Annotated in this window: 146 protein-coding genes, 4 tRNA genes and 1 pseudogene; 90 read left to right on the top strand and 61 right to left on the bottom strand. The window is 65.9% G+C overall.

The annotated features are described in order from the left end of the window. From hutU to QO207_RS16160, 4 genes are all read left to right on the top strand, one after another. Positions 1–1,085, top strand: a 1,085-nt coding sequence (hutU, locus tag QO207_RS16175) for a urocanate hydratase (RefSeq protein WP_301533373.1), incomplete at its 5' end; no start/stop codon positions are given. A 10-nt stretch (positions 1,086–1,095) separates the two neighbouring features. Beyond that, positions 1,096–2,268 (top strand): CaiB/BaiF CoA-transferase family protein, encoded by a 1,173-nt coding sequence (locus QO207_RS16170; protein ID WP_301533372.1) that lies wholly within the window; start codon positions 1,096–1,098, stop codon positions 2,266–2,268. Next, positions 2,265–3,410: an acyl-CoA dehydrogenase family protein gene (locus QO207_RS16165; protein WP_301533371.1), complete on the top strand. Its 1,146-nt coding sequence runs from the start codon at positions 2,265–2,267 to the stop codon at positions 3,408–3,410. The genes QO207_RS16170 and QO207_RS16165 overlap by 4 nt, the downstream gene beginning before the upstream one ends. Before the next feature lie 107 nt (positions 3,411–3,517). Continuing rightward, positions 3,518–4,921, top strand: a complete 1,404-nt coding sequence (locus QO207_RS16160) for a cytosine permease (protein ID WP_301533370.1) — start codon at positions 3,518–3,520, stop codon at positions 4,919–4,921. Positions 4,922–4,980: 59 nt separating this feature from the next. Here QO207_RS16160 and QO207_RS16155 read toward each other — a convergent pair whose 3' ends face one another. From QO207_RS16155 to QO207_RS16145, 3 genes are read right to left on the bottom strand one after another with little or no spacing between them, the layout of a single operon-like run. Continuing rightward, positions 4,981–5,301, bottom strand: coding sequence for a hypothetical protein (locus QO207_RS16155; protein WP_301533369.1), 321 nt, complete (start codon positions 5,299–5,301; stop codon positions 4,981–4,983). Next, the gene (locus QO207_RS16150) at positions 5,298–5,822 is read right to left on the bottom strand and encodes a thiamine pyrophosphate-binding protein (RefSeq protein WP_301533368.1); all 525 of its coding nucleotides are present in this window, start codon (positions 5,820–5,822) and stop codon (positions 5,298–5,300) included. The genes QO207_RS16155 and QO207_RS16150 overlap by 4 nt, the downstream gene beginning before the upstream one ends. Further along, positions 5,819–7,003, bottom strand: a complete 1,185-nt coding sequence (locus QO207_RS16145; protein WP_301533367.1) for a PepSY domain-containing protein — start codon at positions 7,001–7,003, stop codon at positions 5,819–5,821. Before QO207_RS16145 ends, QO207_RS16150 begins: the two co-directional genes overlap by 4 nt. A gap of 299 nt (positions 7,004–7,302) precedes the next feature. Between QO207_RS16145 and QO207_RS16140 the strand changes: the two genes are divergently transcribed. The 7 genes from QO207_RS16140 to QO207_RS16110 all read left to right on the top strand — a co-directional run bounded on the left by QO207_RS16140 (position 7,303) and on the right by QO207_RS16110 (position 14,643). Then, entirely contained in the window at positions 7,303–7,923 is a 621-nt protein-coding gene (locus tag QO207_RS16140) for a hypothetical protein (protein WP_301533366.1), read from the top strand. Next, a complete protein-coding gene (locus QO207_RS16135; protein WP_301533365.1) occupies positions 7,920–8,243 on the top strand; it encodes a transcriptional repressor in 324 nt (107 codons plus the stop codon). Before QO207_RS16140 ends, QO207_RS16135 begins: the two co-directional genes overlap by 4 nt. A 17-nt stretch (positions 8,244–8,260) precedes the next feature. Next, complete coding sequence (locus QO207_RS16130; protein ID WP_301533364.1) at positions 8,261–9,436, top strand: efflux RND transporter periplasmic adaptor subunit; 1,176 nt, start codon at positions 8,261–8,263, stop codon at positions 9,434–9,436. Next, positions 9,430–11,373 (top strand): ABC transporter permease, encoded by a 1,944-nt coding sequence (locus tag QO207_RS16125; protein ID WP_301533377.1) that lies wholly within the window; start codon positions 9,430–9,432, stop codon positions 11,371–11,373. The genes QO207_RS16130 and QO207_RS16125 overlap by 7 nt, the downstream gene beginning before the upstream one ends. Continuing rightward, on the top strand, positions 11,373–12,743 hold the full coding sequence (locus QO207_RS16120; protein WP_301533363.1) for an efflux transporter outer membrane subunit: 1,371 nt from the start codon (positions 11,373–11,375) through the stop codon (positions 12,741–12,743). Before QO207_RS16125 ends, QO207_RS16120 begins: the two co-directional genes overlap by 1 nt. Before the next feature lie 308 nt (positions 12,744–13,051). Then, positions 13,052–14,158 (top strand): NADH:flavin oxidoreductase/NADH oxidase, encoded by a 1,107-nt coding sequence (locus tag QO207_RS16115; protein WP_301533362.1) that lies wholly within the window; start codon positions 13,052–13,054, stop codon positions 14,156–14,158. A 155-nt stretch (positions 14,159–14,313) separates the two neighbouring features. Then, the gene (locus QO207_RS16110) at positions 14,314–14,643 is read left to right on the top strand and encodes a hypothetical protein (RefSeq protein WP_301533361.1); all 330 of its coding nucleotides are present in this window, start codon (positions 14,314–14,316) and stop codon (positions 14,641–14,643) included. Positions 14,644–14,892: 249 nt separating this feature from the next. Here the strand turns inward: QO207_RS16110 and QO207_RS16105 are convergent, their stop codons facing one another. The 9 genes from QO207_RS16105 to QO207_RS16065 form a co-directional block, all read right to left on the bottom strand. Then, positions 14,893–15,369, bottom strand: coding sequence for an ester cyclase (locus QO207_RS16105; RefSeq protein WP_301533360.1), 477 nt, complete (start codon positions 15,367–15,369; stop codon positions 14,893–14,895). A gap of 86 nt (positions 15,370–15,455) precedes the next feature. Next, the gene (locus QO207_RS16100) at positions 15,456–17,318 is read right to left on the bottom strand and encodes an NAD(P)/FAD-dependent oxidoreductase (protein WP_301533359.1); all 1,863 of its coding nucleotides are present in this window, start codon (positions 17,316–17,318) and stop codon (positions 15,456–15,458) included. 158 nt (positions 17,319–17,476) lie between these two features. Then, positions 17,477–18,901 carry a gamma-aminobutyraldehyde dehydrogenase gene (locus tag QO207_RS16095; RefSeq protein ID WP_301533358.1) on the bottom strand — a complete coding sequence of 475 codons (1,425 nt, stop codon included), beginning with the start codon at positions 18,899–18,901 and terminating at the stop codon, positions 17,477–17,479. Between the two features lie 256 nt (positions 18,902–19,157). Beyond that, positions 19,158–19,964: an ABC transporter permease gene (locus QO207_RS16090; protein ID WP_192224871.1), complete on the bottom strand. Its 807-nt coding sequence runs from the start codon at positions 19,962–19,964 to the stop codon at positions 19,158–19,160. Continuing rightward, positions 19,954–20,892, bottom strand: a complete 939-nt coding sequence (locus QO207_RS16085) for an ABC transporter permease (RefSeq protein WP_301533376.1) — start codon at positions 20,890–20,892, stop codon at positions 19,954–19,956. The genes QO207_RS16090 and QO207_RS16085 overlap by 11 nt, the downstream gene beginning before the upstream one ends. 13 nt (positions 20,893–20,905) lie before the next feature. Beyond that, positions 20,906–21,934: an ABC transporter ATP-binding protein gene (locus tag QO207_RS16080; protein WP_192210091.1), complete on the bottom strand. Its 1,029-nt coding sequence runs from the start codon at positions 21,932–21,934 to the stop codon at positions 20,906–20,908. Between the two features lie 244 nt (positions 21,935–22,178). Beyond that, positions 22,179–23,324, bottom strand: coding sequence for a putative ABC transporter substrate-binding protein YdcS (ydcS, locus tag QO207_RS16075; protein WP_301533357.1), 1,146 nt, complete (start codon positions 23,322–23,324; stop codon positions 22,179–22,181). Between the two features lie 118 nt (positions 23,325–23,442). Next, positions 23,443–24,939: a gamma-aminobutyraldehyde dehydrogenase gene (locus QO207_RS16070; protein WP_301533356.1), complete on the bottom strand. Its 1,497-nt coding sequence runs from the start codon at positions 24,937–24,939 to the stop codon at positions 23,443–23,445. Positions 24,940–25,174: 235 nt separating this feature from the next. Further along, on the bottom strand, positions 25,175–26,086 hold the full coding sequence (locus tag QO207_RS16065) for a LysR family transcriptional regulator (protein WP_081517787.1): 912 nt from the start codon (positions 26,084–26,086) through the stop codon (positions 25,175–25,177). 277 nt (positions 26,087–26,363) lie between these two features. Between QO207_RS16065 and QO207_RS16060 the strand changes: the two genes are divergently transcribed. The 3 genes from QO207_RS16060 (at position 26,364) to eco (ending at position 28,697) form a co-directional block, all read left to right on the top strand. Beyond that, positions 26,364–27,077 (top strand): tellurite resistance TerB family protein, encoded by a 714-nt coding sequence (locus QO207_RS16060; RefSeq protein WP_301533355.1) that lies wholly within the window; start codon positions 26,364–26,366, stop codon positions 27,075–27,077. Between the two features lie 290 nt (positions 27,078–27,367). Then, positions 27,368–28,105 carry a tellurite resistance TerB family protein gene (locus QO207_RS16055; RefSeq protein ID WP_301533354.1) on the top strand — a complete coding sequence of 246 codons (738 nt, stop codon included), beginning with the start codon at positions 27,368–27,370 and terminating at the stop codon, positions 28,103–28,105. Between the two features lie 109 nt (positions 28,106–28,214). After that, a complete protein-coding gene (gene eco, locus QO207_RS16050; RefSeq protein ID WP_301533353.1) occupies positions 28,215–28,697 on the top strand; it encodes a serine protease inhibitor ecotin in 483 nt (160 codons plus the stop codon). Between the two features lie 82 nt (positions 28,698–28,779). Here the strand turns inward: eco and QO207_RS16045 are convergent, their stop codons facing one another. Both QO207_RS16045 and QO207_RS16040 read right to left on the bottom strand, forming a co-directional pair. Further along, on the bottom strand, positions 28,780–29,508 hold the full coding sequence (locus tag QO207_RS16045; protein ID WP_301533352.1) for a WGR domain-containing protein: 729 nt from the start codon (positions 29,506–29,508) through the stop codon (positions 28,780–28,782). A gap of 220 nt (positions 29,509–29,728) precedes the next feature. Then, positions 29,729–30,634, bottom strand: a complete 906-nt coding sequence (locus QO207_RS16040; RefSeq protein WP_301533351.1) for a LysR family transcriptional regulator — start codon at positions 30,632–30,634, stop codon at positions 29,729–29,731. 124 nt (positions 30,635–30,758) lie between these two features. Between QO207_RS16040 and QO207_RS16035 the strand changes: the two genes are divergently transcribed. The 3 genes from QO207_RS16035 (at position 30,759) to QO207_RS16025 (ending at position 34,720) form a co-directional block, all read left to right on the top strand. Beyond that, positions 30,759–32,423, top strand: coding sequence for a GMC family oxidoreductase (locus QO207_RS16035; RefSeq protein WP_301533350.1), 1,665 nt, complete (start codon positions 30,759–30,761; stop codon positions 32,421–32,423). 186 nt (positions 32,424–32,609) lie between these two features. Next, entirely contained in the window at positions 32,610–34,232 is a 1,623-nt protein-coding gene (locus QO207_RS16030) for an MFS transporter (RefSeq protein WP_301533349.1), read from the top strand. 149 nt (positions 34,233–34,381) lie between these two features. Continuing rightward, the gene (locus QO207_RS16025) at positions 34,382–34,720 is read left to right on the top strand and encodes a DUF5713 family protein (RefSeq protein WP_301533348.1); all 339 of its coding nucleotides are present in this window, start codon (positions 34,382–34,384) and stop codon (positions 34,718–34,720) included. Positions 34,721–34,837: 117 nt separating this feature from the next. Here QO207_RS16025 and QO207_RS16020 read toward each other — a convergent pair whose 3' ends face one another. From QO207_RS16020 to QO207_RS15990, 7 genes are all read right to left on the bottom strand, one after another. Then, positions 34,838–35,401 carry an NUDIX hydrolase gene (locus QO207_RS16020; protein WP_301533347.1) on the bottom strand — a complete coding sequence of 188 codons (564 nt, stop codon included), beginning with the start codon at positions 35,399–35,401 and terminating at the stop codon, positions 34,838–34,840. Between the two features lie 4 nt (positions 35,402–35,405). Next, a complete protein-coding gene (locus tag QO207_RS16015; protein ID WP_081517812.1) occupies positions 35,406–36,158 on the bottom strand; it encodes a GntR family transcriptional regulator in 753 nt (250 codons plus the stop codon). An 82-nt stretch (positions 36,159–36,240) separates the two neighbouring features. Beyond that, positions 36,241–36,630 carry a carboxymuconolactone decarboxylase family protein gene (locus QO207_RS16010; RefSeq protein WP_045209939.1) on the bottom strand — a complete coding sequence of 130 codons (390 nt, stop codon included), beginning with the start codon at positions 36,628–36,630 and terminating at the stop codon, positions 36,241–36,243. A gap of 201 nt (positions 36,631–36,831) precedes the next feature. Next, complete coding sequence (locus tag QO207_RS16005; RefSeq protein WP_045209940.1) at positions 36,832–37,320, bottom strand: flavin reductase family protein; 489 nt, start codon at positions 37,318–37,320, stop codon at positions 36,832–36,834. 13 nt (positions 37,321–37,333) lie between these two features. Next, a complete protein-coding gene (locus QO207_RS16000; RefSeq protein ID WP_301533346.1) occupies positions 37,334–38,815 on the bottom strand; it encodes an aldehyde dehydrogenase in 1,482 nt (493 codons plus the stop codon). After that, positions 38,812–39,645, bottom strand: a complete 834-nt coding sequence (locus QO207_RS15995) for an alpha/beta fold hydrolase (protein WP_301533345.1) — start codon at positions 39,643–39,645, stop codon at positions 38,812–38,814. The genes QO207_RS16000 and QO207_RS15995 overlap by 4 nt, the downstream gene beginning before the upstream one ends. Before the next feature lie 23 nt (positions 39,646–39,668). Continuing rightward, the gene (locus QO207_RS15990; RefSeq protein ID WP_192289464.1) at positions 39,669–40,259 is read right to left on the bottom strand and encodes an amino acid synthesis family protein; all 591 of its coding nucleotides are present in this window, start codon (positions 40,257–40,259) and stop codon (positions 39,669–39,671) included. A gap of 266 nt (positions 40,260–40,525) precedes the next feature. On the opposite strand from QO207_RS15990, the gene QO207_RS15985 reads away from it, so the two are divergent. Continuing rightward, entirely contained in the window at positions 40,526–40,810 is a 285-nt protein-coding gene (locus QO207_RS15985) for a hypothetical protein (RefSeq protein ID WP_301533344.1), read from the top strand. A 657-nt stretch (positions 40,811–41,467) separates the two neighbouring features. Here the strand turns inward: QO207_RS15985 and QO207_RS15980 are convergent. After that, a complete protein-coding gene (locus QO207_RS15980; protein ID WP_301533343.1) occupies positions 41,468–41,953 on the bottom strand; it encodes a flavin reductase family protein in 486 nt (161 codons plus the stop codon). A gap of 335 nt (positions 41,954–42,288) precedes the next feature. Between QO207_RS15980 and QO207_RS15975 the strand changes: the two genes are divergently transcribed. After that, complete coding sequence (locus QO207_RS15975; RefSeq protein ID WP_301533342.1) at positions 42,289–43,686, top strand: cytosine permease; 1,398 nt, start codon at positions 42,289–42,291, stop codon at positions 43,684–43,686. A 202-nt stretch (positions 43,687–43,888) separates the two neighbouring features. On the opposite strand, the gene lapD is transcribed toward QO207_RS15975, so the two are convergent. Together lapD and lapG are read right to left on the bottom strand one after the other, a co-directional pair. Next, positions 43,889–45,841 carry a cyclic di-GMP receptor LapD gene (gene lapD, locus QO207_RS15970; RefSeq protein ID WP_301533341.1) on the bottom strand — a complete coding sequence of 651 codons (1,953 nt, stop codon included), beginning with the start codon at positions 45,839–45,841 and terminating at the stop codon, positions 43,889–43,891. A gap of 12 nt (positions 45,842–45,853) precedes the next feature. Continuing rightward, positions 45,854–46,555, bottom strand: a complete 702-nt coding sequence (lapG, locus tag QO207_RS15965; RefSeq protein ID WP_301533340.1) for a cysteine protease LapG — start codon at positions 46,553–46,555, stop codon at positions 45,854–45,856. 208 nt (positions 46,556–46,763) lie between these two features. Between lapG and QO207_RS15960 the strand changes: the two genes are divergently transcribed. Genes QO207_RS15960 through QO207_RS15945 form a run of 4 tightly spaced genes read left to right on the top strand, consistent with a single transcriptional unit; the run spans position 46,764 to position 53,167 of the window. Beyond that, a complete protein-coding gene (locus tag QO207_RS15960) occupies positions 46,764–47,909 on the top strand; it encodes an efflux RND transporter periplasmic adaptor subunit (RefSeq protein WP_301533339.1) in 1,146 nt (381 codons plus the stop codon). Beyond that, positions 47,906–51,001, top strand: coding sequence for a multidrug efflux RND transporter permease subunit (locus QO207_RS15955; RefSeq protein WP_301533338.1), 3,096 nt, complete (start codon positions 47,906–47,908; stop codon positions 50,999–51,001). Before QO207_RS15960 ends, QO207_RS15955 begins: the two co-directional genes overlap by 4 nt. A gap of 52 nt (positions 51,002–51,053) precedes the next feature. Then, positions 51,054–51,746: a heavy metal response regulator transcription factor gene (locus QO207_RS15950; protein ID WP_253444129.1), complete on the top strand. Its 693-nt coding sequence runs from the start codon at positions 51,054–51,056 to the stop codon at positions 51,744–51,746. Then, complete coding sequence (locus tag QO207_RS15945) at positions 51,743–53,167, top strand: heavy metal sensor histidine kinase (protein ID WP_301533337.1); 1,425 nt, start codon at positions 51,743–51,745, stop codon at positions 53,165–53,167. The genes QO207_RS15950 and QO207_RS15945 overlap by 4 nt, the downstream gene beginning before the upstream one ends. Before the next feature lie 3 nt (positions 53,168–53,170). Here QO207_RS15945 and QO207_RS15940 read toward each other — a convergent pair whose 3' ends face one another. The 3 genes from QO207_RS15940 to QO207_RS15930 all read right to left on the bottom strand — a co-directional run bounded on the left by QO207_RS15940 (position 53,171) and on the right by QO207_RS15930 (position 54,641). Further along, positions 53,171–53,533 carry an ankyrin repeat domain-containing protein gene (locus tag QO207_RS15940; protein WP_301533336.1) on the bottom strand — a complete coding sequence of 121 codons (363 nt, stop codon included), beginning with the start codon at positions 53,531–53,533 and terminating at the stop codon, positions 53,171–53,173. 70 nt (positions 53,534–53,603) lie between these two features. Then, entirely contained in the window at positions 53,604–54,002 is a 399-nt protein-coding gene (locus QO207_RS15935; protein WP_301533335.1) for a YbaN family protein, read from the bottom strand. A 51-nt stretch (positions 54,003–54,053) separates the two neighbouring features. Continuing rightward, complete coding sequence (locus tag QO207_RS15930) at positions 54,054–54,641, bottom strand: YecA family protein (protein WP_301533334.1); 588 nt, start codon at positions 54,639–54,641, stop codon at positions 54,054–54,056. A 209-nt stretch (positions 54,642–54,850) separates the two neighbouring features. Here QO207_RS15930 and recQ point away from each other — a divergent pair, with 209 nt between their 5' ends. The 6 genes from recQ to QO207_RS15900 all read left to right on the top strand — a co-directional run bounded on the left by recQ (position 54,851) and on the right by QO207_RS15900 (position 63,124). Then, positions 54,851–56,995 carry a DNA helicase RecQ gene (gene recQ / locus QO207_RS15925; protein WP_301533333.1) on the top strand — a complete coding sequence of 715 codons (2,145 nt, stop codon included), beginning with the start codon at positions 54,851–54,853 and terminating at the stop codon, positions 56,993–56,995. Positions 56,996–57,347: 352 nt separating this feature from the next. After that, a complete protein-coding gene (locus QO207_RS15920; protein ID WP_301533332.1) occupies positions 57,348–57,581 on the top strand; it encodes a hypothetical protein in 234 nt (77 codons plus the stop codon). Positions 57,582–57,648: 67 nt separating this feature from the next. Beyond that, entirely contained in the window at positions 57,649–58,845 is a 1,197-nt protein-coding gene (locus QO207_RS15915; protein WP_301533331.1) for a diguanylate cyclase, read from the top strand. Between the two features lie 97 nt (positions 58,846–58,942). Further along, entirely contained in the window at positions 58,943–59,959 is a 1,017-nt protein-coding gene (locus tag QO207_RS15910; protein WP_301533330.1) for a DUF2804 domain-containing protein, read from the top strand. Between the two features lie 108 nt (positions 59,960–60,067). After that, positions 60,068–60,502 (top strand): transcriptional regulator SlyA, encoded by a 435-nt coding sequence (slyA, locus tag QO207_RS15905; protein WP_301533329.1) that lies wholly within the window; start codon positions 60,068–60,070, stop codon positions 60,500–60,502. A 429-nt stretch (positions 60,503–60,931) separates the two neighbouring features. Continuing rightward, a complete protein-coding gene (locus QO207_RS15900) occupies positions 60,932–63,124 on the top strand; it encodes a FimV/HubP family polar landmark protein (RefSeq protein ID WP_301533328.1) in 2,193 nt (730 codons plus the stop codon). A 337-nt stretch (positions 63,125–63,461) separates the two neighbouring features. Here QO207_RS15900 and QO207_RS15895 read toward each other — a convergent pair whose 3' ends face one another. Further along, positions 63,462–65,666: a patatin-like phospholipase family protein gene (locus QO207_RS15895; protein ID WP_301533327.1), complete on the bottom strand. Its 2,205-nt coding sequence runs from the start codon at positions 65,664–65,666 to the stop codon at positions 63,462–63,464. 70 nt (positions 65,667–65,736) lie between these two features. On the opposite strand from QO207_RS15895, the gene QO207_RS15890 reads away from it, so the two are divergent. From QO207_RS15890 to QO207_RS15880, 3 genes are all read left to right on the top strand, one after another. Continuing rightward, entirely contained in the window at positions 65,737–66,021 is a 285-nt protein-coding gene (locus QO207_RS15890; protein WP_301533326.1) for a SelT/SelW/SelH family protein, read from the top strand. 124 nt (positions 66,022–66,145) lie between these two features. Then, the gene (rfaD, locus tag QO207_RS15885; RefSeq protein WP_301533325.1) at positions 66,146–67,138 is read left to right on the top strand and encodes an ADP-glyceromanno-heptose 6-epimerase; all 993 of its coding nucleotides are present in this window, start codon (positions 66,146–66,148) and stop codon (positions 67,136–67,138) included. 121 nt (positions 67,139–67,259) lie between these two features. Further along, a complete protein-coding gene (locus QO207_RS15880) occupies positions 67,260–67,775 on the top strand; it encodes a hypothetical protein (RefSeq protein ID WP_301533324.1) in 516 nt (171 codons plus the stop codon). A 246-nt stretch (positions 67,776–68,021) separates the two neighbouring features. Here the strand turns inward: QO207_RS15880 and QO207_RS15875 are convergent, their stop codons facing one another. The 3 genes from QO207_RS15875 to QO207_RS15865 all read right to left on the bottom strand — a co-directional run bounded on the left by QO207_RS15875 (position 68,022) and on the right by QO207_RS15865 (position 70,156). Then, positions 68,022–68,888, bottom strand: a complete 867-nt coding sequence (locus QO207_RS15875) for a DMT family transporter (RefSeq protein ID WP_301533323.1) — start codon at positions 68,886–68,888, stop codon at positions 68,022–68,024. 87 nt (positions 68,889–68,975) lie between these two features. Further along, positions 68,976–69,317 carry a tRNA-binding protein gene (locus QO207_RS15870; RefSeq protein WP_301533322.1) on the bottom strand — a complete coding sequence of 114 codons (342 nt, stop codon included), beginning with the start codon at positions 69,315–69,317 and terminating at the stop codon, positions 68,976–68,978. A gap of 74 nt (positions 69,318–69,391) precedes the next feature. After that, a complete protein-coding gene (locus QO207_RS15865) occupies positions 69,392–70,156 on the bottom strand; it encodes an AraC family transcriptional regulator (RefSeq protein WP_301533321.1) in 765 nt (254 codons plus the stop codon). 138 nt (positions 70,157–70,294) lie between these two features. On the opposite strand from QO207_RS15865, the gene QO207_RS15860 reads away from it, so the two are divergent. Further along, positions 70,295–71,104: a UDP-2,3-diacylglucosamine diphosphatase gene (locus QO207_RS15860; RefSeq protein ID WP_301533320.1), complete on the top strand. Its 810-nt coding sequence runs from the start codon at positions 70,295–70,297 to the stop codon at positions 71,102–71,104. Next, a complete protein-coding gene (locus tag QO207_RS15855) occupies positions 71,101–72,132 on the top strand; it encodes a glycosyltransferase family 1 protein (RefSeq protein WP_301533319.1) in 1,032 nt (343 codons plus the stop codon). The genes QO207_RS15860 and QO207_RS15855 overlap by 4 nt, the downstream gene beginning before the upstream one ends. Here the strand turns inward: QO207_RS15855 and QO207_RS15850 are convergent, their stop codons facing one another. Continuing rightward, positions 72,133–72,381: a hypothetical protein gene (locus QO207_RS15850; protein ID WP_301533318.1), complete on the bottom strand. Its 249-nt coding sequence runs from the start codon at positions 72,379–72,381 to the stop codon at positions 72,133–72,135. Positions 72,382–72,596: 215 nt separating this feature from the next. Here QO207_RS15850 and QO207_RS15845 point away from each other — a divergent pair, with 215 nt between their 5' ends. Beyond that, a complete protein-coding gene (locus tag QO207_RS15845; protein ID WP_301533317.1) occupies positions 72,597–73,730 on the top strand; it encodes a GNAT family N-acetyltransferase in 1,134 nt (377 codons plus the stop codon). A gap of 724 nt (positions 73,731–74,454) precedes the next feature. On the opposite strand, the gene QO207_RS15840 is transcribed toward QO207_RS15845, so the two are convergent. The 4 genes from QO207_RS15840 to QO207_RS15825 all read right to left on the bottom strand — a co-directional run bounded on the left by QO207_RS15840 (position 74,455) and on the right by QO207_RS15825 (position 77,226). Beyond that, positions 74,455–74,721 carry a DUF2790 domain-containing protein gene (locus tag QO207_RS15840; protein ID WP_301533316.1) on the bottom strand — a complete coding sequence of 89 codons (267 nt, stop codon included), beginning with the start codon at positions 74,719–74,721 and terminating at the stop codon, positions 74,455–74,457. A 259-nt stretch (positions 74,722–74,980) separates the two neighbouring features. Further along, positions 74,981–75,211: a cbb3-type cytochrome c oxidase subunit 3 gene (locus QO207_RS15835; RefSeq protein ID WP_301533315.1), complete on the bottom strand. Its 231-nt coding sequence runs from the start codon at positions 75,209–75,211 to the stop codon at positions 74,981–74,983. 1 nt (position 75,212) lies between these two features. Continuing rightward, on the bottom strand, positions 75,213–76,640 hold the full coding sequence (gene ccoN / locus QO207_RS15830; protein WP_301533314.1) for a cytochrome-c oxidase, cbb3-type subunit I: 1,428 nt from the start codon (positions 76,638–76,640) through the stop codon (positions 75,213–75,215). 151 nt (positions 76,641–76,791) lie between these two features. After that, complete coding sequence (locus tag QO207_RS15825; RefSeq protein WP_301533313.1) at positions 76,792–77,226, bottom strand: NUDIX hydrolase; 435 nt, start codon at positions 77,224–77,226, stop codon at positions 76,792–76,794. A 122-nt stretch (positions 77,227–77,348) separates the two neighbouring features. On the opposite strand from QO207_RS15825, the pseudogene rluB reads away from it, so the two are divergent. Then, positions 77,349–78,455, top strand: a pseudogene (gene rluB, locus QO207_RS15820) (23S rRNA pseudouridine(2605) synthase RluB); the annotation flags it as partial. Positions 78,456–78,939: 484 nt separating this feature from the next. On the opposite strand, the gene QO207_RS15815 reads toward rluB, so the two are convergent. The 5 genes from QO207_RS15815 to QO207_RS15795 all read right to left on the bottom strand — a co-directional run bounded on the left by QO207_RS15815 (position 78,940) and on the right by QO207_RS15795 (position 83,739). Then, positions 78,940–79,869, bottom strand: a complete 930-nt coding sequence (locus tag QO207_RS15815; RefSeq protein ID WP_301533312.1) for a GGDEF domain-containing protein — start codon at positions 79,867–79,869, stop codon at positions 78,940–78,942. 266 nt (positions 79,870–80,135) lie between these two features. Further along, the gene (locus tag QO207_RS15810; protein ID WP_301533311.1) at positions 80,136–80,879 is read right to left on the bottom strand and encodes a YciK family oxidoreductase; all 744 of its coding nucleotides are present in this window, start codon (positions 80,877–80,879) and stop codon (positions 80,136–80,138) included. 51 nt (positions 80,880–80,930) lie between these two features. After that, positions 80,931–81,608, bottom strand: a complete 678-nt coding sequence (gene mupP, locus QO207_RS15805) for an N-acetylmuramic acid 6-phosphate phosphatase MupP (RefSeq protein WP_301533310.1) — start codon at positions 81,606–81,608, stop codon at positions 80,931–80,933. Further along, positions 81,605–82,303 carry a bifunctional 2-polyprenyl-6-hydroxyphenol methylase/3-demethylubiquinol 3-O-methyltransferase UbiG gene (gene ubiG, locus QO207_RS15800; RefSeq protein WP_301533309.1) on the bottom strand — a complete coding sequence of 233 codons (699 nt, stop codon included), beginning with the start codon at positions 82,301–82,303 and terminating at the stop codon, positions 81,605–81,607. The genes mupP and ubiG overlap by 4 nt, the downstream gene beginning before the upstream one ends. 110 nt (positions 82,304–82,413) lie before the next feature. After that, a complete protein-coding gene (locus QO207_RS15795) occupies positions 82,414–83,739 on the bottom strand; it encodes a TRZ/ATZ family hydrolase (protein ID WP_301533308.1) in 1,326 nt (441 codons plus the stop codon). A gap of 153 nt (positions 83,740–83,892) precedes the next feature. On the opposite strand from QO207_RS15795, the gene mtnA reads away from it, so the two are divergent. From mtnA to rarD, 12 genes are all read left to right on the top strand, one after another. After that, positions 83,893–84,969 carry an S-methyl-5-thioribose-1-phosphate isomerase gene (gene mtnA / locus QO207_RS15790; RefSeq protein WP_301533307.1) on the top strand — a complete coding sequence of 359 codons (1,077 nt, stop codon included), beginning with the start codon at positions 83,893–83,895 and terminating at the stop codon, positions 84,967–84,969. Between the two features lie 233 nt (positions 84,970–85,202). Continuing rightward, entirely contained in the window at positions 85,203–87,983 is a 2,781-nt protein-coding gene (gyrA, locus tag QO207_RS15785; RefSeq protein WP_301533306.1) for a DNA gyrase subunit A, read from the top strand. Between the two features lie 14 nt (positions 87,984–87,997). After that, complete coding sequence (gene serC / locus QO207_RS15780; protein WP_301533305.1) at positions 87,998–89,083, top strand: 3-phosphoserine/phosphohydroxythreonine transaminase; 1,086 nt, start codon at positions 87,998–88,000, stop codon at positions 89,081–89,083. Beyond that, complete coding sequence (gene pheA / locus QO207_RS15775; RefSeq protein WP_015478144.1) at positions 89,083–90,180, top strand: prephenate dehydratase; 1,098 nt, start codon at positions 89,083–89,085, stop codon at positions 90,178–90,180. The genes serC and pheA overlap by 1 nt, the downstream gene beginning before the upstream one ends. Continuing rightward, the gene (gene cysC / locus QO207_RS15770) at positions 90,180–90,779 is read left to right on the top strand and encodes an adenylyl-sulfate kinase (protein WP_301533304.1); all 600 of its coding nucleotides are present in this window, start codon (positions 90,180–90,182) and stop codon (positions 90,777–90,779) included. The genes pheA and cysC overlap by 1 nt, the downstream gene beginning before the upstream one ends. A gap of 26 nt (positions 90,780–90,805) precedes the next feature. Then, a complete protein-coding gene (hisC, locus tag QO207_RS15765; protein ID WP_301533303.1) occupies positions 90,806–91,918 on the top strand; it encodes a histidinol-phosphate transaminase in 1,113 nt (370 codons plus the stop codon). After that, positions 91,911–94,136 (top strand): bifunctional prephenate dehydrogenase/3-phosphoshikimate 1-carboxyvinyltransferase, encoded by a 2,226-nt coding sequence (locus tag QO207_RS15760; RefSeq protein WP_301533302.1) that lies wholly within the window; start codon positions 91,911–91,913, stop codon positions 94,134–94,136. The genes hisC and QO207_RS15760 overlap by 8 nt, the downstream gene beginning before the upstream one ends. Further along, positions 94,136–94,825: a (d)CMP kinase gene (gene cmk / locus QO207_RS15755; RefSeq protein ID WP_301533301.1), complete on the top strand. Its 690-nt coding sequence runs from the start codon at positions 94,136–94,138 to the stop codon at positions 94,823–94,825. Before QO207_RS15760 ends, cmk begins: the two co-directional genes overlap by 1 nt. A gap of 694 nt (positions 94,826–95,519) precedes the next feature. Then, the gene (locus QO207_RS15750; RefSeq protein WP_301533300.1) at positions 95,520–95,999 is read left to right on the top strand and encodes a BRO family protein; all 480 of its coding nucleotides are present in this window, start codon (positions 95,520–95,522) and stop codon (positions 95,997–95,999) included. 373 nt (positions 96,000–96,372) lie between these two features. Further along, on the top strand, positions 96,373–98,055 hold the full coding sequence (gene rpsA, locus QO207_RS15745; RefSeq protein WP_301533299.1) for a 30S ribosomal protein S1: 1,683 nt from the start codon (positions 96,373–96,375) through the stop codon (positions 98,053–98,055). Positions 98,056–98,195: 140 nt separating this feature from the next. Further along, positions 98,196–99,065 (top strand): carboxylate/amino acid/amine transporter, encoded by an 870-nt coding sequence (locus tag QO207_RS15740; RefSeq protein WP_301533298.1) that lies wholly within the window; start codon positions 98,196–98,198, stop codon positions 99,063–99,065. Continuing rightward, positions 99,062–99,958 (top strand): EamA family transporter RarD, encoded by an 897-nt coding sequence (gene rarD / locus QO207_RS15735; protein ID WP_301533297.1) that lies wholly within the window; start codon positions 99,062–99,064, stop codon positions 99,956–99,958. Before QO207_RS15740 ends, rarD begins: the two co-directional genes overlap by 4 nt. A gap of 60 nt (positions 99,959–100,018) precedes the next feature. On the opposite strand, the gene QO207_RS15730 is transcribed toward rarD, so the two are convergent. The 3 genes from QO207_RS15730 to QO207_RS15720 form a co-directional block, all read right to left on the bottom strand. Then, complete coding sequence (locus QO207_RS15730) at positions 100,019–100,624, bottom strand: C40 family peptidase (protein ID WP_301533296.1); 606 nt, start codon at positions 100,622–100,624, stop codon at positions 100,019–100,021. Positions 100,625–100,967: 343 nt separating this feature from the next. Then, positions 100,968–101,375, bottom strand: coding sequence for an NUDIX domain-containing protein (locus tag QO207_RS15725; protein ID WP_301533295.1), 408 nt, complete (start codon positions 101,373–101,375; stop codon positions 100,968–100,970). Beyond that, a complete protein-coding gene (locus QO207_RS15720; protein WP_301533294.1) occupies positions 101,372–101,917 on the bottom strand; it encodes a dihydrofolate reductase family protein in 546 nt (181 codons plus the stop codon). Before QO207_RS15720 ends, QO207_RS15725 begins: the two co-directional genes overlap by 4 nt. 174 nt (positions 101,918–102,091) lie before the next feature. Here QO207_RS15720 and QO207_RS15715 point away from each other — a divergent pair, with 174 nt between their 5' ends. Continuing rightward, positions 102,092–103,426, top strand: coding sequence for a DEAD/DEAH box helicase (locus QO207_RS15715; RefSeq protein ID WP_301533375.1), 1,335 nt, complete (start codon positions 102,092–102,094; stop codon positions 103,424–103,426). 60 nt (positions 103,427–103,486) lie between these two features. On the opposite strand, the gene QO207_RS15710 is transcribed toward QO207_RS15715, so the two are convergent. Beyond that, positions 103,487–105,151, bottom strand: a complete 1,665-nt coding sequence (locus QO207_RS15710) for an MFS transporter (RefSeq protein WP_301533293.1) — start codon at positions 105,149–105,151, stop codon at positions 103,487–103,489. A 221-nt stretch (positions 105,152–105,372) separates the two neighbouring features. Between QO207_RS15710 and QO207_RS15705 the strand changes: the two genes are divergently transcribed. Continuing rightward, positions 105,373–106,695, top strand: a complete 1,323-nt coding sequence (locus QO207_RS15705; RefSeq protein ID WP_301533292.1) for a phospholipase — start codon at positions 105,373–105,375, stop codon at positions 106,693–106,695. Positions 106,696–106,754: 59 nt separating this feature from the next. Here QO207_RS15705 and QO207_RS15700 read toward each other — a convergent pair whose 3' ends face one another. Then, positions 106,755–107,018: a DUF2790 domain-containing protein gene (locus QO207_RS15700; protein WP_184589476.1), complete on the bottom strand. Its 264-nt coding sequence runs from the start codon at positions 107,016–107,018 to the stop codon at positions 106,755–106,757. Between the two features lie 458 nt (positions 107,019–107,476). Next, positions 107,477–109,624 carry an FUSC family protein gene (locus tag QO207_RS15695; protein ID WP_301533291.1) on the bottom strand — a complete coding sequence of 716 codons (2,148 nt, stop codon included), beginning with the start codon at positions 109,622–109,624 and terminating at the stop codon, positions 107,477–107,479. 363 nt (positions 109,625–109,987) lie between these two features. Here QO207_RS15695 and QO207_RS15690 point away from each other — a divergent pair, with 363 nt between their 5' ends. The 25 genes from QO207_RS15690 (at position 109,988) to QO207_RS15570 (ending at position 137,213) form a co-directional block, all read left to right on the top strand. Next, entirely contained in the window at positions 109,988–110,935 is a 948-nt protein-coding gene (locus QO207_RS15690) for a LysR family transcriptional regulator (RefSeq protein ID WP_301533290.1), read from the top strand. Positions 110,936–111,139: 204 nt separating this feature from the next. Next, positions 111,140–112,174 carry a TRAP transporter substrate-binding protein gene (locus QO207_RS15685; RefSeq protein WP_301533289.1) on the top strand — a complete coding sequence of 345 codons (1,035 nt, stop codon included), beginning with the start codon at positions 111,140–111,142 and terminating at the stop codon, positions 112,172–112,174. Positions 112,175–112,222: 48 nt separating this feature from the next. After that, a complete protein-coding gene (locus QO207_RS15680; protein WP_301533288.1) occupies positions 112,223–112,861 on the top strand; it encodes a TRAP transporter small permease in 639 nt (212 codons plus the stop codon). Then, complete coding sequence (dctM, locus tag QO207_RS15675) at positions 112,858–114,138, top strand: C4-dicarboxylate TRAP transporter large permease protein DctM (RefSeq protein WP_301533287.1); 1,281 nt, start codon at positions 112,858–112,860, stop codon at positions 114,136–114,138. Before QO207_RS15680 ends, dctM begins: the two co-directional genes overlap by 4 nt. Before the next feature lie 162 nt (positions 114,139–114,300). Next, positions 114,301–116,256, top strand: coding sequence for an acetate--CoA ligase (acs, locus tag QO207_RS15670; protein ID WP_301533286.1), 1,956 nt, complete (start codon positions 114,301–114,303; stop codon positions 116,254–116,256). 1,335 nt (positions 116,257–117,591) lie between these two features. Then, entirely contained in the window at positions 117,592–118,371 is a 780-nt protein-coding gene (locus tag QO207_RS15665) for an ABC transporter substrate-binding protein (RefSeq protein WP_301533285.1), read from the top strand. Between the two features lie 140 nt (positions 118,372–118,511). Further along, positions 118,512–119,201: an ABC transporter permease gene (locus tag QO207_RS15660; protein WP_301533284.1), complete on the top strand. Its 690-nt coding sequence runs from the start codon at positions 118,512–118,514 to the stop codon at positions 119,199–119,201. A gap of 16 nt (positions 119,202–119,217) precedes the next feature. After that, positions 119,218–119,916 (top strand): ABC transporter permease, encoded by a 699-nt coding sequence (locus QO207_RS15655; RefSeq protein WP_301533283.1) that lies wholly within the window; start codon positions 119,218–119,220, stop codon positions 119,914–119,916. Between the two features lie 10 nt (positions 119,917–119,926). Further along, on the top strand, positions 119,927–121,039 hold the full coding sequence (locus tag QO207_RS15650; RefSeq protein ID WP_301533282.1) for a succinylglutamate desuccinylase/aspartoacylase family protein: 1,113 nt from the start codon (positions 119,927–119,929) through the stop codon (positions 121,037–121,039). Between the two features lie 17 nt (positions 121,040–121,056). Further along, a complete protein-coding gene (aotP, locus tag QO207_RS15645; protein WP_301533281.1) occupies positions 121,057–121,821 on the top strand; it encodes an arginine/ornithine transport ATP-binding protein AotP in 765 nt (254 codons plus the stop codon). Positions 121,822–121,855: 34 nt separating this feature from the next. Further along, positions 121,856–122,839: a transcriptional regulator ArgR gene (gene argR / locus QO207_RS15640; protein ID WP_301533280.1), complete on the top strand. Its 984-nt coding sequence runs from the start codon at positions 121,856–121,858 to the stop codon at positions 122,837–122,839. A gap of 640 nt (positions 122,840–123,479) precedes the next feature. Next, positions 123,480–124,700: an aspartate aminotransferase family protein gene (locus QO207_RS15635; protein WP_301533279.1), complete on the top strand. Its 1,221-nt coding sequence runs from the start codon at positions 123,480–123,482 to the stop codon at positions 124,698–124,700. A 157-nt stretch (positions 124,701–124,857) separates the two neighbouring features. After that, the gene (aruF, locus tag QO207_RS15630) at positions 124,858–125,874 is read left to right on the top strand and encodes an arginine/ornithine succinyltransferase subunit alpha (protein ID WP_301533278.1); all 1,017 of its coding nucleotides are present in this window, start codon (positions 124,858–124,860) and stop codon (positions 125,872–125,874) included. Between the two features lie 11 nt (positions 125,875–125,885). Next, a complete protein-coding gene (astA, locus tag QO207_RS15625; RefSeq protein ID WP_301533277.1) occupies positions 125,886–126,905 on the top strand; it encodes an arginine N-succinyltransferase in 1,020 nt (339 codons plus the stop codon). A 25-nt stretch (positions 126,906–126,930) separates the two neighbouring features. Continuing rightward, positions 126,931–128,397 (top strand): succinylglutamate-semialdehyde dehydrogenase, encoded by a 1,467-nt coding sequence (gene astD, locus QO207_RS15620; protein ID WP_301533276.1) that lies wholly within the window; start codon positions 126,931–126,933, stop codon positions 128,395–128,397. Further along, positions 128,397–129,743 carry an N-succinylarginine dihydrolase gene (gene astB, locus QO207_RS15615; protein ID WP_301533275.1) on the top strand — a complete coding sequence of 449 codons (1,347 nt, stop codon included), beginning with the start codon at positions 128,397–128,399 and terminating at the stop codon, positions 129,741–129,743. Before astD ends, astB begins: the two co-directional genes overlap by 1 nt. 9 nt (positions 129,744–129,752) lie before the next feature. Next, positions 129,753–130,034, top strand: a complete 282-nt coding sequence (locus tag QO207_RS15610; RefSeq protein ID WP_301533274.1) for a GTPase — start codon at positions 129,753–129,755, stop codon at positions 130,032–130,034. A 50-nt stretch (positions 130,035–130,084) separates the two neighbouring features. Then, positions 130,085–131,077, top strand: a complete 993-nt coding sequence (astE, locus tag QO207_RS15605) for a succinylglutamate desuccinylase (RefSeq protein WP_301533273.1) — start codon at positions 130,085–130,087, stop codon at positions 131,075–131,077. A gap of 164 nt (positions 131,078–131,241) precedes the next feature. After that, positions 131,242–132,246: a low-specificity L-threonine aldolase gene (ltaE, locus tag QO207_RS15600; protein ID WP_301533272.1), complete on the top strand. Its 1,005-nt coding sequence runs from the start codon at positions 131,242–131,244 to the stop codon at positions 132,244–132,246. 121 nt (positions 132,247–132,367) lie between these two features. Continuing rightward, a complete protein-coding gene (alaS, locus tag QO207_RS15595; protein ID WP_301533271.1) occupies positions 132,368–134,992 on the top strand; it encodes an alanine--tRNA ligase in 2,625 nt (874 codons plus the stop codon). A 101-nt stretch (positions 134,993–135,093) separates the two neighbouring features. Beyond that, positions 135,094–136,329, top strand: a complete 1,236-nt coding sequence (locus QO207_RS15590; RefSeq protein WP_045210116.1) for an aspartate kinase — start codon at positions 135,094–135,096, stop codon at positions 136,327–136,329. A gap of 186 nt (positions 136,330–136,515) precedes the next feature. After that, positions 136,516–136,701 carry a carbon storage regulator CsrA gene (csrA, locus tag QO207_RS15585; RefSeq protein WP_003085981.1) on the top strand — a complete coding sequence of 62 codons (186 nt, stop codon included), beginning with the start codon at positions 136,516–136,518 and terminating at the stop codon, positions 136,699–136,701. 60 nt (positions 136,702–136,761) lie between these two features. Beyond that, positions 136,762–136,852, top strand: a tRNA-Ser gene (locus QO207_RS15580). Between the two features lie 109 nt (positions 136,853–136,961). Further along, positions 136,962–137,038, top strand: a tRNA-Arg gene (locus QO207_RS15575). Between the two features lie 98 nt (positions 137,039–137,136). Further along, a tRNA-Arg gene (locus tag QO207_RS15570) sits at positions 137,137–137,213 on the top strand. 68 nt (positions 137,214–137,281) lie between these two features. Here QO207_RS15570 and bamE read toward each other — a convergent pair. Beyond that, entirely contained in the window at positions 137,282–137,803 is a 522-nt protein-coding gene (gene bamE, locus QO207_RS15565; RefSeq protein WP_301533270.1) for an outer membrane protein assembly factor BamE, read from the bottom strand. Positions 137,804–138,124: 321 nt separating this feature from the next. Here bamE and mgtE point away from each other — a divergent pair, with 321 nt between their 5' ends. Then, positions 138,125–139,567 (top strand): magnesium transporter, encoded by a 1,443-nt coding sequence (mgtE, locus tag QO207_RS15560; RefSeq protein WP_301533269.1) that lies wholly within the window; start codon positions 138,125–138,127, stop codon positions 139,565–139,567. Positions 139,568–139,724: 157 nt separating this feature from the next. On the opposite strand, the gene amrZ is transcribed toward mgtE, so the two are convergent. Beyond that, complete coding sequence (gene amrZ / locus QO207_RS15555; RefSeq protein ID WP_017517196.1) at positions 139,725–140,057, bottom strand: transcriptional regulator AmrZ; 333 nt, start codon at positions 140,055–140,057, stop codon at positions 139,725–139,727. Positions 140,058–140,551: 494 nt separating this feature from the next. Between amrZ and phnN the strand changes: the two genes are divergently transcribed. Beyond that, complete coding sequence (phnN, locus tag QO207_RS15550) at positions 140,552–141,115, top strand: phosphonate metabolism protein/1,5-bisphosphokinase (PRPP-forming) PhnN (RefSeq protein ID WP_301533268.1); 564 nt, start codon at positions 140,552–140,554, stop codon at positions 141,113–141,115. A 3-nt stretch (positions 141,116–141,118) separates the two neighbouring features. Here phnN and QO207_RS15545 read toward each other — a convergent pair whose 3' ends face one another. Then, complete coding sequence (locus tag QO207_RS15545; protein WP_301533267.1) at positions 141,119–141,595, bottom strand: GNAT family N-acetyltransferase; 477 nt, start codon at positions 141,593–141,595, stop codon at positions 141,119–141,121. A 94-nt stretch (positions 141,596–141,689) separates the two neighbouring features. Between QO207_RS15545 and QO207_RS15540 the strand changes: the two genes are divergently transcribed. Continuing rightward, positions 141,690–141,766, top strand: a tRNA-Arg gene (locus tag QO207_RS15540). 55 nt (positions 141,767–141,821) lie between these two features. Here QO207_RS15540 and QO207_RS15535 read toward each other — a convergent pair. From QO207_RS15535 to wecB, 5 genes are all read right to left on the bottom strand, one after another. Further along, entirely contained in the window at positions 141,822–142,889 is a 1,068-nt protein-coding gene (locus QO207_RS15535) for a diguanylate cyclase (RefSeq protein WP_301533266.1), read from the bottom strand. A gap of 85 nt (positions 142,890–142,974) precedes the next feature. Beyond that, a complete protein-coding gene (locus QO207_RS15530; RefSeq protein WP_301533265.1) occupies positions 142,975–143,850 on the bottom strand; it encodes a DUF4434 family protein in 876 nt (291 codons plus the stop codon). Further along, the gene (locus QO207_RS15525) at positions 143,850–147,032 is read right to left on the bottom strand and encodes a phage receptor (protein WP_301533264.1); all 3,183 of its coding nucleotides are present in this window, start codon (positions 147,030–147,032) and stop codon (positions 143,850–143,852) included. The genes QO207_RS15530 and QO207_RS15525 overlap by 1 nt, the downstream gene beginning before the upstream one ends. After that, on the bottom strand, positions 147,029–149,203 hold the full coding sequence (nrfB, locus tag QO207_RS15520) for a cyclic di-3',5'-guanylate-activated glycosyltransferase NrfB (RefSeq protein WP_301533263.1): 2,175 nt from the start codon (positions 149,201–149,203) through the stop codon (positions 147,029–147,031). The genes QO207_RS15525 and nrfB overlap by 4 nt, the downstream gene beginning before the upstream one ends. After that, complete coding sequence (gene wecB, locus QO207_RS15515) at positions 149,200–150,354, bottom strand: non-hydrolyzing UDP-N-acetylglucosamine 2-epimerase (protein WP_301533262.1); 1,155 nt, start codon at positions 150,352–150,354, stop codon at positions 149,200–149,202. The genes nrfB and wecB overlap by 4 nt, the downstream gene beginning before the upstream one ends. Before the next feature lie 254 nt (positions 150,355–150,608). On the opposite strand from wecB, the gene QO207_RS15510 reads away from it, so the two are divergent. From QO207_RS15510 to QO207_RS15475, 8 genes are all read left to right on the top strand, one after another. After that, on the top strand, positions 150,609–151,460 hold the full coding sequence (locus tag QO207_RS15510) for a LysR family transcriptional regulator (protein WP_301533261.1): 852 nt from the start codon (positions 150,609–150,611) through the stop codon (positions 151,458–151,460). A 968-nt stretch (positions 151,461–152,428) separates the two neighbouring features. After that, positions 152,429–153,496: a putative 2-aminoethylphosphonate ABC transporter ATP-binding protein gene (locus QO207_RS15505; RefSeq protein WP_301533260.1), complete on the top strand. Its 1,068-nt coding sequence runs from the start codon at positions 152,429–152,431 to the stop codon at positions 153,494–153,496. Position 153,497: 1 nt separating this feature from the next. After that, positions 153,498–155,213 (top strand): putative 2-aminoethylphosphonate ABC transporter permease subunit, encoded by a 1,716-nt coding sequence (locus QO207_RS15500; RefSeq protein ID WP_301533259.1) that lies wholly within the window; start codon positions 153,498–153,500, stop codon positions 155,211–155,213. A gap of 95 nt (positions 155,214–155,308) precedes the next feature. Then, positions 155,309–156,334 (top strand): putative 2-aminoethylphosphonate ABC transporter substrate-binding protein, encoded by a 1,026-nt coding sequence (locus tag QO207_RS15495; RefSeq protein ID WP_037012373.1) that lies wholly within the window; start codon positions 155,309–155,311, stop codon positions 156,332–156,334. 302 nt (positions 156,335–156,636) lie between these two features. After that, positions 156,637–157,767 carry a TIGR03364 family FAD-dependent oxidoreductase gene (locus QO207_RS15490; RefSeq protein WP_301533258.1) on the top strand — a complete coding sequence of 377 codons (1,131 nt, stop codon included), beginning with the start codon at positions 156,637–156,639 and terminating at the stop codon, positions 157,765–157,767. 162 nt (positions 157,768–157,929) lie between these two features. Continuing rightward, positions 157,930–158,952, top strand: a complete 1,023-nt coding sequence (locus tag QO207_RS15485; RefSeq protein ID WP_301533257.1) for a transporter — start codon at positions 157,930–157,932, stop codon at positions 158,950–158,952. A 666-nt stretch (positions 158,953–159,618) separates the two neighbouring features. After that, complete coding sequence (gene ppk2, locus QO207_RS15480; RefSeq protein ID WP_301533256.1) at positions 159,619–160,536, top strand: polyphosphate kinase 2; 918 nt, start codon at positions 159,619–159,621, stop codon at positions 160,534–160,536. 187 nt (positions 160,537–160,723) lie between these two features. After that, positions 160,724–162,337 (top strand): inorganic phosphate transporter, encoded by a 1,614-nt coding sequence (locus QO207_RS15475; RefSeq protein ID WP_301533255.1) that lies wholly within the window; start codon positions 160,724–160,726, stop codon positions 162,335–162,337. Between the two features lie 342 nt (positions 162,338–162,679). Here the strand turns inward: QO207_RS15475 and QO207_RS15470 are convergent, their stop codons facing one another. Beyond that, positions 162,680–162,997: a hypothetical protein gene (locus QO207_RS15470; protein ID WP_301533254.1), complete on the bottom strand. Its 318-nt coding sequence runs from the start codon at positions 162,995–162,997 to the stop codon at positions 162,680–162,682. An 11-nt stretch (positions 162,998–163,008) separates the two neighbouring features. Further along, positions 163,009–163,371 (bottom strand): hypothetical protein, encoded by a 363-nt coding sequence (locus tag QO207_RS15465; protein WP_301533253.1) that lies wholly within the window; start codon positions 163,369–163,371, stop codon positions 163,009–163,011. Positions 163,372–163,619: 248 nt separating this feature from the next. Between QO207_RS15465 and QO207_RS15460 the strand changes: the two genes are divergently transcribed. Together QO207_RS15460 and QO207_RS15455 are read left to right on the top strand one after the other, a co-directional pair. Then, complete coding sequence (locus QO207_RS15460; RefSeq protein WP_301533252.1) at positions 163,620–165,230, top strand: ABC-F family ATP-binding cassette domain-containing protein; 1,611 nt, start codon at positions 163,620–163,622, stop codon at positions 165,228–165,230. Between the two features lie 178 nt (positions 165,231–165,408). Beyond that, positions 165,409–165,849: an acetyltransferase gene (locus QO207_RS15455; RefSeq protein ID WP_301533251.1), complete on the top strand. Its 441-nt coding sequence runs from the start codon at positions 165,409–165,411 to the stop codon at positions 165,847–165,849. Positions 165,850–166,133: 284 nt separating this feature from the next. On the opposite strand, the gene QO207_RS15450 is transcribed toward QO207_RS15455, so the two are convergent. Next, the gene (locus tag QO207_RS15450; RefSeq protein WP_301533250.1) at positions 166,134–166,490 is read right to left on the bottom strand and encodes an antibiotic biosynthesis monooxygenase; all 357 of its coding nucleotides are present in this window, start codon (positions 166,488–166,490) and stop codon (positions 166,134–166,136) included. Between the two features lie 77 nt (positions 166,491–166,567). On the opposite strand from QO207_RS15450, the gene soxR reads away from it, so the two are divergent. Next, positions 166,568–167,032, top strand: coding sequence for a redox-sensitive transcriptional activator SoxR (gene soxR / locus QO207_RS15445; RefSeq protein ID WP_301533249.1), 465 nt, complete (start codon positions 166,568–166,570; stop codon positions 167,030–167,032). A gap of 217 nt (positions 167,033–167,249) precedes the next feature. On the opposite strand, the gene QO207_RS15440 is transcribed toward soxR, so the two are convergent. The 3 genes from QO207_RS15440 to QO207_RS15430 form a co-directional block, all read right to left on the bottom strand. Continuing rightward, complete coding sequence (locus QO207_RS15440) at positions 167,250–168,602, bottom strand: HlyD family type I secretion periplasmic adaptor subunit (protein ID WP_301533248.1); 1,353 nt, start codon at positions 168,600–168,602, stop codon at positions 167,250–167,252. Positions 168,603–168,607: 5 nt separating this feature from the next. Then, entirely contained in the window at positions 168,608–170,770 is a 2,163-nt protein-coding gene (locus tag QO207_RS15435) for a type I secretion system permease/ATPase (protein WP_301533374.1), read from the bottom strand. Positions 170,771–170,947: 177 nt separating this feature from the next. Continuing rightward, positions 170,948–172,306, bottom strand: a complete 1,359-nt coding sequence (locus QO207_RS15430) for a TolC family outer membrane protein (protein WP_301533247.1) — start codon at positions 172,304–172,306, stop codon at positions 170,948–170,950. Positions 172,307–172,786: 480 nt separating this feature from the next. Between QO207_RS15430 and QO207_RS15425 the strand changes: the two genes are divergently transcribed. Continuing rightward, a partial coding sequence (locus tag QO207_RS15425; RefSeq protein ID WP_301533246.1) for a retention module-containing protein occupies positions 172,787–175,501 on the top strand: 2,715 nt, incomplete at its 3' end.

Raw genomic sequence — 175,501 nt, 5'->3', positions numbered from 1 at the left:
AGTGCCAGCAGAGCCGCATCGACTTCCGCCTGGCCAGCCGCTATGTCGACGAGCAGGCCAAGGATCTGGATGACGCCCTGGCGCGCATCGCCCAGTACACCGCCGAAGGCAAGGCCATCTCCATCGCCCTGCTGGGCAACGCCGCGGAAATCCTCCCGGAACTGCTCAAGCGCGGCGTGCGCCCGGACATGGTCACCGACCAGACCTCCGCCCACGACCCGCTCAACGGCTACCTGCCGGCCGGCTGGACCTGGGAGCAGTACCGCGACCGCGCGCAGACCGATCCGGCTGCCGTGGTGAAAGCCGCCAAGCAGTCCATGGCCGTGCACGTCAAAGCCATGCTGGAGTTCCAGAAGCAGGGCATCCCGACCTTCGACTACGGCAACAACATCCGCCAGATGGCCAAGGAAGAGGGCGTGGCCAACGCCTTCGACTTCCCCGGCTTCGTCCCGGCCTACATCCGCCCGCTGTTCTGCCGTGGCGTCGGTCCGTTCCGCTGGGCCGCGCTGTCGGGCGATGCCGAGGACATCTACAAGACCGACGCCAAGGTCAAGGAGCTGATCGCGGACGATGCCCACCTGCACCGCTGGCTGGACATGGCCCGCGAGCGCATCAGCTTCCAGGGCCTGCCGGCGCGCATCTGCTGGGTCGGCCTGGGCCAGCGCGCCAAGCTCGGCCTGGCGTTCAACGAAATGGTCCGTAGCGGTGAGCTGAAAGCGCCGATCGTGATCGGCCGCGACCACCTCGACTCCGGCTCGGTGTCCAGCCCGAACCGCGAGACCGAAGCCATGCAGGACGGCTCCGACGCCGTGTCCGACTGGCCGCTGCTCAACGCCCTGCTGAACACCGCCAGCGGCGCCACCTGGGTTTCGCTGCACCACGGCGGCGGCGTGGGCATGGGCTTCTCCCAGCACTCGGGGATGGTGATCGTCTGCGACGGCACCGACGAGGCCGCGGCGCGCATCGCCCGCGTGCTGACCAACGACCCGGGCACCGGCGTGATGCGCCATGCCGACGCCGGTTACCAGATCGCCATCGACTGCGCCAAGGAGCAGGGCCTGAACCTGCCGATGATCACTGCCTGAGGAGCCGAGCATGAACAACGTGACTGAACTGCCGACACCGCAGCCGCTGATGGGCGTGCGCGTGCTGGACCTCAGCCGGGTACTGGCCGGGCCGCACTGCACCGCCATGCTCGCCGACCTTGGTGCCGAGGTGATCAAGTTCGAAGTGCCGGAGCATGGCGACGACAGCCGCCACTTGGGCCCGTTCAAGGATGGCGAGAGCGTCTACTTCGGCCTGATCAACCGCGGCAAGCGCAGTGTCGAACTGGACTTCAAGGCGCCCGCGGACCTGCAGCGCTTCTACCAGCTGGTAGCCGATGCCGACGTGGTGGTGGAGAACTTCCGCCCCGGCGTCACCCAGCGCCTGGGCATCGACTTCGACAGCCTCCGCCAGCACAACCCGAAGCTGATCTACGCGAGCATCTCCGGCTTCGGCCAGAACGGCCCGCTGTCGCGCCGGCCGGCCTATGACATCGTCGCCCAGGCGATGTCCGGGCTGATGAGCGTCAGCGGCTTTCCCGAAACCGGGCCGACCCGTAGCGGCGAGGCGCTGGGCGACTTGTGCGCCGGCGTCTATGCGGCCTGGGCGATCAGCAGCGCGCTGTTCGCCCGCGAGCACCAGGGCAGCAGTGCGCAGTACATCGACGTCGCCATGTTCGACGTGCTGGTCAGCCTGCAGATGACCGGCCTGTCCAACCTGTTCGCCCATGGCCGCGCGCCGGGGCTGGTGGGCAATCGCCATCCGGTGTCCACGCCTTTCGATACCTATCGCGCGGCCGATGGCCTGGTGGTGATCGCGGTGGCCAGCGACAAGCTGTTCCGGCGCTTCTGCGAAAGCATCGGCCGCGCCGAGCTGGCAGTCGATCCGCGCTTCGCCGATGACCCTTCGCGCACCCGCAACGAGCAGGCATTGCGCGCCGAGATCGAGCGCTGGACCGGCGCACGCAGCGTCGAGCAGGCCTGCGATCTGCTGCTGGATGCCGGGGTTCCGGCGTCGCCGGTATGGAACCTCGCCGAGGCCACCGGCAGCGAACAGGCGCAGGTGCGCCAACTGCTGGTGCAACCGGCCGACGGCCAGCCGCCGCTGGTGCCGCAACCTGTCCACTTCAACGGGCGCAAGCCCCATGCCGCTACGCGCGCGCCTCGCCTGGGCGAAGCCAATGCCGTGTTCGGCCTCGATAACCGTGCTGGAGCTGTCCAATGAACTTTGCAATCGACGCCACCGAACTGGCCATCGTCGACTCGGCCGAGCGTGTCTGCCGCGACGTGCTGGCCGCCAACGCGCAACGCTACGACGAAGAGGAAAGCTTCTGCGCGGAAAGCCTGCAGGCCCTCGGCGAACTGGGCTTCATGGGCATCAACCTGCCGGAGACCTATGGCGGCTTCGGCATCGGCAGCCTGGCCATGAGCCGGGTGGTCGAGGCGGTTTCCGCTGCCTGCGCCTCCACCGCTTCGGCGCTCACTGCGCACTTCCTCGCCACCGACTCGATCCTCATCGGCGGCAGCGAGGCGCAGCGCCAGGAATGGTTGCCGCGCTGCGCCTCCGGCGAACTGCTGGGAGCCTTCGGCCTGACCGAGCCGGCTGCCGGCTCCAACCCGGCGGACATGCGTACCCGCGCCGTGCCTGAGGAGGGTGGCTGGCGTATCCGTGGCAGCAAGCACTACATCACCAACGCCCGCGAAGCCGACTTCATCGTCCTCTACGCCAAGACCGATCCGGAAGCCGGCGCCCGTGGCATCAGCGCCTTCATGATTCCCAGGGGCACCGCCGGCGTCACCTTCGCCAACCCGGAAAAGACCATGGGCCTGCGCGGCAGCACCATCTACGAGCTGGCGCTGGATTGCTGGCTGCCCGCCGACGCACTGCTGGGGGAGGAAAACCAGGGCTTCCGCACCGCCATGGAAGTCCTCGACCGTGGCCGCGTGGAAGTTGCTGCCATGTCCTTAGGGGTAGCTCGCGCGGCGATGGAGTACGCGCTGAAGTGGGTGGACGAACGGCAGATCGGCCCCAAGCCGCTGTCGGCCTACCAGGGCACCCAGTGGCGCATCGCCGACATGCACGCGCAGTTCCAGGCGGCGCGCCTGCTGACCCAGCAGGCGGCGGCGCGGCGCGACAGCGGCGAGCGCTTCAGCCTCGAATCGGCCACCGCCAAGCTGTTCGCCGCCGAGGCCTGCGGCTTCATCACCGATGCCGCGCTGCAACTGCACGGCGGCTACGGCTACATCCGCGACCTGCCGCTGGAGCGCTTCGTGCGTGACGCGCGGATCCTGCGGATCTTCGAGGGAACCTCCGAGGTGCAGAAGATCATCATCTCCCGCGCCGTGCTGGATGCCGCCCGCCATTGACGGCAGGTACGGGGCGGCCGTCCGGGCCGCCCCGGCGAATCAGGAAACGCTGTGCATAACAACAACCGCGCCGCCGGGTGTCCGGTCGTGTGCGAGGAGAAAGCCCCATGGCTGGTAAGTCCCTGATCGAAACCCGTTCCATCGATTACATACCCGAGGCCGAGCGGCACGGCCGGCTGTTCAGTCAGTTCACCCTGTGGTTCGGCTGCAACCTGCAGATCACCGCGATCGTCACCGGCGCGCTGGCCGTGGTGCTCGGCGGCGACGTGTTCTGGTCGCTGATCGGCCTGTTCATCGGCCAGGTCTTCGGTGGCGTGGTGATGGCCCTGCACGGCGCCCAGGGGCCCAAGCTGGGCCTGCCGCAGATGATCTCCAGCCGCGTGCAGTTCGGCGTGTTCGGTGCGGTCATCCCGCTGGTGCTGGTGTGCGTGATGTATGTCGGCTTCAACGCCACCGGCACCGTGCTCGCCGGCCAGGCCATCGGCCAACTGGCCCACGTCAGCGATACGGTCGGCATCCTGATCTTCGCGGCGGTCATCGTCGTGGTGACAGTCTGCGGCTACCGGGTGATCCACCTGCTGGGCAAGGCCGCCAGCGTGCTGGGCATCGTCGCCTTCGCCTACCTGTTCGTGCGCCTGCTGTCGGTCAACGACATCGGCGTGCTGCTGGAGAATCGCCACTTCGCCTGGAACACCTTCCTGCTCGCGGTCTCCCTGGCGGCTTCCTGGCAGATCGCCTTCGGCCCCTATGTCGCCGACTATTCGCGCTACCTGCCCAGCCGCACCTCGTCACGCAAGACTTTCCTGGCCGTGGGCCTGGGCTCGGTGATCGGTTCGCAGACCTCGATGGTGCTCGGCGTGTTCGCCGCGGCGCTGGCCGGCAAGGCCTTCTCCGGCCAGCCGGTGGCCTATGTGGTCGGGCTGGGCGCCAGTGGCATGCTGGCTGCCGCGCTGTTCTTCAGCGTCGCCTTCGGCAAGGTCACCATCGCCACGTTGAACGCCTATGGCAGCTTCATGTGCATCGCCACCATCATCAGCGGCTTCCGCGGCCATCTGGAAGTTTCGCGCCTGCAGCGCCTGCTGTTCGTGCTGATCATCGTCGGCCTGTCCACCGGCCTGGCACTGGCGGGGCAGCACTCCTTCCTCGCCGCGTTCAAGTCGTTCCTGCTGTTCCTGCTGGCGTTCTTCACCCCGTGGAGCGCGATCAACCTGGTCGACTACTACTGCATCACCCGCGAGCGCTACGACATCCCGGCACTGTCCGATCCCGATAGCCGCTACGGTCGCTGGAACTGGACCGGCATCGGCGTCTACTGCTTCGGCGTGCTGGTGCAGATGCCCTTCATCGACAGCGGTTTCTATACCGGGCCGCTGGTGGAAGCGCTCGGTGGCGTCGACATCTCCTGGCTGATCGGGCTGTTGCTGCCGGCGCTGGCGTACTACCTGCTGGCAAGAAACGACCCGCGGCACGTGCCGACAGCCATCGTCTTGCCGGGATCGTCCGCGACCTGAGGTGCGGCGGCCGGGAGACTGGCGTCCCCGGCCGCAGCCCGGAAGCTGGAACCTGGAGCTCAGACGCCTTTGATCTCGCTCGGATCGACCTCGACCATGTACCCCGGCCCGACGTCGAAGAGGATGTAGAAATCCCCGCTCGGGCGCTTGAAGGTCAGGCTGGAGTCGGCGCCGAGCTTGCCGGGGATCAGTACCTGGTTGTCGCTGCCCATCACGTCCAGGGTCACGCCGGGTGCGGCGCTGCCGTCGGTGAAGCCGCCGACGCAGCGGATGGTCTCGGCGTCCAGCGCCGTGCATTCGCAGAAGGGCGCGTGGGCCAGGGCGCCGGCGCTGGCGCTCAGGCCGAGTAGCAGGGTGCTGTACTTGAAGATTACTTTCATGGGTTGCTCCGGGTCTTTTCCAGCCAGGCCACCAGCGAGGGCGACGCCTTGTCGAGAGGGACCTGCGCCTGGTGCACGGCGCCGTCCCAGCCTTCCACGGTCAGCCACAGTTCATCGGCCGGGGTGACGCGGGCCGGGATGGTGACTTCGGCGAACAACTGGTGCGGCGTGCCGGCGAACAGCCCGCCAGCGGCGCGCAAGCTGCGTGGCTGGCCGATGCGCAGGTAGGCGGCCTTCACCTGTGGATAACAGCTCTCGCAGAAGGCCAGGGTGAAGGCCTTGACGAAGCCGGCGCGGCCTTCGTCTTCCGGCTCGCCCACTTCCCACTCGGCCATGCGCGCGGTCCATGGGCCGACCTGCAGCGAACCGATCTCGCGCTCGCCCAGGCCGCGCAGGCCACGGTCGAGCCTTGCCTCGTGGAAGTAGTGCGGCATGAAGCCCAGGGGAATCAGCACCAGCAGGGCGCTGAGGTGGAAACGCCAGCGCAGCCACAGGCGGCGCAGCTTGCTGTTGCCGCTCATTGGCTGGCCTCCGGGGTGGCTGTGATGGTGATCCGCTCGCGGGCCTTCTGCTTCTTCAGCTCCTTGGCGGTGGCGATCAGGGTGCGCTTGCTCCAGATCATCAGGCCGCTGAGCACCATCATGCTGAGGATCAGGCCGAACACGAACCAGATCAGCTTGACCCACACGCCGCCGAAATCGCCGGTGTGCAGCGGGCGCATGGACTCGGTGACGAACTCCAGGCCCGAGCGGTCGCCCAGCAGGCGGGTCGAGGCCACACTGCCGTCATAGGGGTTCACCTGGGCGCTTTCGAACATCAGCGGGTACCAGGCCTTGCCGAAGATGGTCACCGGGTCGTAGGCGCTGGAGGGCAGGCGGAAGAAGTTCGGCTCGAAGCCGGGAATGCGCTGCTTGGCGACCAGCACGGCGGCGTCCAGGCCGATGCGCGGCGGTGCCTTGCCGTCCTCGCCCATGGGGATGCTGTCGCGCTGGATGATGGTCGGCACGCCCTCGCTGGAAATGGAGATGCTGTTGTCGTAGAGCACCGCCTGGATCAGGAACCAGGTGCCGGTGATGGAGATCACCGCGATGAACCAGATCGACCAGATGCCCATCAGCCGGTGCATGTCGCCCCAGAAGATGCGCGCGCCCTGGCGCAGGCGCAGGGTCGGCTTGAGGAAGCCGCGCCAGAAGCGCTTGTAGACCACCAGGCCGGTGACCAGCGACGCCAGCATCGGCAGGCCGAGCAGCGACACCAGGTACCAGCCCCAGCTGAAGCCGTGGGTGAAGGGCACCAGCCACCAGCCATGCAGGGCACGGGTGAACTGGCGGAAGTCGAACAGCGGCATCTTGCCCTGGATGACCCCGGTGTAGGGGTTCACGTAGAGCATGGCGGTGGCGCTGTCCGGGTAGGTGACGCTGACCCGCAACGCGAAATGCGTTTCGCTGGGCGCGCTGATCATGCGCACGGCGGCCTGCGGTTGCTGCTGGGCCATGGCGGCGAGCACCTGGTCGTAGCCCAGGCGCTGGGCGTCCTCGCTTGGCGGGTTGGCACGCACGGTGGGGTCGGCGAGCCAGACGATCTCCTGGCTCACCGTGGCCAGGGTGCCGGTGATGCACACCAGGAACACGAAGAACCAGATCGGCAGCGCCAGCCAGCTGTGGACCAGGAACCAGAGCCTGGAACGGGATTTCTTGGACATGGGGAATCACGGCCACAAAAAGAAGGACAAAGAAAATGCCCCCGCCGGATCAGGCCGGCGAGGCGCGAAGACACCAAGGAGCAGCGGTGTTCTAGCAATAAGGACGGATGAGATCGAAAAACCGGCCATTTGCAGTTGCAAACAAATGTTTCTGGGCGGTTTTCCCGGCCTTTTCGATTTCTTTACACATTTTCGGTGCGTGTTTTTTGCGTCTCATCCGTCTTGTATGTGAAAGCGATCGATTCGCAACGGATGCGAGCGGCTTTTTTCATGAGCGCCCCCACACAGGAGAACCCCGCATGAACTTTTCCCTTCGCCAGCCCTTGCTGCTGGCCGTCGCGCTGCTGTGTGCGCCACTGGCCAACGCGGACTACCTGTGGCTGGAACGCGGCGCCGGGCAGAGCGCGACCAGTTATTTCAGCGAGCTGCAGCCCGGCGAGCACCTGCCGGTGGCCCAGCTGCAGAACCCGCGCATCGTGCTGGGCGAAGGCAAGAGCGAGCCGCTCAAGGCCACGGTCGAGTCCTTCCAGATCGCCAGCCCGCCACCGGGTGACCTGCGCGTGGCCGCACAGCGTGCCGAAGGCAGCACCCTGACCATCTATCAGGCACGCGAGGGGCGCACGGATACCCGGGCGCAGAATGATCTGGAGCTGGTGCCCACCACGCCCGGCGGCAACACCTTCGCCCTGCACTGGAAGGGCACCGTGGTGCCGGCCTCGCAGGTCAACGTGTACACCTCCGAGCAATGGACCCGCAGCCTGAAGCCGGCGGCGGATGGCACCGTGACCCTGACCACGCCATTCCCGGCGCGCTACGTGCTGGAGGTGTCCGCCCAGGTCAACGGTGGCGCCAATGTCGATGGCAAGCGCTACGACAGCGTGATCCACGTTTCCACCCTGTCTTTCGAGGTGCGCAAATGAGAGCCGCGATCAAGGTCAGCAGCACCCCGGTACGCCCACGCCTGCCGCGCCCGGCCCGCCAGCTGCTGGAGCACGCCGGCCTGCGCAGCAGCCTGCCGCGCCTGAACATCCTCGATGCGCTGGTCATCTGCCGCAAGGCGACCGCCGTGGAGCTGCACGCCTTCCTGGAGGAGCCGGGCCTGCCCATCTCCCTCAGCTGCGTCAGCCAGACCCTGCGCCGGCTGCACCTCTCCGGCCTGCTCGAACGTGACGAGAACAAGCGCTACAGCCTGGCACCCGGAGCGGTGGCGGCCATGGGCAAGTCGAGCGAGTTGCACTGAAAGCAAGGATGTAGTGGATGGGACGGGGGAAGAAGGGCCGCCTGCTGACGCTGGCGGCCCTGTTGGTCGTTGTCGGGGGAGGGGTGGTCTGGGCGTTCGGTGGTGCCGATGTGCGCTACCAGACCCAGCCGGTGGCGCGGGGCGATGTCGAAGCGACGGTGAGTGCCATCGGCACGTTGCGGCCGCGTACCCAGGTGGAAGTCGGTGTGCGCGTCTCCGGGCAGATCGACCGCCTGCTGGTGAAGGCCGGCGACGTGGTGCAGCAGGGTCAACTGCTGGCCGAGATCGACCCCCGCATTCCGCAGGCCACGGTGGACGCCGGCAAGGCGCAGCTGGCTGACCTGCAGGCGCAGCTCGCCGAGCAGCGCGCGCAGCTGCAACTGGCGCAGCAGAAGCACGGCAGGCAGAAGCAGATGTACGCCGAGGGCTCCACGCGCCTGGAAGACCTGCAGGTGGCCGAGGCCGAGCGCAAGGTGTCCGTCGCACGCATCGACCAGATGCAGGCGAAGATCCAGCAGACCCGCTCGACCCTGAGCGCCGACCAGACCCAGCTGGACTACACCCGTGTCTATGCGCCCATTGCCGGCGCGGTGATTTCGCTGAAGGCCGAGCAGGGCCAGACCCTCAACGCCACCTACCAAACGCCGGCGATCCTGCGCATCGCCGACCTGTCGTCGATGACCGTTTGGACGGATGTTTCCGAAGCCGACGTCGGCCGCGTGCGCGCCGGCATGCCGGTGCGCTTCACCACCCTCGGCGGCGAAGGCCGCAGCTGGACCGGCAGCGTGCGCCAGGTACTGCCGGCGCCGGAAGAACCGAAGACCGAGGAAGGCAGCAGCTCTGGCCAGGCCAGCAGCGGCACCAGCAAGGTGGTGCTCTACACCGTGCTGTTCGACGTGGACAACGCCGACGGCGCGCTGATGCCACAGATGACCGCCCAGGTCACCTTCGTCAACGCGGCCGCCAAGGGCGTGCTCGCGGTGCCGCTGACCGCGCTGGAGGCCCTGCCGCAACAGCGCGGCCTGTACCGCGCACGGGTGCTCGATGCGGCCGGCAAGGCGCAGACCCGCGAGGTCCGCGTTGGCGTGCGCAACCGCCTGCAGGGCGAAGTGCTCGACGGCCTGGCCGAAGGCGAGGAACTGGTGCTCGGCGAACTGACCGCCCAGGAAGGGCCGCGGAGATTCACCTGGTGACCGCCCTGATCGAGCTGGATGGCATCGTCAAACACTATGGCGGCGGCGCCAGCCCGAAGGTCACGGTGCTGCACGGGGTTTCCCTGTGCATCGAGCCGGGCGAGTTCGTTGCCATCGTCGGTGCGTCGGGTTCGGGCAAGTCCACCCTGATGCACATCCTCGGCTGCCTGGATCGCCCCAGCGCCGGCAGCTACCGCTTCGCCGGCAATGACGTTGCGCAGATGGACAGCGACGAGCTGGCCTGGCTGCGCCGCGAGGCCTTCGGCTTCGTGTTCCAGGGTTATCACCTGATTCCCACCTGCAGCGCGCGGGAGAACGTCGAGGTGCCCGCGCTCTACGCCGGGCGCCCGGTGCAGCAACGCCAGCAGCGCGCCAGCGACCTGTTGCAGCGCCTGGGCCTGGGCGAGCGTCTGGACAACCGCCCCAACCAGCTCTCCGGCGGCCAGCAGCAGCGCGTCTCCATTGCCCGCGCGCTGATGAACGGCGGGCGCATCATCCTCGCCGACGAACCCACCGGGGCGCTGGACAGCCGCAGCGGCGAAGAAGTTATGGCGCTGCTCGACGAGCTGTCCGCCCAGGGCCACACGCTGATCCTCATCACCCACGACCGCGAAGTGGCGGCGCGGGCGCGGCGGGTCATCGAGATCCGCGACGGCCACATCGTCGCCGACAGCGGCGGGCAGGCTGGCGCGGCGGCGTTGCCCTTGCCGGACCTGCGCGACGCACGCCTGGCCGGCGGCGCCAGTTTTGCCAGCGACCTGCTGGAAGCGCTGCGCTCGGCCTGGCGGGTAATGTGGCTGAACCGCTTCCGCACCGCGCTGACCCTGCTGGGGATCGTCATCGGCGTGGCTTCGGTGATCGTCATGCTCGCCATCGGCCTGGGCACCAAGCAGCGCGTGGTGCAGCAGATGGCGTCGCTGGGCGCCACCATCATGTACGTCAGCGGCGACCACCCGCCCGAAGGTGGTCCCATGGGTGCGGTGACCCTCGACGATCTCGCCGCGGTGGCCGAGCTGCCGCAGGTGCGCCACGTCATGCCGGTGATCGGCAATGCCCTGACAGTGCGCTACGGCAACCTGTCCAAGTCGCTCTACACCTTCGCCACCACCGAGCAGATGCCGCTGATCCACCGCTGGCCGGTGGCCCAGGGGCGTTTCTTCAGCGCCGCCGAGGATCGCGAGCTGGCGCCTTTGGTGGTGCTCGGACACAAGGCCTGGCAGTACTTCTTCCCCGCCGGCGAGAGCCCGCTGGGGCGCCAGCTGCTGGTCGGCAATGCGCTGTTCGAGGTGATCGGGGTGATGAAGGAGAAGGGCGCCGATTCGGGAGTCGAGGACTACGACGAGATGCTCTTCATCCCCTTCGATTCCGGCCGCGCGCGGGTCTACAAGGGCATGACCGACCCGGAGTACGCGGTGATCGACGCCATGTCCCCGGCGCTGGTGCACCAGGCCGACGCGGCCATGCAGGAACTGCTGCTGGAACGCCACGGGCGCAAGGACTTCGGCGTCGGCAACGCCGCAGCCAAGCTGCAGGCCCAGGCCGAGGCGCAGGACAGCATGACCCTGATGCTCAGCTTGATCGCCGCGGTCTCCCTGCTGGTGGGCGGCATCGGCGTGATGAACGTGATGCTGATGACCGTGCGAGAACGTACCCGTGAGATCGGCATCCGGGTGGCCACCGGCGCGTGCCAGCGCGACATCCTCCGCCAGTTCCTGTCCGAGTCGACCCTGCTCAGCCTGGTGGGCGGCCTGATCGGCGTGGCCATCGGCCTGTCGATCGGCGCCGGCCTGCTGCTGGCCGGGGTGCCGGTGGTGTTCTCGCTCACGGCGATCCTCGGCGCCTTCGGCTGCGCGCTGATCACCGGGCTGGTGTTCGGCTACGCCCCGGCGCGGCAGGCGGCCCGGCTCGACCCGGTCGTCGCCCTGGGAGGCGAGTAATGCGCGCACGTCTTTCGCTGGTTTGCCTGCTGCTTGCCGGCTGTTCGTTGCAGGAGCCGGCGCCGCCTTCCGAAATCGCCGCGCCGCAGGCCTGGACGCGCAGCGCCGCCCCGGCCGCCGTGGAACTGGATGCACAGTGGTGGCGGCAATTCGGCAACGCCGAGCTGGATCAGTTGGTGGAACGAGCCGCCCGCGACAGCTACGACTTGCAGGCCGCCGAAGCGCGCCTGCGCCAGGCCGGCGCCAGCTTGCAGATCGCCGGAGCACCGATGTTGCCGGAGCTGAACGGTACGCTGAACGCTTCGCGCCAGGGCCGCCTGGGCGGCGATGCCGAGGTCGCTGGCAATAGCTTCGGCCTCGGCCTGCAGACCCGCTACGAGCTGGACCTGTGGGGCCGCAACCAGGCCCTGCGCGATGCTGCCCGTGCGCAATGGCAGGCCAGCGAGTTCGACCTGCACAGCGTGCACCTGAGCCTGACCGCTGCCGTCGCCACGGCGTGGCTGGAATACGCCGGCCTGGGCGAACGCCTGCGCATTGCCGGGCTGAACCTGAAGAACGCTGAAGACGTACTGGCTACGCTGGAATCGCGCCAGCGTGCCGGCTCGGCGATGCCGCTGGAACTGGCCCAGCAGCGCGCGCTGCTGGCCGGCTTGCGGGTGGAGCAGGCCGATCTGCGCCAGCAGGTGGCGCAGAGCCAGGTGGCGCTGGCCGTGCTACTCGGTAGCCCGCGCCCGGCCCTGCAGCTGCAACCGGCCGCGCTTGCCGAGCTGAAGGACCCGGATATCGCGGCGGGCGTGCCATCGCAGCTGCTGACCCGGCGTCCCGACCTGGCCCGCGCAGAGGCGCAGCTGCAAGGCGCTGCCGCTGACCTCGGGGCCGCCCGTGCGGCGCTGTTCCCGCAGCTCACGCTGGGGCTGGACCTGGGCAGCGGTGGCTCGCGCCTCGGTGATCTCACCGACAACCCGCTGTACCAGGTCAGCGGTGGGCTGGTCGCGCCGGTCTTCAACAACGGCCGGCTGAGCGGCCAGCGCGATCTCGCCCAGGCGCGCCAGGAAGAACTGCTGGCAGACTACCGGGCGGCGATCATCACCGCGTTCGGCGAGGTGGAGTCCGGCCTGGACGCCATCGCCGGGCTGGACGCCCGCCAGCAGGCCCAGGCCGAGCAGGTGCGCCAGGCCGAGCGCGCCTTCGAACTGGCCAACTCGCGCTACCGCGCCGGCGCCGAGGACCTGCTGGTGCTGCTGGACGCCCAGCGCACCCTCTACGCCGCCCAGGACGCCCTGGCCAGCCTGCGCCAACTGCGCCTGCAGGCCAGCGTGGCCTTGTACAAGGCTCTCGGCGGCGGCTGGCAGGCTAACGCCGAAGGGTAGGAGCCCGCTCCTACCTGGATAATATTGTGCCGGCCCAACCCTCTCCCCAGCCCTCTCCCTGAAGGGAGAGGGAGCTATCCGTGCCGGCTGACACTGTGGTTTCAGCCGGCACCAAACCAGTCCCCTCTCCCTTCAGGGAGAGGGTTAGGGAGAGGGAAGCCCGCGGCAAGGATTTTCAGAAGACGACAGTTGCCCCAGCGACGTTGCATGGATCAGGGAAAGCTGCCACCGATCATCGGAACCTATCCTTAGGCGATCCCGGTCTACAGTTGAAGTGACAAGTTCTGAAGACCCAAGGGAGTGCCACCATGAGCCAGTTGTTCGAGCCCCTGACCCTGCGCCAGCTCACCCTGTCCAACCGCATCGCCGTCTCGCCCATGTGCCAGTACTCCGCCCAGGATGGCCTGGCCAACGACTGGCACCTGGTGCACCTGGGCAGCCGTGCGGTCGGCGGCGCCGGTCTGGTGATAGTCGAGGCCACGGCCGTCGCGCCGGACGGGCGGATCAGTGCCGAGGACCTGGGCATCTGGAATGACGAGCAGGTCGAACCGCTGCGACGCATCACCCGCTTCATCGAATCCCAGGGCGCGGTCGCCGGCGTGCAACTGGCCCATGCCGGGCGCAAGGCGAGCACCTGGGCGCCGTGGCTGGGCAAGCACGGTTCGGTGCCGATCAGCGAAGGCGGCTGGACCCCGGTGGCGCCCTCGGCCATCGCCTTCGACCCGCAGCACACCGCGCCCATCGCTTTGAGCGAAGAGCAGATGGCGACCATCAAGCAGCAGTTCGTGCGTGGCGCCGAGCGGGCCCTGGCCGCCGGCTTCAAGATCGCCGAGGTGCATGCCGCCCACGGTTACCTGCTGCACCAGTTCCTCTCGCCACTTTCCAACCAGCGCCGCGACCAGTACGGCACCTGCTTCGAGAATCGCATCCGCTTCCTCCTGGAGGTGACCGAGGCCGTGCGCGCGGTCTGGCCGCAGGAGCTGCCGCTGTTCGTCCGCCTGTCGGCCACCGACTGGGTGGAGGACGGCTGGAACCCCGATGAGACCGTGGAGCTGGCGCGCCGCCTGAAGAACCTGGGCGTCGACCTGATCGACGTGTCCTCCGGCGGTACCGCGGTGAACGCCGAGATTCCGGTGGGGCCGGGCTACCAGACGCAGTTCGCCGAGCGCGTGCGCAAGGAGGCCGGCGTGGCCAGCGGCACCGTGGGGATGATCACCGAACCGGTGCAGGCCGAGCACATCCTGCGCACCGGCCAGGCCGACCTGATCCTGCTGGCCCGCGAACTGCTGCGCGACCCTTACTGGCCGCTGCACGCCGCCGACGAGCTGGGCGGCATGCAAGTGCCGTGGCCGGCGCAGTACCTGCGCGCCGCGCAACGCGGAACGCCCAAGCGCAAGGCGTTCGGCCAGGCTTGACCCTGTTCCTGGTCACGCGGGGAAGTCCGTGTGACCAGGAAGTCAGGAAAAGAATTGAAATGTGATATCTGTCGCAGCCCAGCACTCTGGTGCTAGTCTTGCCACGCTCGCGCAAGGAATGCGCAACTACCGATCGAGACACCCCAGGAGCACGCATGGACGCACCCGCAACGCCTGCTGTCATCCCGCAATCCGAAATCGCCCTGCTGGCGAACATCCTCGCCCTCGCCACCCGCAACATGTCCAACCTGAGCACGCTGATCACCCAGCTCTCCGTTGAACTCAGTCATAGCCCCGATGCGCACCTGCAAGGTGTCGGCCAGCGCGCGCTGGCGGACGTCGATGTGCTGGCGAAATCGCTGGATACCCAGTGGGAACTGATCGGCGCGCTGGCGCGTTTCTGCCCGCTGCTGTCGCGCACGCCGCTGGTGAAGCCGGCGCTGGTGACCGAGATCCATATCACCGAGTTGCCGCGACGCGGCTGATCGCCCCACGGCCAGATACGGACTGTAGGAGCGAGCTTGCTCGCGAACCGCACGGCACCGGCGTCTCCGGCGAAAACGGTTCGCGAGCAAGCTCGCTCCTACGAAAAGAACCCTTGGGCGGATGKCGGATAACCCGTTCCGGGTTATGCGCCCTACCTTTCTGGAGGCCTGCGTAGGAGCGGATTTATCCGCGATGCTATCCAGCGGCGACGAGCCTATCGCGGACGGAGTCCGCTCCTACGAAGAGCCTTACCAGCCGAGCTGCTTGTGCAGACCGAGGGCGTCGTAGTAGTCGCCCTGGTAGACGATCTTGCCGCCCTTGACCTTTACGTAGCTCACGCCGTCGAACGAGATGGCCTTGTTGGTCGCCGGGGTCTGGGCGTCCCAGGCGCCGGTGTTGGTGCCGCTGAAGGTCCACTGGAAGGCGATGCCGTCCTTGTCGACGATCGGCTTGCCGTTCATCTTCCACTTGAGGTCCGGAACGGCCCCGACGAACACCTTGATCACATTGTCGCGCGCGGCTTCGCGGCCCTTCTGCGGGGTGCCGACGGTGACGTCGAAGTACTCCGCATCCTTGGCCAGGTAGCCGGCGGCCTTCTCGGCATCGTGGGCGTTCCACGCGGCCATGTAGGCATCGACTATCTGTTTGGGCGACTCTGCCGCCTGCGCGAGGCTGGCAAAGGTGAACAGCGACAGCAGGTAGAACGCTCTGACGAGGTGACGCATGCTTGCCTCCGTTGCGGGCGTGCCCGCGGGTTGTCGGCCGGACGGCCGTTTTTGGTGGCGCCACGCCGGGCGTGGCGCCTGATGGATCAGCCCAGTTCGCCCACCGCGCGCCAGGCTTCGTCGATGGCTGCGTGGGCATAGGCGTCCCAGGCGGCATCGGAGTTGGCGATGGTGACGTTGCCGACCTTGGTGCGGGCCAGGTTCATCAGTTTTTCGCTCTCTTGCTCATCATCGAAGAGGCTGTTGGAGAAGTACGAATAGCCGTGCGACCAGCGGTTGATGGTGATCGCCTGGATATCCTTCTGATGGTCGAAGCCGGCCGGGCCGAGCATGGCCTGCAGCTGGTCGCGGATCATGCCTTCCATGTACTCGAAGCTCATGCCGTAGAGCTTGCCGCGGCCGACGCGGGCCTGGGTGCGTGCGTCCATGCCGGCGTTGGGGCTGGTGGGCACGTAGACCATGTGCAGGCCGATGGGCTGATTCGGGTCGCGCGGGTGGCTGTAGCCGCCGATGTCCACCGGGTAGTCCAGCTTGACGCGGCTGTACGGTTGGCTCGGCGCGTAGATCTCGTGCACGCCCAGCTTCATGAAGCTCTGCCAGTTGCGGATCACCACCTTGGTGTACACCAGCGGGAACTTCACGTTCTGCGCCAGGGCGTGGCTCTGCTCGGCGGAGAGGTCGCGCAGGATGTAGGGGATGATCATGTTGTAGCAGGCCAGCACGCAGTGCTTGGCGCGCACGCGATGCAGGGCGCCGGCACGGCTGTAGCCGATGTCCACGCCGCCGTCGCGGTTCTTCACGCTGACGGCGGTGCTGTTCAGGCGCAGGTTCACGGCGTTCTTCGGCTGGTCCAGCTTCGAATAGTCGAAGGTGGCCAGGACGATGTCGTTCATGTCCTTGCCCGGCGCCACGCCCGGAATCAGGCCACGCACCAGCAGGCGCGCCAGCGAGGCGTTGCCGTCGGGGAAGTGGTAGATGTACGGCTCTTCCATCTCCGCCTTGGCTTCTTCGCTGATGGGCGAGAGGTCCATGGCGGCGAAACCGGGGAAGCCCACGGAGTAGGCCGAGTCGGCGGGGACGGCGTCGATGCTCAGCGCCGAGAAGTCGTTGGTGCGACAGAGGAAGTAGCGCGTGGCGGCTTCGCTCAGGCCGACGTCCTTGCGCAGGAAGTCCTGGTAGCTGGTCTTGGCCAGGTGCGCTTCCTTCTCTTCGCGGGTCTTGCCGGCGAGGTAGTCCCTGGGCGCCTCGTGCAGGTCGATCAGCGCCTGGCGATCGGCCTCGGGCAGCGGGAAGTCGGAGATGAACGCGCGCCAGCTGCGGGCGTTGAGTTTTTCCGGGGCGATGTCGTCGGCCACCATGGGCGTCGGGTCGCCGGACACCATCTTCGCTTCGCCGAAGCCGGCCTTGTCGAAGAACACGCCGCGGGACAGGCCCAGGTTCGGGTAGAAGTCACGGTCGAAGGCGGTCTCGAAACGGTCCACGTCGACGTTGAGCTGCTTGAGCAGCTTGTTCACCGTGTCGCTGTACAGGTGCTTGGGCGACTGGAAGGCTTCGCTGCCGCCGTAGCCGAGGATCATCCGGCCGCCGGCCTGGAATTCGTTGCGCTTGGCGTGGCCGCCGAAGTCGTCGTGGTTCTCGATGATCAGCACGCGAGCGTCGGGGTGCTGCTGCCGATAGAACCAGGCCGCGGACAGGCCGCTGATGCCGCCGCCGACCACCACCAGGTCGTACTGCTCCTCGATCTTCAGGCCGTCGGTGTCGAACACCTTCTTCTCCCAGCCCATCTGGTGCGCGACCTCGAACGCGCCGGGATGGCTGCCGCGCATGCCGGTGAGGGCGGGCGGGTAGTAGCGGCCGGAGGGTGCGGCCTGGAGAAGTTGCAGCGGGGTGAGGCCCGCGCCGATGGTGAGGGCGACGCCGTTGAGGAAGTCGCGACGGGTGATGGTCATGGGAAGTCCTTGCAAGGTGATGGCCCGGGGCAGGGGCTGTCATGGTTTTGCCCTTCCATCCGGAAGGGGTTGCGGCATGCGTGGCCGCGCGGCGGTCCCGGTCGAGCGGGGCGCCGTAAAGCATCGGGCCCTCGTGTGAGGGCCCGACTTGTTACTGCTTAATGTTTGATCATGACGTGACGGATCGCGGTGTAGTCTTCGAGACCGTACATCGACATGTCCTTGCCGTAGCCGGACAGCTTCATGCCGCCGTGGGGCATCTCGGTGGTCAGCATGAAGTGCGTGTTGACCCAGGTGCAGCCGTACTGCAGGCGGGCGGACAGGCGATGGGCGCGGCCGATGTCGCTGGTCCACACCGAGGAGGCCAGGCCGTAGTCGGAGTCGTTCGCCCAGGCCAGCGCCTGTGCTTCGTCGTCGAACTCGGTGACCGAGACCACCGGGCCGAAGATTTCGCGGCGAACCACTTCGTCGTCCTGGCGCGCGCCGGCGAGTACGGTCGGCTCGAAGAAGAAGCCCGCACGGTCGGCACGCTTGCCGCCGGTGACCACTTCGATGTGCGGCACCTGGCGGGCGCGCTCGACGAAGCCGATGACGCGCTCCAGGTGCTGCTCGGTGATGACCGGGCCGAGCTCGGTGTTCGGGTCGTCCTGCTCGCCGTACTGGATGCTGCCGACGGCTTCGCCGAGCTTCTGCACGAACTTGGCGTAGATGCCCTTCTGCGCATAGATGCGGCAGGCGGCGGTGCAATCCTGCCCTGCGTTGTAGAAGCCGAAGGTACGGATGCCTTCCACGGCGGCGTCGATGTCGGCGTCGTCGAAGATCAGCACCGGGGCCTTGCCGCCCAGTTCCATGTGCATGCGCTTCACGGTGTCGGCGGTGCCGGCGATGATGCGGCTGCCGGTGGCGACCGAGCCGGTCAGCGACACCATGCGCACTTTCGGGTGGGTGGTCAGCGGCTCGCCGACGGTTGGGCCGCGGCCGAACACCAGGTTGACCACGCCGGCAGGGAAGATGCCGGCCATCAGCTCGGCCAGGCGCAGGGCGGTCAGCGGGGTCTGCTCGGAAGGCTTGAGCACCACGGTGTTGCCGGCGGCCAGGGCCGGGCCGAGTTTCCACGCGACCATCATCAGCGGGTAGTTCCACGGCGCGATGGAGGCGACCACGCCCACCGGGTCGCGGCGGATCATCGAAGTATGGCCCGGCAGGTATTCACCAGCGGCGGAGCCCTGCATCACGCGGCAGGCGCCGGCGAAGAAGCGGAACACGTCGGCCACGGCCGGCAGCTCGTCGTTCAGTGCGGCGGAGAAGGGCTTGCCGCAGTTGTTGGATTCCAGACGGGCCAGTTCCTCGGCGTTGGCGTCGATGGCGTCGGCCAGTGCCAGCAGGAGCAGGGAGCGGTCCTTCGGCGCGGTCTGCGACCAGCTGTCGAAGGCGGCGTCGGCGGCCAGCACGGCGGCGTCGACCTGGGCCGGGGTGGCCTCGGCGATTTCCACCAGGGTGGTACCCAGCGACGGGTTCAGGACGGCGAGCTTCTCGCCTTCGCCAGCGACCAGTTGGCCGTTGATCAGCAGATTGGTTTGCATGGGTGAGTCCTCTAGTTCGGGAGCGTGGTGCGAGTTCGGTTCAGGTGGTTCTTTTTAGGGGCCTGCCGGTTGTCATGGTCGGCGGGCCTGAGGGGTTCTGTGGGTTGGGAGCGGGGGCTTTTCCCTCTCCCCCCGCCCTCTCCCTGAAGGGAGAGGGAGCCGTCCGTGCCGGCTGAAATCGTTGTTTCCTCCTGCGCCGATCCAGTCCCCTCTCCCTTCAGGGAGAGGGTTAGGGAGAGGGCGCACGGCACCCAACTTACTTGCCGCTCCCCGCCACGCCCTCGCCACCCTTGGTCAGGTAGTAGGCGCCGAGGATCGGCAGCATGGTCACGATCATCACCAGCATCGCCACCACGTTGGTCACCGGCACGTCGCGCGGGCGGCCCAGCTGGTTGAGCAGCCAGATCGGCAGGGTGCGTTCATGGCCGGCGGTGAAGGTGGTGACGATGATCTCGTCGAAGGACAGCGCGAACGCCAGCATGCCGCCCGCCAGCAGCGCCGAGCCGAGGTTGGGCAGGATCACGTAGCGGAAGGTCTGCCAGCCGTCGGCGCCCAGGTCCATCGAGGCTTCGATGAGGCTGTGCGAAGTACGGCGGAAGCGAGCGATGACGTTGTTGTAGACGATCACCACGCAGAAGGTGGCGTGGCCGATGACGATGGTCAGGAAGCCCGGCTCGATGCCGAGGGTCTTGAACGCCGACAGCAGCGCGATGCCGGTGATGATGCCGGGCAGGGCGATTGGCAGGATCAGCATCAGCGAGATGCCTTCCTTGCCGAAGAAGTCGCGGCGGTACAGCGCGGCCGCGGCCAGGGTGCCGAGGAACATGGCGATCAGCGTGGCGACGCTGGCGATCTTCACCGACAGCTCGATGGCTTCGAGCACGTCCTGGCGCGCGAAGGCGACGCTGAACCAGTGCAGGGTGAAGCCCTTGGGCGGGAAGCTGAAGGCGGCGTCCTCGGTGTTGAAGGCGTACAGGAAGATGATCAGGATCGGGAAGTGCAGGAACACCAGCCCGCCCCAGGCGGCCGCTTTCAGGCCCCACGAAGCTTTCTCAGAGTGCATCGAAGGCCCCCAGACGTTTGACGATGGACAGGTACACGGCGATCAGCACGATGGGCACCAGGGTGAACGCGGCGGCCATTGGCATGTTGCCGATCGCGCCCTGCTGGGCGTAGACCATGCTGCCGATGAAGTAGCCCGGCGGGCCCACCAGCTGCGGCACGATGAAGTCGCCCAGGGTCAGGCTGAAGGTGAAGATCGAGCCGGCGGCGATGCCGGGGATCGACAGCGGCAGGATGACCTGGAAGAAGGTCTGCCGCGGGTGCGCGCCGAGGTCGGCCGAGGCTTGCAGCAGCGACGGCGGCAGGCGCTCCAGGGAGGCCTGGATCGGCAGGATCATGAACGGCAGCCAGATGTACACGAACACCAGGAAGCGCCCGAAGCTGGAGGTGGACAGGGTGTTGCCACCGACGCCCGGAATGCCCAGCAGCAGGTTCAGCACCGGCTCCAGGCCCAGGTGCTGGACGAACCACATGGCGACGCCGCCCTTGGCCAGCAGCAGGGTCCAGGCGTAGGCCTTGACGATGTAGCTGGCCCACATCGGCATCATCACGGCGATGTAGAAGAACGCCTTGGTCTTGCCGGTGGTGTAGCGCGCCATGTAGTAGGCGATGGGGAAGGCCACCGCGCCACTGGCGATGGACACCGCGACGGCCATCAGCACGGTGCGCTGGATGATGTCGAAGTTGGAGCCACTGAGCAGCGAGCCGAAGTTGGCCCAGGTCAGGTCCGGCGTCACCGTCATGGTGAAGTCGTCGAAGGTGTAGAAACCCTGCCACAGCAGCGTCAGCAGCGAGCCGAGGTAGATCGCGCCGAACCACAGCAGCGGCGGGATCAGCAGCAGCGAGAGGTACAGCGTCGGCTTGCGGTAGAGCAGGTTGCACAGGCGGCGCAGCGGGCCATTGCTGGCCTGCGGCAGCGCTGCATTCATCGTCAGTTCCATGTCACGCGCCCTCGTTCAGCACCACCATCGCCTCGCGCGCCCAGCGGGCGGTCACGCGCTGGCCCGGCTGGTGGGCGAGGTCGATGTCGGCCCACTGGCTGTTGGCCTGGCTGAGGCAGAGGTTCTGGCCGTTGTCGAGACGGATCTCGTAGCGGGTCGCCGCGCCCTGGTACTGGATGTCGTGCAGCAGGCCGCTGATCTCGATGTCCGAGGCGCTGCGCTCGCCATTGGCGAAACGGATGTGCTCGGGACGGATGGAGAAGGGCTGGGCGTTGCCGGTCAGGCCCTGGGCGAGGTCGCCGCGCAGTACGTTGGAGGTGCCGACGAATTCCGCTACGAACGGGGTGGCCGGTTTCATGTAGAGGTTGCGCGGGGTGTCGACCTGTTCGATGCGGCCCTTGTTGAACACCGCGACGCGGTCGGACATGGACAGCGCTTCGCTCTGGTCGTGGGTGACGAAGATGAAGGTGATGCCCAGCTGGCGCTGCAGCTTCTTCAGCTCGCTCTGCATCTGCTCGCGCAGCTTGAGGTCCAGCGCGCCGAGGGGTTCGTCCAGCAGCAGCACGCGCGGGCGATTCACCAGGGCCCGGGCCAGGGCCACGCGCTGGCGCTGGCCGCCGGAGAGCTGCACCGGCTTGCGCACGCCATAGCCGCCCAGGGCGACCATGCCGAGGGCTTCTTCGGCGCGCTTGAGGCGTTCGGCCTTGCCGACGCCTTTCACCTTCAGGCCGTAGGCGACGTTCTCCAGCACGCTCATGTGCGGGAACAGCGCGTAGTCCTGGAACACGGTGTTGACGTCGCGCTGGTAGGGCGGCAGGCCGGCGGCCTCCTCGCCATGGATGCGGATGGAGCCTGCGCTGGGTTGCTCGAAGCCGGCGATCAGGCGCAGGCAGGTGGTCTTGCCCGAGCCCGACGGGCCGAGCATGGAAAAGAACTCGCCGTCCTTGATGTCGATGGACACCCGGTCAACGGCCTTGACGTCGCCGAACTGGCGGGAGACCTGGGTGAATTGAACAGCGGGAGTGGTCATGGTGCACGCTCCAAGGGGCAGGAATCCGGCGTAGGGGAGCCCTGCCCGTGAATCTGAGATACGGGTGAATCGGTACGGATGTGGTTCGCGGGTGGGCGTTGCGCCGAACAGCTCCCTCTCCCTTCAGGGAGAGGGTTGGGGAGAGGGCGGCCGGGCATCGGAGCCAGCGGCATCCCCCTCTCCCCCAGCCCCTCTCCCTGAAGGGAGAGGGGAGCCAGTCAGGCGTTCGGGAAAAATCCCTGCCTTAGCGGCCGCCCATGATCCCGATGTAATCCTGGGTCCAGCGGCTGTACGGGACGAACTTGCCGCCCTCGGCCACCGGGGTCTTCCAGAACGCGATCTTGTCGAACTGGTTGTAGCCGTTGGTGGCGCAGCCTTCGCCGCCCAGCAGGGTGCTGGCCTTGCAGCCTTCGGGCACGGCCGGCACGGAGCCGAACCAGGCGGCCACGTCGCCCTGGACCTTGGGTTCCAGCGACCAGTTCAGCCACTTGTAGGCGCAGCTCGGGTGCTGGGCTTCGGCGTGCAGCATGGTGGTGTCGGCCCAGCCGGTGACGCCCTCTTTCGGGAACACGGTGGCGATCGGCTGACCTTCGGCCTTCAGGGCGTTGGCCTGGTACGGCCAGGCGCTGGAAGCGGCGACGCCTTCGTTCTTGAAGTCGCTCATCTGCACGGTGGTGTCGTGCCAGTAGCGGTGGATCAGGTCATGCTGCTTGCGCAGCAGTTCGACCACGGCGGCGTACTGTTTTTCGTCGAGCTGGTAGGGGTCGGTGATGCCCAGCTCCGGCTGGGTCGCCTTCAGGTACAGCGCGGCGTCGGCGACGTAGATCGGGCCGTCGTAGGCCTGCACGCGGCCCTTGTTCGGCTTGCCGTCGGGCAGGTTCTGGGCGTCGAACACGACCTTCCAGCTGTCCGGCGCGGTGGGGAATATCTTGGTGTTGTACATCAGCAGGTTTGGGCCCCACTGGTACGGCGCGCCGTAGGTCTTGCCGTTGACCACGTACCAGGCGGCGTCCTTCAGGCGCGGGTCGATGTTCTTCCAGTTGGGGATCAGCGACGGATCGATCGGCTGCACGCGCTTGCCGTAGATCAGGCGCAGGGAGGCGTCGCCGGATGCGGTGACCAGGTCGTAACCGCCCTTGGCCATCAGGCTGACCATCTCGTCGGAGGTGGCGGCGGTCTTCACGTTGACCTGGCAGCCGGTGTCCTTCTCGAACTGGGTGACCCAGTCGTAGTTCTTGTCGGACTGGCCGCGCTCGATGTAGCCGGGCCAGGCGATGATGTCCAGGCGGCCTTCGCCCTTGCCGACTTCCTTCAGGGCCTCGGCGGCCTGGACGCCGGCGCTGGCCAGCAGGGCGGTGGTGATGGCACTGAGCAGTGCTGTCTTGCGCATCGGGTGTCTCCCTCTCGTTGTTGTCTCTATTGGTGGGGCAGTTCAATCGAGCAACAGCCCTCGGACGGCTTGGCGTCGGGGCGTTTCTTATGTGCCGACGGGCGACCCGCCGGGTGGTTCAATCCAGTTGCTGGCCGTGGCGCGCCATGATGTGGCGCACCACGCTGTAGTCCTGCAGCGAATCGCTGGACAAGTCCTTGCCGTAGCCCGAGCGCTTGAGCCCGCCGTGGGGCATCTCGCTGGCGAGCATGAAATGGGTGTTGATCCAGGTGCAGCCGTACTGCAGGCGGTTGGCGATCTGGAAGGCCTTGTCCAGGTTCTGCGTCCACACCGAGGAGGCCAGGCCGTATTCAGAGTCGTTGGCCCAGTCCACCGCCTGTTCCAGCTGGTCGAAGCGGGTCACGGTGACCACCGGGCCGAACACCTCGCGCTGGACGATTTCGTCCTGCTGCTTGCAGCCGGCCAGCAGGGTCGGCTGGTAGTAGAAACCGGGGCCCGAATGCACGGCAGCGCCGGTGACGCGCTCGATGTGCGGCTGGCCGAGGGCGCGTTCGACGAAGCTGGCGACGCGGTCGCGCTGGCGGGCGCTGATCAGCGGGCTGATCTCATTGTCGGCATCGCGCTTGCGGGCGAAGCGGATGCTGGCCACGGCGTCGCCCAGTTCGGCGACGAGGCGGTCATGGATGCCGGCCTGGGCATAGATGCGGCAGGCGGCGGTGCAGTCTTGCCCGGCGTTGTAGTAGCCGTGGGTGCGCACGCCCTGGACCACCGCTTCGAGGTCGGCGTCGTTGCAGACGATCACCGGCGCCTTGCCGCCCAGTTCCAGGTGGGTGCGTTTGAGGGTGCGCGCGGCGGCCTGGAGAATCTTCTGCCCGGTGACGATATCGCCGGTCAGCGAGACCATGCGCACCTTCGGGTGGCTGACCAGGTGGCTGCCGACGCCTTCGCCGCCGCCGCAGACGATGTTGATCACGCCGGCAGGGAGGATCTCGGCGAGCGCCGGGGCCAGCGCCAGGATGCTCAGCGGGGTGTGCTCGGACGGCTTGAACACCAGGGTGTTGCCGGCGGCCAGGGCGGGGGCGATCTTCCATGCGGCCATCATCAGCGGGTAGTTCCACGGCGCAATCGAGGCGACCACGCCGACCGGGTCGCGACGGACCATGCTGGTGTGGCCGGGCACGTATTCGCCGGCGAGCTGGCCCTGCTGGCAGCGCACGGCACCGGCGAAGAAGCGGAACACGTCGGCGGTGGCCGGGATGTCGTCCTGGCGCGCCAGGTGCAGCGGTTTGCCGCAGTTCAGCGATTCCAGCTGGGCGAGGTCGTTCGCGCGCTTGTCGATGGCATCGGCGATGGCGAGCAGGGCGGTGGCGCGCTGGGCGGGCGTGGTGCGGGCCCAGGCGGGGAAGGCGCGGTGCGCGGCAGCGATGGCGTGCTCGACCTGGTCCAGGGAGCCGTCGGCAATGCTGATGAGGGTTTCGCCCGTGGTCGGGTTGATGATCGGCTCGGCCATGCCTTCGCCGGCGACCAGTTGGCCGTCGATCAGCAAGGCGGTATGCAGGGGTGCACCGGTCATCTTGGAAACTCGTCTTTTATCTGTCTTGTTTTCGGTGGCCATGTGCGTGCTCCGAGTGGGGCGATACCCGGAGCTGGCCCTTTGTATGAAGGCAGAGACTAGAGTCCGGGCGTGGGGTCGACAAATTCTAATTACTGAAAGCGGCGTTCGATTAAATCGAATGGCTGACTTTGCTGCACTGAACCCGTGGGGCGGATAACGCCTCAGGCGTTATCCGCCATCAGCGTCGCTCCGAATCCTGGCGGCGGATAACCGCAAGCGGTTATGCGCCCTACGTTCAAATGGACAGCTTCTTCGCGTTGGGCTGCTCGCGGGCCACGGTGAGGAACGGGTCCACCAGCGGTGGCCGCGCGGTGCCGCGACGCCAAGCCAGCCCGACGTCCAGCGGTTCGGAAAGGTCCACCAGCGGACGCGCCTCGATGATGTCGCCTTCCAGCGACCAGGGACGGTAGGTCATGTCCGGCTGGATCGACAGCCCCAGGCCTGCGGCCACCAGGCTTCGCACCGCCTCCACCGACGCGGTGCGCAGCGTCACCTGCGGCACCAGCCCGGCGCGCGACCAGATGCGCTGGGTATGCAGGCCCATCTCGTCGGCGTTCAGCTGGATCAATGGCTCGCCGGCCACATCGGCCAGGCCGATGCTGTCGCGCTCCAGCAGCGGGTGCTGCGCCGGCAGCCAGAGGCGGTGCGGCGAGTGGGTCAGCACCTCGGTCTGCAGGGCGTGGCGGTCTTCCAGGTTGGAGAGGATCAGCACGCCGACGTCGATCTCGCCGCTCACCAGCAGGTGCTCGATATACGGGCGTTCGTCCTCCACCACGCGGGTCTGCACGTTGGGGTAGGCGCGCTGGAAACGGTTGATCAGGTCCGCCAGGTAATAGCCCGCCACCAGGCTGGTCACGCCGATGGTCAGGCTGCCGGCGACCTGGTCGGTGCTCTGCTGCAGGCTGCGCTTGGCGTTCTCCACGGTGGCCAGGATCAGGTGCGCCTGGCGCAGGAACTGGTGGCCCTGGTGGGTCAGCGTCATGCCCTTGGCGTGGCGATCGAACAGGCGCACGCCGATCTCTTCTTCCAGTTGCTGGATGGCGAGGGTCAGGGTGGACTGGGAAATGAACACCGCCTGGGCGGCGGCGGAGATCGAGCCGGTCTCGGCGACGGCGATGAAGTGGCGAATCTGACGGAGCGTCATCATGGGCGGTTGGCCGCTTGCGAAGTCGGTGGAGCGCTCGAAGCCGCGAGCCAGAGCATTGTCTAGCCGATCTCGGCGCTTTTCATTGTTGATTATCGAAAATCTATAGGAGCATTCTTTTTAATCGAATGAAAGCGGCCCATTTGCCCTGCGGACCCGCCGGCACTGGCCCGCAATATCCGGAAGCACACTGTCGCTGCGCCTCGCAGGCGCGCTGGACTAGAGTCGGAATCCACAATTTTCGATAGACACCATTTCCGATAGAACAGTGGAGATCGCCATGAACACTCGCGGCCTGCTCGACCAGCTCCTCAGATCCGGCCAGGACCTCCTGCAGAACAAGGGCGTCGCCCGGCAGGACGGCGCTCAGCAATCGGGCAAAAGCGGTGGCCTGGACCTCGGCAGCCTGCTCTCCGGCGCCGGTGGCGGCGCCCTGGCGGCGGGCGCGCTGGGCCTGCTGCTGGGCAGCAAGAAAGCGCGCAAGATCGGCGGCAATGTCGTCGCCTATGGCGGCCTCGCGGCGCTCGGCGTGCTCGCCTACAAGGCCTATGGCAACTGGCAGCAGAAGCAGGCCAGCGCCCCGCGCGGCGAGCCGCAGACCGTCGACCGCCTGCCGCCGGCCCAGGCCGAGCAGCACAGCCACGCCATCCTGCGGGCCATCGTCGCCGCCGCGAAGGCTGACGGACATATCGATGAGCGCGAACGCCAGCTGATCGACGGCGAGATCGCCAAGCTCACCGGCGACGTCGAGCTGCAGGGCTGGCTCGAACGCGAACTGGCCAAGCCGCTGGACCCGGCCGAAGTCGCCCGCGCCGCCACCAGCGAGGAAATGGCCGCCGAGATGTACCTGGCCAGCCTGCTGATGGTCGACGAGACCAGCTACATGGAACGCGCCTACCTCGACGAACTGGCCCGCCAGCTGAGCCTCGACGCCGGCCTCAAGGTCGAGCTGGAAGCCCAGGCGCAGAAGGCGCTGGACGCCGTCCCCGCGTGATCTTCCTCGCAATCGCCGGTTGAAGCCGGCGCCGGGCGGCAATCGCCTGGCTGACAACCTCTGCTGACGGCAGGCTGCGCCCCGGGTGTCCCGCCCTGACACCCGGCCCGGCGAACGGCGCTGGCGCATCGGTGTGGCGGGACTATCGTTGCCCAACGCATAGCGAGAGTTGTCATCTCATGAATGCTGGTTCTCTTTTCGATCAACTGCTCAAGGCAGGTCAGAGCTCATTGCTGCAACAGGTAGGCGACGCCGCCCGGCGCGCCACACGAGTCGGCGAGGGTCAATCCATGAACACGACGGATCTATTGGAACAACTGCTGCGTGGCGGGCAAGGCGCGTCGGCACAACAAGGCGGCGGCGCGGGAGGCCTCGGTGGCCTCGGCGGCTTGCTGGGTGGTTTGCTCGGTGGTGCTTCCGGCGGTGCCGGCGGCGGCATGGGCGGCCTGGGCAACATCCTGGGCGGCATGCTCGGTGGTGGCGCGAGTGGTGGCGGCATGCCCCAGGGCCGCACCGGCAGCAGTGGCGGTATCAACTACGCGATGCTCGCGTCGCTGGGCATGATGGCCTTCCAGGCCTATCAGAATTACCAGCGCCAGCACCCGGCCGCGGCCCCGCAGCAGCAGTCGCTGATGACCGTCGACCAACTTTCCGGCCCGGAAGCCGAAGCCCACAGCCACGCGATCCTGCGCGCCATGATCGCCGCCGCCAAGGCTGACGGCCGCATCGACGACAAGGAAAAGGCCGCCATCCAGGCGGAGATCGCCCGTCATAGCGATGAGCCCGAACTGCAGGACTGGCTCGACGCCGAAGTGCGCAAACCGCTGGACGCCGCCGAAGTAGCCGAGTCGGCCCAGGGTGACCCGGCCGTCGCTGCCGAGATGTACCTGGTCAGCGTGATGCTGGTGGACGACCAGCAGGGCGCGGAACGCACCTACCTGGATGAACTCGCCTACAACCTCAACCTCGCCCCGGAACTGCAGACGCACCTGGAGCAGCAGGCCAAGGCCGGTGGTGAAGTAGCTTGATACAACTCAGCACGGGGCTGTAGGAGCATTCGTACAATTTGACGGTCAGAGCGCTCGGACGAACGCACCCCCGCGGTGCGTTCGTTCTTCATTTCTGCAAGGAGGCTTCATGCCGTTCGTACGTTTCACCCTCCCCACCGCGCTGCTGCTCAGCGCTACCGCCACCTTCGCCAACGCCGCCAAGCTGGAAGACGTCGCGCCCTATCCCAAGGCCGAGGACGGCTTCGTGCGCCAGGTCATCCACCTGCCCAAGCAGGCGCAGGAAGAGAACTTCAAGGTCGAGATCCTCGCCGGCAAGACGCTCACCGTCGACTGCAACCGCCAGCGCCTGGGCGGCAGCCTGGAAGAAAAGACCCTGGAGGGCTGGGGCTACACCTACTACCGCCTGGACAAGGTCAGCGGCCCGGCCAGCACGATGATGGCCTGCCCGGATGGCAAGACCCGCCAGGACTTTGTCCCGGTGGTCGGCGACGGCTTCGTGCTGCGCTACAACAGCAAGCTGCCCATCGTCATCTACGCGCCCAAGGACGTCGAAGTCCGCTACCGCCTGTGGTCGGCCTCCGAGAAGGTCGAGAAAGCTCGCGCGGAATAACGCCCTTCAGGTAGCGCAGTGCCCCGCGGCAATGGGCTGCGGGGTGTCTGACCTCATCCAGTCCGGCCCGCTCGCAGGGAGCTCACTGGGTGAAGGTGGCCAGGTCCTTTCTCATCTGGTCGAGAATCGCCGAAGGTTTGCCATCGCCCCATCCCAACTGGACGCCCATCCTGTCGAGGCACTCGATGGCCGCCATGGCGGAGGCTTTCAGCGCAGGCTCAAGGCTGCCGGTAATCTTCACCTGCCCGAATGCCGTGGCCATGACGACCTGGCAGCTCTGGTATATGTCCGGCTCAAGGGCCTTATTTTCGGGTTTGAGCGCTTCCTCGACATCGATTGAAACGGGTTCGATGAAGGTCATTTCCCATTGGGACTCGATCAGCCAGCGGGGGAATTCCACGATGTTGAAGTTCTTCTGCGTGCGCATGCAGTCGGCCAGCATATTGAGGGCGTCGCTGCCCTCATCGCTGCCGAAGGGCGCCTCTTCATCACCGCAGTCGTAATAGAGGTCATCGGCGAAGCAAGCGACGAAGCGCGGGTGTGAAGTCAGGCGATGCAGCCCGACTTCTTCGTCGTCGAAATAACGGTGGCCGTCGTAGTCGAAGGGGAAGTCGACATAGCCCTTCTTCAGCTTGCCCTGGATGAGCTTGCGGGCCTGCGCCTCGCCTGCTTCAGGGGAGGCGAATTCCTTGATCTGGTTGCGCCCGCTGGTGCCGCTCTTGCCATAGTTGACCAGCAGTTCCGAGCCCAGCGTTTCAACCCGCCAGAACTTGTCCGCTTTTTCTTCCGTGAATTTCAGTGACGCCTTCATCCTGACCTCAGTGGGTTTGCAGATGCGGGATTATCTGGATTCCGTGCCGGATGGTCGAGCGTGTAAGGCGCATGACGCTCCAGGCGCTATCCGCCCTACACCGTGGACTACGTGTCCACTCCGAAGGGCTGTGCTCTTCGTAGGAGCGAGCTTGCTCGCGAACGGACTTGCCGGCGAGAACGTGGCTGGGCGGGTTCGTGAGCAAGCTCGCTCCTACAGGTCAGGCCAATGGTGTGGTTTGGCCTGCCACGAGAATCCCCTGTTCGCGCCCACAGACTTCCACGAGGAAGTCCCACACCAACCGCAGCCGTACCGAGCGGTGTAGCTCACGCCGGGTGCACATCCAGTATTCCCGTTCGATGAATTCCTCCGGCAACACCGGCACCAGCCGTGGGTCGTGCAGGCCCATGTACTGCGGGAGGATGGCGATGCCGATACCGGCCTGGGCGGCCTGTTGCTGGGCGACCACGCTGGTGCTGCGGAACACCACCTGGGGGTGGCGGCAGAAGCTGTGGTGGAACAGYAGTTCCTGGCTGAACAGCAGGTCGTCGACGTAGCCGATCCACGGGTGGCGGCTGAGGTCTTCGCGGTCGCGCAGGGGCGGGGCGTTTTCCAGGTAGGCGGGGCTGGCGAACAGGCTCAGGCGATAGCGGGTGAGCAGGCGGCTGATCACCAGGTCGGCGCTGGGGCGTTCCAGGGTGATGGCGATGTCCGCTTCACGGTTGGTAATGCTGACGAAGCGCGGCACCGACACCAGTTCCACCTCCAGGCCGGGATAGCGCTGCATCAGCTCGCCCAGGCGCGGGGCGAGGAACATGGTGCCCAGGCCTTCGGTGACGCCGATGCGGATCTGCCCTAGCGGCGAGATGGCCTGGCTCATTTCCTCCTGGGCGAGGAGGGCGGTGTTCTCCATGGCCTCGGCGTGCTTGAGCAGCGCCTGGCCGGCCGGGGTGAGCTGGTAGCCGCCGGTGTGCTGGGCGAACAGCTGGGTGCCGAGGTCGCGCTCGATGCTCTCGATATGCCGCGCCACGGTGGCGTGGGTGGTGCCCAGGCGCTTGGCTGTGGTCAGCAGGCGACCGCTGCGGTGCAGCTCCAGGAAGTAGCGCAGGTCATTCCAGTCGAACATCGCGGCAGTCCTTGTTGTTAGAAAACGCACAGCAGCTGACTCGAAACGACTGTTCTTTTATCACGAACGAACGACTAGGCTCGGTCTTCAGATAAAAAGAACAAGCACGACGAGGTACTTCTCCATGCCCCAGGCACTGGATGCTTATGACTACCTGATCGTCGGCGCGGGCCCTGCCGGCTGCCTGCTGGCCAATCGTCTGTCCGCCGACCCTGCCAACCGCGTGCTGCTGCTCGAAGCCGGCGGCCCGGACAACTATCCCTGGATCCACATTCCCGTCGGCTACCTCTATTGCATCGGCAACCCGCGCACCGACTGGTGTTTCGACACCGAGCAGGTGCCGGGCCTGAACGGCCGCGCGATCAAGTACCCGCGCGGACGCACCCTCGGCGGCTGCTCGTCGATCAACGGCATGATCTACATGCGTGGCCAGGCGCTGGACTATGACGGCTGGGCCGCCGAGGGCAACCCCGGCTGGGGCTGGAACGACCTGCTGCCGCTGTTCATGAAGATGGAGGACCACTTCGCCGGATCGAGCGAGCTGCATGGCGCGGGCGGTGAATGGCGGGTGGAGAAGCAGCGGCTGTCGTGGGCGATCCTCGATGCCTTCCGCGAGGCGGCGGCGCAGTCCGGCGTGCGCTCGGTGGAAGACTTCAATGGCGGTGACAACGAGGGCTGCGGCTACTTCCAGGTGAACCAGCGCTCCGGTGTGCGCTGGAACGCCTCGAAGGCTTTCCTGCGGCCCATCGCCAACCGGCCCAATCTCACCGTGCTGACCCATGTCGAAGCCCTGCGTGTGCTGCTGGAGAACGGCCGCGCCGCCGGGCTGGAAGTGAACTGGCAGGGCACGCGGCGCGAGCTGCGCGCCAAGCGCGAGGTGATTCTCTGCGCCGGGGCGATCAACACCCCGGTGCTGCTGCAACGCTCCGGCATCGGCCCGCGCGAACTGCTGGAGAAGCACGGCGTCGGTGTGCGCCACGAGCTTTCCGGGGTCGGCGGCAACCTGCAGGACCACCTGCAGCTGCGCCTGATCTACCGCATGAACGGCGCGCCGTCGCTGAACCAGATCGCCTCGACGCTTTGGGGCAAGATGGGCATGGGCCTGGAGTACCTGTTCAAGCGCAGCGGCCCGCTGTCCATGGCGCCGAGCCAACTGGGTGCGTTCGCCAAATCCGATCCCGGCCAGCGTTCGGCCAACCTCGAATACCACGTGCAGCCGCTGTCGCTGGAGCGCTTCGGCGAGCCGCTGCACAGCTTCCCGGCATTCACCGCGTCGGTGTGCGACCTGCGCCCGCTGAGCCGTGGCTCGGTGACGCTGCGCTCGCTGGACCCGCGCGACAAGCCGGTGATCCAGCCCAACTACCTGAGCCATCCGCAGGACCTGCGCGTGGCTGCCGACGCCATCCGCCTAACCCGCCGTATCGCCGCCGCGCCCGCGCTGGCGCGCTACCAGCCGGTGGAGTTCAAGCCCGGCCCGGACTACCAGACCGAGGAGGACCTGCACCGCGCCGCCGCCGAGATCGGCACCACCATCTTCCACCCGGCCGGCACCTGCCGCATGGGCCAGGGCGAAGGCGCGGTGGTCGACAGTCAGCTGCGCGTGCACGGCATTCCCGGCCTGCGCATCGCCGACGCTTCGATCATGCCCAGCCTGACCTCTGGCAACAGTTGTTCGCCGGTGCTGGTGATCGCGGAAAAGGCCGCGCAGATGATTTTGAGCGAACCCGCGCTCGGCGCGGAGGTCATCCCTTCCAGTGGGCGCACACAGGAGGAAGCTCCGGTGGCGTGACGGCGATCCTGTCTCCCCACAGTGTTTGGCGTGAAATGTCGCTCTCTGACGTCTGGGTGCCAGGCGGTTCGCGAGCAAGCTCGCTCCTACGAAGAGCAGCAAATGAACGGTATCGCGCGGTGTGAAAACCGTGGCAGTCGAGGCTGACAAAAACAAAAGCCCCCAGAAGGGGCAGGAGAGCCCGCAATGACCGATGTAGCACAGTCCCGCTCCTACGAGCGGCCCGCGACTTCGCGGCGCGACGAGCGCAAGGTGATCTTCGCCTCGTCGCTCGGCACGGTGTTCGAGTGGTACGACTTCTTCCTCTACGGATCGCTGGCGGCAATCATCGCCAAGCACTTCTTCGCCGGGGTCAACGACACCACCGCCTTCATTTTCGCCCTGCTGGCGTTCGCCGCCGGCTTCCTCGTTCGCCCGTTCGGCGCGCTGGTATTTGGCCGCCTGGGGGACATGATCGGGCGCAAGTACACCTTCCTCGCCACCATCCTGCTGATGGGCCTGTCGACCTTCGCGGTGGGCCTGCTGCCGGCCTATGCCACCATCGGCGTGGCCGCACCGGTCATCCTCATCGTGCTGCGCCTGCTGCAGGGCCTGGCGCTGGGCGGTGAATACGGTGGTGCGGCGATCTACGTGGCCGAGCACGCGCCGGACCACAAGCGCGGCGCCTACACCAGCTGGATCCAGTGCACCGCCACCGGCGGCCTGCTGCTGTCGCTGGTGGTGATCTGGGGTTGCCGCCAGCTCACCGGACCGGAGTTCGAGACCTGGGGCTGGCGCCTGCCGTTCCTGATCTCCATCGTGCTGCTGGGCATCTCCACCTGGATTCGCCTGTCCATGCAGGAGTCGCCGGCGTTCCTGAAGATGAAGGCCGAGGGCAAGGTGAGCAAGTCGCCGCTCAAGGAGTCGTTCACCAACTGGAGCAACCTGAAGATCGTGCTGATCGCCCTGTTCAGCATCAACGCCGGGCAGGCGGTGACCTTCTACGCGGCGCAGTTCTACGTGATGTTCTTCCTCACCCAGGTGCTCAAGGTCGACCCGGCGCTGTCCAACGGTCTGCTGATCATCTCCCTGGTGATCGGCGCGCCGCTGTTCGTGCTCATGGGCTGGCTGTCGGACAAGGTCGGGCGCAAGCCGGTGCTGATCACCGGCCTGCTGCTGGCCACGGTGCTGTACTTCCCGCTGTTCAAGGCGCTGACCCACTACGCGAACCCGCAGATCGATGCCGCCTCGCGCCAGGCGCCGGTCACCGTGATGGCGGACCCGGCCACCTGCACCTTCCAGTTCGATCCGGTGGGCAAGGCCAAATTCGATAGCGCCTGCGACAAGGCCAAGACCCTGCTGGTGAAAGGCGGAGTACCCTACAGCACGGCCGCCGCGCCGGCCGGCAGCGAGCTGGTGGTGACGGTGGGCGATAAGCGCATCGAGGGCTTCGACGCCGCCGCGCTGGGCGCTGCGGTGAAGGATGCCGGCTACCCGACCGTGGCCGATTCCTCGCTGGTGAACCGGCCGATGGTGGTGGCGATCATCGTCGCGCTGATCTTCATCGCCACCTGCTGCTACGGCCCGCTGGCGGCGCTGATGGTCGAGCTGTTCCCCACGCGCATCCGCTATACCTCGCTGTCGCTGCCGTACCACATCGGCAACGGCTGGTTCGGCGGGCTGCTGCCGACCATCTCGTTCGCCCTGGTGGTGTACACCGGCAACATCTTCTACGGCCTGTGGTACCCGGTGCTGATCACGGCGATGAGCCTGGTCTGCTCGCTGCTGTTCCTGAAGGAGACCAAGGACAACGATATCCACGCGGATTGATCCTCAGCTGAGGTGAAGGGGCCCGGCTGGATGCCGGGCTTTTTCATATGGGTTGCCAGCGCGGGAGCCATGCGAGGTTTCGGCTGCGGCTTCGACTTAGGATGACCGGCCCGGTACACCGCCGGAACCTTCATGGAGCGGAGTCGATCATGACGATCAGCAATGAAAAACTGAGCCAGTACAGCTTCCTCGACGAGATGCAGCGCGACAGCTACTTCCCGTCGCACCTGGTTGCCAAGGGCCAGCAACTGCTGGTGGCGCTGTGCGAGGCCATCGAAGCGCAGGCTCCGGCGGACCTGGATGCGCTGTACGCGCTGACCCATGCGACCACCCTGGCCTTCAATGCGCTGGGCGAGGAGTTCGAGGACCAGGGCAGCGAGATCGAAACGGCCGCCCGCGACAATATCGGCGGGGATGTCGCCTTCATCGCCGAGGCCTACGGCTTCGATGCCGATATCGAGGAACTGATCGCGCCGCGCGAGTGGTAAGCCCGCGTGAACGGAAAAGGCCCGGCATCATGCCGGGCCTTTTCGTTTGTCGCTGGAATTCCATGGTAGAAGCGGACCCGGCCCCGATTCGCGCAGAAGGCGCGCACCTTAAGCGACTCAGCGAATGAAATGCACCTTGCCGGTGTCGTCGTTGCCCATGTAGATGCCGTATACGCCCGCCTGGCGTTCCTCGATGTAGCGTTCGAGGATCTGCCGGATGGCCGGGTAGTAGATGCATTCCCAGGGGATATCTTCCGGGGCGAAGAATTTTACCTGCAGGGTCTCGGGACCGTGTTCGCCGGTCTCCTCGATCACGCTGGCGCGGAAGATGATGTAGACCTCGCTGATCTTCGGCACGCTGAAGATGGAGTAGGGCGAGACGATGTCGGCGCGTACGCCGGTCTCTTCCCAGACTTCGCGCAGGGCGGCCTGCTCGGTGGTTTCGCCGTTTTCCATGAAGCCGGCCGGCAGCGTCCAGGTGCCCGGACGCGGCGGGATGCCGCGCTGGCAGAGCAGGTACTTGCCGTCGCGCTCGATGATGCAGCCGGCAATGACCTTGGGGTTTTCGTAGTGGATGTAGCCGCAGCCCGCGCAGGTGAGGCGCTCGTGGGTATCCCCCGGCGGGCACTGGCGGCTCAGGCCACCACTGCCGCAGGCGGGACAGAAGCGCGGGGCGGGCATGGCGTCAGCGGCCTATGCGCGGCTCTTTGAGCGCGATGGGGGTGGCGATGTCGCGCACGTTGCCGGCGCCGTCCTGCTTGGAGCGCAGGTAGTCCAGGGCTACCTTGGCGGCGGCGCGCACGTGGTCGACCGAGGCCTGGTGAGCCGCGACCGGGTCGCCGCTCTTGATCGCCTCGACCATGCGTTCCATTTCCTGATTACTGGCAGCGCGGCGGTTTTCCTGGGACACCGAGGTTGCCCGCAGGTAGCTGATGCGCGCCTGCAGCTGGCGCAGCTGGGTGGCGGCGGTGCGGTTGCCCGAGCCTTCCAGCAGCACGTCGTAGAAGCCCTGCACCGATTCGATCACCTGCTGCAGCTCGCCGTCTTCCAGCGCCTGGCGGTTCTCTTCCAGCGCGCGCTCCAGGTTGCGGATGTCGCGGGCCTTGGCGTTGAGGGTGAAGAGCTGGACGATCAGGCCTTCGAGCACGCAGCGCAGCTCGTAGATGTCGACGGCGTCTTCCAGGGTGATGATGGCGACGCGCGGACCCTTGGCATCGGCGAACTCCACCAGACCCTCGGATTCCAGATGGCGCAGCGCCTCGCGCACCGAGGTGCGGCTGACGCCCAGGCGATCGCACAGGTCGCGCTCCACCAGGCGGTCGCCCGGCAGCAGCTGGAAGTTGAGGATGGCACCACGCAGCTTGTCGAGGACGATTTCGCGCAGGGTGACGGGGTTGCGATTGACCTTGAAGCTATCGTCGAGTGGCAGGCGTTTCATGGGGTCCGCTCTGTGTTCTGGCTGTCCATAGGAAAAACGATGGAGCACCTTCGGGTGCTCCATCGTCAAGTCGGGCCAGCAATCAACCACGTTCCTCGGCGTCGGCCTCGGCGAAGGCTTCGCGGGCGAGGCGGAAACTGTCCACCGCCGCGGGAACCCCGCAATAGATGCCGACCTGCAGGAGGATTTCGCGGATCTGCTCGCGGGATAAACCGTTACGCAGGGCGCCGCGCACATGCAGCTTGAGTTCGTGGGGGCGGTTGAGTGCCGAAATCATCGCCAAGTTTATCATGCTGCGTTCCTTGAGCGATAAGCCGTCCCGGCCCCAGACGTGGCCCCAGCAGTACTCGGTGACCATCTCCTGGAGCGGGCGGGTGAAGTCGTCGGCGTTCTGGATCGACTTGTTCACGTAGGCCTCGCCCAGCACCTGGGTGCGGATCGCCAGGCCTTTCTCGTATTTCTCGTTGCTCATCGCTGGTTCCTCTCTATCCCTGTAGGAGCGAGGGGGACGCCATCGTTATTGCTCGCGAACCGATTGCCCGGCGACGCCGGAGCTGGGTGGGTTCGCGAGCAAGGACTGGGCGTCCCCCTCGGTCCTACGAAAAGCATTCGCCCGCAGGCTGGAATAAAAAAGGCCGCTGCCGAGGGTGAAGGCGAGCGGCCTTGGAAAGCTTTAGCCGGCTATCTCCGGCAGCGCGCCGAGCTTGCCGCGGTGATAGACCATCGGGGTGACCTCCTGCTCCGGCAGGATCAGGTTCTTCACCGCGCCGACGATGATCGCGTGGTCACCGCCGTCGTATTCGCGCCACAGTTCGCACTCGATGATCGCCGTGGCCTTGGTCAGCAGCGGGTTGCCCAGCTCGCTCAAACGCCACTCGATGCCCTTGGCCTTCTCCTTGCCCTTCTTGGCAAACGCGTAGGCCTCGGCCTGCTGGTCGGAGCACAGCAGGTGGATGGCGAACTGCTTGCTGTCACGCAGGATCGGGTAGGTGTCCGAGCCGTAGTTGGGGCAGAACAGCACCAGCGCCGGGTCGATCGACAGCGCGCTGAACGCGCTGGCGGTGATGCCTACGATCTCGCCGTCGGCATCCAGGGTGGTGACCACGGTGACGCCGGACGGGAAGGAGCCCATCACTTCTTTGTAGATGCCAGGTTCGATCATCTCGTCGCTCCTCTTAGCGCATCACGAAGGGATCGGGCATAGGCGCCTGCGAGAGGTTGATCCACACCGTCTTCAGCTCGGTGTAGGCCAGCACCGAATCGATGCCGCTCTCGCGGCCGTAGCCGCTGTTGTGGAAACCGCCGATGGGCGCCATGGCGGACACCGCGCGGTAGGTGTTGACCCAGATGATCCCGCTGCGAACGCCACGGGCCATGCGGTGGGCGCGGCCCAGGTCGCGGGTCCAGATGCCGGCGGCGAGGCCGAACTGGGAGTCGTTGGCCAAGGCCAGTGCTTCGGCCTCATCCTTGAAACGGATGACCGAGGCGACCGGGCCGAAGACCTCTTCCTGCATGATCTTCATCGAGTGGTTGTCGCACTCGAACAGGGTCGGCTCGTAGAACCAGCCCTCGGAGTCGATCGACGGACGCTTGCCGCCCAGGCGCAGGCGCGCACCTTCGGCCAGGGCGTCGGCAACCAGTCCTTCGACCACGGCGAGCTGCTGCGCGGTGGCCATGGGGCCCATCTCGCTCTGCTCGTCCTGCGGGTTGCCGATGCGGATGCGCTGGGCGCGTTCCACCAGGCGGGCGACGAACTCGTCGTAGATCTCGTCCTGCACCAGCAGGCGCGAACCGGCAACGCAACTCTGCCCGGAGGCGGCGTAGATGCCGGCGACGGCGCCGTTGATGGCGCTGTCGAGGTCAGCGTCGGCGAAGATGATGTTGGGCGACTTGCCGCCCAGTTCCAGCGACAACTTGGCGAAGTTCTCCGCGCTGCTGCGCACCACGTGGCGCGCGGTGGCGGCGCCGCCGGTGAAGGCGATCTTGCGCACCAGCGGGTGGCGGGTCAGCGCAGCGCCCGTGCTCGGGCCGAAGCCGGTGACCACGTTGACCACGCCGGCCGGAATGCCGGCCTCGGTGGCCAGGCGGGCCAGTTCGAGGATGGTTGCCGAGGCGTGTTCCGAAGGCTTGAGCACGATGGTGTTGCCGGCGGCCAGGGCCGGGGCCAGCTTGATCGCGGTCAGGTACAGCGGGCTGTTCCACGGGATGATCCCGGCGATCACGCCCAGCGGCTCGTGCACGGTGTAGGCGAACAGGTCGGGCTTATCCAGCGGCAGGGTGCCGCCTTCGAGCTTGTCCGCCAGGCCTGCGGTGTAGTGGAAGAACTCCGGCAGGTAGCCGACCTGGCCGCGGGTCTCGCGGATCAGCTTGCCGTTGTCGCGGCTTTCCAGCTGCGCCAGGTGTTCCTTGTTCTCGGCGATCAGGTCGCCCAGGCGGCGCAGCAGCTTGCCGCGGGCGGTGGCGGTGAGGCCACGCCAGGCCGGGTCGTTGAAGGCGCGCTGGGCGGCCTGCACGGCGCGCTCGACGTCGGCTTCATCGGCATCCGGCAGTTCCGCCCAGGCTTGTGCGCGGGCGGGGTCGAGGCTCTCGAAGGTCTTGCCGGAAACGGCGTCGACCCACTGGCCATCGATGAACATCTGGAAGCGTGCGAGGGTCATGCGACATTCCCCTGAACGTGATTCTTGGAAACCTGTGCCTGTTGCAGGAAGTCGAGCAGCATCTGGTTGACCAGCCGCGGCGACTCCACCGGCATCATGTGGCGCTGTTCTTCGAGCACTGTTGCCTTGGCGCCCGGAATGCGTTCGGCCAGCTCGGTGGCCATCTTCGGCGTCGAGCCCGGGTCCAGCTCACCGGTGGCGACCAGGGTCGGCACCTTGATGCTGCCCAGGTCGTCCACGCGGTACATGTCCTGCGTGGCGAACAGCGTGTAAGTAGTCAGATAGCCCTGCGGATCGTTGCTGGCAAGGGTCTGGCGAATCGCGGCGATCTGCGCCGGGTTGGCGGCCTGGTATTCGCGGCTGAACCAGCGCGACAGGGCGGCCTCGGCATTGGCGTCGGGGCCGTGCTCGGCGGCCTGGCGGGTCCGCTCGATCACGCCGGCGCGCTGTTCGGCGCTGCGGTTGAACACGCTGTTCAAGACGACAAGACCGTCCAGGCGCTCGGGATGGTGCAGGGCGAAGGCCCGCGCCACCAGACCACCCATGGAGAAACCGACGACCATGGCACTGGTCACCCCCAGGTGGTCGAGCAGCTCGCGCAGCTGGTCGGCGTAACCGACCAGCCCACAGTCCGGCTGCGGCAGCTGACTCGCGCCATGGCCAAGCATGTCATAGGCGATGACCTGGAAGTGCGGGGCCAGACCGACGATCTGGCCGCCCCACATTTCCTTGTTCAGGCCGACGCCGTGGATCAGTACCACGGGGTGGCCCTGGCCGGTCGCCAGGTAACTGGTGCCGGCCGGTGTGCGTTCAGCGGTGAGCCGAATCATGGAGCGCTCCTGCACGGTGTGGATCACTGAGCCTGTTCGGCGGCCAGTTCTTCCAGGTCGATGTAACGGTTGCCGATGCGCGGGTGCAGACGGCCGCCGTCGGCGGCGCCCAGGACCACGACGATCTCGTCGGCGCGCGGCGAATCTTCGATCTGCATTTCCAGGGTGATGTAGTGTGAACGCAGGCCTTCGTCGTCCTTGTGCATCATCGGGATCTGGATCGAGGTGCCCGGGCCGCCGCGCTTGTTGGTGAAGCTCAGGTAGCTCTTGGCGTCCACGGCCTGGCGGTAGTGGTTACCGAAACGCAGGGTGTGGATGACGGCGGAGGCGTGCTCGATCTCGCCATCGGCGCCGACCACGGCAGCCTTGCCGTAGGCCTGGATCTTGTCAGCGCCACCGATGGCAGCGGTCAGGCGCTCGACCATCAGCGCGCCCAGCTCGGAGCAGTTGGCCTTGATCTCCGGCTTCAGGTCTTCGACGAAGCCACGACCGGCCCACGGGTTCTTGATCACCACGGCCAGGCCGACCATGGTCACCGGGGTGTCGGTGGCCTTGCCGGCTTCGATGAAGGTCTGCTCGCTGTAGGTGACGATCTTGCGAATCTCGAAACTCATGGGTCGCTCCAGTTGTGACTTCGGCTGGGTTGGGGAAGGGATTCGGTATCATGGTATACCATAATACAGTTTGCGCAAGACCTGATTTCCCCTGGGGAAAAGGCCCTGCGCCAGGGGTGGCGTGGGGTTGGCCGTAGTGGCTGGAGTAAAGGCGACAGGCGGTAGAGGGCTGAAAGCGGCGCTTCGGTGCTGCGTCGCGGCGCGGTATCCTTGGCCGCACTAGCCGGCGCGCATGGCGCCGGAGCCTTGTTGGAGAGTCATCGAGCATGAAACAGGAAATCGCCACCGTGACCGTCAGCGCCGAGCACTGGGGTCGCGAGGCCGAAGCGGTGGATAACGCCCGCGTGATGGTGACCCTCAGCGCGCCGGAAGAAGGGGTGATCGAGGTGAGCTTCAAGGGCCAGTTGGATGCGCCGGAAGAACCGACCCATGTCTGCGTGACGCTGGAGAATGGGCTGTCTTATTACGGGGAGATTCAGGGCGGTGAGGCGAATGCGGAGGGTGGGTCGATTCGCTTCGAAGGCGAGCTGATCGATCTGGAAGGGTTCTGAGCCCGCCGTTTGGTTATTCGTAGGAGCGGACCTTGTCCGCGAAATCCTTCGCGGCGGACTCCGCGTTCATCTGGAAACACTGCAATTCAGCGCTCCCTTGATGCCCTTATCGGGGAAGGCGATGCTTCTGGTTGAGTGTTTCAGCGCCGCTTCGGCGTGCGCGGATGTATTGGGTTTCGCCCCCTCGGGCGACCTACTTTGCCAAACGACGCAAAGTAGGCAAAGGTCTTGCCCCGGACATCCGGTTTTTCGCTTAGGCGAAAAATTCCCTCGTTGAAACGAAGTTTCAGGGGCACGCCGCGAAGGGCCATCCCTGGCCCATCGCGGCTCTCGCGACATCCATGTCGCTCAACCCCTGAAACTCCGCTTCAACGAGGCCTCCTGAACGGGGCGTTCGGAGTGCTTTGACGTTTCTCTGGAAGCCTTGCAAAGCCAGAGCCAGAGCCAGAGCCAGAGCCAGAGCCAGAGCCAGAGCCAGAGCCAGAGCCAGAGCCAGAGCCAGAGCGCAGGGCACAGCGTATCCAGCAATCCTGCGCCCGTGTCCCATGGCAGCTCCGCCGCGAGGGGCGGCTCATCGAGGCCAGCCGACGGGCAAAGAAAAGCCCCTTCTCACTCCCGCAAGAAGGGGCCTGCGCCGGACGGCGAAAGATCAGGCGGTCAGGCGAGAGCCTGCAGCGCGCCCATCTTTCCGCGGCAGTAAATCATCGGGGTGATCTGCTGGTCCGGCACGATCAGGTTCTTCACCGCGCCGACCAGGATGGCGTGGTCACCGCCTTCGTATTCGCGCCACAGCTCGCATTCGATGATGGCAGTGGCGTTCTCCAGCAGCGGGTTGCCGCGCTCGCTCAGGGTCCACTCGATGCCCTGCGCCTTGTCCTTGCCCTTGCTGGCGAAGGCATAGGCCTCGCCCTTCTGGTCGGCGGAGAGCAGGTGGATGGCGAACTGCTTGCGGCGGATCAGCACCGGGTAGGAGTCCGAGCTGTAGTTGGGGCAGAACAGCACCAGCGCCGGGTCCATCGACAGGGAGCTGAAGGCGCTCGCGGTGAGGCCGACCACCTGGCCATCGTCGTCCATCGTGGTGATGACGGTGACGCCGGACGGGAAGGAGCCCATGACTTGTTTGTAGGCAGCGTGGTCGATCATTGCGAGTACCTGTCTTGTGAGCCGGCCATCGGGAGTGGTCGTTTCGTCTGATGGTATACCGTAATACTTCGAAAGCAAGTGCTTTCTCTTCCCGATGGATGGACGGTGATAGGCCGGCCGTCGGCTACAGGCTGCGGAATACGGGGCTTTCGCCGATAAAGGGGAGTGCCGAAGAACGGCCTGCAGACAGCCAGACGACCAACGGCTACGCAGAAACCCCTTGCTTGGTATTTGGAATACCATAATATTGCCTCCGTCACCGCAGCGCCGTTTCTGCCCGATCCAGGGCGCCGGATGACCTGACCTTACAAAGACAATAAGCAAGGCAAAAAACGATGTCCGATACTCCGCTGATCGAGAACCATACCGTCGATTACGTGCCGCCGGCCGAGCGCCATGGGCGTTCCCGCGACCTGTTCACGCTATGGTTCAGCACCAACATCGCACCGCTGCCGGTGGTCACCGGCGCAATGGCGATCCAGGTGTTCCATCTCGACCTGCTCTGGGGGCTGATCGCCATTGTCCTGGGCCACATGTTCGGCGGCGTGTTCCTCGCCCTGGCATCGGCACAGGGCCCGCAGATGGGCATCCCGCAGATGGTCCAGAGCCGGGGCCAGTTCGGCCGTTACGGCGCCTTGCTGATCGTGTTCTTCACCGCGCTGATCTACGTCGGCTTCTTCATTTCCAACATCGTCCTGGCGGGCAAGTCGATCCAGGGCCTGGTGCCGGCGACCCCGACTCCCGTGGCGATCATCCTCGGCGCGCTGAGCGCCACCGCCATCGGCGTGATCGGCTACCGCTTCATCCACACCCTCAACCGCATCGGTACCTGGGTAATGGGCGGCGCGCTGCTGGTGGGCTTCGCCATCATGTTCGGCGGCGACCTGCCGGCGAACTTCCTCTCCCGCGGCGCCTTCAACCTRTCCGGCTTCCTGGCCACCCTGTGCCTGGGCATCATCTGGCAGATCAGCTTCGCGCCCTACACCTCGGACTACTCGCGCTATCTGCCGACCAGCGTCGGCATCGGCAAGCCGTTCCTGGCGACCTTCGCCGGCGCGGTGGCGGGCACCAGCCTGTCGTTCAGCTTCGGCGCCGTCGCCGTGCTGGCGACGCCGGAGGGCACCGACGCGATGGTGGCGGTCAAGCAGGCCACCGGCATGTTCGGCCCGGTGCTGATGCTGCTGTTCCTGCTCAACATCATCAGCCACAACGCGCTGAACCTTTACGGCGCGGTGCTCTCCATCGTCACTTCGATCCAGACCTTCGCTGGCAGCTGGACGCCCAGCGTGCGCGTGCGCGTGGTGCTGTCCTCGGTGGTGCTGGCAGGCAGTTGCCTGATGGCGCTGGGCGCCTCGGCCAATTTCATCTCGCAGTTCATCGGCCTGATCCTGACGATGCTGATCGTGCTGGTGCCCTGGGCCTCGATCAACCTGATCGACTTCTACCTGATCAAGCGCGGCCGCTACGACATCAACTCGATCTTCCGTCGCGACGGCGGCGTGTACGGGCTGTTCAACCCGCACGCGATCATCGCCTACTTCATCGGCATCATCGTCCAGCTGCCGTTTGCCAACACCTCGCTGTTCGTCGGCCCCTACGCCAACTACATCGACGGCGTGGACCTGTCCTGGCTGGTCGGCCTGCTGGTCACCATCCCGCTTTATTACTGCCTGGCCACCCGCGGCCAGACGCGCGAAGCCGGCCAGCCGGTGGCGCTGGGTATCGCCGAGTAAGGGTTTCGACCTGGGTTTTACACTCTCTGCCCCGCCGGGTTTCGGTGGGGCTTTTTTTTGCCTGGGATTTGAGTGGGAGGCGGGTTCGCGAGCAACAACGATGGCGTCCCCCTCGCTCCTACAAGGAAGCGCCAGGCTCACCGGCCAATGTAGGAGCGAGCTTGCTCGCGAACCGCTTTACGCTGTGGCCCGGGGAGTCAACCTAGCCGTTCTTCTGCGACGGCTTCGGCGCGCCGATGAGACGGCCCATGGCGCCGGCAATGCCCATCTCGCGCAGGATCTGCAGCTCGCCCTCGGTCTCGACCATCTCCGCGATCAGCGGCAGGTCGATGCTGTTGGAGGCGCGGTACATGGCTTCGATGAACAGGCGCTTGTCATTGTCCTGGTCGATGGCGCGGATGTAGCTGCCGTCGATCTTCAGGTAGGCAAGGCCGAGGCGGGTGAGGTTGCCGATCAGGCTGAAGCGCCCGCCGAAGTGCTGCAGGCCGAGCTTGGCACCGACTTCCTGCACGGACTGGGCGAGCTTCTCCAGTTCGGCTGGCGGCGGCAGGTAACGTTCGTCCACTTCCAGGGTCATCAACCGTGCTTCCTGCGGGTGAGCGCGGAGGATCTCGAACAGCTGACGCAGGGGCTCGGCGCTGCGCACGGTTTCCGCTGACAGCGACAGGGCCAGTGGCGCCGGTTGCTGGGCGAGGTGGGCGAGGGCGTGTTCGAGCATCGCCAGGTCGAAGCGTGCGGACCAGCCGAAGCGCTCGATCCAGGGCAGGAACTGCCCGGCGGCAACGGCTTCGCCCTTGGGATCAAGCAGCCGCGCGAGGACCTTCTGGTGCAGCAGCTCGCCATTCTCGGCGCAGCCGCGCACCGGCTGGAACCACAGCTGCAGCTTGCCCTTGAGCAGCGCATCGTCGAGCCATTCGCGCCAGGCGCGGGAGTCCTGCGCGGGCTGGTTGCTGGAGCTGTCCAGGCGCTGCCAGGGATGGTCCGGGGTGGCCTGGGACTGCGCCAGCGCCTGGTCTGCACGGGACATCACGCTGGCCGACGATTCACCGGGACGGAAGGCCGTCAGGCCCAGGTGCGCCACCGGCGTGCAGTCGCTGGCGCCGGTGCCGCGCAGGTTCTCCAGGGCGGCGCTGAGTTCGTCCGCCAGGTGCTCGGCGCTGGCGCTGTCCGGGCCGGGGGCGAGCAGGGTGAACTCGCCGCCACGGCTGCGCGCGGCCAGCCAGTCCGGGGTGCCGTGCTGTTCGCGCTCGCGCTCCAGCAGCTCGGCTACATCGCGGATCAGCGCATCGGTGCGCTGGCCGCCGAGGCGCTGGTTGAGCCCGGCCAGGTCGTTCAGGCGCAGCAGCAACAGATAGCCGGCGGCGTTCTGTTCGCTGGGGGACAGTTGCGCATCCAGCCGCGCATCGAACAGGCGACGGTTGGCCAGGCCGGAGAGGCTGTCCTGATAGGCCTCTTCGCGCAGCTTCTCGCTGCGGGTGGCTTCCTCGGCGAACAGCGCCTTGAGCTTGTCGACCATCTGGTTCATCGCCTGCACCACGCGCCGGAGTTCCGGGGTGCGCGGTTCCCTGGGCAGGGTGAGGAATTCGCGGCGGGTGATGGCGTGGGCCTGCTGGACCATCTGGTCCAGCGGTTTCAGCTGGGTACGCAGCAGCCAGCCGCCGAGCACGGCGCTGACCAGCCCGCAGGCCAGCAGCCAGACGAGGCTGCCCAGCGCGCCGTCCCACAGCTTGGCCAGGGCGAACTGCGGATGGCTGACCACCTCGACCCGCGCAGCCTGCTCCCAGCCACGCATGATCAGCGCGTCGCCACCCTGGGCCTTGAGGTTGACCAGCTTGGCGAACCAGGCCGGCACCTGCTGGTTCTGCGTGTCGCTGTCGCGTTCGACGATGACCTTGCCCTCGGGGATGCTCACTACGCGGATGGTGGCGAAGTAGCCGGAGTCGAAGATCGAGCTGACCATCAGCTCGATCATCGCCGGGTCGTCCACGTGCGGGGTGAGCGACAGGCCCAGCGCGGTGGCGGCGTCCTGGGCATGGGAGCGCAACTGGCCGATCAGCTGCTCGCGGGAGCTTTCCAGGCTGGCGGCGAAGCTGCCGGCGAAGGCCACCACGAGGAACAGGCAGATCGCCAGGAACAGTTGCTTGAGCAATGACATGCCGGGGTTCTCCTATCGCGTCTCGTCGAGGTCCAGGCCCTCGGCGCGCATCTTGGTCAACAGGTCCTGCCAGCGCGACAGCTTCTTGCTGTCGCCGGTGCGCTTGCCGCCATTGGCGCCGGGCAGCCACAGGCCGTCGGCGTTGAAGGCGTAGACGGGCAGGAGGTCCTTGCGCTGGGAGGCGGGCTTGATCTGCGGGATCAGGTTGTCCAGCACCAGCGGCTCGGCAGTGGGGGTGGCGTAGTAGGTGAGCACCATGTGCGCCTGGTTCTGCTGCAGCGCCTTGACGTAGGTGATGCGCAGCTTGTCGCTGGCAACGCCGAGGCGGCGCAGGGTGACGAACTTGGCGATGGAATAGTCCTCGCAGTCGCCAGCGCCCTTGTAGAGGGATTCCACCGGCGTCGCCCAGTAGTCCTCCTGGTGCCAGACGGTGCGGTCGTCGGTGAATACCAGGGCGCCATTGAAGAAGGCATTGACCGCCTTGAGCTTGGCGGGCTCGTCGAGGTTCTCGCTGTCTTCGATCAGTCGGGCCCAGGATTCGATGCGGGTCTTGGCGGTGCCGAGGTTGCCGTATTTCTGCTCGGCGTTCTTCAGGATGGTGTCGAAGTTCCAGGCGGCGCCAGCGGTCAGTGCGAGGAGCGCGAGCAGCAGCACGCCGGCCCGCAGACGCAGCGGGCTGGCGAACAGCCGTGGGGCTCCTCGGGGTGGCTGCATCGCCAGCGCTCCATGTGGGATGTGTGGAGTCTAGGCGCTCTTCGAGAACTTGCGCTGGCGCATCGCCATGGAGCGCAAAGCCGCGTCATACGGGGCTTTTCGGCGAATCTGACAGGATTGTCATTTAAGGGTCAGGCTGCGGTCCCGGGTGCTGGCTTATAACCCCAGGATGCGGCCGCTGTGGCCGAACCAGACGCAGGAGAGCGGGATGCAGGGGCAACGGCGGGTTTGGCTGGCAGCAGGGCTGCTGGGGGTGACGGCGCTGGGAGCGGGCATCTGGGGTTTTGCCGGCCGCCACGAGGCGCCACAGGCCGCGGCCCAGCCAGCCGGTGTGCCGGTGACCCTGGCGCGGGTGGCCCGCGAGGACCTGACGCAGAACATCGATGGCGTCGGCACCGTCACCTCGCTGCACAGCGTGCTGGTGCGCCCGCAGGTGGAAGGCCAGCTCACCGCGCTGCTGGTGGAGGAGGGGCAGATGGTCAAACAGGGCGAGCTGCTGGCGACCATCGATGACCGCGCCATCAACGCCGCGCTGGAACAGGCCGAGGCGACCCGGCAGAGCAACCAGGCGCAGCTGCGCATCGTCGAGCAGGACCTGGCGCGCTACCAGACCCTGAGCCAGCGCGGCTCGATCTCCCGGCAGATTCTCGAACAGACCGTCGCCGAGGCCGCCCGTCTGCGCGCCACCCTGCGCGGCAACCAGGCCACCATCGACGCCGAGCGCGTGCGCCTGTCCTACACCCGCATCACCTCGCCGGTCGCCGGCCGCGTCGGCATCCGTAACGTCGACGTCGGCAACCTGCTGCGCACCAATGACAGCAGTGGCCTGTTCACGGTGACGCAGATGTCGCCGATCTCGGTGGTCTTCGCCCTGCCGCAGGAAAGCCTGCCGCAGCTGCAGCCGCTGATGAAGGGCGATTCCCCGGTGGTCGCGCGCAGCCGCGATGGCGGCCAGTTGCTCGGTGAAGGCCACCTGCGCAGCATCGACAACCAGGTTGCCAGCAGCACCGGGACCATCCGCGTGCGCGCGGTGTTCGACAATCAGGACGGCCAACTCTGGCCGGGGCAGTTCGTGGCCATCGACCTGCAATCCGGCGTGCTGCGCAACGGCCTGGTGCTGGACAGCCGCGCCGTGCGCCGTGGCCTGGATGGCGCCTTCGTGTTCCGCATCGAGGACGGCAAGGCGAAGAAGGTGCCGGTGCGCATCGTCCAGGAAGTGGATGGCCGCACCCTGGTCGAAGGTCTGGCGGCGGACGATGAAGTGGTGCTCGACGGCCATTCGCGCCTGACCCCCGGCGCTCGCGTGGACGTACAGGGTGACGTACAGACCCTGGCCCGCCGGAGCGCGCCATGAGCGTGCGCGCCGGCATGTCCGGCTGGTGCGTGCGGCACCCCATCGCCACCTGCCTGCTGACCATCGCCTCGCTCTTCCTCGGCCTGCTGGCGTTCTTCCGCCTCGGTGTGGCGCCGCTGCCGCAGGTGGATTTCCCGACCATCCAGGTGCAGGCGCTGCTGCCCGGTGGCAGCCCGGAGACCATGGCGTCGTCGGTGGCAACCCCGCTGGAGGTGCAGTTCAGCGCCATCCCCGGCATCACCCAGATGCTCTCCACCAGCGCCCTGGGCTCGACCACCCTGACGCTGCAGTTCGACCTGGAAAAGAACATCGACGTCGCCGCCCAGGAGGTCACCGCCGCGATCAACGCCGCTGCCGGACGCCTGCCGGCGGACATGCCGAACCTGCCGACCTGGCGCAAGATCAACCCGGCGGACAGCCCGATCATGATCCTGCGAGTGAACTCCGAGCTGATGCCGCTGATCGAGCTGAGCGACCTCGCCGAAGTGCTGCTGGCGCGCCAGCTCAGCCAGATCGGCGGGGTCGGGCAGATCTTCGTGGTCGGCCAGCAGCGCCCGGCGATCCGTATCCAGGCGCAGCCGGAAAAGCTCGCCGCCTACCGCCTGACCCTGGCCGACCTGCGCCAGTCGCTGCAGTCGGCGAGCATCAACCAGGCCAAGGGCGCGCTGTTTGGCGACGGCCGCGTGTCCACCTTGGCGGCCAACGACCAGCTGTTCAGCGCCAACGAGTACGGCGATCTGGTGGTGGCCTACCGCGCTGGCGCTCCGGTGTTCCTGCGCGACCTGGCGCAGGTGGTGAAGGCGCCGGAAGACGACTACGTGCAGGCCTGGCCGGACGGCCGCCCCGGCGTGGCGCTGGTGATCCTGCGGCAGCCCGGCGCGAACATCGTCGACACCTCCGATGCCATCCAGGCCGAGCTGCCGCGCCTGCGCGAGATGCTGCCGGCGGGCGTCGAGGTGGAAGTGCTCAACGACCGCACCCGGACCATCCGTGCTTCGCTGCATGAAGTGGAGCTGACCCTGCTGCTGACCATGGCCCTGGTGGTGCTGGTGATGGGGCTGTTCCTGCGCCAGCTGTCGGCGACCCTGATCGTCGCCACGGTGCTGGCGGTGTCGCTCAGCGCCAGCTTTGCGGCCATGTACCTGCTGGGCTTCACCCTGAACAACCTGACGCTGGTGGCGCTGATCATCGCCGTGGGCTTCATCGTCGACGACGCCATCGTGGTGGTGGAGAACATCCACCGTCACCTGGAGCAGGGCAAGGACCGGGTGCAGGCGGCGCTGGCCGGCGCCTCGGAAATCAGCTTCACGGTAGTGTCGATCAGCTTCTCGCTGATTGCCGCGTTCATCCCGCTGCTGTTCATGGGCGGCATCGTCGGACGGCTGTTCCGCGAGTTCGCGGTCAGCGTCACTGCGGCCATCCTGATTTCGGTGGTCGCCTCGCTGACCATTGCGCCGATGCTGGCCTCGCGTTTCATGGGCGCGCCGAAGCATGGACATGATGACGCAGGCATCGCCGGATGGCTGCTGGCGCGCTACGCCAGGGGGCTGGACTGGTCGCTGCATCACCAGCGCACGGTGCTGGTCGGTTTCGTGGTCTGCGTGGCCATCGCGGTGGGCGGCTACGTCGGCATCCCCAAGGGCTTCTTCCCGTCCCAGGACACCGCCTTCGTCTTCGGCACCACCCAGGCCGCCGAGGACATCTCCTATGCCGACATGGCGGCCAAGCACAAGCAGCTCGCCGACATCGTCGCCGCCGACCCGGCGGTGCAGAGCTACAACCACGCCATCGGCATCACTGGCGGTAGCCAGAGCCTGGCCAACGGGCGCTTCTGGATCGTGCTCAAGGACCGTGGCGACCGCGATGTCTCGGTGGACGAGTTCATCAACCGCATCCGCCCCCAGCTGGCCAAGGTGCCGGGCATCGTCCTCTACCTGCGTTCGGCGCAGGACATCAACCTCGCCACCGGGCCGGTGCGCACCCAGTACCAGTACGCCCTGCGCAGCAACGACAGCGCGGCGCTGGCGCAGTGGGCGGACCGCCTGACCCAGCGGCTGAAGGAGGAGGGCGGCCTGCAGGATGTGTCCAACGACCTGCAGATGGGCGCCAGCGTCACTTCGCTGGAAATCGACCGGGTGGCGGCGGCGCGCTTCGGGCTGTCCGCCGAGGACGTCAGCCAGACCCTCTACGACGCGTTCGGCCAGCGCCAGGTCGGCGAATTCCAGACCGAGGTCAACCAGTACAAGGTCATCCTCGAACTGGATTCGCGCCAGCGCGGCCGCGCCGAAAGCCTGGCGTGGTTCCACCTACGCTCGCCACTGACCGGTGAGATGGTGCCGCTGGCGGCCGTGGCGCGGGTCGCCCCGGCGAAATCCGGGCCGCTGCAGATCAACCACAACGGCATGTTCCCGGCGGTGACGCTGTCCTTCAACCTGTCGCCGGGCGTGGCCCTGGGCGATGCGGTGGGGCTGGTGCAGCGCGCGCAGGAGGAGATCGGCATGCCGTCGAGCATCCGCGGCGAATTCCAGGGTGCCGCGGCGGCCTTCCAGAGTTCGCTGGCGAGCCAGCCGCTGCTGATCCTCGCGGCGCTGTTCGCGGTCTACGTGATCCTCGGCGTGCTCTACGAGAGCTTCGTGCACCCGCTGACTATCCTTTCCACGCTGCCCTCGGCGGGCATCGGCGCGGTGTTCCTGCTCTGGGGCTGGGGCCTGGAGTTCTCGGTGATGGCGCTGATCGGTTTGGTGCTGCTGATCGGCATCGTCAAGAAGAACGGCATCCTGATGGTCGACTTCGCCCTGGCCGCGCAACGCCAGCGCGGGTTGTCGCCCTATGACGCGATCCGCGAGGCGTGCCTGGCGCGCTTCCGGCCGATCATGATGACCACGCTGGCTGCTTTGCTCGGGGCGATCCCGCTGATGATCGGCTTCGGCACCGGCTCGGAGCTGCGCCAGCCGCTGGGCGTGGCGGTGGTCGGCGGGCTGGTGTTCAGCCAGGCACTGACGCTGTTCAGCACACCGGTGGTGTACCTGGCGCTGGACCGGCTGTTCCATCGCCAGCAACTGGCTCCGGCCGCCGTGGGAGGTGCGGTATGAGAAGCGGCTGGGTAGCATGCCGGACTGCGAGCGTCGCGAATGGAGGGCTGGCATGCGCGTACTGATTGTCGAAGACGAGAGCAAGACCGCCGACTACCTGCAGCGCGGTCTGAGCGAGCAGGGCTTCACCGTGGACGTGGCGAGCAACGGCATCGACGGCCGGCACCTGGCGCTCAACGGCGAATACGACGTCATCGTCCTTGACGTGATGCTCCCCGGCATCGACGGCTACGGGGTGCTGCGCGCCCTGCGCGAACAGCGGCAGACGCCGGTGATCATGCTCACCGCCCGCGAGCGTGTGGAAGACCGCGTGCGCGGGCTGCGCGAAGGCGCCGACGACTACCTGATCAAGCCGTTCTCCTTCCTCGAACTGGTGGCGCGCCTGCAGGCCCTGACCCGCCGTGGCGCGCACCTGGAAAGCGCGACGCAGATGCGCATCGCCGACCTCGCCATCGACCTGGTAAGCCGCCGCGTGCAGCGCGGCGGCACGCGCCTGGAACTGACTGCCAAGGAATACTCGCTGCTCTGCGTGCTGGCCCAGCGCAGTGGCGAAATCCTTTCCAAGACGGCCATCGCCGAGCTGGTCTGGGACATCAATTTCGACACCGACACCAACGTCGTCGAGGTCGCCATCAAGCGCCTGCGCGCCAAGCTCGACGGGCCTTTCGACACCAAGCTGCTGCATACCATCCGCGGCATGGGCTACGTGCTGGAAAGCCGCGCCGCCCAGGAGCGCGAGGCGTGAGGGGGCTGTCGCTGTCCACGCGCCTGGCGGGCATGTTCGCCGCCGCCGCGCTGGGTATCTTCCTGCTCATCGGTTCGGCCATCTACTGCGTGCTCGACGGGCAGATCGAACGCCTGCAGCGCTCGGAGCTGGACACCCGCTTCAACATGGTCGCGCGCATGCTCGACAAGTCCGACCTGGCCGAGCGCTGGCCGCACATGCAGCTCAAGCTCAACACCCTGAGCCAGGAGTACGAACTGATCCGCTTCTGGATCGACAGCGACGACACGCGCTTCCGCTACGGCCAGCCCAGCGAGGCGGTGCAGCGCATGCTGCGCAGCGGCAATGGCTATGCGGAGCTGGAGCTGCCGGGGCACGATTCCCCGCTCAGCGCCCGCGTCGGCGTGTTGCCGGCCAGCGGCGGACGCCCGGCGCTGGTGCTGCTGGCGGCAATCGACAGCGTGGCCTTCCAGCATGCCCGCCACGCCACGCTGATCACGTTGTTCGTGCTCTCCGCGCTGGGCATCGCCCTGGCGACTCTATGCGGGCACTGGATCGCCCGGGTCGGCTTGCGGCCGCTGCATGCGCTGTCCGCCGAGGCGCGGCAGATCAGCCCGAAACAGCTGTCACAGCGCCTGCGTCTGGAGGGCCTGCCGGCGGAATTGTCGGCGCTCGCCGGCGCCTTCAATGAAGCGCTGGGCCGGCTGGAGCAGGCCTACCTGCGCCTGGAGTCGTTCAACGCCGACGTCGCCCACGAGTTGCGCACGCCGCTGGCCAACCTGATTGGGCAGAGCCAGGTGGCGTTGTCCCGCGAGCGCAGCGCGCAGGATTACGAAGAAGTCCTGCAATCCAACCTGGAAGAACTGGAGCGCCTGCGCGCCATCGTCAACGACATGCTGTTCCTCGCCCGCGTCGACCAGGGCGGGCTGGCCGCCGAGCGGGTGGAAACCTCGCTGGCGGCGGAGGTGACCAAGACCCTGGACTTCCTCGACGTGATCTTCGACGAGCAGGACGTGCAGGTGAACCTGCGCGGCGATGCCCGCGCCTGCGTCGAGCGCGCGCTGTTCCAGCGCGCGGTGACCAACCTGCTGTACAACGCCGCCCAGCACACCGCGCCGGGCGGCCGCATCGAGGTGCGCCTGAGCGGCGAACGCGGCGCCGCGCTGGTGGAGGTCAGCAACCCCGGCGAGCCGATCACCGCCGAGCAGCGCGCACGCCTGTTCGAGCGCTTCTACCGCGCCGACCTCGCCCGCGCCAACAGCCAGAGCAGCCACGGGCTGGGGCTGTCCATCGTCAAGGCGGTGGCGAGCATGCATGGTGGGTCGGTGTTTGTGCGCAGCGAGGGGGGCGTCAACACCTTTGGCTTTACCGTCGATGCCGTAGGGGAGATGGGAAATCGTTCTGAGGGAGATGGGATAGCGGGGGCTATTGTGCCTGCCTGAAGTTCAACAGCCTGCGTTCAGAAGCTTGAGGACGTCATCATGATTCAGCAGCCTTGCCAGGTCGGAAGGCAGTAGTCCGTTGGCATCCGGCAAAGCCTTCGCGCCCAGTGCGAGTAGTAGGGCTACCGCTTGGGGGTGATCCTGTTCAACCGCGCAATGCAGAGGAGTGAAGCCTGTTTCGCCGGGCTTGTTGATATCCGCACCAGCCTCGACCAGCATTTTTATGGCCTCACAATCACCCCAGCAACTGACAATATGCAGCGGTGTATCACCCCAGCCGTTCTGGTAGTCGACTGAGCTTATCTGGTGACCGAAGTAGTCCGGAACAGACTCGATCTCGGTAAAAATTTCCTTGAGCGTGCGCATAGCCGTCAGCACCTCCACCAATCCTTGGGATGTCTGGAAAGAATCGTGCCAGGCCGCCTAACTGAATAGCCTAATCCAACCGCCGAGTCTTCGTCCGAATCAGATAGATAGTCACCAGCGTCGCACTGGTCAGCATGAACGCCCAGGCCCACGGGCGCTGCACGATGAAGCCGGAAATCAGGATGCTGCACCACATCAAACCGATGGCGTAGACCTTGCCCTTGAGCGGGATGCCTTCGCCGTCGAGGTAGTCGCGAATCCACGGGCCGAGTTTCGGGTGGTTCACCAGCCAGTCATAGAAGCGCTGGGAGCTGCGCATGAAGCAGGCGGCGGCGAGCAGGAGGAAGGGCGTGGTGGGCAGGACCGGCAGGAAGATGCCGATCACACCCAGGGCCACGCTGAGCCAGCCGACGCCGAGCAGCAGGTAGCGAACCCAGGCGTGGCGGCTCTGGCGGATTTCTCGTGGCATCGACTGGCGCGAAGCGAGTCCGGAGCCGCGTGGCGCAGCTCCGGTGGCGGATCAGTGAGTGCGCGGCTTCAGCAGCGCCGGCTTCTCTTCCGGGGCCTGGCACAGCAGGAACAGGTTGGTCAGCAGCTCGGGGATCTGCGCGACCATGTCGTCCACCAGGCCGCGGTCGCTGGCGATCTCGTCGAACTCGGGCTGTTCGTCGAACAGGCCGGAACCGACCATGATCGGCAGCAGCAGCTCGCTGACTTCTTCCTCGGCCTGTTCGAACCAGATGGCCTCGCGCAGGAACACGCCTTCCATGAAGCCGATGCACCAGCCGCGGATATCGGAGTCGTCCGGCTCGTCGCCCAGGTAGGGTTCGCAGGGCAGTTCCAGCTCCTCGTCACCGGCCATCTGGCGGATGATGTGCGCCTTGAGCTGGACCAGGGTGGCCTCGATCTCGCTGCGCTCTTCCTCGCTGCGGTAGTGCGGCGGCTCGGCGAACAGGGCGTCGATCCACTCGCGCTCGGGCACTTCCTCCGGGCAGATCGCCAGGGCGGTCAGGTAGCCGTGTGCCGCCACGTAGTCCAAGGCTTCCTCGTGCAGGTCATCGGCATCGAGAAAGGCTTGCAGGCGGGACAATTGGTCGGCGAAGGACATCGGGTACTACCTCGGAGGTGATCGGTCCCGAATTGTAGTCTTTCCGCAGGCCTGCGGCAAAAGCGAAATGCCCGTGCAGCCCGCGCCGACGCAGGGCTCTGACGCAGAGCTCGGATGCATGTGACGGATTTTTCCGCAGTTTCCCGGACAAGGTGCCGGTCGCAGCGGGATCGCTTGCGTATAATGCGCGGCTTCATTCGGAGTACCCCATGCTCGATCAGGCCCTGCGCATCCTCAAAGACGTTTTCGGTTACGACGCCTTCCGCGGCAATCAGGCGCGGATCATCGAGCGCGTGGCCGGCGGCGGCGATGCGCTGGTGCTGATGCCCACCGGCGGCGGCAAGTCGCTGTGCTTCCAGGTCCCGGCGCTGCTGCGCGACGGCCTGACGGTGGTGGTCTCGCCGCTGATCGCGCTGATGGAAGACCAGGTCGCCACGCTGGACGAGCTGGGCGTGCCGGTGGCAGCGCTGAACTCGTCGATGAGCCCCGAGGCCCAGCGCGATATCGCCGATCGCCTGCAGCGCGGCGAGATCAAGCTGCTCTACCTCGCCCCGGAACGCCTGGTGCAGCCGCGCATGCTGGCCTTCCTGCAGCGCCTGCAGATCGGCCTGTTCGCCATCGACGAGGCGCACTGCGTATCGCAGTGGGGCCATGACTTCCGTCCCGAATACCTGCAACTGGGCCAGCTCGCCGAGCTGTTCCCGGACGTGCCGCGCATCGCCCTGACCGCCACCGCGGACATGCGCACCCGCGAGGAGATGATCCAGCGCCTGCACCTGCAGGGCGCCGAGCAGTTCCTCTCCAGTTTCGACCGGCCGAACATCTTCTACCGCATCGTGCCCAAGGAGCAGCCGCGCAAGCAGCTGCTGGGCTTCCTCGCCGAACGTCGCGGCGATGCGGGCATCGTCTACTGCCTGTCGCGCAAGAAGGTCGAGGAGGTTGCCGAGTTCCTCTCCAATCAAGGCTTCCCGGCGCTGCCGTACCACGCCGGGCTGGCCAACGACCTGCGCGCCTATCACCAGAAGCGCTTCCTCAACGAGGAAGGGCTGATCATGGTCGCCACCGTCGCCTTCGGCATGGGCATCGACAAACCCAACGTGCGCTTCGTCGCCCACCTGGACCTGCCCAAGAGCCTGGAGGCGTACTACCAGGAAACCGGCCGCGCCGGCCGTGACGGCTTGCCCGCCGACGCCTGGATGGCCTACGGCCTGCAGGACGTGTTGCTGCTGCGGCAGATGATGCAGAACTCCGAGGGTGACGAGCGCCACAAGCGTGTCGAGCGCCACAAGCTCGAAGCCATGCTGGCACTGTGCGAAGAGACTCGCTGCCGCCGCCAGGCGCTGCTGGCCTACTTCGACGAGGTGATGCCCAACCCCTGCGGCCACTGCGACATCTGTGTCGACGGCGTGGAGACCTGGGATGCCACTGAGCCTGCGCGCCAGGCACTGTCGGCCATCTACCGCAGCGGTCAGCGCTACGGCGTCGGTCACCTGGTGGACGTACTGCTGGGCAAGGACACCGAAAAAGTGCGTAGCGTCGGGCACCAGCACCTGGCGGTGTTCGGCATCGGCAAGTCCCGCGCCGAGGAGGAGTGGCGCACGCTGTTCCGCCAGTTGGTCGCCCGTGGCTTCGCCGACGTGGACGTCGACGGTTTCAACGGCCTGCGCCTGACCGAGGCCTGCCGCCCGCTGCTGCGCGGCGAGGAAACGCTGGCCCTGCGCCGCGATCCCAAGCCGCAGCGCAGCAAGTCTGGCTCCTCTGGCGGCGCCAGTTCGGCCAGCCAGCTGGTGCGCCAGGAAGAGCGCGATATGTGGGAAGCCCTGCGCACCCTGCGGCGCAAGCTGGCGCAGGAACATTCCGTGCCGCCCTACGTCATCTTCCCCGATGCGACCCTGCTGGAAATGCTGCGCAGCCAGCCGCGCTCGCTGTCGGACATGGCCCAGGTCAGCGGCGTCGGCGCGCGCAAGCTGGAGCGCTACGGCCAGGCCTTCCTCGACGTGCTGGTCGAATCCGAGGCGGCACCCGCCACCCCGGCGCCGGTGGCCGATCTCAGCCACGAACTGGTGACCCTGGCCCGCGCCGGCATGACCCCGGCACAGATCGCCCGCCAACTCGATTGCAGCGAGAAGAACGTCTACAGCCTGCTGGCCGAGGCTATCGGCAAGCAGCAGCTGGGTCTGGAGCAGGCGCTGGACCTGCCCGAGGAACTGCTGGGCGAGATCCAGGACGCCTTCCTCGACGAAGACGGCGAGCTGCCACCGGTGACCGCCATCGCCGAGCTGTTCGAAGGCCGCGTGCCGCTAGGTGTGCTGCATTGCGTGCGTGCTGCGCTGCAGGCCGAGCTCGAGGTCTGACCGGCGGGCAACTTATGTCGCAGGGCATGACGGATAACCCGTTCCGGGTTATGCGCCCTGCGACAGTGGCTGACACCTGCGTAGGAGCGGACTTCGTCCGCGATTGATTTGCCGTGCGTTCCAGACAGCCCATGAGCCGGGCCCACCCATCGCGGACAGAGTCCGCTCCTACGCCAAGGCGAGAATCGGCGTATGGCAGGTCCTGCTCCAATGCGTCGAAATACGGCGTTACAGATGAAATATCATTGTGCCAGCAACGGCGCCTTTTTCCGCCAGTCCTATCAGTCAGTACGGATCACTTGCGGAGTGACAGATGGCGAGCTGGGTGCGGGTAGTGGCAGGGCTGCTGGTCGTGGGACAACTCAGCGGATGCGCCAGTGGTGGCGGGCTCACCGAGGGCGGCAAGAACGCCTTGATCGGTGTTGCCGCCGTCGCGCTGGTGGCGGGCCTGGTGATCATGTCCAAGGACGATGATGACGACGACCGCGACTGCCGCAAGCATCACGGGCACAGCGACCGTCGCTATTGCGGCGACTCGAACTACGGCCACGACCGCTATCGCAATTCACGGGACGGTCGCTGGTGATCGCGCAACCCCGTCATTTTCGTGACGGGGCAAAACGACAAACTTGTGACGCACGTCCCGAAAGGCTATGGTGGCACTTAGACCTCCACGAGAAGAGGTGAGCGTGCCACAACAACAAAGCTGGCTGGACGACGTCCGTTCCAATGCCTATGCCGAACAGCTCTCCCGGGGCTTTCGCCGCCTGCGTTTCGAGCCTGACCTCGAGACCCAGTACCGCCATTACCTGCTGGAAGACAGCTTCGATCTCAAGCGCACCGCGCTGACCATCGGCGTGCTGATCTGGCTGGCGCTGGCGGCCATCGACTTCCTCCTCATCCGAACTGCGGAACACTGGGATATGCTCGCCGTGCGCATCGGCGTGCTGGTGCTGCTGGGCGTCTGCGGCGGGCTGATCCTGCAGCGCCGTCACACCCACCTGCTGGTGCCGCTGAGCCTGGCCTGCATCCTCAGCGTCGGCATCGGGGCGGCGGTGGCGGCGGGCATCGCCCACACCGTGGACCAGAGCTACCCCTACGAGGGCCTGTTGCTGGTCAGCATGGCCGCGTATTTCCTGATCGGCCTGCGCTTCGCCGAGGCGGTGGGCAGCGCCTCGGTGATCCTGCTGGCCTATGTCGGCTTCGAGCTGTATGCCGGGCTGCCATTGCCCAAGCTGATCAGCAACGTGGTGTTCCTGCTATTCGGGAACCTGGTCGGCGCGGTGGGCTGCTACCTGCTGGACTACAAGTCGCGCCAGCACTTCCTCATCAGCCGCCTGCTGAAGGTCATGGCCGAGCACGACGCCCTGACCGGCCTGCACAACCGCCGCAGCTTCAACCGTCAGCTGGAGCGCCTGTGGCGCCAGGCCCAGCGCGAGAGCGTGGGGCTGGCGCTGCTGCTCTGCGACGTCGACCACTTCAAGGCGTACAACGATCGCTACGGGCACCAGGCCGGCGACGGCGTGCTGCAGCGCATCGGCGAGGTATTGGCGGCCAGCGCCAGGCGCCCGCTGGACATGGCCGTGCGTCTCGGCGGCGAGGAGTTCGCCGTGCTGCTCTACGGCGCCAGCGAGCGCGAGGCCAAGGAGCGTGCCGAGGTCGTGCGCGAGTCGGTGCAGGCGCTGGGCATCGCCCATGAGGGCTCGCTGACAGCGGAGGAGGTGACGCTGTCCATCGGCGTTTCCTGCCTGTGGCCGGAGACCGGTCACCCGCTGCGCAGCATCTACGAGCATGCTGACCGTGCGCTTTATGAAGCCAAGGCGTTCGGGCGCAACCAGGTCGTTGCCTGATGGCCCATTCCGTCCCCCGAGCTGGCGCCGTGCGTGACTGCGGCGTGCGCCGACCCGGTGCTAGCATGCGCCGCATCCTGCCACCGAGCCCGCGCCCATGCAGCAGCTGATCCAGCCCAACGGCCAACCGCACTACGGCATCTTTCCCGGCACCCCGGCGACCATCAACTACCGCGACTTCGACTTCCGCTCGCCCATGGGCCGCCGCCTCGGCGCGCTGAGCAAGTGGCGTAGCTTCCATCAATTCCAGTATTTCGGCCTGATCAGCCCGACGCTGATCGGCGGCTGCGCGCTGGCGAACGTCAGCCTGCTCACCATTGGCTTCGTCTACCTCTACCACCCCGAGAGCGGGCGGATGATCGAGCGCCAGTTCAAGTGCCCGCTGGGCATGGGCACGAACTTCTCGCAGACGCCCAACGACGGCGTCTGCGAACTGCGCCAGGGGCGCAACCTGCTGCGTCTGGAGAACGGTTCCTCGCCGCTGGAGAAGCGCCTGCTGGTGGAGCTGGACGACGGCACGCGGATCGACGCGCGCTTCAGCGAGGAGCAGCCGGCCTTCGAACCCATGAGCCTGTGTACCCCGACGGCGGTGAACGGCTGGGTCTATGCGCGCAAGGTGGCCGGTGTGCACTGTCATGGCGAGGTGCGCAGCGCATTGGGCAACTACGACCTGCGCGAGCTGGATGCCTACGCCCACCACGACTGGTCCGCCGGCTACATGCGCCGCGAGACCTTCTGGAACTGGGCCTGCCTGTCCGGCGAGGCGCAGGGCCGGCGGCTCGGGCTGAACCTGTCGTGCGGGGTCAACGAAACCAGCTTCACCGAGAACTGCTACTGGCTCGATGGCCGGCTGGTGAAGGTCGATACCGTGCGCTTCGAATTCGACCGCGACAATCCCCTGCAGCCCTGGACCATCCGCTCCTACGACGGCCAGGTCGAACTGCGCTTCGAAGCCCACGGCCTGCACCAGGAGCGCCTCAACCTGGGCGTGCTGGCGAGCAACTTCAAGCAGATATTCGGGCGTTTCAGCGGCGTGCTGAGACCGGCCGGGGAGGCCGAGGTGCGCATCGACAATCTGTGGGGATTCGTCGAAGACCAATATGCGAAATGGTGAGGTTCGACGTCACACCCTGCGACAATCTGTCATTGTACGGGCTTGATTAGCTGGCTAATAATTAGTCAAATCAATTAGCCGACTAACTTCCTACCGTAACGCAGCACAATGTCAGATAACGATAAGCACTATTTCGGTACCCAACTGGCCCAGGCTTCGCGTGCTTGGCGAGCCGAACTCGACCGCCGTCTCAGCCACCTCGGCCTGTCCCAGGCCCGCTGGCTGGTGCTGCTGCACCTCGCGCGGCATTCAGCCGCCCCCACCCAGCGCGAGCTGGCGCAATCGGTCGGCGTCGAAGGCCCGACCCTGGCCCGCCTGCTCGATGGCCTCGAAGCCCAGGGCCTGGTCCGTCGCCAGGCCGTCGCCGAAGACCGCCGCGCCAAGCGCATTGCCCTGACGCCCAAGGCTGACGTGCTGATCTCCGATATCGAGAACATCGCCGCGGCGGTGCGCAACGAAGTGCTGGCCGGTATCAGCGAAGAGGAAATCGCTCTGTGCCAGAAAACCCTCAGCCGGATTCTCGGCAACCTTGAGCGAAACTGAGCAACTCGTCACGTTATTCGGGTAAAGTAGCCATTTTTCTGGCGGTTCCCGGTGGGGCCGCTGGCCATTCGCTATCCAACCCCGAACCATTCGCCGGTTTTTCGACGATTTATCTTGACCAAACTGCCCGTACCACCTAATCCGTGATATCAGACGGCCTGTACCCTGCAAGGTACAGTGGGTAGTGCGTGACGGTCTGCAGTCCGGCATGGCTTCAGTGTGTGGACAGGCTCAGCCTGCTGCTTTCGAGTAGTCAGGGAATGGCGTGCAGACCCAGGACAACGGGATGGGGTTATGGCTCGAATAAATAGAATTCCTCTGACGCTAGCCGCGCTTTCGGTTTTCATTTCCGCTCATGCGAACGCCCTCGGCCTGGGCGACATCACCCTGCATTCGGGACTGAACCAGCCCCTGGATGCGGAAATCGCCTTGCTGCAGACCGGCGACATGACTTCGGACGAGCTGATCGCCAAGCTGGCGAGCCCGGCTGATTTCGAGAATGCCGGCGTCGACCGCTTCGTGTTCCTGCAGAGCCTGCGTTTCACTCCGGTGATCCGCAACGGCCGCGGCTACATCAAGGTGGTCTCGACCCAGCCGGTGCATGAGCCCTACCTGAATTTCCTGCTTGCGGTGGAGCGCCCCAACGGCCGCCTGCTGCGCGAGTACACCGTGCTGCTCGATCCGCCGGAGTACAGCGCCAACCGCAGCATGGCCGCCAGCGTGGGAATGGCCGAGGGCGCACCCGCGCGCTCCTCCTCCTACCGTGCGGCGCCGGTTCGCAGCGCGCCTGCACAGCCGCCACTGCCGGCAGGCGATGGCCGCTACACCACCGTACGCAACGACACCCTGTGGAAGATCACTTCCAACCTCAGCGGCAGCGGCGCCTCGCGCAGCCAACTGATGGACAGCATCGTCGCGCTCAATCCGCAGGCCTTCGTCAACGGTGACCCGCACCGCATGAAGGTCGGCCAGACATTGGTATTGCCCCAGGGCCAGCAGTACGCCGGTGCCGGCAATGCTGCGCCTGCGTCGCAGCCAGCCGTCAGCGCTCCGCCCCCCGAAATGCCGCAATCGACGGGTGGCTCCCAGGCTGCGGGCACTGCTCCCAGCGCTCCGGCCCCGGCCGGCAACGCCGCTGGTGCGCCGTCCACGGCCACCGCTGGTGCTGCCGCGGGCAATGGCGACCTGGCCAAGGTCGAAGCCGATCTGCTGCTGGCCAACGCCCAGCGCGATCAGTTGAACCAGCGCATGGACGCCATGCAGAAGCAGCTCGAATCCCTGCAGCAGGCACTGGAAAGCCGCGACCAGCAAGTGCAATCGCTGCAGGCCGAGCTGGGCCAGCGCGGTGGCGCCGATGCCACAGCAGGTACCTCGACCGGCAATGCCGCTCCGGCGGGCAGTGCTCCGGCGGGTGCTGCGCAAACGGGCGGCGCCCCGACGGCGAATGCTCCGACGGCGAATGCCCCTACCAATGCCGTGCCGCCTGCTCCCAATGCCGTCGCGCCGACTGCGCCGGCTCCGGCCAGCCAGCCGGCCCCTGTCGCCGCCCAGCCGGCGACCCCCGCCAGCGACGCGCAATCCGACTTCAACTACTGGCCGTGGCTCGGCGTCGGCGCGCTCGGTGCGCTGCTGGTCGGCCTGCTGTTCGCTCGCCGCAAGCGCGACGAGAAGCCGGTAGAGAAACCGCCGGTACAGGCCGCCGTCGTGCCGGAACCGATGAGACCGATGCCGGTGGCCAAGCCGCTGGCGGCTGCCGTTGTCGCCCCGGTGCCGGTGCCGCACCCGGTGGTCGTCGCTACGCCGGAAGCTGGCGTCGCCCGTCTGCCGGCCGCCAGTGCGGACAGCCTCGAAGGCGCCGATATCTACATCGCCTACGGCCGCTTCAACCAGGCCCGCGATATGCTGCGCAAGGCGGTGAATGCCGAGCCGAACCGTCGCGAGCTGCGCATGAAGCTGCTGCTGGTGCTGGCCGAGCTGGGCGACGTGACCGGCTTCCAGGAGCAGGAGCGTGGCTTGCTGGCCATCGGTGGCGAGCAGAAGCAGATCGATCAGCTCAAGTCGCGTTACCCGGCCATGCAGGTCCGTACCGATGACCTTCCGCAGGCTCCCACTGGCGAGACCCTCACCGACTGGGATGACCTGGAACTGGGCGAGGTGGCCGAACCGGCGCCGGCCGCGCAGCCCCAGGCAGCCGACGAACAGCCGGACTTCGCCATGAACCTCAGCGACCTGTCGCTGGACCTGGACTGGGACAAGCTCGACAACCCCTTCGAGTCGCCCAAGCAGGGCAAGGCCGCGGCGAAAGCCGAACAAAGCGTACCGGCTGACTTCCGCAGCAATCTGCACGAGCTGCCGGAAATCACCGAGCTGGACCTCGGAGAGCACGGTGACATGTTCGGCCAGGGCAGCAACGCCCAGGGCCTGGATACCGACCTGAGCTTCGACCTGCCCGAGGACGGCGACCACGAGCACGACGAGCTGCWGGCCAGCCTCGACCGCGCCCGCGAGTGCATCGACAAGGGCAACCTGGAGGAGGCCTACGGCATCCTCAAGCAGGTGATCGCCAGCGGCGATTCCAAGGCCAAGGCCGAGGCACGCGAGCTGTTGGCGCTGATTGCCTGAACGGCGGCGTGAATGAAAAAGCCCGGCACTTGCCGGGCTTTTTCTTGGGCGCAGGAAATGGCAGGGGCGGGCTTTGCCCGCCATTCGCGGAAAAGGTCCGCTCCTACAGGAGCACGCCGGAGTCTGTAGGTGCGTAGGAGCGGACTCCGTTCGCGATAGGCCCGGGTCGCGCCGGAGACCATCGCGGACAGAGTCCGCTCCTACGAAAGCGCACGGCAGCATGGCCTGGTTGTAGGAGCGAGCTTGCTCGCGAACCGCCCAGCTGCAGACCCGCCGGAAAACGCCGTTCGCGAGCAAGCTCGCTCCTACAGGTTTGGTCCGGCTTCTGCGCGAGGCGTCAGAAGTTGCGCCCCAGGTTGATGTACATCGCGTGCTCGTCCGCGTCGTTCAGGCCGTAGCTGAAGGACAGCGGCCCCAGCGGCGTCTCGAAGCCCATCAGGATGCTGCCGGCGTTGATGTAGCCGGTGTCGTAGCTGTTGTCGTTGTTCCACACCCGCCCGCGCTCCAGGCTGCCGCCCAGGTAGAAGGGGAAGTCCAGCGGCAGGAACGAACGCTCGGTCATGCGCCGGTAGTAGATGACCCGGCCCAAGCTGTAGTTCTGCCCGGCGATGGCGTCCTGGCGGAAGCCCGAGAGCTGCCGCGCGCCGCCGAGCAGGAAGCTCGACACCACCACCTCGGCGTCATCGATGGTGCGCCCGTAGCCGCCGCCCAGCACCCAGGTGTTCGGCCCGCTGCTGAGCGCCTTGTCCAGGCGGAAGTCCCACTGGCGGTAGCGGTCGTCGTCGCCCAGGGACGGGGTGTGCTCGCGGAACGAGGTCTGGATGTTCTCGCCTTCGCGGGGGAAGTCGACGTTGTCCATGGTGTCGAAGGAGTACTTCAGCTCGGCGTAGCCCTCGTTGAAGTGGAAGTCCGGCAGGTCCTGCTCGCCGACGCGCACGTCGGCCTTGCCGAAGGCCTGGGCGACGCCGAGGCGGATCTCGCCGTTGTTGGCGATCTGCCGGCCGAGGTTGAGGCCGTAGCCGTAGCGCTCCAGGCGGTACTCGGCGATCGGGTCGTCGTTGTCGGTGGCCTCGACGTTGCGCGCCTCGTTGAATACGAAGGGCGCGACGAAGTAGCGCGAGCCGACGTCCAGCGGTTGGTAGAACTCGCTGTAGATTTCCTGCTGGTCGCCGATCTGCGCGCGGGTCAGCCATTCCGCGCCGAGGCGGTTGATGCCGTTCATGCGGTAGCTGCCGCCGACGTTGAAGGTGCTGTCGCCGCGCAGGTCGTCGGAGAGGCTCAGGCCCAGGCGCAGGTAGTCGGTGCCGCCACGCTTGCCATAGGCATGGATGACCAGCACGTTGTCGGACTTGCCGTCCGCGCCGGCCTTGTTATGCACCACGCGGTACTGCACCTGGTCGAAGTAGTCCAGGCCGTAGAGGGTGCTCATGTCGCTCTGCAGGCGTTCCAGGTCCAGGTGCTGGCCGAGCGGCTGGCGGATGTAGTGGAGGATGACGTCGTCGCTGACCTTGGAGTTGTTTTCGATCTGGATGCGGTCGATCACCGGCTGGCGCTCGCCCGGCGCGCGCGCCTCGTTCAAGGCCACGGCCTGGGCGTCGGCCGGCTTGCGCAGGGCGGCCAGGCGCGGGGCGAGGATGCTGGCGGCGCGGTAGCCGGCGTCGATCAGCTGCGGCACGCGGCCGAAGTCGGTGGAGCTGTAGCCGCTGAGCGGCGGCTGCACGAGGATGTCGCTGGACTTCAGGGTGGCCAGCTGCGCCTCGGAATTCTTGCGGGTCATCAGGGTGACGGACTGGTTGAGCATGTCGACCACGGTGGTCAGTTGCTTGCGGTCGGCCAGCGGGTTGCCGATGTCGACCACGATGACCACGTCGACGCCCATCTTGCGGGCGACGTCCACCGGGATGTTGTCGACCATGCCGCCGTCCACCAGCAGCTTGCCGTCCACTTCCACCGGTGCGAACACCGCCGGGATCGACATGCTGGCGCGGATCGCCTGGGGCAGGTGGCCCTTGCTGAACACCACTTTCTCGCCGGTGGCGATGTCGGTGGCCACCGCGCGGAAGGGGATCGCCAGTTGGTCGAAGTTGCGTGTGTCGCTGGTGTGCACCAGCAGGCTTTCCAGCAGCATCGACAGGTTCTGCCCCTGGATCGCCCCCAGCGGCAGGCCGAGGGTGCCGTCGTCACGGAAGCTGAGCTTCTGCTTCACCAGAAAGTCGCGGTCGTCCTGCTTGCGGCGGAACGGCACGTCGACCCGTGGCGGCGAGTCGGACAGCGCCTGTTTCCAGTCCAGGCCCACAGCCAGTTCCTCCAGCTCCTTGGGCGTGTAGCCCGCGGCATAGAGGCCGCCGATCACCGCACCCATGCTGGTGCCGGCAATGGCGTCGACATGGATGCCCTGTTCGTCCAGCGCCTTGAGCACGCCGATGTGCGCCAGTCCGCGCGCCGCGCCGCCGGAGAGGACCAGGCCGATCTTCGGCGGGGTGTTCGCCGCGAGGGTGCCGAGGGGAAGGAGCAGGAGGAGGGCGAACAGCAGTCGACGCATGGAGAGAGGTGTCCGGTAGGGCGTTTCAGGGCGGTATTATAGGTGCGCGTCCTACAGCAGAGTCTGATTCATGTCCGAAGCCAAAGCCGAAATCGTCATCACCTATTGCACCCAGTGCCAGTGGCTGCTGCGCGCCGCCTGGCTGGCCCAGGAGCTGCTCAGCACCTTCGGCGACGATCTGGGCAAGGTCAGCCTGGTGCCGGGGACCGGCGGCATCTTCCAGATCACCTGCGATGGCGAGCAGATCTGGGAACGCAAGGCCGATGGCGGTTTCCCCGAGGCCAAGGTGCTCAAGCAGCGGGTCCGCGACCGCATCAACCCGCAGCGCGACCTGGGCCACAACGACCGCCCCTGAATCCGAGCTGTACCGCCCGGCAGGTTAATTCGATAGCTGGCTAACTTGTTTGCTTCATATCAACGGCAGACTTGCGTCTCGCTTTTAGTCTGGTGGCATCCATTCTCCGCAAAGGATGCCCGCCATGAGCATCATCGTCACAGGCGCTGCCGGCTTCATCGGCAGCAACCTCGTCAAGGCGCTGAACCAGCGCGGCGAGACCGACATCATCGCGGTCGACGATCTGACCGAGGGCGACAAGTTCGCCAACCTCGCCGACTGCGACATCAGCGACTACCTCGACAAGCGCGACTTCATCTCGCGCTACGCCCGCGGCGACTTCGGCGTGGTGCGCGCGCTGCTGCACCAGGGCGCCTGTTCCAGCACCATGGAGCGCGACGGGCGCTACATGATGGACAACAACTACCGCTACAGCTGCGAGCTGCTGGACGCCAGCCTTTCGCTGGGCGTGCCGTTCCTCTACGCCTCGTCGGCGGCGGTCTATGGCGGTGGCCAGGAGTTCCGCGAGATGCGCTCCTGCGAAAAGCCGCTGAACGTCTACGGCTATTCGAAATTCCTCTTCGACCAGCGCGTGCGCAAGGTACTGCCCACGGCGCGCACCCAGGTGGCCGGCTTCCGCTACTTCAACGTCTACGGCCCGCGTGAGCAGCACAAGGGGCGCATGGCCTCGGTGGCCTTCCACTGCTTCAACCAGTTCCGCGAGAGCGGCAAGGTGCGACTGTTCGGCGAGTACGGCGACTACCCGGCCGGCGGCCACCTGCGCGACTTCGTCTCGGTGGAGGACGTGGCGAAGGTCAACCTGCACTTCCTCGACAATCCCCAGCACAGCGGCATCTTCAACCTCGGCAGCGGCCGCGCACAGCCGTTCAACGATGTCGCGCTGGCGGTGATCAACAGCCTGCGCGCGCAGCAGGACCTGCAGCCGCTGACCCTGGACGCGGCGATCCGCGCGGGGTTGCTGGAGTACGCCGAGTTCCCCGAAGAACTGCGTGGCAAGTACCAGTGCTACACCTGCGCCGACATCGCCTTCCTTCGCGAGGCGGGTTACCGCGCGCCGATGATGGGCGTGGAGGAGGGCGTGGAGCGCTACTGCCGGTGGTTGCTGCAACAGGACTGATACCGCGTGTATCGGGCTTTTTACCCAGTCTTTACCCAGTGCTGACACTGCGCAGGGGGCGGCCGCGAGACAATCGCCACCAGGAACGGCGGGCGGTGGATCGCCCGTGACTGGAGGTGTAATGAAGTTGTCCTCGCGCATCGCGCGCCAATCCGTTGCCACGCTGCTGGCGCTGAGCCTGTCGGCTGCTGCCGTCGCGGGACCCCACGGCGGGCCCGGTGGCCCAGGCGGACCGGGGCCGGGCCCTGGCCCTGGCCCGTATCACGGCTGGGGGCCAGGCCATGGTTATGGCCTGCCGGATTACGCGCGGGAAGTGTGGATCGGCAGCATGCTCTACTTCGTCGCCGCCGGGACCTATTACCTGTGGAATGCCGACCGCAGCCAGTACGTCGCGGTGGCAGCGCCGCCGGCCGTGCAGGCTGCGCCGACCACCAGCTATGAAGTGATCGCCTATCCCGCCAGCGGCCAGTCGCCGGAGCAGCAGAGCCGCGACCGCTACGAGTGCCACACCTGGGCCGTCGGCCAGAGCGGCTTTGATCCGGCCGCCGCCACCCAGGCGCCACCGGCGGGCCAATCCGACACCTATCGCCGCGCGCTGGGCGCCTGCCTGAACGGGCGCGGCTACAGCATCAACTGATTTCCCGGCGCCTTGTCCACAGGCGCTCCACCGAACAGGCCGCCTCGCAGGCTGTCGTGCGATGAATCCTTGGCATTCCCTCCCCGGGGCAAGGTTCGAGTTTCGCGCGCTGCGGGGCGGCCTTCTTTTTGCCTGATGCACCGATCCCGCCTTTTGTAGGAGCGAGCTTGCTCGCGAACAGATCCTGCTCCGGCGCCAAGCGGTTCGCGAGCAAGCTCGCTCCTACAGAAAAGCCAGTGTGTGAGATCAGTGCGAGCCGCGGGCGCTGAGGAAGGTCGCAAAGATGATCAGCACGCCACCCGCCAGCATTCGCAGGCTCGGCTCCTCGCCGAACAGTACGCTGGCGAAGGCGATGCCGTAGACCGGCTCCAGGGCGAAGATCACCGCCGCCGTGCGTGCCTTGATCAGCCGCAGGCTGGCGACGAACAGGCTGTGGGCGACGCCGGTACAGAGCACGCCCAGGGCGACCAGCCAGAGCCAGTCCATGCTGCGCACCGAGGGCAGGTCGAGCAGCACCAGCGGCAGCAGGCAGGCGATGATCGTCAGGTTCTGGCACAGCGCCGCCTGGATCGGGTCGATGCCGCGCACGCTCACCCGGTTGGCCAGCGACAGCAGGGCGAACAGCAGGCCGGAGAGGGTGCCCCAGAGCAGGCCGGCGGTGGCGCCGTCGCGCAGGTCGAGGGTCGGCGTGACCATCACCAGGCCGATGCACACCAGCGCCACCACCAGGTACTCGCCCTTGCGGATGCGCTCGCGGAACAGCAGGCCCTCCAGCAGCACGGTGAAGGCCGGGAAGCTGGCAAATCCGAGGGTGGCCACCGCGACGTTGCCCACCTTCACCGCGAGGAAGAAAGTCAGCCAGTGCGTGCACAGCAGCACGCCGCCGCCCAGCAGCATGGCTGCCTGTTTCAGCGTGGGACGTTTCTGCTGCCGCAAGTGCCCGGCGAACACCGCCGCCAGCGACAGCGAGCCGAACAGCGCGCGGCCGAAGACGATGATCAGCGGGCCGGCGAGGATGAGTTTGCCGAAGATGCCGGACAGCCCGAACATCAAGGCGCCGATGTGCAGGCCGATCAGGGCGCCGCGGGGAGTGAGTTGGGTAACGTGCTTCATGTCTGTGCGCCCGCCGACTGCGCTGGCGGGGCCTTGTCTGGAGTAAAGGGGGGACGCCGGGCCAGCCGGCGTGTGGTGAGACGGAGGTCAGGCCAGCCGTGCGCCATTGGGCAGCGGCTTGTCGAAGCCGGCCAGCACCACTTTCTCGTCGCTGTCGTAGGCGCCGGTGACCAGCACTTCCGAGCGCACACCGGCGATGGACTTGGGCTCGAAGTTGCACACGCRGAGCACCTGGCGGCCGATCAGCTCATTGGCGTCGTAGTGCGCGGTGATCTGTGCGCTGGAGGTCTTGATCCCCAGCGGGCCGAGGTCGACCTGGAGGATGTAGGCGGGCTTGCGTGCTTTTACGTTGGGTTCGGCCTGGACGATGGTGCCCACGCGCAGTTCGACGCGTTCGAAATCCTGCCACTCGATGGTGTCTGCCGACATCGTTGCTCCCGGTTGGTCATGCGGTTCGATGGCGGCCAGTCTAGGTCCTGCGTGCGCGGCTGTCTGTCGCGCGGCTAGCGGGAATTGTCGCGCGCCTGCTGGCGCAGCTGGCGCGGAGTGGTGCCGAACTGGCGGACCAGGGCGGCGGTGAAGGCGCTCTGCGAGGCGTAGCCGACCTGCGCGGCGATCTCGCCGACCGGCTGGTGCGAGCCGCGCAGCAGGTCGCGGCCCAGTTGCAGGCGGCGCTGGCGCACGTAGTCCATGGGCGTCTGCCCGGTTTCGGCGAGGAAGCGGGCGTGGAAGCGCGCCGCGGACAAACCGGCAAGCCGCGCCAGGTCGGCCACCTGCAGCGGGTGTGCGGCGTGGCGGTCGATGTAGCTGTCGAGGCTGGCCAGCGGCAGTTGCGCCGGTTCCTCGATGCGCTGCTGGCCGGCGGCGAGGCTGGCGAGCAACAGGATGGCGCCCTGGCGCGCCAGCACCGGGTCCTGCAGCGGGCTGCCGGCGAGCCAGTGCACCAGCTGCGCCTGGTCATTGCTGAGCAGGCGCTGCCCGGGGGTTTCCAGCAGGCGGCGGCCGGCATCGCCATGCAGGCCGAGGCCGCCGAGCAGGTCGTCCTCATCTTCCAGGTCCACCACCAGGCAACGGCTGCCATCGGGGCTGGCGCAGGCGTGGTGCTCGTCGCGCGGCACCACGGCGAAGGTCTGCCGGGTCACCAGGCTGCCGCGGCCGCCCACCTCGAAATCCAGGCTGCCGGACAGCCCCAGCACCAGCTGCGCGTGGCTGTGGCTGTGGGCGAGGTGGTCATGGCTGTACTGGCGCAGGGAGAGGATCTGGCTCATGCAAGGCGGCTTTTCATGCGGGCGGGCAGGCTGACAGTCTAGCGCGCCGTGGCTTGTAACGGGACTGTCGCCAGTCGGTCACTTTCGCTTCACCCCCTGCGTCGAGAATCGGATAAACCCCTCTGGAGGTCGCCGACGATGAGCAGCGCGCAACGCATGACGCCGACGAAGAAACAACGGGTACGGACCCTGTGGATATCCGATGTCCACCTCGGCACCCGTGACTGCCAGGCCGAGCACTTGGCCGGCTTCCTCAAGCGCTACCACGCCGACCGCATCTACCTGGTGGGCGACATCATCGACGGCTGGAAGCTGCGTGGCGGCATCTACTGGCCGCAGGCGCACACCAACGTGATCCGCCGCCTGCTGACCATGAGCAAGCGCGGCACCGAGGTGATCTACGTCACCGGCAACCACGACGAGTTCCTGCGCGGCTATTCCTCCCTGCTGCTGGGCAATATCCGCCTGGTCGACGAGATCGTCCACACCACCGCCGACGGCCGCAAGCTGCTGGTGATCCACGGCGACCAGTTCGACGTGATCACCCGCTACCACAAGTGGCTGGCCTTCCTCGGCGACTCCGCCTACGAATTCACCCTGACCCTCAATCGCTGGCTCAACCACTGGCGCCGTCGCTATGGCTACGGCTACTGGTCGCTGTCGGCGTACCTCAAGCACAAGGTGAAGACGGCGGTGAACTTCATCAGCGACTTCGAGGAAGCCATTGCCCACGAGGTGCACAAGCGTGGCCTCAACGGCGTGGTCTGCGGGCACATCCACCACGCGGAGATCCGCCAGATCGGCGAGGTGGAATACCTCAACTGCGGCGACTGGGTGGAATCCTGCTCGGCGCTGATCGAGCACTGGGACGGCAGCATCCAGCTCTACCGGCTGGCTGAGGAGCAGGCGCGCGCCGAAGAACCCGTGGTGGTCGAGTCGGCGGCATGAGGCTGCTGATCATCACCGATGCCTGGTTGCCGCAGGTCAACGGCGTGGTCACCAGCCTCAAGGCGCTGGTGGCCGAACTGGAAGGGCTGGGCCATGTGGTCGGCCTGATCACCCCGCAGGACTTTCGGCACCGCCCGTGCCCGAGCTACCCGGAGATTCCGCTGGCGTGGGATTTGTGGAAGGTCGGCGAGAAGATCACCGGTTTCGCGCCCGACTGCGTCCACCTCGCCACCGAGGGTCCACTGGGCTGGGCCGCACGGCGCTGGCTGATGCGCCGTGGCCTGAAATTCAGCAGTGCTATCCACACGCGCTTCCCCGAGTACGTGAACACCCGCTGCCCCTGGCTGCCGCTGGGCTGGGGCTATGCCTTCCTGCGTCGCTTCCACGCCCCCAGTTCGGCCGTGCTGGTGAGCAGCGAGCGCATGCGCGGCACTTTCGCCGATCACGCCTTCGATAACCTCGCACTGTGGCGCAAGGGTGTGGATATCCAGCGCTTCCAGCCGGGTGAGGGCGCAGCGCCGGATGAGCCGGTGTTCCTCTATGTCGGCCGGCTGGCGCGGGAAAAGAACCTGGAAGCCTTCCTCGCCCTCGACCTGCCGGGGCGCAAGTGTGTGGTGGGCGATGGCCCGCAGCGGGCCGAGCTGGAAGTGGCTTATCCACAGGTGGAATTCCTCGGTTATCGCCATGGCGACGAACTGGCCGAGGCCTATCGCAGCGCCAGCGTGCTGGCTTTCCCATCGCTGACTGACACCCTCGGCCTGGTGATGTACGAAGCACTGGCATGCGGCACGCCGGTGGCGGCGTTCCCGGTGGCCGGGCCGCTGGATGTGCTGGAGGAGGGCGTAACCGGCGCGCTGGACGCAGACCTGCGCAGCGCCTGCCTGCGGGCACTGCAACTGGATCGCCAGGCCTGCGCGCAGTGGGCGCGCGGGCAGACCTGGCGGGTATCGGCGCAGGAATTCCTGGCGCTTCAGGTACGCCTGACGGAACTTCCCGTCAGCGATGAACCGGGCTACGCCAACGGCTGATCAGAACAGCTGGCGGTCGTGGTCCAGGTTCTGGTCCACCAGCCATTTGCCATGGGCGATGGACGCGTGCTGGGCCTTCTCCAGATCCGACATGAAGGCGTATTCCACCGGCAGCGTCTTGCGCTTGGTGGTCTGCCCGTCCGGGGCGGTGATGTGGCAGCCGGCGGCCCAGGGGGTGGGCAGGCCGGGATGTTCGACGACGTCGGCGGTGATGGTGTACTTGCGGTACTCGCATTGCATCAGGCTCATGGGGCGTCCTCCTGGCGGGTCGCCAACGCCCCGGAGCGGGCGACTGGCGAGCGGAACGATGCCGACGCCGCGCGCCGGCAAGCCTTGCTAACCCCCAACATAGACCACTTGGACAGGCCTTTCCGCCGGATACCGACGAACGTGGATGTCACCGTCGCCGGAGATTTCCCGGTCGAATCTTCCCAATACCGACGCACCGCGCCAGACTGTCGGCCATGCCTATCCAGACCCTTTCCCGCCTCGCCGAAGTCGACGCCCGCCAGTGGGATGCCCTGCTGCCGGACGACCAGCCGTTCCTGCGGCATGCCTTTCTCTCCGCGCTGGAGGAAAGCGGCAGCGTCGGTGGCCGAACTGGCTGGAAGCCCTCCCACCGCGTGCTGCTGGGCGACGATGGCCGCCTGCTCGCCGCCGCGCCGGCCTATCTGAAAAGCCATTCCTACGGCGAGTACGTGTTCGACTGGAGCTGGGCGGATGCCTGCCTGCGTGCTGGAATTCCCTACTACCCCAAGCTGCTGGTGGGCATTCCCTTCACGCCAGTAGGCGGCTCGCGCCTGCTGGGCGCGCCGGAAGCGGCGCTGAGCCTGGTCGGTGCATTGGCCGGTGAGGTGGACGAAGGGCATTGCTCCGGCGTGCACGTGAACTTCACCGATCCTGCTGCCGATGCGTTGCTGGGCGCTGCCGACGGCTGGCTGGAACGCCTGGGTTGCCAGTACCACTGGAGCAACCGCGGCTACTGCGACTTCCAGGACTTCCTCGACGCACTCAGCTCGCGCAAGCGCAAGCAACTGCGCAAGGAGCGCGAGCAGGTCGCCGGGCTGGGGCTGGATTTCGTCTGGATGGAAGGGCGCGAGCTATCCGAGGCCCATTGGGACTTCGTCTACGCCTGCTACAGCAGCACCTACGAGGTGCGTGGGCAGGCGCCTTACCTGAGCCGGATGTTCTTCAGCCTGATCGGCGAGCGCATGCCCGAGGCGATCCGCGTGGTCTTCGCCCACCAGAATGGCCGGCCCGTGGCCATGGCTTTCAGCCTGCTGGGCGGCGACACGCTGTACGGCCGCTACTGGGGCTGCCTCGCGGAGTTCGACCGGCTGCACTTCGAGACCTGTTTCTACCAGGGCCTGGACTTTGCCATCGGCCACGGCCTGAAGCGCTTCGACGCTGGCGCGCAGGGCGAGCACAAGCTGATCCGCGGCTTCGAACCGGTGATTACGCGCTCCTGGCATCGCCTGGGACATCCGGGGCTGCGTGAGGCGGTGGAGGAATTCCTGGTGGGGGAGAGGGCGGGCATTCTTGCCTACGCCGAGGAAGCTCGCGCGGCGCTGCCTTATCGGCAGGATTGCTCCTCGTAGGGTGCATAACGCGCCAGCGTTATCCGCCGCAGTGACGTGCCGTGTGGGATTTCGCGGACAAGGTCCGCTCCTACCATTCAGCCGAACTTCGACGCTGGGCGGTTCGCGAGCAAGCTCGCTCCTACCGTTCAGCCAAGCGCTGGTGTGCTCTTCGTAGGAGCGAGCTTGCTCGCGAACAGACCGTGGCGGCATCGGCGGATAACCCGTTCCGGGTTATGCGCCCTACGCAAACACCGGCTCTCGCTTTTGCTCTTGAGGTCTTCCAGCGAAATATCAGCACACTCCGGAGTGCCCCTTTCAGGAGGCCGAAGGTGATCGGAGTTTCAGGGGTTGAGCGACATGGATGTCGCGAGAGCGTTGTCGGGCCAGGGATGGCCCGTCAACGCGGGCCCCTGAAACTCCGAAGAGCCGAGGGTACTTTTCGCGAAGCGAAAAGCCGGATGTAGGGGCGAGACTTTTTGGTTCCTTTTGTGGCGTTTGACAAAAGGGACTCGCCCGAGGGGGCGAAACACAGCGTTCGCGCGTATGCCGAAGCGGCGCGTGAATACCGACCTTAAAGCACAGCCGAATGAATGAGGTGCACACCTACAGCAAGCGGGATAACGGCAAGCGGACGCGCCGAATCGAATCGGCTCAAACAGGAAACCCAGGATCGCCCCCCGACCGCCACCACAGGCTCGCGGGGTTTGGCCAAGACGGCCGGAGGACGATGTTCGCGAAAGGCTCAGCCCTGGCTGGTGCTGCCGCCCCATTCGAGGAAGCGGACCTTGTGGGTCTCGCCGTTGTGATCCTGATAGACCATGTACGCCGGCACGATGCCGACCTTGCCGGTGTTGTCGGTACGGTGCAGGACCTTGTCGACGTCCAGGGACATGCCGTAGTGGTATTCGGTGACCGGCAGATCGGCGCCGGGGGTCTTGATTGCGTCCTGGGCAAAAGCCATCGGGGCGAGGCTGGAGATGACAGCCGACACGACAGAGGCAAGCTTCATTCTTTATTTCCTCGGTAAAGGGCCCGTTCGGGTCCCTTGAGTGGGATTTGAAAACCCCACCGGGGAGCACTGGCATCGATGATGTCTGTCCTGGGGTCCAGACAGGACAGGGGACGATGCTGCAGGCGTCCATCAGGTGGCGGGGCACGGGATTGATATTCCTCCTCGTGGCGCCCGCCGGGAAATTGATGTGCTTGCTAATGAAAATTGATGGAGGTGATGCGGCGCTCTGTCGCAGGCCTGCGCTCAGGGCGGCACGCTAGGGCTGCCAGTCGCGCCAGTGCTCGCAGTCGCCCTGGCAGCGGCCGGGGCAGGCGCAGCCGGTGCGGCTGCGTCCCGTGGCCTTCTCCATGCGCCGGGCAGCGTCTTCGTCGTCGGCGAAAGGCAGCATGCTGGCCTCCTCGATGCCGCGCTCGCGGTGCGCGCGCAGGCACCAGCCGACGCCCAAGTACAGCGCCAGCAGCGCGCCCAACCCGAGCCAGAGTGTCATCTCAGGCCATCCGCTCGGCGACGCGCAGGGCTTCCGGGCGCGCCTGGCGCACGGTCATCCAGGTGTTCCAGGCCATCAGCAGCATGCCGCCGAGGAACAGCATGCCGCCGCTCATCCGCACCACGAAGCCGGGGTGGCTGGCCTGCAGCGCTTCGACGAAGGAGTAGGTGAGCGTGCCGTCGGCGTTCACCGCCCGCCACATCAGGCCCTGGGTGATGCCGTTGACCCACATCGAGGCGATGTAGAGGACCGTGCCGATGGTGGCCAGCCAGAAGTGTGCGTTGATCAGACCGATGCTGTGCATCTGTTCGCGACCGAAGACCTTGGGAATCAAGTGGTAGAGCGAGCCGATGGAAATCATCGCCACCCAGCCCAGTGCGCCGGCATGGACGTGGCCGATGGTCCAGTCAGTGTAGTGAGACAGGGCGTTGACGGTCTTGATCGCCATCATCGGACCTTCGAAGGTCGACATGCCGTAGAACGCCAGCGACACCACCAGGAAGCGCAGGATCGGGTCGGTGCGCAACTTATGCCAGGCACCGGACAGCGTCATCATGCCGTTGATCATGCCGCCCCAGCTGGGCGCCAGGAGGATCAGCGACATCACCATCCCCAGGCTCTGCGCCCAGTCGGGCAGGGCGGTGTAGTGCAGGTGGTGCGGGCCGGCCCAGATGTACAGGGTGATCAGCGCCCAGAAGTGGACGATGGACAGCCGGTAGGAGTACACCGGGCGCCCGGCCTGCTTGGGCACGAAGTAGTACATCATCCCGAGGAAGCCGGTGGTGAGGAAGAAGCCCACCGCGTTGTGCCCGTACCACCACTGCACCATGGCGTCGGTGGCGCCGGAGTACACCGGGTAGGACTTGAACCAGTCCACCGGAATGGCCAGGTGGTTGACGATGTGCAGCATCGCCGTGACCAGGATGAAGGCGGCGAAGAACCAGTTGCCCACATAGATGTGCGGGGTCTTGCGCTTCAACAGCGTGCCAAAGAACACCACCGCGTAGGCGACCCAGACGATGGCCATCCACACCGCGCCGGTGAATTCGATCTCGGCGTATTCCTTGGTGGTGGTGTAGCCCAGTGGCAGCGTGATCATCATGGTCACGATCAGCGCCTGCCAGCCCCAGAAGGTGAAGGCAGCGAGGCTGTCGGAAAACAGCCGCGCCTGGCAGGTGCGCTGCACCGTGTAGTAGCTGGTGGCGAACAGCGCACAGCCGCCGAAGGCGAAGATCACCAGGCTGGTGTGCAGCGGGCGCAGGCGCCCGAAACTGGTCCAGGGCAGGTCCAGGTTCAGTTGCGGCCAGACCAGCTGGGAGGCGATCAGAACCCCCATGGCCATGCCGACCACGCCCCAGACCACCGTCATGATGGCGAACTGGCGAACCACCTTGTAGTTGTATGCCTGCTCCGTGCTTCTCGTGTTCATGCTCGATTCCCGCTTGTGACAGAACGTCCGGACATGCACCGGATTGCAAATCCGGTGCATGTCGGTGAGCGGGCAATCTAGGTAAACAGCGCAAGGGGAAACAGATTCAGATAGGCCGCGCAAATACGGATCAGCGGCCGGCAGCGCGGAATCAGGCGATGTCCAGCCGCCCTGCGAGGAAATGCCGCAGGCGTTCCTGCAGGTAATCCACCGCCTCGTCATGGGCGAGGTATTCGCTGACCCGCATCAGGCGCCAGTACTGGCCTTCGTCGCCGAAGCGGATGGCCTCGAACTCGGCCTGCTCCAGGCGCGCCACCAGAAACCACGCCCAAGGCGCCGGGCCGTGGGTGGCGGGGTAGCGGCGCTGCCATTCGATGCGCTGCTCGTCCAGGCGCAGGGCGAACTCTTCCTCCAGCTCGCGCAGCGCGCATTGCGCCGGGGTTTCGCCATCTTCGCGGCCGCCGCCGGGGAAATCCCAGCAGCCGGGGTAGGGGATGCCGGCCTTGTCGTCGCGCTTGTAGACCACCAGTTGGCCGGCATGGAACAGCGCGAGTTTGGCGCCGGTGAAGTCGTCTTCTGGCTGCATGGCTTCATTCCCCCTGTAACTCGACTAGTCTTTCCCGACTGCGGACGGTGCTTTGCTGCCCGCGAGCGCGTATGATGCGCGACCTTTTTTATTCGTTGCATGCCACACCGGGAGGTGCCCAGATGACCGACACGCACGAAAACCTTGAAGAACTTACCCCAGCCCCGGCCGGCGAGAAACTGCAGAAAGTACTCGCCCGCATGGGCGTCGGCTCGCGCCGCGACGTCGAAGCCTGGATCGAAGAAGGCCGCGTCAAGGTCAATGGCGCCGTGGCGACCCTCGGCCAGCGCGTGGGTGACCGCGACGCCATCGCCGTCGATGACCGCCTGCTCAAGCGCGAGAAGATCGAAGAGCACGTCCGTCGCGTGCTGATCTACAACAAGCCCGAAGGCGAAGTCTGCACCCGCGACGACCCGGAAGGCCGTCCGACCGTGTTCGACCGCCTGCCGCGCCTGCGCAGCGGCCGCTGGATCAACGTCGGTCGCCTGGACATCAACACCACCGGCCTGCTGATGTTCACCACCGACGGTGAACTGGCCAACCGCCTGATGCACCCGTCCTACGAGATGGACCGCGAGTACGCCGTGCGCGTACGCGGCGAAGTCGACGAAGAGATGATCGAGCGCCTGAAAGCCGGCGTGATGCTCGAAGACGGCCCGGCGAAGTTCAGCGACATCCAGGAAGCTCCGGGTGGCGAAGGCTTCAACCACTGGTACCACGTGGTGGTGATGGAAGGCCGTAACCGCGAAGTCCGCCGCCTGTGGGAATCCCAGGGCGTGGTGGTCAGCCGCCTGAAGCGCGTGCGCTTCGGCCCGGTGTTCCTGACTGCCGAACTGACCATGGGTCGTTATCGCGAGATGGGCCAGCGCGAGCTGGACATCCTCAGCGAGGAAGTCGGCCTGACCCCGGTCGCCCTGCCGGCGGTTTCCACCAAGACCAAGGAAAAGGTCGAGCGCCAGGAGCGCAAGCTCGGCAAGAAACTGGCGCCCAGCGAGCGTCCGGGCCGTGGTTCGCGTTCCCGCACCGAGCGTGCCGAAGGCGAGCGTCCGCAACGTGCGCCGCGTCCGGCGGCTGGTGAGCGTCCGGCTCGCGGTCCGCGCGATTCCGACGAGCGTCCGGCCCGCGCCCCGCGTGGCGACTCCGCCGACAGCCGCGCTCCGCGCAAGCCGCGTGATGCGGGTGGCGATCGTCCTGCTCGCGCTCCGCGTGACGGCGCTGATCGTCCGGCCCGTGGCCCGCGCAGTGACGCTGGCGAAGGCCGCGCTCCGCGCAAACCGCGTGATGCGGGGGGTGATCGTCCTGCTCGCGCTCCGCGTGACAGCGCTGATCGTCCGGCCCGTGGCCCGCGCAGCGATGCCGGCGAAGGCCGCGCGCCGCGCAAGGCACCGAGCGACCGTCCGGCTCGCGAGAAAGGCGCCCCGCTGGCCGAGCGTCCCGGCAAGCCCGCCCGCAAGCCGATCGCCAAGCGTCGTCCGCAAGCTGCCGGTGACGGCATGCGTCCGGGCTTCAAGCGCTAAGCGACAGCTGTAATGGCAAAGGGCTCCTCGGAGCCCTTTTTTATTGCCTGCTATTTGCCCGAGTGAGGGCTTAGGTAGGAGCGAGCTTGCTCGCGAACCCGCTTGACGCCAGAGCTGCCGGGAAATCCGTTCGCGAGCAAGCTCGCTCCTACAGGGACCGTGCTTGCCGGCGGGAGGGGGAGCGTCAGCCGGCGATTCAGCTGGCGCAGGCCAACCGATTGCGGCCGTCGCGCTTGGCTTCGTAGAGGGCTGTGTCGGCGCGGCGCAGCAGGTCGTCCACCGACTCACCGGCGTTGAGGGTGGCGCAGCCCAGGCTGATCGACAGCGGCAAGGGTTTGCCGTCGGCGGCCAGGTTCAGCTCCTCCACGGCAGCGCGCAGCCGTTCACCGACCTGCGCGGCGGCAACGCCCGGGGTATTGGAGAGCAGCACGAGGAATTCTTCGCCGCCGAAGCGGAACACCACGTCGACGTTGCGCAGGCTGTTCTTCAGGGCCGTGGCCACGGCGCGCAGGGCGTCGTCGCCGACGCTGTGGCCGTGGGCATCGTTGATCTGCTTGAAGTGGTCGAGGTCGAGCATGAGGATCGACAGCGGCAGCAGGTGGCGCCGCGCCACTTCCACTTCGCGGCTCAGGGTCTGGTCCATGGCGATGCGGTTGCCGGTGCCGGTCAGCGCATCGCGCAGCGCCGACTGCACGGCGGCGCGGTAGAGCAGGGCGTTGCGCAGCGGGTAGAGCAGGCAGGCCATCAGCGATTCCAGCTGCGCCAGCTCGGCGTCGTTGAAGCGCTGGGCGCGGCGGAAGCCGATCTCGCCGAGGTATTCGCTGCCGTGGGTCAGGCGGTAGTCGGCACCATGCCGCGCCACTTCACCGAACTCCAGCCGATAGTCGGCGCCGGCGTGGGCGTAGGCCAGGTAATCCACCGGCAGCATCTGCTGGATCTCGCGGAAGAACACCGCAAGGATCCGTTCGGCCTCCAGGCTGGCCTGCAATTGCAGGTTCAGCTGCTGGCGCAGGCTGAGCAGGTCCAGCGGGCGCCGGCGGACCGGTTTGCGCGCTTGCTGGGTGGCCAGGCGCTGGAGCTTGGCAGCATCGAAATCGATGGTGTTGGACTGCTTGGGAGGAACCATGGCGGTGACCATTTTTACGGCGTTCACAGGGACAGAGCGATTTCCGTGCCAGGGCGCGGAAAGGCCTGAAAAGTCGCCGTATTGACCGACCGGTGGCGGTCAGGGTTCCCCGGTGAGGGAAGGTTTCGCCAGAAGTCTGGCGAAATAGTGGCACTTTGCCGGGGTGGGAGCGTGCAAGGAGCCGGAAATTTGGCGGGAAGCGGCGCCGTTGCTGGGCTGCAGGCCAGCGCCGCTGGTACGTCAGTACCGTTTCTGCAGGGCGGAAATCAGTCCTGGGCGTTGAAGGCCTGGCCGTTCACGCCCTTGCTGTCCGGGCCCATGAGGTACAGGTAGACCGGCATGATCTCTTCGGGTGCCGGGTTGTTGTAGGCGTTCTCGCCCGGATAGGCGTGGGCACGCATGGCGGTGCGGGTGGCGCCGGGGTTGACGCTGTTGGCGCGCACGCGGGTGATGTCCTCGCACTCGTCCGCCAGCACCTGCATCAGACCTTCGGTGGCGAACTTCGACACCGCGTAGGCGCCCCAGTAGGCGCGGCCCTTGCGACCGACACTGCTGGAGGTGAAGACCACCGAGGCGTCCTCGGAGAGCTTGAGCAGCGGCAGCAGGGTATGGGTGAGGCTGAACATGGCGTTGACGTTCACCTGCATGACGCGGGTGAAGTTGTCGGTGGAAATCTGCTCGATGGGCGAGCGCAAGCCGAGGATCGAGGCGTTGTGCAGCAGGCCGTCGAGCTTGCCGAATTCCTTCTCGATCATCGCCGCCAGTTCGTCGTACTGGTGCGGCAGGGTGGTTTCCAGGTTCAGCGGGATCACCACCGGTTCCGGATGGCCGGCGGCGACGATCAGGTCGTAGACCTCGTTGAGGAAGTCCTCGGTCTTGCCCAGCAGCAGCACGGTGGCGCCGTGGGCTGCATAGGTGAGCGCAGCGGCCCGGCCGATGCCACGACCGGCGCCGGTGACCAGGATCACGCGGCCCTTGAGGAGGTCGGGGCGGGTGGAATAGTCGAACATGGTTTCTCCTTGGCGGAGCCCGTCAGCGCGACGGGCTCCCGGGAATTCGGCTCAGCAGGAGCAGAGGGCGCGATCGAGGACGGCGAGCAGGTCGCGGGGAGCATCGACGATGACGTCGGCGCCCCAGTGCGCGGGATTGTCGTCCGGGTGGATATAGCCGTAGCGCACGGCTGCGGTCTTGGTCCCGGCGGCGCGGCCCGACTCGATGTCGCGCAGGTCGTCACCGATGAACAGCACTTCGGACGGATCGACCTTCAGCTGGCTGCAGGCCAGCAGGAGCATTTCCGGGTCCGGCTTGCTCTTGCTCACGTGGTCCGGGCAGACCAGCACGGCGGAGCGCTCGGCCAGGCCCAGCTGCTCCATGATCGGCGCGGCGAAGCGCACCGGCTTGTTGGTCACCACGCCCCAGATCAGCCGCGACTGCTCGATGCTCTCCAGCAGTTCGGCCATGCCGTCGTACGGGCGGGTGAAGACGGCGCAATGCTCCTGGTAGCGGTCGAGGAACTCCTGGCGCAGGGCCTCGAAGCCGGGGGCTTCCGGGTCCATGTCGAAGGTCGCGGCAACCATGGCGCGGGCGCCGCCGGAGACCACGTCCTGGATGCGCTGGTCGGCGATCGGCGCGCGGCCGTGGTCCTTGAGCATCGCCTGGCACACGGCGATGAAGTCCGGCGCGGTGTCCAGCAAGGTGCCGTCCATGTCGAAGAGAACCGCTCTGAGCATGCGACTCACTCCTCGCGCAGGGTCTGGATCATGTAGTTGACGTCAACATCGTTGGCCAGCTTGTAGTGCTTGGTCAGCGGGTTGTAGGTCAGGCCGATGATGTCCTTGACCGCCAGGCCTGCGTCACGCGACCAGGCGCCCAGCTCGGAGGGACGGATGAACTTCTTGAAGTCGTGGGTGCCGCGCGGCAGCAGGCGCATCACGTACTCCGCACCGACGATGGCGAACAGGTAGGCCTTCGGGTTGCGGTTGATGGTGGAGAAGAACACCTGGCCGCCGGGCTTGACCATCCTGTAGCAGGCACGGATGACCGAAGCCGGGTCCGGCACGTGTTCGAGCATCTCCAGGCAGGTCACCACGTCGAACTGCTCGGGCATCTCTTCGGCCAGGTCTTCGGCGGTGATGCGGCGGTATTCCACCGGCACGCCGGATTCCAGCTGGTGCAGCTGGGCGACCGCCAGGGGCGCTTCGCCCATGTCGATACCGGTGACGGTGGCGCCGCGCTGGGCCATGGCTTCGCTGAGTATGCCGCCGCCGCAGCCGACGTCGAGCACCTTCTTGCCGGCGAGGCCGACGCGCTCGTCGATCCAGTTGACCCGCAGCGGGTTGATGTCGTGCAGGGGCTTGAACTCGCTTTCGCGGTCCCACCAGCGGTGGGCGAGGGCCTCGAATTTGGCGATCTCGGCGTGGTCGACGTTGCTCATGGTGTCCCTATTGATCAAAAAGCTGGAAACGAAGGCTGACTATGATGCCAGCTTCGTTCACCGGATGGGGCGCGGCATGACAGATTGTCGCAGCACTGGGAGGGTGGGGCTCAGGCGCCGGCGATCTTGCGGCCCCATTCGCCAGCCACGGCAATCAGCCGCTCTTCGTCCAGGCGGGTGAGTCTGCCGTCTTCCAGCAACTGCTTGCCGCCGACCCACACGTGGCGCACGCAGTCGCGGCCGCTGGCATAGATGACCTGCGAAACGGGCTCGTACACCGGCTGCTGCGCCAGCCCGGAAAGGTCGAAGGCGGTAATGTCGGCAGACTTGCCCAGCTCCAGGCTGCCGGTCTCCTGCTCCATGCCCAGCGCGCGGGCGCCATTCAGGGTGGCCATGCGCAGGGCGCGGTGGGCGTCCAGCGCGGTGGCCTGGCCGGCCACGGCCTTGGCCAGCAGGGCGGCGGTGCGGGTTTCGCCGAGCAGGTCCAGGTCATTGTTGCTGGCGGCGCCGTCGGTGCCGATGGCGACGTTGACGCCGGCCTGCCACAGCCGTTCCACCGGGCAGAAGCCGCTGGCCAGCTTGAGGTTGGATTCGGGGCAGTGCACCACCGAGCTGTTGGTTTCCACCAGCATGGCCAGGTCCTCTTCGTTCACCTGGGTCATGTGCACGGCCTGGAAGCGCGGGCCGAGCAGGCCGAGGCGATGCAGGCGGGCCAGCGGCCGCTCGCAGTGCTTCTCCAGCGCCTGCTGGACCTCGAAGGCGGTCTCGTGGACGTGCATATGGATGCCGGCGTCCAGTTCCTCGGCGAGCATCAGGATGTTTTCCAGCTTGTCGTCGCTGACCGTGTAGGGCGCGTGCGGGCCGAAGGCCACCTTGATGCGCGGGTGGTGCTTGAGGTCGTCGCGCAGCGCCAGGCCCTGGCGGATAGCATCGTCGGCGTCGCGGGCGCCGGGCACCGGGAAGTCCAGCACCGGCACGCTGATCTGCGCGCGCACGCCGGCCTTGTGCACCACTTCGCAGGCGACCTGCGGGAAGAAGTACATGTCGGAGAAGCAGGTGATGCCGCCCTTGAGCTGCTCGGCGATGGCCAGTTCGGTGCCGTCGCGGACGAAGTCCTCGCCGACCCACTTCGCTTCCGCCGGCCAGATGTGCTCCTGCAGCCAGGTCATCAGCGCGAGGTCGTCCGCCAGGCCGCGGAACAGGCTCATCGCCGCATGGCCGTGGGCGTTGATCAGGCCGGGGGAGAGCAGCATGCCCGGCAGCTCGCGGGTTTCCGTCGCCGGGTGGCGCAGCGCTTCGGCGCGCGGGGCGAGGAGGGCGATGCGGCCGTCGCGGATGCCCATGCCGTGGCCCTGCAGGACCACGCCGGCGGGTTCCACGGGGACTATCCAGGTGGGGAAGAGCAGCAGGTCGAGCGGGGCTTTTGCGGTCGGCATGAAGCGCATCCTGGGCGCGTGGATAAAGGCGCCGAGTATAGCCGAGCGCCACCGCCGCAGGCTCGGTATACTCGGCGCTTTTACCCGCCTGCGCGGGAAGATTCCTGGGGGCCGGGAAGGGCCTGCGATTCCATTGAAATGAAGAGGTGTTCCATGCGTGAGCGACTGTTGGCGGCCGAACGGGTCACGGCCATTGATTGGCGCAAGGGCACTCTCCGTCTGCTGGACCAGCGCCTGCTGCCGCTGGAGGAAACCTGGCTGTCCTATGAGAGCGCCGAAGGCGTAGCCGACGCCATCCGCCAGATGGTCGTGCGCGGCGCGCCGGCCATCGGCATCGCTGCCGCCTACGGCCTGGTGCTGGGCCTGCGCGCCCGCGTGGCGGCTGGTGGCGACTGGCGCGCAGCGCTGGAGGAAGACTTCACCGTGCTGGCCGAATCGCGGCCGACCGCGGTCAACCTGTTCTGGGCGCTGAACCGCATGCGCGACCGCCTGGAGCGCCTGAAGCCGGGCGAAGACCCGCTGCCGCTGCTGGAAGCCGAGGCCGTGGCGATCCACGAGAGCGACCGCGAGGCGAACCTGACCATGGCCCAGTTGGGCGTGGACCTGATCCGCAAGCACCACGGCGGCCCGCAGAAGATTCTCACCCACTGCAACACCGGCGCCCTGGCCACCGGCGGCTTCGGCACCGCGCTGGGTGTGCTGCGCGCGGCGCACCTGGAAGGGCTGATCGAGCGGGTCTACGCCGACGAGACGCGGCCCTGGCTGCAGGGCGCCCGGCTGACCGCCTGGGAGCTGGCCAACGAAGGCGTGCCGGTCACATTGAATGTGGACGCGGCCGCTGCGCACCTGATGAAGACCGAAAGCATCACCTGGGTCATCGTCGGCGCCGACCGCATCACCGCCAACGGCGACGTCGCCAACAAGATCGGCACCTACCAGCTGGCGGTCACCGCCATGCACCACGGCGTGCGTTTCATGGTGGTGGCGCCCAGTTCGACCATCGACATGGGCCTGGAAAGCGGCGAGGACATCCCGATCGAGGAGCGCGACGGTCGCGAACTCCTGGAAATTGGCGGCAAACGTGTCGCTGCCGACGTGGAAGCCTTCAATCCGGTGTTCGACGTGACCCCGGCCGACCTGATCGACGCCATCGTGACCGAGCGCGGCGTCGTCGAGCGTCCGGACACCGAGCGGATGGCCCAGCTGATGAGCCGCAAGCGCCTGCATTGACGGGGCCTGCGGCAATTCATCGAGGGGCTTGGCCGAGGGTAGGGTTTGACCCGGGCTTGTGGTAAGCTCCGACGGTTCTTGATGGGGCTTTTTTGCGCCCCCCACAGCATCGCGGATCAACGGCCAAGTCGTTGATTTGTAGAGAGTCGGTGGCGCTTTGATGGCGCACCGCGCTCCGCCGGGCTCAGGACGGGCCGGGTGGAGTCACATTTGAAAAAGGAACCAGGCTTCTCATGGGCGAACTGGCCAAAGAAATCCTCCCGGTCAACATCGAAGACGAACTCCGACAGTCCTACCTCGATTACGCCATGAGCGTGATCGTCGGTCGTGCCCTGCCCGATGCGCGCGACGGCTTGAAGCCCGTGCACCGGCGCGTCCTGTACGCCATGAGCGAACTGGGCAACGACTGGAATAAGCCCTACAAGAAGTCTGCCCGTGTGGTCGGCGACGTGATCGGTAAGTACCACCCGCACGGCGACACCGCGGTGTACGACACCATCGTCCGCATGGCCCAGCCCTTCTCGCTGCGCTACATGCTGGTCGACGGCCAGGGCAACTTCGGTTCGGTGGACGGCGACAACGCCGCGGCCATGCGATACACCGAAGTGCGCATGTCCAAGCTCGCCCATGAGCTGCTGGCGGACCTGGACAAGGAAACCGTCGACTGGGTGCCCAACTACGACGGCACCGAGCAGATCCCGGCGGTCATGCCGACCAAGATCCCCAACCTGCTGGTCAACGGTTCCAGCGGTATTGCCGTGGGCATGGCGACCAACATCCCGCCGCACAACCTCACCGAGGTGATCAACGGCTGCCTGGCGTTGATGGACAACCCCGAGCTGTCCATCGATGACCTGATGCAGTACATCCCCGGTCCGGACTTCCCGACCGCGGGCATCATCAACGGCCGTGCGGGCATCATCGAGGCCTATCGCACCGGTCGTGGCCGCGTCTATATCCGTGCCCGCGCCACCATCGAGGACATGGAGAAGGGCGGCAACCGCCAGCAGATCATCATCACCGAGCTGCCCTACCAGCTGAACAAGGCCCGCCTGATCGAGAAGATCGCCGAGCTGGTGAAAGAGAAGAAGATCGAAGGCATCACCGAGCTGCGCGACGAGTCCGACAAGGACGGCATGCGCGTGGTCATCGAGCTGCGCCGCGGCGAAGTGGGCGAGGTCGTGCTCAACAACCTCTACGCCCAGACCCAGCTGCAGAGCGTCTTCGGCATCAACGTGGTGGCCCTGGTCGACGGTCAGCCGCGCACGATGAACCTCAAGGACATGCTCGAGGTGTTCGTCCGTCACCGCCGCGAAGTGGTGACCCGCCGCACCGTCTACGAGCTGCGCAAGGCTCGCGAGCGCGGCCACATCCTCGAAGGCCAGGCCGTCGCCCTGTCGAACATCGACCCGGTGATCGAGCTGATCAAGTCCTCGCCGACCCCGGCCGAAGCCAAGGAGCGCCTGATCGCCACCGCCTGGGAATCCAGCGCCGTGGAAGCCATGGTCGAGCGCGCCGGTGCCGACTCCTGCCGTCCGGAAGACCTGGACGAGCAATACGGCCTGCGCGAAGGCAAGTACTACCTGTCGCCGGAACAGGCCCAGGCCATCCTGGAACTGCGCCTGCACCGCCTGACCGGCCTGGAGCACGAGAAGCTCCTGTCCGAGTACCAGGAAATCCTCACTCTGATCGGCGAGCTGATCCGCATCCTGACCAACCCCGAGCGCCTGATGGAAGTCATCCGCGAGGAGCTGGAGAAGGTCAAGGCCGAGTTCGGCGATGCCCGCCGCACCGAGATCGTCGCGTCGCAGATGGACCTGACCATCGCCGACCTGATTACCGAAGAAGAGCGCGTGGTGACCATCTCCCACGGCGGCTACGCCAAGTCCCAGCCGCTGGCCGCCTACGAGGCCCAGCGCCGTGGTGGCAAGGGCAAGTCCGCCAGTGGCGTGAAGGACGAGGACTACATCGAACACCTGCTGGTCGCCAACAGCCACGCCACCCTGCTGCTGTTCTCCAGCAAGGGCAAGGTCTACTGGCTGCGCACCTTCGAAATCCCGGAAGCCTCGCGTACCGCCCGTGGCCGTCCGCTGGTGAACCTGTTGCCGCTGGACGAAGGCGAGCGCATCACCGCGATGCTGCAGATCGACCTGGAAGCCGTGCGCGCCCAGTTCGCCGGTGACGAGGGCGATGACGACGACGTGGTCGCCGAGCAGGTTGCCGAAGTGGTGGAAGCCGAAGAGGCCGAAGAGGGCGATGACGCCGACTTCAGCCAGGACGAGCCGACTGGCGCGTACATCTTCATGGCCACCATGAAGGGCACCGTGAAGAAGACCCCGCTGATCCAGTTCACCAAGCCGCGTTCCAACGGCCTGATCGCCCTGAAGCTGGAAGAGGGCGACTCGCTGATCGCCGCCGCCATCACCGACGGTTCGAAGGACGTGATGATGTTCTCCAACGCCGGCAAGGTGATCCGCTTCAAGGAAAGCAAGGTCCGCATCATGGGCCGTAACGCCCGTGGCGTGCGCGGCATGCGCCTGGTCGAAGGCCAGCGCATCATCTCCATGCTGATCCCCGAATGCCGCGAAGCGCAGATCCTCAGCGCCTCCGAGCGTGGCTACGGCAAGCGCACCCCGCTGGCCGACTACCCGCGTCGCGGTCGTGGTGGCCAGGGCGTGATCGCCATGGTGATCAACGAGCGTAACGGCAACCTGGTAGGCGCCGTGCAGGTGCTGGATGGCGAGGAAATCATGCTGATTTCCGACCAGGGCACCCTGGTGCGTACCCGTGTCGACGAAGTCCGCGGCGCTGGCCGTAACACCCAGGGCGTGATCCTCATCAAGCTGGCTGCCGACGAGACCGTCGTGGGCCTGGAGCGGGTGCAGGAGCCGACCGTGGTGGACGACGAAGACGACGTCATCGACGGCGAAGTCGTCGAAGGCGAAGTGTCGGACGAGAACCCAGAAGCAGGCGAAGCCGCGGCTGAAGAAGCCCCGCAGGCCAGCGAAGACTGATAGCGAGAGTGGATGTGAGCAAGCGAGCCTTTAACTTCTGCGCCGGTCCCGCGGCGCTTCCCACCGCGGTGCTGGAGCGCGCCCGCGCCGAACTGCTGGATTGGCAGGGCAAGGGCCTGTCGGTCATGGAGATGAGCCACCGTAGCGACGACTACGTGGCCATCGCCGAGAAGGCCGAGCAGGACCTGCGCGACCTGATGGGCGTGCCGTCGAACTACAAGGTGCTGTTCCTGCAGGGCGGCGCCAGCCAGCAGTTCGCCGAGATCCCGCTGAACCTGCTGCCCGAAGACGGCGTGGCGGACTACGTGGAAACCGGCATCTGGTCGAAGAAGGCCATCGAAGAGGCTCGCCGCTACGGCAACGTCAACGTGGTTGCCAGCGCATCCCAGTACGACTACTTCGCCATCCCCGGGCAGAACGAGTGGAACCTGACCAAGGACGCCGCCTACCTGCATTACGCGTCCAACGAGACCATCGGCGGTCTGGAGTTCGACTGGATTCCGCAAGTCGGTGACGTCCCGCTGGTGGTGGACATGTCCTCGGACATCCTCTCGCGCCCGACCGACGTGTCGAAGTTCGGCCTGATCTACGCCGGCGCGCAGAAGAACATCGGCCCGTCCGGTCTGGTCGTTGTCATCGTTCGCGAAGACCTGTTGGGCCGCGCCCGCAGCAGCTGCCCGACCATGCTCAACTACAAGGTCGCCGCCGATAACGGCTCCATGTACAACACCCCGGCAACCTACTCCTGGTACCTCTCCGGCCTGGTCTTCGAATGGCTGAAGGAGCAGGGCGGCGTCGACGCCATGGAGCAGCGCAACCGCGCCAAGAAGGACATGCTGTACGGCTTCATCGACAACAGCGACTTCTACACCAACCCGATCCAGCCCAGCGCCCGCTCCTGGATGAACGTGCCGTTCCGCCTGGCCGACGAGAAGCTCGACAAGGCCTTCCTCGAAGGTGCCGACGCGCGCGGCCTGCTCAACCTGAAGGGCCACCGTTCGGTGGGCGGCATGCGTGCCTCCATCTATAACGCCCTCGGCCTGGACGCCATCGAAGCCCTGGTCGGCTACATGGCCGAGTTCGAGAAGGAGCACGGCTGATGAGCGACGCTGACCAGCTCAAGGCTTTGCGCGTACGCATCGACAGCCTCGACGAGAAGATCCTCGAGCTGATCAGCGAACGCGCCCGCTGCGCCACCGACGTGGCGCGCGTGAAGATGGCCGCCCTGCCCGAAGGCGAGAAGCCGGTGTTCTACCGGCCCGAGCGCGAGGCCTGGGTGCTCAAGCACATCATGGAGCTGAACAAGGGCCCGCTGGACAACGAGGAAGTCGCTCGTCTGTTCCGCGAGATCATGTCCTCCTGCCTGGCCCTGGAGCAGCCGCTGAAAGTGGCCTACCTCGGCCCGGAAGGCACCTTCACCCAGGCCGCGGCGCTCAAGCACTTCGGCCACGCGGTGATCAGTACGCCGATGGCTGCCATCGACGAAGTGTTCCGCGAAGTCGCCGCCGGTGCGGTGAACTTCGGCGTGGTGCCGGTGGAAAACTCCACCGAGGGCGCGGTCAACCACACCCTCGACAGCTTCCTCGAACACGACATGGTGATCTGTGGCGAGGTGGAACTGCGTATCCACCACCACCTGCTGGTGGGCGAGAACACCAAGACCAGCAACATCACCCGCATCTACTCCCACGCCCAGTCCCTGGCCCAGTGCCGCAAGTGGCTGGACGCGCACTACCCGAACGTCGAGCGCGTGGCGGTCTCCAGCAACGCCGACGCCGCCAAGCGGGTCAAGAGCGAGTGGAACAGCGCGGCGATTGCCGGCGACATGGCCGCCAGCCTGTACGGCCTGGACAAGCTGCACGAGAAGATCGAGGACCGCCCGGACAACTCCACGCGCTTCCTCATGATCGGCAATCAGGAAGTGCCGCCCACCGGCGACGACAAGACTTCCATCATCGTCTCCATGCGCAACAAGCCGGGCGCCCTGCACGAGCTGCTGGTGCCGTTCCACAACAACGGCATCGACCTGACCCGCATCGAGACCCGCCCGTCGCGCAGCGGCAAGTGGACCTACGTGTTCTTCATCGACTTCGTCGGCCACCACAAGGACCCGCTGATCAAGGACGTGCTGGAGAAGATCAACAGCGAAGCCGTTGCCCTGAAGGTGCTGGGCTCGTACCCGAAGGCCGTGCTCTGATGGAGCGCAACCTCCGCTGGCAATCCCTGGCGGTGGATCGTGACGGGCGCGCGGCAATCAAGGCTCAGCGCCCCTGCATGATCTGGCTGACCGGCCTCAGCGGCTCGGGCAAGTCCACCCTGGCCGACGCCCTGGAGCGGCGGCTGTTCGCAGTGGGACGGCATACCTACCTGCTCGACGGCGACAACCTGCGCCACGGCCTGAACCGTGACCTCGGCTTCAGCGCCGACGACCGCTGCGAGAACATCCGCCGGGTCGGCGAAGTCGGAGCGCTGATGGTGGATGCGGGGCTGATCGCCATTGCTGCGTTCATCTCGCCCTTCCGTGCCGATCGCGACCTGGTCCGCGAGCTGTTGCCGGCGCGCTTCGTCGAGGTACACGTCTCCACGCCGCTGAGCGTTTGCGAAGAGCGTGATCCCAAGGGGCTCTACCGCAAGGCGCGGGCCGGCGAGCTGAAGCAGTTCACCGGCATCGATTCGCCCTTCGAGGCGCCCCTGGCTGCCGAACTGACCCTCGACACTTCCAAGCTATCGGTCGAGGAAGCCGTCGACCGCATCTGCAATTACATGGTGACCGCCGGCTATATCGAAGCCTTCTGAGCGGCCCCACTCGAGAGAGATGCCCCATGAGCTGTGATTTCCTTGCCCTGGCCCAACCGGGCGTGCAGAAACTTTCCCCCTACGTGCCCGGCAAGCCGGTCGATGAACTGGCTCGCGAGCTGAAACTCGACCCCGCCGGCATCGTCAAGCTGGCCAGCAACGAGAACCCGCTGGGCCCGAGCCCGAAGGTCCTCGAAGCGATCCGTGCCGAACTGGCCGAGCTGACCCGCTACCCCGACGGCAACGGCTTCGAACTGAAGAGCCGCCTGGCCGCCCGTTGCGGCGTCGACACCACGCAGGTCACCCTGGGCAACGGCTCCAACGACATCCTCGACCTGGTGGCCCGCGCCTACCTCGCGCCCGGCCTGAACGCCGTGTTCAGCCAGTACGCCTTCGCCGTCTACCCGATCTCCACCCAGGCCGTCGGCGCCCAGGGCAAGGTCGTGCCGGCGAAAGACTGGGGTCATGACCTGGAGGCCATGCTGGCCGCCATCGACGCCAACACCCGCGTGGTCTTCATCGCCAACCCGAACAACCCCACCGGCACCTGGTTCGGCCCGGACGCGCTGGAGCGCTTCCTCTCGAAGGTTCCGGAAAGCGTCCTGGTGGTGCTCGACGAGGCCTACATCGAATACGCCGAAGGCGAAGAGCTGCCGGACGGCCTGAAGTACCTGGCGCGCTACCCGAACCTGCTGGTCTCGCGGACCTTCTCCAAGGCCTACGGCCTGGCGTCGCTGCGGGTCGGCTACGCGATCTCCTCGGCGCAGGTCGCCGATGTGCTCAACCGCGTACGCCAGCCGTTCAACGTCAACAGCCTGGCCCTGGCCGCTGCCTGCGCCGCGCTGGATGACGCGCAGTACCTGGCCGAAGGCAAGCGCATCAACGACGAAGGCATGGCCCAGCTGGAAAACGGTCTGCGCGCCCTGGACCTGCAATGGATTCCCTCCAAGGGCAACTTCATCGCCGTGGACCTCAAACGCGATGCCGGCCCGGTCTACCAGGCCCTGCTCGCCGAGGGCGTGATCGTTCGTCCGGTGGGTGGCTACGGCATGCCGCAGCACCTGCGCATCTCCATCGGCCTGCCGGCCGAGAACGCCCGCTTCCTCGACGCGCTGGCCAAGGTGCTCGCCCGTGCCTGATGTCCAGCCGCACAAGCTGCGCCGCCTGGTGGTGGTGGGGCTCGGCCTGATCGGCGGCTCCTTCGCCAAGGGCATCCGCGAGAAAGGCCTGTTCGAGGAAGTGGTCGGTGTCGACCGTGACCCGCAGACCCGCCGCGCGGCGGTGGAACTGGGCGTGGTCGATCGCTGCGAGGAAAGCCTTGCTGCCGGTTGCCGCGACGCCGACGTGATCCAGCTCGCCGTGCCGATCCTGGCCATGGAGAAGGTCCTCGGCGAACTCGCCAGTCTCGACATCGGCAACGCCATTCTCACCGACGTTGGCAGCGCCAAGGGCAACGTGGTGCGCGCTGCGCAAGCAGTGTTCGGCGGCATGCCGGCACGCTTCGTTCCCGGCCACCCCATCGCCGGTTCCGAGCAGAGCGGAGTGGAGGCGGCCAACGCAAAATTGTTCCGCCGTCATAAAGTCATCCTCACGCCGCTGGATAATGCCGACGCGGATGCGATCCAATGTGTCGAGCGCCTCTGGCGCGAGCTGGGTGCGGATGTCGAGCAGATGGCCGTCGAACACCACGACGAAGTCCTCGCCGCCACCAGCCACCTGCCGCACCTGCTGGCCTTCACGCTGGTCGACTCGCTGGCCAAACGCAGCGAGAATCTGGAAATCTTCCGCTATGCCGCTGGCGGCTTCCGCGACTTCACGCGGATTGCCGGCAGCGACCCGGTGATGTGGCACGACATCTTCCTCGCCAACCGCGAGGCGGTGCTGCGCATCCTCGACGTATTCCGTGACGACCTCGACGACCTGCGCGAGGCCGTCGATAAAGGGGACGGGCAACAACTGATGGGCGTCTTCACCCGCGCCCGGGTTGCTCGCGAGCATTTCAGCAAAATCCTGGCCCGCCGGGCCTATGTGGACGCCATGCACAACAATGACCTGATTTTCCTGGCCCAGCCGGGTGGCCGCCTCTCCGGACGTGTTCGCGTACCGGGCGACAAGTCCATTTCCCACCGTTCGATCATGCTCGGCTCCCTCGCCGAAGGCACGACCGAGGTGCAAGGCTTCCTCGAAGGTGAAGACGCCCTCGCCACCATCCAGGCGTTCCGCGACATGGGCGTGGTCATCGAAGGCCCGCACCACGGCCGCGTGACCGTGCATGGTGTAGGCCTGCACGGCCTGAAGACCCCGCCCGGCCCGATCTACCTGGGCAACTCCGGCACCTCCATGCGCCTGCTCAGCGGCCTGCTCGCCGCCCAGCCGTTCGACACCACCCTGACCGGCGACGCCTCGCTGTCCAAGCGCCCGATGAACCGCGTCGCCAAGCCGCTGCGGGAAATGGGTGCAGTGATCGAGACCGGCCCCGAAGGCCGCCCGCCGCTGACCATCCGTGGCGGCCAGAAACTCACCGGCATGCACTACGACATGCCGATGGCCAGCGCCCAGGTGAAGTCCTGCCTGCTGCTAGCCGGCCTGTATGCCGCAGGTGAAACCTCCACCACCGAGCCGGCCCCGACCCGCGACCACACCGAGCGCATGCTGCGCGGCTTCGGCTACCCGGTCGATGTCGAAGGCGCCACCGCCCGCGTCGAGTCCGGCCACAAGCTCACCGCCACCGCCATCGAAGTGCCGGCCGACATCTCCTCGGCGGCCTTCTTCCTGGTCGCCGCGAGCATTGCCGAAGGTTCCGACCTGACCCTGGAGCACGTCGGCATCAACCCGACCCGTACCGGCATCATCGACATCCTCAAGCTGATGGGCGCCGACATCACCCTGGAAAACCAGCGTGAAGTGGGCGGCGAGCCGGTTGCCGACATCCGCGTGCGTTCGGCCCAGCTCAAGGGCATCGACATCCCCGAAGACCTGGTGCCGCTGGCCATCGACGAGTTCCCGGTACTCTTCGTCGCTGCCGCCAACGCCACTGGCCGTACCGTCCTGCGCGGCGCGGAAGAACTGCGGGTGAAGGAATCCGACCGCATCCAGGTCATGGCCGACGGCCTGCTGGCCCTGGGCGTGAAGTGCGAACCGACCCCGGACGGCATCATCATCGACGGCGGCAGTTACGGCGGCGGCGAAGTCTGGAGCCACGGCGACCACCGCATCGCCATGTCCTTCAGCGTGGCCTCCCTGCGTGCCGGCGCGCCGATCCGCATCCACGACTGCGCCAACGTTGCGACCTCCTTCCCGAACTTCCTCGGGTTGGCCTCCGGCGCGGGCATCCGCGTCGCCGAGGAGCAGAACTGATGAACGGCGAATGGCCGGTCCTCGCCATCGACGGCCCCAGCGGCTCGGGCAAGGGCACCGTCGCCGGTCTGCTGGCCAAGCGCCTGGGCTGGAACCTGCTGGACTCCGGCGCGCTGTATCGCCTGCTGGCGTTCGCCGCCGGTAATCACGGCATCGACCTGACCAATGAGGAAGCCCTCAAGGTCCTGGCCGCGCACCTGGACGTGCAGTTCACTCACGCCAAGGGCGGCCAGGGTCAGCACATCATCCTCGAAGGCGAAGACGTCACCGACGTCATCCGTACCGAGCAGGTGGGTGCCGGCGCCTCGCAAGTCGCCGCACTGCCGGCGGTGCGTGATGCGCTGCTGCAACGCCAGCGCGCCTTCCTTGAAGCGCCGGGCCTGGTAGCCGACGGCCGTGACATGGGCACCGTGGTCTTCCCCAGCGCCCCGCTGAAGATCTTCCTCACCGCTTCCGCCGAGGAACGCGCCCGTCGCCGCTACCTGCAGCTCAAGGGCAAGGGCATCGACAGCGACCAGGCCCAGTTGGCCGAAGAAATCAGCGCCCGCGACGAACGCGACAGCCAACGCGCCGTCGCCCCGCTCAAGCCCGCCGTCGGTGCCATCCTGGTGGACTCTACCTCGATGAGCATCGACGAGGTGGTCGACAGCATCCTCGCTGAAGTGGCGCGGCTGGGATTGGCCGACTGATCCACTGAATTTCGTCCGAGCCGCTAAGGCTCGGACGAATTCTGCTGTTCCTTAGGGCGTGCCTGCCTGCTCCGGCGGAGTGCTCCTGCATTCTATAAGCCGCATATTCCATGAATTCTCGAAGTTTCTTTCCGCTGGTATTGCTATCAGTGGCGAATGCCGAGAAGTGCGCCGGAGCTGTGCACGGGCGCGTGTAACTTTTGCCCGACGACTGATTCCACGATGTGGCGTCTGTGTAGGGCAAATAACGCGCAGCGTTATCCGCCCTCCTATAGCTCCTGGCGATTTGCCTGACATACGCGAATCCTTCGACCTGTCACCCTCGCCATCCTTTCCTGAGCATGCTTCCCAGGCGCGGATCACTCCGTCAGGCGCGGGGTGTTCATTCAGGAACTGCCTGACTCAGCGATGGCATTGCGGTCCTACAAGCCTGCTGCTTAGCGTTTTCTCCGCCACGGAACAGCCGTGGTCAGGTGTGGAAACCTGAATTTACCGAGAAACGCTGTAGCAGTAATCGACCGGCCCTTGGGGCCGGTCGTCTCTGGCTATCTATGGCGGGCCGTGCGAGGCGGACTCAGGTCCGGCCGGTTCTTGCGGTTGTTCTCGGTAGCCGGTTTTCCACCCTTGCACGGTCCGCCTCCCTTCTCGGATGTTCCGGGCGGCGGCTTCCTCTCGATGAGCAAGGAGCTACTGCATGATCACTTCGATGTCCTTCCCGGCCGACGATGGCCTGATTCCCCAGTATTTCGTGCGTTACCAGCGACGCCTGCGCGGCGTGCTGATCGATCAGCAGGCGTGGTTCGTCCTGCGAGACCTGGCCAAGTTGACGGCCAGCCATCTGGGCGCCCGCGTGACGGCCAAGCTGGACCCGGACCAGACGCGGCGGGAGCAGCTGGCGGGCGAGGAAGAGGAGCTTTGGCTGGTCAGCGAGAGCGGGGTGTATGCGCTGCTGTTGCTGTACTTCTATCACCCGGAGAACCGTAGCCTCCGGCAATGGCTGAGCAATGAGGTGGTGCCGGCACTGCGCACGGCGCAGCGGGATAATGGGCTGCTGCCGCGCCATCAGTTCCGTCATGTGCAGGGCCAACAGATTGCGCTGCTAGATTGGCAGGGACGCTTGTGGCTGCGCTTCGCCGACGCGGCGCGGTTGATGGAGCTGGAGGGGCGGGGCTGACGCTTCCTGGGGTGCGTCTGTCCGGCGATCCAGCGTTGCCGGACAGGCGGTGCCACCCATCACCCAACTCTGAGCGAAAATATCCAACCCAGGCTGGAGTTCGCATTCACGCGAAACGCTTTGGCGGCCCGGCCCGTGGATTGACGCGGGCGGCATCCATTGCTACCATTCCAGACCTTGTATCGGGAGGGTTTCGCCCACATTGAGCGAAACGTTCCCCCAAAATCTGAATGTGGAGCATCCGTATTTCGCGGATGCAACAGGGGGCCGGCGGGATACCAGTCTTGATCCTGCTGGCTTCTTTTTCATCACTTGACCGTGTCTGCTGGTGGCGCGGAATCGGGCTTACAAGCCTTTGACTACAGGTATAGACATGAGCGAAAGCTTCGCAGAACTCTTTGAAGAAAGTCTTAAATCCCTCGACATGCAGCCGGGTGCGATCATCACCGGCATCGTGGTCGACATCGATGGTGACTGGGTCACCGTCCATGCCGGTCTGAAATCCGAGGGCGTCATCCCGGTCGAGCAGTTCTACAACGAACAGGGCGAGCTGACCATCAATGTGGGTGACGAAGTCCACGTTGCGCTGGACGCGGTAGAAGATGGCTTTGGTGAAACCAAGCTGTCCCGCGAAAAAGCCAAGCGTGCCGAGAGCTGGATCGTTCTGGAAGCTGCTTTCTCTGCCGACGAAGTGGTCAAAGGCGTCATCAACGGCAAGGTCAAGGGTGGCTTCACCGTCGACGTCAACGGCATCCGCGCGTTCCTGCCGGGTTCGCTGGTCGACGTGCGTCCGGTGCGTGACACCACTCACCTGGAAGGCAAAGAGCTCGAGTTCAAGGTCATCAAGCTGGACCAGAAGCGCAACAACGTTGTCGTTTCCCGTCGCAGCGTCCTGGAAGCCGAAAACAGCGCCGAGCGCGAAGCTCTGCTGGAATCGCTGCAGGAAGGCCAGCAGGTCAAAGGTATCGTCAAGAACCTCACCGACTACGGTGCGTTCGTTGACCTGGGCGGCGTCGATGGTCTGCTGCACATCACCGACATGGCCTGGAAGCGTATCAAGCATCCGTCGGAAATCGTCAACGTTGGCGACGAGATCGATGTCAAGGTTCTGAAGTTCGACCGCGAGCGCAACCGCGTATCCCTGGGCCTGAAGCAACTGGGCGAAGACCCATGGGTTGCCATCAAAGCCCGTTACCCGGAAGGCACCCGCGTTACCGCGCGCGTCACCAACCTCACCGACTACGGCTGCTTCGCCGAGCTGGAAGAGGGCGTGGAAGGCCTGGTACACGTCTCCGAAATGGACTGGACCAACAAGAACATCCACCCGTCGAAAGTCGTTCAGGTTGGCGACGAAGTGGAAGTTCAGGTTCTGGACATCGACGAAGAGCGTCGTCGTATCTCCCTGGGCATCAAGCAGTGCAAGTCGAACCCGTGGGAAGACTTCTCTGGCCGCTTCAACAAGGGCGACAAGATCTCCGGCACCATCAAGTCGATCACCGATTTCGGTATCTTCATCGGCCTGGAAGGCGGCATCGACGGTCTGGTTCACCTGTCCGACATCTCCTGGAACGAAGTTGGCGAAGAAGCCGTTCGCCGCTTCAAGAAGGGCGACGAGCTGGAAACCGTCATCCTCTCCGTTGATCCGGAGCGTGAGCGCATCTCGCTGGGCATCAAGCAGCTGGAAGACGATCCGTTCTCCAACTACGCCTCGATCAACGAGAAAGGCACCATCGTTCGCGGTACCGTGAAGGAAGTTGACGCCAAAGGCGCTGTCATCAGCCTGGGCGGCGAAATCGAAGGCATCCTGAAAGCCTCCGAAATCAGCCGTGACCGCGTTGAAGACGCTCGCAACGTTCTGAAAGAAGGCGAAGAAGTCGAAGCCAAGATCATCAGCATCGACCGTAAGAGCCGCGTCATCTCCCTCTCCATCAAGTCGAAAGACGTTGATGACGAGAAAGATGCGATGAAAGAACTGCGCACCAAGCAAGACGTAGAAAACACTGGTCCGACCACCATCGGTGATCTGATCCGTGCTCAGATGGAGAACCAGGGCTAATCCCTGATTCACCATCCAAGGAAAAGGGCGACTTCGGTCGCCCTTTTTCGTTTCTGCCTTTCGCAGGGCGCGGGCGCGCAGTGCTTTCTCTACGCTGAGACTGACGCTATGTTGCCTGCCCCGTTCCGGTCGCCTTTTCCATGCCTTATCTGCTTTTTGTCACCGTCCTCTGGGCGTTCTCCTTCAGCCTGATCGGCGAATACCTCGCCGGGCAGGTCGACAGCTATTTCGCAGTGCTGACTCGTGTGGTGCTGGCCGGCCTGGTATTCCTGCCGCTGACCCGCTGGCGCGGCGTCGAACCACGCTTCATTGCCGGCGTGATGCTGGCTGGCGCGTTGCAGTTCGGCATTACCTACGTCTGCCTCTACCAGAGCTTCCGTGTGCTGACGGTGCCGGAAGTGCTGCTGTTCACCGTACTGACGCCGCTGCATGTGGCGCTGATCGATGACGCGCTGAACCGTCGCTTCAACGCCTGGGCGCTGCTGGCGGCTGCCGTAGCGGTGCTGGGCGCCGGGATCATCCGCTACGACGGCGTCAGCGGCGACTACATCCAGGGCTTCCTGCTGCTGCAAGTGGCCAACGCCACTTTCGCGGCGGGGCAGGTGTTCTACAAGCATCTGGTGCAGCGTTACCCGTCCGATATCCCGCAGTACCGCCGCTTCGGCTACTTCTTCGTAGGCGCGCTGCTGATCGCGCTGCCGGGCTGGCTGCTGTTCGGCAATCCGCAGAAGCTGCCGACCACCGAGCTGCAATGGGGCGTTCTGGTGTGGATGGGCCTGCTGGCCACCGCGCTGGGGCAGTTCTGGTGGAACAAGGGCGGCACGATGGTGGATGCCGGCACCCTGGCGGTGATGAACAATCTGCATGTGCCGGTCGGCCTGCTGATCAACCTGCTGATCTGGAACGAGGCCGCGGACCTGCCGCGCCTGGCGCTGGGTGGTGCGGTGATCGTCGCCTCGCTGGGCGTCAACCGTTTCGGCCTGCGCCGTCAGAAGGAGCGCTACGCATGAATATCTCTGGACGTGGCGTTGCGCTGTCCCTGGCTTCTTCCGCGCTGTTCGTGACCCTGCCGGGTTACATCCATTCGCTGGAGCCGCTGACCAGCATCCAGGTGATCGCCCACCGGGTGGTCTGGTCGATTCCCATGGTCCTGCTGCTGGTGCTGTTCACCCGCCAGGGTGGGGTGCTGCGCGATGCCGGCCGGCGCCTGCTGCGCGAGCCGTGGTTGCTGGCGTGCTTCCCGCTGACGGCAGCGATGATGCTGGTGCAGTGGGGCGTGTTCATCTGGGCGCCGATGGTCGGGCGCACGCTGGAGCTGTCGCTGGGCTATTTCCTGCTGCCGCTGACCATGGTGCTGTGCGGCCGGGTGTTCTATGGCGAGCGCCTGACCACGCTGCAGGGCATCGCCGTGGCCTTTGCGCTGGCTGGCGTGCTGCACGAGCTGTGGCTGACCCGCGCGTTCTCCTGGTTCACCCTGATCACCGCGCTGGGCTATCCGCCGTACTTCATGCTGCGGCGCAAGATGGCGGTGGATTCGCTGTCCGGCTTCGTCTTCGAGATGCTGGTGCTGCTGCCGTTCGCCCTGGCGGCGCTGTGGATAACCGACAGCGGCAAGGTGCTGGAGGAGGTGCCGCGCCTGTGGGCGCTGTTGCCGCTCCTGGGCCTGATCAGCGCGCTGGCCTTCGCGGCCATGATGGCGGCCAGCCGGCTGCTGCCCATGGGGCTGTTCGGGATTCTGAGCTACGTCGAGCCGGTGCTGCTGTTCGCTATCGCCGTACTGTTCCTGGGCGAGGCGTTCAACCCGGCACAGATCTGGACCTACGGGCCGATCTGGATCGCCGTGCTGTTGACCGGTTGGGATAGTGCGCGACTGCTGCGCCGACAGGCGCGTCGCGGCTTGTAGGGCCAGCTTTCAAAGACGGAAACAGGCGCTCTCCCGCAAGGGCAGAGCGCCGGCTAGATATCAGTCGAAGCGGCCACCGGTATCGGCCTTGGCCAGGGTTTCCGGCAGGATGCGGCGGGCGGCGGTGTAGTGCTTCTTCCAGTAGTCGCCACTGAGGTCGGAGACGCGGACCTTCTGGCCGCGACGCGGCGCGTGGACGAACTGGTTGTCGCCGACGTAGATGCCGACGTGGTCGACATTGCGGCGATTGTGGATGCGGAAGAACACCAGATCGCCGGGCTGCAGGTCGCCGCGGGCGACTTTCGAGTTGCCGCGCATGCTGAACATCTGCTGCGCGGTACGCGGCAGGTCGACTTCGTCGACGTTCTGGAACACGTAGTTCACCAGGCCGCTGCAATCGAAGCCGCGCTTGGGCGTGGTGCCACCCCAGCGATAGGGCGTGCCGATCATGCTGTAGGCACGCTGGGTAACCTGGTGCGCCTCGCTCTTGGTCGGTTTGACCGGCTTGGCGTTGAAAGTCAAAAGGGCGCTGCCCTGGACCGGGACACGGAGGTCAACGGGGGCGGGCTGGTAAGTGCGCGTGATCTTGGAAGAGGCGGTTGCCTCGGTGGCGGCCAAGAGGGTCGCCAAGCCTATGGAAAGGCATGTCAAAAGGGTACTTCGCATTCGGCATGTCTTCTTGCTGGTTGATGTCGCCCAGACTCCGCTGGATCGCCGTTTTTGTCGGCGTGGTTTCCTTTGGTCCGCTCAAAAATTCCACGCATTCTGAACGACTTTTCATGACAGTTCGTACCGTCTGTCGATTCTGACAACTGGCCTGTGACTTGTAGGGCGGAGCGTGACATGTGTTCAGACGCATCAGTCACGGCCTGACCTTATAGCCGGAATCCCTATAAAACGGGGCTTTCAGAGCCGCGACGGAAAGCCAGYGGGTTACTAGCCAAAAGCCAGTCGCTTAAGGCTTCTTAAGGAAAAACCCGACGAAATGCAGGTCATTGAGTCGAACGAATCAGCCCAGATGGGCAAGCAGAGCGGGAAGCACCTGCTCGCGCAGCAGTGGTGCGAGGTTTGCCGGGTAATCGGCGGAAGTGTCGAGCCAGGTCAGCTCCTCCAGCTCGGCGGCGGGCTGGACGGCATGGGGCAGGGCGGCGATGAAGACCTGCGCATCGACACGCATGTCCGGCTCGTTGGCGGCGTTGGCCTGGAACTGGCCGAGCAGGGTCAGGGCGGAGGTCGGCAGGTGCAGGTCGAGTTCCTCGCCCAGTTCGCGTAGCAGGGCCTCGACCGAAGTCTCGCCCGGCTCGTGCTTGCCGCCCGGCAGCATGAAGGCCTGGGTACCACGCTTGCGTACCAGCAGCAGGTGCCCGGCGTCATCCAGCAGGCAGGCGGCGGCGATACGAATGGTGGTTTGGTTCATGGCGCGGGCGTTTCCTTCAGGACCTGGTAGCGCATCTGCACGATGCCGCTAGGGAAACTGCGCTGCTCCAGCAGCTGCAGGCGTTGTTCGAGGCCGATGCTGAACAGCGGAATGCCGGCTCCGAGCAGGCGGGGAATGATGCTGACGATCACCTCGTCGAGCAAGCCTCCGGCGAGGAAATTGCCCGCCAGGCTGCCGCCGCCCACCAGCCAGATGCGCTCGCAGCCGCGCGCTTGCAGCGAGGCGAGGGCGTCCACTGGGGCGTAGTGCTCCAGCTCCACCTGGGGCGCGGCCTTGGGCAGGTGGTTGGAGCGGGTCATCACCAGCGCCGGTTTGTCCGGGTAGGGCCATTCGCCCTGGTCCAGGCAGTACAGGTAGGTGGCGCGGCCCATCAGCAGGCCATCGATGCTGGCATAGAAGGCGCTGTAGCCGTGATCGTCGGTGTCGCTGCCGTAGCCCTGCAGCCAATCCATGCTGCCGTCGGGGCGGGCGATGTAGCCATCGAGGCTGGCGGCCACGTAATAGATGAGAGTCGCTGGCACCGGTATTTCCCCCTTTTTGTCAGTGCCATCAGAGCATGGCATCGCCCGCTGGGGGCTGCCCGCGCGTTTGTCCGATTCTTGACGCTGGCGCACCCTGCGTCGGCGCGACCGGCAATATTTCCAGCGCGCCGGCTCGGCAAACATTAAGCTATGCAGCTATTTGGTCTTTACGTGATATCGAGGTCTGCCTTGTTCTCCCAATTCGCCCTCCACGAACGCCTGCTCAAGGCGCTCGATTCGTTGTCCTTCTCCGAGCCGACCCCGGTCCAGGCCGCGGCCATTCCGAAGGCCCTGGAGGGACGCGACCTGCGGGTGACGGCGCAGACCGGCAGTGGCAAGACTGCGGCCTTCCTGCTGCCGCTGCTGCATCGCCTGCTCACCGAGGAGAAGCCCAAGAGCGGCGCCCGCGCGCTGATCCTGCTGCCGACCCGCGAGCTGGCCCAGCAGACCCTCAAGGAAGTGGAGCGCTTTGCGCAGTTCACCTACATCAAAGCCTGCCTGATCACCGGCGGTGAAGACTTCAAGGTGCAGGGCGCGCGCCTGCGCAAGAACCCGGAAATCATCATCGGCACCCCGGGCCGCCTGAACGAGCAGTTCAACGCTGGCAACCTGCCGCTGGGCGACGTGGAAGTGCTGATCCTCGACGAAGCCGACCGCATGCTCGACATGGGCTTCTCCGAGGACGTGCTCAAGCTCGCTGCGCAGTGCCCGAGCGAACGCCAGACCCTGCTGTTCTCCGCCACCAGCGGCAGCGGCCTGCACGAGATGGTAGAGAAGGTCCTGCGCGAGCCCGAGGTCCTGCAGCTCAACCGCGTCAGCGAGCTGAACGAGGACGTCAGCCAGCAAGTGATCCTGACCGACCACGTTGGCCACAAGGAACAGCTGCTGCAGTGGCTGCTGACCAACGAGACCTATGAGAAGGCCATCGTCTTCACCAACACCCGCGTTGCCGCCGACCGCCTGACCGGCCGCCTGATCGCCGCCGGCCACAAGGTCTTCGTGCTGCACGGCGAGAAGGACCAGAAGGACCGCAAGCTGGCCATCGAGCGCCTGAAGCAGGGCGCGGTGAAGATTCTCGTCGCTACCGACGTGGCCGCCCGTGGTCTGGACGTCGACGGCCTGGACCTGGTGATCAACTTCGACATCCCGCGTCGCGGTGACGAGTACGTACACCGTATCGGCCGCACCGGTCGCGCTGGCGCCGCGGGCGCGGCGATTTCCCTGGTCGGCCACGGTGACTGGAACCTGATGTCGAGCATCGAGCGCTACCTCAAGCTGCGCTTCGAACTGCGAGTCATCAATGAGCTGAAGGCCACCTACAAGGGGCCGAAGAAGGTCAAGGCTTCCGGCAAGGCGGCCGGCACCAAGAAGAAAAAGGACGATGCGAAGAAGGCCGGTGGCAAGGCGGCGAAGAAGAAGCCTGCTGCCAGGCCGAAGTCCGGCCCTTCGAAGGTCGTGAGCCAGGACGGCCTGGCGCCGCTCAAGCGCAAGAAGCCGGCGGCAGAATAAGTCTTTCGCGTCACCGGAAACGCCTCCCCTGACCGGGAGGCGTTTTCGTTTCTGCGCCTTTTAGCCCAGCGTTTCCGGCGGTGCCTCGTAGCTGCCGGATTCGTAGCTCACCCCGTGGCGGATCACCGGCGGCGCGTCGCCCACGTGCAGGCTGGTGACGTTGTCGATGATGGTCTTGTCCTCCAGCGTGAGGCGGTCGAGCATGCGCAGGTGGCCGATCCAGTTGTCCACCAGGAACAGCTCCTGCCAGATTTCCGGGTTGCTCACGTCGCGGTACAGCGCCCAGCGTTCCGCGCCATTGCGCAGGCGCAGTCGACGCAGCGGCTTGGCCGCTCGGACGAAGTCGCGGGTGCGCTCGGCGGGAATCCGGTACTCGATGGAGACCAGAACCGAGCCGCGCTCGGGGTTGAACACGAAGGTCGGCTGGCCCGGTACACCGCCCGGCGCACGGGCGATGCTGGCGGAGTTCAGCTCCGGCAGGCGCGAGTTGTACAGCAGCGCCACCGAGACCAGCAGCAGGCAGCCGGCGGCGATCAGCGCGCCCTGCACGCCCATGGTTTCGGCGAAGTGGCCCCAGAGGAAGGAGCCTGCGGCGAGGCCACCGTAGATCGCGGTCTGGTACAGCGCCAGGGCACGGGCCTTGACCCAGTCGGGCACGAGTATCTGCACGGCGGAGTTGTAGGTGGCCACCGCGGCGATCCAGCAGGCGCCGCCCAGCACCAACGCGGGGAAGATCACCCAGAGATTGTCGACCCAGCCGAGGATAAGCATGACCACGGCGAGCGTGGCGGCGGCGAAGCTGATCAGCCGGCTGCTGCCCAGTAATTGCCGCGCCTTGCTCACCACGGTACTGGCGATGATGGCGCCCAGGCCGAGGGCGCCGAGCATGTAGCCGTAGACCGAGGCGCTGCCGTCCGGGTTGCGGTGCGCCAGCAGCGGCAGCAGCGCCCAGATGGCGCTGGCGGAGAGGCCGAACACCGCCGAGCGCAGCATCACCAGGCGGGTGACGCTGGAGTACTGGGTGAAACGCAGTGCGGCGATCACCCCTTCGAAGATGTGCTCCGGCGGCAGGGTGCGCTTGGGCACATCGCGGCGCCATTGCCAGATCGCCCAGATCAGCGCTGCGTAGCAGATGCAGTTGAACAGGAACACCCAGGACGCGCCGGTGGCCGACAGCAGCAGGCCGCCGATGGCCGGGCCGACGGCGCGGGCGACGTTGTAGTTGACGCTGTTGAGCAGCACCGCATCGCCGAGCATGCGCGGCGGCACCTGCTCGTTCACCGCGGCTTGCCAGGCGGGGATGGTGATCGAGCTGCCCAGCGACAGCCAGAGGATCGACACGATCAGCATCAGCGGGTCGAGGTAACCCATGAATGCCAGCACTGTCACCAGCGCGGCACCGGACAGCTCCACGGTCAGCCCCACCAGCATGATCTTGCGCCGGTCGTGGTTGTCGGCCAGCACGCCGGACATGATCGACAGCAGCACCAGCGGCAGCGCCGAGGCAACCTGGATCATTGCCACCATCAGCGGGCTGGCGTGGGCTTCGGTGACCACCCAGGCGGCGGCCACCGATTGCGCCCAGGTGCCCAGGTTGGCGAACAGGTTGCAGATCCAGATGATGCGGAACGCGGCGATGCTGAAGGGGGCGAGGACGCCGCTGCGGGATTCGGCTGGATCGGGCTTGAGCGGGAGGTCTTGCTTGGGTGAAACGGACTGCAGCATGGGGACGCCCTTATTTCGAGTGGTCGGCACGCGCGCGCAACCGGTGCCTTTCCATGCCGGGCAAGTGTAGTGGCTGGGGCGGTTCGCGCCATTGATGATGGTCAGCGATGGCGTTATCGGTGACACGCGCTGGCAGGCTTCGACAGTGTCGGGGCGGTTGTGGATTGCTAGGCTGCGTCGGAATTTTCCGATTTGCACTGCCGAACAAGAGCGAAGAGCCGATGAAGCGACTTTCCATCTGCCTGCCCACCTGCCTGCTGGCGGGCCTGCTGGCGCTGCCGCAGAGCCTCTGGGCCTGGTCCAATCACACCCTGGGCAGCTACGTGGCCCTGCAGCAGCTGCCGGCGCTCGTCCAGGCGCCGGAGGTCGAGGTGGAGCCTCTGGAAAGCTTCCTCACCCAGCAGCGTGCCGGCCTGGTGCAGTTGCTGGATGAGCAGGAGGCTTACGCCCGCGAGCACTTTCGCCAGTACCCGCCGCGCCCGGACGACCTGCGCCTGACCGAGGACGGCCGCGACGACCTGCGCAAGGCCTTCCTCATGGCGCTGCGGCTGAACCCGGAGATCAAGCTGGCCTCCGTGGTGCAGCCGCCGCCCGGAACCGAGCTGCCAAGTGATTTGTTGCAGAAGCATGCAGCCCTGCAGCCTTCGGACGTGCTGGTGTTCCGCAACCTGTCCGGCTGGAACCAGTGGCGCTTCGTGCAGTTGCAGGCCGGGGAGAAGATTCCCGCGCTGGATGTGCTGGCCAGCGCCGCCGACGAGCCGGACTTCGGCCACGACATCAACCTGTTCAGCGACAACCCCGGCGAAGTCGGCCAGCGCTACGGCTTCGGCCCGCAGCCGTTCGGTGACCCGCGCTACGAGTTCAGCTCCCAGGCGCCGTTCCACATGGGCTTCTACCACGAGGACGCGATCATCTACACCGGCGCGCCGTACCTGGAGCGCAACTGGCCGGAATGGCGTGCCTACCAGTTCTACGGCCTGGCGCGCTTTGCCTTCGCCAAGGGTCATCCGTACTGGGGCTACCGCTTCCTCGGCTGGGCGATGCACTACATCCAGGACCTGACCCAGCCCTACCACTCGACACCGCTGCCGGGCGAGACCACCACCAGCATGCTGTGGACGGCGGGCAAGTCCATGGCCGGCTACGACGCCGACAAGCAGGCGGCGATCCAGCGCGTGGCTGACCGGCATACGGGCGTGGAGCGTTATCAGCTGGACTGGATGCGCGAGACGCTGCGCCAGGGTGGGCCGTCGCCGTTGCTGGCGGCCTATGCCGATGTGAGTGCGGATGGCAGTTATCCACCGTATTCGACGGAGTACCTGCGCGAGGTGGTGGCGAGCGAATCCCATGCCCATGCGGCGGCGTTCGACGCGGCGATCGGCCATTGGCTGGAAAACGAGAAGGCGCCGGCGGGGGATTTCAGCGCGGGGAACTCACCGGAACCGTTCCGTCACGATGAGGCGCTGGATGAGCAGATTCTGCAATTGATCCGGCACTTCGGCGCGCACAGTCGCAATATCGCGAAGGCGGCTCTGCAGCCGTAAAGAAGAGGGTTGGCTTTCCCGCCGGGCTGCGTGGGCTCCGGCGGGAAGGCGCAAGTCGCTTAGCCGCCGGAGCAGCCGTTGCCCCACACCTGGTATTCGACGGTGTGGCGCTGACCGTTGGAGTCGTCGTAGGTCATGCGTGCCGGCACGATGCCGCATTCGTTGGAAACGTCGGTGGTCGAAACCACGTGGGCGACGTCCAGTTTCATGTCGTAGGTGTACTGCTCCACGGCCGCGCTCGGCGCCTGGTCGGCGGCGTTCACCTGCTCGGCGAGGGCGAGCGAAGAGAAGCCCAGCATGGCCAGGATGACTACAGCTTTCATGAATTTACCTGCCTTGTTCCCGGTGTCCGGACGTGACGGGTCCGTGACGTTCAGCGGATGGCTGCATCGGGAAGCGTTGGGGAATGATTGACGGGTCTTGGTTGGTGTTGCGGCGCGCGCTGTAACAGCACGGAAATAATAGGATTTAGCTGACCTGAGTCATATATCCAGACGCCAACAAGACTTCGTACTCAGAGGCAACAATCCAGGCGTGGCGCGGGTTTCAGGGGTGGTTTTGCGGCGGGCTGTCGCAGGTTGGCGGATTCGCGGAGGGGTTGCAGGATGCGTAGGAGCGGACTCCGTCCGCGATAGGTTCGCAGCGCGCCGGAGGTCATCGCGGACAGAGTCCGCTCCTACGAAATGTGGTGGCGCTGTGCCGTGCGGTTCGCGAGCAAGCTCGCTCCTACGAAGAGCGGTTCGGCACTCCTGCAGCGATCTTGCTCGTGAACCCGCCGGCCTCAATCGAGCAGCGGCGACTGCGGATCGAGCAGCGAAGTGCGGATGAAGTGCAGGTAGCTGCACACCCGGCGCAGGGGCGAGGAGTCGAAGTGCGGCGGGCGGCGATCATCCGTGGTGCGGGTGGCGTGGATAGCGTGCTCCACCGCCGCCAGGGCGCGCTGGCGGTTGCTCTCGCTGGGATGGATGAACAGGCGGATCAGCGCCCGGCCCAGCGCACGGATCGCCCGGCGCCAGGGCATGCGCTCGGCGTACCAGGGCTCCTTCGGCAGGGCCTCCTGCTCGCGGCGCAGCTCGATGATCGACAGGCCGATCTCCTGTACCTGGAAGGTCCAGCGCAGCAGCCGGCGCTGCACATCCGGGCGGCCTGTGGATAACCCATAGGCCTGGTTCAGCAGGTCGCGGGTGCCACTCTCGAAGTTCGACGACAGGCCCTTCAGCGGATCGCTGATCACCCGCACCACGCGCAGGCGCAGCTCGGCTTCCAGGCGCTCCCACAGCCACGGTCGGTTCGGCGGCAGGATGACGATGGCCGCGACCACGGCCATGCCCATCGACAGCAGCATCGCCAGGTATTCGTTGATGAAGGTGTACGCGTCGTAGCGCGCCACGTTGGCCGGCAGCGAGGCGATGCAGAACCACACCAGCAGGCCGACACCGTAGCCGCTCCACTGCGGCCGGGTGATCAGGAAGGCGCCGAAGGCGAACACCGGCGAGAGTACGAAGCACAGCAGCGGAAAACCGTCGATGTGCGGCAGCACGCGGAACGTCAGGATGAAACCGAGGGTGGCGCCGAGCAGCGTGCCCAGGGTCAGTTGCAACGACAGGCGCTTGGGATTCGGTGAGGCGGAGGAGAGCGCGGCGATCAGCACCGAGGTCAGCGCGAAGGTGGCGCCGCTGAGCCACGAGGTGGCGATCCAGAACACCCCGCCGACCAGCACCAGCAGCGCGCAACGGAAGCCCGCGACGGCCGCAGCAAGGGCGTTGGCCTTGGGCGTGAAACGCTCCTTCCACTGCTCGCGCTCGTGCTTGTGCGCGGCCAGCGAGGCGTGGGTCTGGGCGTAGTTGTGCATGTCGTCGACGAAGCGATAGAGCAGCTCGGCGGCGGTCTCGAAATCCAGCTGGTCGGCTTCCCGCGGGCAGGTGTGGCCGAGGCTGGCGCGGGCCTCGCGGATGCGCGGCATCAGGTGGTGCTTGCACAGCTCCAGCTGCACGCTCAGGCGCTCGGCGTCCGCTTCGCTCAGCGGCCGGCCGTGCCAGCTGGCGAGCAGTTCACTGACGTCGATCAGGCACGGCATCAGCACTTCCAGTACATTGCTGGCCTGGCGCTCGCGCAGGCGATCGAGCAGGCGCTGCAGGGCGTGGAAGCGCGTGGTCAACTGCATGAACTCACTGTTCAGGCGCGCCAGGCGGCCGCTTCGCAGGCGCATATGCGGGTCTTCGAAAGCGGTGACGTTGCGCAGGCTTTCCAGGCCGACCACTTCGGCGGCAAGGCGCGCGCTGGACTGCTCGAAGCGCTCGCGCTCCAGCGTGCCGTTGAGGCCGGCGCTGGCCAGACCGGCGAAGTCACCGAAGCGGGTATTCAGCGCGTTGCGCAGGGCAGCCGTGCTGGTTTGCGGCAGCACCACGGCGCTGACCACGCCGGTGCAGAGAATCCCCAGGGTGATCTCGATCACCCGCCACAGCGCCTGCATGAAGGCGCCCTCGGGGTGCAGCGTGGCCGGGATGCCGATCATCACCGCGGTGTAGCCGGCGAGCAGGCAGGCATAGGCGCGAAAATCCCGGTAGCGCGCAGCGCCGGCAGTGCACAGGCCGACCCAGATCGCCACGCAGAGCAGGAACAGCACGCGCTCCTGGGCGAACAGGGCGATGAAGGTGACCATCACCGTCAGCCCGGCCAGCGTGCCGAGGATGCGGTAGAAACTCTTCGCCAGCACCTGGCCGCTCTGCGGCTGCAGCACGATGAAGGCGCTGACCAGCACCGTGTTGGGCTGCGGCAGCTCCAGGCGATACGCCAGCCACAGGGCCGTGAAGGCGGTGATCAGCGTCTTGAGGATGAACATCCAGGTGACGCCGTCGGTGTGCGCCCAGTCGGACAGGGCGAAGCGCACCGCGGCGGCCTTGGGCAGGCGCACGGACAGACTGCTCATCGGGCTTATCTCGGCAGGCGGTAGTCGGGCTTTTCTTGGCAGGCGGCGGTCGGGTCTGGATAACCCTGTCGTTCTGGGGCCGAGCGAAGGGGTGGCAGCACGTTGCACGAAGGGCGGAGCACGGGTGCGAATCCTGGGGTGTCGCGGCGGGCCGCGTTGGGGAGGGCGATTCTAGAAGTGCGCCGGGGGTGAGGATAAGCTGACGGTTGGATGAATTATTGTTGCCTGAAAGGACAATAATCCCGTCGCGACAGGTATGCGACAATTCGCCGCCTGTCATGAATCTGTAACAAGGCATTGCCCGTCAGGGTGCCGTTGCAGAAGCCGCCCGCCGTGGCGTGGACAGGCTCTTCTGGAGAAATGATGGACCTGCTGCACAACATGCGTGCTTTCGTCTGTGTCGCCGAGACCGGCAGCTTCACCGCCGCCGCCCAGCGCATGGACCTCACTACCGCCTACGTCTCGCGGACGGTGGCCAAGCTCGAAGCGCACCTGCGTACCCGCCTGCTGCACCGCACCACCCGCCGTATCGCCCTCACCGAAGCCGGCCAGCGCTACCTGCAGCGCTGCCAGCAGATCCTCGGCTACATCGAGGAAGCCGAGGCCGAGGCCGGCGACGCCCACGCCCGGCCCCACGGCAAGGTGAAGGTGCATGCCATGACCGGCATCGGCCAGCACTACCTGATCCGCGCGATCTCGCAGTACTGCGAAATCTACCCGGAGGTCACCTTCGACCTGACCCTGGCCAACCGCATCACCGACATCCTCGACGAGGGTTACGACATTTCCGTGGTCATCGCCCAGGAGCTGCCGGATTCGGGCTTCGTCTCCAAGCGCATCGGCAAGACCTACAGCGTGCTCTGCGCCTCGCCCGAGTACGTGGCGCGGCACGGCATGCCCAGGCAGCTCGGCGAGCTGACCGAGCACCGTTGCCTGCGCCTGGTGAACTCGGTGATGTCGCTGGACAAGTGGCTGTTCGACGGCCCCGACGGCCAGGAAATGGTCGGCATCAACCAGACCCACTTCCAGGTCAACACCGCCGACGCCATGACCGAGGCGGTGCGCGCCGGCATGGGTATCGGCGCGCTGCCGGTGTACTCCGCCGTGCAGGGCCTGAAGGACGGCAGCCTGGTCCGCGTGCTGCCCGACTACAGCCTGTTCCACCTCAACGTCTATGCGCTGTACCCGTCGCGCCAGTACCTCGATGCGAAGATTCGCACCTGGGTCGAGTTCCTCCGCGACTGCGTGCCCGGCATGTTCGAAGAGCACGAGCGGATGATGCTGCAGCACCGCACGCAAGCGCCCGGTTGAGGCGCCATCCCGCAGCCTAGAGCCTTTGAATCACCCTGCGCCCGGCCTTTGCCGGGCGCGCCTTTTGCTCTCTGGCGTTCCGCTGTGGCGAACGCTGCTTTGGGAAAAGACGAATTCTCCGAACGCCAGCATTTGCGTCAGTCTCCCAGCGAGCCTGCCGCCAGGCTCACCTCGCAAGCACAAGAACAAATTGAGGGTGACGCGATGTTTGGAAAGATGGGGCGGGCGTTGCTCGCCGTCCTGGCGTTGGCCTGCGCTACTGCCATTCAGGCTGCCGATGAACCGCAGGCTGCCAGTCAGCCGCGGCCTGCCAATGAACCGATAGTGATCAAGTTCGCCCACGTGGTCGCGGAGAACACGCCCAAGGGGCAGGGCGCGCTGATGTTCAAGCGCCTGGCCGAACAGCGCCTGCCCGGCCGGGTGCGCGTGGAGGTCTACCCGAACTCCTCGCTGTTCGGCGACGGCAAGGAGATGGAAGCGCTGCTGCTGGGTGACGTGCAGATGCTCGCGCCGTCCCTGGCCAAGTTCGAGCAGTACACCCGCAAGGTGCAGATCTTCGACCTGCCGTTCCTCTTCGACGACATCGATGCCGTCGACAACTTCCAGCGCAGCCCGCAGGGCCAGAGCCTGCTGACCAGCATGCAGGGCAAGGGCATCCTCGGCCTCGCCTACTGGCACAACGGGATGAAGCAGCTGTCGGCCAACCGCCTGCTGCTGGAGCCGGGCGATGCGCGCGGGCTGAAATTCCGCGTGCAGGCTTCCGACGTGCTCAACGAGCAGTTCCGAACCCTGCGCGCGATCTCCCGCAAGATGTCCTTCGCCGAGGTCTACCAGGGCCTGCAGACCGGCGTGGTGAATGGCACCGAGAACACCTGGTCGAACTACGAGAGCCAGAAGGTCAACGAGGTGCAGAAGTACTTCACCGAGTCCAACCACGGCCTGGTGGACTACATGGTGATCACCAACGCCAAGTTCTGGAACGGCCTGCCGCCGGACCTGCGCGGCGAGCTGGAAAAGATCATGGCCGAGGTCACCGTGCAGGTGAACGCCGAAGCCGAGCGGCTGAACCGCGACGCCCGCCAGCGCATCCTCGACAGCGGCAGCAGCGAGATCCATCCGCTCACCGCGCAGCAGCGCGCCGACTGGCGCGAGGCGATGCAGCCGGTGTGGCAGAAATTCCGCGACAACGTCGGCGCCGATTTCCTCCAGGCCGCCGAAGCCTCCAACCGCCCCCATTGAGCCGCCGGCCTCGCCGGCTGGCGGGGCGTCGTTCTGGAGAACCCTTCGATGACTCGACTCATGCGCGTCTGGAACCATTTCGAGGAAGGCGCCATCGCCTTCCTGCTGGCAACCATGACGCTGGTGACCTTCGTCTACGTGGTGATGACCAACGTCTTCACCCTGTTCTATGACCTGGGCGATCGCCTGCCATCGCTGCAGGGCCCGTTCTATGCCATCGGCGACGCCATCCTCGGCGTCGCCCAGGACATGTCCTGGAGCAATGCGCTGACCAAGGCGCTGTTCGGCTGGCTGATCTTCTTCGGCATCGCCTATGGCGTCCGCACCGCCGGCCATCTGGGCGTGGACGCGCTGGTGAAGCTGGCGCCGCGGCCCACTCAGCGCGTTATCGGCGTGCTCGCCTGCCTCTGCTGCCTGGGCTACGCCGGGCTGTTCATGGTCGCCAGCTTCGACTGGGTGAAGACCCTGTTCATCGCCGGCATCGGCGCGGAAGACCTCGACCACTTCGGCATCCTCCAGGCCTACATCGCGGTGATCGTGCCCATCGGCTTCGGCCTGGTGCTCCTGCGTTACCTGGAAATCCTCGTCAACCTGTTGCGCGGCCGCCAGCTCGGCCTGGGCCTCGCCGACGAGGCCGCGGAAGCCTCGAAGCTGGCCGGTGAAGAAGCCGCGGAGAAGCGTCCATGACCGTGATGATCCTGTTCCTCCTGCTGTTCGTCTTCATGTTCATCGGCGTGCCCATCGCGATTTCCCTGGGGCTGTCCGGTGCGCTGACGATCCTGTTGTTCAGCCCGGACTCGGTGCGCTCGCTGGCGATCAAGCTGTTCGAGACTTCCGAGGCCTACACGCTGCTGGCGATCCCGTTCTTCCTGCTCTCCGGCGCCTTCATGACCACCGGCGGCGTGGCGCAGCGGCTGATCGACTTCGCCAACGCCAGCGTCGGCCACATCCGTGGCGGCCTGGCGATTGCCGCGGTGCTGGCGTGCATGCTGTTCGCCGCGCTGTCCGGCTCCTCGCCGGCAACCGTGGCGGCGGTGGGCTCGATTGCCGTGGCCGGCATGGTGCGTTCGGGCTACCCGCGCGAGTTCGGCGCCGGGATCATCTGCAACGCCGGCACCCTGGGCATCCTGATCCCGCCGTCGATCGTCATGGTGGTGTACTCGGCTGCCACCGAGACCTCGGTGGGCAAACTGTTCGTCGCTGGCGTGGTGCCGGGCCTGCTGCTGGGCGTGATCCTGATGGCGGTGATCTACATCGTCGCGCGGGTGAAGAAGCTGCCGGCGCAACCGCGTGCCAGCCTGCGTGAATGGCTGTCCGCCGCACGCCGGGCGATCTGGGGCCTGTTGCTGCTGGTGATCATCCTCGGTGGCATCTACTCCGGGCTGTTCACGCCTACCGAGGCAGCGGCGGTGGCGGCGGTCTACTCGGCCTTCGTCGCGCTGTTCGTCTACAAGGACATGCGCCTGCGCGACTGCCCCAAGGTGCTGGTGGAGTCCGGGCGGCTGAGCATCATGCTGATGTTCATCATCGCCAACGCGATGCTCTTCGCCCACGTGCTGACCACCGAGCAGATTCCCCAGCAGATCACCGAGTGGGTGATGCAGGAAGGGCTGACGCCGCTCGGCTTCCTGCTGATGGTCAACGTGGTACTGCTGGTGGCTGGCAGCTTCATGGAGCCCTCGGCCATCGTGCTGATCCTCGCGCCGATCTTCTTCCCCATCGCCATGCGCCTGGGTATCGACCCGATTCATCTGGGGATTGTCATGGTGGTGAACATGGAAATCGGCCTGGTGCACCCGCCGGTGGGGCTCAACCTGTTCGTCACCTCGGCGGTCACCGGCCTGCCGCTGGGCGCGACCATCCGCGCGGCGCTGCCGTGGCTGATGATCCTGCTGCTGTTCCTGATCCTGGTGACCTACGTGCCCTTCATCTCGCTGGCGCTGCCCCACGCCCTTGGTATGTGACAGGTTGTCGCGGCCCCATGAGCCCGTTGCCAAAACAACGGCTTATGGGGCTCATCACTACGACTAAGGATTGGTAAGACCATGGTCGTATGGTTCGGGGGAGGGTGTCGCCGTTACAACTTAAGGCAACAAAAACAACACTCTTCACCGAGGTAGAACGCCATGACAGCGGCATCCGTGTACCCCGTGCGTCCCGAAGTGGCCGCGACCACTCTGACCGACGAGGCCACCTACAAGAAGCTGTACCAGCAGTCGGTGGTCAACCCCGACGGCTTCTGGCGCGAACAGGCCCAGCGCATCGACTGGATCAAGCCGTTCACCAAGGTCAAGCAGACCTCCTTCGACGATCACCACGTGGACATCAAGTGGTTCGCCGACGGCACCCTGAACCTCTCCTACAACTGCCTCGACCGCCACCTGGCCGAGCGCGGCGACCAGCTCGCCATCATCTGGGAAGGCGACGATCCTTCCGAGCACCGCGAAATCACCTATCGCGAACTGCATGAGCAGGTCTGCAAGTTCGCCAACGCCCTGCGCGGCCAGGACGTGCACCGCGGCGACGTGGTGACCATCTACATGCCGATGATCCCGGAAGCCGTGGTCGCCATGCTGGCCTGCGCCCGCATCGGTGCGATCCACTCCGTGGTGTTCGGCGGCTTCTCTCCCGAAGCCCTGGCCGGCCGCATCATCGACTGTCGCTCCAAGGTGGTGATCACCGCCGACGAAGGTCTGCGCGGCGGCAAGAAGACCCCGCTCAAGGCCAACGTCGACGACGCGCTGACCAACCCGGAAACCAGCAGCGTGCAGAAGATCATCGTCTGCAAGCGCACCGGCTCGCCGATCAAGTGGAACCAGCACCGCGACGTGTGGTTCGAGGACCTGATGAAGGTCGCCGGCTCCACCTGCGCACCGAAGGAAATGGGCGCCGAGGACCCGCTGTTCATCCTCTACACCTCCGGCTCCACCGGTAAACCCAAGGGCGTGCTGCACACCACCGGCGGCTACCTGGTCTACGCCTCGCTGACCCACGAGCGGGTGTTCGACTACCGTCCGGGCGAAGTCTTCTGGTGCACCGCCGACATCGGCTGGGTCACCGGCCACACCTATGTCGTCTACGGCCCGCTGGCCAACGGCGCGACCACCGTGCTGTTCGAGGGCGTGCCGAACTATCCGGACATCTCCCGCGTCGCGAAGATCGTCGACAAGCACAAGGTCAACATCCTCTACACCGCACCGACCGCCATCCGCGCCATGATGGCCGAGGGCAAGGCCGCGGTCGAAGGCGCCGATGGCTCCAGCCTGCGCCTGCTGGGTTCGGTCGGCGAGCCGATCAACCCGGAAGCCTGGCAGTGGTACTACGAGACCGTCGGCCAGTCGCGCTGCCCGATCGTCGACACCTGGTGGCAGACCGAAACCGGCGCCTGCCTGATGACCCCGCTGCCGGGCGCCCACGGCCTGAAGCCGGGCTCCGCCGCCAAGCCGTTCTTCGGTGTGGTGCCGGCGCTGGTGGACAACCTGGGCAACATCCTGGAAGGGGCCACCGAGGGCAACCTGGTGATCCTGGACTCCTGGCCGGGCCAGGCGCGCACCCTGTACGGCGACCACGACCGCTACGTGGACACCTACTTCAAGACCTTCAAGGGCATGTACTTCACCGGCGACGGCGCCCGTCGCGACGAGGACGGCTACTACTGGATCACCGGCCGCGTCGATGACGTGCTCAACGTCTCCGGCCACCGCATGGGTACAGCCGAGATCGAAAGCGCCCTGGTCGCCCACCCGAAAGTGGCCGAAGCTGCGGTGGTTGGCGTACCGCACGACATCAAGGGGCAGGGCATCTATGTCTACGTCACCCTGAATGCCGGTGAGGAATCCAACGAGCAACTGCGTCAGGAACTGCGTGCCTGGGTACGCAAGGAAATCGGCCCGATCGCCACCCCGGACGTGATCCAGTGGGCGCCCGGCCTGCCGAAGACCCGCTCGGGCAAGATCATGCGCCGCATCCTGCGCAAGATCGCCACGGCCGAGTACGACACCCTGGGCGACATCTCCACCCTGGCCGATCCGGGCGTCGTGCAACACCTGATTGAAACCCACCAGGCCATGCGCGCGGCCTGATCCGCCGCCCGATGAAAAACGCCCCGCATGCCGGGGCGTTTTTCATTTCTGCGTTTTTAAGTCGTCCCGCTCGCGCCGAAGCTTTCCTGGAGCATCAACGTAGGATGGCGTGGAGCGCAGCGATACCCATCGATCCTGGCACCAGCAGGACGCGGTTCGCGAGCAAGCTCGCTCCTACAGCACGTCCGAACACCGAAGCGCTCTTCGTAGGAGCGAGCTTGCTCGCGAATAGATCGTAGGGTGCATAACGCGCCAGCGTTGTCCGCCGTTGTGGCATCGGCGGATAACCCGTTCCGGGTTATGCACCCTACGTGTTGCGTTGCAGCGTCGCGAGAGTCGAGGGCGCCAGAGTCCGCCGCGGGGGATTTCGCGGACAAGGTCCGCTCCTACGAAAAGCCGTGCCGCACCGCTCTGTCCTTAGCTTTGGCTCTTGAGGTCTTCCAGCGAAATATCCGCACACGCCGAGTGCCCCTTTCAGGAGGCCGAAGGTGATCGGAGTTTCAGGGGTTGAGCGACATGGATGTCGCGAGAGCGTTGTCGGGCCAGGGATGGCCCGTCAACGCGGGCCCCTGGAACTCCGAAGAACCGAGGGTACTTTTCGCGAAGCGAAAAGCCGGATGTAGGGGCGAGACCTTTTGGTTCCTTTTGGGAGGGCGGCTATCCGACGTTTGACAAAAGGGACTCGCCCGAGGGGGCGAAACAAAAAGTTCGAGCGCAAGCCGAAGCGGCGCTGAAGCTCCCAAGCCCAAGCCCAAGCTCAAGCCCAAGCCCAAGCCCAAACCCACGCAAGAGCATCGCGGAGAAGCTCCGCTCCTACAAAAGCAAAAGCCCAAAAACCGGAGCAAGCCTGGAGGAGTGCCCCATGGGCGCGGATCGCGGACAAGGTCCGCTCCTACAGTGTGTTTCCCGCCCACCGGTAACATTTCCCTGCGACAAAATGAGGCGCCAGGAAACATTTCGCACAGCTTCGGTGCATCTTTTCTGTCCGCACAGAATGAGTCAATATCGCGCACCCCGCGCCGATCCTGGGGTTCGATAGTTCTGGCCCGATTACTGCTAGTAATTAGGGTTTTACTACCCGCTTTCGGATCACGTAAAATCCGCGCCGTCAAGCCGCCGGAGCCCCGTCTCCAGCGCTTCTATAATTACTTGTCGCATTGAAGAAATAACCGCTCCGGGGCTGTCGCTAGAATGCCGCTCACCCCGGTAGGCGCGCTTTTCACAAGAATCGCGCCGGCAATGCGCAGACGAACAATAACCTTCACTTCTGCACGGGCAGCCTGGGCCAACCCCTTTCTCCTGCCAATCGAAGACCTACCCTCGAAGGAGTTACTGATGAAGAAGTTTGCACTTCTCGGTGCGCTGGCCCTGTCCGCGCTTTCCCTGGTTGCCCACGCTGACGACAAGCCGGTCCGCATCGGCATCGAAGCCGGCTATCCGCCTTTCTCCTTCAAGACCCCCGACGGCAAGCTCGCCGGTTTCGACGTGGATATCGGCAACGCCCTGTGCGAAGAGATGAAGGTCAAGTGCACCTGGGTCGAGCAGGAATTCGACGGCCTGATCCCGGCACTGAAAGTTCGCAAGATCGACGCCATCCTCTCGTCCATGACCATCACCGACGAGCGCAAGAAGTCCGTCGACTTCACCAACAAGTACTACCACACCCCCGCGCGCTTCGTGATGAAGGAAGGCGTGACCCTGAACGATCCGCTGGCGGACCTGAAGGGCAAGAAGGTCGGTGTGCTGCGCGCTTCCACCCATGACCGCTACGCCACCGACGTCCTGGCCCCGGCCGGCATCGAAGTCGTGCGCTACAACTCGCAGAACGAAGCCAACATGGACCTGGTCTCCGGCCGCATCGACGCGACCATGGCCGACTCGGTCAACCTCGACGATGGCTTCCTGAAAACCGACGCCGGCAAGGGCTATGCCTTCGTAGGTCCGGAATACAACGATCCGAAGTACTTCGGTGGTGGCGCCGGCATCGCCGTGCGCAAGGGCGATACCGCCCTGGTCGAGAAATTCAACGCGGCCATCGCCGGCATCCGTGCCAACGGCAAGTACAAGGAAGTACAGGACAAGTACTTCAAGTTCGACGTCTACGGCGAGAACTGATCCACGTCCGGAAGTGGCACAGACCCAGGCCCGGTCCTGAAGTTTGTGCCACTTTTTTATTGGGGGTGAGCCTGCGCCTGCACTCGCCCTGAGCGTCCGTGTGGTTGCGGGCGACGTCCGGTTTCACGAGGTACGAAATTATGCTCAATGGCTACGGAGCCACCATCGTCGATGGTGCCTGGCTGACGCTTCAGCTGTCCCTGCTGTCGATGGCCCTGGCAATCGCGCTGGGTCTGCTCGGTGCGGCCATCCGCCTGTCGCCGGTGAAGTGGCTGGCCTGGTGCGGCGACCTCTATGCCACCGTGATCCGCGGCGTTCCGGACCTCGTGCTGATCCTGCTGATCTTCTACGGCGGCCAGGCCGCGGTGAACTGGATCGCGCCGATGGTCGGCTATGACGACTACATCGACCTCAACCCCTTCGCTTCCGGCGTCGGCACCCTGGGCTTCATCTTCGGCGCCTACCTGTCCGAGACCTTCCGTGGCGCCTTCATGGCCATCCCGAAAGGGCAGGGCGAGGCCGGCTTCGCCTACGGCATGAGCTCGCTGCAGGTGTTCTTCCGCATCCAGGTGCCGCAGATGATCCGCCTGGCCATCCCCGGCTTCACCAACAACTGGCTGGTGCTGGTCAAGGCCACTGCGCTGATCTCCGTGGTCGGCCTGCAGGACATGATGTTCAAGGCCAAGCAGGCCTCGGACGCCACCCGCGAACCCTTCACTTATTTCCTTGCCGTGGCGGCGCTGTACCTGGTGGTCACCAGCGTCTCCCTGGTGCTGCTGCGCATGCTCGAACGCCGCTATTCGGTCGGCGTGAAAGTCGCCGAGCTTTGAGTCCGGGAGCCCTCGCATGATCTTTGATTACACCGTCATCTGGGACAGCCTGCCGCTCTACTTCAGCGGCCTGCTGGTGACCCTCAAGCTGCTGGCGATCTCGCTGTTCTTCGGCCTGCTGGCGGCCGTGCCGCTGGCGCTGATGCGCTGCTCGAAGAACCCGGCGGTGAACCTGCCGGCCTGGCTCTACACCTACGTGATCCGCGGCACCCCGATGCTGGTGCAGCTGTTCCTCATCTACTACGGCCTGGCGCAGTTCGAGTTCGTCCGTGAAAGCGCCATGTGGCCGCTGCTGTCCAACGCCACCTTCTGCGCCTGCGCCGCGTTCGCCATCAACACCAGCGCCTACACCGCCGAGATTCTCGCCGGCAGCATCCGCGCGACCCCGCACGGCGAGATCGAAGCCGCCAAGGCCATGGGCATGTCGCGGTTCAAGCTGTACCGCCGCATCCTGCTGCCCTCGGCCCTGCGCCGCGCGCTGCCGCAATACAGCAACGAAGTGATCATGATGCTGCAGACCACCAGCTTGGCGTCCATCGTCACCCTGGTGGACATCACCGGCGCCGCGCGCACCGTGTACTCGCAGTACTACCTGCCGTTCGAGGCGTTCATCACCGCCGGCATCTTCTACCTGATCATGACCTTCACCCTGGTGCGCCTGTTCAAGCTGGCCGAGCGTCGCTGGCTGGCCTATCTCGCGCCGCGCAAGCACTGAGGAATACACCGTGGAACGTATCGATCATCTGCTGCCGTGGAGCAGCCTGGGAAGCGAGCGCCGCCTGAGCGTATTCCGCTACGGCAAGGGCACGCGCAAGGTCTACATCCAATCCAGCCTGCACGCCGACGAGCTACCGGGCATGCGTACCGCCTGGGAGCTCAAGCAGCGCCTGGCTGACCTGGAGTCGCGCGGGCAGCTGAACTGCGTCGTCGAACTGGTACCGGTGGCCAACCCCATCGGCCTCGGCCAAACGCTGCAGGCCAGCCACCTGGGCCGTTTCGAGTTCAACAGCGGGAAGAACTTCAACCGCGATTTCGTCGAGCTCTCGGCGCTGGTTGCCGAGCGTGTCGGTGAGCAGCTGGGCGCCGATGAAGCCGCCAACGTCGAGCTGATCCGCCAGGCCATGCGCGACGGCCTCGATGCGCTGCCGCCGGCTTCCTCCGAGCTGCAGGGCATGCAGCGCATCCTGCTGCGCCACGCCTGTGATGCCGAAGTGGTGCTCGACCTGCACTGCGACTTCGACGCCGCCATCCACGTCTACGCGATCCCGCAGCACTGGCCGCGCTGGAAGTCCCTGGCCGCACGCCTGAAGGCGGGCGTCGCGCTGCTTGCCGAAGACTCCGGCGGCAGTTCCTTCGACGAATCCTGCTCGCTGCCCTGGCTGCGCCTGGCGCAGGCCTTCCCGCAGGCGGCGATTCCGCTCGCGTGCCTGGCGACCACCGTCGAGCTGGGCGGCGTGGGCGATACCCGCGTCGACCAGGGACAGGCCAACGCCGAAGCCATCCTCGGCTTCCTCGCCGAGCAGGGCCTGATCGCCGGCGACTGGCCGGCGGCCCCGGCCGAATGCTGCGAAGGCATGCCCTTCGAAGGCACCGAATACCTCTACGCACCCCACGTTGGCGTGGTGAGTTTCCTGCGCAAGGCGGGGGAGTGGGTGGAGAAGGGCGACCCGCTGTTCGAAGTGGTCGACCCGCTGAACGACCAGGTCAGCACCGTTCGCGCCGGCACTTCCGGCGTGCTGTTCGCCATCGAGCGTGGGCGCTATGCCCAGCCGGGGCTTTGGCTGGCCAAGGTGGCCGGGCGTGAGCCGTTCCGCAAGGGCCGGCTGATCAACGACTGAATTCGAGAACCGACACCATGTACAAACTGGAAATCCAGGACCTGCACAAGCGCTACGGCACCCACGAGGTGCTCAAGGGCGTCTCCCTGGCGGCGAAGGCAGGCGACGTGATCAGCATCATCGGCTCCTCAGGCTCCGGCAAGAGTACCTTCCTGCGTTGCATCAACCTGCTGGAGCAACCCCACGCCGGCAAGATCCTGCTCAACGGCGAAGAGCTCAAGCTCACCCCGAACAAGGACGGTGCGCTCAAGGCCGCCGACGCCAAGCAGCTGCAGCGCATGCGCTCGCGCCTGTCGATGGTGTTCCAGCACTTCAACCTGTGGTCGCACATGAGCGCCCTGGAAAACGTCATCGAGGCGCCGGTCCATGTGCTGGGCGTGTCGAAGAAGGAAGCGCTGGAAAAGGCCGAGCACTACCTGGCGAAAGTCGGCGTGGCGCACCGCAAGGATGCCTACCCCGCGCACATGTCCGGTGGTGAGCAGCAGCGCGTGGCCATCGCCCGTGCCCTGGCGGTAGAGCCGGAAGTGATGCTGTTCGACGAGCCAACCTCGGCACTCGACCCCGAGCTGGTCGGCGAAGTCCTGCGCGTCATGCAGGACCTGGCCCAGGAAGGCCGCACCATGGTGGTGGTGACCCACGAGATGGGCTTCGCCCGCGAGGTCTCCAACCAGTTGGTGTTCCTCCACAAGGGGCTGGTGGAAGAGGCCGGCTGCCCGCGGGAAGTCCTGGCCAATCCGCAATCCGAACGCCTCAAGCAGTTCCTTTCCGGCAGCTTGAAGTAAGCTGTCCGTTACAGTCGCCTGGTGACCTGATCGCATGACCGCACAACGCATCGGATTCCTCCTCTGGCCGCACACGCGGGCGCTGACCCTCGGTCTGGCCGAGGAGGCCCTGCGGGTCGCCCGCCGGCTGCACCCCGAAGCGCTCTACGAACCGGTGTTCATGAGCGCCGAACCGGTGACCGAGGCCGATGGCTGGCGCCTGCCGGGGCAGGCCTGGAACGGTGTGCTGGAGCAGTGCCAGCGCATCTTCCTGGTCGCCGACGAGATTCCGCAGACGGTCTCCGCGCCTTTGGCTGCCGCACTCAAGCAGCTGTCGCGCAATGGCGTGAGCGTTGGCGCGCTGTCCGCCGGCATCTATCCGCTGGCACAGTTGGGCCTGCTCGATGGGTACCGCGCCGCCGTGCATTGGCGCTGGCACGACGACTTCACCGAGCGTTACCCCAAGGTCATCGCCACCAACCACCTGTTCGAGTGGGACCGTGATCGCCTGAGCGCCTGTGGCGGTATGGCGGTGCTCGACCTGCTGCTGGCCGTGCTGTCCCGCGATCATGGCGCGGAGCTGGCCGGTGCGGTATCCGAAGAACTGGTGGTGGAGCGTATCCGCGAAGGCTCCGAACGCCAGCGCATCCCGCTGAAGAACCGCCTCGGTTCCAGCCACCCGAAGCTCACCCAGGCGGTGCTGCTGATGGAGGCGAACATCGAGGAGCCGCTGACCACCGACGAGATCGCCCAGCACGTGTGTGTCTCGCGCCGCCAGCTGGAGCGCATCTTCAAGCAATACCTGACCCGCGTGCCCAGCCAGTACTACCTGGAACTGCGCCTGAACCGCGCGCGGCAGATGCTCATGCAGACCAGCAAGTCGATCATCCAGATCGGCCTGTCCTGCGGCTTCTCCAGCGGCCCGCACTTCTCCAGCGCCTACCGCAACTTCTTCGGCGTGACCCCGCGCGAAGACCGTAACCAGCGCCGCGGCCAGAGCGCCGCCGAAGCCGCCCCGGCCGCTACCGAGCGCGGCTGACGCTGCGCTTTTCGTAGGGCGAATAACCTGGAACAGGTTATCCGCCACGGCGTATAACGCTGGCGCGGTATACGCCCTACGGACCCCGTAGGCGTATCCCCACCTCACGCAGGGCCGATCAGGATTTCGCGGACAAGGTCCGCTCCTACGGGGAGCGCCGGCGCAGCTCTTGTAGGAGCGGAGCTTCTCCGCGAAACCCCGGCACAGCCGGGGTAGACAGTCGGGCAGCTCAATCATCCGCCAACTGCCTCGTGGCGGATCACGCTGCTACGTTATGCAGCCCTACAGGCTGCTCTTCGTAGGAGCGAGCTTGCTCGCGAACGATCTTACCGATGTGCCTGCGTCAAGCGGTTCGCGAGCAAGGGCCAGGCGCCCCCCTCGTTCCTACATAAAAGCCCCTTCCTGCCTTATTCCATTTTCCCTCGTTCGCGCAGCGAACAAATTCCACGCCGCCTTGTACCCGCAGCAGGCCGCAGGCCGTACACTGCGCCTTCCCGACGCTTTCTGTCGCATTTCCATAAGCCTCGGCAATTCGCGGGTTGGCGCTATAAGAAGTTGTCGCATGGCGGCAATGACGGCCCGTCGTTCGTCCCTACAATCCATTCATCGATAGCCGCCTCAACCAGGCAGGAGAACACCGATGTCCGCTCCGCAAGCTCAGGTCCAACGCTCCGACTTCGACCAGGTCATGGTTCCCAACTATTCGCCGGCTGCCTTCATTCCGGTGCGTGGCGAGGGTTCCCGAGTCTGGGATCAGAGCGGCCGAGAGCTGGTGGACTTTGCCGGCGGCATCGCGGTCAGTTCCCTGGGTCATGGCCATCCGGCGCTGATGCAGGCGCTGACCGAGCAGGCCGGCAAGATCTGGCACGTCTCCAACGTCTTCACCAACGAGCCGGCCCTGCGCCTGGCGAAGAAGCTGATCGACGCCACCTTCGCCGAGCGCGTGTTCTTCGCCAACTCCGGAGCCGAGGCCAACGAGGCCGCGCTGAAGCTGGCGCGCCGCTACGCCCATGATGTCTACGGTCCGGAGAAGTTCGAGATCATCTCGATGGTCAACAGCTTCCACGGCCGCACCCTGTTCACCGTCAACGTCGGTGGCCAGGCCAAGTACTCCGATGGTTTCGGCCCGAAGGTCGAAGGCATCACGCACATTCCGTTCAATGATCTGGACGCCCTGAAGGCGGCCATCTCCGACAAGACCTGTGCCGTGATCATCGAGCCGGTGCAGGGCGAGAGCGGCGTGCTGCCGGCCGACCAGGCCTACCTGGAAGGCGTGCGCAAGCTGTGCGACGAGAACAACGCCCTGCTGATCTTCGATGAAGTGCAGAGCGGCTTCGGTCGTATCGGCTACCTCTACGCTCACCAGTACTACGGCGTGAACCCGGACATCCTCTCCAGCGCCAAGGGCCTGGGCGGCGGCTTCCCGATCGGCGCCATGCTGACCACCGCGAAGATCGCCGAGCACCTGGTCGTCGGTACCCACGGCACCACCTACGGCGGCAACCCGCTGGCGTGCGCCGTTGCCGGTGCCGCCTTCGACGTGATCAACACCCCGGAAGTGCTCGCTGGCGTCAAGGCCAAGCACGAGCGTTTCAAGGTCCGCCTGGAGAAGATCGCCGCCGAGTACGGCATCTTCACCCAGGTGCGCGGCATGGGCATGCTGATCGGTGCGGTGCTCAACGATGCCTTCAAGGGCAAGGCCAAGGACGTGCTCAACGCCGCCGAGAAGGAAGGCGTGATGGTCCTGCAGGCCGGCCCGGACGTGGTGCGCTTCGCTCCCAGCCTGGTGATCCCGGACGCCGACATCGACGAAGGCCTGGATCGCCTCGAGCGCGCCATCGCCAAGCTGACCCGCGGCTGATCCCCCGGCTACGCTGAACCGGCGCAGCTCGCGCTGCGCCGCCGACCGGCCGGATCGTCCCGGCCGGTTCTTCGAATGCCCTGATGAGCGCGGTGCAGGCTGTGTCGCGCCCATCGATCAAGAATCACAATTTTTGTCTGGTTAGAGGAGTGACGCCATGCTGGTGATGCGCCCCGCCCAAGTGGCCGACCTGCAGCAAGTGCAGCGTCTCGCCGCGGACAGCCCGGTCGGCGTCACGTCGCTGCCGGACGACGCGGAACGCCTGCGCGAGAAGATCCTCGCCTCGGAGGCCTCGTTCGCCGCCGAAGTGAGCTTCAACGGTGAAGAGAGCTATTTCTTCGTGCTCGAGGACAGCGAGACCGGTCGCCTGGTGGGCTGCTCGGCGATCGTCGCCTCGGCCGGTTTCTCCGAGCCGTTCTACAGCTTCCGCAACGAGACCTTCGTGCACGCTTCCCGCGAGCTGAAGATCCACAACAAGATTCACGTCCTCTCGCTGTGCCACGACCTCACCGGCAACAGCCTGCTGACCAGCTTCTACGTCGAGCGCGAGCTGGTGAACACGCCGATCGCCGAGCTCAACTCCCGCGGCCGCCTGCTGTTCATGGCCAGCCATCCGGAGCGCTTCGCCGACGCGGTGGTGGTGGAGATCGTCGGCTACAGCGACGAACAGGGCCAGTCGCCGTTCTGGAACGCCATCGGGCGCAACTTCTTCGACCTCGACTACACCGAGGCTGAGAAGCKCTCGGGGCTGAAGAGCCGTACCTTCCTCGCCGAGCTGATGCCGCACTACCCGATCTACGTGCCGCTGCTGCCGGATGAGGCGCAGGAAGCGATGGGCCAGGTGCATCCGCGTGCGCAGATCACCTTCGACATCCTCATGCGCGACGGCTTCGAGTCGGAGAACTACGTGGACATCTTCGACGGTGGCCCGGCACTGCATGCGCGCACCTCGAACATCCGCTCCATCGCCCAGAGCCGCCAGGTGCCGGTGCGCATCGGCGCGTCGGGGCATGGCAGCCGCAGCTACCTGGTCACCAACGGCCAGCTGCAGGATTTCCGCGCCATCGTCGCCGAACTCGACTGGGTGCCGGGCAAGCCCGTCACCCTGAACCAGGAAACCGCCGATGCCCTGGGCATCGGCGAGGGCGCCAGCGTGCGCCTGGTCGCGATCTGAGGGGAGAGAGCATGATCGTCCGTCCCGTAACCAGCGCCGACCTGCCGGCTCTCTTTGACCTGGCGCGCAGCACCGGCACCGGCCTGACCACGCTGCCGGCCAACGAGCAGCGCCTGCAGCACCGCGTGAGCTGGGCCGAGAAGGCCTTCCGTGGCGAGGCCGAGCGCGCCGACGCCGACTACCTGTTCGTGCTGGAGAACGACGAAGGCAAGGTCGTCGGCATCTCCGCCGTGGCCGGCGCCGTTGGCCTGCGCGAGCCCTGGTACAACTACCGCGTCGGCCTCACCGTCAGCGCCTCCCAGGAACTGGGCATCCACCGCGAGATTCCCACGCTGTTCCTGGCCAACGACCTCACCGGGCAGTCCGAGCTGTGCTCGCTGTTCCTGCATGCCGACCACCGCGCCGGCCTCAACGGTCGCCTGCTGTCGAAGGCGCGCTTCCTGTTCATCGCCGAGTTCCGCGAGCTGTTCGGCGACAAGGTGATCGCCGAGATGCGTGGCATGTCCGATGCTGCCGGGCGCTCGCCGTTCTGGGAAAGCCTGGGCCGGCACTTCTTCAAGATGGAATTCAGCCAGGCCGACTACCTGACCGGAGTGGGCAACAAGGCCTTCATCGCCGAGCTGATGCCCAAGTTCCCGCTCTACAGCTGCTTCCTCTCCGAGGACGCGCGTGAGGTGATCGGTCGCGTCCACGCCGACACCGAGCCGGCGCTGGCGATGCTCAAGGCCGAGGGCTTCAGCTACCAGGGCTACGTCGACATCTTCGACGCCGGCCCGGCTATCGAGGCGCCGACCGAGAAGATTCGCGCCATCGCCGACAGCCAGAGCCTGGTGCTGGCCATCGGCACGCCGGGCGACGATGCCGAGCCGTTCCTGATCCACAACCGCAAGCGCGAGGAGTGCCGCATCACCGCTGCGCCCGCGCGCCTGGCCGCCGGCTCGCTGGTGGTCGATGCGCAGACCGCCAAGCGCCTGCGCCTGTCCGCCGGGGCTTCGGTCCGCGCGGTGCCCCTCTCCGGAAAACGCAACTGACGCCGCCCGGCGTCAGGGGAGCCTGATGATGAATACCCACTACATTGCCGGCCAGTGGCTGGCGGGCGAAGGCGAGCCGCTGCAATCGCTCTGCCCGGTGAGCCAGAACGTGGTCTGGTCCGGCCAGGCTGCTTCGCCACAGCAGGTCGCTGCTGCCATCGCCGCCGCGCGCAACGCGTTCCCGGCATGGGCCCGTCGCCCGGTGGAGGAGCGCATCGCCGTGCTGGAACGCTTCGCCGCTGCCCTCAAGGGCCGCTCCGAGGAAATGGCCCGCGCCATCGGCGAGGAGACCGGCAAGCCGCTGTGGGAAGCTGCCACCGAAGTGACCAGCATGGTCAACAAGGTCGCCATCTCGGTCCAGGCCTTCCGTGAACGCACCGGCGAGAAGAGCGGTCCGCTGGCCGACGCCACCGCGGTGCTGCGCCACAAGCCCCACGGCGTGGTCGCCGTGTTCGGCCCGTACAACTTCCCCGGCCACCTGCCCAACGGCCACATCGTGCCGGCCCTGCTGGCGGGCAATGCCGTGGTGTTCAAACCCAGCGAACTGACCCCGAAGGTCGCCGAGCTGACCCTGCAGGCCTGGATCGAGTCAGGGATTCCCGCCGGCGTGATCAACCTCGTGCAGGGGGCTCGCGATACCGGTGTGGCCCTGGCTGGCAATGACGACATCGACGGCCTGTTCTTCACCGGCTCCAGCCGCACCGGCAACCTGCTGCACAGCCAGTTCGGCGGTCGCCCGCAGAAAATCCTCGCGCTGGAAATGGGCGGCAACAACCCGCTGATCGTTGATGAAGTGAAGGATGTAGACGCCGCCGTCTACACCATCATCCAGTCCGCATTCATTTCCGCCGGCCAGCGCTGCACCTGCGCCCGCCGCCTGCTGGTGCCGCAGGGCGCCTGGGGTGACGCGCTGATCGAGCGCCTGGTGGCCGTGGCCGCGACCATCAAGGTCGGCGCCTTCGATGAGCAACCGGCGCCCTTCATGGGCTCTGTGATCTCGCTGGCCGCTGCCGAACACCTGATCAAGGCCCAGGAACAACTACTGGCCAAAGGCGCCAAGCCATTGCTGGCGATGACCCAGCCGCTGGCCACTGCTGCGCTGCTGACTCCCGGCATTCTCGACGTGACTGCCGTCAGCGAGCGCCCGGATGAAGAGTTCTTCGGCCCGCTGCTGCAGGTGATCCGCTACGCCGACTTCGACGCCGCTGTGCGCGAAGCCAACGCCACCCAGTACGGCCTCGCTGCCGGCCTGCTGTCGGATTCCCGCGAGCGCTACGAGGACTTCCTCATCGAGAGCCGCGCCGGCATCGTCAACTGGAACAAGCAACTGACCGGCGCCGCCAGCAGCGCGCCGTTCGGTGGCATCGGCGCCTCCGGCAACCATCGCCCGAGCGCCTACTACGCGGCCGACTACTGCGCATACCCGGTCGCCTCGCTGGAAAGCGATAGCCTGAGCCTGCCTGCAACCCTGACTCCGGGAGTGAGCCTGTGATGGCCGCGTATGAGATGAACTTTGACGGCCTGGTCGGGCCGACGCACAACTACGGTGGCCTGTCCTACGGCAACGTCGCCTCGCAGAGCAACAGCCAGGCGGCGTCCAACCCGCGTGAAGCGGCGAAACAGGGCCTGTCGAAGATGAAGGCGCTGATGGAGATGGGCTTCAAGCAGGGCGTGTTCGCCCCGCAGGAACGCCCCGCCGTGGCCTCGCTGCGCGCTCTGGGCTTCTCCGGTACTGACGCCGAGGTGATTGCCAAGGCGGCGAAAGACGCCATGCCGCTGCTCGCCGCCGTCAGCTCGGCGTCCTGCATGTGGACCGCCAACGCCGCCACCGTCAGCCCCGGCGCCGACACTGCCGATGGCCGCGTGCACTTCACCGCCGCCAATCTGAACTGCAAGTTCCACCGCTCCATCGAACACCCGCAGACCAGCCGCATCCTCGCGGCCATGTTCAACGACGAGCAACACTTCGCCCACCACGCCGCTCTGCCGGCAGTCGCCCAGTTCGGCGACGAGGGCGCGGCCAACCACACGCGCTTCTGCAAGTCCTATGGCGAAGCCGGCGTCGAGTTCTTCGTGTTCGGCCGCAGCGCCTTCGACAGCCGTTTCCCGGCGCCGCAGCGTTACCCGGCGCGGCAGACCCTGGAAGCCTGCCAGGCAGTCGCCCGCCTGCACGGCCTGAGCGATGACGGTGTGGTCTACGCCCAGCAGAACCCGGCGGTGATCGACCAGGGCGTGTTCCACAACGACGTGATCGCGGTCGGCAACGGCGAAGTGCTGTTCCACCACGAAGACGCCTTCCTCGACACCGAGCGCGTGCTCGCCGAGTTGCACGACAAGCTTGGCCGCCGTGGCGGTCGCTTCCGCGCCGTGTGCGTGCCGCGCGACCAGGTCACCGTCGAGGACGCGGTGAAGTCCTACCTGTTCAACAGCCAGCTGCTCACCCGCGCGGACGGCAACATGCTGCTGATCGTTCCGGAGGAGTGCCGCAAGAACGAGCGTGTGTGGAATTACCTGTCGCGCTTGACCGCCGAGGACGGCCCGATCCGCGAGGTGAAGGTGTTCGACCTCAAGCAGAGCATGCAGAACGGCGGCGGCCCCGCGTGCCTGCGCCTGCGCGTGGCGCTCAGCGACGCCGAGCTGGCGGCGGTCAATCCGGGCGTGATCATGACCCCGACCCTGCACGACACCCTGGTCACCTGGGTCGACAAGCACTACCGCGATCGCCTGGCCGAAACCGACCTGGCCGACCCGCAACTGCTCGTCGAGTGCCGGACGGCGTTGGATGAATTGAGCCAGATCCTTAAACTGGGCTCGGTTTATCCCTTCCAGCAGATTTGAGTAACTGACATGACCGAAAGCCTCCCGCTGATTCTCGAAGACAACAAGGGCGAGCGCCGCGAGACCCACACCGCGCGCCTGGCCATCCGCCTGGAAGGGCGCGAGCTGTGGCTGGAGGCCGACGGCAAGGGCGGCCTGGTGATCTATGCCGACTCCCACGAGGACGACACCGAGATCCCGCTGCTGGTGGTGCGCCCGCAGGCAGTGAACCAGCTGGGCCTGAGCCTGGAACTGGAAGCCGCCGAAGTCCACGAACATGGTCCAGACTGTGGGTGTGACCATCACCACTGATCGCGGAGTCCACGGCCCGTTCGGGCCGTGGAACTGATGGAGGCGTCCGCATGCTAGCTTTGGGCAAACTGCTCGAACTGACCCTCGCCGGCCGAGAGCCGACGGAAAAGATCCAGCTCACCGCCGACGGCACCCGTCTGCACTGGCTGGCCGAAGGCGCCCTTGAAATCACTCCGCCGGTGGCCCGCGACAACGGCCGCGACCTGCTGCTCTCGGCAGGTATCCACGGCAACGAGACCGCCCCCATCGAACTGCTCGACCGCCTGGTTCACGGCATCGCCCGCGGCGAGCTGAAGCCGGCGACGCGAGTGCTGTTCCTGCTCGGTAATCCCGAGGCCATGCGCCGCGGCGAGCGTTATCTGGAGCACGATATCAACCGCCTGTTCTGCGGCCGCCACGAGGAGGGCAGCGGCAACGAGGCCCTGCGCGCGTCGGAGCTGGAGCGCCTGGCCGCCGCGTTCTTCGCCCGTGAAGGCCGGCCGCGCCTGCACTACGACCTGCACACCGCCATCCGTGGCTCGAAGATCGAGCAGTTCGCGCTCTATCCCTGGGCCAGCGGCCGCGAGCATTCCCGCGAGGAACTGGCGCGCCTGCGCAGCGCCGGCATCGACGCGGTGCTGCTGCAGAGCAAGCCGGGCATCACCTTCAGCGCCTACACCTACAGCCACCTCGGCGCCGAGGCCTTCACCCTGGAGCTGGGCAAGGCCCGGCCGTTCGGGCAGAACCAGGCGGTGAACCTGGATCGCCTGGAAGCCATGCTGCAGGGCGTGATCAGCGGCCAGGAGGCGGGCGACGCGCAGCTCGACGGCCTGCAGCTGTTCGCCGTCTCCCGCGAGGTGATCAAGCACAGCGACCACTTCCGCCTGCACCTGGACGACGCGGTGGACAACTTCACCGAGCTGGACCACGGCTTCCTGCTCGCCGAAGACATTGGCGGCACCCGCTGGATCGTGGAAGAGCAGGGCGCGCGAATCATCTTCCCCAACCCGCGGGTGAAGAACGGCCTGCGCGCCGGCATTCTGGTCGTTCCCACCGAGCTCTGACCGGCTTTTCGTAGGAGCGAGCTTGCTCGCGAACCCCGCACGCGGAACGTTCGCGAGCAAGGGCTGGGCGCCCCCCTCGATCCTACAGTTGCTCCTACCCTTGTTCCGCCCCTGGCGAGCGCTTAGCATCGGCCCTTTCCGCCTGATGCCCGAGGAGCCTTGCCATGTCCATCATCGACCTTCGCAGCGACACCGTGACCTTGCCCACCGCCGGCATGCGCGAGGCGATGGCGCGGGCCGAGCTGGGCGATGACGTCTACGGCGAAGACCCGACGGTGAACCGCCTGGAGGCGACCCTGGCCGAGCGCCTGGGCTTTGCCGCCGCGCTGTTCGTGCCCACCGGCACCATGAGCAACCTGCTCGGCCTGATGGCCCATTGCGGCCGCGGCGACGAGTACATAGTCGGGCAGCAGGCGCACACCTATAAATATGAAGGCGGCGGCGCCGCGGTGCTCGGCTCGATCCAGCCGCAGCCCATCGAGGGCGAGGCCGACGGCTCGCTGGACCTGGCCAAGGTCGAGGCGGCGATCAAGCAGGACGATTTCCACTTCGCCCGCACCCGCCTGCTGGCGCTGGAAAACACCATGCAGGGCAAGGTCCTGCCGCTGGCCTACCTCGCTGCCGCGCGGGAGATGACCCGCCGCCGTGGCCTGGCGCTGCACCTGGATGGCGCGCGCCTGTACAACGCCGCGGTAAAGCTGGGCGTGGATGCCCGCGAGATCACCTGCCACTTCGACTCCGTCTCGGTGTGCCTGTCCAAGGGGCTCGGTGCGCCGGTGGGTTCGGTGCTCTGCGGCGATGCTGAACTGATCGGCCGCGCACGCCGGCTGCGCAAGATGGTCGGCGGCGGCATGCGTCAGGCCGGCGGCCTCGCTGCCGCCGCGCTGTATGCACTGGACCATCAGGTCGAGCGCCTCGACGAGGACCACGCCAATGCCGAAGCGTTGGGTCGTGGCCTGGCCGAACTGGGCTACGCCATCGAGCCGGTGCAGACCAACATGGTCTACGTCGATATCGGCGAGCAGGCCGGCGCCCTGGGTGAGCATCTGGCCGAGCGCGGCATCCGCGTCAGCCCGGCGGCGCGCCTGCGCCTGGTCACCCACCTCGATGTGAAAAGCGCTGATATTCCGCGTATCGTCGAAGCTTTTGCCGCCTTTCGTCGTTCCTGACAGCAATTATTGCGCGATAGGGGTTAACTATCGCGCAAAGACACTACAACCTTGATGCGGGGCCGATATAATGCGGCCCTTTGCCGGCGATTCGTGGCCGCATTTTTCCGTGGAAGAACCTATGAAAAGCGCTGAAATCCGTGAAGCCTTCCTCCGCTTCTTCGAAGAGAAGGGGCACACCCGCGTAGCGTCCAGTTCGCTGATCCCCGCGAACGACCCGACCCTGCTGTTCACCAACGCAGGCATGAACCAGTTCAAGGACTGCTTCCTGGGCCTGGAGAAGCGCGCCTACACCCGCGCCACCACCAGCCAGAAATGCGTGCGTGCCGGCGGCAAGCACAACGACCTGGAAAACGTCGGCTACACCGCGCGCCACCACACCTTCTTCGAAATGCTGGGCAACTTCAGCTTCGGCGACTATTTCAAGCGCGACGCCATCTCCTACGCCTGGGAATTCCTGACCTCGGACAAGTGGCTGAACCTGCCCAAGGAAAAGCTCTGGGTCACCGTCTACGCGAGCGATGACGAGGCCTACGACATCTGGACCAAGGAAGTCGGCATTCCCGCCGAGCGCATGGTCCGCATCGGCGACAACAAGGGCGCTCCTTACGCTTCGGACAACTTCTGGGCGATGGGCGACACCGGTCCGTGCGGCCCGTGCACCGAGATCTTCTTCGACCATGGCGCCGACATCTGGGGCGGCCCGCCCGGCTCGCCGGAAGAAGACGGCGACCGCTACATCGAGATCTGGAACAACGTCTTCATGCAGTTCAACCGCACCGCGGACGGCGTCATGCACCCGCTGCCGGCGCCGAGCGTGGACACCGGCATGGGCCTTGAGCGCATCAGCGCCGTGCTGCAGCACGTTCACTCGAACTACGAGATCGACCTGTTCCAGAGCCTGCTTAAGGCTTCGGCCGAGGCCATCGGCTGCGCCAACGACGACGCACCGTCGCTGAAAGTAGTGGCCGACCACATCCGTTCCTGTGGCTTCCTGATCGCCGACGGTGTGCTGCCGTCCAACGAGGGCCGCGGCTACGTGCTGCGCCGCATCATCCGTCGCGCCTGCCGCCACGGTAACAAGCTGGGCGCCAAGGGCACCTTCTTCCACAAGATTGTAGCCGCGCTGGTTGGCGAGATGGGTGAAGCCTTCGTCGAGCTCAAGCAGCAGCAGGCGCACATCGAGCGCGTGCTGAAGACCGAGGAAGAGCAGTTCGCCAAGACCCTCGAACAGGGCCTGAAGATCCTCGAGCAGGACCTGTCCGAGCTCAAGGGCAGCGTCATTCCCGGCAACGTGGTGTTCAAGCTGTACGACACCTACGGCTTCCCGGTGGACCTGACCAACGACATCGCTCGCGAGCGCAGCCTGACCCTCGACGAGGAAGGCTTCGAGCGCGAGATGGAGGCCCAGCGTGAGCGCGCCCGCTCCGCCAGCGCCTTCGGCATGGACTACAACAGCCTGGTGAAAGTGGATGGCGACACCCGCTTCCTCGGCTACCAGGGCGTTTCCGGCGCCGGCCAGATCATCGCACTGTTCAAGGACGGCAAGGCCGTCGAGCAACTGGGCGAAGGCGAGGAGGGCGTGGTCGTCCTCGACCAGACTCCGTTCTACGCCGAATCCGGCGGCCAGGTCGGTGACAGCGGTTACCTGCAGGGTGCCGGCGTGCGCTTCGACGTGCGCGACACCACCAAGGCTGGCGGCGCGCACCTGCACCATGGCGTGGTTGCCCAGGGCAGCCTGGCTGTTGGCGCTGCCGTGAAGGCCGAAGTCGATGCCTCCGTGCGCCAGGCTACTGCGCTGAACCACTCCGCTACCCACCTGCTGCACGCTGCGCTGCGCCAGGTACTGGGCGATCACGTCCAGCAGAAGGGCTCGCTGGWCGATAGCCAGCGCCTGCGCTTCGACTTCAGCCACTTCGAGGCGATCAAGCCCGAGCAGCTGAAGCAGCTGGAAGACATCGTCAACAGCGAGATCCGCAAGAACTCCGAGGTCGAGACCGAAGAGACCGACATCGAGTCCGCCAAGAACAAGGGCGCCATGGCGCTGTTCGGCGAGAAGTACGGTGACCAGGTGCGCGTACTGAGCATGGGCGGCAAGTTCTCCGTCGAGCTTTGCGGCGGCACCCACGTGTCCCGCACCGGCGACATCGGCCTGTTCAAGATCACCAGCGAAGGCGGTGTGGCTTCCGGCGTGCGCCGTATCGAAGCAGTCACCGGCGGCGCTGCGCTGGCCTACCTCAACGGTGCGGAAGAGCAGCTCAAGGAAGCGGCCGGCCTGGTCAAGGGCAGCCGTGACAACCTGCTGGACAAGCTCTCCGGCCTGATCGAGCGCAACCGTCAGCTGGAAAAGGAGCTGGAGCAGCTCAAGGCCAAGGCCGCCAGCGCAGCCGGCGACGACCTGGCGGGGTCCGCCGTGGAAATCGGTGGCGTGAAGGTGCTGTCCTCGCGTCTCGACGGTCTGGATGGCAAGGCGCTGCTGGCGCTGGTCGACCAGTTGAAGAACAAGCTGGGCAGCGGCGTGATCCTGCTGGGCGGCGTGTTCGAGGAGAAGGTCGTGCTGGTCGCCGGCGTGACCCAGGACCTGACTGCCAAGCTGAAAGCGGGCGATCTGATGAAGCAGGCCGCTGCGGCCGTGGGCGGGAAGGGCGGTGGTCGCCCGGACATGGCCCAGGGCGGTGGCGTCGATGCCGGCAAGCTGGACGAAGCTCTGGCACTGGCAGTCAAGTTTGTCGAACAGGGCCTCTAAAGGCCTTGAAATACGGGGCCCGCAGCGCGTCCGGCGGGCCTTGGTAGCATGCGGTGATGCATGTTTAATGGGCGCCCTTCAGGAATCAGGCGGCTTTTGAAATGGCTTTGATCGTACAGAAATTTGGAGGGACCTCCGTCGGCACCGTCGAGAGAATCGAGCAGGTAGCCGAGAAGGTGAAGAAATTCCGTGAGGCGGGCGACGACATCGTCGTGGTGGTTTCCGCCATGAGCGGCGAGACCAACCGCCTGATTGGTCTGGCGAAACAGATCATGGACCAGCCGATTCCGCGTGAGCTGGACGTGATGGTCTCCACCGGCGAGCAGGTGACCATTGCCCTGCTGAGCATGGCGCTGATGAAGCGCGGCGTGCCGGCGGTGTCCTACACCGGTAATCAGGTTCGCATCCTGACCGACAGTTCCCACACCAAGGCGCGTATCCTGAGCATCGATGATGCGAACATTCGCGCAGATCTGAAGGCCGGCCGTGTTGTAGTGGTCGCTGGCTTCCAGGGTGTGGACGAGCAGGGCAACATCACCACCCTCGGTCGTGGCGGTTCCGACACCACCGGCGTAGCCCTGGCAGCGGCCCTGAAGGCCGACGAGTGCCAGATCTACACCGACGTCGATGGCGTCTACACCACCGATCCGCGCGTTGTGCCGCAAGCACGTCGCCTGGACAAGATCACCTTCGAAGAGATGCTGGAAATGGCCAGCCTCGGCTCCAAGGTGCTGCAGATCCGTTCGGTGGAATTCGCCGGCAAGTACAACGTCCCGCTGCGCGTGCTGCACAGCTTCCAGGAGGGTCCGGGCACCCTCATTACCCTTGATGAAGAGGAATCCATGGAACAGCCGATCATCTCCGGCATCGCCTTCAACCGCGACGAAGCCAAGCTGACCATCCGTGGCGTACCGGATACCCCCGGCGTTGCTTTCAAGATTCTCGGCCCGATCAGTGCCGCCAATGTAGAAGTCGACATGATCGTGCAGAACGTCGCGCACGATAACACCACCGACTTCACCTTCACCGTGCACCGCAACGACTACCAGGCCGCCCTGGAAATCCTCAAGCAGACCGCTGTCACCATCGGTGCGCGTGAAGCTACCGGCGACACCAACATCGCCAAGGTTTCCATCGTCGGTGTCGGCATGCGCTCCCACGCCGGCGTCGCCAGCCGCATGTTCGAAGCCCTGGCCAAGGAGACCATCAACATCCAGATGATCTCCACCTCGGAAATCAAGGTTTCCGTGGTCATCGAAGAGAAGTATCTCGAGCTGGCGGTCCGTGCCCTGCACACCGCATTTGAGCTCGACGCCCCGGCCCGACAGGGCGAGTAAGGGGAGGACAACCGAAAGGCGCGGCTAACCCGCGCCTTTTGTCGTTTTTGACCGGCTGTCAGGAACTTTCATTCCGTCAGGACTGGTCAATACTTGGGTGAAGGATTCGCGCACTTGATCTATACGAATCTGCCACCATTTCTTTTTTTGCAGACTGCTTATCCCGTAACACGTAAGGAGAAAGGAATGCTGATTCTGACTCGCCGGGTCGGAGAGACCCTGATGGTCGGTGACGATGTCACCGTGACTGTGTTGGGCGTTAAAGGAAATCAGGTGCGAATCGGTGTGAATGCACCGAAGGAAGTTGCTGTGCACCGTGAAGAGATCTACCAGCGCATCCAGAAAGAGAAAGACCAAGAACCAAACCATTAATTTTTCTAAAATTTTTCTTTGCAAACGGGGAAAACATGGATATCATGCGCCCCGTGTTGCGGAGAGGTGGCCGAGTGGCCGAAGGCGCTCCCCTGCTAAGGGAGTACATCTCAAAAGGGTGTCGGGGGTTCGAATCCCCCCCTCTCCGCCATTGCACACTCTAGTGCGATGAGCTGTCCGGTTACGTAAGTGACTGAAATGATTGAAAAATCTTGTTGACAGGTCAGAAAAATCGCCCTAGAATTTGCGCCCTCATCAGCGCACTCATAGCTCAGCTGGATAGAGTACTCGGCTACGAACCGAGCGGTCGGAGGTTCGAATCCTCCTGAGTGCGCCATATACGAGGCAACGCGAAAGCGGGGCTTCAGTGGCGAAAGGGCTGAAAGGCCATTAGCTGCAACCAGTTGGTGAATCTGGTTAAACTTTGCCAACGACGCACTCATAGCTCAGCTGGATAGAGTACTCGGCTACGAACCGAGCGGTCGGAGGTTCGAATCCTCCTGAGTGCGCCATATACCGAAAGGGCCTGCAGAAATGCAGGCCCTTTTTCTTTGCGCTCGAAAAAATATCTTCGGCGTATTCAGCGCTTCGCCTTGCCCATCACGCAGCCGTCCTCGTCGAAGGTCACGGTGCGTGCTCCATGCTTCTTGTCCGCCTCGTAGTGATAGCGCAGCGTGTCGTTGTGCTGGCTGGTCCTGTCGGGCCTGCCCAGGGCGCTCTCTACATCGCTGCGGGTCATGCCGGTGCGGATGCGGCCCTCAATGATTGCCTTGCGCCGTGCGCTGCCTGTGACGCGGTTACCGCAGCCGTTCTGTTGCTCGCCCACCACCACGACAGCCTCCTGCTCGATTTCCTTGCCCTTGCTGCGCGCTGAAGCCGCCTTCGCTGCTGCCGGTGCCCTGGGCGTTGCCATGGGGACCGACTCGCTGCCGCCCGGAGTGGGATTGTCTGCCTGCTGGATTTCCTGCCGTCGTTCCACCGGGCAGCCATACTGACTGAACAGCACGCCGCCATCGGCTGCGGTGCAGCGGAACACCGTGGCCGCTTCGCTGGTCGGTACTAGTGCGATCAGGAGTGAACAGAGCAGGGCGGGCAGGCGCATGGTGTCCTCCAGGTGACGAGCCTGCCTGCAGCCTAGAAGTGTGATTTGTCAGTCGGAGCCGGGTGTCCTGTGGGAGCTTTCGGGCGTCGAACCGGGCAGTGATTCAGCACTGAACTTTCGCCTGCAAGCGATTGTTCTTGCCGCCATTTTGTAACGCCTAATACACCCCGGAGTGTTATCATTTCCCGCATCTGCCCTCGATGGGCGCATGGGACACCACCATGGACTTACCCAGTAGTTACTCAGAACCCCGATTGCGTATACACGACCTGATGTATTGATCCCCTCTGGCCCGTTCTGCCACTGGGGGTGGAGCGTGCTATGACCGAAGTAGAAGCCAAGAAGCCGCAGGAAAGCCTGCAGGACCGCCTCAACCAGGTGGTCGACCTGCTGCACAAGCACAAGCTGATGGAAGACCTGACGCACCGTCAGGAAGGTCAGCATCAAGACCTCGTCGAAAACCTCGTGCATCGCCAGAACCTGGCGGAACTCCAGCGCAAGCTGGAAGAGCTGCACCCGGCCGACATCGCCCACATCCTCGAATCCCTTCCGCTGGATGACCGCCTGACGGTCTGGCAGCTGGTCAAGGCCGAGCGCGACGGCGACATCCTCCTTGAAGTGTCCGACTCCGTGCGGGAAACCCTGATCGCCGACATGGACGATCACGAGATCCTCGCCGCAGCCAGGGACATGGACGCCGACGAACTCGCGGACCTCGCGCCGGAGCTGCCGCGCGACGTCGTCCACGAGCTGATGGAAACCCTCGATCAGCAGCAGCGCGAGCGTGTGCGCTCGGCGCTGTCCTACGAGGAAGACCAGGTCGGCGCGCTGATGGACTTCGAGATGGTCACCATCCGCGACGACGTCAGCCTGGAAGTGGTGCTGCGCTACCTGCGCCGTCTGAAGGAGCTGCCCGGCCATACCGACAAGCTCTTCGTGGTCGACTACGACGGCGTGCTCAAGGGCGTGCTGCCGATCAAGCGCCTGCTGGTGAACGATCCGGACAAGGACGTGGCCGAAGTCATGGCTACCGACCCGGTTACCTTCAGCCCCGACGAGGACGGCTACGACGCCGCCCAGGCGTTCGAGCGCTATGACCTGATTTCCGCACCGGTGGTGGACAAGAACGGCAAGCTGATCGGCCGTCTGACCATCGACGAGATGGTCGACCTGATCCGTGAGGAAAGCGAAAGCGAAGTCCTCAACATGGCCGGTCTGCGCGAAGAGGAAGATATCTTCGCCTCGGTCTGGAAATCCGTCGGCAACCGCTGGGCCTGGCTGGCCACCAACCTGGTCACCGCCTTCATCGCCTCGCGGGTGATCGGCCTGTTCGAAGGTTCCATCGAGAAGCTGGTGGCGCTGGCCGCACTGATGCCTATCGTCGCCGGCATCGGCGGCAACTCCGGCAACCAGACCATCACCATGATCGTCCGCGCCATGGCTCTGGACCAGATCCAGACCAGCAGCGCCAACCGCCTGCTGCGCAAGGAGCTGGGTGTGGCGCTGGTCAACGGTCTGGTGTGGGGTGGGGTGATCGGCCTGGTCGCCTTCTACCTGTACGGCAACTGGGAGCTGGGCGCGGTCATGACCGGCGCCATGACGCTGAACCTGCTGCTGGCAGCCATGATGGGCGTGTTGATCCCGATGACGCTGCTGCGCCTGGGTCGCGACCCGGCCATGGGTTCCAGCGTGATGATCACCGCCATGACCGACAGCGGCGGTTTCTTCATCTTCCTCGGGCTGGCCACGCTGTTCCTCATGTAACGCTGGATGTAGCGCCAGCTCCGCCGAAAAGGCCGCCCGCGAGGCGGCTTTTTTGTGCCCGGATTTTTCCGCTGCCTGCTTTTCGCCTTGGCAGCCCGGATCGCGGGCATGAAAAAGCCGGCTCGAAGGCCGGCTGTTTTCGGGTCTTGCTAACGACTCAGGCGTCGTTCTGAGCCATCTCGGCGTCATGCGCGATCAGGGCGATCAGGGCGTTCTGCTGGCGATGGGTCAGTTGGCGGAAGCGTTGCAGCAGCTCGCGCTCGTGCAGGCTGAGTTCCGGGCTATCCAGGCGGATGCCGAGGTTGTCCTGCAGGGCGCCTTCCTGCAGCAGGCTCTGTTCGAGACGGGCGATGATCTCGGAGTTCATGCTGCGATGGTGGCTGCGAGCGACATCGGCGATACGTTCACGCATACCCTCGGGCAGGCGTACGACGAATTTGTCAGCAGTGCGGCTGGAGTAGGTTGGGGTTGCCTGTTTCAATGGGCGCATACATTAAACCTGTAAGTCAGGGAGGCCGATGCCATGGGTCAGCGTTGGTTCAGGCCCTTTGACAGCGATTTCCAATGGCCGTTCAGCGCGTCGTCAAAGCTTTTGAAGTTTTATTCAATAAGTTGACGTCAAACCTAAGGCATATTGTGTCTGGTGTGGAGGCTAAATGCCAGCACCAATCGTCCGAAATGAGACCGTCTAGGCAGACCTTCCTTTGGATTGGAGTTCTCGCGATTAGAAGCTGGCCATGTGCCTGATGCTCTGAGCGTAGCCCATTTGCGAATGCTACCTGACTGCCGTTGGGCGGCTCGCCGGGAGGCTCTGGCTCCGTGGGCAGGCATGATGGCACAGGGTCTGAAGGGCGGGCATTCGGCGCCTGAACAATCGTCCTGATCCGATGTTTTTTTCACGGAATTCGTACAGGGCAGGGGTATTATCCCCGCTGCGGATCCGTATCGATGTATCGCCGTACCGCCGGCTCCTACGAGCGCTTTATGACTCCGGGCAGACTGATTTACCTGATGGGCCCCTCGGGCTCGGGCAAGGACAGCGTGTTGCAGGCCGCGAGCGCCCCGCTGGCGGCGCGCAATTGCCGGATCGTCCGGCGCGTCATCACCCGTTCCGCCGAGGCACGCGGGGAAGAGGCGCATTCGGTGAGCGTCGAGGAGTTTTCCCGCCTTGAAGCCTCGGGCGCCTTCGCCATGAGCTGGCGGGCAAACGGGCTGCATTACGGCATTCCCCGTGAGATCGACGCCTGGCTGGCCGCGGGTCACGACGTGCTGGTGAACGGCTCGCGCAAGTACCTGGGCGAGGCCCGGCGGCGTTATCCGCAGCTGATCGCCGTGCTGCTGAAGGTGTCGCCGGACGTACTGCGTCAGCGCCTGATCAAGCGTGGACGGGAGAGCCTGGTGGAGATCGAGGAACGCCTGGCGCGCAATGCGCATTTCGCCGACGGCCTGCCCGGGCCTCTGGTGGAACTGGACAACTCGGTGTCGCTGGATATCACGGTCGACCACCTGCTGCAGCTGATCGACCCGCCGGGCGCCCAGGCCAGCTGAGCTTCAGTCCAGCCGCAGGGCGAGGCTCACGCCGTGGGGTGCGAAGCCCATCGCCGCGTAGAAGCGGTGTGCCATTTCCCGGTCCTGGTGGCTGGAGAGCGCCAGCTTGTAGCACTTCCAGCCCCGCGCCCATTCCACCGCCCTGCCGATCAGCGCCTGGCCGATGCCCTGGCCGCGGGCGCGGCTGTCCACCACCATGTCTTCGAGGATCGCCGAGCGGGCGAAGCCATGGGCGATGTGTTCGATCAGGTGTAGGGTGCAGGTGCCCAGCAGGTCGCCGTCGCGCTCGGCCACCAGGGTCACCCGTGACGGTTGCTGGTTTTCCAGGGCCAGGGCGAGCAGGGCGGTATCCGGCAACGGATCGCCGGTGCCCAGTTGCCGCAGCAGCGGAGCGAGGGCGCTGGCGTCGTCCGCGGTAGCGACCCGCACGTCGAAGGTGGCGAAGGGCGAATCGGGCAGGGCGCCGCTGTCTGTCGTCATGATCTTCCTCCCACTGGCGAGCAGATTATGGACGCCGGCAGTGGCAGCGGCATGACAAATCGCCCGTCGGTGGTTAACATGCCGTCCCGATCGTGTCCCGGTAGCTCAATTGGATAGAGCGTCCCCCTCCTAAGGGGAAGGTTGGAGGTTCGACCCCTCTCCGGGACACCAGCATGACAAGGCCCGCATTCGCGGGCCTTTTTCGTTTCCGGGTTCTGCAAAAGCCTCAGGGTGAATAGGTCACCTGGTTGCGGCCATTGTGCTTGGAGCTGTAGAGCGCCTGGTCGGCCTTGATCAGCGCCTGACTCAGCGAGCCGTCGGCGGCCAGGTGGGCCAGGCCCAGGCTGATGGTGACGCTGGGTTTGCCGGGCAGCTGCGAGGTGGCCACGCGCAGCTGCTCTACCCGCGACTGGGCATCCTCGACGCTGATGCCCCACAGGTACAGGCCGAACTCCTCGCCGCCCAGCCGGGCGAATTCGAAGTCCTTCATCTCGCTCTTGATGGTGCGCGCCACACGGGTCAGCACTTCATCGCCGACGTCGTGGCCGTAGGTATCGTTGACCCGTTTGAAGTGGTCGATGTCGATCATCACCAGGTAGCGCTGCTCGCCGTCGTCCGGCAGGCGCTGGCCGACGCGGGTCATGAAGGAACGGCGGTTGGGGATGCCGGTGAGCACGTCGAGGTAGGCCTGGTCCAGCAGCAGTCGGGCCATGGCGTAGTTGTACAGCTTGGCCTTGCTCAGGTGGTTGAAGATGTAGATGGACAGTGCACTGATGAACAGCGGGTAGCAGATCAGCATGCTGCGGCGTTCATCGAAATCCGGCACATCGCCCAGCAGCGGGTTGAGGAAGGTCCAGGTCACCACCAGCACTGCATAGAAGGTGAGGTTGTTCAGCGGCATGGCGGTGGCGCTGTAGAGCACGGTGGAGGCGGCGATCACCAGCCAGGCCTGGCGCACGGCTTCGGGAACGCCGTCGATCACCAGGCGCGCGCCGAGGCTGAAGGTGATGACGAAGGCCAGGTTGAGCCAGTAGAAGTGCAGCGCCTTGCGCACGAACACGGCAGCCGTCGAGATGACGAAGAATACGCCGAGGAAGATCACCGAGATGTAGGTGAAGCCCTGGCCGGCCTGGAAGCTGACGATCAGGTCGAACAGCAGCCACATGGCGATGCTGATGCCGAAGACCAGCAGGCTGAAGCCGTGCAGTCGCTCGAAATCGTGCTGGAGGAATTCGGCCTTGATCTCGGCCGAAACGCTGCGCTTGAGTACCTCGGATTCGATGGTCTTGAACATGTACCGCCCTGTGCGAGTGTGGGTTCGCTCGCGCGAGAATAGCCGAACTGCCGGCGCCTCGCGCAAGCGCGCGAGGGCAGGTATTTCAGGGCGTTGCGGCGGCGCCCGGATGGGCCCGCTGGTTGTCCAGCAGGGCCTTGCCCCAGGGCCGGTAACGGACTTCGAACACCGCACTGGCGTGGCAGCCGGTGGAGGTGGTCGTGGGGGCGGCGGGCTCGGCCTTGAACGGCTGGCCGGCGGCGCTGGTCTGGCGGAAGGCTTCGCGGACTATTCCGACCGGGCAGGGCAGGGCGTTGGCATAGGCTTCGCGCACCCGTACGGGCAGTGCGCCGGTGCCGGCGCCATCCTGCCACCAGACCTGCACGCCGAGCCCGGCGATTTCGCCCAGCCAGTCGCCGTACACCTGCGGCGCCAGCTTGCCGCCGGCGAAGGCGCTCAGTTGCAGCGGCTCGCCGAGCTGGCCGGCGAAGTCCTTGAGCTGGCGCTGCAGGGCCAGGCGGCGTTCGCCGGCCTGGAAGTGCCAGTCGTCCAGTTCCATCGGCAGGTACCAGGCGCTGACCGGCAGCTTCCATTGCTCGCGCAGCAGGCGCTGTTGCGCCAGCGAACGGCCCAGCTGGTGCTGCCAGTAGCTTTCCAGACCGGGGGTATCCAGCTCGCTCTGGCGCTGGTAATAGGCCGGGTCCATGTACAGGCCGAGCACCAGTTGCAGACCGCTGTCATGGGCGCTCTGCAGCGAGCGCTGTAACCAGCCGCCGGGGCCGCCGAAGCTGGAGTCGCCATAGGCGGTCCATTGCACGATGAGGGTCTTCGCGCCCTGGGCCACGCTGGCGCGCCAGATCTGCTGCCACTGTGCTTGGCTGAGCGCGGCGTCGACGTTCAGTGGTTGGTAGAACAGGCGCTCGTCGGCCTGGGCGGTGAGGCTGGAGAGGAGCAGCGCGAGGGTGATCAGCAGGCGGCGCATCAGAAGTTCACCTCCAGTCCCAGCAGCCAGCCATTGGCCTGTTCATAGAGGTTGCCGGCCATGCCGAGCTGGTACTCGGTGCGCACGGTGACGTGGGCGCGGTAGGCGTTGTAGCGGTCCTCGCCGTACCAGTACTGCCAGCGCAGGCCGACGCCGCTGCGCAGGTCCTGGCGCCAGTCGTTGCTCGGGTCCTGTGCGGAGAACTCGGCAAAACCGTAGGGCATGATGGTCTGCGGCGAGTCCACCGGCAGCTTCCAGGTGTGGCCCTGCTGGTAGCGCGAGACCCACTGGTGGTCGCCGGCGTGGGTCCACCAGGCGAAGTCGGTATAGAGGAAGCGCTCGTCCCAGTTGCTTTCGTCGACGCGCCAGTCGTTGCGGTACTCGCCCTGGTCGAGGAAGGAGGCGGTGGCGCGCAGCAGGAAGTCGGTGGAGGTCTGGCCGTACTTGTCGCGCTGGCGCACGTAGCGCTCGAACTTCTCCGGGGTGCCGATCTCGTGCAGGCGGATGCCGTCGAAGGCGTAGTCGGAGTCGCCGTCGTCCTTCACCGTGTTCTGCTTGTACAGCTCGCTGTAGAGATTGAGGTTGTAGTCGCCGAAGGGCTTGTAGCGCAGGCCGAAACCGGCGGCGAGGGTCTGGGTGTATTGCTTGCGGCCTTCGTTGCCGGCAATCGCCCGGCCGTAGACCGACAGGCTGCTGCCATTGCGGGTCGGTTCCTCGCCCAGGGCGTGGTCCCAGATGAAGGTCTGCAGGTTCTGCGACTGGGCGCGGCGGCGGTTGCCGGTCTGGTTGTCGCCGTTGAGGATCGGCACCGAGGTGACGCCGGCCGGCGACCAGGTGCTGGCGATGGTCAGGTTGTCACGCTGGGACAGCGTCTGGTGCGCGCGGCGCTGGCGGTAGCGGCGCGCTTCGAGGCTGCCGTATTCGTCGTCGGCGGCGACCGGCTGCTGTTCCAGGTCGATCACCCGGCGCAGCTCGCGGCGGGTGGCGAAGCTGTCGCCGGTCTCGTCGTAGCGCCAGGCCAGGGTCTCGCCGAGGCGGAAGTCCTCCGGGTAGTCGCGGGTGGCGCGCTCCAGGTAGGGGATCGAGGTACGGCGCTCTTCCGGGGTGTCGGTGCCGGCCAGGCGCATGCCGTAGTCGGCGCGGAAACGCGGATTGTTCGGTTCGCGGCGCACCGCTTCGGCCAGCCACAGCTTGCTCTGCTGCTTATCGCCGGCCTTCTGTGCGCTGGCGGCGGCGTTGTAGTAGTGCTGGCCGTTGGGCTGGTGCTGCAGCGCTTCGCGGTGCCGCGCAAGGGCTTCGGAATAATCGCCACGGGCATCGGCGATGTTGGCGCCCAAAGCCCAGTCATCTGCACTGCCTTTCTTCGCCTGCTGCCAGTAGCGCTCGGCGGCGGCGTTGTCGTTGCTGACCAGGGCGGCGCGGCTGGCGGTCAGGCGGGCGTTGTCGTTGAGCTCGCTGGCCGGCAGGGCGTTGAAGATGTGCAAGGCACCGGCGGAGTCCCCGGCGGCCTCCATGGCATAGGCCAGCGGCAGCTGGCTGTCCTTGTCGCCGTGGGCGATGGCGGCCTGGTAATAGACCACCGCCTCGCCGGGGCGCGCGGGCATGGCGCAGCGGCCGAGGGCGCGCAGCTCGCCGGGGGTGTTGGAGTCCGGGCTGAGGTAGCGTTGCAGGGCGTCGCAACGGCCAGCTTCGGCCAGCCGGCCGAGCAGGTAGCCGCGCGAGACTGGATCAGCCTTGGGCAGCAGGGCTTCGATGCGCGCCACGTCCAGCGGGGTGTCGTTGCGCGCGTGGATGCCGGCGAGGCGGCGCAGCAGCGTCGGCGGCAGGTTGCCGCCACGGCGGTCGTAGGCGTTCTCCAGCAGTTGCCGGGCGTGCTCGCTGTGCCCGGAGGAGAGGGCCAGGAAGCTAGCCTGGTCGAGCGCCTTGAGGTCGCCGGTCTGGCGGTAGCGCTGTTCCCAGAGCCTGGCGGCTTCACCGGTGTTGCCGCGCGCCTGCAGCAGCTCGGCGCGCTGGCGCAGGGTGTCGGCGTTCTGCGGCTGGCGCGCCAGCCAGGCCAGCGCCAGGTCGGTGCGGCCCTGGCGGCGCCAGGCGTCCACCAGTTGATCGCGGCGGGCGCTGTCCCAGGGCTCGGCCAGCCGGGTGTTTTCCAGCAGGTCGGTGGCATTCAGGCGCTGGGCGAGGACCAGCCAGGCCTTCGGGTCTTCCTCGGGTTTGCACTGGCGCAGCTTCTGCAACGCCGTTGGCTGGTCGTGGTGCGACAGCCACTCGGTGGTTTCCAGGCAGGGGCGGTTCTGCGCATCGCTGAGCTTTTCCACCAGGGCGGTATCGTTGCCAGCGCGGGCGACTTCCAGCAGTTGCGCCTGGCGCTTGGGGGCCTGGCGGTCCTGCTCGGGCAGGCTGAGCAACCAGCGCTTGGCCACCTCGGTCTGCTGCACGGCGATGGCGCGGTCGATGATCGCCAGCCGCGCCTGCCGCTCGACATTGGCGTCGGGAGCCTGCTGCAGCAACTGCTCCAGCGGCTTTTCCTCCAGGCGCTGGGCGTAGGCGTTGGCCAGTCGCCGCCAGTCCTCGGCGGCCAACTGGTGGGCGGCGGCCAGCGGCGCCAGCTGGGCGATGGTGGTGTCCCAGTCACGCAACTGCTCGGCCCAGTTGGCGCGGGCTTCGCGCAGGACGCGGCCGTCGCCAGCGGGCGGCACGGTGCTCAGCCACTCCAGGGCCTTGGCGGCGCCCTGGGTCTGGCCGAGCCGCAGGCTGTAGGCTTGCCACAGGCGTACGCGCTCGTTGGCGTCGGCATGGGCCAGCCACTGGTTGACCTGGGCTGCGGGCGGTGGGCCGTTCTCGATCAGGTCCAGGCGCAGCTCGGTCAACGCGCGGGCACCGGCCTCGGTGCCGGCCAGGGCCTGGGCTTCCTTCTCGGCGTCGTCGTAGCGTTGCTGCTTGGCCAGCGCCTGCACCAGCAGACCGCGGGCCTCGGTGTTGTTCGGCACGCGGTCGAGTAGGTGGCGCATCAGGCGCTCGACCTCCGCCCAGTTGTTCTTCTTGGCTTCCTTGTAGCCCTTGTCGAGGAAGGGGAAGCTGCGGAAGCGCTGGAACTCGCTGAGCTGGTCGTCGGCGGCATGCGCCAGTGGAGTGGCGATGCTCGCCAGGATCAGGCCGTAGAGCAGGGGTTGTTGCAGTTTCACGCGGCCTCCCGGGCGATGCGATAGGCCTCATGCTGTTCGCTGGCCTGTTCCTTCAGGGCTTCGTCGAGGACCTGCTGGGTGATCATGCCGCGTTTGATCAGGTGTTCGCCGAGCGAGTCCTGCTCGGGGTCGAAGTCGATCAGCGCCTGGTTGAACAGGCTCGGCGGCACCATGCCGCGCACCTGCAGCAGGGTGCCGAACAGCACCAGGTGGCTGCACACGGCTTCCATCAGCGCCTCGTCGCCCTGGTGCTGCTTGAGCACGTCGAGGATGGTGCGGGTTTCCTCGCTCTGGTGGCGGCCGCCATACCAGTAGCGCAGGCCGAGGGTGACTCGACCCTGCGGCGCCAGCTGGCTGCGCACCGGGCGTTTGAGGTGGCGGCTGATGGCGCCGAGGGAAACCTGGCTGAACTGCTGTTCGCCGGCCAGTACCAGGGTGTCGCCTTCAATGGCTACCGGCAGCACGGCGTAGCGCAGGGCGAGCTTGCGTGGCAGCGCCTCGATGAGTTTCGGGTCGAGAGTGAAGGGGTTGAGCGGTGCCCATTTTTCCCCCAGTTCCTCGGCGAGGGTGGAGACCAGCTGGGTGCTGTTGATCAGCCCGCGCAGCAGCAGCTCGCGGCCCAGGCGCCGGCGCACCGGGCTGGTCAGCGCCGATTGCAGCTGCTCCTCGTTGATCAGCCCCTGCTCGATCAGGCGCTGGCCCAGCGGCGCGCGCTGCGGGCCGGCGAGGGCGGGGAATTCGTGGGTGGTCTTGTCCCAGGCCACGCGGCGCGAGTCGCCCATCTCCATCACCTGCTTGAGCGCGCGCAGGTTGGCGAAGAAGTTGACGAAGTTGCTCCACATCATCCGCGGCGCCGACAGCAGGCCCTCGAAGACGCCGTAGAAGCGGGTGACGAACCAGAAGCGCTGGAACAGCCGGTTGAGCAGCATCAGGCCGTTGAGGAACAGCAGCACCACCAGCAGCTGGCTGCCTTCGAGGATCGACGGGAAGCGCCAGGCGTTGGGTGACAGGGTGGTGATCAGCCACATGGTGATCAGCACCAGGAACAGCAGGTTGACCAGGAAGCTCAGCAGGTAGGCGATCAGCCCCCGGCGGTCACGCCAGAGGAAGTAGTTGAGCATTGTCTTGCTGCTCCAGCCCAGGTTGCGCGTGCCCTGGAAGACGATTCCGGTGATCCACCGGGACTTCTGCCGGATGGCGTGCTGCCAGGTGCGCGGGAAGTGTTCGCGCACGCAGATGACCTGGGAGAAGCGCCGGTCCATGCCCAGCACCCACTCGCTCTTCAGCGCCAGCTGCGGGTCGGTGATGGAATAGCGGGCGAAGATGCACTTCATGCCCTTCTGCTTGAGGCGGAAACCGATGTCGTAGTCCTCGGTGAGGCTCTGCACGTCGAAGGCGATGCCGTCGCCGTCTTCCAGCAGTGCGGCGATGGCGCGGCGGCTGAAGCAGGTGCCGACGCCGGCGCTGGGCACCTGGCCGGTCAGCGCTTCGCGCACCGGTACGTCCTTGCCGTGGTTCTCGGCAAATTCGTCGACGTAGTGGCCGGCGGTGAAGCCGGTCCATTCCGGGGCGTAGGGGTAGACCGGAATCTGGATCAGGTCCTTGGCCGGCAGCAGGTAGTTGAACAGGCGCAGCTCCAGCGGCGAGATCACGTCCTCGGCGTCGTGCAGGATGAAGCCGGCGAACTCGACCCGGGCGTCAGCCTCGAAGCGCAGGATGGCGTCGATGATGTTGTTCAGGCAGTCGGCCTTGCTGGTGGGGCCGGGGCGCGCGCAGACCACCTTGTGCACGTTGGGGTAGTGCAGGCACACGGCGTCCACGTCGGCTTGGGTCTGCGGATCGTTGGGGTAGGTGCCGACGAAGATCTGGTAGTTCTCGTAGTCCAGGGTGGACGCCGCCAGGCGCGCCATCTCGCCGACCACGCCGACCTCGTTCCAGGCCGGGACCATGATCGCCAGCGGCTTCTCGGCGGCGGCGAAGAGGCGTTCCTCGTCGGCGCGGTCGAAGCGGTTGTAGATGCGGAAGCGCCGGACCAGCACGCGGCCCCAGTACACCAGGTCGATGAACAGGTCATCCAGGCCGAGCAGGAACATCAGCGCGGCGAGGATGATCGCCAGGTACTTCAGGGCATAGAGGACGTAGGTGACGATATCGATCAGTTCGAGGCTCATTCGAACTCGCTTGGTGTGCGTGATTCACCGAACCAGGACAGCAGCCGGGCGACGATCTTCTCGCTGGCGTGGCCGTCGCCGTAGGGGCTGAATACCCGGCTCATCTGTTCGTAGACTTCCTCGTCGCGCAGCAGGTGGCTGGCTTCGCTGACGATGCGCCCGGTGTTGGTGCCCACCAGCACCACGGTGCCGCCTTCCAGCACGGCGGGGCGCTCGGTGACGCGGCGCAGCACCAGCAGCGGTTTGCCCAGCGCCGGGGCTTCCTCCTGGATGCCGCCCGAATCGGTGAGGATGAGGTAGGCGCGGTCCATCAGCCAGACGAAGTGCTGGTAGTCCTGCGGGGCGATCAGGTGGATGTTCGGCTTGTCCGAGAGCAGACCGTAGACGGCGTTCTGCACCTGCGGGTTGAGGTGCACCGGGTAGACGAAGTCCACCTCCGGGAAGCGCTGGGCCAGCTCGGCCAGGGCCTGGCAGATGCGCTCGAAGCCCTTGCCGAAGTTCTCCCGGCGGTGGCCGGTGATCAGCACCAGGCGGCGCTCGCCGGTGAATGTCGCCAGCGGCGAGTCGGCGGCGGGTTTCCAGCCGGTCTCGTGCAGGTGCTCGCGCATCCACAGCAGGGCGTCGATCACCGTGTTGCCGGTGACCTCGATCTGGTCGATGTTCACCCCTTCGCGCAGCAGGTTGTCGCGCGAGGCCTTGGTCGGCGGGAAGTGCAGGTCGGCGATCACCGCGGTCAGGCGGCGGTTGGCTTCCTCCGGCCAGGGTTGGTGGATGTTGCCGGTGCGCAGCCCGGCCTCGACATGGCCCACCGGAATCTGCCGGTTGAAGGCGGTGAGGGCGGCGATGAAGCTGGTGGTGGTGTCGCCATGGACCAGCACGATGTCCGGGCGGTGGCGATCGTAGCTGTCGTCCAGCTTGCCCATCATCTGCAGGGACAGGCTGTTCAGCGTCTGGCCCTGGGTCATGACGTCGAGGTCTTCGTCGACCTCCAGTTCGAAGGAGTTCAGCACTTGCTGTAGCATCTCGCGATGCTGGCCGGTGGAGCAGATGCGCAGCTCGATTTCCGGCGTGCGGCGCAGGACCCGAGCCAGGGGTGCCATCTTGATGGCCTCCGGGCGGGTTCCGAAGACCATGGTCACCTTGTATTTCATCAATAGCTCCTTGGGCGTGCCCTTGTCAGACCGCCTTCGGTTTTTGGTGTGCGATTTTTCTAGGGCAATGAAAGTCGCTCAAGATCGGGCTGTCCAGCGCGAACCGGTGATGCCAGTGATACAGGTCAGATACATTGACCTTTTTTCGGGTTTCGTCGCTTCGCTGCAGGCCCCGTCGTCAGCGGGCTGGCGCCGAATTTCCGGCAGCGTACAGAAAAAGTATTGGCAGATTTTTCGAGAGGCCGGTCACGCAAATGCTCAGTGCAGAACTGAAAGCGTTTTATCGAGTTGCAAAACTCGGCAGCATCACTCAGGCGGCGAAGAAGCTCGGCCTCAGCCAGCCGACCGTCACCACCCAGATACGCAACCTGGAAAGCCAGTACGCGGTGGAGCTGTTCTATCGCGGCGGCCGCCGCCTGACCCTGAGCGACGAGGGCACGCGCCTGCTGCCGATGGTCGAGGCGCTGCTGCAGCAGGAAGCCGACATCGAGTTCTACCTGCGCAACTGCGGGCAGATGCAGGGCGCGCTGCGTATTGGTGCCACCTCTCCTTATTACGTGCTCGGGCTGATCAAGACCTTCCGCGAGCGCTTCCCGCAGATCGAGGTGTCGGTGGAGATCGGCAACTCCCAGCAGGTGCTCGAGTCGCTGATCGAATGCCGGGTCGACCTGGCCGCGTCCTCGCAGCAGGTGGACGACGCGCGCCTGACCCGCGTGGTGCTGGGCAGCGATCCGCTGGTGCTGGCGGTACACCGCAGCCACCCGCTGGCGGCGCTGCATTCGGTCAACCTCGCTGATCTGCGCCAGCACTGCCTGCTGATGCGCGAGGCGGGCTCCACCACCCGCCAGCTGACCGAGACGATGCTGCAGCAGGCCGGCGTGGTGCCGGCCTCGATGCTGGAGATCGGCAGCCGTGAGTCGATCCGCGAGGCGGTGATCCGCAACCTCGGGGTGAGCATCATTGCCCGCCAGGAGGTGCCGGATAATCCGCAGTTGTGCGTGCTGGAGATCAAGGGCGCGAGCCTGATCGACGAGTACCTGTATTGCCTGAAGGATCGGCGGCAGGCGCGGTTGCCGAGTGCGTTTCTGGCGTTGGCGCAGGCGTAGAGATCGCTCTCTGTAGGAGCGAGCTTGCTCGCGAACCGCCCAACACCGAACTTCCCCTGTAGGAGCGGGCCCTGCCCGCGATCCGTCGGCAGGGCCGACGCTTGCCTTGGCTTCTGTGTTGATTCTGTATTGCTGCTTTGACTTGTGTGTTTCCGCGTCGCTTCGGCGTGTGCGCGGACTTTGTGTTTCGCCCCCTCGGGCGAGTCCCTTTTGTCAAACGCCACAAAAGGAACCAAAAAGTCTTGCCCCGGACATCCGGTTTTTCGCTTAGGCGAAAAATACCCTCGTTGAAGCGAAGTTTCAGGGGCACGCCGCGAAGGGCCATCCCTGGCCCATCGCGGCTCTCGCGGCATTCATGCCGCTCAACCCCTGAAACTCCGCTTCAACGAGGCCTCCTGAACGGGGCGGTCGGAGTGTGCGGATCGTTCTCTGGAAGCCTTGCGGAGCCAGAGCCAGAGCCAGAGCCAGAGCCAGAGCCAGAGCCAGAGCCAGAGCGGCGCGGAGTGGCTCTTCGTAGGAGCGAGCTTGCTCGCGATCGGAGTCCCCATCCCCACCGAAATCACGGCGAAGCACGACCGTAGGATGGCGTGGAGCGAAGCGATACCCATCAATTCCCGGGCGCCGTCAGCATGGGTATCGCTGCGCTCCACGCCATCCTACAAAGTGTTCACCGGCAAGGACGGCAGGGTGCCGGGCAAGGTGGCAGCTCGTAGGGCGCATAACGCGCCAGCGTTATCCGCCGTCGAGGCCGCGGCGGATAACCCGTTCCGGGTTATGCGCCCTACGTCTGACCGCTCTACACCGCCACTTCCAAAATTTTTTCGCCCCCATACCAAAATCTGCCTATGGATCTATCGGCGCACTTGGCCCTTTAGCAATAGTGCCGTCGCAATCCGTCCCTAGCATGGACCTCGTTCCTTCACGCCACGGCTCACGCGGCGTGGACCACAAGAAAACGAGGTACCGCCATGCATCCCACCGTCGCCGGCACGCCGCTCAGCGTGCGCCACATCCGCAAGCGCTTCGGCCAGTTCGTCGCCCTCGACGGCGTGTCGCTGGACGTCAAGGCCGGTGAGCTGGTCTGCCTGCTCGGCCCCTCCGGTTGTGGCAAGACCACCCTGCTGCGCTGCATCGCCGGGCTGGAGCAGCAGGACGAAGGCACCTTGCACCTGGGCCAGCGCGATGTGTCGAACCTGCCACCGCAGGCGCGGGACTACGGCATCCTGTTCCAGTCCTACGCGCTGTTCCCCAACCTCACGGTCGAGCAGAACATCTCCTACGGCCTGAGCCGCACCACAAAGAATGCATCCAAGGACGACGCGCGTCGCCGCGTCGCCGAGATGCTCGAACTGGTCGGCCTCACCGGCAGCGAGAAGAAGTACCCCGGCCAGCTTTCCGGCGGCCAGCAGCAGCGCGTCGCCATGGCCCGCGCGCTGGCGCCGAGCCCGTCGCTGCTGCTGCTCGACGAGCCGATGTCGGCGCTCGACGCTCGCGTTCGCGAACACCTGTGCGGCGAGCTGCGCCAGCTGCAGAAGAGCCTGGGCATCACCACCGTGATGGTCACCCACAACCAGGACGAGGCCATGCTGATGGCCGACCGCATCGCGGTGATGAACCACGGGCGCATCGAGCAGTACGGCACCGCCCAGGAGATCTACAGCAGCCCGAGCACGCCCTTCGTCGCCGAGTTCGTCGGCCAGGGCAACTGGCTGCCGTTCGAGCGCGGCAGCGATGGCCATGCCCGCGTCGGCAGCCTCAACCTGCGCCTGCACAGCCAGGCGCCGAGCGCCTCGGGCCGGTTGTTCTGCCGCCCGGAGGCGATCAGCGTGAACCCCGCCGTGCACCAGGAGAACCTGTTCCGCGCGCAGATCCGCGAGATCACCTTCCTCGGCAACCGCTGCCGCATGAGCTTCGAGCTGGAGCAACTGCCGGGTCACGCGCTGCTCGCCGAGCTGGCGCCCGAAGACATGCCACGCCTGGGCACCCCGGACATCTGGGTGTCGCTGCCGCCCCGCAGCCTGCAGGTGTTCGCCTGAGATGGAAGCCGTGGTGAAGCACAGCCCGGCATTCACTGCCGGCAAGATTCGCGGCGATCTGGGTGATCGCCTGTTCGTCCGCGGCGGCAAGTACCTGCTGCTGCTCCTGCTCACCCTCGCGGTGCTGATGCCGCTGCTGGCCATCTTCTGGCGTGGCTTCAGCGGCGAAGCAGGGCAGGGCGGTGGCCTGGCGGCCATGGGCGAGCTGCTGCGCAGCGACAACTTCCACTGGCTGCTGGGCAACAGCCTGAAGGTCTCGGTCAGCGTGGCGTGCATCGTCGTGCCGGCGGCCTACCTGTTCGCCTACGCGCTGCAACGCACGCTGATCCCGGCCAAGGGCCTGTGGCGCGGGATTTCCCTGCTGCCGCTGCTGGCGCCGTCGATGCTGCCGGGCATCGCGCTGATCTACCTGTTCGGCAACCAGGGCCTGCTGCGCCACCTGCTGCCGGACAACATCTATGGCTTCTGGGGCATTGTCCTCGGCGAGGCTATCTACACCTTCCCCCACGCGCTGATGATCCTGCTGTCGGCGCTGTCGCTGGCCGATGCGCGCCTGTTCGATGCCGCCTCCAGCATGGGCGCCGGGCCCTGGAAGGCCTTCCGCAGCATCACCTGGCCGGCCTCGCGGCAGGGCGTGTTTGCCGCCTTCTGCCTGGTGTTCACCCTGACCATCACCGACTTCGGCGTGCCGGTCGTGGTGGGCGGCGACTATCAGGTGCTGGCGCTGGAAGCCTACAAGGCGGTGGTCGGCCAGCAGCAATTCGGACGGGGCGCGCAGATCGGCATGATCCTGCTGCTGCCGGCGCTGCTCAGCTTCGCCGTCGACACCTGGCTGCGCCGCCGCCAGGGCGACGCCATGAGCGGCCGCGCGCAGGTCTACCATCCCAAGCCGTCGCGTCGCCGCGACGCTGCCTTCCTCACCATCGTCGTACTGATCAGCGCGGTGTTGCTGGGCGTGCTGGGCATGGCCGTGTACTCCTCGCTGGTGAAGTTCTGGCCGTACAACCTGTCGCTGTCGCTGAACCACTACGACTTCAACACCACCGCCGGCGGCGGCTGGCTGGCCTACCGCAACAGCCTGACCATGGCTGCGTGCACCGCGATCATCGGCAGCGCGCTGATCTTCACCGGCGCCTACCTGATCGAGAAGACCCGCGAGCAGCGCTGGCTGAGCCAACTGCTGCGCATGCTGTGCTTCGTGCCGATGGCCGTGCCGGGCCTCGTGCTGGGTCTGGGCTACGTGTTCTTCTTCAACCTGCCGGGTAACCCGCTGCATGTGTTCTACGGCAGCATGGCGCTGCTGGTGGTGTGCACCATCGCCCACTACCTGACCACCGCGCAGATGACCGCCACCGCCGCGCTGCGCCAACTCGACGGCGAGTTCGAGGCCGCCGCGCTGTCGCTGAAGATGCCGCTGTGGCGCCACTACCTGCGCGTCACCGTACCGATCTGCCTGCCGGCGCTGCTGGACATCACCCGCTACCTGTTCGTCTCGGCGATGACCACGGTGTCGGCGGCGATCTTCCTCTACAACCCGGACACCATCCTCGCCGCTGTCGCCGTGCTGAACATGGACGACTCCGGCAACGTCGGCGGCGCTGCTGCCATGTCGACCCTGATCCTGCTCACTTCCGCGGCCGTGTCGCTGCTGCTGGCCGGCGCCTCGCGCGGCCTGCTGCGCCGCTCGCAGGCCTGGAGGACGGGCGCGAACCCGTAACACCGCTGGACGCTGTCGCCCGGCACTCCTGCGCCGGGCTCTACCCCTGACAAACCCGCCCCGAGCGGGAGACCAACACTGCCAAGGAGCTCCACATGTTCAAACGTCTTGCCCTCGCCGCCGCCGTGGTTGCCGGTTTCGCTGCACAGGTCCACGCCGCCGACACCGAGCTGACCGTCTACACCGCTCTGGAACCGGAACAGCTGACCGCCTACAAGCAGGCCTTCGAAGCCGAGAACCCGGACATCAAGATCAAGTGGGTGCGCGACTCCACCGGCATCGTCACCGCCAAGCTGCTGGCCGAGAAGGATCGCCCGCAGGCCGACGCCGTCTGGGGCCTGGCGGCTTCCAGCCTGGCCATCCTCGACCAGCAGGGCATGCTGGAGAAGTACGCGCCCAAGCACCTGGACGCCATCGGCAAGAACTACCGCGACCCGGCCAACCCGCCGGCGTGGGTTGGCATGGACGTCTGGGCCGCCACCATCTGCTTCAACACCGTCGAGGCCGAGAAGCTGGGCCTGGAGAAGCCGGTGAGCTGGCAGGACCTGACCAAGCCGGAATACAAGGGCAAGATCGTCATGCCGAACCCGGCTTCCTCGGGCACCGGCTTCCTCGACGTCTCCGCCTGGCTGCAGACCTTCGGCGAGAAGCAGGGCTGGGCCTACATGGATGCGCTGCACGAGAACATCGGCCAGTACGTCCACTCCGGTTCCAAGCCGTGCAAGCTGGCCGCCGCCGGCGAGTTCCCGATCGGCATCTCCTTCGAGTACCCGGCCGTGCAGCTCAAGCGCCAGGGCGCGCCGCTGGACATCGTCCTGCCGAAGGAAGGCCTGGGCTGGGAAATCGAAGCCACCGGCATCGTCAAGGGCACCCAGCATGAAGCCGCGGCGAAGAAACTCGCCGACTTCTCCGCCAGCCCGAAAGCCATGGAGCTGTACAAGGAAAACTTCGCCGTGCTGGCCCAGCCGGGCATCGCCAAGCCGCAGACCGAACTGCCGGCCGACTACGAACAGCGCCTGATCAAGAACGACTTCGCCTGGGCCTCGAAGAACCGCGACGAGATCCTCGCCGAGTGGCGCAAGCGCTACGACGGCAAATCGGAAAAGGTCGCGCAGAAGTAAGGTTCGACTGAGGTTCGGCACTGGCGGCTCCCTCTCCCCAACCCTCTCCCTGAAGGGAGAGGGGGCTGTCCGGTGTGTTGGTTCAAGGTGGGTGCAGTCCTGAAGCCCAGGAGGGCAGTATGGTGCAGGGGCTGAAGGCGTACCCGCTCCACTGGAGGCTGCCTCGGACTGACATTGGCATCCACGCGATGCACTGAAGTAGCAGGATTAACACTGAATTCTTCTCGGCAGAGGAGGGTTCCCTCTCCCTTCAGGGAGAGGGCTAGGGAGAGGGGCTCTTCTGCGTGCAAGGAACCAGACCCATGACCCAGACCCACTGCGACGTCGCCATCGTCGGCGCCGGCATCCTCGGCCTTTCCCACGCCTACGCCGCCGCCCGCCGCGGCCTGTCCGTGCGCGTCTTCGAGCGTACCGCCACGCCCCTGGGCGCCTCGGTGCGCAACTTCGGCCAAGCGCTGGTCACCGGCCAGCCGCCGGGCGTGATGTCGGACCTGGCCCGTGCCAGCCGGCCGATCTGGGCGCAATGGGCGGAACGCGCCGGGTTCTCGTTGCGGCGCAATGGCTCGCTGCTGTTCGCCCGCACCGAAGCCGAAGAGCACCTGCTGGAGGCCTTCTGCGCCGGCCGCGCCAAAGAGCTGGACTACCGCGTCGGCCTGCTGCGCGGTAGCGAACTGATCGATCTCTACCAGGGCCACTTCCGCCACCACCGCGCGGCACTGCTGGGCTTCGACGACCAGCAACTGTATTCCCGCGAGGCGCTGTCAAGCCTGATCGACTACCTGCGCCGCGAGCACGACGTGCAGTTCCACTTCTCCACCCTGGTGCGTGACGTCGACACCGGCGTGCTGCGCACCACGGCAGGCACCTTCACCGCCGGGCAGGTGATCGTCTGCTCCGGCCACGACTACCAGACGCTGCTGGCCGAGGTCATCGCACCGCTTGAGCCGCAGGTTTGCCGCCTGCAGATGCTGCGTGCCCGTCCGCAGGTCGACTTCGGCCTCGCCCATTCGATCCTCACCGGTCTGAGCTGCGTGCATTACGGCGCCTTCTCCGACCTGCCCGAGGCCGAGGCGGTGCGCGAGCAGATCCGCCGCGAGACGCCGGAGCTGGAAGAGCAGGGCATCCACCTGCTGGTCAGCCCGACGCCCCATGGCGAGCTGATCATCGGTGACTCCCACCATTACGGCAGCGACGCCGCGCCGTTCAACGCCGAGTTCGTCGACCGGCTGATGCTGCAGCTGGCCGAGGACACCCTGGGCATGCGCGTGGAAGTGGTCGAGCGCTGGCAGGGCGTCTACGGCTCGCGCGGGCCGGGTCCGTTCTCGGTGTTGCAGGCCGCCGACGGCATCACCGCCGTGCTGATGCACACCGGTGTGGGCATGAGCATCGGCCCGGCGCTGGGCGAGCGCACTGTCGCGGCCCTGTTCGGTTGAAACGTGGCTGTCATCTGACTTTCATGGGTGTCTGGTAACACCAAGGGGCGGGCGCAATCTGCTCTTCGTAGGAGCGAGCTTGCTCGCGAACAGTCCGTGCCGTGCGGGTTCGCCAGCAAGCTCGCTCCTACACGCACATCCCACCTGCGTGCACGGAGTCCCATGAACCACAGCATCGTCCAGAACCATCAGGATTCCGACCTGTTCGGCCTGCTTTATGGCTTCAGCTTTCGCCCCGGCCAACCCGGCCTGGAAATCGATTCACCGACCGCCCTGCAGCGCCTGCAGGAGCCGCGCGCGAAGGACGAATTCCTCTGGCTGCACCTGAACCTGGCGCACGCGGCCTGCGAGCGCTGGATGAAGTCGCACCTGGAACTGCCCGACTACTTCTTCGAGACCCTGCGCGAAGGCTCGCGCTCCACCCGCATCGAGCATGTGGATGGTGCGCTGCTCGCGGTGGTCAACGACGTGGTGTTCGACTTCAGCAGCCGCATGTCCTCGGACGTCGCCACCCTCTGGGTCTGCGCCCGCGGCCGTCTGCTGATCACCGCCCGCGCGCAGCCACTGCGTTCGGTGGACACGCTGCGCTCCTCGGTGAAGCACGGCGAGCGCTTCAACTCACCGCTGGAGCTGCTGATCCACCTGCTGCGCGATCAGGGCGAAATCCTCACCCATATCGTCCGCGAGACCAGCATCAGCGTCGACCGCATCGAGGACCAGCTGCTGTCCTCGCGCCTCTCCGCCAGCCGCGCCGACCTCGGCGGCATGCGCCGTGTGCTGGTACGCCTGCAACGCCTGCTGGCGTTGGAACCGGGTTCGCTGATGCGCCTGCTCAACCGCCCGCCGGTGTGGCTGACCGAGGACGACGTGCGCGTGCTGCGCGAGGCCACCGAGGAATTCTCCCTGGTGATCAACGACCTCACCGCGCTGGGTGAGCGCATCAAGCTGCTGCAGGAAGAGATCGCGGCGAAGATCAATGAACAGAGCAACCGCACGCTGTTCGCCCTCACCGTGGTCACGGTGCTGGCGCTGCCGATCAACATCATCGCCGGCTTCTTCGGCATGAACGTCGGTGGGATTCCGTTCTCCAACGATCCGGAGGGGTTCTGGATTCTGGTGGTGCTGGTGGCGAGCTTTACCGGGCTGGTGGGGCGTTGGGCGTTTCGTAAGCGGGATGATTATTGAGCGGGGCTTGTCCGTCGGGCTTTCGCGATGCCCTTGCTTCTGATTGGGTGATTCTGCGCCGCACCGGCGTGCGCGCGGACTTCTTGTTTCGCCCCCTCGGGCGACCTACTTTGCCAAACGACGCAAAGTAGGCAAAGGTCTTGCCCCTCCATCCGGTTTTTCGCCTAGGCGAAAAATACCCTCGTTGAATCGAAGTTTCAGGGGCACGCCGCGAAGGGCCATCCCTGGCCCATCGCGGCTCTCGCGACATCCATGTCGCTCAACCCCTGAAACTCCGATTCAACGAGGCCTCCTGAAAGGGGCCATTCGGAGTGCTCGGGCGTTTCTCTGGAAATCGTTCATAGCCAGAGCCAGTGGTGTGCAGCGCACTTGCTCTTCGTAGGAGCGAGCTTGCTCGCGAACCACACTCTGCCGCTGTCGCAGGAATCCCTCTTCGTAGGATGGGTGGAGCTTGCGATACCCATGCTGCCGGTGCGCCGGACCCGACGGGTATCGCTGCGCTCCACGCCATCCTACTGCGTGCTTCGTTGTTGCCAGGTGCTACGACGCGATGCGGAAGCAGCAGATCGCAATGCTCCGGGAAATCTCCTGTGGCAATCACTGTCACCAGCCTGACACCGTCCCGCCCTAGTCTGGCGGCAAAGTCCCTGCGTGAAGGCCGTTGCCATGCCCCTGACCAATGAATCCGTGATCCGCCGCATCCACCGCGAACTGCTCGACCACAGCGACGAAGAGCTGGAGCTTGAGCTGCTGGAGGATGTGCGCAACCTCGACGAGCTGTTCGACGAGCACGCCGATGTCGACGAGGAGAAGCTCGCCCGTCGTCGCTACTTCAGCGAGTTGTTCCGCCTGCAGGGCGAGTTGGTGAAATTGCAGAGCTGGGTGGTGAAGACCGGCCACAAGGTGGTGATCCTCTTCGAGGGTCGTGACGCCGCGGGCAAGGGCGGGGTGATCAAGCGCATCACCCAGCGCCTGAATCCGCGCGTCTGCCGGGTCGCCGCGCTGCCCGCGCCGAACGACCGCGAGCAGACCCAGTGGTACTTCCAGCGTTACGTCTCGCACCTGCCGGCGGCGGGGGAGATCGTCCTGTTCGACCGCAGCTGGTACAACCGCGCCGGCGTCGAGCGGGTGATGGGTTTCTGCTCGGATGACCAGTACGAGGAGTTCTTCCGCAGCGTCCCGGAGTTCGAACGCATGCTGGCGCGCTCGGGCATCCAGCTGATCAAGTACTGGTTCTCCATCTCCGACGACGAGCAGCACCTGCGCTTCTTGAGCCGCATCCATGACCCGCTCAAGCAGTGGAAGCTCAGCCCGATGGACCTGGAGTCACGCCGCCGCTGGGAGGCGTACACCAAGGCCAAGGAAATCATGCTCGACCGCACCCATATCCCCGAGGCGCCCTGGTGGGTGGTGCAGGCCGACGACAAGAAGCGCGCGCGGCTCAACTGCATCAGCCACCTGCTCAACCTCATTCCCTACGAGGACGTGGAGCACCCGGCGGTGGTCCTGCCGCAGCGCCAGCGACACGAGGACTATTCGCGCACGCCGACGCCGCAGCAGATCGTGGTGCCTGAGGTTTACTGAGGTTTTGCATACCGCGTAGGAGTGGACTCCGTCCGCGATGGCCTCAGGCGCGAAGCGGACCCGATCGCGGACGGAGTCCGCTCCTACGCACAGCCAGCCTTCGTGCAACGCTGAAACTCGTGGAGACACAACTTGTAACACTCCCCGCCGATCATGACCGGGACACCCCACCCAGCGGACTCCCAGCATGACCACCGATACCCTGGCCGCCGGCGACCTTTCCGTCGCCGATGAACGGCCCCATCTGGAACACAAGCCCGGCCGCATTACCGCCTTTATCTTCTTCGCCGTGCTCGCCATCGGCCTGCTGTTCTCGGCCTGGAGCCTGATGCATGACGTTGGCGAAGTGGCCACCGCCGTTACCACCTGGACGCCGTTCCTGTTGCTGGGGGTCGCGCTGTTCATCGCCCTGGGCTTCGAGTTCGTCAATGGCTTCCACGACACCGCCAACGCGGTGGCCACCGTCATCTACACGCACTCGCTGCCGCCGCACTTCGCGGTGGTCTGGTCGGGCTGCTTCAACTTCCTCGGCGTGCTGCTCTCCAGCGGCGCGGTGGCGTTCGGCATCATCGCCCTGCTGCCGGTGGAGCTGATCCTGCAGGTCGGCTCCTCGTCCGGCTTCGCCATGGTCTTCGCCCTGCTGATCGCCGCCATCCTGTGGAACCTCGGCACCTGGTGGCTGGGCCTGCCGGCGTCGTCCTCGCATACCCTGATCGGCTCGATCATCGGCGTCGGCGTGGCCAACGCGCTGATGCACGGCCGCGACGGCACCAGCGGCGTGGACTGGGGCCAGGCCACAAAGATCGGCTACTCGCTGCTGCTCTCGCCGCTGATCGGCTTCGTCTGTGCCGCGCTCCTGCTGTTGGCACTGCGCCTGCTGGTGAAGAACCGCGCGCTGTACAAGGCGCCCAAGAGCAAGGCACCGCCGCCCTGGTGGATTCGCGGTCTGCTGATCCTCACCTGCACCGGCGTGTCCTTCGCCCATGGCTCCAACGACGGGCAGAAGGGCATGGGCCTGATCATGCTGATTCTCGTTGGCACGCTGCCGATGGCCTATGCGCTCAACCGCACCATGCCGGCGGACCAGACCACCCAGTTCGTCGCCGTTGCCGAAGTCACCCAGCAGGCGCTGGTCCGCGCTGCACCGCAGCCGGCTCCGGCGGACCCGCGCGCGGTGCTCACCGAATACGTGCGCACCCAGGTCGCCAAGCCGGAACTGATTCCCTCGGTCGCCGCCCTGACCGGCGCCATCGGTGACGAAGTGAAGGGCTACGGCAGCCTGGCCCGCGTACCGGCCGAGGCCATGGCCAACGTGCGTAACGACATGTACCTGACCAGCGAGGCGATCCGCCTGATGGACAAGGGCAAGGTCGGCAATTTCGACGCCGACACCACCGCCAAGCTGACCGCCTTCAAGGGCAAGATCGACGAAGCCACGCGCTTCATCCCGCTGTGGGTGAAGATCGCCGTGGCCATCGCCCTCGGCCTGGGCACCATGGTCGGCTGGAAGCGCATCGTCGTCACCGTCGGCGAGAAGATCGGCAAGACCCACCTGACCTACGCCCAGGGCGCCTCGGCGGAGCTGGTGGCGATGATGACCATCGGCGCGGCGGACATGTACGGGCTACCGGTGTCGACGACTCACGTGCTGTCCTCCGGCGTCGCGGGCACCATGGCCGCCAACGGCTCGGGCCTGCAGATGCGCACCATCCGCAACCTGCTGATGGCCTGGGTGCTGACCCTGCCGGCGGCCATCGTGCTCTCGGCATCGCTGTACTGGCTGTTCACCCACCTGTTCTGACCTTGGGTGCGCCAATGAAAACGCCGCTCTTTCGAGCGGCGTTTTCGTGTCCGGAGGAGTGCATTTGTAGGATGGGTGGAGCGCAGCGATACCCATGCTGTCCGCGCACGGAGTTGATGGGTATCGCTGCGCTCCACGCCATCCTACTTCGAATTCATCCTGTGGATATCTGCGCTTGGCTTGAGCCGGAACTGCTTTTCGTAGGAGCGAGCTTGCTCGCGAACATATTTCCGGAGGCGCTGGCGCTGGGTGGTTCGCGAGCAAGCTCGCTCCTACAAGGCTATGGACGACCGCAGCGGTTTCGATTCGGGCGCAGGAGATTGCAAGTCTTCTGCGCCGAGCTCATGCCGATGCACAAGCTGCGCGATAACGCTCCACCAGCAGCGGAATTGCCCGTTCGCGCCAGAAGGCGCTGCTGACCATCCCGCTGGACATACCGCCGTGAGCGTGGCGTGGCAGGTGCACGGGTTGGGGATTGTCCAGGGAGATGCCGGCCAGTTGTTCGAACAGCTGCCTGAGCAGCTGGGTCAGCGCGGCTTCGCTGGTGGGCCAGGGGGTGTGGGCGAGGTGCTCGGCCATTTCCTGCCAGAGGTAGGGATCGCCGCGCAGGCCCCACTGAATGGGTTCTTCGTGGAACAGCTCAGGGAGGGAAGGGAGCATCGAGCCGAGTCTCAGACTTTCGTGCGCAGGCGCTTGAGCTGGGTGAGCAGCGCCGACAGGCCCACCGCGCAGCCCATCAGCAGCAGGATCCAGCCCATGAACTGGACCTCTCGCGGCACCGTGTGCTGGGCGTACCAGCCGCCGACGATGAGGATGAGCGCCAGCAACGGTTGCACCAGGCGCGCGGAGGAGATCATGCCGTTGCTGCGGATGGTCGCGACCTGCACCTGGTGCAGGGCTTCGCTGAAGGTGCGGCAGTCTTCCGAGCAGACCAGCCCGCGGCTGACCGGGAGTGCGCAGCTGCGGCAGATGCCCTTGCCGCAACCCCGGCACAGGGCAACGGCGCTGGCGCCGGGATGGGTGAAGCATTCCATGTCGTGGTGACTCCTTGTGCGGTGTGAGCGGGCAGTGTCACCTGTTCCGGGCGGGGCTGGGAAGCTCGCTCGCCGCAGCAGTTTCTGCCGGATGGCCGCGTTCGTTGCGCGGCTGCGGTTATACTGCGCCGCTCATTCCCCTTCGCGAGGTGTTCGTCCGATGCGCAATTGATGCCGCCGTGGTTTCACGGCCCGTTTCCTTCCCTGGTCTGTTCCGGGGGATTTCCGGCATCAATCTGGTAGTGCGCATGACGAGCCCGTTCACCCTGGCGCTGCAAGGCGTCTCGTTCCATTTGCCCAGCGGCGAACCGCTGCTGAGCGACCTCAACGAAACCTTCGATGACCGCCGCACCGCGCTGGTCGGGCGTAATGGCGCGGGAAAATCTGTGCTGGCGCGGATCATTGCCGGCGAGTTGCAACTTGGCGCTGGGCGTGTGCAGAGCTCGGGGCGGGTGCATTACCTGCCGCAGCGCATCGAGCCGCAGGCATTTCGCAGCGTGGCCGAGCTGGCCGGCGTGCAGCCATTGCTGGATGCGCTGGCGCGAGTCGAGGCGGGTGGTGTCGATCCCGCAGACTTCGAACTGCTCGATGGGCGCTGGGACCTGCGTGCGCGCCTGGAGGCCGAACTGAGCGCCAGCGGTCTTGGCCATCTGACGCCGGATACGCCTGCTGCGCGGCTGAGCGGCGGTGAATGCACGCGGGTGGCGCTGCTCGGCGCCTGGCTCAGCGAGGCGAACTGGCTGGTTCTCGACGAACCCAGCAACCACCTCGACCGCACCGGCCGCGAAGCCCTGCGCGAGCAATTGCAGCGCTGGCGCGGCGGGCTGATCCTGATCAGCCACGATCGCCTGCTGCTGGACGACATGCAGCGTGTTGTCGAGTTGTCTTCCGCCGGCCTGCGCAGTTATGCCGGCGGCTACGCCTTCTACCGCGAGATGCGCCAGCAGGAGCAGGACAACGCCCAGCGCGAATTGCAGCGACGCAAGCTGGAGCGTGACCGCCAGCAGCACGCCATGCAGGAACAGCGCGAACGCCAGGAGCACCGACAGGCGAAGGGGCGCAAGGAGGCGAAGACGGCCAACCAGGCGAAGATTCTGGTCGACCGGCAGAAGGAGCGCAGCCAGACCAGCCTCGCGCGCCTGGCCACGCAGCATGGCGAACGTCGTGAGCAGCTGTCACGCGGAGTGCAGGAGGCATTTGCGCAGCTACGCGACGATCCGCCGATCCACCTGAATGCGCTCGCTTGTGCCTTGCCCGAGCAGCGCGCCGTGTTGTTGCTGGAAGCATTGCGCCTGCCGTTCGGCAACGCTGCGCCACTCGATCTGCATCTGAGTGGGCCGCGCCGCGTGGCGATCAGCGGGCGCAATGGCAGCGGCAAGTCGACGCTGCTCAAGGTGATTGCGGGGGAGCTGAGCCCGGCGGCTGGAGCGTGCGAGGTGCAGGTGCGCAGCGCTTATCTGGACCAGCACCTGGCGGGGTTGCTACCGGAGCTTTCGGTGCTGGAATTGCTGCAGGAGCGCAACCCTGTGGAGGAGCAATCGGTGCTGCGCACGCGCCTGGCGCAGCTGGGTTTGCCGGCGGCTCGGGTCGAACTGCCCAGCGCGCTGCTCAGCGGCGGCGAGCGGCTGAAGGCGGCGCTGGCCTGCGAACTCTACGCCGCGCAGCCGGCGCAGTTGCTACTGCTGGACGAGCCGGACAACCACCTCGACCTGCCTTCCCGCGAGGCGCTGGAGGAGCTGCTGCGGCAGTACCGTGGCGCGCTGCTGGTGGTGTCCCACGACGATGCATTTCTTGCCCGGCTGCAGCTGGAGGCGCGGCTGGAGTGCGCGGAGGACGGCTGGCACTGGTTGGTCGGCTAGGGCTTTACCGGCCGGGAAGGGCTGGGTAGGATCAACCTCCCTCTCTTTCCGGCTGCCTCTGCCGTGTTCCGCCCAGGCGTTGATTCGCGAAGCGGGCATTCATGCTGCCGACGCTCCAACGGCCGTCACCCTGCGTGGCGCGCTATCCCTTTGTGATCTGCTGAATCAGGATGCATTCATGCTCATTCGCCAACGCATCGCTGCGGACAATCCGCGGCTGCTCGATATCTGGCTGGGCGCCGTGCGCGCGACCCACCACTTCCTCCAGGCGTCGGACATCGACGCGCTGCTGCCCCAGGTCCGCGACCTCTACCTGCCTGCCGTCGAGGTCTGGGTGGCGGTGGACGACGAGGATCGCCCGCTGGGCTTCATTGGGCTCAACGACGCCCATGTGGAGATGCTCTTCATCGATCCGCAATGCCGTGGCCGAGGCCTTGGCCGCGCGCTGCTGGATTTCGCGCGGAAGCTGCGCGGTACGCTGAGTGTCGACGTCAATGAACAGAATCCTCAGGCGGTGGGGTTCTATCTGCACTATGGCTTCGTGCAGACCGGGCGTTCGCCCCTTGATGGCGAAGGCCGGCCCTTCCCGTTGCTGCATATGAGCCTGCCGGCGGGTTGATTACGCTGCTCCGCTATAGGAGCGCCCCATGGGCGCGATAGCGGGCATGGCCCACTCCTGCTTGATGTTTCAGCGCTTGGCCAAGCCCTCACCCTAACCCTCTCCCCGAGGGAGAGGGGACCGTTCGGTGCAGGATGAAGCGATAGCGTCAGCCGGCACACTTTGCCCCCTCTCCCTTGGGGAGAGGGTTGGGTGAGGGGAAGCGCAAAAAAGGAATTACGCAGGGAAAGGCAGTTGCTACTGCAGGTGCCAAGACGGCGTACAACCGCGAACGGTTGTACGCCCTACACACTGCGTTCCGTCTCGCCGCTGCCGAAGCGGATGCTGCGTGCGCCGAGCCTGAGCAGGCTGTCGGCGAACAGGTCGCTGGCGGTGCTGCGGCAGTCCCAGGCGGCTTCCCAGTCTTCCTTGCGTCGCCAGTGCAGGCGGCCGACCAGGCGTTGTGGCTCGCCATCGGCGTGCAGCTCGCTGGCGAGGTAGCCGGGGCGCCGGTAGAACAGTTCCTGCAGGTGCGTCAGGTAATCGCCGAGGCGCGCGGCGATGTGCGGGCGCTGCTGCGGCGTCACGTCGATTTCGATCTGCAGCACGAAGTGCGGATTGTCCACGCAGGCCTGGGCGGTGATCGGGGCGGGTTGAGTCATTTGGCGGGGCTCCCTGTCTTGAACCGAATGCCTGGCGAGGGTAAAACCTCAACTTAAGTTGAGGTCAAGAGCCCGTCATGAAGAATTCCTCCTCCTGTTCCATGCACCGCGAGCTGAGCGTTGGCGAACTGGCCAAGCGTTCTGGCGTGGCGGTTTCCGCGCTGCATTTCTACGAAGCCAAGGGGCTGATCGCCAGTTCGCGCAATGCCGGCAACCAGCGCCGCTATTCCCGCGACACGCTGCGCCGGGTGGCGGTGATCAAGGTGGCGCAACGGGTTGGCATTCCCCTGGGGGAGATCGCCGAGGCGCTGGGCTCATTGCCCAGCGGGCACAACCCGACGGCGGCGGACTGGGCGCGATTGTCGGCGCGCTGGCGGGATGATCTGAACGAGCGGATCGAGAAGTTGCTGCTGCTGCGCGATCAGCTCGATGGCTGCATCGGCTGCGGTTGCCTGTCGATGGAGGCGTGCCCGCTGCGCAATCCGGGGGATCGGTTGGCGGAGGAGGGGCCGGGGGCGCATTGGCGAGGGGAGGTAGAGTGAGTGTGCCGGGGGCTCAAGAGCTGAAGAGCCCCTCTCCCTAACCCTTTCCCTGAAGGGAGAGGGGACTGTTCGGAGCGAGATCCGGGCATGGAGTTCGCCGGAGGTCTTTGTCCTCGGCGAGCACAGGACTTGAAGCTGGCTCGGACGGCTCCCTCTCCCTTCAGGGAGAGGGCTGGGGAGAGGGAAAGAGCCCGAGCGCCGGAGCTGGGCGAAGCACTCACCGCTCCCGCAGCGCCTCCCACCGAGCCTTCAACACCGGCTTGAGAATGTAATCCAGCACGCTCTTCTCGCCGGTGATGATATCCACCGTCGCCACCATGCCGGGGATGATCAGCAGGGGCTTGGCGTCGGTGCCCAGGTGGTTCTTGTCGGTGCGCACCTGGATCAGGTAGAAGCTGTTGCCTTTGTCGTCGGTGATGGTGTCGGCGCTGATCATTTCCAGTTTGGCCTTGAGCCCGCCGTAGATGGTGTAGTCGTAGGCGGTGAACTTCACGGTGGCGCTTTGCCCGGGGTGGAGGAAAGCGATGTCCTGCGGACGCACACGGGCTTCCACCAGCAGGTTGTCTTCCAGCGGGACGATTTCCACCATGTCGCTGCCCGGCTGCACGACGCCGCCGATGGTGTTGACCTTGAGTTGCTTGACGATGCCGCGCAACGGCGCGACCACCAGGGTGCGGTTGACCTTGTCGTCGATGGCACGGCTGGTGGCGGTGAGCTTGTTGAGGTCGGTGCGGACGTCGTTGAGCTCCTTCAGCGCGTCGCTACGAAAGCCCAGCTTGGATTCCTCGACCTTGCGCTGGATCTCGTTCACCGCCGCCTCGGCGCGGGGGATGGCGAGGTTGGTGGCGTTGAGGTCGCCGTTGATTTCCACCGCGCTGCGGCGCAGGCGCAGCAGTTCCACCGGGGATACCGCGCCGGCCTTCACCAGCGGCTCGGACATGTTGATCTCCTGCTGCACCAGCCCGAGGCTGGAGCGGTACTGCTGGACCTTGGCGCGGAATTCCTGCAGCTCCTGGCCTTTCTGCCGCAGCTGTTCCTGGAGGATGCTCAGCTCGCTGTTCTGCCGCTGCATGCGAGTCTGGTAGAGCGCCAGCTGGTCTTCGACCACCTGCGGCGCGGCTTTCTTCAGGTCGGCGGTGAACACCGGGTCGCGCCCTTCGGCCTCTGCGCTCAGGCGTTCGACGCGGGCTTCCAGGGAGTTGCGGTCGGCTTCGGTCTCGCCCTTGTTGGAGGTGAATCGGGTGTCGTCCAGGCGCAGCAGTGGCTGGTTCTTCTCCACCACCTGGCCTTCGCGGACGAAGATTTCCGAGACGATGCCGCCCTCCAGGTTCTGGATGGTCTGCACCTTGGAGGAGGGGATGGCCTTGCCTTCGCCCTTGGTGACTTCCTCGATGTCGGCGAAGTAGGCCCAGGTGACGGCGACCACGATCAGCGCCAGCGCCGCCCAGAGGGTGATGCGGGTGGTGTTGGGCGAGTCTTCCAGCAGGGTGCCCTGCACCTCGGGCATGAAGTCGGTGTCGCGGGCGCCGTTGCCGCCGATGTAGCCACGGATCGATTGGGAGAACTGCATGGCGATTACCCCGCTGCCGGGCCGACGTGGCCCTTGCGCAATGCTTCGATGACCGCGTCTTTCGGGCCGTCGGCGACGATGCGGCCGTTGTCGAGCACCAGCAGGCGGTCGACCAGGCTGAGCATCGAGGTGCGGTGGGTGACCAGCAGCAGGGTCTTGTCGCGGCAGGCCTCGTGCAGGCGCTTGCGGAGGATCTCCTCGCTGCTGTTGTCCATGGCGCTGGTGGGTTCGTCCAGCAGCAGGATCGGCGGGTCGAGCAGCAGCGCGCGGGCCATCAGCACGGCCTGGCGCTGGCCGCCGGAGAGCAGTTGGCCGCGCTCGCCCACCGGGCGGTCGAAGCCGGCCGGGTGCTGCCGGGCCAGTTCGCTGACGCCGGTCAGTTCGGCCACTTCGAGCATCCGCGCATCGCTGACGTAGCGCGCGCCGAGGGTCAGGTTGTCGCGCAGGCTGCCGGCCAGCAGCGGCAGGTCATGGGCGACGTAGCCGATCTGCTGGCGCAGGTCGGAAACGTCGATCTGCCGCAGGTCGAGGCCGTCCACCAGGATCTGCCCTTCCTCGGGGTGGTAGAAGCCCATCAGCAGGCGGCCGAAGGTGCTCTTGCCGGAGCCGCTCTTGCCGATCACGCCGATCTTCTCGCCGGGGTTCAGGCGCAGGCTGATGTGGTTGAGCGCCGGGGTGGTCTGCTCCGGGTAGCTGAAGCTCAGCTGGCGAACTTCCAGCGCGCCGTGCAGCTGGGTGCGCTCCAGCGGGCGCTGGCGGGCCTGGCGCTCCTGCGGCAGTTCCATCAGCGCGTCGGTGCTCTTCATGGTCAGGCGCGCCTGCTGGTAGCGGGTGATCAGCCCGGCGATCTGCCCGAGCGGGGCGAGCACGCGGCTGTTGAGCATGTAGCTGGCGACCAGGGCGCCGACGCTGAGGTTGCCGTCGAGGATGCTGTAGACCCCGGCGCAGATCATCGCAAGGCCGGCGAACTGCTGGAGGAACAGGGTGCCGTTGGTGGCCAGCGCGGAGAGGAAGCGCGCGTGGTTATCCAGCCGCGCGAGGGCGCCGTGGGTGGCTTCCCAGCGGTACTGGCGCTCGCTCTCGGCGCCGCAGGCCTTGAGGGTTTCCAGGCCGCCGAGGGTTTCGATCAGCAGGGCCTGGCGCTCGGCACCCAGGGTCAGGCTTTTCTGCACGGTGTCGCGCAGGCGGCTCTGGATGATCAGGGCGAACACGATGGTGATCGGGAAGGCCAGCAGCGGCACCGCCACCAGCCAGCCGCCGAGCAGGCCGATGACCAGGATCATGAGGATCGAGAAGGGCAGGTCGATCAGGCTGGTCAGGGTCAGGGCGGTGAGGAATTCGCGCAGGCCCTGGAAGTCATGGATGCTCTGGGCGAAGCCGCCGACGGTTTCCGGCTTGGCCTTGAGCGACATGCCGGTGATGCGTTCGAACAGGGTGGCGGAGAGCACCACGTCGGTCTTCTTGCCGGCCATGTCCAGCAGGTTGGAGCGCAGCACCCGCAGCAGCAGCTCGAACAGGGTTCCCAGCAGCAGGCCGGCGGACAGGACCCAGAGGGTCGACAGGGCCTGGTTGGGCACCACGCGGTCGTAGGTCTGCATGACGAACAGCGGCACCAGCATGCCCAGCAGGTTGATCAGCAGGCTGGCGACCAGGGCGTCGGTGTAGAGCCAGCGCGACAGCTTGAGGGTATCGCGGAACCACGCCTCGACCCTTGGCACCAGCGGTTTGCGCGCGGCCTCCAGTTCGTGGCGCGGGCGGGCGAACAGGGCCTGGCCGCTGTACTGGGCGGCCAGTTCGTCGGCGCTGACCGCCTGCTCACCGCCGTCGGTCTCGCAGGGCAGGATCAGCGCCTGGCCGTCGTCGCGCCACTGGCGCAGCACGGCGCTGCGGCCGTCGTTGAGCAGCAGCAGGACGGGCAGGTTGAGGCTGGAGATACTCTTCAGCTCGCGCCGCAGCAGCCGCCCCTGCAACCCGGCGCGGGCCGCGGCGCGCGGCAGCAGGCTGGCGGAGAGGCGCTGGTCGGGCAGCGGCAGACCGGCCGCCAGGCTGTTGCGGCTGACCGCGCAGCCGTGCAGGCGGCAGAGGATCAGCAGGCCGTCGAGCAGGGGATCGTCATGGCTCAGGCGCGGATCGCCCGGCGCGGGTGCGCCGCGCTCCTGGATGATCATGGTCACGCTACTTCCTCCCGGGCCGGGACGCTCCGCGCCAGTCGTCGCTGGCGAGCACCCGCAGGTGCTCGCCGGTCTGCGCCGGACGCTGGATTTTCCGTGCCCTGTCGTATCGCTTCACGGCCATCGCCCCGGCGCCGTGAGGCGCGGGGCAGGGTGGGGCCGCGAGCGACTTTCTTATTTCAGGTCAGGCAGGCGTGCCTCGTTCTTCACATCCGAGAGCGCCACCGATTCGTGCGGCGCGACTACGTGCTGGGTGCGCAGCAGCGAGCCCATGCTGCCGAGCACGCGGTACATCGAGTACTCCTCGGTGTAGCGGACTTCGGTGTAGCGGCGGTTGGCGGTGAACAGTTCGTTCTCGCTGTCCAGCAGGTCGAGCAGGGTGCGCTGGCCGAGGGTGAACTGCTGCTGGTAGGCCTCGCGAACCTTGCGGGTGTAGTCGGCGTACTCGCGGGCCGGCTGGGTCTGCTTGCGCGAGTTTTCCATCGCGTCCCAGGCCAGCGAGAGGTTCTCGTTGAGCAGGCGCAGTGCGTTGTTGCGCACGTCCTGGGCCTCGTTGATCTGGTGCGAGGTGGCGTTCAGGTGGGCCTTGTCGCGCATCCCGTTGAACAGGTTGTAGCGCATCACGACCTGGGCTTCCCAGCTGTTGTAGTGGCCTTCGTCACCGTCGACGTTGTTGTTGGCAGCCTTGGCCAGCTCGGCGTCGAAGCGCGGGTAGAAGGGCGCCTTGGCGGCCTCGTACTGCGACTCGGCGGCGTTGACGTCGGCCTGGGCCGATTTCAGCAGCGGGTTGTCGTTGAGCATGTCCTGGCGCGCGGCCAGCAGGTCGGCGGGTACTTCGGCCTTGACCGTGGAGGGCATCTCCAGCTGGTCGGGCATCTTGCCGGTGGCGCTGTAGAAGTTCGCCTCGGCGTCGGCCAGGTTCACTTCCTCGGTGTAGAGGTTGTTCTGCGCCAGGGCCAGACGAGCGATGGCCTGATCGTTGTCGGCAGTGCTGCCAACACCGCGCTCGCTGCGCAGGCGAATCTGGTCACCGATGCGTTCGTGGGCCTGCAGGTTGTTCTTCGCCAGGGTCACCATCTCGCGGCGTTTGAGCACTTCGAGGTAGACCTCGACGGTACGCAGGGCAGCGGTCTCCGAGGTGCCGAGGATACGGAAGGCCTTGGAGTTGACGTTGGCTTCGTTGCGCTTGACCTCGTTGGGCGTGCCGAAGCCGTCGAACAGCATCTGCCGCAGACGGATTTCCGCGTCGCCACGGGTCAGGGTTTCGTCGTTGTGGTTGCCTGACGCGCGGGTCGTCGGGCTGTCGGTGTTCTCCCGGCCGTAACCGGCCACGAGGTCGACGGTTGGCAGATATCCTCCCCTGGCAAACTTGAGTTCTTCATCCGCGGTCAGGCGGCTGTTCACGCTCTGACTGATTTCCGGGTGGTATTGCAGCGTGCTTTGTATAGCTTCGGTCAGCGTCATGGCTTGCCCATGAGTCCCCGACACCGCCAAAAATACACCGCTCCATAGTGCCGCGTTACGACTGCGCATGGCTTTGCTCCTGGTGTTCTGTACTTCGATGCTCTTTGGTCGCCAATTTATTGGCTTTTTTCTCTTATCAAGCGTTTCACGCCTGTAACATCAGAGCTAAGAACAACTTTTCGAAAACCTCAGAAGAATTTTTCACAAGGGTTATTCAGAAAAAATCTTATGAAGCCTGTGAAAAGCAGCACATTGTTTAAGCCGGCAAGCCCCGTATTTCCTGGGTATGGGCTGGGTAGGGCGCTTGCACACGAAGCCAGGTACGGTTTGTAGCAGTTAGGGCGGGGACCACCGCAGAAGGACAAGAAATAGCGTAGCCAGCATGACAGAAAATTGTCGCTGGCTTTTTGATACTCAAGCGCTACCAGTCCTTTTCTGCTCCCTTCGCAGCTTTCTTCGCAGCATCCGATACAAGCCTGCCATGGCCTTATTCGGTTACTTGCGCGCCGATGGATTCGGCCGCGGGGCAGTGGAGCGGAGGAAGGACTCATGGCTACTTTGATGGGTGTCGTCAGCAAGGTTATCGGCGAAGTGTTTGCAGTAGCCGCCGATGGATCGCGTCGTCCTTTGGAGCAGGGAGACAAGGTATTTGTCGGCGAGCAACTGGTCACCGGCGCCAACGGCGCGGTGGCAGTGAAGATCGCCGGTGGTGGCGAGATCACGCTGGGTCGTGACAGCTCGCTGCCGATGACCTCGCAGATGCTCGCCGCTGCGCACCAGGCGGACCAGGGCGACCAGTCGGTTGCCCAGCAACAGCCGCCGGCACCGCCGTCGCAGAAGGACGTCACCGACGTCAAGGCCTTGCAGGCCGCCATCGCCGCCGGCGCCGACCCGACCCAGCAAGCCGAAGCCACCGCAGCCGGCCCGCAGGCGGGCGCCCCTGGCAACAACAAGCCCGGTGGTGGGCACTCCTTCGTGCTGCTGACCGAGGTCGGCGGCCATATCGATCCGAACATCGGCTTCCCCACCGGCCCGATCGGCTCCGGGCCGCTGCCCCTGCGCGAGTTCGACGGCGTGCCGCAACCGCGCGCCGAAGCCGTGGTGCCGGAAGTGCCGCCGCCAGATGGCCAGCCGAGCGCCGGCCCCAACGGCCCCGGCATCGCCAGCGTATTCGAGGCCGGCCTGTCCGGCGGTATTCCTGATGGTCCGGGCGAGGGCGCGACCTTCTCCGGCAGCCTGGGCTATGACTTTGGCAGCGATGGTGTCGGCAGCTTCACCTGGGGCACCGCCGGCCTGCCCAGCCTGACCTCCGGTGGCGTCGCCATCACCTACAGCGTCAGCCCCGACGGCCATGTGCTTACCGGCAGCGCCAACGGCACGCCGGTCTTCACCGTGACCCTGACCAACATCAACACCGGCACCTTCGAGGTCACACTGCTGCAGCCGGTGGACCACCCGGTGAAAGGCTCGGAAGACACCCTGAGCTTCGATATCCCCTACACCATCACCGACGGCAACGGCACCCCGGCCAACGGCACCCTGACCGTGGGCATCGTCGACGATGCGCCGCAGGGCAGTCTGTCCGCCGACAACGGCGTGGACGTGTTGCTGCAGACCCATGACGCCAATACCGCAGGCGCCGCCTTCGACACCTCCACCGCCGACTACAGCGCGGCGTTCAAGGTGACCGCCAACTACGGCGGCGACGGCGCCGGCAGCACCGAGCTGAGCTACAACCTCAACCTGGTCGCCGGCAACGGTGCCAACTCGGGCCTGACCAGCGGCGGCGCGGCTATTTACCTGTACAGCGTGGGCGGCACCATCGTCGCTTCCACCTCCGCCAGTGCCGCCGGGGTTACCGGCGAGAACACCGTGTTCTCGCTGTCGGTCAACGGCAACACCGGGGTCGTCACCCTGACCCAGTACAGCGCCATCGATCACCCTCTGCCGGGCAGCGAGAGCGGTTTTGCCGGCCAGACCATCGCCCTCGACTCCGGCCTGGTGCAGCTGCAGGGCAACCTGACGGTCACCGACCGCGACGGCGACAGCGTCACCTCCAGCAGCTCCCTCGACCTGGGCGGCCGCGTGAGCTTCACCGACGACGGCCCGAGCATCGCCGTGGGCAATACCGAAGGCCTGCACCTGACGGTGGACGAATCCAACCTCGGCCAGGATGCCACCAGCAGCGTGGCGGCAGGTGATCTGTTCAACTCGCAGTACGGCGCCGATGGTGCCGGCTCGATCACTTACAAGATCAGCGCCACCGACAACACCGACAGCGGTGTGAAAGACAGCGCCACCGGCGACAAGATCTTCCTGTTCAACACTGCCAATGGTGTCGAAGGTCGTGTGGGCGGCGCTGACGGTGCCGTGGCCTTCCGCGTGACCCTGGGCGCCGACGGCAAGATCACCCTCGATCAGGTCCGTGCACTGGTTCACCCGGACTCCGCTGACTCCAACGACCCGCTGAGCCTGGGCGAAGGCAAGATCAGCCTGACCGCCACCGTGACTGACGCCGATGGCGACCACCAGAGCGCCAGCCTCGACCTGGGCAGCAAGCTGACCTTCCTCGACGACGGCCCGAGTATTTCCGTGGGCAACACCGAAGGCCTGCACCTGACCGTGGACGAGACCAATCTCGGCCAGGCGGCCACCAGCACTGTTGCCGCAGGCGATCTGTTCAATAGCCAGTACGGTGCCGACGGTGCCGGTTCGACCACCTACAAGGTATCCACCACCGACAACACCGACAGCGGCGTGAAGGACACCGCCACTGGCGACAAGATCTTCCTGTTCAACACCGCCAATGGCGTTGAAGGCCGTGTAGGCGGTGCGGATGGCGCAGTCGCCTTCCGCGTGACCCTGGGCGAGGACGGCAAGATCACCCTCGACCAACTGCGTGCGCTGGTGCACCCGGACGCTGCTGACTCCAACGACCCGTTGAGCCTGGGCGAAGGCAAGATCAGCCTGACCGCCACCGTGACCGACGCCGATGGCGACCACCAGAGTGCCAGCCTCGACCTGGGCAGCAAGCTGACCTTCCTCGACGACGGCCCGAGCATTTCCGTGGGCAACACCGAAGGCCTGCACCTGACCGTGGACGAGACCCAGTTGGGCGTTCCGGCCACCAGCGACTCGGTTGCCGATCTGTTCAATGGCCAGTACGGCGCCGATGGCGCGGGCTCGATCACCTACAAGCTCGAAGCCGCCAACAACTCCGACAGTGGCCTGAAGGACAACAACTCCGACAGTGGCCTGAAGGAC

It is taken from the genome of Pseudomonas sp. CAN1, from assembly GCF_030462585.1.
In the GTDB taxonomy this organism is placed as follows: domain Bacteria; phylum Pseudomonadota; class Gammaproteobacteria; order Pseudomonadales; family Pseudomonadaceae; genus Pseudomonas.
The sequence above is the reverse complement of the archived record's forward strand: the minus strand, read 5'-3'. Positions and strand labels throughout refer to the sequence as shown.

Excerpts from the sequence above, each read along its gene's own strand:
- QO207_RS15695 (WP_301533291.1), bottom strand. The coding sequence starts at position 109,624 with ATGAGCAGTCTGTCCGTGCGCCTGCCCAAGGCCGCCGCGGTGCGCTTC.
- QO207_RS15465 (WP_301533253.1), bottom strand. The coding sequence starts at position 163,371 with ATGGAATGCTTCACCCATCCCGGCGCCAGCGCCGTTGCCCTGTGCCGG.
- hisC (WP_301533303.1), top strand. The coding sequence starts at position 90,806 with ATGAGCTGTGATTTCCTTGCCCTGGCCCAACCGGGCGTGCAGAAACTT.
- ydcS (WP_301533357.1), bottom strand. The coding sequence starts at position 23,324 with ATGCGCAAGACAGCACTGCTCAGTGCCATCACCACCGCCCTGCTGGCC.
- QO207_RS15475 (WP_301533255.1), top strand. The coding sequence starts at position 160,724 with ATGACCACCGATACCCTGGCCGCCGGCGACCTTTCCGTCGCCGATGAA.
- QO207_RS15835 (WP_301533315.1), bottom strand. The coding sequence starts at position 75,211 with ATGACACTCTGGCTCGGGTTGGGCGCGCTGCTGGCGCTGTACTTGGGC.
- QO207_RS15940 (WP_301533336.1), bottom strand. The coding sequence starts at position 53,533 with ATGCGCACGCTCAAGGAAATTTTTACCGAGATCGAGTCTGTTCCGGAC.
- QO207_RS15455 (WP_301533251.1), top strand. The coding sequence starts at position 165,409 with ATGCTCATTCGCCAACGCATCGCTGCGGACAATCCGCGGCTGCTCGAT.
- QO207_RS15700 (WP_184589476.1), bottom strand. The coding sequence starts at position 107,018 with ATGAAAGCTGTAGTCATCCTGGCCATGCTGGGCTTCTCTTCGCTCGCC.
- rarD (WP_301533297.1), top strand. The coding sequence starts at position 99,062 with ATGAATATCTCTGGACGTGGCGTTGCGCTGTCCCTGGCTTCTTCCGCG.
- QO207_RS15705 (WP_301533292.1), top strand. The coding sequence starts at position 105,373 with ATGAAGCGACTTTCCATCTGCCTGCCCACCTGCCTGCTGGCGGGCCTG.
- bamE (WP_301533270.1), bottom strand. The coding sequence starts at position 137,803 with ATGCGCCTGCCCGCCCTGCTCTGTTCACTCCTGATCGCACTAGTACCG.
- QO207_RS15450 (WP_301533250.1), bottom strand. The coding sequence starts at position 166,490 with ATGACTCAACCCGCCCCGATCACCGCCCAGGCCTGCGTGGACAATCCG.
- QO207_RS16165 (WP_301533371.1), top strand. The coding sequence starts at position 2,265 with ATGAACTTTGCAATCGACGCCACCGAACTGGCCATCGTCGACTCGGCC.
- QO207_RS16090 (WP_192224871.1), bottom strand. The coding sequence starts at position 19,964 with ATGCACTCTGAGAAAGCTTCGTGGGGCCTGAAAGCGGCCGCCTGGGGC.
- csrA (WP_003085981.1), top strand. The coding sequence starts at position 136,516 with ATGCTGATTCTGACTCGCCGGGTCGGAGAGACCCTGATGGTCGGTGAC.
- QO207_RS15685 (WP_301533289.1), top strand. The coding sequence starts at position 111,140 with ATGTTTGGAAAGATGGGGCGGGCGTTGCTCGCCGTCCTGGCGTTGGCC.
- ubiG (WP_301533309.1), bottom strand. The coding sequence starts at position 82,303 with ATGAGCAACGTCGACCACGCCGAGATCGCCAAATTCGAGGCCCTCGCC.
- QO207_RS16120 (WP_301533363.1), top strand. The coding sequence starts at position 11,373 with ATGCGCGCACGTCTTTCGCTGGTTTGCCTGCTGCTTGCCGGCTGTTCG.
- QO207_RS16000 (WP_301533346.1), bottom strand. The coding sequence starts at position 38,815 with ATGACCCTCGCACGCTTCCAGATGTTCATCGATGGCCAGTGGGTCGAC.
- QO207_RS15460 (WP_301533252.1), top strand. The coding sequence starts at position 163,620 with ATGACGAGCCCGTTCACCCTGGCGCTGCAAGGCGTCTCGTTCCATTTG.
- QO207_RS15505 (WP_301533260.1), top strand. The coding sequence starts at position 152,429 with ATGCATCCCACCGTCGCCGGCACGCCGCTCAGCGTGCGCCACATCCGC.
- QO207_RS15655 (WP_301533283.1), top strand. The coding sequence starts at position 119,218 with ATGATCTTTGATTACACCGTCATCTGGGACAGCCTGCCGCTCTACTTC.
- argR (WP_301533280.1), top strand. The coding sequence starts at position 121,856 with ATGACCGCACAACGCATCGGATTCCTCCTCTGGCCGCACACGCGGGCG.
- QO207_RS15995 (WP_301533345.1), bottom strand. The coding sequence starts at position 39,645 with ATGATTCGGCTCACCGCTGAACGCACACCGGCCGGCACCAGTTACCTG.
- QO207_RS15825 (WP_301533313.1), bottom strand. The coding sequence starts at position 77,226 with ATGCAGCCAGAAGACGACTTCACCGGCGCCAAACTCGCGCTGTTCCAT.
- QO207_RS16155 (WP_301533369.1), bottom strand. The coding sequence starts at position 5,301 with ATGAAAGTAATCTTCAAGTACAGCACCCTGCTACTCGGCCTGAGCGCC.
- QO207_RS15490 (WP_301533258.1), top strand. The coding sequence starts at position 156,637 with ATGACCCAGACCCACTGCGACGTCGCCATCGTCGGCGCCGGCATCCTC.
- QO207_RS15980 (WP_301533343.1), bottom strand. The coding sequence starts at position 41,953 with ATGATCGACCACGCTGCCTACAAACAAGTCATGGGCTCCTTCCCGTCC.
- acs (WP_301533286.1), top strand. The coding sequence starts at position 114,301 with ATGACAGCGGCATCCGTGTACCCCGTGCGTCCCGAAGTGGCCGCGACC.
- lapG (WP_301533340.1), bottom strand. The coding sequence starts at position 46,555 with ATGCAGCCACCCCGAGGAGCCCCACGGCTGTTCGCCAGCCCGCTGCGT.
- QO207_RS16135 (WP_301533365.1), top strand. The coding sequence starts at position 7,920 with ATGAGAGCCGCGATCAAGGTCAGCAGCACCCCGGTACGCCCACGCCTG.
- QO207_RS16060 (WP_301533355.1), top strand. The coding sequence starts at position 26,364 with ATGAACACTCGCGGCCTGCTCGACCAGCTCCTCAGATCCGGCCAGGAC.
- QO207_RS15495 (WP_037012373.1), top strand. The coding sequence starts at position 155,309 with ATGTTCAAACGTCTTGCCCTCGCCGCCGCCGTGGTTGCCGGTTTCGCT.
- QO207_RS15910 (WP_301533330.1), top strand. The coding sequence starts at position 58,943 with ATGCAGCAGCTGATCCAGCCCAACGGCCAACCGCACTACGGCATCTTT.
- QO207_RS15875 (WP_301533323.1), bottom strand. The coding sequence starts at position 68,888 with ATGAAGCACGTTACCCAACTCACTCCCCGCGGCGCCCTGATCGGCCTG.
- QO207_RS15440 (WP_301533248.1), bottom strand. The coding sequence starts at position 168,602 with ATGCAGTTCTCCCAATCGATCCGTGGCTACATCGGCGGCAACGGCGCC.
- QO207_RS15660 (WP_301533284.1), top strand. The coding sequence starts at position 118,512 with ATGCTCAATGGCTACGGAGCCACCATCGTCGATGGTGCCTGGCTGACG.
- QO207_RS15795 (WP_301533308.1), bottom strand. The coding sequence starts at position 83,739 with ATGCCGACCGCAAAAGCCCCGCTCGACCTGCTGCTCTTCCCCACCTGG.
- QO207_RS15955 (WP_301533338.1), top strand. The coding sequence starts at position 47,906 with ATGAGCGTGCGCGCCGGCATGTCCGGCTGGTGCGTGCGGCACCCCATC.
- QO207_RS15810 (WP_301533311.1), bottom strand. The coding sequence starts at position 80,879 with ATGTTCGACTATTCCACCCGCCCCGACCTCCTCAAGGGCCGCGTGATC.
- QO207_RS16045 (WP_301533352.1), bottom strand. The coding sequence starts at position 29,508 with ATGAAGGCGTCACTGAAATTCACGGAAGAAAAAGCGGACAAGTTCTGG.
- soxR (WP_301533249.1), top strand. The coding sequence starts at position 166,568 with ATGAAGAATTCCTCCTCCTGTTCCATGCACCGCGAGCTGAGCGTTGGC.
- QO207_RS15725 (WP_301533295.1), bottom strand. The coding sequence starts at position 101,375 with ATGAACCAAACCACCATTCGTATCGCCGCCGCCTGCCTGCTGGATGAC.
- QO207_RS15895 (WP_301533327.1), bottom strand. The coding sequence starts at position 65,666 with ATGCGTCGACTGCTGTTCGCCCTCCTCCTGCTCCTTCCCCTCGGCACC.
- QO207_RS16035 (WP_301533350.1), top strand. The coding sequence starts at position 30,759 with ATGCCCCAGGCACTGGATGCTTATGACTACCTGATCGTCGGCGCGGGC.
- QO207_RS16105 (WP_301533360.1), bottom strand. The coding sequence starts at position 15,369 with ATGCGTCACCTCGTCAGAGCGTTCTACCTGCTGTCGCTGTTCACCTTT.
- QO207_RS16065 (WP_081517787.1), bottom strand. The coding sequence starts at position 26,086 with ATGATGACGCTCCGTCAGATTCGCCACTTCATCGCCGTCGCCGAGACC.
- QO207_RS15530 (WP_301533265.1), bottom strand. The coding sequence starts at position 143,850 with ATGCGCCGCCTGCTGATCACCCTCGCGCTGCTCCTCTCCAGCCTCACC.
- QO207_RS16005 (WP_045209940.1), bottom strand. The coding sequence starts at position 37,320 with ATGATCGAACCTGGCATCTACAAAGAAGTGATGGGCTCCTTCCCGTCC.
- QO207_RS15740 (WP_301533298.1), top strand. The coding sequence starts at position 98,196 with ATGCCTTATCTGCTTTTTGTCACCGTCCTCTGGGCGTTCTCCTTCAGC.
- QO207_RS16015 (WP_081517812.1), bottom strand. The coding sequence starts at position 36,158 with ATGAAACGCCTGCCACTCGACGATAGCTTCAAGGTCAATCGCAACCCC.
- QO207_RS15710 (WP_301533293.1), bottom strand. The coding sequence starts at position 105,151 with ATGCTGCAGTCCGTTTCACCCAAGCAAGACCTCCCGCTCAAGCCCGAT.
- QO207_RS15470 (WP_301533254.1), bottom strand. The coding sequence starts at position 162,997 with ATGCTCCCTTCCCTCCCTGAGCTGTTCCACGAAGAACCCATTCAGTGG.
- QO207_RS16115 (WP_301533362.1), top strand. The coding sequence starts at position 13,052 with ATGAGCCAGTTGTTCGAGCCCCTGACCCTGCGCCAGCTCACCCTGTCC.
- QO207_RS16150 (WP_301533368.1), bottom strand. The coding sequence starts at position 5,822 with ATGAGCGGCAACAGCAAGCTGCGCCGCCTGTGGCTGCGCTGGCGTTTC.
- QO207_RS15590 (WP_045210116.1), top strand. The coding sequence starts at position 135,094 with ATGGCTTTGATCGTACAGAAATTTGGAGGGACCTCCGTCGGCACCGTC.
- QO207_RS16160 (WP_301533370.1), top strand. The coding sequence starts at position 3,518 with ATGGCTGGTAAGTCCCTGATCGAAACCCGTTCCATCGATTACATACCC.
- QO207_RS15635 (WP_301533279.1), top strand. The coding sequence starts at position 123,480 with ATGTCCGCTCCGCAAGCTCAGGTCCAACGCTCCGACTTCGACCAGGTC.
- QO207_RS15500 (WP_301533259.1), top strand. The coding sequence starts at position 153,498 with ATGGAAGCCGTGGTGAAGCACAGCCCGGCATTCACTGCCGGCAAGATT.
- QO207_RS16070 (WP_301533356.1), bottom strand. The coding sequence starts at position 24,939 with ATGGCCACCGAAAACAAGACAGATAAAAGACGAGTTTCCAAGATGACC.
- nrfB (WP_301533263.1), bottom strand. The coding sequence starts at position 149,203 with ATGAGCCTCGAACTGATCGATATCGTCACCTACGTCCTCTATGCCCTG.
- cysC (WP_301533304.1), top strand. The coding sequence starts at position 90,180 with ATGGAGCGCAACCTCCGCTGGCAATCCCTGGCGGTGGATCGTGACGGG.
- QO207_RS15865 (WP_301533321.1), bottom strand. The coding sequence starts at position 70,156 with ATGAGCCAGATCCTCTCCCTGCGCCAGTACAGCCATGACCACCTCGCC.
- QO207_RS15730 (WP_301533296.1), bottom strand. The coding sequence starts at position 100,624 with ATGCGAAGTACCCTTTTGACATGCCTTTCCATAGGCTTGGCGACCCTC.
- QO207_RS15610 (WP_301533274.1), top strand. The coding sequence starts at position 129,753 with ATGACCGAAAGCCTCCCGCTGATTCTCGAAGACAACAAGGGCGAGCGC.
- QO207_RS15485 (WP_301533257.1), top strand. The coding sequence starts at position 157,930 with ATGAACCACAGCATCGTCCAGAACCATCAGGATTCCGACCTGTTCGGC.
- QO207_RS16095 (WP_301533358.1), bottom strand. The coding sequence starts at position 18,901 with ATGCAAACCAATCTGCTGATCAACGGCCAACTGGTCGCTGGCGAAGGC.
- QO207_RS15880 (WP_301533324.1), top strand. The coding sequence starts at position 67,260 with ATGAAGTTGTCCTCGCGCATCGCGCGCCAATCCGTTGCCACGCTGCTG.
- recQ (WP_301533333.1), top strand. The coding sequence starts at position 54,851 with ATGCTCGATCAGGCCCTGCGCATCCTCAAAGACGTTTTCGGTTACGAC.
- QO207_RS15665 (WP_301533285.1), top strand. The coding sequence starts at position 117,592 with ATGAAGAAGTTTGCACTTCTCGGTGCGCTGGCCCTGTCCGCGCTTTCC.
- QO207_RS15985 (WP_301533344.1), top strand. The coding sequence starts at position 40,526 with ATGAAACAGGAAATCGCCACCGTGACCGTCAGCGCCGAGCACTGGGGT.
- amrZ (WP_017517196.1), bottom strand. The coding sequence starts at position 140,057 with ATGCGCCCATTGAAACAGGCAACCCCAACCTACTCCAGCCGCACTGCT.
- phnN (WP_301533268.1), top strand. The coding sequence starts at position 140,552 with ATGACTCCGGGCAGACTGATTTACCTGATGGGCCCCTCGGGCTCGGGC.
- QO207_RS15990 (WP_192289464.1), bottom strand. The coding sequence starts at position 40,259 with ATGAGTTTCGAGATTCGCAAGATCGTCACCTACAGCGAGCAGACCTTC.
- QO207_RS16010 (WP_045209939.1), bottom strand. The coding sequence starts at position 36,630 with ATGAGCAACGAGAAATACGAGAAAGGCCTGGCGATCCGCACCCAGGTG.
- mtnA (WP_301533307.1), top strand. The coding sequence starts at position 83,893 with ATGCGTGAGCGACTGTTGGCGGCCGAACGGGTCACGGCCATTGATTGG.
- wecB (WP_301533262.1), bottom strand. The coding sequence starts at position 150,354 with ATGAAATACAAGGTGACCATGGTCTTCGGAACCCGCCCGGAGGCCATC.
- QO207_RS16055 (WP_301533354.1), top strand. The coding sequence starts at position 27,368 with ATGAACACGACGGATCTATTGGAACAACTGCTGCGTGGCGGGCAAGGC.
- QO207_RS15860 (WP_301533320.1), top strand. The coding sequence starts at position 70,295 with ATGAGCAGCGCGCAACGCATGACGCCGACGAAGAAACAACGGGTACGG.
- QO207_RS16110 (WP_301533361.1), top strand. The coding sequence starts at position 14,314 with ATGGACGCACCCGCAACGCCTGCTGTCATCCCGCAATCCGAAATCGCC.
- QO207_RS15750 (WP_301533300.1), top strand. The coding sequence starts at position 95,520 with ATGATCACTTCGATGTCCTTCCCGGCCGACGATGGCCTGATTCCCCAG.
- QO207_RS15510 (WP_301533261.1), top strand. The coding sequence starts at position 150,609 with ATGCTCAGTGCAGAACTGAAAGCGTTTTATCGAGTTGCAAAACTCGGC.
- astD (WP_301533276.1), top strand. The coding sequence starts at position 126,931 with ATGATGAATACCCACTACATTGCCGGCCAGTGGCTGGCGGGCGAAGGC.
- cmk (WP_301533301.1), top strand. The coding sequence starts at position 94,136 with ATGAACGGCGAATGGCCGGTCCTCGCCATCGACGGCCCCAGCGGCTCG.
- QO207_RS15680 (WP_301533288.1), top strand. The coding sequence starts at position 112,223 with ATGACTCGACTCATGCGCGTCTGGAACCATTTCGAGGAAGGCGCCATC.
- QO207_RS16030 (WP_301533349.1), top strand. The coding sequence starts at position 32,610 with ATGACCGATGTAGCACAGTCCCGCTCCTACGAGCGGCCCGCGACTTCG.
- aotP (WP_301533281.1), top strand. The coding sequence starts at position 121,057 with ATGTACAAACTGGAAATCCAGGACCTGCACAAGCGCTACGGCACCCAC.
- QO207_RS15855 (WP_301533319.1), top strand. The coding sequence starts at position 71,101 with ATGAGGCTGCTGATCATCACCGATGCCTGGTTGCCGCAGGTCAACGGC.
- QO207_RS15815 (WP_301533312.1), bottom strand. The coding sequence starts at position 79,869 with ATGGTTCCTCCCAAGCAGTCCAACACCATCGATTTCGATGCTGCCAAG.
- astE (WP_301533273.1), top strand. The coding sequence starts at position 130,085 with ATGCTAGCTTTGGGCAAACTGCTCGAACTGACCCTCGCCGGCCGAGAG.
- ccoN (WP_301533314.1), bottom strand. The coding sequence starts at position 76,640 with ATGAACACGAGAAGCACGGAGCAGGCATACAACTACAAGGTGGTTCGC.
- rpsA (WP_301533299.1), top strand. The coding sequence starts at position 96,373 with ATGAGCGAAAGCTTCGCAGAACTCTTTGAAGAAAGTCTTAAATCCCTC.
- QO207_RS15915 (WP_301533331.1), top strand. The coding sequence starts at position 57,649 with ATGGTGGCACTTAGACCTCCACGAGAAGAGGTGAGCGTGCCACAACAA.
- QO207_RS16025 (WP_301533348.1), top strand. The coding sequence starts at position 34,382 with ATGACGATCAGCAATGAAAAACTGAGCCAGTACAGCTTCCTCGACGAG.
- QO207_RS15690 (WP_301533290.1), top strand. The coding sequence starts at position 109,988 with ATGGACCTGCTGCACAACATGCGTGCTTTCGTCTGTGTCGCCGAGACC.
- QO207_RS15960 (WP_301533339.1), top strand. The coding sequence starts at position 46,764 with ATGCAGGGGCAACGGCGGGTTTGGCTGGCAGCAGGGCTGCTGGGGGTG.
- QO207_RS15935 (WP_301533335.1), bottom strand. The coding sequence starts at position 54,002 with ATGCCACGAGAAATCCGCCAGAGCCGCCACGCCTGGGTTCGCTACCTG.
- QO207_RS16140 (WP_301533366.1), top strand. The coding sequence starts at position 7,303 with ATGAACTTTTCCCTTCGCCAGCCCTTGCTGCTGGCCGTCGCGCTGCTG.
- QO207_RS16085 (WP_301533376.1), bottom strand. The coding sequence starts at position 20,892 with ATGAATGCAGCGCTGCCGCAGGCCAGCAATGGCCCGCTGCGCCGCCTG.
- gyrA (WP_301533306.1), top strand. The coding sequence starts at position 85,203 with ATGGGCGAACTGGCCAAAGAAATCCTCCCGGTCAACATCGAAGACGAA.
- QO207_RS15840 (WP_301533316.1), bottom strand. The coding sequence starts at position 74,721 with ATGAAGCTTGCCTCTGTCGTGTCGGCTGTCATCTCCAGCCTCGCCCCG.
- QO207_RS16145 (WP_301533367.1), bottom strand. The coding sequence starts at position 7,003 with ATGTCCAAGAAATCCCGTTCCAGGCTCTGGTTCCTGGTCCACAGCTGG.
- ppk2 (WP_301533256.1), top strand. The coding sequence starts at position 159,619 with ATGCCCCTGACCAATGAATCCGTGATCCGCCGCATCCACCGCGAACTG.
- QO207_RS16100 (WP_301533359.1), bottom strand. The coding sequence starts at position 17,318 with ATGACCATCACCCGTCGCGACTTCCTCAACGGCGTCGCCCTCACCATC.
- QO207_RS16020 (WP_301533347.1), bottom strand. The coding sequence starts at position 35,401 with ATGCCCGCCCCGCGCTTCTGTCCCGCCTGCGGCAGTGGTGGCCTGAGC.
- QO207_RS15930 (WP_301533334.1), bottom strand. The coding sequence starts at position 54,641 with ATGTCCTTCGCCGACCAATTGTCCCGCCTGCAAGCCTTTCTCGATGCC.
- slyA (WP_301533329.1), top strand. The coding sequence starts at position 60,068 with ATGTCAGATAACGATAAGCACTATTTCGGTACCCAACTGGCCCAGGCT.
- pheA (WP_015478144.1), top strand. The coding sequence starts at position 89,083 with ATGAGCGACGCTGACCAGCTCAAGGCTTTGCGCGTACGCATCGACAGC.
- QO207_RS15845 (WP_301533317.1), top strand. The coding sequence starts at position 72,597 with ATGCCTATCCAGACCCTTTCCCGCCTCGCCGAAGTCGACGCCCGCCAG.
- QO207_RS15890 (WP_301533326.1), top strand. The coding sequence starts at position 65,737 with ATGTCCGAAGCCAAAGCCGAAATCGTCATCACCTATTGCACCCAGTGC.
- QO207_RS15850 (WP_301533318.1), bottom strand. The coding sequence starts at position 72,381 with ATGAGCCTGATGCAATGCGAGTACCGCAAGTACACCATCACCGCCGAC.
- QO207_RS16170 (WP_301533372.1), top strand. The coding sequence starts at position 1,096 with ATGAACAACGTGACTGAACTGCCGACACCGCAGCCGCTGATGGGCGTG.
- rfaD (WP_301533325.1), top strand. The coding sequence starts at position 66,146 with ATGAGCATCATCGTCACAGGCGCTGCCGGCTTCATCGGCAGCAACCTC.
- QO207_RS15950 (WP_253444129.1), top strand. The coding sequence starts at position 51,054 with ATGCGCGTACTGATTGTCGAAGACGAGAGCAAGACCGCCGACTACCTG.
- QO207_RS15435 (WP_301533374.1), bottom strand. The coding sequence starts at position 170,770 with ATGATCATCCAGGAGCGCGGCGCACCCGCGCCGGGCGATCCGCGCCTG.
- astB (WP_301533275.1), top strand. The coding sequence starts at position 128,397 with ATGGCCGCGTATGAGATGAACTTTGACGGCCTGGTCGGGCCGACGCAC.
- QO207_RS15430 (WP_301533247.1), bottom strand. The coding sequence starts at position 172,306 with ATGCGCAGTCGTAACGCGGCACTATGGAGCGGTGTATTTTTGGCGGTG.
- mgtE (WP_301533269.1), top strand. The coding sequence starts at position 138,125 with ATGACCGAAGTAGAAGCCAAGAAGCCGCAGGAAAGCCTGCAGGACCGC.
- QO207_RS16130 (WP_301533364.1), top strand. The coding sequence starts at position 8,261 with ATGGGACGGGGGAAGAAGGGCCGCCTGCTGACGCTGGCGGCCCTGTTG.
- QO207_RS15535 (WP_301533266.1), bottom strand. The coding sequence starts at position 142,889 with ATGTTCAAGACCATCGAATCCGAGGTACTCAAGCGCAGCGTTTCGGCC.
- eco (WP_301533353.1), top strand. The coding sequence starts at position 28,215 with ATGCCGTTCGTACGTTTCACCCTCCCCACCGCGCTGCTGCTCAGCGCT.
- dctM (WP_301533287.1), top strand. The coding sequence starts at position 112,858 with ATGACCGTGATGATCCTGTTCCTCCTGCTGTTCGTCTTCATGTTCATC.
- lapD (WP_301533341.1), bottom strand. The coding sequence starts at position 45,841 with ATGTCATTGCTCAAGCAACTGTTCCTGGCGATCTGCCTGTTCCTCGTG.
- QO207_RS16080 (WP_192210091.1), bottom strand. The coding sequence starts at position 21,934 with ATGACCACTCCCGCTGTTCAATTCACCCAGGTCTCCCGCCAGTTCGGC.
- QO207_RS15545 (WP_301533267.1), bottom strand. The coding sequence starts at position 141,595 with ATGACGACAGACAGCGGCGCCCTGCCCGATTCGCCCTTCGCCACCTTC.
- astA (WP_301533277.1), top strand. The coding sequence starts at position 125,886 with ATGATCGTCCGTCCCGTAACCAGCGCCGACCTGCCGGCTCTCTTTGAC.
- ltaE (WP_301533272.1), top strand. The coding sequence starts at position 131,242 with ATGTCCATCATCGACCTTCGCAGCGACACCGTGACCTTGCCCACCGCC.